218 protein-coding genes, 3 tRNA genes, 1 other RNA gene and 7 pseudogenes (1 of these 229 cut by a window edge) are annotated in these 224,311 nt (G+C 64.6%); 118 read left to right on the plus strand and 111 right to left on the minus strand.

The annotated features are described in order from the left end of the window. Positions 1-181: pseudogene (locus tag DDE75_RS02900) on the plus strand (IS3 family transposase); the annotation flags it as partial. A 115-nt stretch (positions 182-296) separates the two neighbouring features. Here the strand turns inward: DDE75_RS02900 and DDE75_RS02905 are convergent. From DDE75_RS02905 to dctA, 3 genes are read right to left on the minus strand one after another with little or no spacing between them, the layout of a single operon-like run. Further along, entirely contained in the window at positions 297-1,358 is a 1,062-nt protein-coding gene (locus DDE75_RS02905) for a 4-oxalomesaconate tautomerase (RefSeq protein WP_108500917.1), read from the minus strand. After that, positions 1,351-2,022 (minus strand): 4-carboxy-4-hydroxy-2-oxoadipate aldolase/oxaloacetate decarboxylase, encoded by a 672-nt coding sequence (locus tag DDE75_RS02910; RefSeq protein WP_108500918.1) that lies wholly within the window; start codon positions 2,020-2,022, stop codon positions 1,351-1,353. The genes DDE75_RS02905 and DDE75_RS02910 overlap by 8 nt, the downstream gene beginning before the upstream one ends. Before the next feature lie 19 nt (positions 2,023-2,041). Further along, complete coding sequence (gene dctA, locus DDE75_RS02915) at positions 2,042-3,364, minus strand: C4-dicarboxylate transporter DctA (RefSeq protein ID WP_108500919.1); 1,323 nt, start codon at positions 3,362-3,364, stop codon at positions 2,042-2,044. A gap of 209 nt (positions 3,365-3,573) precedes the next feature. On the opposite strand from dctA, the gene DDE75_RS02920 reads away from it, so the two are divergent. The 3 genes from DDE75_RS02920 (at position 3,574) to DDE75_RS02930 (ending at position 6,823) form a co-directional block, all read left to right on the plus strand. Beyond that, entirely contained in the window at positions 3,574-4,824 is a 1,251-nt protein-coding gene (locus DDE75_RS02920) for a LysR family transcriptional regulator (RefSeq protein ID WP_108500920.1), read from the plus strand. A gap of 89 nt (positions 4,825-4,913) precedes the next feature. Next, positions 4,914-5,936, plus strand: a complete 1,023-nt coding sequence (locus DDE75_RS02925; RefSeq protein ID WP_108500921.1) for an amidohydrolase family protein — start codon at positions 4,914-4,916, stop codon at positions 5,934-5,936. Next, on the plus strand, positions 5,936-6,823 hold the full coding sequence (locus DDE75_RS02930) for an amidohydrolase family protein (RefSeq protein ID WP_108500922.1): 888 nt from the start codon (positions 5,936-5,938) through the stop codon (positions 6,821-6,823). The genes DDE75_RS02925 and DDE75_RS02930 overlap by 1 nt, the downstream gene beginning before the upstream one ends. A 178-nt stretch (positions 6,824-7,001) precedes the next feature. Here DDE75_RS02930 and DDE75_RS17190 read toward each other — a convergent pair whose 3' ends face one another. The 4 genes and pseudogenes from DDE75_RS17190 to DDE75_RS17475 all read right to left on the minus strand — a co-directional run. Continuing rightward, a complete protein-coding gene (locus DDE75_RS17190; RefSeq protein WP_162798883.1) occupies positions 7,002-7,139 on the minus strand; it encodes a hypothetical protein in 138 nt (45 codons plus the stop codon). 201 nt (positions 7,140-7,340) lie between these two features. After that, on the minus strand, positions 7,341-7,607 hold the full coding sequence (locus DDE75_RS17835; RefSeq protein WP_162798884.1) for a PrpF domain-containing protein: 267 nt from the start codon (positions 7,605-7,607) through the stop codon (positions 7,341-7,343). Then, positions 7,576-8,243 (minus strand): annotated as a pseudogene (locus DDE75_RS17840) (PrpF domain-containing protein). Before DDE75_RS17840 ends, DDE75_RS17835 begins: the two are co-directional and overlap by 32 nt. Before the next feature lie 22 nt (positions 8,244-8,265). Then, positions 8,266-8,352, minus strand: a pseudogene (locus DDE75_RS17475) (ATP-binding protein); the annotation flags it as partial. Between the two features lie 325 nt (positions 8,353-8,677). Here DDE75_RS17475 and DDE75_RS17480 point away from each other — a divergent pair. Next, positions 8,678-8,815, plus strand: coding sequence for a hypothetical protein (locus DDE75_RS17480; protein WP_211659281.1), 138 nt, complete (start codon positions 8,678-8,680; stop codon positions 8,813-8,815). Between the two features lie 343 nt (positions 8,816-9,158). Here the strand turns inward: DDE75_RS17480 and DDE75_RS02965 are convergent, their stop codons facing one another. Further along, positions 9,159-10,094, minus strand: coding sequence for a hypothetical protein (locus DDE75_RS02965; RefSeq protein WP_211659282.1), 936 nt, complete (start codon positions 10,092-10,094; stop codon positions 9,159-9,161). Positions 10,095-10,274: 180 nt separating this feature from the next. After that, entirely contained in the window at positions 10,275-11,303 is a 1,029-nt protein-coding gene (locus tag DDE75_RS02970; RefSeq protein WP_108500926.1) for an IS110 family RNA-guided transposase, read from the minus strand. Positions 11,304-11,366: 63 nt separating this feature from the next. Between DDE75_RS02970 and DDE75_RS02975 the strand changes: the two are divergent. The 5 genes and pseudogenes from DDE75_RS02975 to DDE75_RS17845 all read left to right on the plus strand — a co-directional run. Beyond that, positions 11,367-11,804 (plus strand): annotated as a pseudogene (locus DDE75_RS02975) (IS5 family transposase); the annotation flags it as partial. A gap of 175 nt (positions 11,805-11,979) precedes the next feature. Beyond that, positions 11,980-12,282 carry a very short patch repair endonuclease gene (locus tag DDE75_RS02980; RefSeq protein WP_245894600.1) on the plus strand — a complete coding sequence of 101 codons (303 nt, stop codon included), beginning with the start codon at positions 11,980-11,982 and terminating at the stop codon, positions 12,280-12,282. 205 nt (positions 12,283-12,487) lie between these two features. After that, positions 12,488-13,447, plus strand: a complete 960-nt coding sequence (locus tag DDE75_RS02985; RefSeq protein WP_108500927.1) for a DNA cytosine methyltransferase — start codon at positions 12,488-12,490, stop codon at positions 13,445-13,447. Then, positions 13,444-14,340: a NaeI family type II restriction endonuclease gene (locus tag DDE75_RS02990; protein WP_108500928.1), complete on the plus strand. Its 897-nt coding sequence runs from the start codon at positions 13,444-13,446 to the stop codon at positions 14,338-14,340. The genes DDE75_RS02985 and DDE75_RS02990 overlap by 4 nt, the downstream gene beginning before the upstream one ends. Positions 14,341-14,445: 105 nt before the next feature. Next, positions 14,446-14,632 (plus strand): annotated as a pseudogene (locus tag DDE75_RS17845) (hypothetical protein); the annotation flags it as partial. A gap of 63 nt (positions 14,633-14,695) precedes the next feature. Here the strand turns inward: DDE75_RS17845 and DDE75_RS02995 are convergent. Further along, a pseudogene (locus tag DDE75_RS02995) lies at positions 14,696-15,902 on the minus strand (IS3 family transposase). Positions 15,903-16,255: 353 nt separating this feature from the next. Between DDE75_RS02995 and DDE75_RS17850 the strand changes: the two are divergent. Further along, positions 16,256-16,423 carry a hypothetical protein gene (locus tag DDE75_RS17850; RefSeq protein WP_418304172.1) on the plus strand — a complete coding sequence of 56 codons (168 nt, stop codon included), beginning with the start codon at positions 16,256-16,258 and terminating at the stop codon, positions 16,421-16,423. A 157-nt stretch (positions 16,424-16,580) separates the two neighbouring features. Here DDE75_RS17850 and DDE75_RS17195 read toward each other — a convergent pair whose 3' ends face one another. Beyond that, a complete protein-coding gene (locus tag DDE75_RS17195) occupies positions 16,581-17,228 on the minus strand; it encodes a hypothetical protein (protein ID WP_162798886.1) in 648 nt (215 codons plus the stop codon). Further along, complete coding sequence (locus tag DDE75_RS17200) at positions 17,189-17,551, minus strand: DUF2059 domain-containing protein (RefSeq protein WP_211659283.1); 363 nt, start codon at positions 17,549-17,551, stop codon at positions 17,189-17,191. The genes DDE75_RS17195 and DDE75_RS17200 overlap by 40 nt, the downstream gene beginning before the upstream one ends. Before the next feature lie 137 nt (positions 17,552-17,688). Here DDE75_RS17200 and DDE75_RS17855 point away from each other — a divergent pair. Continuing rightward, positions 17,689-18,102 (plus strand): annotated as a pseudogene (locus tag DDE75_RS17855) (IS3 family transposase); the annotation flags it as partial. A 274-nt stretch (positions 18,103-18,376) separates the two neighbouring features. On the opposite strand, the gene rpiB reads toward DDE75_RS17855, so the two are convergent. The 5 genes from rpiB to DDE75_RS03030 are packed head-to-tail and all read right to left on the minus strand — an operon-like array spanning position 18,377 to position 22,385. Then, positions 18,377-18,823 (minus strand): ribose 5-phosphate isomerase B, encoded by a 447-nt coding sequence (rpiB, locus tag DDE75_RS03010; protein ID WP_108500931.1) that lies wholly within the window; start codon positions 18,821-18,823, stop codon positions 18,377-18,379. Between the two features lie 20 nt (positions 18,824-18,843). After that, positions 18,844-20,118, minus strand: coding sequence for a TRAP transporter large permease (locus tag DDE75_RS03015; RefSeq protein WP_108500932.1), 1,275 nt, complete (start codon positions 20,116-20,118; stop codon positions 18,844-18,846). Next, positions 20,118-20,576, minus strand: a complete 459-nt coding sequence (locus DDE75_RS03020; RefSeq protein WP_108500933.1) for a TRAP transporter small permease — start codon at positions 20,574-20,576, stop codon at positions 20,118-20,120. Before DDE75_RS03020 ends, DDE75_RS03015 begins: the two co-directional genes overlap by 1 nt. 49 nt (positions 20,577-20,625) lie before the next feature. Further along, positions 20,626-21,612 (minus strand): TRAP transporter substrate-binding protein, encoded by a 987-nt coding sequence (locus tag DDE75_RS03025; protein WP_108500934.1) that lies wholly within the window; start codon positions 21,610-21,612, stop codon positions 20,626-20,628. Between the two features lie 23 nt (positions 21,613-21,635). Beyond that, positions 21,636-22,385: a FadR/GntR family transcriptional regulator gene (locus DDE75_RS03030; protein WP_211659285.1), complete on the minus strand. Its 750-nt coding sequence runs from the start codon at positions 22,383-22,385 to the stop codon at positions 21,636-21,638. A 555-nt stretch (positions 22,386-22,940) separates the two neighbouring features. On the opposite strand from DDE75_RS03030, the gene DDE75_RS03035 reads away from it, so the two are divergent. The 4 genes from DDE75_RS03035 (at position 22,941) to DDE75_RS03045 (ending at position 25,513) form a co-directional block, all read left to right on the plus strand. Beyond that, positions 22,941-23,846 carry a serine hydrolase domain-containing protein gene (locus tag DDE75_RS03035; RefSeq protein ID WP_211659286.1) on the plus strand — a complete coding sequence of 302 codons (906 nt, stop codon included), beginning with the start codon at positions 22,941-22,943 and terminating at the stop codon, positions 23,844-23,846. Between the two features lie 66 nt (positions 23,847-23,912). Next, complete coding sequence (locus tag DDE75_RS17485) at positions 23,913-24,110, plus strand: hypothetical protein (protein ID WP_211659287.1); 198 nt, start codon at positions 23,913-23,915, stop codon at positions 24,108-24,110. Between the two features lie 584 nt (positions 24,111-24,694). Then, complete coding sequence (locus tag DDE75_RS03040) at positions 24,695-25,126, plus strand: Fic family protein (RefSeq protein ID WP_108500935.1); 432 nt, start codon at positions 24,695-24,697, stop codon at positions 25,124-25,126. A gap of 108 nt (positions 25,127-25,234) precedes the next feature. Next, positions 25,235-25,513, plus strand: a complete 279-nt coding sequence (locus DDE75_RS03045) for a hypothetical protein (RefSeq protein WP_162798888.1) — start codon at positions 25,235-25,237, stop codon at positions 25,511-25,513. A 588-nt stretch (positions 25,514-26,101) separates the two neighbouring features. Here the strand turns inward: DDE75_RS03045 and DDE75_RS03050 are convergent. The 3 genes from DDE75_RS03050 to DDE75_RS17205 form a co-directional block, all read right to left on the minus strand. Then, positions 26,102-26,374 carry a hypothetical protein gene (locus DDE75_RS03050; RefSeq protein WP_108500937.1) on the minus strand — a complete coding sequence of 91 codons (273 nt, stop codon included), beginning with the start codon at positions 26,372-26,374 and terminating at the stop codon, positions 26,102-26,104. Next, positions 26,374-26,874: a helix-turn-helix domain-containing protein gene (locus DDE75_RS03055; protein WP_108500938.1), complete on the minus strand. Its 501-nt coding sequence runs from the start codon at positions 26,872-26,874 to the stop codon at positions 26,374-26,376. The genes DDE75_RS03050 and DDE75_RS03055 overlap by 1 nt, the downstream gene beginning before the upstream one ends. Positions 26,875-26,957: 83 nt before the next feature. Continuing rightward, on the minus strand, positions 26,958-27,281 hold the full coding sequence (locus DDE75_RS17205) for a hypothetical protein (protein WP_162798889.1): 324 nt from the start codon (positions 27,279-27,281) through the stop codon (positions 26,958-26,960). A gap of 581 nt (positions 27,282-27,862) precedes the next feature. Here DDE75_RS17205 and DDE75_RS03060 point away from each other — a divergent pair. The 8 genes from DDE75_RS03060 (at position 27,863) to DDE75_RS03095 (ending at position 38,359) form a co-directional block, all read left to right on the plus strand. Continuing rightward, entirely contained in the window at positions 27,863-28,825 is a 963-nt protein-coding gene (locus tag DDE75_RS03060; protein ID WP_245894602.1) for a GSU2403 family nucleotidyltransferase fold protein, read from the plus strand. 943 nt (positions 28,826-29,768) lie between these two features. Beyond that, positions 29,769-30,323, plus strand: a complete 555-nt coding sequence (locus DDE75_RS03065) for a hypothetical protein (RefSeq protein ID WP_162798890.1) — start codon at positions 29,769-29,771, stop codon at positions 30,321-30,323. Continuing rightward, positions 30,320-32,461, plus strand: coding sequence for a Mu transposase C-terminal domain-containing protein (locus tag DDE75_RS03070; RefSeq protein ID WP_108500941.1), 2,142 nt, complete (start codon positions 30,320-30,322; stop codon positions 32,459-32,461). Before DDE75_RS03065 ends, DDE75_RS03070 begins: the two co-directional genes overlap by 4 nt. After that, positions 32,458-33,420 (plus strand): TniB family NTP-binding protein, encoded by a 963-nt coding sequence (locus DDE75_RS03075; RefSeq protein ID WP_108500942.1) that lies wholly within the window; start codon positions 32,458-32,460, stop codon positions 33,418-33,420. Before DDE75_RS03070 ends, DDE75_RS03075 begins: the two co-directional genes overlap by 4 nt. A gap of 2 nt (positions 33,421-33,422) precedes the next feature. Beyond that, positions 33,423-34,910, plus strand: coding sequence for a TniQ family protein (locus DDE75_RS03080; RefSeq protein WP_108500943.1), 1,488 nt, complete (start codon positions 33,423-33,425; stop codon positions 34,908-34,910). A 383-nt stretch (positions 34,911-35,293) separates the two neighbouring features. After that, a complete protein-coding gene (locus DDE75_RS03085; RefSeq protein WP_108500944.1) occupies positions 35,294-35,761 on the plus strand; it encodes a GNAT family N-acetyltransferase in 468 nt (155 codons plus the stop codon). Positions 35,762-35,967: 206 nt separating this feature from the next. Beyond that, a complete protein-coding gene (locus tag DDE75_RS03090) occupies positions 35,968-37,869 on the plus strand; it encodes an OmpA family protein (RefSeq protein ID WP_108500945.1) in 1,902 nt (633 codons plus the stop codon). 88 nt (positions 37,870-37,957) lie between these two features. Then, complete coding sequence (locus tag DDE75_RS03095; RefSeq protein WP_245894603.1) at positions 37,958-38,359, plus strand: hypothetical protein; 402 nt, start codon at positions 37,958-37,960, stop codon at positions 38,357-38,359. 87 nt (positions 38,360-38,446) lie between these two features. Here DDE75_RS03095 and DDE75_RS03100 read toward each other — a convergent pair whose 3' ends face one another. After that, positions 38,447-39,763, minus strand: a complete 1,317-nt coding sequence (locus tag DDE75_RS03100) for an MFS transporter (protein WP_108500946.1) — start codon at positions 39,761-39,763, stop codon at positions 38,447-38,449. Positions 39,764-39,923: 160 nt separating this feature from the next. Here DDE75_RS03100 and cyoA point away from each other — a divergent pair, with 160 nt between their 5' ends. The 7 genes from cyoA to DDE75_RS03135 are packed head-to-tail and all read left to right on the plus strand — an operon-like array spanning position 39,924 to position 46,720. After that, entirely contained in the window at positions 39,924-41,144 is a 1,221-nt protein-coding gene (gene cyoA / locus DDE75_RS03105) for a ubiquinol oxidase subunit II (protein ID WP_108501314.1), read from the plus strand. Between the two features lie 24 nt (positions 41,145-41,168). Further along, complete coding sequence (cyoB, locus tag DDE75_RS03110) at positions 41,169-43,166, plus strand: cytochrome o ubiquinol oxidase subunit I (protein ID WP_108500947.1); 1,998 nt, start codon at positions 41,169-41,171, stop codon at positions 43,164-43,166. Positions 43,167-43,169: 3 nt separating this feature from the next. After that, positions 43,170-43,790 (plus strand): cytochrome o ubiquinol oxidase subunit III, encoded by a 621-nt coding sequence (gene cyoC / locus DDE75_RS03115; RefSeq protein WP_108500948.1) that lies wholly within the window; start codon positions 43,170-43,172, stop codon positions 43,788-43,790. Further along, a complete protein-coding gene (cyoD, locus tag DDE75_RS03120; RefSeq protein ID WP_108500949.1) occupies positions 43,790-44,167 on the plus strand; it encodes a cytochrome o ubiquinol oxidase subunit IV in 378 nt (125 codons plus the stop codon). Before cyoC ends, cyoD begins: the two co-directional genes overlap by 1 nt. Next, positions 44,164-44,901: an SURF1 family protein gene (locus tag DDE75_RS03125; RefSeq protein WP_108500950.1), complete on the plus strand. Its 738-nt coding sequence runs from the start codon at positions 44,164-44,166 to the stop codon at positions 44,899-44,901. Before cyoD ends, DDE75_RS03125 begins: the two co-directional genes overlap by 4 nt. Continuing rightward, a complete protein-coding gene (locus DDE75_RS03130) occupies positions 44,898-46,190 on the plus strand; it encodes an ATP-binding protein (protein WP_211659288.1) in 1,293 nt (430 codons plus the stop codon). The genes DDE75_RS03125 and DDE75_RS03130 overlap by 4 nt, the downstream gene beginning before the upstream one ends. Next, positions 46,187-46,720 (plus strand): response regulator transcription factor, encoded by a 534-nt coding sequence (locus DDE75_RS03135; RefSeq protein ID WP_108500952.1) that lies wholly within the window; start codon positions 46,187-46,189, stop codon positions 46,718-46,720. Before DDE75_RS03130 ends, DDE75_RS03135 begins: the two co-directional genes overlap by 4 nt. A 50-nt stretch (positions 46,721-46,770) precedes the next feature. On the opposite strand, the gene DDE75_RS03140 is transcribed toward DDE75_RS03135, so the two are convergent. The 3 genes from DDE75_RS03140 to DDE75_RS03150 form a co-directional block, all read right to left on the minus strand. Continuing rightward, a tRNA-Ala gene (locus tag DDE75_RS03140) sits at positions 46,771-46,846 on the minus strand. Positions 46,847-47,028: 182 nt separating this feature from the next. After that, positions 47,029-47,424, minus strand: coding sequence for a DoxX family protein (locus DDE75_RS03145; protein WP_108500953.1), 396 nt, complete (start codon positions 47,422-47,424; stop codon positions 47,029-47,031). A 60-nt stretch (positions 47,425-47,484) separates the two neighbouring features. After that, positions 47,485-47,802 (minus strand): FYDLN acid domain-containing protein, encoded by a 318-nt coding sequence (locus DDE75_RS03150; protein ID WP_108500954.1) that lies wholly within the window; start codon positions 47,800-47,802, stop codon positions 47,485-47,487. Between the two features lie 181 nt (positions 47,803-47,983). Between DDE75_RS03150 and DDE75_RS03155 the strand changes: the two genes are divergently transcribed. Together DDE75_RS03155 and DDE75_RS03160 are read left to right on the plus strand one after the other, a co-directional pair. Continuing rightward, positions 47,984-48,595: a M48 family metallopeptidase gene (locus DDE75_RS03155; RefSeq protein ID WP_418304170.1), complete on the plus strand. Its 612-nt coding sequence runs from the start codon at positions 47,984-47,986 to the stop codon at positions 48,593-48,595. Positions 48,596-48,627: 32 nt separating this feature from the next. Next, positions 48,628-49,272 carry a GntR family transcriptional regulator gene (locus DDE75_RS03160; protein ID WP_108500956.1) on the plus strand — a complete coding sequence of 215 codons (645 nt, stop codon included), beginning with the start codon at positions 48,628-48,630 and terminating at the stop codon, positions 49,270-49,272. Between the two features lie 3 nt (positions 49,273-49,275). Here the strand turns inward: DDE75_RS03160 and DDE75_RS03165 are convergent, their stop codons facing one another. Both DDE75_RS03165 and hemB read right to left on the minus strand, forming a co-directional pair. Continuing rightward, complete coding sequence (locus DDE75_RS03165; protein ID WP_108500957.1) at positions 49,276-49,902, minus strand: lipid-binding SYLF domain-containing protein; 627 nt, start codon at positions 49,900-49,902, stop codon at positions 49,276-49,278. 73 nt (positions 49,903-49,975) lie between these two features. Next, a complete protein-coding gene (hemB, locus tag DDE75_RS03170; protein ID WP_108500958.1) occupies positions 49,976-50,971 on the minus strand; it encodes a porphobilinogen synthase in 996 nt (331 codons plus the stop codon). A 98-nt stretch (positions 50,972-51,069) separates the two neighbouring features. Between hemB and DDE75_RS03175 the strand changes: the two genes are divergently transcribed. Genes DDE75_RS03175 through DDE75_RS03190 form a run of 4 tightly spaced genes read left to right on the plus strand, consistent with a single transcriptional unit; the run spans position 51,070 to position 56,861 of the window. Beyond that, a complete protein-coding gene (locus DDE75_RS03175) occupies positions 51,070-51,642 on the plus strand; it encodes a hypothetical protein (protein ID WP_108501315.1) in 573 nt (190 codons plus the stop codon). A 40-nt stretch (positions 51,643-51,682) separates the two neighbouring features. Continuing rightward, entirely contained in the window at positions 51,683-55,141 is a 3,459-nt protein-coding gene (gene mfd, locus DDE75_RS03180) for a transcription-repair coupling factor (protein ID WP_108500959.1), read from the plus strand. Next, positions 55,138-56,265, plus strand: a complete 1,128-nt coding sequence (locus DDE75_RS03185; RefSeq protein ID WP_108500960.1) for an aminodeoxychorismate synthase component I — start codon at positions 55,138-55,140, stop codon at positions 56,263-56,265. Before mfd ends, DDE75_RS03185 begins: the two co-directional genes overlap by 4 nt. Continuing rightward, a complete protein-coding gene (locus tag DDE75_RS03190; protein WP_245894605.1) occupies positions 56,262-56,861 on the plus strand; it encodes an aminotransferase class IV in 600 nt (199 codons plus the stop codon). Before DDE75_RS03185 ends, DDE75_RS03190 begins: the two co-directional genes overlap by 4 nt. 111 nt (positions 56,862-56,972) lie before the next feature. On the opposite strand, the gene clpA is transcribed toward DDE75_RS03190, so the two are convergent. Together clpA and gloB are read right to left on the minus strand one after the other, a co-directional pair. Beyond that, positions 56,973-59,297, minus strand: coding sequence for an ATP-dependent Clp protease ATP-binding subunit ClpA (gene clpA, locus DDE75_RS03195; protein WP_108500962.1), 2,325 nt, complete (start codon positions 59,295-59,297; stop codon positions 56,973-56,975). A 227-nt stretch (positions 59,298-59,524) separates the two neighbouring features. Next, on the minus strand, positions 59,525-60,271 hold the full coding sequence (gloB, locus tag DDE75_RS03200) for a hydroxyacylglutathione hydrolase (RefSeq protein ID WP_108500963.1): 747 nt from the start codon (positions 60,269-60,271) through the stop codon (positions 59,525-59,527). A gap of 58 nt (positions 60,272-60,329) precedes the next feature. On the opposite strand from gloB, the gene DDE75_RS03205 reads away from it, so the two are divergent. From DDE75_RS03205 to DDE75_RS03235, 7 genes are all read left to right on the plus strand, one after another. After that, positions 60,330-61,157 (plus strand): methyltransferase domain-containing protein, encoded by an 828-nt coding sequence (locus DDE75_RS03205; RefSeq protein WP_108500964.1) that lies wholly within the window; start codon positions 60,330-60,332, stop codon positions 61,155-61,157. Positions 61,158-61,371: 214 nt separating this feature from the next. Beyond that, positions 61,372-61,938 (plus strand): F0F1 ATP synthase subunit delta, encoded by a 567-nt coding sequence (locus DDE75_RS03210; RefSeq protein ID WP_108500965.1) that lies wholly within the window; start codon positions 61,372-61,374, stop codon positions 61,936-61,938. Then, positions 61,938-63,473 (plus strand): F0F1 ATP synthase subunit alpha, encoded by a 1,536-nt coding sequence (atpA, locus tag DDE75_RS03215; RefSeq protein ID WP_108500966.1) that lies wholly within the window; start codon positions 61,938-61,940, stop codon positions 63,471-63,473. Before DDE75_RS03210 ends, atpA begins: the two co-directional genes overlap by 1 nt. Positions 63,474-63,483: 10 nt before the next feature. After that, positions 63,484-64,356, plus strand: a complete 873-nt coding sequence (locus DDE75_RS03220; RefSeq protein ID WP_108500967.1) for a F0F1 ATP synthase subunit gamma — start codon at positions 63,484-63,486, stop codon at positions 64,354-64,356. Positions 64,357-64,377: 21 nt separating this feature from the next. Then, positions 64,378-65,802, plus strand: a complete 1,425-nt coding sequence (gene atpD, locus DDE75_RS03225; RefSeq protein ID WP_108500968.1) for a F0F1 ATP synthase subunit beta — start codon at positions 64,378-64,380, stop codon at positions 65,800-65,802. Positions 65,803-65,811: 9 nt separating this feature from the next. Beyond that, positions 65,812-66,261 (plus strand): F0F1 ATP synthase subunit epsilon, encoded by a 450-nt coding sequence (locus tag DDE75_RS03230; RefSeq protein ID WP_108500969.1) that lies wholly within the window; start codon positions 65,812-65,814, stop codon positions 66,259-66,261. Between the two features lie 109 nt (positions 66,262-66,370). Next, the gene (locus DDE75_RS03235; RefSeq protein WP_108501316.1) at positions 66,371-66,718 is read left to right on the plus strand and encodes an H-type lectin domain-containing protein; all 348 of its coding nucleotides are present in this window, start codon (positions 66,371-66,373) and stop codon (positions 66,716-66,718) included. Between the two features lie 18 nt (positions 66,719-66,736). Here DDE75_RS03235 and DDE75_RS03240 read toward each other — a convergent pair whose 3' ends face one another. Both DDE75_RS03240 and DDE75_RS03245 read right to left on the minus strand, forming a co-directional pair. Beyond that, complete coding sequence (locus tag DDE75_RS03240; protein WP_108500970.1) at positions 66,737-67,513, minus strand: alpha/beta fold hydrolase; 777 nt, start codon at positions 67,511-67,513, stop codon at positions 66,737-66,739. Beyond that, a complete protein-coding gene (locus tag DDE75_RS03245) occupies positions 67,510-68,109 on the minus strand; it encodes a 2-hydroxychromene-2-carboxylate isomerase (RefSeq protein ID WP_108500971.1) in 600 nt (199 codons plus the stop codon). Before DDE75_RS03245 ends, DDE75_RS03240 begins: the two co-directional genes overlap by 4 nt. Positions 68,110-68,195: 86 nt before the next feature. Between DDE75_RS03245 and DDE75_RS03250 the strand changes: the two genes are divergently transcribed. Next, on the plus strand, positions 68,196-69,215 hold the full coding sequence (locus DDE75_RS03250; protein WP_108500972.1) for a ribose-phosphate pyrophosphokinase: 1,020 nt from the start codon (positions 68,196-68,198) through the stop codon (positions 69,213-69,215). 54 nt (positions 69,216-69,269) lie between these two features. Here the strand turns inward: DDE75_RS03250 and purD are convergent, their stop codons facing one another. Next, positions 69,270-70,526, minus strand: a complete 1,257-nt coding sequence (gene purD / locus DDE75_RS03255; protein WP_108500973.1) for a phosphoribosylamine--glycine ligase — start codon at positions 70,524-70,526, stop codon at positions 69,270-69,272. Positions 70,527-70,588: 62 nt separating this feature from the next. Between purD and xseA the strand changes: the two genes are divergently transcribed. Continuing rightward, on the plus strand, positions 70,589-72,157 hold the full coding sequence (xseA, locus tag DDE75_RS03260) for an exodeoxyribonuclease VII large subunit (RefSeq protein ID WP_108500974.1): 1,569 nt from the start codon (positions 70,589-70,591) through the stop codon (positions 72,155-72,157). Here the strand turns inward: xseA and DDE75_RS03265 are convergent. Then, positions 72,146-73,363 (minus strand): MFS transporter, encoded by a 1,218-nt coding sequence (locus tag DDE75_RS03265; protein ID WP_108500975.1) that lies wholly within the window; start codon positions 73,361-73,363, stop codon positions 72,146-72,148. The genes xseA and DDE75_RS03265 overlap by 12 nt on opposite strands. Before the next feature lie 7 nt (positions 73,364-73,370). After that, the gene (gene eda / locus DDE75_RS03270) at positions 73,371-74,015 is read right to left on the minus strand and encodes a bifunctional 4-hydroxy-2-oxoglutarate aldolase/2-dehydro-3-deoxy-phosphogluconate aldolase (RefSeq protein WP_108500976.1); all 645 of its coding nucleotides are present in this window, start codon (positions 74,013-74,015) and stop codon (positions 73,371-73,373) included. A 277-nt stretch (positions 74,016-74,292) separates the two neighbouring features. Here eda and rpsB point away from each other — a divergent pair, with 277 nt between their 5' ends. Both rpsB and tsf read left to right on the plus strand, forming a co-directional pair. Continuing rightward, the gene (gene rpsB / locus DDE75_RS03275) at positions 74,293-75,060 is read left to right on the plus strand and encodes a 30S ribosomal protein S2 (RefSeq protein ID WP_108500977.1); all 768 of its coding nucleotides are present in this window, start codon (positions 74,293-74,295) and stop codon (positions 75,058-75,060) included. Between the two features lie 82 nt (positions 75,061-75,142). Then, on the plus strand, positions 75,143-76,021 hold the full coding sequence (tsf, locus tag DDE75_RS03280) for a translation elongation factor Ts (RefSeq protein ID WP_108501317.1): 879 nt from the start codon (positions 75,143-75,145) through the stop codon (positions 76,019-76,021). 196 nt (positions 76,022-76,217) lie between these two features. Here tsf and DDE75_RS03285 read toward each other — a convergent pair whose 3' ends face one another. Next, positions 76,218-76,982 carry a helix-turn-helix transcriptional regulator gene (locus tag DDE75_RS03285; RefSeq protein WP_108500978.1) on the minus strand — a complete coding sequence of 255 codons (765 nt, stop codon included), beginning with the start codon at positions 76,980-76,982 and terminating at the stop codon, positions 76,218-76,220. Between the two features lie 200 nt (positions 76,983-77,182). Between DDE75_RS03285 and DDE75_RS03290 the strand changes: the two genes are divergently transcribed. Beyond that, positions 77,183-77,764, plus strand: coding sequence for a (d)CMP kinase (locus tag DDE75_RS03290; RefSeq protein WP_108500979.1), 582 nt, complete (start codon positions 77,183-77,185; stop codon positions 77,762-77,764). Here DDE75_RS03290 and ade read toward each other — a convergent pair whose 3' ends face one another. Further along, entirely contained in the window at positions 77,765-79,462 is a 1,698-nt protein-coding gene (gene ade, locus DDE75_RS03295; protein WP_108500980.1) for an adenine deaminase, read from the minus strand. Positions 79,463-79,582: 120 nt separating this feature from the next. Between ade and DDE75_RS03300 the strand changes: the two genes are divergently transcribed. Further along, positions 79,583-80,488, plus strand: a complete 906-nt coding sequence (locus tag DDE75_RS03300; protein WP_108500981.1) for an aminotransferase class IV — start codon at positions 79,583-79,585, stop codon at positions 80,486-80,488. A 79-nt stretch (positions 80,489-80,567) separates the two neighbouring features. Here DDE75_RS03300 and hisH read toward each other — a convergent pair whose 3' ends face one another. Genes hisH through DDE75_RS03320 form a run of 4 tightly spaced genes read right to left on the minus strand, consistent with a single transcriptional unit; the run spans position 80,568 to position 83,835 of the window. Next, a complete protein-coding gene (gene hisH / locus DDE75_RS03305) occupies positions 80,568-81,197 on the minus strand; it encodes an imidazole glycerol phosphate synthase subunit HisH (RefSeq protein ID WP_108500982.1) in 630 nt (209 codons plus the stop codon). Further along, on the minus strand, positions 81,197-81,784 hold the full coding sequence (gene hisB, locus DDE75_RS03310) for an imidazoleglycerol-phosphate dehydratase HisB (protein ID WP_108500983.1): 588 nt from the start codon (positions 81,782-81,784) through the stop codon (positions 81,197-81,199). Before hisB ends, hisH begins: the two co-directional genes overlap by 1 nt. Positions 81,785-81,829: 45 nt before the next feature. After that, the gene (locus DDE75_RS03315) at positions 81,830-83,182 is read right to left on the minus strand and encodes a TrkH family potassium uptake protein (RefSeq protein ID WP_245894606.1); all 1,353 of its coding nucleotides are present in this window, start codon (positions 83,180-83,182) and stop codon (positions 81,830-81,832) included. Continuing rightward, on the minus strand, positions 83,179-83,835 hold the full coding sequence (locus DDE75_RS03320) for a potassium channel family protein (protein WP_108500984.1): 657 nt from the start codon (positions 83,833-83,835) through the stop codon (positions 83,179-83,181). Before DDE75_RS03320 ends, DDE75_RS03315 begins: the two co-directional genes overlap by 4 nt. 204 nt (positions 83,836-84,039) lie before the next feature. Here DDE75_RS03320 and DDE75_RS03325 point away from each other — a divergent pair, with 204 nt between their 5' ends. From DDE75_RS03325 to DDE75_RS03340, 4 genes are all read left to right on the plus strand, one after another. Beyond that, positions 84,040-85,806: a BCCT family transporter gene (locus tag DDE75_RS03325; RefSeq protein ID WP_108500985.1), complete on the plus strand. Its 1,767-nt coding sequence runs from the start codon at positions 84,040-84,042 to the stop codon at positions 85,804-85,806. A 95-nt stretch (positions 85,807-85,901) separates the two neighbouring features. Further along, entirely contained in the window at positions 85,902-86,405 is a 504-nt protein-coding gene (locus tag DDE75_RS03330) for a hypothetical protein (protein WP_211659289.1), read from the plus strand. 1 nt (position 86,406) lies between these two features. Next, positions 86,407-86,781 (plus strand): cell division protein ZapA, encoded by a 375-nt coding sequence (locus DDE75_RS03335; protein ID WP_108500986.1) that lies wholly within the window; start codon positions 86,407-86,409, stop codon positions 86,779-86,781. A 35-nt stretch (positions 86,782-86,816) separates the two neighbouring features. Then, entirely contained in the window at positions 86,817-87,122 is a 306-nt protein-coding gene (locus DDE75_RS03340) for a hypothetical protein (protein ID WP_108500987.1), read from the plus strand. Here the strand turns inward: DDE75_RS03340 and DDE75_RS03345 are convergent. Next, a complete protein-coding gene (locus tag DDE75_RS03345; RefSeq protein WP_108500988.1) occupies positions 87,119-87,901 on the minus strand; it encodes an alpha/beta fold hydrolase in 783 nt (260 codons plus the stop codon). The two genes, DDE75_RS03340 and DDE75_RS03345, sit on opposite strands and share 4 nt — an antisense overlap. Positions 87,902-87,956: 55 nt before the next feature. Here DDE75_RS03345 and DDE75_RS03350 point away from each other — a divergent pair, with 55 nt between their 5' ends. Continuing rightward, positions 87,957-88,355 (plus strand): hypothetical protein, encoded by a 399-nt coding sequence (locus DDE75_RS03350; RefSeq protein WP_108500989.1) that lies wholly within the window; start codon positions 87,957-87,959, stop codon positions 88,353-88,355. A gap of 106 nt (positions 88,356-88,461) precedes the next feature. Continuing rightward, entirely contained in the window at positions 88,462-89,649 is a 1,188-nt protein-coding gene (locus tag DDE75_RS03355) for an MFS transporter (RefSeq protein WP_108500990.1), read from the plus strand. Here DDE75_RS03355 and DDE75_RS03360 read toward each other — a convergent pair. Further along, complete coding sequence (locus DDE75_RS03360) at positions 89,567-90,331, minus strand: DUF599 domain-containing protein (RefSeq protein WP_108500991.1); 765 nt, start codon at positions 90,329-90,331, stop codon at positions 89,567-89,569. The two genes, DDE75_RS03355 and DDE75_RS03360, sit on opposite strands and share 83 nt — an antisense overlap. Before the next feature lie 95 nt (positions 90,332-90,426). On the opposite strand from DDE75_RS03360, the gene DDE75_RS03365 reads away from it, so the two are divergent. From DDE75_RS03365 to DDE75_RS03380, 4 genes are all read left to right on the plus strand, one after another. Then, positions 90,427-91,887, plus strand: coding sequence for an FAD-linked oxidase C-terminal domain-containing protein (locus DDE75_RS03365; protein WP_108501319.1), 1,461 nt, complete (start codon positions 90,427-90,429; stop codon positions 91,885-91,887). Next, the gene (locus DDE75_RS03370) at positions 91,877-92,911 is read left to right on the plus strand and encodes an FAD-binding protein (RefSeq protein WP_108500992.1); all 1,035 of its coding nucleotides are present in this window, start codon (positions 91,877-91,879) and stop codon (positions 92,909-92,911) included. The genes DDE75_RS03365 and DDE75_RS03370 overlap by 11 nt, the downstream gene beginning before the upstream one ends. Then, on the plus strand, positions 92,911-94,206 hold the full coding sequence (glcF, locus tag DDE75_RS03375) for a glycolate oxidase subunit GlcF (protein ID WP_108500993.1): 1,296 nt from the start codon (positions 92,911-92,913) through the stop codon (positions 94,204-94,206). Before DDE75_RS03370 ends, glcF begins: the two co-directional genes overlap by 1 nt. 116 nt (positions 94,207-94,322) lie before the next feature. After that, positions 94,323-94,775: an Hsp20 family protein gene (locus tag DDE75_RS03380; RefSeq protein WP_108500994.1), complete on the plus strand. Its 453-nt coding sequence runs from the start codon at positions 94,323-94,325 to the stop codon at positions 94,773-94,775. 79 nt (positions 94,776-94,854) lie between these two features. On the opposite strand, the gene recR is transcribed toward DDE75_RS03380, so the two are convergent. The 6 genes from recR to DDE75_RS03410 form a co-directional block, all read right to left on the minus strand. Then, on the minus strand, positions 94,855-95,454 hold the full coding sequence (gene recR, locus DDE75_RS03385) for a recombination mediator RecR (protein WP_108500995.1): 600 nt from the start codon (positions 95,452-95,454) through the stop codon (positions 94,855-94,857). Between the two features lie 3 nt (positions 95,455-95,457). Next, a complete protein-coding gene (locus DDE75_RS03390; protein ID WP_108500996.1) occupies positions 95,458-95,802 on the minus strand; it encodes a YbaB/EbfC family nucleoid-associated protein in 345 nt (114 codons plus the stop codon). A 3-nt stretch (positions 95,803-95,805) separates the two neighbouring features. Further along, a complete protein-coding gene (locus DDE75_RS03395) occupies positions 95,806-97,590 on the minus strand; it encodes a DNA polymerase III subunit gamma/tau (protein WP_108500997.1) in 1,785 nt (594 codons plus the stop codon). Positions 97,591-97,650: 60 nt separating this feature from the next. Further along, positions 97,651-98,310 carry an HAD family hydrolase gene (locus DDE75_RS03400; RefSeq protein WP_162798891.1) on the minus strand — a complete coding sequence of 220 codons (660 nt, stop codon included), beginning with the start codon at positions 98,308-98,310 and terminating at the stop codon, positions 97,651-97,653. A 100-nt stretch (positions 98,311-98,410) separates the two neighbouring features. Beyond that, positions 98,411-98,507, minus strand: an RNA gene (ffs, locus tag DDE75_RS03405) — signal recognition particle sRNA small type. Positions 98,508-98,558: 51 nt separating this feature from the next. Next, on the minus strand, positions 98,559-100,424 hold the full coding sequence (locus DDE75_RS03410; protein ID WP_108500999.1) for a bifunctional 2',3'-cyclic-nucleotide 2'-phosphodiesterase/3'-nucleotidase: 1,866 nt from the start codon (positions 100,422-100,424) through the stop codon (positions 98,559-98,561). A 317-nt stretch (positions 100,425-100,741) separates the two neighbouring features. On the opposite strand from DDE75_RS03410, the gene DDE75_RS03415 reads away from it, so the two are divergent. Beyond that, the gene (locus DDE75_RS03415; RefSeq protein WP_108501000.1) at positions 100,742-101,200 is read left to right on the plus strand and encodes an SRPBCC family protein; all 459 of its coding nucleotides are present in this window, start codon (positions 100,742-100,744) and stop codon (positions 101,198-101,200) included. A 6-nt stretch (positions 101,201-101,206) separates the two neighbouring features. On the opposite strand, the gene DDE75_RS03420 is transcribed toward DDE75_RS03415, so the two are convergent. Beyond that, entirely contained in the window at positions 101,207-102,058 is an 852-nt protein-coding gene (locus tag DDE75_RS03420) for a prephenate dehydratase (RefSeq protein ID WP_108501001.1), read from the minus strand. A gap of 122 nt (positions 102,059-102,180) precedes the next feature. Between DDE75_RS03420 and DDE75_RS03425 the strand changes: the two genes are divergently transcribed. From DDE75_RS03425 to DDE75_RS03475, 11 genes are all read left to right on the plus strand, one after another. After that, complete coding sequence (locus DDE75_RS03425; protein ID WP_108501002.1) at positions 102,181-102,726, plus strand: c-type cytochrome; 546 nt, start codon at positions 102,181-102,183, stop codon at positions 102,724-102,726. A gap of 178 nt (positions 102,727-102,904) precedes the next feature. Beyond that, on the plus strand, positions 102,905-104,758 hold the full coding sequence (locus DDE75_RS03430) for an extracellular solute-binding protein (protein WP_108501003.1): 1,854 nt from the start codon (positions 102,905-102,907) through the stop codon (positions 104,756-104,758). 108 nt (positions 104,759-104,866) lie between these two features. Next, positions 104,867-105,943, plus strand: coding sequence for a microcin C ABC transporter permease YejB (locus DDE75_RS03435; RefSeq protein ID WP_108501004.1), 1,077 nt, complete (start codon positions 104,867-104,869; stop codon positions 105,941-105,943). Then, positions 105,943-107,046, plus strand: a complete 1,104-nt coding sequence (locus DDE75_RS03440; RefSeq protein ID WP_108501005.1) for an ABC transporter permease — start codon at positions 105,943-105,945, stop codon at positions 107,044-107,046. The genes DDE75_RS03435 and DDE75_RS03440 overlap by 1 nt, the downstream gene beginning before the upstream one ends. A gap of 86 nt (positions 107,047-107,132) precedes the next feature. Next, a complete protein-coding gene (locus tag DDE75_RS03445) occupies positions 107,133-108,770 on the plus strand; it encodes an ABC transporter ATP-binding protein (RefSeq protein ID WP_108501320.1) in 1,638 nt (545 codons plus the stop codon). Beyond that, the gene (locus DDE75_RS03450) at positions 108,767-109,990 is read left to right on the plus strand and encodes a glycosyltransferase family 4 protein (protein ID WP_108501006.1); all 1,224 of its coding nucleotides are present in this window, start codon (positions 108,767-108,769) and stop codon (positions 109,988-109,990) included. The genes DDE75_RS03445 and DDE75_RS03450 overlap by 4 nt, the downstream gene beginning before the upstream one ends. Before the next feature lie 29 nt (positions 109,991-110,019). Beyond that, on the plus strand, positions 110,020-111,429 hold the full coding sequence (gene cysS, locus DDE75_RS03455; RefSeq protein WP_108501007.1) for a cysteine--tRNA ligase: 1,410 nt from the start codon (positions 110,020-110,022) through the stop codon (positions 111,427-111,429). Beyond that, a complete protein-coding gene (locus DDE75_RS03460; protein WP_162798892.1) occupies positions 111,426-112,196 on the plus strand; it encodes a squalene/phytoene synthase family protein in 771 nt (256 codons plus the stop codon). Before cysS ends, DDE75_RS03460 begins: the two co-directional genes overlap by 4 nt. 82 nt (positions 112,197-112,278) lie before the next feature. Further along, complete coding sequence (locus DDE75_RS03465; RefSeq protein WP_108501321.1) at positions 112,279-113,145, plus strand: ABC transporter permease; 867 nt, start codon at positions 112,279-112,281, stop codon at positions 113,143-113,145. Next, a complete protein-coding gene (locus DDE75_RS03470) occupies positions 113,142-113,960 on the plus strand; it encodes an ABC transporter permease (protein WP_108501009.1) in 819 nt (272 codons plus the stop codon). The genes DDE75_RS03465 and DDE75_RS03470 overlap by 4 nt, the downstream gene beginning before the upstream one ends. Before the next feature lie 14 nt (positions 113,961-113,974). Beyond that, positions 113,975-115,075, plus strand: coding sequence for an ABC transporter ATP-binding protein (locus DDE75_RS03475; RefSeq protein ID WP_108501322.1), 1,101 nt, complete (start codon positions 113,975-113,977; stop codon positions 115,073-115,075). On the opposite strand, the gene DDE75_RS03480 is transcribed toward DDE75_RS03475, so the two are convergent. From DDE75_RS03480 to DDE75_RS17440, 6 genes are all read right to left on the minus strand, one after another. After that, positions 115,072-116,409 (minus strand): cytochrome P450, encoded by a 1,338-nt coding sequence (locus DDE75_RS03480; RefSeq protein WP_108501010.1) that lies wholly within the window; start codon positions 116,407-116,409, stop codon positions 115,072-115,074. The two genes, DDE75_RS03475 and DDE75_RS03480, sit on opposite strands and share 4 nt — an antisense overlap. Continuing rightward, positions 116,406-117,590, minus strand: a complete 1,185-nt coding sequence (locus tag DDE75_RS03485) for a hypothetical protein (protein WP_108501011.1) — start codon at positions 117,588-117,590, stop codon at positions 116,406-116,408. Before DDE75_RS03485 ends, DDE75_RS03480 begins: the two co-directional genes overlap by 4 nt. 65 nt (positions 117,591-117,655) lie before the next feature. Then, on the minus strand, positions 117,656-118,342 hold the full coding sequence (locus DDE75_RS03490) for a M48 family metallopeptidase (RefSeq protein WP_108501012.1): 687 nt from the start codon (positions 118,340-118,342) through the stop codon (positions 117,656-117,658). 5 nt (positions 118,343-118,347) lie between these two features. After that, positions 118,348-118,920: a DedA family protein gene (locus tag DDE75_RS03495; RefSeq protein ID WP_162798893.1), complete on the minus strand. Its 573-nt coding sequence runs from the start codon at positions 118,918-118,920 to the stop codon at positions 118,348-118,350. Continuing rightward, a complete protein-coding gene (locus DDE75_RS03500; RefSeq protein ID WP_108501014.1) occupies positions 118,920-120,101 on the minus strand; it encodes a vWA domain-containing protein in 1,182 nt (393 codons plus the stop codon). The genes DDE75_RS03495 and DDE75_RS03500 overlap by 1 nt, the downstream gene beginning before the upstream one ends. Then, positions 120,101-120,265 (minus strand): hypothetical protein, encoded by a 165-nt coding sequence (locus DDE75_RS17440; protein ID WP_170310917.1) that lies wholly within the window; start codon positions 120,263-120,265, stop codon positions 120,101-120,103. Before DDE75_RS17440 ends, DDE75_RS03500 begins: the two co-directional genes overlap by 1 nt. 124 nt (positions 120,266-120,389) lie before the next feature. Here DDE75_RS17440 and DDE75_RS03505 point away from each other — a divergent pair, with 124 nt between their 5' ends. Then, a complete protein-coding gene (locus tag DDE75_RS03505; RefSeq protein WP_108501015.1) occupies positions 120,390-122,009 on the plus strand; it encodes a GMC family oxidoreductase in 1,620 nt (539 codons plus the stop codon). On the opposite strand, the gene DDE75_RS03510 is transcribed toward DDE75_RS03505, so the two are convergent. From DDE75_RS03510 to DDE75_RS03530, 5 genes are all read right to left on the minus strand, one after another. Further along, a complete protein-coding gene (locus DDE75_RS03510; protein ID WP_108501016.1) occupies positions 122,010-123,323 on the minus strand; it encodes a GH1 family beta-glucosidase in 1,314 nt (437 codons plus the stop codon). It abuts the gene before it with no gap. A 70-nt stretch (positions 123,324-123,393) separates the two neighbouring features. Further along, positions 123,394-124,221, minus strand: a complete 828-nt coding sequence (locus tag DDE75_RS03515) for a metal ABC transporter permease (protein ID WP_108501017.1) — start codon at positions 124,219-124,221, stop codon at positions 123,394-123,396. After that, positions 124,218-125,078: a metal ABC transporter permease gene (locus DDE75_RS03520; protein WP_108501018.1), complete on the minus strand. Its 861-nt coding sequence runs from the start codon at positions 125,076-125,078 to the stop codon at positions 124,218-124,220. Before DDE75_RS03520 ends, DDE75_RS03515 begins: the two co-directional genes overlap by 4 nt. Beyond that, positions 125,078-125,941, minus strand: a complete 864-nt coding sequence (locus DDE75_RS03525; protein WP_108501019.1) for a manganese/iron ABC transporter ATP-binding protein — start codon at positions 125,939-125,941, stop codon at positions 125,078-125,080. The genes DDE75_RS03520 and DDE75_RS03525 overlap by 1 nt, the downstream gene beginning before the upstream one ends. Further along, a complete protein-coding gene (locus tag DDE75_RS03530) occupies positions 125,934-126,809 on the minus strand; it encodes a metal ABC transporter substrate-binding protein (protein ID WP_108501020.1) in 876 nt (291 codons plus the stop codon). The genes DDE75_RS03525 and DDE75_RS03530 overlap by 8 nt, the downstream gene beginning before the upstream one ends. A 97-nt stretch (positions 126,810-126,906) precedes the next feature. On the opposite strand from DDE75_RS03530, the gene DDE75_RS03535 reads away from it, so the two are divergent. Next, the gene (locus DDE75_RS03535) at positions 126,907-127,320 is read left to right on the plus strand and encodes a Fur family transcriptional regulator (RefSeq protein WP_108501021.1); all 414 of its coding nucleotides are present in this window, start codon (positions 126,907-126,909) and stop codon (positions 127,318-127,320) included. A 1-nt stretch (position 127,321) separates the two neighbouring features. Then, positions 127,322-127,684: a YigZ family protein gene (locus DDE75_RS03540; RefSeq protein WP_108501323.1), complete on the plus strand. Its 363-nt coding sequence runs from the start codon at positions 127,322-127,324 to the stop codon at positions 127,682-127,684. Positions 127,685-127,715: 31 nt separating this feature from the next. Here the strand turns inward: DDE75_RS03540 and DDE75_RS03545 are convergent, their stop codons facing one another. Then, positions 127,716-128,693 carry a zinc-binding dehydrogenase gene (locus DDE75_RS03545; protein WP_108501022.1) on the minus strand — a complete coding sequence of 326 codons (978 nt, stop codon included), beginning with the start codon at positions 128,691-128,693 and terminating at the stop codon, positions 127,716-127,718. Continuing rightward, on the minus strand, positions 128,639-129,037 hold the full coding sequence (locus DDE75_RS17805) for a DUF6525 family protein (RefSeq protein ID WP_211659290.1): 399 nt from the start codon (positions 129,035-129,037) through the stop codon (positions 128,639-128,641). The genes DDE75_RS03545 and DDE75_RS17805 overlap by 55 nt, the downstream gene beginning before the upstream one ends. A gap of 103 nt (positions 129,038-129,140) precedes the next feature. On the opposite strand from DDE75_RS17805, the gene DDE75_RS03555 reads away from it, so the two are divergent. Together DDE75_RS03555 and DDE75_RS03560 are read left to right on the plus strand one after the other, a co-directional pair. Then, positions 129,141-130,991: an ABC-F family ATP-binding cassette domain-containing protein gene (locus tag DDE75_RS03555; protein WP_108501023.1), complete on the plus strand. Its 1,851-nt coding sequence runs from the start codon at positions 129,141-129,143 to the stop codon at positions 130,989-130,991. Between the two features lie 113 nt (positions 130,992-131,104). After that, positions 131,105-131,845 carry a MipA/OmpV family protein gene (locus DDE75_RS03560; RefSeq protein WP_108501024.1) on the plus strand — a complete coding sequence of 247 codons (741 nt, stop codon included), beginning with the start codon at positions 131,105-131,107 and terminating at the stop codon, positions 131,843-131,845. A 70-nt stretch (positions 131,846-131,915) separates the two neighbouring features. Here the strand turns inward: DDE75_RS03560 and DDE75_RS03565 are convergent, their stop codons facing one another. The 12 genes from DDE75_RS03565 to DDE75_RS03620 all read right to left on the minus strand — a co-directional run bounded on the left by DDE75_RS03565 (position 131,916) and on the right by DDE75_RS03620 (position 143,166). After that, entirely contained in the window at positions 131,916-132,902 is a 987-nt protein-coding gene (locus tag DDE75_RS03565; RefSeq protein ID WP_170310918.1) for an ABC transporter ATP-binding protein, read from the minus strand. Continuing rightward, positions 132,895-133,875 carry an ABC transporter ATP-binding protein gene (locus DDE75_RS03570; protein WP_108501025.1) on the minus strand — a complete coding sequence of 327 codons (981 nt, stop codon included), beginning with the start codon at positions 133,873-133,875 and terminating at the stop codon, positions 132,895-132,897. The genes DDE75_RS03565 and DDE75_RS03570 overlap by 8 nt, the downstream gene beginning before the upstream one ends. Beyond that, on the minus strand, positions 133,868-135,415 hold the full coding sequence (locus tag DDE75_RS03575) for a gamma-glutamyltransferase (protein WP_108501325.1): 1,548 nt from the start codon (positions 135,413-135,415) through the stop codon (positions 133,868-133,870). The genes DDE75_RS03570 and DDE75_RS03575 overlap by 8 nt, the downstream gene beginning before the upstream one ends. Beyond that, positions 135,415-136,305 (minus strand): polysaccharide deacetylase family protein, encoded by an 891-nt coding sequence (locus DDE75_RS03580; protein ID WP_108501026.1) that lies wholly within the window; start codon positions 136,303-136,305, stop codon positions 135,415-135,417. Before DDE75_RS03580 ends, DDE75_RS03575 begins: the two co-directional genes overlap by 1 nt. After that, positions 136,302-137,090, minus strand: coding sequence for an SDR family NAD(P)-dependent oxidoreductase (locus tag DDE75_RS03585; protein WP_170310919.1), 789 nt, complete (start codon positions 137,088-137,090; stop codon positions 136,302-136,304). The genes DDE75_RS03580 and DDE75_RS03585 overlap by 4 nt, the downstream gene beginning before the upstream one ends. Before the next feature lie 7 nt (positions 137,091-137,097). After that, positions 137,098-137,961, minus strand: coding sequence for an ABC transporter permease (locus DDE75_RS03590; protein WP_108501028.1), 864 nt, complete (start codon positions 137,959-137,961; stop codon positions 137,098-137,100). Then, positions 137,958-138,887, minus strand: a complete 930-nt coding sequence (locus DDE75_RS03595) for an ABC transporter permease (RefSeq protein WP_108501029.1) — start codon at positions 138,885-138,887, stop codon at positions 137,958-137,960. The genes DDE75_RS03590 and DDE75_RS03595 overlap by 4 nt, the downstream gene beginning before the upstream one ends. A 9-nt stretch (positions 138,888-138,896) precedes the next feature. After that, a complete protein-coding gene (locus DDE75_RS03600) occupies positions 138,897-140,399 on the minus strand; it encodes an ABC transporter substrate-binding protein (protein ID WP_211659291.1) in 1,503 nt (500 codons plus the stop codon). Next, positions 140,396-141,193 carry a GntR family transcriptional regulator gene (locus tag DDE75_RS03605; protein ID WP_108501031.1) on the minus strand — a complete coding sequence of 266 codons (798 nt, stop codon included), beginning with the start codon at positions 141,191-141,193 and terminating at the stop codon, positions 140,396-140,398. Before DDE75_RS03605 ends, DDE75_RS03600 begins: the two co-directional genes overlap by 4 nt. Positions 141,194-141,362: 169 nt before the next feature. After that, a tRNA-Arg gene (locus DDE75_RS03610) sits at positions 141,363-141,439 on the minus strand. A 73-nt stretch (positions 141,440-141,512) separates the two neighbouring features. Further along, positions 141,513-141,977 carry a GNAT family N-acetyltransferase gene (locus DDE75_RS03615; RefSeq protein WP_108501032.1) on the minus strand — a complete coding sequence of 155 codons (465 nt, stop codon included), beginning with the start codon at positions 141,975-141,977 and terminating at the stop codon, positions 141,513-141,515. 61 nt (positions 141,978-142,038) lie between these two features. Next, positions 142,039-143,166 carry an aminotransferase class V-fold PLP-dependent enzyme gene (locus DDE75_RS03620; protein WP_108501033.1) on the minus strand — a complete coding sequence of 376 codons (1,128 nt, stop codon included), beginning with the start codon at positions 143,164-143,166 and terminating at the stop codon, positions 142,039-142,041. Positions 143,167-143,304: 138 nt separating this feature from the next. Here DDE75_RS03620 and DDE75_RS03625 point away from each other — a divergent pair, with 138 nt between their 5' ends. Genes DDE75_RS03625 through DDE75_RS03635 form a run of 3 tightly spaced genes read left to right on the plus strand, consistent with a single transcriptional unit; the run spans position 143,305 to position 146,674 of the window. Next, positions 143,305-144,015 carry a type 1 glutamine amidotransferase gene (locus DDE75_RS03625; protein ID WP_108501034.1) on the plus strand — a complete coding sequence of 237 codons (711 nt, stop codon included), beginning with the start codon at positions 143,305-143,307 and terminating at the stop codon, positions 144,013-144,015. Next, a complete protein-coding gene (locus tag DDE75_RS03630) occupies positions 144,012-145,370 on the plus strand; it encodes a glutamine synthetase family protein (RefSeq protein ID WP_108501035.1) in 1,359 nt (452 codons plus the stop codon). The genes DDE75_RS03625 and DDE75_RS03630 overlap by 4 nt, the downstream gene beginning before the upstream one ends. Continuing rightward, the gene (locus DDE75_RS03635) at positions 145,367-146,674 is read left to right on the plus strand and encodes an NAD(P)/FAD-dependent oxidoreductase (protein ID WP_108501036.1); all 1,308 of its coding nucleotides are present in this window, start codon (positions 145,367-145,369) and stop codon (positions 146,672-146,674) included. Before DDE75_RS03630 ends, DDE75_RS03635 begins: the two co-directional genes overlap by 4 nt. On the opposite strand, the gene DDE75_RS03640 is transcribed toward DDE75_RS03635, so the two are convergent. The 5 genes from DDE75_RS03640 to DDE75_RS03660 are packed head-to-tail and all read right to left on the minus strand — an operon-like array spanning position 146,671 to position 149,780. Continuing rightward, the gene (locus DDE75_RS03640; RefSeq protein WP_108501037.1) at positions 146,671-147,132 is read right to left on the minus strand and encodes a tellurite resistance TerB family protein; all 462 of its coding nucleotides are present in this window, start codon (positions 147,130-147,132) and stop codon (positions 146,671-146,673) included. The genes DDE75_RS03635 and DDE75_RS03640 overlap by 4 nt on opposite strands. A gap of 21 nt (positions 147,133-147,153) precedes the next feature. Next, on the minus strand, positions 147,154-147,447 hold the full coding sequence (locus DDE75_RS03645) for a DUF1330 domain-containing protein (RefSeq protein ID WP_108501038.1): 294 nt from the start codon (positions 147,445-147,447) through the stop codon (positions 147,154-147,156). Further along, on the minus strand, positions 147,444-148,304 hold the full coding sequence (locus DDE75_RS03650; protein ID WP_108501039.1) for a PhzF family phenazine biosynthesis protein: 861 nt from the start codon (positions 148,302-148,304) through the stop codon (positions 147,444-147,446). The genes DDE75_RS03645 and DDE75_RS03650 overlap by 4 nt, the downstream gene beginning before the upstream one ends. A 52-nt stretch (positions 148,305-148,356) precedes the next feature. Beyond that, positions 148,357-149,262 carry a polyphosphate kinase 2 gene (gene ppk2, locus DDE75_RS03655; RefSeq protein ID WP_108501040.1) on the minus strand — a complete coding sequence of 302 codons (906 nt, stop codon included), beginning with the start codon at positions 149,260-149,262 and terminating at the stop codon, positions 148,357-148,359. Positions 149,263-149,318: 56 nt separating this feature from the next. Beyond that, entirely contained in the window at positions 149,319-149,780 is a 462-nt protein-coding gene (locus DDE75_RS03660) for a hypothetical protein (RefSeq protein ID WP_211659292.1), read from the minus strand. A gap of 172 nt (positions 149,781-149,952) precedes the next feature. Between DDE75_RS03660 and DDE75_RS03665 the strand changes: the two genes are divergently transcribed. Then, a complete protein-coding gene (locus tag DDE75_RS03665) occupies positions 149,953-150,249 on the plus strand; it encodes an alkylphosphonate utilization protein (RefSeq protein ID WP_108501326.1) in 297 nt (98 codons plus the stop codon). Here DDE75_RS03665 and cobD read toward each other — a convergent pair. Further along, positions 150,246-151,208, minus strand: coding sequence for a threonine-phosphate decarboxylase CobD (gene cobD, locus DDE75_RS03670; protein WP_108501041.1), 963 nt, complete (start codon positions 151,206-151,208; stop codon positions 150,246-150,248). The two genes, DDE75_RS03665 and cobD, sit on opposite strands and share 4 nt — an antisense overlap. 200 nt (positions 151,209-151,408) lie before the next feature. Between cobD and DDE75_RS03675 the strand changes: the two genes are divergently transcribed. The 7 genes from DDE75_RS03675 to DDE75_RS03705 all read left to right on the plus strand — a co-directional run bounded on the left by DDE75_RS03675 (position 151,409) and on the right by DDE75_RS03705 (position 156,569). Then, the gene (locus DDE75_RS03675) at positions 151,409-151,912 is read left to right on the plus strand and encodes a type III secretion system chaperone family protein (RefSeq protein ID WP_108501042.1); all 504 of its coding nucleotides are present in this window, start codon (positions 151,409-151,411) and stop codon (positions 151,910-151,912) included. A 38-nt stretch (positions 151,913-151,950) separates the two neighbouring features. Then, positions 151,951-152,757 (plus strand): pyrroline-5-carboxylate reductase, encoded by an 807-nt coding sequence (gene proC / locus DDE75_RS03680; protein ID WP_108501043.1) that lies wholly within the window; start codon positions 151,951-151,953, stop codon positions 152,755-152,757. Further along, positions 152,754-153,086: a tRNA-binding protein gene (locus DDE75_RS03685; RefSeq protein ID WP_108501044.1), complete on the plus strand. Its 333-nt coding sequence runs from the start codon at positions 152,754-152,756 to the stop codon at positions 153,084-153,086. The genes proC and DDE75_RS03685 overlap by 4 nt, the downstream gene beginning before the upstream one ends. Further along, entirely contained in the window at positions 153,083-154,030 is a 948-nt protein-coding gene (locus tag DDE75_RS03690; RefSeq protein ID WP_245894607.1) for a 2-hydroxyacid dehydrogenase, read from the plus strand. The genes DDE75_RS03685 and DDE75_RS03690 overlap by 4 nt, the downstream gene beginning before the upstream one ends. 78 nt (positions 154,031-154,108) lie before the next feature. Beyond that, entirely contained in the window at positions 154,109-154,306 is a 198-nt protein-coding gene (locus tag DDE75_RS03695; RefSeq protein WP_108501328.1) for a CsbD family protein, read from the plus strand. A gap of 88 nt (positions 154,307-154,394) precedes the next feature. After that, entirely contained in the window at positions 154,395-155,585 is a 1,191-nt protein-coding gene (locus tag DDE75_RS03700) for a glycerate kinase type-2 family protein (RefSeq protein WP_245894608.1), read from the plus strand. Between the two features lie 21 nt (positions 155,586-155,606). Then, positions 155,607-156,569: a magnesium transporter CorA family protein gene (locus DDE75_RS03705; protein WP_108501046.1), complete on the plus strand. Its 963-nt coding sequence runs from the start codon at positions 155,607-155,609 to the stop codon at positions 156,567-156,569. Positions 156,570-156,595: 26 nt separating this feature from the next. Here the strand turns inward: DDE75_RS03705 and DDE75_RS03710 are convergent, their stop codons facing one another. The 8 genes from DDE75_RS03710 to DDE75_RS03745 form a co-directional block, all read right to left on the minus strand. Further along, positions 156,596-157,603: a sn-glycerol-3-phosphate import ATP-binding protein UgpC gene (locus DDE75_RS03710; RefSeq protein ID WP_108501047.1), complete on the minus strand. Its 1,008-nt coding sequence runs from the start codon at positions 157,601-157,603 to the stop codon at positions 156,596-156,598. A gap of 1 nt (position 157,604) precedes the next feature. Next, positions 157,605-158,453, minus strand: coding sequence for a sn-glycerol-3-phosphate ABC transporter permease UgpE (gene ugpE, locus DDE75_RS03715; RefSeq protein ID WP_072295297.1), 849 nt, complete (start codon positions 158,451-158,453; stop codon positions 157,605-157,607). After that, positions 158,453-159,331, minus strand: coding sequence for a sn-glycerol-3-phosphate ABC transporter permease UgpA (ugpA, locus tag DDE75_RS03720; protein WP_108501048.1), 879 nt, complete (start codon positions 159,329-159,331; stop codon positions 158,453-158,455). Before ugpA ends, ugpE begins: the two co-directional genes overlap by 1 nt. 90 nt (positions 159,332-159,421) lie before the next feature. Beyond that, positions 159,422-160,735, minus strand: coding sequence for a sn-glycerol-3-phosphate ABC transporter substrate-binding protein UgpB (ugpB, locus tag DDE75_RS03725; RefSeq protein WP_108501049.1), 1,314 nt, complete (start codon positions 160,733-160,735; stop codon positions 159,422-159,424). A gap of 139 nt (positions 160,736-160,874) precedes the next feature. Continuing rightward, entirely contained in the window at positions 160,875-161,858 is a 984-nt protein-coding gene (locus DDE75_RS03730; RefSeq protein ID WP_108501050.1) for a DUF808 domain-containing protein, read from the minus strand. Between the two features lie 180 nt (positions 161,859-162,038). Continuing rightward, positions 162,039-162,605 carry a fasciclin domain-containing protein gene (locus DDE75_RS03735; RefSeq protein WP_108501051.1) on the minus strand — a complete coding sequence of 189 codons (567 nt, stop codon included), beginning with the start codon at positions 162,603-162,605 and terminating at the stop codon, positions 162,039-162,041. Between the two features lie 103 nt (positions 162,606-162,708). Then, on the minus strand, positions 162,709-163,413 hold the full coding sequence (locus DDE75_RS03740) for an anti-sigma factor (RefSeq protein WP_108501052.1): 705 nt from the start codon (positions 163,411-163,413) through the stop codon (positions 162,709-162,711). Next, complete coding sequence (locus DDE75_RS03745; RefSeq protein ID WP_108501053.1) at positions 163,410-163,964, minus strand: sigma-70 family RNA polymerase sigma factor; 555 nt, start codon at positions 163,962-163,964, stop codon at positions 163,410-163,412. The genes DDE75_RS03740 and DDE75_RS03745 overlap by 4 nt, the downstream gene beginning before the upstream one ends. 143 nt (positions 163,965-164,107) lie before the next feature. Between DDE75_RS03745 and cobS the strand changes: the two genes are divergently transcribed. Both cobS and cobT read left to right on the plus strand, forming a co-directional pair. Beyond that, positions 164,108-165,079 carry a cobaltochelatase subunit CobS gene (gene cobS, locus DDE75_RS03750; RefSeq protein WP_108501054.1) on the plus strand — a complete coding sequence of 324 codons (972 nt, stop codon included), beginning with the start codon at positions 164,108-164,110 and terminating at the stop codon, positions 165,077-165,079. A 71-nt stretch (positions 165,080-165,150) separates the two neighbouring features. Next, on the plus strand, positions 165,151-167,022 hold the full coding sequence (gene cobT / locus DDE75_RS03755; RefSeq protein ID WP_108501055.1) for a cobaltochelatase subunit CobT: 1,872 nt from the start codon (positions 165,151-165,153) through the stop codon (positions 167,020-167,022). Between the two features lie 60 nt (positions 167,023-167,082). Here cobT and DDE75_RS03760 read toward each other — a convergent pair whose 3' ends face one another. Further along, positions 167,083-168,774 (minus strand): chloride channel protein, encoded by a 1,692-nt coding sequence (locus tag DDE75_RS03760; protein ID WP_108501056.1) that lies wholly within the window; start codon positions 168,772-168,774, stop codon positions 167,083-167,085. Between the two features lie 130 nt (positions 168,775-168,904). On the opposite strand from DDE75_RS03760, the gene DDE75_RS03765 reads away from it, so the two are divergent. From DDE75_RS03765 to DDE75_RS03795, 7 genes are all read left to right on the plus strand, one after another. Next, positions 168,905-170,284 (plus strand): FAD-binding oxidoreductase, encoded by a 1,380-nt coding sequence (locus tag DDE75_RS03765; protein ID WP_108501057.1) that lies wholly within the window; start codon positions 168,905-168,907, stop codon positions 170,282-170,284. An 85-nt stretch (positions 170,285-170,369) separates the two neighbouring features. Continuing rightward, complete coding sequence (locus DDE75_RS03770) at positions 170,370-170,675, plus strand: hypothetical protein (RefSeq protein ID WP_108501058.1); 306 nt, start codon at positions 170,370-170,372, stop codon at positions 170,673-170,675. 188 nt (positions 170,676-170,863) lie between these two features. Then, entirely contained in the window at positions 170,864-171,661 is a 798-nt protein-coding gene (locus tag DDE75_RS03775; RefSeq protein ID WP_108501059.1) for a glycoside hydrolase family 25 protein, read from the plus strand. After that, positions 171,634-172,296 carry a type II CAAX prenyl endopeptidase Rce1 family protein gene (locus DDE75_RS03780; RefSeq protein ID WP_108501060.1) on the plus strand — a complete coding sequence of 221 codons (663 nt, stop codon included), beginning with the start codon at positions 171,634-171,636 and terminating at the stop codon, positions 172,294-172,296. The genes DDE75_RS03775 and DDE75_RS03780 overlap by 28 nt, the downstream gene beginning before the upstream one ends. 59 nt (positions 172,297-172,355) lie before the next feature. Then, positions 172,356-174,131, plus strand: a complete 1,776-nt coding sequence (gene aspS / locus DDE75_RS03785; RefSeq protein ID WP_108501061.1) for an aspartate--tRNA ligase — start codon at positions 172,356-172,358, stop codon at positions 174,129-174,131. A gap of 65 nt (positions 174,132-174,196) precedes the next feature. Next, a complete protein-coding gene (locus DDE75_RS03790; RefSeq protein ID WP_108501062.1) occupies positions 174,197-175,567 on the plus strand; it encodes a DUF1800 domain-containing protein in 1,371 nt (456 codons plus the stop codon). A gap of 4 nt (positions 175,568-175,571) precedes the next feature. After that, positions 175,572-176,747, plus strand: coding sequence for a DUF1501 domain-containing protein (locus DDE75_RS03795; protein ID WP_108501063.1), 1,176 nt, complete (start codon positions 175,572-175,574; stop codon positions 176,745-176,747). Here DDE75_RS03795 and DDE75_RS03800 read toward each other — a convergent pair. Further along, a complete protein-coding gene (locus DDE75_RS03800) occupies positions 176,744-177,472 on the minus strand; it encodes a response regulator (RefSeq protein WP_108501329.1) in 729 nt (242 codons plus the stop codon). The two genes, DDE75_RS03795 and DDE75_RS03800, sit on opposite strands and share 4 nt — an antisense overlap. A 129-nt stretch (positions 177,473-177,601) precedes the next feature. Between DDE75_RS03800 and mce the strand changes: the two genes are divergently transcribed. Then, positions 177,602-178,006, plus strand: coding sequence for a methylmalonyl-CoA epimerase (mce, locus tag DDE75_RS03805; RefSeq protein WP_108501064.1), 405 nt, complete (start codon positions 177,602-177,604; stop codon positions 178,004-178,006). After that, positions 178,006-178,278: a DUF1467 family protein gene (locus DDE75_RS03810; protein WP_108501065.1), complete on the plus strand. Its 273-nt coding sequence runs from the start codon at positions 178,006-178,008 to the stop codon at positions 178,276-178,278. Before mce ends, DDE75_RS03810 begins: the two co-directional genes overlap by 1 nt. Here the strand turns inward: DDE75_RS03810 and DDE75_RS03815 are convergent. Then, positions 178,235-178,948, minus strand: coding sequence for an EI24 domain-containing protein (locus tag DDE75_RS03815; protein WP_108501330.1), 714 nt, complete (start codon positions 178,946-178,948; stop codon positions 178,235-178,237). The two genes, DDE75_RS03810 and DDE75_RS03815, sit on opposite strands and share 44 nt — an antisense overlap. Continuing rightward, the gene (locus DDE75_RS03820; RefSeq protein WP_108501331.1) at positions 178,948-179,511 is read right to left on the minus strand and encodes a nitroreductase family protein; all 564 of its coding nucleotides are present in this window, start codon (positions 179,509-179,511) and stop codon (positions 178,948-178,950) included. Before DDE75_RS03820 ends, DDE75_RS03815 begins: the two co-directional genes overlap by 1 nt. 99 nt (positions 179,512-179,610) lie before the next feature. Between DDE75_RS03820 and DDE75_RS03825 the strand changes: the two genes are divergently transcribed. Continuing rightward, positions 179,611-179,883: a DUF167 domain-containing protein gene (locus DDE75_RS03825; protein WP_108501066.1), complete on the plus strand. Its 273-nt coding sequence runs from the start codon at positions 179,611-179,613 to the stop codon at positions 179,881-179,883. Here DDE75_RS03825 and DDE75_RS03830 read toward each other — a convergent pair. Next, positions 179,856-180,104, minus strand: a complete 249-nt coding sequence (locus tag DDE75_RS03830) for a hypothetical protein (RefSeq protein ID WP_108501067.1) — start codon at positions 180,102-180,104, stop codon at positions 179,856-179,858. The genes DDE75_RS03825 and DDE75_RS03830 overlap by 28 nt on opposite strands. A gap of 148 nt (positions 180,105-180,252) precedes the next feature. Here DDE75_RS03830 and DDE75_RS03835 point away from each other — a divergent pair, with 148 nt between their 5' ends. The 3 genes from DDE75_RS03835 (at position 180,253) to DDE75_RS03845 (ending at position 182,876) form a co-directional block, all read left to right on the plus strand. Next, entirely contained in the window at positions 180,253-181,026 is a 774-nt protein-coding gene (locus tag DDE75_RS03835; RefSeq protein ID WP_108501068.1) for a M48 family metalloprotease, read from the plus strand. Between the two features lie 3 nt (positions 181,027-181,029). Further along, the gene (locus DDE75_RS03840; RefSeq protein WP_108501069.1) at positions 181,030-182,328 is read left to right on the plus strand and encodes a DUF2254 domain-containing protein; all 1,299 of its coding nucleotides are present in this window, start codon (positions 181,030-181,032) and stop codon (positions 182,326-182,328) included. A gap of 155 nt (positions 182,329-182,483) precedes the next feature. After that, positions 182,484-182,876: a hypothetical protein gene (locus DDE75_RS03845; protein WP_108501070.1), complete on the plus strand. Its 393-nt coding sequence runs from the start codon at positions 182,484-182,486 to the stop codon at positions 182,874-182,876. Between the two features lie 56 nt (positions 182,877-182,932). Here the strand turns inward: DDE75_RS03845 and ilvN are convergent, their stop codons facing one another. From ilvN to DDE75_RS03860, 3 genes are all read right to left on the minus strand, one after another. Beyond that, positions 182,933-183,493 (minus strand): acetolactate synthase small subunit, encoded by a 561-nt coding sequence (gene ilvN, locus DDE75_RS03850; RefSeq protein WP_108501071.1) that lies wholly within the window; start codon positions 183,491-183,493, stop codon positions 182,933-182,935. 43 nt (positions 183,494-183,536) lie between these two features. Further along, positions 183,537-185,291: an acetolactate synthase 3 large subunit gene (locus DDE75_RS03855; RefSeq protein ID WP_108501072.1), complete on the minus strand. Its 1,755-nt coding sequence runs from the start codon at positions 185,289-185,291 to the stop codon at positions 183,537-183,539. Positions 185,292-185,448: 157 nt separating this feature from the next. Then, entirely contained in the window at positions 185,449-186,288 is an 840-nt protein-coding gene (locus DDE75_RS03860) for an arginyltransferase (RefSeq protein WP_108501073.1), read from the minus strand. Between the two features lie 211 nt (positions 186,289-186,499). Between DDE75_RS03860 and DDE75_RS03865 the strand changes: the two genes are divergently transcribed. Next, positions 186,500-189,280 (plus strand): [protein-PII] uridylyltransferase family protein, encoded by a 2,781-nt coding sequence (locus tag DDE75_RS03865; RefSeq protein WP_108501074.1) that lies wholly within the window; start codon positions 186,500-186,502, stop codon positions 189,278-189,280. A gap of 4 nt (positions 189,281-189,284) precedes the next feature. Here the strand turns inward: DDE75_RS03865 and DDE75_RS03870 are convergent, their stop codons facing one another. Continuing rightward, a complete protein-coding gene (locus DDE75_RS03870) occupies positions 189,285-191,381 on the minus strand; it encodes a glycosyltransferase family 2 protein (RefSeq protein ID WP_108501332.1) in 2,097 nt (698 codons plus the stop codon). A gap of 116 nt (positions 191,382-191,497) precedes the next feature. Further along, positions 191,498-192,646 carry a glutamine-hydrolyzing carbamoyl-phosphate synthase small subunit gene (gene carA / locus DDE75_RS03875; protein WP_108501075.1) on the minus strand — a complete coding sequence of 383 codons (1,149 nt, stop codon included), beginning with the start codon at positions 192,644-192,646 and terminating at the stop codon, positions 191,498-191,500. 155 nt (positions 192,647-192,801) lie between these two features. Here carA and DDE75_RS03880 point away from each other — a divergent pair, with 155 nt between their 5' ends. Both DDE75_RS03880 and DDE75_RS03885 read left to right on the plus strand, forming a co-directional pair. Next, positions 192,802-193,263, plus strand: a complete 462-nt coding sequence (locus tag DDE75_RS03880) for a GatB/YqeY domain-containing protein (protein ID WP_108501076.1) — start codon at positions 192,802-192,804, stop codon at positions 193,261-193,263. A gap of 42 nt (positions 193,264-193,305) precedes the next feature. Continuing rightward, a complete protein-coding gene (locus DDE75_RS03885; protein ID WP_108501077.1) occupies positions 193,306-193,494 on the plus strand; it encodes a DUF3008 family protein in 189 nt (62 codons plus the stop codon). Between the two features lie 34 nt (positions 193,495-193,528). On the opposite strand, the gene DDE75_RS03890 is transcribed toward DDE75_RS03885, so the two are convergent. From DDE75_RS03890 to lipB, 4 genes are all read right to left on the minus strand, one after another. Further along, a complete protein-coding gene (locus tag DDE75_RS03890) occupies positions 193,529-194,026 on the minus strand; it encodes a DUF2244 domain-containing protein (RefSeq protein WP_108501078.1) in 498 nt (165 codons plus the stop codon). Positions 194,027-194,039: 13 nt separating this feature from the next. Next, positions 194,040-195,716 (minus strand): cytochrome c oxidase subunit I, encoded by a 1,677-nt coding sequence (gene ctaD, locus DDE75_RS03895; protein WP_108501079.1) that lies wholly within the window; start codon positions 195,714-195,716, stop codon positions 194,040-194,042. A 186-nt stretch (positions 195,717-195,902) separates the two neighbouring features. Further along, complete coding sequence (locus DDE75_RS03900) at positions 195,903-196,343, minus strand: c-type cytochrome (RefSeq protein ID WP_108501080.1); 441 nt, start codon at positions 196,341-196,343, stop codon at positions 195,903-195,905. 106 nt (positions 196,344-196,449) lie between these two features. Continuing rightward, positions 196,450-197,100, minus strand: coding sequence for a lipoyl(octanoyl) transferase LipB (gene lipB, locus DDE75_RS03905; RefSeq protein ID WP_108501081.1), 651 nt, complete (start codon positions 197,098-197,100; stop codon positions 196,450-196,452). A gap of 118 nt (positions 197,101-197,218) precedes the next feature. On the opposite strand from lipB, the gene DDE75_RS03910 reads away from it, so the two are divergent. Next, positions 197,219-197,305: transfer RNA gene (locus tag DDE75_RS03910), tRNA-Leu, on the plus strand. A 96-nt stretch (positions 197,306-197,401) separates the two neighbouring features. Here DDE75_RS03910 and DDE75_RS03915 read toward each other — a convergent pair. The 3 genes from DDE75_RS03915 to DDE75_RS03925 are packed head-to-tail and all read right to left on the minus strand — an operon-like array spanning position 197,402 to position 203,115. After that, positions 197,402-198,787: an efflux transporter outer membrane subunit gene (locus DDE75_RS03915; RefSeq protein ID WP_108501082.1), complete on the minus strand. Its 1,386-nt coding sequence runs from the start codon at positions 198,785-198,787 to the stop codon at positions 197,402-197,404. Beyond that, positions 198,787-201,894 carry an efflux RND transporter permease subunit gene (locus DDE75_RS03920; RefSeq protein WP_108501083.1) on the minus strand — a complete coding sequence of 1,036 codons (3,108 nt, stop codon included), beginning with the start codon at positions 201,892-201,894 and terminating at the stop codon, positions 198,787-198,789. Before DDE75_RS03920 ends, DDE75_RS03915 begins: the two co-directional genes overlap by 1 nt. A 6-nt stretch (positions 201,895-201,900) precedes the next feature. Further along, positions 201,901-203,115 carry an efflux RND transporter periplasmic adaptor subunit gene (locus DDE75_RS03925; protein ID WP_108501084.1) on the minus strand — a complete coding sequence of 405 codons (1,215 nt, stop codon included), beginning with the start codon at positions 203,113-203,115 and terminating at the stop codon, positions 201,901-201,903. Positions 203,116-203,227: 112 nt separating this feature from the next. On the opposite strand from DDE75_RS03925, the gene DDE75_RS03930 reads away from it, so the two are divergent. Beyond that, complete coding sequence (locus DDE75_RS03930; protein ID WP_162798894.1) at positions 203,228-203,830, plus strand: TetR/AcrR family transcriptional regulator; 603 nt, start codon at positions 203,228-203,230, stop codon at positions 203,828-203,830. On the opposite strand, the gene DDE75_RS03935 is transcribed toward DDE75_RS03930, so the two are convergent. The 3 genes from DDE75_RS03935 to DDE75_RS03945 form a co-directional block, all read right to left on the minus strand. Then, complete coding sequence (locus tag DDE75_RS03935) at positions 203,827-207,246, minus strand: chemotaxis protein CheB (RefSeq protein WP_108501086.1); 3,420 nt, start codon at positions 207,244-207,246, stop codon at positions 203,827-203,829. The genes DDE75_RS03930 and DDE75_RS03935 overlap by 4 nt on opposite strands. Then, complete coding sequence (locus DDE75_RS03940) at positions 207,239-207,784, minus strand: PAS domain-containing protein (protein WP_108501087.1); 546 nt, start codon at positions 207,782-207,784, stop codon at positions 207,239-207,241. The genes DDE75_RS03935 and DDE75_RS03940 overlap by 8 nt, the downstream gene beginning before the upstream one ends. 75 nt (positions 207,785-207,859) lie before the next feature. After that, complete coding sequence (locus tag DDE75_RS03945; protein WP_211659293.1) at positions 207,860-208,888, minus strand: LacI family DNA-binding transcriptional regulator; 1,029 nt, start codon at positions 208,886-208,888, stop codon at positions 207,860-207,862. Positions 208,889-209,027: 139 nt separating this feature from the next. On the opposite strand from DDE75_RS03945, the gene DDE75_RS03950 reads away from it, so the two are divergent. From DDE75_RS03950 to DDE75_RS03990, 9 genes are all read left to right on the plus strand, one after another. Continuing rightward, positions 209,028-210,086, plus strand: coding sequence for a sugar phosphate isomerase/epimerase family protein (locus DDE75_RS03950; RefSeq protein WP_108501089.1), 1,059 nt, complete (start codon positions 209,028-209,030; stop codon positions 210,084-210,086). Between the two features lie 2 nt (positions 210,087-210,088). Continuing rightward, complete coding sequence (locus tag DDE75_RS03955; RefSeq protein WP_108501090.1) at positions 210,089-211,201, plus strand: Gfo/Idh/MocA family protein; 1,113 nt, start codon at positions 210,089-210,091, stop codon at positions 211,199-211,201. Continuing rightward, positions 211,198-212,703 carry a sugar ABC transporter ATP-binding protein gene (locus DDE75_RS03960; RefSeq protein WP_108501091.1) on the plus strand — a complete coding sequence of 502 codons (1,506 nt, stop codon included), beginning with the start codon at positions 211,198-211,200 and terminating at the stop codon, positions 212,701-212,703. Before DDE75_RS03955 ends, DDE75_RS03960 begins: the two co-directional genes overlap by 4 nt. Continuing rightward, positions 212,700-213,680: an ABC transporter permease gene (locus DDE75_RS03965; RefSeq protein ID WP_108501092.1), complete on the plus strand. Its 981-nt coding sequence runs from the start codon at positions 212,700-212,702 to the stop codon at positions 213,678-213,680. The genes DDE75_RS03960 and DDE75_RS03965 overlap by 4 nt, the downstream gene beginning before the upstream one ends. 27 nt (positions 213,681-213,707) lie before the next feature. Further along, complete coding sequence (locus tag DDE75_RS03970) at positions 213,708-214,643, plus strand: ABC transporter substrate-binding protein (protein WP_108501093.1); 936 nt, start codon at positions 213,708-213,710, stop codon at positions 214,641-214,643. Between the two features lie 120 nt (positions 214,644-214,763). After that, on the plus strand, positions 214,764-215,660 hold the full coding sequence (locus tag DDE75_RS03975; protein WP_108501094.1) for a hydroxypyruvate isomerase family protein: 897 nt from the start codon (positions 214,764-214,766) through the stop codon (positions 215,658-215,660). A 30-nt stretch (positions 215,661-215,690) separates the two neighbouring features. Then, positions 215,691-217,379, plus strand: coding sequence for a GMC oxidoreductase (locus DDE75_RS03980; RefSeq protein ID WP_108501095.1), 1,689 nt, complete (start codon positions 215,691-215,693; stop codon positions 217,377-217,379). After that, entirely contained in the window at positions 217,379-218,020 is a 642-nt protein-coding gene (locus DDE75_RS03985) for a gluconate 2-dehydrogenase subunit 3 family protein (protein WP_108501096.1), read from the plus strand. The genes DDE75_RS03980 and DDE75_RS03985 overlap by 1 nt, the downstream gene beginning before the upstream one ends. Positions 218,021-218,081: 61 nt before the next feature. Beyond that, entirely contained in the window at positions 218,082-218,831 is a 750-nt protein-coding gene (locus DDE75_RS03990) for a 3-keto-disaccharide hydrolase (protein WP_108501097.1), read from the plus strand. A gap of 61 nt (positions 218,832-218,892) precedes the next feature. On the opposite strand, the gene DDE75_RS03995 is transcribed toward DDE75_RS03990, so the two are convergent. Next, complete coding sequence (locus tag DDE75_RS03995) at positions 218,893-219,750, minus strand: sugar phosphate isomerase/epimerase family protein (protein ID WP_245894609.1); 858 nt, start codon at positions 219,748-219,750, stop codon at positions 218,893-218,895. A gap of 236 nt (positions 219,751-219,986) precedes the next feature. Between DDE75_RS03995 and DDE75_RS04000 the strand changes: the two genes are divergently transcribed. Further along, complete coding sequence (locus DDE75_RS04000; RefSeq protein WP_108501099.1) at positions 219,987-221,471, plus strand: inorganic phosphate transporter; 1,485 nt, start codon at positions 219,987-219,989, stop codon at positions 221,469-221,471. On the opposite strand, the gene DDE75_RS04005 is transcribed toward DDE75_RS04000, so the two are convergent. The 3 genes in view from DDE75_RS04005 to fabB are tightly spaced (at most 39 nt apart) and all read right to left on the minus strand, a layout consistent with a single transcriptional unit that may run on beyond the window. Beyond that, on the minus strand, positions 221,468-222,295 hold the full coding sequence (locus DDE75_RS04005; protein WP_108501100.1) for an alpha/beta fold hydrolase: 828 nt from the start codon (positions 222,293-222,295) through the stop codon (positions 221,468-221,470). The genes DDE75_RS04000 and DDE75_RS04005 overlap by 4 nt on opposite strands. Before the next feature lie 39 nt (positions 222,296-222,334). Beyond that, a complete protein-coding gene (locus DDE75_RS04010; protein ID WP_108501333.1) occupies positions 222,335-223,123 on the minus strand; it encodes an enoyl-ACP reductase FabI in 789 nt (262 codons plus the stop codon). A gap of 26 nt (positions 223,124-223,149) precedes the next feature. Next, a protein-coding gene (gene fabB, locus DDE75_RS04015) for a beta-ketoacyl-ACP synthase I (RefSeq protein WP_108501101.1) crosses the window boundary here: on the minus strand, positions 223,150-224,311 show its 3' portion. The gene runs 68 nt beyond the window's last position; the window shows 1,162 of its 1,230 coding nt (coding positions 69-1,230); its start codon lies off the right edge, out of view; its stop codon occupies positions 223,150-223,152.

Genomic DNA, 224,311 nt, shown 5'->3' on the forward strand with positions numbered 1-224,311 from the left:
GGCCGAGGTCATCCACCGTCGCGGTCCTTGGTGCAACTTCGAGGCCGTCGAATATGCCGCCCTCGAATGGGTCGACTGGTTCAACAACCGTCGCCTGCTCGAGCCGATCGGGAACATCCCGCCGGCAAAAGCAGAGGCAAACTTCTACGCCACTATGGAAACAGAAGCCGTGGCCGCGTAACTAACCGAAATCAGCCTCCGGCAAACCCGGCGTGGTTCACTTCCTGTTTGCCGTGTTCCTCGGGCTGCCGCTGCCGTGAAAATGCGGCGGCACCTTTCGGGGTGCCGCCGTTCGATCATGCTTCGGGGGCGGGGAAGACGTGCCCCTCGAACAGCTTCCGCGCCGTGCGGACGACGCCCGCACCCTGCACCGCGCCGTTCGTATCCAGATCCAGCAGCACCTCCATCATCCCCGACGGGTGTTCCACCTCGTAAAGCCCGCCGTCGGGATGCGTCGCGACATCGGCTGCCGGACCGGAGCCGAGCCGCGCCGCCGTGGCGACCGTGACCGCCGCCAGCACCCCGACAGAGGCATGAACGCGGTGGGGGATGAAGCTGCGGGTGGACAAGTGCCCGCCTGCGGTCGGAGCAGAGACGAGGGTCATCTTCGGCACAGATGCCTCCGCCACATCGCCGAGGTTCATCATCGGGCCAGCCTGAAGACGGATGGCCTCAAGCCGCTTTTTCAACGGCCCGTTGCCCTCCAGATCCTCACGCGTTTCGGTTCCGGACAAGCCGAAGTCTGCGGCACGCAGGATTACGCAGGGCATCCCGTTGTCGATCAGCGTGGCCTCCACGCCGTCGATCACGTCCACCTCGTTCCCCGTCGGAAGCAATGCGCCGCACATGGAGCCTGCGATGTTCTGGAACATGAGCGGCACGGCCGCGTGGCTTTTCGGCACACCGGCGATGACGGCCGTTCCGTCATAGTGCACGCGGCCGTTCGGGGTTTCCATCTTCGCGACCGCGACCTCGCCGGTATTGACCATGTGGATGCGCACGGGGGTCACGTCGCCCGCGGGCGGTATCATGCCACGCTCGATCGCGGCGGGGCCGACGCCGGCAAGGATGTTGCCGCAGTTCTGCTTGTCGCTGACCAGCGCCTGATCGGGGAAGACCTGCAGGAACAGGTAATCCACATCGGCATCCTCGCGCGACGATCGCGACAGGATGGCCACCTTGGAGGTCAGCGGGTCCGCCCCGCCGATCCCGTCGATCTGGCGCGGGTCGGGTGAGCCCATGATCCGCAGCAGCAACGCGTCGCGCGCGGCCACATCCTGCGGCATGTCCGAGGCAAGGAAGTAGGCGCCCTTGGACGAGCCGCCGCGCATCCAGAGACAGGGAATGCCCTCAGACATAGCGCAGCCCCTTCTTTTCCAGCTTCGGCCGCATGTCGTAGATGTCGAGACCAAGATCCCCAGCGGCCAGGCGCGTGCGTTTCGCCTCCTCGGCGGCAAGGCGTTTCTCTACGGCGGCGAGCACCTCTTCCGCTTCGGCGCGCTTCACGACGCAGACGCCGTCATCGTCGGCAACGATGATGTCGCCCGCCTCAACCGCCGCGCCGGCACAGACCACGGGCACGTTGACCGACCCGAGCGTCTCTTTCACCGTGCCCTGCGCCGACACCGCCTTGGACCATACCGGAAAGCCCATCGCCGTCAGGTCGCGCACGTCCCGGACGCCCGCGTCGATCACCAGCCCCCGGCATCCCCGCGCCATCGCCGACGTTGCCAGAAGGTCGCCGAAATAGCCGTTGTCGCAGGGCGAGGTGGGCGCGAGGACAAGGATGTCGCCCTCCTGCAACTGCTCGATCGCGACATGCAGCATCCAGTTGTCGCCGGGCGGGGCGGAAATGGTCACCGCCGACCCCGCAATCTGCGCACCGGCATAGATCGGGCGCATGTGGCTGCCAAGCATGCCTCGGCGGTCCTGCGCCTCGTGCACGGTGGCGACTCCGGCGGCGGCAAGACGGTCGATGATGTCGGACGATGCGCGTTCGACGTTCTGGACAACGATACCCATTGGATGGTTCCTTCTTATGTCAGAGCTGTTGAAGTCGGCGGGCACGGGCGTTGCCGACGGTGTCCGCAAGGACACGCTCGTCGAGCTTGCCTTCCCATTTCGAGATGACGATCGTGGCGAGCGCGTTGCCGATGAGGTTCACGAAGGTCAGGCCCTCGGCGAGGATCCGGTGGATGCCGAGGATCAGCGCGATGCTGGCGACGGGGATCACCCCCGTGGTGTTCAGCGTGGCGGCGAGCACGACGAAGGCCGCACCTGCGACGCCGGCCGCACCCTTGGAGGTCAGCAGCAGCACGCCGATCAGCGTCAGCTCGTGCCAGATGGTCAGGGGGGTGTTGGTCGCCTGCGCAAGGAACACCGCAACCGTGGTCAAATAAAGGCAGGTCCCGTCGAGGTTGAAGGAGTAGCCCGCCGGAATGACGAAGCCCACGACCGACTCCTCGCACCCTACGGCCCGCATCTTCTGGACAACCCGCGGCAGCACGGTTTCGGTGGAGGTGGTGGCGGCGACGATGACGATCTCGTCCTTGAGGTAACCCATCAGGCGCCACAGGCTGACATTGCACCACCAGGCGATGCCGCCGAAGACGATGGCCGTGAAGGCCGCGCAGACGATGAAGAACTGTATGATCAGCTCTCCCAAAGACAGCAGTGACGCGGTGCCGAACTGTCCCACGGTAAAGGCGATGGCCCCGAACGCGCCAAGCGGGGCGAAATACATGATGTAGCCGATGATGCGGAAAAAGCCCTGCGATGCGCTGTCGATCACGGAATAGACGGGCTTGCCCTTTTCGCCCAACGCAGCCAAAGCGATGCCGAACAGCACGGCAATGAACAGAACTTGCAGCACATGCCCTTCGGTGAAGGCGCTGACGAAGGTGGTCGGGATGATGTTCAGGATATAGGCCGTCATCGACTGGTCGTGCGCGGTCGCGACATAGGACTGGATCGCGTCCGCGTTCAGAGTGGACGGGTCGATGTTCATCCCCGCGCCCGGTTTCCAGAGGTTCACCGCGACCAGCCCGAACACCAGGGCGAGTGTGGTGATCACCTCGAAATAGATCAGCGACTTCAGCGCCATGCGACCGACGCTTTTCATGTCGTTCATGCCGGCGATGCCGTGGACCACTGTCACGAAGATGATCGGCCCGATCATCATCTTGATCAGTTTGATGAAGGCGTCGCCGAAAGGCTTCATCGCAACGCCGATCCCCGGCGCGAAATGGCCAAGCGCGATGCCGATCAGCGTCCCCGCGAGGACCTGGAACCAAAGCTGGCCCAGAACCCCGAACCGTCTCGGCGCACCTCTGGGCGCGGGTGTGCTGACGTCTGCATGTGTCACGTGTCGTTCCTCCCTCAGGCCCGCACTGACGGGCCTCTGCACCGATCCGGCGCCTCCATGACACCTCCGGTGTCGTTTGAACGACGCGCCGTCCCGCCCCTCCGGCAGGGTGGCGCTTCGTTCACCTCCGTCTTCGACATGAGACGGAGCGGTCTGAAAACGCAAAGTGGAATTGCGCGCGCCCCATAAGCCGTGGTTAAGTCCCGCACATGGACATTCTTCCGGACATGAACCTTCGCCATCTGCAAGCGGTCAGCGCGGCGGGCCGTCTGGGCAGCATCAGCAAGGCCGCGCAGGTCATGAACCTGTCGCAGCCCGCCATCACGCAGGCGATCGCAAAGCTGGAGGCGCAGCTTGGTCACCAGCTTCTGGACCGGCAACCGGGCGGCGTGCAACCGACCCGTGCTGGCAATCTGATAGCGGAGCGGGCCGACCGTGCGCTCGGCTATATCGCGCGGGGAGGGCAAAGCGTCCGCCGCGCGGCCCGACTGCCGCCCCTCCCGCATATCGAGCGGCGGATCACCTATGGCCATCTGCGCACCCTGACCACCGTCGACCAAGCGGGCAGTTTCGCGCTCGCCTCGGGGCTGACCGGGCTGTCGGAGCCCGCGCTGCACCGCTCGGCCCGCGATCTGGAACAGTTGCTGGGGCTGCTGCTTCTGACCCGGCAGGGGCGCACGGTGCAGCCCACACTGGCCGCAACCGTTCTTCTTCGCTTTGCCCGATTGGCCTTTGCCGAACTTCGGGCAGGCCTGGACGAACTCGCGGCCCTTCGGGAGGAAGGGGCGGGCCAGGTTACGATCGGCACGCTGCCCATGGCCCAGTCGATCCTTGTTCCGCGCGCCCTGTCGCGCTTTTCGCGAACCTATCCCACCGCCCGTATCGGCATCGTCGAGGGGCCTTATTCGGACCTTCTGGCTGGCTTGAGGTCGGGTCAGGTGGACCTGCTGATCGGGGCGCTACGCGATCCGGCACCGGCCAAGGACATCATGCAAGAGGCGCTGTTCACCGACGATCCCGTGATCGTCGGACGGACGGGCCATCCGCTTGCGACGTCCGAAGACCTCGACTTCACGCGCCTTCTGGATTTCCCGTGGATCGTCGCCACTGCCGCCGCCCCCGCGCGCCACTTGTGGGAGGCGATGTTCGCGGAGAAGGGTCTGGCCGCACCCTCCAGGCATATCGAGACGAACAGCCTTGTCATCAGCCGCGGGATGATGCTGGAGGATGACTGGCTGACCCTCATGTCGCGCGACCAGTTCGTGTTCGAGCGGCGTGCCGAGCTGCTGGTGGAGATCGGGCGTGCCACCGAAACGCCGCACCGCAAACTGGGGCTGACGGTGCGCACGGATTGGCGGCCGACGCAGCTGCAATCGGCCTTCGTGGACATGTTCCGCGGCATCACTAATGAATGGAATTCAGGAAAACCAATGGACGGGAAGCCGTTCCGATATGCCTGAATCGGGGCCGCGCCGCTAAACCTGATCAGGTGCGGGGGAGCCGATGGGAGTTCGCCTCCCCATGCCAGTTGGAGGAGGGGAGCGACACCATGATCATCGATTGCCATGGACATTACACCACGGCACCTGCCGCGCACACGGCCTGGCGCAAGGGACAGGAAGACGCCATCCGCACGGGGGGCGACATCGATCCCGCCTATCCCAGCATCTCCGACGACGAGATCCGCGAGACGATCGAGGCGAACCAGCTGCGCCTGCTGCGCGAGCGCGGCGCGGACATGACGATTTTCTCGCCCCGCGCTTCGGCCATGGCGCCGCATGTGGGCGACCAGCCGGCGGCGAAGGTCTGGGCGCGCCGGTCGAACGACCTCATCAAGCGCGTCGTCGATCTTTATCCCGAAACCTTCATCGGCGTCTGCCAGCTGCCCCAGACACCCGGTGTGTTGATCGAAACCTCGATCGACGAACTGGAACGCTGCGTGACCGAACTGGGCTTTGTCGGCTGCAACCTGAACCCCGACCCCTCGGGCGGCAGCTTCAGTGCACCGCCGTTGACCGACCGCGCCTGGTATCCCTTCTTCGAAAAGATGGTGGAGCTGGACGTGCCCGCCATGATCCACGTCTCGGGCAGCTGCAACTGCGCGATGCATGCGACAGGGGCCTATTACATCGCGGCCGACACCATCGCCTTCATGCAGTTTCTGGAAGGCGATCTGTTCCGGGACTTCCCCGAACTGAAGTTCATCATTCCGCACGGCGGCGGCGGCGTGCCGTATCACTGGGGCCGTTATCGGGGGCTGGCCGACATGCTAAAACGCCCGCCGCTGGCCGAACATGTGATGAAGAACGTGTTCTTCGACACCTGCGTCTATCATCAGCCGGGCATCGACCTTCTGTTCAAGGTGATCGACATCGACAATATCCTTTTCGGGTCCGAGATGGTCGGCGCGGTGCGCGGGATCGACCCCGAGACCGGCCAGTATTTCGACGACACCAAACGCTATGTCGACGCACTGGCGATTCCCGAGGCCGACAAGCGCAAGGTGTTCGAACTGAACGCACGGCGCGTCTATCCGCGCCTTGATGCGCAACTGACGGCGAGGGGGCTTTGATGGGCGCGTTCACCATGGATCCGGATTGGCTGTGCTTCGATCCGCATCCGAGCAAACCGTCCTTCCGACCCCCGGCCGGTGCGGTGGATGCCCATTGCCATGTCTTTGGTCCGGGGGACGTCTTCCCCTTTGCGCCGGAACGGAAATACACGCCCTGCGATGCGGGCAAGGACAAGCTGTTCGCCCTGCGCGATTTCCTTGGCTTCGAGCGTAATGTGATCGTGCAGGCCACCTGCCACGGTGCCGACAACCGCGCGCTGGTCGACTCGCTGCGCGCCTCGGGCGGCATGGCGCGCGGGGTCGCCACGGTGCGCGATACCGTCAGCGCCGAGGAGTTGGCGGAATTGCACGAAGCCGGGGTGCGCGGGGTGCGTTTCAATTTCGTGCGCCGCTTGGTCGATCCGAAGCCCGATGCCTACTACCACTCCATCATCGAGCGGATCGCCCCGCTGGGCTGGCACGTCGTTATCTATTTCGAAGCCTCCGATCTGGACGAAAAGTGGGACTTCTTCACCTCGCTTCCCACGACCGTAGTCGTCGATCACATGGGTCGCCCGGATGTCACGAAGCCGCTCGACGGACCGGAATTCAGCCGCTTCCAGCAACTGATGGACGAGCACGAGAACATCGTGAGCAAAGTGAGCTGCCCCGAGCGCTTGTCCCGTTCGGGCCCGCCGGATTACCACGATGTCATTCCGTTCGCACGCAAACTGGTCGAGCGGTTTCCGGACCGTGTCCTGTGGGGGACGGACTGGCCGCATCCCAACATGACCACCCACATGCCCGATGATGGCGAATTGGTGAACATCATTCCTCGGATTGCGCCGACCGAGGAACTTCAACGCAAGTTGCTCGTGGACAATCCGATGCGGATCTACTGGCCATAACCGCCCCATCTGATAGATCACTTCCTTCGTGGATGGCGGCCATGCATTGTTCATGGCGCACAGTCGCCATCCACGAGTTGTATCAACCGCATTGAAGCCGATCATGACGACTTATCGAAGGAGTTGATAAGTGGTGGACGCCAGCGCTGTGTTAGCGTGGATGGTGCTCGCCGCGCGTTCAGCGGATGGGATATCTCCGCCGTTCGCTGGAATCCTTTGACTTCGAGACACCGCCGCCAATATTGCGGATGTTGGTGACATCGGTATCGGGCGCATCCGTCGTTTTCAGAAAGTGCAGCGGGTCGGCATCCCCCATGTGAGTCGCGCCATCTCGCGACCGCTTGTGCCGTTGTGGACCATCGGGGTGGCACGTTCTGGATAGACGCCCAACACCGGTTCTAGATTTGCCCAACCCGCCTTACATGACACTTGCAATGTCACGCATCGCCCGCATCTGGATCGTAGCGGTATCATCGGCTAGCAGCCGACAGGTTGCTCGATTTGCATCTACGTTTTTCTAAATTTCGTAGATGACCTGTCCTTCAAAAAGACGTCGAGCGGTTCGTAATACGGTTGCGTGGCGGACGAGCATCCCTCCCACGTCGCACGAGGTGTCGGCATCGACGCTTATGGTTCCGGAGGGGTGCCCGATCCGAATTGGCCCTGCGCCCGCAAGGGATCGCTTGTTGGCAATCGTTCCCTCTGTCCGGATCGCTGCGGCAAGGCACAGTGCGCCTGTCAGCGGAATGGCGTTATGCGCCTGTCCGACGGAGATCGTTCGCAAGGATGTCGAATTCGTCCGGATTCACTTCTCGTTCCTCCAAGGTAGAGGTCGCCACAGGCGCAGCCAGAACTGCGATTTTTGGGATGCTGACCATCGCGGCGGCGGCATCCAGATCAGGCGTCAGGCCCATCATCGCCGATGCACGCACTCTGATCGCCTCCAGCTTGACCATCAGACCCGCATCGGCATTGATGTCCTTCGGCATCTCGGATCCGGTCATGCTTACGGAATCAGCGGCGATGAAGACGAAGGGGTTCGATGCATCGACGAGGCTCGCTTCGATCGGGCCGAGGTCGGGAACGTCAATCCTGTCCACGGGATGGCCAGTCGGCAAAAGCTTGCCCGTCTTGGACCGCCGGGGTCGAGAAACTCCAGCCGGATCGGCGAGGCGGTCCCCGATATCCCTTCCAGCTTGAAATCTCCCGCCGTCACCGGAAGCCCGTCCTTAACTTGGAACCGCGCGGAGATAACCTTGCCCGTGTTCGTTTTGTGGATGCGGACGACCGTTTCACCATTGGTGGGGCATGGGACAAGCTCCTCCTCCACCGCGAAGGGGCCGATGGTCGAGGACATGTTTCCACAGTTGCCCGCGTGTTCGACGATCGCGACCCCGATCTGCGCGAAGGTGTAATCCACGTCGGCGTCGCTGCGCGAGCTTGATCAAGTGGAACAGCAGCTGACCGCCGGACTGGGCGAAGGGCAGATAGCCCAGTTCGTTCAGGATGACGAAGTCGAGGCGCATCAGGTAGACGTGCGGCGATCCCCGCCGCGAAGCAGGCCGCAGCCGCGCCATTGACGGCGCCATTGCCGCCGCCCGCCACCTCGTGCAGACAACCGACTGCTAGTCCGCCCTTTGGCAGGCGGCGGTCGAGATCGGCCATGCCGAAGGGCAGCACCACATTCGGCGCGGTATAATCGCCCTCGATCGCCGCGATCCGATGGTGCCGCGCTACGAGAGCCGGATCGGAGAGAGGCGCAGACATGGCAGTGTCGAGCTTCTGTTCGGACGGGACTCAATGTTATATGTTTATTCTTTGTCCCTATGTGGAGGTCGCGACATCGTCGGCATGGTGTCCGACAGCCTCGGCAACCTCGAGCCATCGCTCAATGTCTATCCGGATCGGCCGGCCCCCGTGATCCGCAACAAGGACGGCGGTCGCGAACTGGCATCCCTGATCTGGGGCATGCCGCGCCGCCACAGTTCCTGAAGGCGCCGAACGCCCCAGATACCGGCGTCACGAACATCCGCAACACCGCCAGCCCGCATTGGCGGCCGTGGCTCGGGGTTGCCCATCGCTGCATCGTGCCGGCGACGGCTTTCTCCGAATATGGAGCATGGCCAGATCCAGTGACGAAGCGCAAGCCGCTGCACTGGTTCGCGCTGGACGAAACGCGGCCCTTGTTCTTCTTCGCCGGGATCTGGACACCATGGCAGGGCACGCGCGGCTCGATGCGCACACCGCGCACTCCAATTTCGGTAGGCATAGCGAACAAACCGGATTTCGGACGCAGCTGGAGGAGAGCTCAGTGGCAGGACGGCCCGTCAAGGCGTCACCCCATGCTCGGTCGAGTGGCCCCAAACTGTTCGACCAGGAAGTCCACCGTCGCTTCATCTCGTAGCTTGCAGACGATGTTCTGGTTCGCAAACGCCCCTTTGAAGCGCTTGGCCTGGGCCGGATCGACAGTTTTCTGCCATTTGATCCCGACGACGTGCTCTGCATTTTCCGGCGGCTCGCCAAGGCGCTTCATTCGGATCTCGGACAGCGGCTGGTCGAAGAGTGGGCCATCAGGCGTCACAAACTCGGTCGCAGGAAAGGCCTCGGCTGTCACGATGCCATAGCCGATATAGCCGTTACCCTTGTCATAGACGAAAACCTCATCACCGGCGCTCAGCTGGTATAGCCGCTTCGAGTAGAACTCGCCGCCTCCAGCCGAGATGAAGCCATATCGTTTCATGTCTGCCCAGGAGCGATGTTCACCCAGACCGGCATTGACAAAGTAGTAGCCCGACCATGGGGCGCGGACCTTGCGTTCCGATCGCTTCTCCACCGCTTCCTGGTCCAGCAGGAAGTCAGTCGTCAGCCACTCCTGGCCATCGACCTCGAAAACGTTCAAGAAGACGGTATTGATCGCGACGCCATGTTCTTCCGACAGGTATTCCACGATTCGGCGAGAGGCGGGGTCGAGTTCGCTGGCGCCGTTCAGCATGGAATGGCTGGCGTTCAGTCGCTCCGGGATCGCCTCGCCGAAATGATCGAGGAAGGCAGTTGCCAAGCGCTTCCCTAGGTATTTCTCGGCGCGGTCATAGATTTTGGGCGTCGTCAGGGTTCTGACCCACGAGGCATAGTCCAGCACCTGCGCGACGGTTTCACATATCTCAAGGCGCACCGCATGGCGTCGAGCCTTGGGGTGAAAACGTATGGCCCGCCCCGTCTGCAAGCGGCAATTTTTGATGACATGATCAGTCTGCACAAACGTATCCGGCATGTCGGCACAAAGACCGCCGCCAAGATGGAGATCCGCGCGTCACAATCCTCATAAAGGGGCCGGCCTCGGGGGACCATTTTTCGCCGGAGGTTTTTGCAACGCCGATCAACTGTCAGGCCATCTTCCTTCCACCACTCGCAGCTTGTTGCGCCCGGCTGTATTCGCCCGAGCGCGTGTTCCTTAAAGCGCCATCTGCGGCACGGTTTCATAGTTTCGCCCGTGCCGCAGAAGCGCCCAGACAGTGCGGGCCATCTTCGCGGCGAGGGCGACGACAGCGACGTTGGGGTGGGTGCGCACAAGCAGCGCACGCAGCCAAGCGCCTATCGCAGTATTCGCTTTCGCCAATGTTGGCATGGCAGATCGCGCGCCTTGGATCAGCATCTTGCGCAGGTATTGACTGCCGCGCTTCGTGATCCCTAGCAGCTTCGGTTTGCCTCCTGTTGTCGCCTGCCTCGGCACCAGACCCAGCCAGGCGGCCAGATCGCGTCCTTTCGTGAATGTCGCGGCGTTGCCGACAGCGGCGACCAATGCGGTGGCATTCAGCGCACCGATGCCCGGAATGCCTGTCAGCCGCCGTGCTCGCTCATCGGTTCGAGCCATGGCCGCGAACTCGGCGTCAAAAGCGGCAATGCGGCGATCAAGCTCGTCCCACCGCGTGCGCATGTCGCCGAGCAGGAAAGCCATGCGGGCACTGAGGCTGCCCGTGGCGGGGTCCAGCAGGTCAGCGAGCAAGTGACGCAACCGGGCATGGCCCTGTGCCACGACATGTCCCCGTTCCAGCAGAAGGCTCCTGATCTGGTTGGTCAGCGACGTGCGTTCTCCGACCAGCCGATCCCGCACCCGATGCAGCGTCGGGACATCGAGCTGCTCCTCGCTCTTGAGTTCGACAAAGCGCATGGTGGGACGAGTTGCCGCTTCGGCAATTGCCTCGGCGTCGCGATCATCATTCTTCTGCGCCTTTACGTAAGGCCGAACATATACCGGCGACATCAACCGGACCTCATGCCCCAGTGCTGCCAGCGTCCGTCCCATGTGATGAGCGCCGCAACACGCCTCCATAGCCATGATGCGGGCCGGCAGCTTCGATGCGAAGGCGATGACGCCGTCACGACGCAATCGCCGTCGCACTGTCACTGTCCCCATGCAGGCGAGACCGACGATACTGCAGCTATTCTTGCCCAGGTCGACGCCAACGATCACAATGCTCATGATCCGCTCCTTCCTCCATTGAACGCCGACATCCTACACGGTGATCGGCGGGAGGGGCGGGCCGTCCATAAAGGGGGGCGCGGTCGCCAGATCGGTCGAACGAAAGGCGGCATGAACACCAAGCTGCACGCTGTCGCCGATGCCAAAGGGCGGCCGATCGGGTTCTACATGTTGGCTGGCCAGGGCAGCGATTATACCGGCGCGGCAACTCTGCTAGGCAGCCTGCCGAAGGCGGGTTGGCTTGTGGCTGTTAGAGGCTATGACGCTGATTGGTTTAGAGAGACTTTGAGAGACAAGGGGATAAAGGTCTGTATCCCCGGACGGACCTCCCGCAAAAAGGCCGTCAAACACGACAAGCGGCGCTACAAACGCCGCAGCCGCATCGAGATCATGTTCGGCCGTCTGAAGGATTGGCGGCGCGTCGCGACCCGATACGACCGGTGCCCGGAAACGTTCTTCTCTGCGATCATGCTCGCCGCAACAGCCTTGTTCTGGCTCTGAAACTCAATGAGTCTGGATCCTAGCGAATTCGGGGTCTGCACCCTGATCGCGACAACTAGCGCGAACCTCGCGGGCCACACCAAAACAGAGACCGAGACCGGGACAGTGTTTGTTCGCACAGGCCCGCCGAAAGGTGGACCTTATTATTGTGAAGCAACTAGCTTATATCCCGCCCATGGCCGACACGTTGACACCCGAAAAGCGCAGCGTCCTGACGTCAAGGATCCGCAGCACGAACACGAAGCCAGAGATGATCGTCCGGAAGACCCTGCATGCCATGGGTTTCCGCTACCGGGTCCATGCTAAGGAGCTTCCTGGAAAGCCAGACATCGTGATGCGGCCAAGGAAGGCCGCAATCTTTGTCCACGGGTGCTACTGGCATGTCCACGATGATCCTGCGTGCAAGCGAGCACATGCACCAAAGTCGAACTTGGGCTACTGGAACACGAAGCTGCTGAGAAACAGGGAGAGGGACTAGGAGCACATGCGTTCCCTTCAGGGCATGGGCTGGTCGATCCTGACGATCTGGGAGTGCGAGGTCAAAGATCTTGAAGTGCTGAGGTCGAAGTTGCGGACCTTCGCGAAGCTGTAGCCGGGAACTTCTTGTCGCACTTGAATCCTTTTCATATGGAACATTCTTCCAGAGTATGATTCAATCCCCGCAAGAATCTCGCGGGGGACAAATGAAGAACACGCTATCCTCAATCGAGGTTTGTGCAGGCGCCGGTGGACAAGCCTTAGGCCTTGAACAAGCTGGATTCGATCACAACGCCCTCGTCGAGATCGACCAGCACGCTTGTCAGACCCTGCGCCTCAACCGCCCAGATTGGAAGGTCGTTGAGGGCGATTTGCGCGAGTTTTCAGGTAAACCATATGCAGGGGTAGATCTGGTTGCTGGAGGAGTGCCGTGCCCGCCATTCTCGAAGGCCGGCAAGCAACTCGGGGCTAACGATGAGCGTGACCTTTTCCCTGAAGCCGTTCGGCTCGTCGATGAGAGCCGTCCTCAGGCTGTGATGCTCGAGAACGTCCGCGGCTTCCTGGATGCTGCGTTTATCGACTACCGATCCAGCCTGAAGAGGCAGCTAGGAAAGCTAGGCTACGAAGCCGAGTGGCGGCTTCTGAACGCGTCCCACTTCGGCGTCCCTCAGCTTCGACCTCGGGTCATCATTGTAGCCGTCAGAAAAGACCTGTCAGATAATTTCCGCTGGCCCGAAGAGCTACATCACAACCCGCCTACCGTAGGTCAAACCTTAAAGGACCTTATGGAGGCGAACGGTTGGCCGGGCGCATCAGCCTGGGCGCAGCGGGCCGACGACATTGCGCCGACTATCGTTGGCGGATCTAAGAAGCACGGAGGCCCAGACCTCGGTCCGACAAGGGCGCGAAAGGCATGGGAAACCCTCGGCGTGAACGGCAAGACAATCGCTGAGGAGGCTCCGGCTCCAGATTTCGTTGGCATGCCGCGGCTCACTGTCCGGATGGTGGCTCGGATCCAAGGCTTTCCAGATGACTGGCAGTTCTTTGGGAAAAAGACTAACGCTTACCGTCAGGTCGGAAACGCTTTCCCACCGCCGGTTGCCGCGGCCGTCGCGAAACAACTCAGCCTCGCGATTACTTCAAGAAAAATCTACGCCGTCGCATGAAAGCCATACCACCTTCTATAATAGTTCCCGGCCACCCTGACTTCCACATGCTCCTCGACATAGCGGACGATATATTCGGACGCGCAGGAGGGCAACGAGAACTAGCGGCTTGGTTCCCGAAGATGCTTCGTGACGCTGTCGATGAGGTAGTAGACACCCCGCGCACTCGACGCCGCTCATATGAAGAATTGGAGAAAACAGAAAAGACATACCTCGGCACCAAGATCGAAATTCTTACTAGGGCAAAACTCAACTTGCCGAAGGGACGGTTGGATTTCGTTGTCAGGAACCGCGACGTGGACCTGAAGTTCACTATCGGCAATAATTGGATGATCCCGAAGGAAGCTGTGGGTCATGTATGTCTAGTTGCCGCGATCGATGAAGCTAAATCACAATGCTTCCTTGGCCTTGTGGTAGCCCATGCGGCAAATCTCACCTCAGGCGCGAACAGGGACGCCAAGAAGTCCCTTTCCTCGGTCGGCTTCCAACAGATCTATTGGCTTCTCAACGCGGTGCCTTGCCCTCAGAACTTTTGGAGGACCCTGCCTCCTGCCTTGGTAGACGATGTTTTCAGTGGGCAGTCCGGGAACGACCGCATCGTCACCCTTTTTGCTGGGGTCCTTGATCGGCCCGTTGCGCGCCGGATCATAGAAGAGGCAGGAGGAGACCAACAGGATTTCATGCGCCGGATCCGCTCTGACAAGAAGCGCAGCACTCTCGGCGCGAGAGACCGGCTCAGACAGCAGAAAATTCTACTACTTCACGGAAAGAAGGACGCCGCACTGATCCGCGTGCTAGGTCTCCCTCCCACTACCCAAAGCGAGTTCATCTCTCACGCTGTTACTCCGGCAGAGAGGCACATCTGCGCGCAACGCGGATGGTCGGTGCCCTGAAAACGGGATTACTTCTGTCATCTTTTTGCGGTGCGGCTAAGTATTTGACTGGTAACAATCTGCGTCTGCTCAGACCATGGAGGTCGCCCTCCTGCGCATACCTGGGTGTTGCTCAAAATTAACTTGTGGAGAACGCGTGCTCTCCGCCGGTCTGGCTGGTTTGAAATTACGCAGATTAGCGAAGAGGTAAGCTTCACGAAGGGTCGTATCATCGCCGTGGCCGACTCGTCAGCCGGGGAAGGGCCAGCAAGCGGACTACATACTCTCGGTAAAGCCGAATATACCCGTTGCATTTTAAGCCTGAGCGACCACCAATTAGGTTCGCGACATGACCTGCCCCCTGCGGGTCCCTCGTTCATAACGAGAGTCTGCGGGTTTGATTTTGATAGTCATGGGTTTTGGCGTGGGCAAGCGCGCCGGGCGCGGAGCCCTCAAATAGCTCAAGCGCTCGGCGCGCTTGCAGTGGCGTCTGGTTTCTGAGCGACGAATGCGGCCTGACGGCGTTGTAGTCATATCGCCATAGCGCCAGCTTTCGCCGGGCATCGTCCAAGGTGTCAAAGATCTCCTCGTTCAATAGCTCGTCGCGCAGGCTGCCGTTGAACGACTCGATAAAGGCCCTTGCCATGGTCCTTGGACCAGTGGCGGACACATGGCTCGATGCTGCGGTTTTCAGGGTCGATGTAATGCCACGGCACATCGCTCTGGTCGGCCCATCTCAGGATGGCCCGGCTTGTGAACTCCGTCCCATTGTCACTGACGATGCAACTTGGTTTTCCGTAGACCCGCACCAGTGCATCCAGCTCGCGGGCGACACGGGCTCCCGAGATACTGGTGTAGCCATCAGGCACAGGTTTTCGCGGCAGCAATCGTCGATCACCGCCAGGATGCGGAACTTGCGTGAAGCACCGAAGCTGTCCGACAGAAAGTCCAGCGACCAGCGCGCATTTGGGCGCGCCGCCTCCGGCATCGGTGTGCGTGTGCCGCGGGCCCGCTTGCGGCCACGTCGTCGCTTCACCGATAGCCCTTCCTCCCGATAGAGCCGATACAGCTTCTTGTGGTTCATGATCATGCCCTTGCGTTCGAGCAGGACGCCGATCCGACGATAGCCGAACCGACGCCGCTTGCCGGCGATCTCCTGCATCTCCTTGCGGACCTCGGGGCAATCCGGCGGGCGTTCGCGCCGGACCGTCTTGGGATCGACACCGACAAGCCGGCAGGCCCGGCGCTGCGAGATGTCGTGATCCCGCATCGCTCTGAGAGCTGCCTCTCGCCGCTTGGTCAGCGTCGTCAGCTCGTTCCCAGAAGATCTTTCAGGACCACGTTGTCGAGCATAGTATCGGCCAGCAGGCGCTTCAGCTTGGCGTTCTCATTCGGCGCGGCGCTCGGACCCATGGCGCTTGCGCCTCATTCCAGCGCCTTCAGCCTGGCAGCCTCGGACACCTCCATGCCGCCGTATTTGGACTTCAGCTTGTAGAACGTGGCCGGACTCAGCCCGTGCCGGCGGCATACCTCCGCCGTCGGCATCCCGTCGACGCAGTGCGTCGACCCTGTTCCTTGATCATCCCGATAATCTGTTCGTCGGGCTTACGCGGCCCCACTGGGGCCACGGTCCCTCCTCATCGGTGAAACGGCTCTTTCGCATTCGTCTGCTCCTTCAAGGTCGGGCAGACTCTACATCACGGTGAGGGATTTCGCGGGGGGCAGGTCAGCGCACATACACGCACATCAGAAGCTTAGCATAGCAGAGATCTTTAACAGCATCGATACTGACCTGAAGGCTCGACTGCATATCAAGGCTTTGGAAGACAGGATCAGGGCCGACATATCCAGCGATGATTTGCTGGCAGAGACCGCTGATGCTCTGCGCTCCATCCCTGGGATCGGACCAGTGGCCAGCACAATGCTGATTGCCGAAATGCCTGAACTTGGCACCATCACTGGCGAACACGCTGCAGCTCTCGTAGGGCTCGCCCCCGTGGCGCATGACGGTGGAACCCTTCGCGGGAAAGCGGAACATTGCAGGCAGTCGCCGTGCTCTGAGGTATGTGAGGTTCCAAGCTGCACTGGTCGCCGCGCATTATAACCCAGCCATAAAGACCTTTACGGATCAATTGCGAAAAGCTGGCAAACCGCACAAGGTCATCATAACGGCGGTCGCCCGGAAACTGGTCAATCTAGAAAACGGCCTATGTAAAAATCGTCAGAAATGGACGTCTTCGACCGCACGAGGGATACAGTTGCTAGGCAATTTTTCTGCCGGCGAGATATTCTTCAATGCGGCTAATGAGTATCTTTTCCCGATCTTTGTCCGATTGCTCTACGCTATCCTTCCAAGATTCTTTCCGGCTCATGTTTGCAAGAACAAGAGTCATCGCAAAAATTAAAGCCGCAACACCGACAAACAAAGTGAAAATTTGACCATCGCTTGCGGAACCCTCATTCATATGGAAGGCCCCGAACGGGATGGCTAATGCAGCTACGACAAAGAAAGGGAATGCGAGGAGGGTAGGGGCATTGCTAGGTGGCGAATTTCTTTCATCATCCGAGTGAGTCTCAAGCTCCTTGCGCGATCCGCTATTAACCCCTCCGATCATAATCGGCTGATCCTTGTAAATCAGCAGCGCATATTCACCGCCATCCCTCATCACAGCCTCACTCGACACGATACGAACGGGAACCTCTCGGCCGCTTTCGAGAACAATCAGAGCGCGCTCTTCATCGACTTGTTGTGTTCGAATATCTCCAGATACATCATTCGCGTATGTTCTGACTGTTCCCGTTACGTGCGAAGCAGTGCTTCGGGTAACAGCTGACGCCTTTCCAAAAACGACAGTCATTTCATCCGTTTTCATCGAGCACACACCCGCGCATAACCATTCGACCAGCATGCGGGATCGGCGTCCTCTCGGATCAGCGAGCCAAGGTCATCGTGAGCGCGAGACTCTTTCGTTAATCCATTCCAGTATCCAAGCACCTCTTCCGGATAGATATTGACGTAAACAAAATAACCAGTGGGTGAGGTCAGGGTGAAACTTCCCGTCCCGTCGGGGCTACTAACGAATTCGCAAGTTCCGGAAAAAATATCCCGCTTCGCTACGACAAGACTGCATTCAGACGGTTTTGCTGCGGCCGGTCCAGCCACGAATAGCCCTGCCACTAAGGCGGCAGAAGTTAAAATCAATTTCATAGTTAATGCCTTTTTATTGAACAACTCATTATATCGTGATGATCGAATTTCGGTCAATGATAATGCACGGGGGCTCTAACGATGTAACCGCCCCTCCCCCGACAGAATCTGTGTGCCAAGGTGGGGAGAAATCCCAGCTATCGCCCCATGTCATGTCGAATTTCATGGCTGAGCGTCGGGGTCAGTTTTCCGTCTGTGCGATGTGCTGCTGCCTGCGCGTCCAGCCGAGCGGGTTCTAGTCATGGCTGAAGGCAGCGCTGGAACGGACGGGCGCAGGAAGGCAGACGCCGGTCTGAGTTGCTGTAAAGGTTTGGGTAAAGAGCGGCATGTTCTACGGATACCATAAGCTGCATGACGATCTGGTCGAACATGGCGAAAGTATCTGTCCGAACCACGTTCCCCGACTGGCAAAACTACAGGGATCAAAACGCAAATCAGCTATAAACACCGACCCGCTGGTTATGGTGGCTAGCCGTTGGTCGTGGTCTGCATCGCTCCGGTGAACGCCGCCGGTTCAAGAGAACCGGCGAGGCATTGATCGGCAGTTTAATGTCAAAGCGCCAGATAAAGTTTGGGACGAGACCATGCCCACCATTGGTCCGTGGACTATGGTCGAATAATATTACCTACATCCGGACGCCGGAGGGGTTCGCTTTCTTCGCAATGGTTATCGACTTCTATACGGTATTCAATAGGTCGAACGGTATTCAATAGATCGAGATGGCGTTCAGTTGAAAATCTTTCATCACACCGCAGCCATCTGGCTCTCCAAACACCACCGGTTGCAGCCGACTGCTGCAGGCCCTGTAGGCCCTCGGGCACGAGACATTGTTATCGTGCCCGCACGCCTCAGCACTCAGCGTCCATTTGATGAAGTTTTTCAACCCGCCGACGGAAATCCTCATTTGTAGAGAATTCGGCCTTCAGGTATGAATCGATCAGGTCCAGCGCCAGCCAAGGCCCAACGATTTGTGCGCCAATGCACATTACGTTGACGTCGTCATGCTCGACGCATTGATGGGCCGAGTGGACATCATGGCAAACCGCTGCACGGATACCCTTGACCTTGTTTGCTGCAATTGATGCTCCAACACCCGTCCCACATACCAGCAGGCCCCGCTCTGCCCCGCCGTTAGCAACCGCACCGGTCACGAGTTGGGCGATGTCAGGAAAATCGACCGGTTGATCGTCATGAGAGCCGACATCCTCGACCTCGTGACCCAACTCACGGATGTGAGACACAACCGTGGCCTTAAGCGGGAAGCCTGCGTGATCTGATCCAATGACAATACGCATATCTTATACCTTTCGGAGAGTTATCGAAGAAGACTAGGCAGCCACAGCACCAATTCGGCATGGAAGGTGATGATTGCCAGTGTTGCTAGCAGCGGCACGTAGAAGGGCAGCAATGCCCTCAGCAGCTGGCGCAAGGTGATCCTGGCAATGTCGCAGATAAGGAACAGTGACAGGCCCATGGGGGGCGTCAGCAAGCCCAACATCAGGTTGAAGATCACTATAATTCCCAGATGGACCGGATCGACGCCGGCCAGAACCATCGGTGGCGCGATGACCGGCACCACCAGTAGCGTCGCGGTGGTGCTGTCCAGGAACATTCCTGCGATGAAGAAGATCAGGTTGGCAATGATCAGCAGCACGGCGGGACTGTCCGCGAACTGCAGGATCCACAGGGCAAAATCTTGGGGAATCTGCTCGACCGCCAGAATCCAGCCGAACAGCGACGCGACTGCAACGATGATCAGAATCGCGCTGGTGCTGCGGACCGTCATCAGCATGGCGTTCCACAGATGCGACCAGGTCAGTTCGCGATAGAACAGGCCACTGATCAGCAGGACATAGGCGACGGTGACGGCTGCGGCTTCGGTCGGCGTGAACAGGCCCAGCAGCATGCCCGATATCATCAAAACCGGCGCGAACAGCGCGGGTAGGGCGGGAAACAGGTCAGCTCCAATTTCGCGGAGGGTCGGGGCACGGTGGGCGCGCGGCATCTTGTGGACGATGGCGAGAATGGCGGCGGTGATCATCAGCAGGACGATACAAATCAGCGCGGGCACGATCCCGGCCAGAAGCAGTTGCACGATCGAGACGCTGGTCACCGACCCATAGACGATCAGCGGGATGCTGGGCGGAAAGATCGGCCCAACGACGGCTGACGCTGCAGTGACCGCTCCCGCGAAGGGGGCGGAAAAACCGCGTTTGCGCATTGCCGCGATCTCGATCCGGCCAAGGCCACCCACATCGGCTAGCGCCGCGCCGGACATGCCCGAAAAGATCAGGCTGGAAAAGATGTTCACTTGCGCTAGTCCGCCCGGCAATCGCCCCACCAAAGTGTCGGCAAAACGAAAGATGCGGTCGGTGACGCCCGCGAGGTTCATCAGGTTACCCACGAAGATGAAGACTGGCACTGCAACCAGCGGAAAGCTGTCCAGCGCGTAGGTCACTCGCTGCGTAAGCAGGCCGAGTGGCAACCCCTCGACCAGCACATATCCGATGGCGGGGATCAGGATGGCATAGACAACGGGGAAGCCTAGAACGAACAGCCCAAGGAAAATAACGATCAATGCAATGCCCATCAGAGTGCCACCGAACCTTGATCCGCATCGGGTTTGCGTAGCTGAAGGAAATGAACAAGACAGGAACCGGCAAAGCCGAAGGTCGTGGCCCCCATGAAAACCCAGAAAGGGATCTTAAGCGTGGGTGTTGCGCCGCGCATGTTACCTAGGATGTTTTGGAACGCGACCCATGCCAAAAATCCGCAGGTCGCAAACCCCGCAGCCGCGATCACGAAACGCAGGGCGCGGTGTAGACGGCTCGGCAGGTTGTCCAATAATTCTGACATGACAATGTTCTCGTGGCTGGCGACAACCAGCGGGTAAGCAGCGAAGACCGTGCAGATCAGAAGAAAGCGCGTCAGTTCCTCGGCGCCAACGATGGCAGATCCGATGACCTCGCGGGCGATGATCTGGATGAAAGGCACCGCAACCAATGCGGCCAGCAGCAGCACGCAGACAATTTCCAGCAGCTTGCGCATTATAGTTCCCCCCGGGTGGTGGTCGGCCCGGAGGCCGACCGGATCTTGATCATTCGACCGCCATGATCTGCTCGATATAGGGCTGATAACTGGGGAAATCGCCGCTGATCTGAGCCAGAACACGCTCACGGAAGGCGTCGATGTCCAGGCCGCCCTCTTCGGTGACGACGGTCATGCCCTTCTCGGTCAGCTCGGCAACCAACTCTGCTTCCGATTCCTGCGCCCAGACCAGTGACTCTTCGGCCTTGGCGTCCAGCACCTGGGTGATCTGCGTGCGATTTTCCTGCGACAGGCCCTGCCAGACGCTCTCGTTGACGAACACGGCCAGCACCGACTGCATGTGCCCGGTCATCGCGACATGGCTCTGCACCTCATGCAGGCTATTCGAGGTGATCATGGTCAGCGGGTTCTCCTGTCCGACGACGAGACCGGTCATCAGCGCGGTTGGCAGTTCGGCCACTTCGACTGGGGTCGGCGTCGCGCCAAAGCCCGTTACCATCGAAACCCACAGGTCCAACGGCACGGCGCGGAATGGCTTGCCTGCTAGATCATCGGGCGACTTGACCTCAAAGTTCGACGAGATGTGGCGTGCGCCGCGATAGATGCGACCGATAATCCGCACGCCGCCTTGTTCGACCAGCTGCTCGTTGATCTCTTGCAATGCGGGGGATGTCGCGGGGTCGGTTGCGGCCAGAGCATGCGCGCCATCGCGATATATGAAAGGCGCGTTGAACACCGACACGTCCGGCATCATCTGCGCAAGCGATGCGAAATCGTGATGCCCCATCTGGATCGAGCCCATCTGCACGCCGCCGACTATTTCCGACACGCCGCCCAGCTGGCTGGCCGGGAAGACCTGCACCGTCACGGCGCCGTCAGTCGCTGTCGCGATCTCTTCGGCAGCCTCAGCGGCATAGCGGGTTTGTATATCCCCCTCGGCACCGACATGGGCATAGCGTAGATCTTGCGCAAATGCCGGGATGGCGGTCAGTGTGATGGCGGCAATTGCCAGAAGCCGTCCGGTCTTGATAAACATAGTTGTCCCCTCCCTGGGATGGTTCAGTTTGTCTGTTTCGCGGGGGCGCCTCGATACGTTTCGATGAGGCTACGGCGACGCAGTTCGTCTCCGATGGCAAAGTGGTCGCGCAGGCGGCGGTCGGCCTGATCAGGGTCCTTGGCTACGATCGACAGGAACACCTCCCGGTGCGCATCGACCAGAACCCGGACAATTTCTGGATTTCTGTAGGTGGTGGCACGGCGTTGGACATGGCTGCGGTGCAACAGTTCTGCCATCGCGCCGTAAAGGGTCGTCAGAGCACGGCTATGACTGGCCGCGACGATAGACTGGTGGAACATGAAATCGGCGCGCCCACCGGCCTCTGGGTCGGTTAGCGTGTCGATCAGAGTCCCCAGCCACTGCCCAATTCGCGCCAGATCTGATTCATTGGCACGTTCACAAGCCAGCCGTATCGCTTGGCATTCGATGGCCATCCGTGCCTGCATCACGTCCTCGAGAACATCCTGTTCCTGGGACAGACAAAAGGTGAAGAAATCCGACAACACACGAATGTCGGCCTTGGCAATATAGGTTCCACTGCCTTGCCGCACGTTGAGGAACCCCAGCATGACAAGAGATTTCATCACCTCGCGCAGCAATGGACGACCAACGTCCAGATGCTGCGCAAGTTCGCGTTCGGGCATTACCCGGTCGCCGACCTTCAGTTCTCCTTTCAAAATACGTTCCTTGAAATAGGATACGACACGGTCCGAACCGTTCTGTTGGGCATCGCTCTCCGGACATTCGTTCACCTGCACCCCTCCCGTGGTAAGGCAATGTTCTTACCAATCTCAGAGAACCGTCAACGACCCTTTCAATTATCCAGTAGAACCCCCCGCAAAAGCGAGGTGCGTTGATGATAAGAACTTTATAAAATTATTAATATCATATAGTTATTTGGAATTTCCTGTGCGGGGAAGATCACAAGATTGGTAAGACCAATTATTTGATCTGGTGACTTGGTGAGTTACTGTCTCTCTTATCATTGGGGCCTTAAGAACCAACTCTGGCTATGTGATTTGGCGGTGGTAGCGCCAAGTGCCGGATCTGGGAATGCCGAACCGGGGCACCGCTTCTCTGTGATGTCGAGCGCGGCCCATGCCTCTGTGTGATATATGGCATTTCTAATGGTGCCACTAAGGCAGTAAGCGAGCGATGCACCAGCATTGCTGAACAATGGCGAACACACTACTTGCGCGTTATGCAGATCCGACGTCTGATGGTTCAAACGGATGGAGGACACCATGACCCACAGCGCGCTGTATCGGACGCGAATCTTGCTGACGCTAGGCAGTCTCTGTCTTGCCTTGCCGGTTACCTTGCATGCCGAAGGCTATCCCCATGCTGACGAACCCATCGGCACCGTCGAGGATGTCTATAACGGGCACCTGACCCCCGATTTGGCGGTCAGCACCTTCCGCAACATCGACCGACTGTTCCCGACCCGGACCATCCCGGCATCAGATAGCCCCAAAGCACTGTCGGATGCGCTGGTCGATCTGCCGGGGATGGTAAGCTATCAGGTCGATGACGCGACCTATGACCTTTATGACTTCTTGTCGCTGGACAACGTGGCCGGAATGATCGTCCTGAAGGACGGCGAAGTCGTTTACGAGACTTATCAGCGCGGCAACACCCCCGACACGCGCTGGATGTCGATGTCGGTGGCCAAATCCATCACCTCGACATTGGTCGGCGCGGCGATCGTCGATGGCTATATCAACGGATTGGAAGACATGGTCACCGATTATGTCCCGGCGCTGGCCGACAGCGCCTATGACGGGGTCAGCATCCGCGACATCCTTTTGATGGCCTCGGGCGTGGAATGGAACGAAACCTATACCGATCCGAAGTCCGACCGTCGCGATCTGCTGCGCGCGCAGATCGAACAGCGCCCCGGCTCTGCCATGGAGGTGATGGCCGCGTTGCCCCGCGCGCATGATCCCGGCACGCATCACACCTATTCCACCGGAGAGACGCAGGTTCTGGGCGAGGTTGTTCACGGCGCCGTCGGCATGCCGCTGGCGGACTATCTGGCAGAAAAGATCTGGCAGCCCTACGGGATGGAGGCCGACGCGAACTGGTGGTTGGACAGCCTTGATGGCGTCGAGATCGGCGGCAGCGGCCTGTCAGCCACCCTACGGGATTTCGCCCGGTTCGGGCAGTTCTTTCTGGAGGGCGGAGAGATCGACGGCAACCCTATCCTGCCCTAAGGATGGACGGAAACCGCCGGTCAGCCGCAGAAGCTGAAAAGCGGCGAGACGATCGAGTATGGCTATATGTGGTGGCCCGGCTGGACCGGACCGTCCATCGCCGACGGCGCCTTCGCCGCAATCGGCATTCAGGGGCAGAACATCTACATCAATCCCGAACGGAACGTTGTGATTGCCACGCATATGGCGCAACCCAAGCCCGTAGGACGCGAGCCGGTCGATCCGCTCGTGGTATTCGACGCCATTTCGGCAGCGCTGGACTGATGAGCGCCTTGTGCTGACGCGGACAGCGCAACGGATGCGGTCCGCAATAATTGCTTTAACGTGGAAATTTCTCGGAACACCAAACAGAAAGCTGGCCTCATGATCGAAGATACCGACCGCCGGCACCTGCAACGTTGTGCCGACATTGCGACCGAAGCGCTAGCCCGCGGAAACGAACCCCTCGGCACGGTCCCCAAGGTTAATTTCGCGGCAAGGTGTCGGAGGAGGCTATCTAAGGAGAACAGACGATATGGCTACGCGCAGACTATGACTGTGTTGATGCAAATGGAAGGCGATGCGCCGTATCATCCGAACTGGAGCTACACAAAATATTCAAATACGCGTTCAGTAATCGCCACAGCTCCAAATGCTCGAGACACTGGCCCGTATTAAACCATGTGGCATTGAGGGAAATATCCCCAAATCGTCGGTGGATCTAGCGCTCGGCCTTCAGCAAGTATCCCGCCGGCTAGGTCGTTCGCTCCATCCATATGCTGCTGCCGAAGTGAGCAGAATCATTACGATCGCGACGCTTACTATTCAATCCGGATCGAAGAGCATGAAGTCTGCCCCCTCGATATCGAATGGGCGTTATCCGGGCGTTTGCAAACCACGCCCTGGCTCAAAAAGCAGTCGTTCACATAAGAGTTCAAGAATGGATTGAATCGCAGCCGGCCGCGGGCAATTTTCCAGAGCCATTTTTTCTCGATACGCTTCGCGAAACACATCGACGCCTCTATTCAGAGATGCCGGAAATATTTCGCCAGATCAATAATGTGGAACAGCTCGTGCCTTTTTCCCGCGGGGCGTTTCGGTCCGCGGGACAAGAGGTCGTCGTTGGGCGGCACCGTCCTCCTTCTTCCATTCACCTTGATAAATTCATGGGGTATTTCGAGATGCGCTATTGCGGTCTCACCCGCGGAGTTATCGGGCGTATTCTGTCGATTCCGGCCGCGCATCATCGATTCAGCTATATTTACCCGTTTCTTGACGGCAATGGGGGTGTCAGTCGATAGATGACGCACGCTATGATCCGACAGGCTGAGATTAATGGTAACGGATTGTGGTCTGTCAGCAGATGTCTGGCCTGTGGTCTGGGAGACCCAGCGGAATATATGCAGAGAATGGATATCGCCGATCATCCACGCCGGGGAGATCGTGATGGTCGCGGAAGCTTGTCAATGGCAGCTCTTAAGCAGTCAACCGATTGGTTCTTGATGGTCATGCACGAGCAAATCCGCTTCATGAACAGATCGCTGAATGTTCCAGAATTGCATACGCGATACTTCGCACTGTTAAATGACCTTATGCGCCGGGCAATGCGCGAGCGAAAACAATCATTGATCGTGCTCTCCGTCTGGGTGATGTCACGCCTGCGGATATGTCTGACCTTCAAAATGTAGAAAGTTGCACGGCACGAGATGACGTGGTGAACATGTCGGATATTGGTTTTCTGAAATCGGATGGGGCCAGTGGTGTATTTCGCATCGGCTTTCCGAAGGTCTATCGGCAGCGACCTTTTCCGGATATGTTTTCCTGTGTTGAAACGGGGCGTCCCGGTAATTTGCCGAATTGAACGGCGTCGATCCGCAAGGCTGACTGTCCGAATACAAGCCACAGAATGCGCGCCTGCCTATCCACCTGTGCCTGATTTTGGCGCTGGATCCGCAAAGCTATGCGAGTGTAGGTGGTTGCGTTGGCGATTGTGACGAGCTTTCGCGCGATTGCGATAATGATGAGTTTGTGGGCCTGCTGCGCTCTTTGAGCGTCTTGGCGGCTGGCTTGAGAACTGGATTGTAACAGGCGGCGACTAGTAAAGCCTGCAACAGAACATGTCGCAAAGACCGTCACCCGCCCGCGATCGTTCACCTGTCTCGCGTCGCCCTGCTGACGTGCGGGACTGGCACCAAGCCGGTCGTGGCAGCGGCCTCGTTTGATGTCATTCTAAGCTGTCGAAACAAATGCCAGCAATCAATCGCACCTATTTCGTTCTACATATGGGAGTAAAGCCTTGCCAATGATGAGGCGGCAAGTAGGCCGTAACCTCCGAACAGACAAAGTTGATGCCAAGAGCGCCAGTCGGCAATCTGATCAAGCATCTTCTGTTCAGCAATAGCGGCCATCTTCTGGCCAATTGCGTCTAGTGTGTCCTCGGGGTGCAATGTGCGCAGTTGATAAAGCAGCCTTTTGCTCTTGTTCAGCCGAATGACAGGGCATGCCAAGAGCAGCATGCCCACGGCCGTGGCCAAGTCAGCCCAAAGCATCAGACCAGCTCCACCCGGTCGTAGCATATGAGATCAGGTGCGTTGGCCGTATCGGGTTCATTGACCCCATTGTCAGGCTCCTTAATCGCACTTGTGGTCTCGGGCGCGTCCGGTTCGTCGAGCACATTGCGCATGCCGAGCGGGTCGACCTCTAGGCCGAACATAAAATCGAGCTTTCCATCACACGCCTGAGCATAGCGCATTACGCTGTCGATGTTCGGCAGATGCCCGATCGGGCTCTCCATCCGTGAAATCATTGCCTGGGTCAAAGGGCGTCCATGCTTCCTTGAGGCTCGCTGCAGGTCGGACTGGGTCATATTTCGCTTCTTGCGCATGGCCCGCAATGCCAGTGCGATACTGGCTTTGGCTTGATTGCGGTCCAGAACAGCTGCGCCTTCGGGGTTCGCCTCGCGCATCCGCTCAAAGATGGGGTCGTGATTTTTGAACATGGCGTCATGGGCTTCGCCGCCACCGCCACCGCAGTCTGGCATCCTGGTCATCTGGTATCCTTTCAGTGTGAGCCATGCCGAGCACTTAGACACGATATATCAACGATGATATAACTTGCAAGTGGTTCAATGGTTCACGGGGGACCGTGATGAATAAAATCCGCGGCTGCAGTGGGCGTATCGGGCGTCGCAGTGAAGCCGTAGAGAGAGATGTCTACATCGCCATTTGGGTTGTTGACGGTAGCCACCAGTCTCCACGAGAGGCAGCCTGATATCTCAATTGAATAAAGATCGCTCCCAGCAGGACCGCCATGACGTTTTTCACTGCTATCCGGATCATGAGTTTTCAACTCGCAATAGGTGATTGTCGCGCATGCAGCGCAATCACCGGACATCTTGTTAATGGCATCATAGAAGCTGTCCTCGAAATCCGGATGTATACTGATGTTTCTTCCCATAAGCCCCCCTGCATACTGTTACGGTGCAAGAGCCGCGCATATTTCCGGACGCAGCTTTATAGAGGAGGGCCTATGAACGGCGATATCGCAATAAAAAAGGGCAAATATACGCCCTTTGGTTTCTCAGATTTCGTCCAAAAGGCGTAGGTCAAAGCGATCTTTAAAGCCCACCTGGACTTCGATCTGCCAATCCCATTTGACGAATGGTTTCGCGGTAGTTTCACCAAAAAAAAATTGTTGCTAACGAAAGCTATGATCTGGCGTTTACTGGTCTCCACGATGGGAAAATCAGCACATGTAGAATCGCTGAAGCCATCATGCTGGATCTAAAGCGCACGTATCGGAGGAACAGCAGTTGCCGTTTTATCTGATCACAGACCATCTGGTCCTTTAGATCCGCCAGTGCGCATGATCGCGTGGCGAAAATGACTGGGATGTTGGAACTCATGTGCAGCAAACTCCAATTCGCTGCACATGAGTTCATCTGATATGATTGCATTGATGGATAGCAATTCGGGCCTCGGATGAAACTTACGTCTCACTCACGTGCCGCTCAGGTTACATATCAGGACTTGCTACGCATGCATCTTGATGTCGTCAGCTCAGAAGTCCGTGGCAGCCTCGAGGTGCGCCAGCGCAGTGGGCGAACCTATCTCTATGATCGGTTCCGGGTCGGAACGAAGATGAAGAGCCGTTATCTTGGCGAAGACACCCCTGAATTGCGCAGGCGCCTCGCGCGTCAGACAGGTTCGAAGGTGGATGCGCAGGACCGGAAGGTGAGGATGTCGCGTCTTGCACGTATTCTCAAGGCGGAAGGGATGATCGCGCCGGATCGGGCAACTGGAAAGCTGTTGCTGGCCTTGGCCCGCGCCGGCCTCTTCCAGCAAGGAGGGATGCTCATCGGAACCGATGCATTTGTGGTGTATCAGGGCGAACTGGGGGTCAAAATCGTTCCGAACACGCTACCAAGCAATGACGAAAACGGTTCTTTGAACGTCAAGCGGCTCTCGATTGCCGTTGATGATCAGATGAGGGATTTTCCGGGAAACTTCCAGCGGATGGTAAGTTTCGAGGCTGCCCCGGAGGCGTCCGAGCGCCCGATCTGGAAATGGAGGCAGAGCGGCAGCGCGGTCGGGATCGAATTCCTGACACCGAGGCTCGGGAAGCAGTGCGCCTTTCCGCTGCCGACCTTTCTTGGGAGTGCACCTGCACTGGACGAGCTGCACTTCCTGATTGAAAATCCAATTCCCGCGCTGGCACTCTACCGCTCAGGTGTCCTCGTCAAGATCCCGCGACCCGAGCGTTTTGCGATTTACAAGCTGATGGTTGCCAGCAGGCGGCACGACGGCAAGGGCGCGGCTCAAGCCTCGAAGGATCGTGCTCAGGCTGGCTTTCTCATTCGCGTTCTCGCCGAAGACCGTCCCGACGATCTGGCGGAGGCCTACGAGCAGGCGCTTTCCCAACGCGAAGAGTGGCGAAAGTCAATCGCTTCAAGTCTCGAGGGTATGCCGGAGACGAAGCACTATCTGGGCGGCCTAGCGTAACCCGGTGCAATGGGGGCCATGTCCGGCGTCGGCCTGGGATCGTCTATGAGAATTCATTCGCATCGAGTTCGCTAGTCACATTTTCAGTCTTGTCAACGCCTTGCGAAACTTTCTATGGTGTAGCCATGATCCTGAGCTCACCCATCTTGCTGATGTCTATGCTGCGCAACTCTGCAGCCGTTAATGCTCATCAGAGTGTTGCGAGCGGTCGAATCACCGCAGTGCGGATGACTGACCAGTTGATCTTAGATGCAGGCCTTCGCGCTCTAAGCGTGCTCCGTTCTGCATCAGCTACTTCAATAATATAATTCGAGGCACTCGCTTTCGCATTTCCTTGTGGGAGATGTCGATGGCGCGGCCGCACAGATATTTGTGGTTTGCCCATCACGGCGAACTACCTGCTGTCGTGTCCGCTGACCTACCCCCCTTGAGGAAGGCAGGACAGTTCCAATTTTCACAGCAATATACTGAGAACAAAGGAGAATTACGAAAAGCGCCGACTTGTGATATGCATTGCCCAATGAAGTCCAGCCGAGGAGATACCGCATGAGCACGTAGAAAAGCAGAACGCCCGACCTGCGCCAACAGATCGAGCGTTTCCAGAAGCAGACCTAAATCCGCCAGTTTCTTAGCTTAAGCTTAGCGTTACCTGCTTGGAAGCGCAAGCATTTGGTCTGTTTTCCTCAAATCCACAGCTGCCAGCGCAAACGCTGATCATCCTGCTTTCGCGGGTTGAAACACCCTGTTTTGCCTACAGCCGCGCATGATCTCCTCGCCCACTTACGGGCGGGGGGCGGACCCAACATGCTGAGAGACAGATATGCTTCAAGACAAAGATGGCTACGCCATCCTCCACGAACCAAGCTTCGCTGATCGCCGCCCTGCAACGGCCTCCAAAGGTCATTTTACTGGACACATCCTAGTGGGCCCGTGGCCAGGCAGGGTGCTCTACACGGAAAGTTACCTAGAGCACAGCTGGGCCCACTGCCTGAATGCCGACCGCAAGACGAGGGAACTTCGTGAACAGGTGGCCTTCAAATGGCTAGCTCCATCGGGACAATGGCGGACACACTATTTCGACTTGCTTGTAGAGCAAGCCGATGGCACCCGCCTTGCCTGCCCCGTGAAGCCGGAAGCGCGCGTCACGCCGGAATTGGAAGCGGAGATCGCGCTTATCGCAAGGCAGGCCGTCGATAGCGGCTTCGCGGATGACGTCCGCCTACTCACCGATGTCGACTTGGATCCGGTCGAGCTGTCGAACGCCAGGTTGATTTACAGCGTTCGCAAGCCTGACGCGGAGGCAGACGAGGCCGCCGCCGCCGTGATCGCGCAGATGGGTGGCATCTCCATGGTTTCCGAGCTTGCCGCGGAGATCGGTCAAGGTGCTCGCGGATATCGCGCGATCATCAGGAGCATCGGTCGTGGGCGCCTGCGCACGACCCGTTACGAGCGCCTTGCTCCGGAGATTGAGGTGTTTCACGCGGGAGAAGACGAATGAATCTGCATTTTGACCCGAACGGGCATCGCTATGCCTTTGGACAGTTCGACCGAGTAACGATCGAAGGCGTCGATTGGCGCCCGATCAGCAGCAACGAAGTCGGCTACATTATGCGGCGCTGCGATGACGACGGCATCTGCCACCAATTCCCACATGTCGAGTTGAGCCGGCTCGGTTCGGCAGGGCGGATCCAGACGAACCGCAACCACTTCACCAAAATGGCGGCACAACGACGTCTGGATGAAGGTGACAACTTGATCTCGCTCTTGGACGAGAAGCAGCAAGAGAGGGTGTTCGCGCGCGCGATCTGGGTTCAAGCCTTCCTGAAACTTGAGGGCGAGAAGAAATGCAAGCGAACCGATGAGGCCATCAAGGCAAGTATTCGCGAGCTGAGGGTTGAAGCTCTTGAGGCTTGTGCCGAGCTGGCGGGACGCGGCGCTACTCACGCTTCGGCGGGCTTCACCTTTAGAGAAGCGCCCAGCCCTCGTTCCCTGCGGAAATGGCTGAAGGCCTATGAAGCACATGGACTGGCTGGACTTGCGCTTCGCGAGCACAGGCGCGGCAATCGAGGTCCCGGATTTTGCTACACCAGTCGTTCATTGCTGATGGAAGGGGTGAGGAAGTATATGGATCCCGGTCGCCCCACCATGATGACGATCTTCAAGCAGGTCGACGAACTGTTCGCACAGTGCAATGCCAAGCGTGAGGAGGACGGCCTTTCGAAGATCCGTCGGCCTAGCCGGGAGGCGGTCCGCCGGGCCATCAACAGCCTTGACCCATATACTGTGAAACTGAAGCGCGATGGGGCGGCTGCGGCGCGGAAGATGTTCGCTCCGGTTGGAAAAGGTCTTCAACTGACGCGCCCGCTTCAGCGGGTCGAGCTTGATGAGTGGGACATTGACCTTCTTTCTGTGCTGTCCGACGCAGGGTTGCTCGAGGGTTTTACCGATGAGGAACGAAAGATCTTCGGGCTAGGCGGGAAAAAGCCGGTGCGATGGAAACTCACTGTCGCAATCTGCGCCACCACAAGGTGCATCCTGGCCATGATCATGACGCCGTCAGCCAAAGCGAGCGCGGCCGTGCAAGCCCTCAAGATGGTGCTATCGGACAAGGGGGTGCTCTCCACCGCCGTCAGGGCGAACGGGCGGTGGCACATGCACGGTCTTCCCGAGGAGATCGTGACAGACTGCGGCTCGGAGTTCAGATCGCAAGAGTTTCAAACTGCTTGTTTTGATCTCGGCATTCCTTCCCTCCGCAGCGTTGCAGGCCTTCCAGAGCTTCGTGGCGTCATTGAGCGCTTTTTCAGGACCAGTGGCACAAGCCTACTGCCGGAGTTACCTGGGCGCACCTTCTCAAGCATCGCGGAAAAAGGAGACGCCAATCCGGCAGACCGTGCATGCCTCAACGAGAACGACCTCGCGTTTGTGCTCGTCCGATGGGTTGTGGATGTCTACCACAACACCCTGCACTCGGGTCTTGACGGTGAGACCCCGCTGCAGTGCTGGGAGCGGCTCACCGCCGAAAATGGTGTTACACCTCCTCCCGACACCCGCACCTCCCGGCGGATCTTAGGCGAGAAGTTCATGCGGAAGTTGGACAAGACGGGCATCACGGTGTTGGGCGTGCGTTACCACTCCGAGAACCTCGCGGCTTACCTGCGACACCGGAGCAACCGCGACTTGGAGGTGCGCTGGTTGCCCAGTGATATCAGCGAGATCGAGGTTCGACTCGACAAGGAGTGGATGACCGTTCCCGCAGTGATAGAGGCAGCGAACGGTCTCAGCGCGCAACTCTGGACGTCGGCGGTTCGCGACGTTCGGGCTGCCGATCCTGAGCGAGAGCGTTACGACGAGAAGGTCGTGCTCGACGCACTGCGCGATATCCGGGAACGCTCCGAGTATGCTCAGGCGGCGAAAGGCTTGCTTGTCGATGAGTGGTCCGAAGAGCGTGTGCGCCGGGAGGAACAGAAGCTGATGATCGGCTTCCAGACTGGACCCGCACCGAAGAGGTCCGCACGCATGGGTGGGATCGGTCGTTCGGTCGTTCCAGATCGTGACGACACCCTCTCCGCTACCAGATCGGCGACCACCGCAAGGCGGGGCACAAGGAACGATGGCGTGTCGAGGTTCGACAAATGAGCGGTATCGACTATGAGCGGAACGCGCGCATCATGGAGAAACTGCGCGCGCTCCATGCCAAAGCCCCCCGGGATGACGAGTTTCGGGGCCATTTGGATCGCCTCCTGCGCTGCGATGCCTCCGGCAACCTGACGTCGGAGGCGGTCAGGTTTTCTGCCACCGCCGAGACGCGCGGTATCCTCGTGGTAGACGGCCCCGGCGGCGGAAAATCCACGACTGTGGCCCATGCGCTGGCGAAGCATCCGGCCCTCCAGACAGGCGCCCATGGTCCGACCTGGATGGGTGTCAGCGTTCCAAGCCCTGCCACGTTCAAGAGCATGGGCTTCGAAATTCTGCGGCGCAGCGGCTACCCGTCTGTGTCAGATCGCCGGGAGGCCTGGAGCCTCTGGGACCAGATCAGAACACGCCTCAAGATGTTGGGGATCTCCGTGCTGTGGATCGACGAGGCGCATGATCTTTTCTGCAAGGACAGCGCCATGATCCTGCGCGCTTTGAAGTCGCTCATGCAGGGCGACGAGGCTGTCATCGTGATCCTCTCCGGCACCGAGCGGCTGCACGACATCATCCGCAGCGATCCGCAGGTCCAGCGCCGCTTCTCGACGATGCAGCTGCACCCCGTCTGCGCTGCCACCGACCGCGAGGACTTCGACGATCTGATCAGGTCCTACTGCAAGGAGGCCGGGCTGGACACAGACCTGTCCGAAAATCTTGTGGCGAGGCTCTTCCACGCGTCCCGCTTTCGGTTCGGCCGCAGCATCGAGACCACCCTTAACGCCATCGAAGTGGCTCTGGGCGGGGGCGCCGACTGCCTGTCCGATTACCACTTTGCGCAGGCATGGGCGATGCTGGAAGGCTGTCGGCCGGGAAGGAACGTCTTTCTGGCTGACGACTGGCGCGACATCGATCCTGACAGCACCGATGATGAGCCGCCTGCCAGGCGGCGCGGGCGGAGGAACTGATCATGACGCATCTCTTCCCTCACCTGCCGTTCCACGAAAACGAAACACCCGCCTCTTGGGCAGCCCGCCTTTCCGTTCTGCACGGCTGTCCCAGCCCGCGGACTTTCCTGTCCGACCACGGGATCGCACCCTCCGACCTGCTTCATGGCCGCCGTGCGGTGATCGATCGGCTGTGTCGTGCCGCAGGACAGGATGTGGAACCGGTGTGGCGCAATACCGCCTCCTCCACGGGATACCAAAACTTCGTCCTCCGGGGCGAACGCATTCCCGCCTCGATGATGGTGCGTGAGGAGACGCGCTTTTGTCCGCTCTGCCTCTTGGAGGATGATCGTCGTGCCGACAATCCCGGTATCGCGCGGCAGGATCGTTTGTCTTGGAGCCTGCGGGTCGTCACTACCTTTCCGACGCACGGCCTAGCCCTCATCCATCGGGCCCGCGACCACCGGGACAACATGCGCCACAAACTCCTCGTGCATGTCCCAGAGCGAGCCGAGGCGCTTCTCGATCTTGCGCGGACCGGCCTGCACCGCGAACCCTCGCCCCTGCAAAGCTATGTCCTGGATCGTCTCGATGGTCGCAAGGGCCCCGAGTGGCTGGACGGCCAGACACTGGAACAGGCAATCAAGGCAACCCAGATGCTCGGCATCGTGATGGCGTTCGGGACGAGCATCAACCTCGGCTCGATCGATCGAGACGGCTGGGACCTCGCAGGTCGCTCAGGGTGGCAATGGACGTCCGCAGGAAAAGCAGGCCTGCACTCTGCTTTCGACACCTTGCATGTCTCGGCCATGGACCGAGGGCAAGGCGGACAGAACTACGCCACGGTCTTCGGTCAACTTCATAGGTGGCTGCTGGAGCCGGGCGATCGCTCTGATCACGGTTCGATCAAGCAGCTCCTGCGAAACTATATTCTGCGGAACATGGACGTGTGTGTCGGGCGGAAGCTGCTGGGCGAACGCGTCCCGCGGCGCCACAAATATTCGATCCAGTCGCTGGCGCTGGAGGCCGGCGTCCATCGCCAGACGCTGCGCAAGATCCTTATGGAGCGGCGCCTTATCACTCACAACGATACCGGAAAATCCAACTCCATCCTCCTTGTAGATGTCAAACAGGGGCAGGATGCAGCAGCGGCTCTTAGTCGGTCCGTGCCCTTCGTGACGCTGCCCGCAAGGATGAACGCGACGCGGCCAATCGTCAGTTGCCTGATCGAGCTCGGCTATCTCACTCCGCTGTTCCGTAGCCAAGGAGAGAACAAGCGAGACAAGTGTGGGTTTGACAGCTGGGAAGTCGATTTCTTGCTGGACCGGCTACACGATCTCGCGCCGGAGATGTCAGATCTGCCGGTGCAGTGGGTGACTCTCACTCAGTGCACGAAGCGTGCCCGGATTCCGATGTGCGATCTCCTGCAACTGACTTTCTTAGGCGAGGTTAAAAACATCGGTCGTGCCGAAGGCGACCAGGGCTTCAACGCGCTGCGAATTGATATCTAAAAAGTCAGGCGCCTACGAAGCGGATCGCCGCGGCGTCCTCACAACACTTAATTGGCCGCTTCGAGCGGCCATTTTGTTGAACTTTTGATGGCAACTTTACCTGTGTAAAATGGCAGCATTGTCCGCCTAAGAGCGGATTGGGCACCAGTATTTCTTGAACCTGATGGCACTATTACACGTGTTTCTACACTGATCGCCGCAGGGCCAAGGCTTCGAAACCTTCCGGTTCGTAACGTGATCCTGCATCAGCACCGCTGAACCGTCGCGGCCGATGCCGCATGTCCCGGCATGGTTGACTCGGCGGGGGCAGTCATGGCAGGCACGCGCCCTTCAACGCTCATGCATCGGAAAACACCCGCCCAGACAGACCAGAGGAAGGACCCATGACGCTTACCCTGCGCCGGAACCGCGACCGCGACCTTGCACCGCTGGCAGCGATGCTGCCCGACGAGGAGATCCCCCTGATCAACCCCAACGCCAAGGTTCCCTTCGACGAAATGGAGTGGCACCGCAACTGGCTGGGTGATCTGGATGACGTGTCCTTCTATCTGCAGGATGATGCAGGGCGCGATGTCGGGTTCTTCGCCCTCAGGGTCGGGGTCGGCCCCGAGGTGCGGCATCTGACCTATGCCTTCCTGATCGAGGAGATGCGCGGCGGCGCGGGTGCCGAACTGACCGAATATGTCGAACATGCCGCCCGTGATCTGGACGCCCTGACCCTGACGTTGAAGGTCGAGGTGGACAATGCACCCGCCCTGAACGCCTATCGCTCGGCCGGTTACGAGGAGCTGTCGCGTCGGCAGGGCATGGCGACCATGCGCCTTGATCTGGAGGAGCGGCGCGCGGCCTGAGCCAAGACTGTCCGCCGGGGCTTTCGGACGCTCCGCCATGCCGGATCGGCGAGGCGTTTTGTGGGCATCGGCCTTGGCACTGCGGTCGTCCATGGGGCAGGGGGCGTCGATCAATCTTGCGTGCACTGCGGGTGCGGTGGGGAACCCGGCAACGCGTGCCATGTTGTTTGCGCAAGATGATCGCGATTGTTTTTCGAGGAGCAAACATGCGCACCCTGTTCAAGAATTCCACCGCCATCGCCGCCTGCCTTGCCTTGCTGGCCCCCCAGATGGCCACGGCGCAGGCTGCTGCCGATGCCGATGCGACGGTCGTGCCGCCCGCCACGCAGGCAGCCCCCGAGGTGACCCCGCCGGAAGCGGATGCCGCGTCCGAGGCTGCGCCGGCCCAGATGGCACCCGAGGCGGACACGCAGGCTGATGCCACTGCCGAGGTACCTGTCGAAGCCACCGACGCCGAAGGCACCCCAATCGAGCCGAGCGCCACCGACGCCACACCCCCGGCTGATGAGCCAGCGGCCGAGGCACCCGCAGCGGAAGGCGAAGACGCGTTGCAAGATGCGATGGAAGCCGAAGCCACCGTCGACGACACTGCAACCCCCGAGGCAGGTGATCTGGAGGCGGCTATCGAGGCCGAGCAGCCAGATGCTGCAGATCCGGCACCGACCGCAGCCCCTGAAGCGGAGGCCGAAGCCGCCCCTCAGCCTGATGCCGACATGACCGAGGTTCCCGCCGAATCCGAGGCTGTGCCGGAAATGACGGGCGAAGCCGCCGATGACACCGGCACCGAAGCCGCCGATGCCGAGGCGCAGTCCGAGACCGGCGATCTGGATGCCGCGATGGCGGCGGAACAGGATGCATCGACTGACGCTGAGACCGCGACGGAAGAACCCGCCGCCGAAGAACCCGCCGCCGCGGATGCTGCTGCCGACAGCGAAGCGGCTGCGACGGATACCGAAGCGACCGAAGAAGCCCCCGCGACCGAGGCCGCGTCGGATGAAACCACGGCAGCCGATGCTAAGGCGCAGCCCGCCGCTGCCGAGGATGCGGCGAAGGCCACGCAGGTTCCGAATGTCGCGGCGCTTGATGACAACGCCACCTCCGAGGTGACCGAGGAGGAAGTGACCGAGGAAAACAGCCGTTCCTCGAGCGAGGATTTCGCGACCACGATGCAGGAGGCAGCCTCGACGGAACAGCAGGACGCCGCCAATGATGATTCGGATGACGACAACGACCTGACCAAGGCCCTGCTGCTGGGTCTGGGTGGCGTTGCCGTCGGTGCGATGCTGAACAACAATCGCCAGGTGCAGCTGTCGACCCCGGACCGTGTCGTGGTGACGCGTCCGGATGGCACCCAAGAGCTGATCAAGGACGACGTTGCCCTGCTTCGTCAGCCCGGCTCGACCGTTGCCACCGAGAATTTCGAGGATGGTTCCTCGCGCACGATTGTCACGCGTGAGGATGGCAGCCGTGTCGTGACCATTCGCGATGCCGACCTGCGCATCCTGCGCCGCACTCTGGTTTCGGCCGATGGCACGCAGACCGCGCTGATCGATGAAACCGCGACCGTTGATCCCGTGGACATCGCGACGCTGCCGCAACCCGCGCCCGCCTTCGAAAATGCCGGCGGTGATATGGACGAGGGTTCACTGCGCGAGGCGCTGATGCGCGAAGCCGACATCGACCGTCGCTTCAGCCTGGCCCAGATCCGCGACATTTCGCAGGTCCGGTCGCTGGTTGCGCCCATCGACGTCAACGGCATCACCTTCGACACGAACTCGGCAGCGATCAATGCCGATCAGGCCAAGTCGCTGACCGCCTTGGGCAATGTAATCCGTAGCGCGATCGAGGAAAACCCGAACGAGATCTTCCTGATCGAAGGCCATACGGACACCGTCGGTGAAGATGCCGCCAACCTTGCGCTGTCGGATCGCCGTGCGGAATCGGTAGCCTTGGCGCTGACCGAATACTTCCAGGTCGCGCCCGAGAACATGGTCGTGCAGGGCTATGGCGAACGATCGCCCAAGGTCGCGCAGGAAGGCGACGTCCGCGAAAACCGCCGCGTCGCCGTGCGCCGCATCACCGGTCTGCTGCAGACCGCGGCGAAGTGATCTTCGGCATTATGCAGCGGGGGCGGCCTTCATCACGAAGACCGCCTTTTACTTTGCCGGGCGGCACACAATGGAGAGGATGAACACGATGAAATCTGCAATCGGCAAGACCGTGGCCATGGCGCTGTGCCTTGGCTTCATGTCGCTGGCGAACCCGGGATTGGCAAACCCCGGCAAGGGTAACGGGCACGGTCAGGCATCGGGCAACCACCACAATGCAGCGTCGCAGCAGCATAAGGGTTGCCCTCCGGGTCTGGCCAAGAAGACGCCGACATGCGTTCCGCCGGGACAGGCTGCCAAATACGGCACGCGGGTCGGGGATCGGCTTCGCAGTCAGGACTATGTGCTGGTGCGCGACTATGACCGCTATGATATCGAGCGTCGGGATGATTGGCGCTATTACCGCGACGGCGACCGGTTGATCCGCGTCGACGCCCGGACCCAGCAGATCCTGTCGATCATCAATCTGGCGCGTGTTCTGCTGAACTGAAGCTGCCACGGGTCGACGACATAAAAAACGGCGGAGCATCGAAGGCTCCGCCGTTTTTTTGATGGCGATGATGGCATGGCTGTCGGATCAGGACTGGAAGTCCAGCTGCTTGGTCAGGCGCAGGGCGACATAGGTGCAGATCGCACCCGACAGAAGATAGGCGCCGCCGCTCCACAGGCCGAAGGTGCTGGACAGCAGCAGGGCAACCACCGGGGCGAAGCCCGCACCGATCAGCCAAGCGATGTCCGAGGTCAGCGCCGAACCGGTATAGCGGTAGCGCTTGGAGAAACGTGCCGCGACCGCACCCGAGCTTTGACCGAAGGACAGGCCCAGCAGGGTGAAGCCCACGGCCATGTAGATCACTTCGCCAACGGCACCGCCGCTCAGCAGCATCGGCGCAACAAGCGCGAAGACACCGATGGCGATCGAACACATCGACAGCAGGCGCAGTCGCCCGATGCGGTCGGCGACGATGCCCGACAGCATCACGGCCAGAAGGCCGATGACGGCGCCGACGATCTCGATGATCAGGAAGCCTGCGGGGGATTCGTCGGTAAACAGGAACACCCAGGACAGCGGATAGACCGTCACCATGTGGAACAGCGCGAAGCTGGCCAGCGGCGTGAAGGCGCCCAGCAGCAGATGGCGGCCCTCGGCCTTGACGGTTTCGCTGGCGCGGACGGGGGTCAGTTCCAGGTTGTCGAACTGCTTTTCGTATTCCGGCGTCGCGATGATGCGCAGGCGGGCGAAAAGCGCCACGACGTTGATCGCGAAGGCCACGAAGAAGGGATAGCGCCAGCCGAAATCAAGGAAATCACGCGCGCTGAGGCTGGTGACCAGAAAGACGAACAGCCCGCTGGCCACGATCAGGCCAAGCGGCGCGCCCATCTGCGGGATCATCGCGTACCACCCCTGGCGGCCCTTGGGGGCGTTCATCGCCAGCAGCGAGGCCAGACCGTCCCACGCGCCGCCAAGCGCCATGCCCTGACCGATCCGCAGGATGGCAAGGAACAGGATGGCATAGCCTCCGACCTGTTCATAGCTGGGCAAGAAGGCCAGCATGGCCGTCGAGGCACCCAGAAGAAACAGCGCCGAGGTCAGCTTGGCCCCGCGGCCATAGTTCTTGTCGATCAGCGTGAAGATCGCCGTGCCGATGGGGCGGGCGATGAAAGCCAAGGCGAAGATGGCAAAGGAATAGATCGTCCCGCGCAGCGGATCGGTGAAGGAAAAGATCAGGTCGGGAAAGACCAGGACCGATGCGATGGCATAGACGAAGAAGTCGAAAAATTCGGATGTGCGCCCGATGACGACCCCGATGGAAATCTCACTCGGTTCCAGCGGGACCGGCGCGTCGTTATGCGCGCGGGCGTCCTTTTCGGCGATGGTCGAGGCTGTGCTGGTCATGCCGCTGTTGCTCCGTTCGCGATTGTCATGAATTCAGCGGCGTTCCTGCGCCTGTTCGCACGATATGTGCATTGGGCAAATTGTCCAATGTCGGACCCGAGGTATGGGGCGTATCGCTGCCACCTGGCGCGGCCCCGGCCCGCCCGAAACCCGTCATTTCATGGACCATCGGACTGGAAACGCCTTGAAACGTTTACACCTTACCGCCCTGTTGACCATCCCGGCCCTTCTGTCCGCATGCAATGCGGTGGTGCTGTCGCCGTCCGGCGACGTGGCAGCGCGGCAGAGGGACGTCCTGGTCGCCTCGACCCTGCTGATGCTGCTGATCATCATCCCGGTGATCTGCCTCGTCGTCTTCTTCGCATGGAAGTATCGCGCCTCGAACAAGGATGCGACCTATGCCCCGGACTGGAGCCATTCGACCAAGCTGGAGGTGGTGATCTGGGCCGCGCCTCTGCTGATCATCATCTGCCTTGGCGGTTTGACCTGGGTCGGCACGCATCTTCTGGATCCCTATCGCAAGCTGGACCGCATTTCCCGCGACGTGGTGGTGACGGACGATCACGAACCGCTGGAGGTGCAGGTCGTGTCGCTGGATTGGAAGTGGCTGTTTTTCTATCCGCAATACGGCATTGCGACCGTGAACGAACTGGCGGCCCCCGTCGATCGGCCGATCGAGTTCAAGCTGACCTCCTCCTCGGTGATGAACGCCTTCTACATCCCGACGCTGGCCGGCATGATCTATACGATGCCCGGCATGGAGACCGCCCTGCATGGCGTGATCAACGAAAAGGGCGTCTATGACGGCTTCTCGTCGAACTACTCCGGGGCGGGCTTTTCAGGCATGCGCTTCAAGTTCCACGGCATGGATGAGGCCGGCTTCGAGGAGTGGATCGCGGACGCGCAGGCCCAGGATGCCACGCTGGACCGCGACACCTATCGCGACCTGGCCCAGCCTTCCGAGAATGTCGCGCCGATGCATTTCGCGGGTGTCGAGGACGGGCTCTATCACGACATCATGAACATGTGCGTCGAACCGGGCCAGATGTGCATGGACGACATGATGATGAAGGACATGCATACCAAATCCGGCGGCATGGACATGGCGCACGGTCAGCACGCCGATCACGGTGCCATGGGACACGATGGCCACGATCACGGCGGGCAGGACCACAAGGACCACGGGGCGATGGGCATGGACGTCAGCCGCAACGGAGGCGAGGACGAGATGCAGTCCGACACCCCCGAGGCCGAGAAGACCGCCACCGAAGCCGACAGGCGCATGCTGCACGGTCACGGGCTGGGGGGCGGATTCATGCCCCTGTTCCAGCCCGATCCCATCCAGCCCGCTGACACCCAGCCCAATCCCGCCAACAAGTAATCGGACCGAACCATGACATCCCCCATGCAAGATCCGAACACCTCTTTTCTGTTCGGTCGCCTCACATTCGGCGCATTGCCGTTCCACGAACCCATCCTGGTCGCCACCTTCGCGGTGGTGGCCCTGGGCGGGATCGCGACGGTCGCCGCGCTGACCTATTTCCGCCTCTGGGGCTATCTGTGGTCCCAGTGGTTCACCACCGTCGATCACAAGAAGATCGGCATCATGTACATGATCCTGGGTGTCGTCATGCTGCTACGCGGCTTTGCCGACGCCATCATGATGCGCCTGCAGCAGGCGATGGCGTTCGGCGGGTCCGAGGGCTATCTGCCCGCCCACCATTACGACCAGGTCTTCACCGCCCACGGCGTGATCATGATCTTCTTCGTGGCCATGCCGATGGTGACGGGCCTGATGAACTATGTGGTGCCGCTGCAGATCGGTGCGCGCGACGTGTCCTTCCCCTTCCTGAACAACTTCTCGTTCTGGATGACGGTCGGCGGCGCGGTCATCGTCATGCTGTCGCTGTTCATCGGTGAATTCGCGATGACCGGCTGGCTGGCCATGCCGCCCCTGTCGGGCGCCGAGGCAAGCCCGGGCGTGGGGGTCGATTATTACATCTGGGGGCTTCAGATCGCGGGCGTGGGCACGACCTTGTCGGGCATCAACCTGCTGGTCACCATCATCAAGATGCGCGCGCCGGGCATGACCATGATGAAGATGCCGATCTTCACCTGGACCTCGCTCTGCACCAACGTGCTGATCGTGGCCTCCTTCCCGGTGCTGACGGCCGTTTTGGTGCTGATGACGCTGGACCGCTATGTCGGCACGCATTTCTTCACCAACGACATGGGCGGCAACCCCATGATGTACGTGAACCTAATCTGGATCTGGGGCCACCCCGAGGTCTATATCCTGATCCTGCCCGCCTTCGGCATCTTCTCGGAAGTGACCTCGGCATTCTCGGGCAAGCGGCTGTTCGGCTATACCTCGATGGTCTATGCGACTGTCTGCATCACCATCCTGTCCTACCTGGTCTGGCTGCACCACTTCTTCACGATGGGGTCGGGCGCCTCGGTGAACTCGTTCTTCGGGATCACCACGATGATCATCTCGATCCCGACGGGGGCCAAGCTGTTCAACTGGCTGTTCACCATGTATCGCGGCCGCGTTCGCTTCGAGCTGCCGATGATGTGGACCATCGCCTTCATGATCACCTTCACCGTGGGGGGCATGACGGGCGTCCTGCTGGCCGTGCCGCCTGCCGACTTCGTGCTGCACAACTCGTTGTTCCTGATCGCCCACTTCCACAACGTCATCATCGGCGGCGTGCTGTTCGGGCTGTTCGCGGGCATGAACTACTGGTTCCCCAAGGCCTTCGGCTTCAAGCTGGACGAATTCTGGGGCAAGATCTCGTTCTGGTTCTGGGTCGCGGGCTACTGGTTCGCCTTCACGCCGCTTTACGTGCTGGGCCTGATGGGCGTGACGCGCCGGATGCGGGTCTTCGACGACCCCAGCCTGCAGATCTGGTTCGTGATCGCGGCCTTCGGCGCGGCGCTGATCGCGGTGGGCATCGCGGCCTTCCTGATCCAGATCGCCGTCTCCATCCGCGACCGCAAGAAGAACCGCGACGTCACGGGCGATCCCTGGCAGGGGCGGACGCTGGAATGGGCGACCTCGTCGCCGCCGGCCGACTACAACTTCGCCTTCACGCCGGTGGTCTATGACATCGACGCATGGCACGACATGAAGGCCAACGGCTATGAGCGTCCGCTGTCGGGATACGAGGCGATCCACATGCCCAAGAACACGGGCGCGGGCGTCATCATCGCCGGTCTCAGCGTCGCCTGCGGCTTTGCCCTGATCTGGTACATCTGGTGGCTGGCCATCGTAAGCTTCATCGGCATCCTCGTGGTCTCCATCGGGCATACCTTCAACACCAAGCGCGACTTCTACATCCCGGTCCAGACCGTGGTGGATACCGAAGCACGGCGCAGCAAGCTGATCGAAAGCGGGGCATAAACCATGTCATCCACCGTCACACATACCGGTCCGCGCAAGTTCCACCTGGATCACGAACCCCATCTGCCGGAAGGCGACAGCACCATGCTGGGGTTCTGGATCTACCTGATGAGCGACTGCCTGATCTTCGCGGTGCTCTTCGCGGTCTACGCGGTCCTGGGCCACAATTACGCCGGTGGCCCCGGACCCAAGGAGCTGTTCGACCTGGAACTGGTCGCGCTGAACACGGCGATGCTGCTGCTGTCGTCGATCACCTATGGCTTCGCGATGCTGGAAATGGCCCGCGACCGCCAGCGGCAGATGCTGGGGTGGCTGGCCGTCACCGGACTTTTCGGCGCGGCCTTCCTGTCGATCGAGCTTTATGAATTCGGCCACCTGATCCACGAGGGCGCGACGCCCGGCCGTTCGGCCTTCCTGTCGTCCTTCTTCACGCTGGTGGGCACCCACGGATTGCACGTCACCTTCGGCATCATCTGGCTGGTGACGCTGATGGTGCAGGTGACGCGCACGGGGCTGACGGCATCCAACAAGCGCCGCCTGATGTGCCTGTCGCTGTTCTGGCACTTCCTCGACGTCATCTGGATCGGTGTCTTCACCTTCGTCTATCTCATGGGGATGATCTGATGAGCACGCACGACATGCACAACCACGCAGATGCCCACGCAGACGGCCATGATCACGGCAGCGTCCGGTCCTATGCCACCGGCTTCTTCCTGTCGGTGATCCTGACGGCCATCCCCTTCGGGCTGGTCATGGCAGGCGGGCTGGCCAGCCGCATGCTGACGGTGATGATCGTCCTTGGCATGGCGGTCGCCCAGATCGTCGTCCACATGATCTATTTCCTGCATATGAACAGCAAATCCGAGAAGGGCTGGACGATGATCTCGCTGGTCTTCACCATCGTGGTTCTGGTCATCATGCTGTCTGGGTCGGTCTGGGTCATGTATCACATGAACGCCAACATGATGCCGATGCCGCAAGGGATGACGGGGCAGTCGTGACCGCCCGCGCCCGCCATCGGTTCTCGACGCTCGCCCTTGCCATCCTGGCAGGGGCGACGTTGCTTTTGCTGATCCTCTTCATCTCGCTTGGCGTCTGGCAGGTGCAGCGGCTGCATTGGAAGCAGGACCTGATCGCCCGCGTCGATGCCCGCCTTGCCGCAGATCCGGTCCCCGCGCCGTTGCCTGCCGCATGGGACACCCTGTCCGAGGCCACCGATGAATACCGCAAGGTCACCCTGCGCGGCATCTTCGACCACGACGACGAAACGCTGGTCAAGGCCGTGACCGAGCTTGGCGGCGGCTTCTGGGTCATGACGCCCCTCGAAACGCCAAGGGGCACCTATCTGGTGAACCGCGGCTTTGTCCCGCCCGAGCGTCGCGACCCCGCCACCCGCCCCGAGGGGCAGATGCAGGGCCTGGTCACCGTGTCGGGGCTGATGCGCATGTCGCAACCCGACGGGGCCTTCCTGCGCGCGAACGACCCCGAGGCCGATCGCTGGTATTCCCGCGACGTTGCCGCCATCACCGCAGACCGCGAAGGGCCGGTGGCGCCCTTCTTCGTCGATGCGGACGCCACGCCCAATCCCGGTGGCTATCCCGTGGGCGGTTTGACCGTCGTGGCCTTCCGCAATTCGCATCTGTCCTATGCGCTGACATGGTTCGCCCTTGCGGTGGGCACGCTTGGCGCGGCATTCTTGGTGATCAGACACGGACGAAGGCAAGAGACCAGGTGATCGCAGACGGCACGTCATTCGGGCTGGCCCCGGGTGGGTCCGACACCGACCTGAAGAACCTGCGCCTGTTGGTGCAGCTGCGCTGGCTGGCCATCGCCGGCCAGCTGGTCACCATCGCCTTCGTCGAACTGGTGCTGAACATCCAGCTGCCGTTGGTCTTCATGGCGATGACCTTGGGGGCGCTTCTGGCGCTGAACCTGATCAGCCTGCATTGGCTGCGGCGCAAGCGGGCACCGAATATTGCCTGGGTGCTGCTGATCGACATCCTGCTGCTGACGGTGCAGCTGGGGCTCAGCGGGGGCGGGCGCAACCCGTTCATCGCGCTTTATCTGCTGCAGATCACGCTGGCGGCGGTGCTGTTGCACCCGGGGCAGTGCTGGCGCTTCGTCGCGCTGACAGGGCTGCTCAGCGCGATGCTGACGCGTGTGCATCTGCCGCTGCGGTTGCCGGAATACGAGCCCTTCTTCACGACCTACCTGGCGGGCATGCTGGTCGCGCTGATGCTGAATGCCGTGCTGATCGTCACCTTCGTCACCCGCATCAACCGCAACCTGCGCGACCGCGACGCCCGCCTGGCCCAGATGCGCCAGCATGCCGCCGAAGAGGATCACATCGTCCGCATGGGCCTTCTGGCGTCGGGGGCTGCGCATGAACTGGGAACGCCGCTGGCCTCGATCTCGGTGATCCTCAGCGACTGGCGGGCCATGCCGGCGACCTCGGGCGATCCCGAATTGCAGCACGACATCGCCCAGATGCAAAAGGCGGTCGACCGCTGCAAATCCATCGTCAGAGGCATCCTTGCATCCTCGGGCGAGCCGCGCGGAGAGGCTCCGGTCCCGACCACGGTCAGTGCTTTTCTTGACGACATCCTGGCTGAGTGGGAGGAAAACCACGATCAGGCGCCCCTGAAGCTGCGCAATCAGGTCAAGCCCGACATCAGGATCCTGGCCGATGCGGCGTTGACCCAACTGGTCAGCACCGTCCTCGAGAATGCGCATGAGGTTTCCCCGGATTGGGTGGAACTGACGGCATCGCTGCGCGACGAACATCTGGTCTTCCGGGTGGGGGACCGCGGCCCGGGCTTTCGACCCGACGTCCTGGAGAACCTGGGCAAACCCTATAATTCAAGCAAGCGGGGGCAGGGCAGGGGGTTGGGGCTGTTCCTGGTCGTCAACGCCGTGCGCAAGCTGGGCGGAGATGTCACAGTCTCGAACCTGCAGGCAGGCGGCGCGTTGGTGACGCTGAAGCTGCCCTTGGACAAGCTGTCCGTCACCGGAGACCGCAGATGACCCCCGATGCCCATATCCTGATCGTCGAGGATGACGACGACCTGGCCATGACCCTGAAGCGGTCGCTGGAACGCCGGGGCTTTTCGGTCAGCCGCTTTTCCTCGGCCGAGGAGATGCGCCGATCGCGCATGCCGGTAATGCCCAGCCACGCCGTCGTCGATCTGAAGCTGTCGGGGGATTCGGGGCTGGCCTGTGTCGATCACCTGCACCGGCTGAACCCCGACATGCGCATCGTCGTGCTGACGGGTTTCGCCAGCATCGCCACCGCAGTCGAGGCGATCAAGCTGGGCGCCTCGCACTACCTGACCAAGCCTTCGGGGACGGACGACATCCTTGCGGCCTTCGACCGGACCGAAGGTGACGCCGAGGTCCAGCCCGCCAACCGCCCGACGACCATCAAGACGCTCGAGTGGGAAAAGATCCACGAGACCCTGCTGGCGACCGATTTCAACATCTCGGAAACGGCGCGCCGTCTTGGCATGCACCGCCGGACGCTGGCACGCAAACTGGCCAAATGGCAGGTGCGCTGAACATGCGATCGGAACAATCGTAGAAGCGTAATGATATTCGGGAGGAGACGTGGTGGAGCCAAGGGGAGTCGAACCCCTGACCTCTTGCATGCCATGCAAGCGCTCTACCAACTGAGCTATGGCCCCACGTCTTGTCTGCTTCGGCGTCTTCCGCCTTGGCTGTGAGGGGGTCTATAAGGGTGCCCGCCGGGGGGTGCAAGCGGAAAAAACATCCGCTGCGTGGATTTTTTCAGACGGGCCCGAAATAGCGGGCCGCGACCCTTAAGGCATTGGGAAGACAAGGCCCGGAGGCCTTGCCGATGCGTGGATCATGCCTCGCGGTGGGTGGCGCGGTCGATGCTGAAGGCACCCGGACCGGCAAAGACGAAATAGAGAAACACGAAGCAATAGAGGATCGCCGCATCGCCGCCATTCAGCGCCGGGAAGGGGCTTTGGGGGGCATGGGCGATCCAATAGGCACAGGCCATCAGGCCCGACAGCACGAAGGCCACGGGGCGGGTGAACAGCCCCAGGATCAGCATCGCACCGCCGACCAGTTCCAGCACGCCCGCGATCCAGGGCAGCGACATCACAGCAGGGTTCATGTCGCTGGCGGGAAAGCCCAGCAGCTTCTGGGTGCCATGGGCAAAGAAGATCAATGCGGACACGATACGCAGGACGCCCAGCATCTGGGATTGATAGGCACCAAGACCTTTGAACGGCATTCTTCAAGTCTCCTGACGGAATGGAAAAAGGGCCGCGCTGTGATGCGCGGCCCTTGGGGATCAGTCTTCGTCGTCGCTGGCGACGTCGGCGATCTCGTCCAGCGAAACATCGCCGTCGTCATCGTCGTCTTCCAGCAGATCATCGTCCAGATCGTTGGAATCGTCGCTGATATCCTCGTCGTCATCCGCGGTGGACTGGTTGTTGCCGCGTGCCTGGTTCTTTTCGGGCGTCACGGATTTGCCGCGGCTGTCCGTCAGGCTGTCCAGCGTGAACTGGTTGTTGCAGGCCGGGCAGACCATGGGATCTGCCTTCAGATCGTAGAAGCGCGTTGCGCAATGCGGGCACAGGCGTTTGGTGCCCCATTCCTCTTTGGGCATGGTATTCTCCTTCAGCCGCGATTAGGGGAAATCGGGATGGCCCCTGCCACAGAGGCCGGGATGTGTCAAAGGCTTTATCTGGCAGGACGGCGCAGGCAAGGCAAGCATGGATCAACGGATCACCCTCTCTGACGGATCACAGTTGCGCTTGCGCCGGTCGGCACGGGCGCGGCGAATAACCTTGCGCGTGCCCCGCGACGGCAGCGGTGCGATCCTGACGCTGCCGGTGACGGCGCCGCTGGAACAGGGCCGTGATTTTGCGGAATCGCGCGCGGGCTGGCTGCGGCAGGCGGCGCTGCGGGTGCCCGAACGGCAGACGGCCCGACCCGGCGCGCAGATCCCGGTCGAGGGTCGGGCGCTGACCATCACCCCCGCCGAGGTCCGGCAGGTTCAGGTCCAGGGCGAGGCGCTTTTGGTGCCGCAGGGACGTCCGACGGGGGTGGTCTTGGCGACTTGGCTGCGCCAGGTGGCGCTGGCGCGTCTGCGTCCGGCCTGTGACGGGTTTGCGGCCTCGCTTGGGCGTCCTTATCGCGCCATCGCCCTGCGCGATACGCGGTCGCGGTGGGGCAGTTGCACCCATGACGGTCGCCTGATGTTTTCCTGGCGGCTGGCCATGGCCCCCGCGCCGGTCCTGACCTATGTCGCCGCGCATGAGGTCGCGCATCTGGCGCATATGGATCACTCGCCGCGCTTCTGGGCGCAGGTCCAGGACCTGATGCCCGATCACGCGCCCCATCGCGCTTGGCTGCGTGCACATGGCGGCGATCTGATGCTGTGGCAATTCCGCGATTGACGCGCCGGGCGGATGTGATCACAAACTGTGGCATGACCACGCCCCGCCCCACCGAGACCGCAGCCCATGAACGGCTGTATCGTGCGTTGCGCAGCCAGATCATGCTGGGCGAACTGCCGCCCGGCAAGGCGCTGACCCTGCGCGGGCTGGCGGCGGAACATCACCTGTCGATGACCCCGGCGCGCGAGGCTGTGCGCCGTCTGGTGGCCGAAGGGGCGCTGACGCTGTCGGGGTCGGGCCGCGTCGCCACGCCCGCGCTGTCGGACGAACGGATCGAGGAACTGGCCGCCCTGCGTGCCTTGATCGAGCCGGAGCTGGCCGCCCGCGCCCTGCCGCGCGCGCATTTTGCGCTGATCGACAGGTTGGCCTCGATGAACGGGCGGATCGCCGATGCGGTCGATCGCCATGACGCGGTGGGCTATATCCGCTGCAACCTGGATTTCCACCGGATGCTGTACCTGCGGGCGCAGGCACCGGCGATGCTGGCCATGCTTGAGACCATCTGGCTGCAGCTGGGGCCGACGATGCGGGCGCTTTACGGGCGGGTGAAGCGGAACGAGCCGCCGCGCCACCACCGGATGATCCTGGCGGCATTGCGGGCGGGGGATGAGCCCGCCCTGCGGCTGGCCGTGCGCGCGGATGTCACGCACGGCCTGAGGCATCTGACCTCGGCCTGAAGATCAGCCCTGCTGGCCGATGGGCGGCAGGCCCAGGTTGCCGAAACGCAGCTCGGGCAGGGTCGAGGGGATGATGCGGTTGTATTTCGTGCCTTCGATCGCGGCCCCGGCGATCAGGCCCGACTGGCCGAAGATCATCGCGACGACCGGGAACTGAGCGCTGAAGGTATCCGCGCCGACTGCCATGCCACCCGCGGGCACGGCATAGAAGGCACCTGCGCCCGCCACCCAACCGGGTGCCGCGCGGAAGGCCGCCAGCGCCTGATCGGTCTGGAAGATCAGCACATGGGCGTATTGCTGGGCGCCGGCCTGAAAGCCCACGGTGGCCCGCGTCGCGCTGTAGTAATCGACCGTCTGCCCGCCGATGCGCAGCGCGCCCTGGCCATAGGCCCCGCCGACGCCCAAAGCGGCCTCGGTCATCAGCGGCATATAAAGGACGCCGCGGGCGTTCTGGATCAGCGGTGCGGATGCCGGATAGGTCGAAACCAGATATTGATGCGTCTGATCGACCCGCCCGTCCAGTTGTGCGGGGCCATTGGTGCCGACCGCATTGGTGCATCCAGCGGCCAGCAGCGCCGCGCCGCCCGATGCCAGCAGGGTCCGGCGGGACAGCTTTGTCGTATTGGTCATGTGTCGCCCTCGTTCAACGATGCAGGGGCTTGTTCCGCCCCGATTGCCCGCGACGATACGCGACAGGGCTGGGTCACGCCAGCATCTCGGCCACGGTGGGCGCGAAATAGCTTAGGACCCCGTCGCAGCCCGCCCGGCGGAAGGCCAGCAGGCTTTCGACCATGACATCCTGCGACAGCCACCCGTTGCGGATCGCGCCCTCGATCATCGCGTATTCGCCGCTGACCTGATAGGCGAAGGTGGGTGCGCCGAATTCGTCCTTCACCGAGCGGCAGATGTCCAGATAGGGCATGCCCGGCTTGACCATGACCATGTCGGCGCCTTCCGACAGGTCGCGAGCGACGCAGCGAAGCGCCTCGCCCTTGTTGGCGGGGTTGATCTGGTAGGTCTTCTTGTCGCCGACCAGCCGCCCCGAGGCGCCCACGGCATCGCGGAAGGGCCCGTAATAGGCGCTGGCGAATTTCGCGGCATAGGACAGGATCGCCGTGTTCTTGTGGCCCGCCTGCTCCAAGGCTCCGCGCAGGGCGGCGATGCGCCCGTCCATCATGTCCGACGGCCCCAGGATGTCGGCCCCGCTTTCGGCCTGCACCAGCGCCATGCGAACCAGCGCCTCGACGGTTTCATCGTTCAGGATCTCTCCGTCGACGACCAGCCCGTCGTGGCCATTGGCATTATAAGGGTCCAGCGCAATGTCAGTCATCACGACCAGATCGGGCACGGTCTCTTTCACGGCGCGGATCGCCTGGTTGCCGATGTTGTCTGGGTCCCATGCGCGTTCGCAGCCCTCGGTCCGCAGGTCCATGTCGGAATGGGGAAAGATGCAGATGGCGGGAATGTTCAGACGTGCCGCGCGTTCGGCGGCCCGCTTGGCCCCGTCGATGGTCAGGCGTTCCACGCCGGGCATGGATGCGATCTCGCCCTCGGCACCTTGCACCTCGGTCACGAAGATCGGCCAGATCAGGTTGGCCGGCGTCAGGTTCACCTCGGAGACCATGGCGCGGATGTTGGGGCTGCGGCGCAGGCGGCGCAGGCGGCCTGCGGGGAAGGGGGCGACGATCGGGTTGGCCATGCGGAGGCTCCTGCCTTTTGGGGTGGGACAACCGGGCGGCTTTCCCTTGGTTGAAACCCGATCTAAGGTCGCGCGCAGTGAAGGACAAGGAACTGCTCGTGCCGCAAGTCAACAGCCTGATCGGGTTTCTGGACAGCCGCTCATTCATGACGATCTGGTATTGGCTGGCGCTGGTCGGCCTGTGGTCGGCCACGGGGCGCAACATCATGGGCATCCCCTCGGATATCGTGGCGCGCGCACGGGCGGCGCTGGCGTCGGGGCAGGGCGACGATCCGGCGGTCATGACGCTGCTGGACTGGCTGTCGCTGGTGCTGCCGCGCTGGCGCCTTGGTCCGACCGAGGGGGCGGTCTTCCTTGGCCTGACGTCCTTCGGGCTGACCTCGCTGGCGGTTCTTGGCTTTGTCTTCTGGCTGGAGTTGGCGCAGGCGGTGTTCCTGCTGCTGATGCCCTTCTGGTTGCTCTTCTGGATGCGCGTGCGGCTGGCCCGCCGCGTGACGCCCGTGGTCGATGCCGCACAGCTGGGGCAGATCCCCCCCGAAAAGGCCGCCCGCGATGCAGCCCGCGCGATGACCTGGCACCGCCGGTGGGTCACGGTCTTGTCGATGGTCTCGGTTCTGGCCACGGTGCTTTGGGGCTCGGCCTGGGCGATCATGCATCCCAATGGCCTGTGACGCGCTTGACTTCATATCCTCGCACTATACCTGAGCATCCATGTCCCAGCAGTTGATCCTTTCCGGCGCCCCCGAAGGCTATGACGCGGCGCTGATCGCCCGCGAGGCCGCGCGACCCGAAAACCGCGGCGCCCCCGTCATCCATGTGGCCCGCGACGACCGGCGGATGGCCGCGACCCGCGCGGCGCTGGCCTTCATGGCACCCGGTCTGGTCGTCCTGGACTTCCCTGCCTGGGACACGACCCCCTATGACCGCGTGTCCCCCGCCCCCGAGGTGCAGGCCGCGCGCATGGCCACGCTGGCCGCGCTTGCGCAGGGTGCCATCAAGGGGCCGTTCGTGCTGCTGACCTCGCTGAACGCGGTGCTGCAACGCGTGCCGCCGCGCGATCTGGTGCGCGCGACGGCTTTCACCGCCCGCGTCGGCGACCGCATCGACGAAGACGCGCTGCGTCATTTCCTGGTCCGCATGGGCTTCGTGCAAAGCCCCACCGTGACCGAGCAGGGCGATTACGCCATCCGCGGCGGCATCATCGACATCTTCCCGCCCGGTGAAAGCGGCCCGATCCGGCTGGACCTGTTCGGCGACGTGCTGGACGGGGCGCGGCGTTTCGACGCGGTCACGCAGCGCACCACCGAAAAGCTGACCCGGATCGAGCTGGCCCCCATGTCCGAGGTGATCCTGGATGAGGACGCCATCACCCGCTTCCGCCAGAACTACCGCGCCGAATACGGGCTGGGCACCAGCGACCCCTTGTATGAAAGCGTCAGCGCCGGGGCCAAGACCAGCGGCATGGAACATTGGCTGCCCTGGTTCCACGACCGGATGGAGAGCCTGTTCGACTACATGCCCGGTGCCTCGGTCGTGCTGGACGATCATATCGGGCAGGTCATCGACGCCCGCCGCACGATGATCCGCGAACAGTTCGAGGCCCGCTGCGCCGCCATGAAGGCCAAGGGCCGCAGCGATACCGTCTACAAGCCCGTGCCGCCGGACGCGATGTTCCCCACGGACGCCGAATGGAACGCATGGCTGTCGCCGCATCGGGTGCTGCGCCTGTCGGTGCTGAACCAGCCGCCCGGACCGGGCGTCTTGGATGCCGGCGGCCGGGCCGGGCGCAATTTCGCCCCCGAACGCCAGGCTGAATCCATCAACCTCTTCGGCGCGCTGGCCGATCACGTCCGGACGCTGCGCAAGGATCACCGCGTGGTGCTGGCCAGCTTCTCGGACGGGGCGCGGGAACGTCTGGCGGGGCTTCTGAAGGACGAAGGCCTGACCGACGCCCTGACCATCGGCGATCTGCGCGACCTGCCCGACCGCAAGGGCGCCTTGGGCCTGACCGTCTGGCCGCTGGACGAGGGGTTCGTCGCCAGGGGGCAGGCGCTTGGCGACATCGCGGTGATCTCGGAACAGGACGTGCTGGGCGACCGGATGATCCGGGGCGCCAAGAAGCGGCGCAAGGCCGACAACTTCCTGAAGGACACCCAGACCCTGTCGCCTGGCGATCTGATCGTGCATGTCGAACATGGCATCGGGCGCTATACCGGGATCGAGACGATCACCGCCGCGGGTGTCCCGCATGACTGCGTGGCGCTGGAATATGCGGGCGGCGACCGGCTGTATCTGCCGGTCGAGAACATCGAACTGCTGTCGCGATACGGCCACGAGGAAGGCCTGCTGGACAAGCTGGGCGGTGGGGCATGGCAGGCCCGCAAGGCGCGCCTGAAGGAACGCATCAAGCTGATCGCTGACAAGCTGATGCGCATCGCCGCCGAACGCCTGTTGCGCCCCGCCCCCGTGCTGGAGCCCGAAGAACACGAATGGCAGCAATTCGCCGCCCGCTTCCCCTATAGCGAGACCGACGATCAGGCCGCCGCCATCGAGGACGTGGCCGAGGATCTGGCCGCGGGTCGCCCCATGGACCGCCTCATCGTGGGCGACGTTGGCTTCGGCAAGACCGAGGTCGCCATGCGCGCGGCCTTCATCGCCGCCAGCCAGGGGATGCAGGTCGCGGTCGTGGCACCGACCACCCTGCTGGCCCGTCAGCACTACCGCAGCTTTGCCGAGCGTTTCCGCGGCACGGCGATCAATGTCCGCCCCCTGTCGCGTTTCGTCAGCGCCAAGGATGCCAGCGCCACCCGCGCCGGTCTGGCCGATGGCAGCGTCGATATCGTCGTGGGAACCCATGCGGTCCTGGCCAAACAGGTGCGCTTCAAGAACCTGGGCCTGCTGGTCATCGACGAGGAGCAGCATTTCGGCGTCGCCCACAAGGAACGCCTGAAGGAGCTGCGCAGCGACATTCACGTCCTGACGCTGACCGCCACCCCCATCCCGCGCACCCTGCAGCTGTCGCTGACCGGCGTGCGCGACCTGTCGGTGATCGGCACGCCGCCCGTGGACCGCCTGGCGATCCGCACCTATGTCAGCGAATTCGACGGGGTTTCCATCCGCGAGGCCCTGCTGCGCGAGAAATATCGTGGCGGCCAGAGCTTCTTCGTCGTGCCGCGCCTGACCGACCTGCCCGACGTCGAACATTGGCTGTCCGAGAACATGCCCGAACTGTCCTATATCGTCGCCCACGGCCAGCTTGCGGCGGGCGATCTGGATCAGCGGATGAACGCATTCTACGACGGCAGCCATGACGTGCTGCTGGCCACCACCATCGTGGAAAGCGGGCTGGACATCCCGACGGCCAACACGATGATCGTCTGGCGCGCGGATATGTTCGGCCTGTCGCAGCTTTACCAGATCCGGGGACGGGTGGGGCGGTCGAAGACCCGCGCCTATTGCTATCTGACGACGAAACCGCGCAGCCCGCTGACCCCGCAGGCGATGCGGCGGTTGAAGTTCCTTGGCAATATCGACGGCTTGGGTGCGGGCTTCAACCTGGCCAGCCAGGATCTGGACCTGCGCGGCGCGGGCAACCTGCTGGGCGAGGAGCAGTCCGGGCATATCAAAGAGGTCGGCTTCGAACTGTATCAGAACATGCTGGAGGAAACGATCGCCAAGCTGAAATCGGGCGAGATCGAGGGCACCCCCGACGACGAATGGGCGCCCCAGCTGAACCTTGGCGTTCCGGTCACCATTCCCGAAAGCTTCGTGCCGGATCTGGACGTACGGCTTGGCCTCTATCGTCGCCTGGCCGAACTGACCACCAAGGTCGAGCTGGAGGGCTTTGCCGCCGAGCTGATCGACCGCTTCGGGCCCTTGCCGCGCGAGGTGAACACCCTGCTGCTGGTCATCCGCATCAAGGCCATGGCCAAGCGGGCCAATATCGCGCGGCTGGATGCGGGTCCGAAGGGTGCGACGATCCAGTTCCACCAGGACCGCTTCCCGAACCCCGCAGGTCTGGTCGAATTCCTGACCGACCAGCAGGGGCAGGCCAAGGTCACCGACAACAAGATCTTCGTGGGCCGCACTTGGAATTCGGACGCCGACCGCATCAAGGGCGCCTTCGCCATCGCCCGCGATCTGGCCGCCAAGGCCAAGGCCGCCAAGTGAGCGGCCGGGTCCGCTTCGACCACGGCCCGCTTGGCGGCGCGACCGATTTCATCGCCCCGCAGACGGTGATCCGGGCCGATACCATCGCGGGCGTCGGTCCGGCGCTGGCCGCCATGCAGGCCGCGCAGGACCGGGGGGCGTGGCTGGCGGGCTATCTGTCTTATGAGCTTGGCCATGCGATGTCGCCGCGGCTGGCCCCGCTGATGCCCGGCGACCGGCAGATGCCGTTGATCCTGATGGGGGTCTTCGACAGGCCGCGGCCTGCGGACCCCTTGCCCGACCGCGCCGGTGTCAGCATCGGTCCCGCGCGCCCCTTGTGGGACAGGGCGCGATACGATGCGGCCATCGCCGCCGTGCATGACTACATCACTGCCGGCGACACCTATCAGATCAATTTGACCTTCCCGATGGAGGCCGAGGTCACGGGCGATCCGCTGCGGATCTATGCCGCCTTGGCTGCGCGCCAGCCGGTACCCGAGGGGGCCTTCGTCGATCTGGGCGGCCCGCCGGTCCTGTCCCGCAGCCCCGAGCTGTTCTTTGCCATCGACGATCGGGGCGTCATCCGGACGAAGCCCATGAAGGGCACTGCCGCACGCGGCGCGACGCTGGCAGAGGATGCCGCCGCCGCCAAAGGTCTGGCCGCATCCGAAAAGAACCGGGCCGAGAACCTGATGATCGTCGATCTGCTGCGCAACGACATCAGCCGCATCTGCCTGCCCGGCAGCGTGCGCGTGCCGCAGCTGTTCCACGTCGAGGAATATGCGACGCTGCACCAGATGGTCTCGACCGTGGAAGGGCAGCTTGCCCCCGGCGTGGGGCTGGCGCAAGTGCTGGGCGCGCTGTTTCCCTGCGGCTCGATCACCGGAGCCCCCAAGATCCGGTCGATGCAGATCATCGCGGAACTGGAGGCGGCACCGCGCGAGGTCTATTGCGGGGCCATCGGCTGGATCGACCCCGCGGGGCCGATGCGGTTCAACGTGGCGATCCGCTCGCCTTGGATGATCGCGCCGGACCGGTTGCGCCTGAACGTCGGCGGCGGCATCGTCCATGACAGCGAAACCGGATCCGAGTGGGAGGAAGCATTATGCAAATCCGCATTCCTGACCCTATCCCCCAAGGGTTGACCCTGTTCGAAACCATGCGCGCCGAGCCCGACGGCAGCATCCGTCGCTGGCCGCTGCATCTGGCGCGCTTGGAGCGCGGCTGCGCGGCCGTGGGCTTTCCGATGGATCCCAAGGCCGCCACGGCGGCATTGGCGGACCTGCCACAGGGCCAGGCATTGCGTGTCAGGCTGGTGGTTCATTCTGACGGTGCGATCAAGGTCACGCATGCCCCCGCCCCCGAAGCAACACAGGACTGGCGGGTCGCGATATCTGCCGAGAGACTGCGGTCAGGCGATCCCTGGCTGGGGATCAAGAGCTCGGCCCGCGGGGTCTATGATGCGGCGCGCGCGGCCATGCCGGCCGAGGCCGATGAGGTGATTCTGCTGAACGAGGCTGGCCAGGTCTGCGAGGGCAGCATCACCAACCTGTTTCTGCTGCGGGCTGGCAAGATGCTGACGCCGCCGGTGAAATGCGGATTGCTGCCGGGCGTCTTGCGGGCCGAGCTGTTGGCCAGCGGCATGGCGCGCGAGGCGGTGCTGATGCCCGAGGATCTGTCCGAAGGGCGGCTGTTCTGCGGCAACGCCCTACGTGGCTTGATCCCGGCGCGCCTGATCTGAACGCGAAGCGCGGACGACCCCCATCGAAGGGGTCGCCCGCGCTTTTGCCACCCTTCGCGGATGTCGCATGGAAAACGCCCCGCCCTTTGGAGGGGGCGGGGCGTTTCAGGTTCATTCGGCGGTCAGCAAGGGCGTCTTGGATTTGCCGATGCGGGGCGCCTCGGGGCCGGTGATGTCGAAGACGGGCTTGTCGTCCTCGATCTTCACACGCACGAAACCACCCTTGGTCAGGCGTCCGAACAGCAGCTCTTCGGCCAGCGGCTTCTTGATATGCTCCTGGATTACGCGACCAAGCGGGCGGGCGCCCATGCGGTCGTCGTAACCCCGTTCGGCCAGCCAGTCCGCGGCCTGCGGCGTCAGTTCGATATGGACGTTGCGGTCCATCAGCTGAGCTTCCAGCTGCAGGATGAACTTTTCGACCACATGGATGACCACCTCGCGTCCCAAGGCGGCGAAGCTGATGATCGCGTCCAGACGGTTGCGGAATTCGGGCGTGAAGGTCCGCTCGATGGCGGCGGTATCCTCGCCCTCGCGGCGGTCGCGTCCGAAGCCGATGGCAGCCTTGGCCTGATCGGCGGCCCCCGCGTTCGAGGTCATGATCAGGATCACGTTGCGGAAATCGACCTGGCGACCGTTGTGGTCGGTCAGGCGACCCGCATCCATGATCTGCAGCAGGATGTTGAAGACGTCGGGGTGCGCCTTCTCGATCTCATCCAGCAGCAGGACGCAATGGGGATGCTGATCGACGCCATCGGTCAGCAGGCCGCCCTGATCGAAGCCGACATAGCCCGGAGGCGCACCGATCAGACGGCTGACGGCGTGCTTCTCCATGTATTCCGACATGTCGAAGCGCAGCAGTTCCACGCCCAAGGTCGATGCGAGCTGCTTGGCGACCTCGGTCTTGCCGACGCCCGTGGGACCGGCGAACAGGTAGTTGCCGATGGGCTTTTCAGGTTCGCGCAGACCGGCCCGTGCCAGCTTGATGGCCGACGACAGGGTGGTGATGGCGGTATCCTGCCCGAAGACCACGCGCTTCAGCGAGGATTCCAGATCACGCAGAACCTCGGCGTCGTTCTTGCTGACGTTCTTGGGTGGGATTCGGGCGATCTTGGCCACGACGGCCTCGACCTCCTTCGGGCTGATGGTTTTGCGGCGCTTGCTTTCGGCGACCAGATGCTGCGCGGCGCCCGCTTCATCGATGATGTCGATGGCGCTGTCCGGAAGCTTGCGGTCGTTGATATAGCGCGAAGCCAGCTCCACCGCCGACTTGATCGCATCGTTGGTATATCGCAGGTCGTGGTGCTTTTCGAAATGCGGCTTCAGGCCCATCAGGATCTTGACGGCATCCGGGACAGAAGGCTCGTTCACGTCGATCTTCTGGAAGCGCCGCGACAGGGCGCGGTCCTTTTCGAAGTGCTGACGATATTCCTTGTAGGTGGTCGAGCCCATGCAGCGCAGCTTGCCACCGGCCAGCGCCGGCTTCAGCAGGTTCGAGGCATCCATCGCCCCGCCCGAGGTCGCGCCCGCACCGATCACGGTGTGGATCTCGTCGATGAAGAGGATCGCATCGGGATGCGCCTCCAGTTCCTTGACGACGGCCTTCAGGCGTTCCTCGAAATCACCGCGATAGCGGGTGCCGGCCAGCAATGCGCCCATGTCCAGCGAGAAGATGGTCGCGCCCGACAGCACCTCGGGGGTTTCGCCGCGCGTGATCTTCAGCGCCAGACCCTCGGCGATGGCGGTCTTGCCCACGCCAGGGTCGCCCACCAGCAGTGGGTTGTTCTTGCGGCGGCGGCAGAGGACCTGAATGGCACGCTCGACCTCAGAGTCACGGCCGATCAGGGGATCGACATCGCCCTTCTTCGACTTGACGTTCAGATCGACGCAATATTTGCCAAGGGCGGTTTCGTCCTTGGCATCGGGCGCCTCCTCGGCCTTTTCGTGGTCGATGGGATCGTCCGAGCCGGCGATGTTGCGCGGTTCGTTGAAGGACGGGTTCTTCGCTACGCCATGCGCGATGAAATTGACCGCGTCGTAACGGGTCATGTCCAGTTCCTGCAGGAAATAGGCCGCGTTGGATTCGCGTTCGGCGAAGATCGCGACCAGCACGTTTGCGCCCGTCACCTCGGAGCGGCCCGAACTTTGGACATGGATGGCGGCGCGTTGGATCACGCGCTGGAAGGCCGCTGTCGGAACGGCTTCCGAGCCTTCGACGTCGGTGATGAGGGTGGAGAGGTCATCTTCGATGAACTCGGTCAGCGACTTGCGCAATTCGTCCAGATCGACGTTGCAGGCCCGCATGACCTTGACCGCTTCGGGTTCCTCGGTCAGGGCCAGCAGCAGATGCTCCAGCGTTGCAAGTTCGTGGCGGTGTTCGTTCGCCAGCGCAAGAGCCTGGTGAATCGCCTGTTCCAAAGAGGTCGAGAAACTTGGCACGGTCGTCTCCTGTCAGTCGACTGGCGGTATGGACCCATCGGCGGTCCACCTGCCCAGACTGTCACGATACAGTTAAGATTTGATGGAATCCGGTCGGCATCAAGCCCTTTTTGAAAAAGATGCCAAGTTTTTCCCACGGTTGAGGCAGATGTGATGTCACGGATGCCCGTTTTCAAGCGCAAGGCACCGACCGCGTCATTCGGTCTTGGCGCAAAGAGGCGATGCCCCTAGAATTCGTCCTTCATCTTTCGCAGCCGTGCAAAGACCTGCGCATCATCCGCGCCCTGCATGCCCAAGGGGCCGCGGAGGGCATTGACCCGCAGGAAGGGATTCGTCGCCTTCTCCAGTTCCAGCGTCGCCGGTGCGCAGGGCGTCCGCAATTCCTGCACGTCGGACAGGCGTTGCTGCAGATCGGCGTTGTCGGGATCGACCGACAGGGCGAAGGCGCCATTGGCCGCGCAATAGTCGTGCCCCGAACAGATCAGCGTATCGTCGGGCAGGGCGGCCAGGCGCGACAGGCTGGCCCACATCATCTGGGGGTCGCCCTCGAACAGGCGACCGCAGCCCATGGCCATCAGGCTGTCGGCAGTGAAGGCATGGCCCGACTGCGGGAAATGGAAGGCGACATGGCCGATGGTATGCCCCGAGACGTCGATGACATCGATCCGCTGGCCCAGCAGCTTGATGGACTGATCCGGTCGGACCTGCTGATCCAGATGGGGCAGACGATGGGCGTCGGCCTCGGCGCCGATGACGCGGGCGCCCGTCTTCTCGACGATGGCGGCGACGCCCTGGATGTGGTCGTCGTGGTGATGGGTCAGCAGGATCGCATCCAGACCCCAGCCCCGCGCGTCCAGTTCGGTCAGGATGGGCATGGCCTCGGGGGCGTCGATCAGGATCGTGCCTTCCGGTCCGTGCAGCAGATAGGCATAGTTATCCCGCAGACAGCGCAGCGTGACCAGTTCCAGCGGCATTGGCAAATCCCTTCGCTTATGTTCACCTGAACCCTGACAAAAGCCGGACGCCCGCACAATGCACCATGACATCCACCAGCTGCGACGCTTCTATTATCAGAGGTCCCTGGGTCGGGTCGTGCAGCGCATCCTGCGCGACCGCCTGACAACGCGCTGGTCACCCGAAGGTTGCAGCGGCATGACGGTGGCGGGCTTCGGTTTCGCCGCACCCATGCTGCGGCCCTATCTGGCGCGATCGCGGCGGGTGACGACGCTGATGCCCGGACCGCAGGGGGTCATGGCTTGGCCCGCCGGCATGCCCAACCACAGCGTCTTGTGCGACGAGACCGCCTGGCCCATCGAGACTGGCAGCATCGACCGCCTTGTCATGATGCACGGGCTGGAGACCAGCGACCACCCGCGCGAGCTGCTGGCCGAGGCATGGCGCTGTCTTGGGCCGGGGGGGCGGATGATGGTCATCGTGCCGAACCGCGCGGGCCTTTGGGCCGCGACCGACCGCACGCCCTTCGGCTTTGGCCGGTCTTATACGACGGGGCAGTTGATCAGCCAGATGCGCGCTGCGGGCCTGATGCCGGAATGGAGCGGGTCTGCCATCTACATCCCGCCCTCGGATCGCAGGTTCTGGCTGCGAAGCGCGCAGTTCTGGGAACGCACGGGCGCGCGCATCAGCCGCGTGCTGGTCGCGGGCGTGATTCTGGTCGAGCTGACCAAGCAGACACGCGCGCCGATCGGACCCGGCGTCAAGATCCACGTCCCCAGCCCGCTGGAGATCCTGGACGGTGTCGCAAGGCCGCGCCCGGCGGGCGCGCAGCTGAACCGGGCAAGGGGTGTGACCGGCGCCGATCGCCTTGGCGGGCTTGCGAAAAACGGGGGCAGCAGGGGGTAATGAGACAGGGCGCGTGTCCTTCCTGCGACACAGTGCCACCTTCCGCCCAAGATGCACGGAACCGTGACCTTGAAGGTTGCCGCGCAACAAACGACCTGCTAGAGACGGCCCAGATTTGCGCACGGCCCTCCATAAGCCGTGCGCCGCGACCCGCACCCCGTGACAGACCGGATGGAAATCCGGCCCGCCAACGGGGTTTGCGCAAACGTAAAGGATGACCGTGGCCAACTCTGTTTCCATGTCCCAGAGCATCGCCGGACGCTATGCGCAGGCCGTCTTCGACCTTACGAAGGACGATGGGGGGCTGGATGCCCTGGCCCAGCAGACCGCCGATCTGGATGCAGCGCTGAACGACAGCGCCGAGCTGCGCGACCTGATCGCCAGCCCCATCTATTCGCGCGACCAGCAGGTGCGCACGATCGTCGCGATCGCCGACAGGATGGAACTGTCGCAGGTCCTTAAGAATACGCTGCAGCTGATGGCGACCAACCGTCGCCTTTTCGTGCTGCCGCAGCTGATCCACGCGTTGTCGCAGATGATTGCGGACCACCGCGGAGAGATGACGGCCGACGTCACCAGCGCGGTCGCGCTGGATGATGCGCAGCTGGAGCGTCTGAAGACGACCCTGGCCGAGAAGACCGGCAAGAAGGTCAAGCTGAACACGCGCGTCGATGAGACCCTCATCGGCGGCATGATTGTCAAGTTGGGCTCGCAGATGATCGACAGTTCGGTCCGCTCGAAGCTCGCTTCCCTGCAGAATGTCATGAAAGAGGTCGGATAATGGGAATCCAGGCTGCCGAGATTTCGGCGATCCTCAAGGAGCAGATCAAGAATTTCGGTCAGGACTCCGAAGTTGCTGAAGTCGGCCAGGTGTTGTCGGTCGGCGACGGTATCGCCCGCGTCTACGGTCTGGACAAGGTCCAGGCCGGCGAAATGGTCGAATTCCCGGGCGGCGTCCGCGGCATGGTGCTGAACCTCGAGATCGACAACGTCGGTGTCGTGATCTTCGGCGACGACCGCGCCATCAAGGAAGGCGACACCGTCAAGCGCACGCGCTCGATCGTGGACGTTCCCGTCGGCAAGGGCCTGCTGGGCCGCGTCGTTGACGGCCTTGGCAATCCGATCGACGGCAAGGGCCCGATCGAGGCGACCGAGCGTCGCGTGGCCGACGTCAAGGCACCCGGCATCATGCCGCGCAAATCGGTTCACGAACCGATGGCGACCGGCCTGAAGTCGGTCGACGCCATGATCCCGGTCGGCCGTGGCCAGCGCGAGCTGATCATCGGCGACCGCCAGACCGGCAAGACCGCCATCGCCCTGGACACCATCCTGAACCAGGCGAACTACAACGGCCGCGAAGCCGAAGGCATGAAGACCCTGCACTGCATCTATGTCGCAGTCGGTCAGAAGCGTTCGACCGTCGCGCAGCTGGTCAAGAAGCTGGAAGAAACCGGCGCGATGGCCTATACGACCGTCGTCGCGGCAACCGCTTCGGACCCCGCTCCGATGCAGTTCTTGGCCCCCTATTCGGGCACGGCCATCGGCGAATACTTCCGCGACAACGGCATGGACGCGCTGATCATCTATGATGACCTGTCCAAGCAGGCCGTCGCCTATCGCCAGATGTCGCTGCTGCTGCGCCGTCCGCCCGGACGCGAAGCCTATCCGGGCGACGTCTTCTACCTGCACTCGCGCCTGCTGGAGCGTTCGGCCAAGCTGAACGACGAATACGGTGCCGGTTCGCTGACGGCCCTGCCGATCATCGAAACCCAGGGCGGCGACGTGTCGGCCTTCATTCCGACGAACGTGATCTCGATCACCGACGGCCAGATCTTCCTGGAAACCGACCTGTTCTTCCAGGGCATCCGTCCTGCCGTGAACACCGGTCTTTCGGTGTCGCGTGTGGGTTCGGCAGCCCAGACCAAGGCGATGAAATCCGTCGCGGGTCCGGTCAAGCTGGAACTGGCGCAGTACCGCGAGATGGCGGCCTTCGCCCAGTTCGGTTCGGACCTCGACGCCGCGACTCAGCGCCTGCTGAACCGTGGTGCGCGCCTGACCGAGTTGATGAAGCAGCCCCAGTACAAGCCGCTGACCAACGCCGAGATCGTCATCGTCATCTATGCCGGTACCAAGGGCTATATCGACAATGTGGCGGTCAAGGACATCGTGGCGTGGGAAGACGGCCTGCTCCAGTTCCTGCGCAGCCAGAAGTCGGACCTGCTGGACGACATGACCCGCAACGACCGCAAGGTCTCGGGTGACCTGGAAAATGCGATCAAGGCGGCGCTGGACGAATACAACCGCACGCGCGCCTGAGGGGGGATAGATGCCCAGTCTCAAGGATCTCAAGAACCGGATCGGAAGCGTCAAGAACACGCGGAAGATCACCAAGGCGATGCAGATGGTCGCCGCAGCGAAACTGCGCCGTGCGCAGGACGCCGCGGAGGCTGCCCGCCCCTACGCCGACCGCATGGCCGCAGTGATGGCCGGACTGACCGCGAATGCCGCGGATCAGGCCGGCGCACCGCGCCTGCTGGCCGGAACGGGTGACGACAGGCGCCACCTGCTTGTGGTCATGACGGCGGAACGCGGCCTTGCCGGCGGCTTCAACAGCTCGATCGTCAAGCTGGCACGCCAGCATGCCGAACGGCTGCGGGGCGAAGGCAAGGAAGTGGCCATCCTGACCGTGGGCAAGAAGGGTCGCGAACAGCTGAAGCGTGAATACGGCAACCTGTTCGTGCATCACGTCGATCTGTCCGAGGTCAAGCGCATCGGCTATGAGAACGCGCGCCAGATCACCGACGAACTGCTGTCGCGTTTCGACGGCGGCGACTTCGACGTGGCGACGATCTTCTACAACCGCTTCGAATCGGTGATCAGCCAGGTCCCGACCGCCAAGCGGGTGATCCCGGCCGAAGCGCCTGCAGAGGCTCCTGCCGCGAACTCGCTCTATGACTATGAACCCGGAGAAGAGGCCCTGCTGGCCGAGCTTCTGCCGCGGTCGGTGGCGACGCAGATCTTCGCGGCGCTTCTGGAAAATGCAGCGTCCGAGCAGGGCGCGCGGATGAGTGCCATGGACAACGCCACGCGCAACGCGGGCGACATGATCGACCGACTGACGACCGAATACAACCGGACCCGCCAGGCCGCGATCACCAAGGAACTCATCGAAATCATTTCGGGCGCCGAGGCGCTTTGACCGTAACGCAGAGGTAACAACATGGCAGAGGCCACTGGTAAAATCACGCAGGTGATCGGCGCCGTCGTTGACGTGCAGTTCGAAGACCACCTGCCCGCGATCCTGAACGCGCTGACGACCGACAACAACGGCAAGAAGCTGGTTCTGGAAGTCGCGCAGCACCTGGGCGAAAACACCGTCCGCACCATCGCCATGGACGCGACCGAAGGTCTGGTCCGCGGCGAAGCCGTCACCGACACGGGCGGCCCGATCACCGTTCCCGTTGGCGACGTCACCCTGGGACGCATCCTGAACGTCGTGGGCGAGCCCGTCGACGAAGGCGCGGAACTGGACGTCTCGGAGCGTCGCGGCATCCACCAGCCCGCGCCGGACTTCTCGGCCCAGGCAACCAGCTCGGAGATCCTGGTCACCGGCATCAAGGTCATCGACCTGCTGGCCCCCTATTCCAAGGGCGGCAAGATCGGTCTGTTCGGTGGTGCCGGCGTCGGCAAGACCGTTCTGATCATGGAGCTGATCAACAACATCGCCAAGGTGCACTCGGGCTATTCCGTGTTCGCGGGCGTTGGCGAACGGACCCGTGAAGGCAACGACCTCTATCATGAGATGGTGGAATCGGGCGTCATCAAACCGGACAATCTGGCCGACTCGAAAGTGGCCCTGGTTTACGGCCAGATGAACGAGCCTCCGGGGGCACGTATGCGCGTTGCACTGACCGGCCTGACCTTGGCCGAACAGTTCCGCGACGCCTCCGGCACGGACGTTCTGTTCTTCGTGGACAACATCTTCCGCTTCACGCAGGCCGGTTCGGAAGTGTCGGCTCTGCTGGGCCGCATCCCCTCCGCCGTGGGTTACCAGCCGACGCTGGCCACCGACATGGGCGCCATGCAGGAACGCATCACCTCGACGAAGAACGGCTCGATCACCTCGATCCAGGCCGTCTACGTTCCGGCAGATGACCTTACCGACCCTGCGCCGGCCACGACCTTCGCCCACCTCGACGCCACGACCGTTCTGTCGCGCGCCATCTCGGAGCTGGGCATCTACCCGGCCGTGGATCCGCTCGACTCGAACAGCCGTATCCTCGATCCGGGCGTCGTCGGCGAAGAGCATTACCAGGTCGCACGCGACGTGCAGGGCATCCTGCAGAAGTACAAGTCGCTGCAGGACATCATCGCGATCCTGGGCATGGACGAACTGTCGGAAGAAGACAAACTGACCGTGACCCGTGCGCGCAAGATCCAGCGCTTCCTGTCGCAGCCTTTCGACGTGGCCAAGGTCTTCACCGGTTCGGACGGCGTTCAGGTTCCGCTGGAAAAGACCATCGCGTCCTTCAAGGCGGTCGTGGCCGGTGAATACGATCACCTGCCGGAATCGGCCTTCTACATGGTCGGCGACATCGATGACGTGAAAGCCAAGGCCGAGCGTCTGGCTGCCGAAGCCGCGTAAGGGGGCATTATGGCCGATACCATGCAGTTCGACCTCGTGTCGCCGGAGCGGAGCCTGGCTTCCGTTCCCGTGCGCGAGGTGCGCCTGCCGGGCACGGATGGCGATCTTTCCGCCATGCCCGGCCACGCGGCGACGATCGTGACCCTGCGTCCCGGCATGGTCATCCTTGTCGGTGCCGATGGATCGCAAAGCGAATTCGCCGTCACCGGCGGCTTCGCCGAGATCAACGCCGATTCCGTCAGCCTGCTGGCTGAACGGGGCCACCCGCGCGAGGAAGTGACGCAGGATGTCTTCAACGACATGATGCGCGATGCCCACCGCGAACATCGCAACGCGCAAGAGCGTCGCGATCATGCGGGTGAGGAATTCGTCACCGCAGCCGTCAAGATGCTTGGCGACATGCAGGCGATCGGCACCCACATCGGCCTGGACCCGAACCAGTCGACCGTGCCCGATTGATCACGGCTCGCGCCTGATCTTCCCGATTGAAAAGCCCCGGCATCCGTCCGGGGCTTTTCTTTTGATCGATCGCGCGGCTATCACTATCGGGTCAGAAGGAAAGATGGACATGCTGCGATTTACCGCCAATGAGGTCGGCATCGACCAGGGAGAGCTGACGCTGGTCACCGATTTCGACACCCAGGGACCGATGTGGACCGAGCAGGGCGAACGGACCGTCCGTCAAAGGGTCGAATTTTCCGAACGCTTCCTGTCGCCCCCGGTGGTGCAACTGTCGCTTGGCATGTGGGATCTGGATGTCTCGACCAATCAGCGCGGCGACCTGCTGGTCGAGAACGTGACCTCGGCGGGTTTCGACATCGTCTTCCACACCTGGGGTGACACCCGCGTCGCGCGGATGCGGGTGCAATGGATGGCGATCGGTGCCCTGCCGGATGATCAGGACTTTATCCTTTGACGAACTGCGGACCCGGGGTCATGCACGATCCAGGTTGACCGCGATCAGGCCCGCGACTTGTTCGGGATGGGTGATGGGCAGCATATGTCCCGCGCCCGGCACCTGCGCGCGGCCCACGTCGGGCAGACGCGCGGCCAGCGCATCGGCGATGGCGCCGATCACCGGCGGGCTGTCCTGGCCCGAGATCAGCAGCACCGGCGCATCGATCGCCTCCAGCCCGCCCTCGCGCAGGATGTTGGCGCGATCGTCATGCAGCGTCGGACCCGTATCCGCCACCAGCCGGATCTGCCGCGCGACGGTCGCTTGCGCCGCGGCGGGCATCGAGCCGATGTCTTGGCTGCCCCAGACCGACAGGAATGCCTGCGCGGCGGCCAGGTCGTCGCCTGACCGCAAGGCATCTTTCATCCGGTGGTCCGCCGCATCCTGCCCCATGCCCGGGGCCGCCGCGAACAGCACAGGTTCGATCAGGGTCAGGCTGCGGACGGCCTCGGGGGCGGCGACGGCGATGCGCAGGGCGATGGTCGCGCCGATGCTGTGGCCGATCAGATCCAGGGGACGCTCGATGAAGCTGGCCGCGATGCGGGTGACGGCGGTGTGGAAATCCGGATCACCCGGCGCGGGCTGCCAGTCGTCGCTGCGCCCGTGCCCCGGCATGTCGAAGCCCATCAGATCGACCGCCCCACCAAGGGCCTGCGCGATCGGGCCCCAATAGGACCCGCTGGCCATCATGCAGTGCAGGGCCAGGGCCGGGCGGTCCGGGTCGCCCGGCCAATGGCGCTTGTGAAGGCCGCTCATGACCGGGCCAGGTGGCGGTCCAGCATGTCCAGCCGATCCTGACCCCAGAAACGTTCGTCGCTGTCGGTGACGATATAGAGGGGCGCGCCGAAGACCCCTGCGGCCACCGCCTGTTCCAGATTGCGGCCATAGGTTTCGGCCCCCGTGAACAGCCCGCTGTCGGCCAGCCTGGGGTCGAAGCCGTTCGCGGACAGCAGGTCGCGGATGACGTCATCCTCGGCGATGTTGCGTTCCTCGACCCAGCAGGCGCGCAGAAAGCCCTGCACCAGTCCCGCCAGATCGCCGCCGCCCGCATCCTGCGCTGCGATGATCGCATAGGACGAGGGTGCCATGTTCGTCGGGAAATACGCGGGCTTCAGGTTGATTGGCATCTCCAGATGCTCCGCCCAACGCGGCAGTTCCTGGTTGCGATAGGCGGTGCGGTTCGGGTGGCGCCGCGCTGGCGGCAGGCCGCCGGTGCGGTCGAACAGCTGCATCAAGTCCAGCGGCTTGTAGGTGATGGTCGCACCGTGGCGTTCCGCGATCCGTTCCAGACGATCACCGGCAAGATAGCACCAAGGGCTGATCGTCCCCAGATAATAGTCGATATTCGGCATGGGCCCGTCCTTCTAGGTTTGCCCGCAGGCTAGCCCGGTGCTAAGGCGTGTGCAATCTGACGCAACCCGCCAAAGGCCATTCCCACATGCCCGTCATGACCGAACCCAAGCTGATCTCCGGCAACTCGAACCGACCGCTGGCCAAGGCCATTGCGCGCCGCATGTCCATGCACCGCGGCATGAGCGTCGGCCTGCTGGATGCCCGTGTCGAACGCTTCAACGATCAGGAGATCTTCGTCGAGGTCTATGAGAACGTCCGTGGCGAGGACATGTATGTCATCCAGCCGACCTCGAACCCGGCCAATGACAACCTGATGGAGCTGCTGGTCATCACGGACGCGCTGCGCCGGTCGTCGGCCTCGCGCATCACGGCCGTGATCCCCTATTTCGGCTATGCCCGCCAGGACCGCCGCGCCAAGGCTCGCACCCCCATCAGCGCCAAGCTGGTCGCGAACCTGCTGACCGAGGCCGGTGTCGACCGCGTGCTGACGCTGGACCTGCACGCGGCCCAGATCCAGGGCTTCTTCGATATTCCGGTGGACAACCTTTATGCCGCGCCGGTCTTCGCGCTGGACGTGCAGCATCACTTCAAGGGCCGGATGGACGACCTGATGGTGGTCTCGCCCGACGTGGGCGGCGTGGCCCGCGCGCGTGAACTGGCAACCCGCATCGGTGCGCCGCTGGCCATCGTCGACAAGCGTCGCGAAAAGGCGGGCGAAGTGGCCGAGATGAAGGTCATCGGCGATGTCTCGGGCAAGGCCTGCATCATCGTCGACGACATCTGCGACACGGCGGGCACGCTCTGCAAGGCCGCACAGGTGCTGACCGACAATGGCGCGACCGAGGTTCACGCCTATATCACCCATGGCGTCCTGTCGGGTCCCGCCGTGGAACGGGTCAGCAAGTCGGTGATGAAATCTCTGGTCATCACGGATTCGATCCAACCGACCGAGGCGGTAAAGAACGCCCCCAACATCCGCATCGTGCCGACCGCGCCGATGTTCACCCAAGCGATCCTGAACATCTGGAACGGCACCTCGGTCAGCTCGCTGTTCGAGACCGACACCCTGCTGCCGATCTATGAGGGTCTGTACCAGACCAGCTGATCGGGCGGACCGGAAGCAAAAGGGCCGGCGCGACCTGCGCCGGCCCTTTTCCGTTCAAAGCGCGCGCCAGCCGATGTCGCGGCGGCAGAAGCCCTGCGGCCAATCGATGGCATCGACAAGCGCATAGGCACGGGCGTGGGCCTCGGCTAGGGTCGCGCCGCGCCCGGTGCAGGCAAGGACGCGACCGCCGGTGGCGACGGTCTGCCCGTCCTTTTCGGCGGTGCCTGCGTGGAAGGTCATCTGGAAGCTGGTCTGGGGCAGGGCCTCCAGCCCCCCGATGGCCGTGCCTTTGACATAGCTGCCGGGATAGCCTTCAGCGGCCATCACCACGGTCAGCGCGTGATCATCGGCCCAATTGGCGCTGACGCTGTCCAGACGGTCCTCGGCGCAGGCCAGCAGCAGGTCGAGGATCTGCCCGCCAAGGCGCATCATCAGCGCCTGACATTCCGGATCGCCGAAGCGGACGTTGTATTCCACAAGCCGCGCCTGGCCGTCCTTGATCATCAGGCCCGCGTAAAGCACGCCCTGGAAGGGCATGTCCTGGCGCGCCATTTCCGCGATGGTGGGGCGGACGATCCGCTCCATCACCTGATCCTGCAGGGTCTGGGTCAGGACAGGGGCGGGGCTGTAAGCGCCCATGCCGCCGGTGTTGGGGCCGGTATCGCCGTCGCCCACGCGTTTGTGGTCCTGCGCGGTGCCGACGGGCAGGCAGTTCACCCCGTCGCTGAGAATGAAGAAGCTGGCTTCCTCGCCATCCATGAATTCCTCGATGACGACCGACATCTCGCCGAATTCGCCGTCGAAGATCAGGTCGATGGCAGCATGGGCCTGTTCGACGGTTTCCGCGACGGTGACGCCCTTGCCTGCGGCCAGGCCGTCGGCCTTGACCACGATGGGCGCGCCTTGGGCGGTGACGTAATCGCGGGCCGATGCGCCATCGGTGAAGCAGGCCCATGCGGCGGTGGGGGCACCGCAGGCGTCGCAGATTTCCTTGGTGAAGGTCTTGGACGCCTCAAGCTGGGCGGCGGCCTGGCTGGGGCCGAAGACAAGGAAGCCCGCGTTGCGCAGCGCGTCCGAGACACCGGCGGCCAAGGGGGCTTCGGGGCCGATGACGACGAAATCGATGGCGTTTTCCTGGGCGAATTCCAGCACCTCGGCGCGGGACTGGATGTCCAGGGCCGCGCATTCGGCCACCTCGGCGATGCCTGCGTTGCCCGGCGCGACGATCAGCCGGTCGCATTTCGGGTTCTGTCGAATGGCCCATGCCAGCGCATGTTCGCGCCCGCCACCGCCCAGGATCAGGATATTCATCTGCCGCCCTTTCGCTTGATCTTGCGGCGTTCTAGTCTGGCGGGCGAAAGGGAACAAGCCGCATGGATCTGATCGACGACGACCCGCAGCCCGGCAGCAACGCGCATGAATACACCGTGTCGCAGCTGTCAGGTGCCGTCAAACGCAGTATCGAGGACCAGTTCGGGCGCGTCCGCGTCCGGGCCGAGGTGGGGCGTGTATCGCGTCCGTCCTCGGGGCATCTCTATTTCGACCTCAAGGATGACCGTGCGGTTCTGGCCGCCGTGACGTGGAAGGGGCAGGCCGCCAAGCTGGCGCAACGCCCCGAGGAAGGGATGGAGGTGATCGCGACGGGCCGCCTGACGACCTTCCCCGGCCAGTCGAAATACCAGATGATCGTGGATCAGATCGAGCCTGCGGGTGAAGGCGCGCTGATGGCGATGCTGGAAAAGCGCCGTAAAGCGCTGGCCGCCGAGGGGCTGTTCGATCAGGACCGCAAGCGGGCCCTGCCGTTCCTGCCACGGGTGATCGGTGTGGTGACCTCGCCCTCGGGGGCGGTCATCCGCGACATCCTGCACCGGCTGCGCGAACGTTTCCCGACCCGCGTGGTGATCTGGCCCGTGGCCGTGCAAGGCAAGGACTGCGCGCCGCAGGTTACCGCCGCCATCGAAGGCTTCAACGCACTTCACGATGACGGCCCGATCCCACGCCCCGATCTGATCATCGTGGCGCGGGGCGGTGGGTCGCTGGAGGATCTGTGGGGCTTCAACGAGGAATCGGTTGTGCGCGCCGCTGCTGCCAGCGCGATCCCGCTGATTTCGGCTGTCGGGCATGAAACGGATACGACACTGATCGATTTCGCCTCGGACAGGCGGGCGCCGACGCCGACCGCTGCGGCGGAAATCGCCGTGCCGGTGCGGGCGGACCTGTCTGCGCGTCTGGCCGAGACCGGCATCCGGATGACGCGGGCCAATGCGCAGGCCATCGACCGGCCCCGCCAGCGGCTGCGCGATCTGGCCCGCGCCATGGGACGCCCCGCCGCGCTGACCGACGGGGCGCGGCAGCGGCTGGACCTCTGGGGGGTGCGGCTGGAACCGGCGCTGCGCAATCTGGTGCGCACGCGTCGTCAGCATCTGGCATCGCGACCCATGCCTGCCGCAACCCTGCGCCAGTTCACCGCGACCAAGCGGCATGACATGGACCGGCTTGGCACGCGGCTTGCCACCGCCCGCAGCCGCCGGTTGGAGCGTCCGCGCGACCGGCTGACGCAGCTTCAGGAACGGCTGGACAACTCGATGAAGCGGGTCGAGGCGACGACCCGTCGCGCCATCGCCCAACAGACAGACCGGCTGACCGATCTGCGCCAGCGGATGGACCGCGCCATGCAGCGTCGTGTGCAACTGCGCCGCGAGGCGCTGAACCAGCTGGACCGCATGCGCCTGACGCTTGGGTATGAGGAAACCTTGAAGCGCGGCTATGCCGTCGTACATGGGCCCGAGGGGCTGCTGACCTCGGCGCAGGAGGCGCAGACCACCGCCCGCTTCGAGGTTCAGTTCAGCGATGGCCGCGTGGCCGTCCACCCCGAGGGAAAAGCCGCCAAGCCCAAGGGTCGCAGCCGCCCCGTGGACCCGCAGCAGAAATCACTTCTGTAGCACGCCGTCCTGGCGCCCGCGCAGCACCAGCCAGATCAGCGAGGCCCCTGCCAGCGCCAGCAGGGGCAGCATCGCCAAGTTCACCGCGCTCCACCCGTCCTGGGGGGAACCGCCCGCACAGTTCATCAGCCCGCCCGATGACAGCGACGCCACGAAGACGCCGCCGAAAACCACAAGGTCGTTCATGCCCTGCACGCGGCCGCGTTCGGCGGCGGTATGGGCGCGGGTCAACATGGCGGTCGCGCCGATATAGCCGAAGTTCCAACCCACCCCCAGCAGCACCAGCGCCCCGAAGAACTGCGGCAGTTCGGCCCCCGACAGCGCGACGCCCCCCGCCGCCGCCAGGATGGCCAGACCGATGGCCACGATCCGGGTCGCGCCGAAGCGCGCGATCAGATGGCCGGTGAAGAAGCTGGGCGCGAACATGGCCAGCACATGGGCGCTGACGATATTGGCCGCGTCGCTTGGTGCATAGCCGCAGCCGACCACCGCCAGGGGCGTCGAGGTCATGACAAGGTTCATCAGCGCATAGGACACCATCCCGCAGATCATCGCGACGATGATGACCGGATTGCGCAGAATCTGCCCCATCGGGCGACCCTGATCATCGCCGGTTCGCGGTGCGGGTGGGATGGGGATGTCGAGGAAAGCGAAAAGGAACGGCCCCAGAAGGTTCAGCCCGATAACGGCGACATAGCTGGCAAGGAAGGGAACGGCCGTCAGGTCGCTGGTCATGCGCACGATGGCGGGACCGATGATGGCGGCGGCCAGCCCGCCCGCCATGACCCAGCTGATGGCGCGGGGGGCCATCTCGTCGGATGCGGTGTCGGTGACGGCAAAGCGATAGAAGCCCTGCGCCGACATGTAGATACCGGTCAGCAGCGATCCCGCCATGAACAGCAGGAAAGACCCCGACCACAGCCCCGCCGCCGCGATGGCAGCACCAAGTCCCCCCGCCAGCACCGCCAGCAGGAAACCCGCCTGCCTGCCACGCATCTGCATGAAGCGTGCCAAGGGCCGTGCCGACAAAGCGGAGCCGAGGATGATCATCGACAGCGGCAGGGTGGCAAGGCAAGGGTTGGGTGCCAGGATCTGACCCGCCAGCCCACCGATGATGAAGATGACCGACATCTGCGCGCCCAGGATGGCCTGCGCCGCCACAAGGATGACGATGTTGCGCCGGGTGCGCGACAGGGTGTCGGTCATGGCCGGGTCAGCCGCGGGGAAGGGCGGCTGCGGTGCGGGCGCGATCCTCGATCGCCTGCCAGTTGCCCGCGGCGACATCGGCGTCGGTCACGATCCAGCTGCCACCGACGCAGACCACATTGGGCAGCGACAGATAGCTGTCCGCGTTCTGGGGCGAGACACCGCCCGTGGGGCAGAAGCTGACCTTGGGCAGGGGGCCTGCCAGCGATTTCAACGCAGGGGCACCGCCGACAGCCTCGGCAGGGAAGAACTTCAGCATGTCGAAGCCCGCGTCTGATGCACGCATCACCTCGGAGGCGGTGACGGCGCCGGGCAGCAGAGGCAGTTCCAGATCGGCACAGGCCTGGATCAGGCGGTCGGTCAACCCGGGCGAGACGGCAAAGCTGGCGCCTGCATCCTTGGCGCGCTTGGCGTCGTCAGGGGTCAGCACGGTGCCCGCGCCGACATGGCCGCCCTCGATCTTGCTCATGGCGCGGATCGAATCCAGCGCGGCGTCGGACCGCAGGGTCACCTCCAGCACGGGCAGGCCGCCGGTGACCAGCGCGCGGGCCAGATCGGCGGCATGGGCGGCGTCCTTGATGACGATGACCGGAATGACGGGGGCCAGCTGGCACAGGGCCCGGGATTTCTGCGACTGGATTTCGGGGGTCATGGCGCACCTTCGATATGTTGATTTGGGCCCGAACCTGAACCCGCCGCCCCCCTGATGCAAGCGAAACAGACACTGCAGCGAATGCTATGTTACCGCTATCGACCCGGAAGCCGCGGCGCGGGGCGTGAATCCCCTTGCATTCGGGCGGGGCAGGGGCTAATGCGCGCTCACTTCACAGGCAGGGGCGGGCCATTGCGGGAACAGTCGCAAAGGTCCACCGGTTGGGGCATCCGCCCCTTGATCCCCTGCCAAGGCGCAAACCGGAAAGGAACTCCTCATGGCGCTTCCCGAATTCTCGCTGCGTCAGCTTCTTGAAGCTGGCGTGCACTACGGTCACCAGACGCAGCGCTGGAACCCCCGCATGGGTGAATACATCTATGGCGAACGCAACGGCATCCACATCATGGATCTGACGCAGACGCTGCCGATGCTGGACGCAGCCCTGCAGGTCGTCCGTGACACCGTCGCAAAAGGCGGCCGCGTTCTGTTCGTCGGCACCAAGCGCCAGGCACAGAAGTCGATCGCCGAAGCTGCCGAAAAGTCGGCGCAGTTCTACATGAACCACCGTTGGCTGGGCGGCACGCTGACCAACTGGAAGACCGTCAGCCAGTCGATCAACCGCCTGAAGTCGATCGACGAGACCATGGGCGGCGGCGCCGAAGGCCTGACCAAGAAAGAGCGTCTGCAGCTCGAGCGTGAGCAGACCAAGCTGCAGGCCAGCCTAGGCGGCATCCGCGACATGGGCGGCCTTCCCGACCTGCTGTTCGTCATCGACGTGAACAAGGAAGACCTGGCCATCCTGGAAGCCAAGAAGCTTGGCATCCCGGTCGTCGCCGTGGTCGACAGCAACTGCTCGCCCGAGGGCGTGGACTACATCATCCCGGGCAACGACGACGCCGCACGCGCCATCTCGCTGTATTGCGACCTGGTCAGCCGTGCTGCGTTGGACGGCATGTCGGCACAGATGGGCGCTGCCGGCGTCGATCTGGGCTCGCTGGAAGACGCGCCCGAAGAAATGCTGGACGAGGCTGCCGCCGAAGCCTGATCCCCTGGGATCCGCGATTTCATGGAATTGTCGTCAGGCGGGGATATGCCCCGCCTGACGCGTTGATCACAAGGAGATGAACATGGCAATCACCGCTGCGATGGTGAAAGAGCTGCGCGAAACCACGGGCGCAGGCATGATGGACGCCAAGAAGGCGCTGACCGAGAACGGCGGCGACATGCAGGCGTCGATCGACTGGCTGCGCACCAAGGGTCTGGCCAAGGCCGCCAAGAAATCGGGCCGCGTTGCCGCCGAGGGCCTGGTCGCCGTCGCCGTCAAGGATGGCAAGGGCGTCGCCGTCGAGGTGAACTCGGAAACCGATTTCGTCGGCAAGAACGAAGAATTCCAGGCGATGGTCCGCAAAATCGCCGAAGCCGCGCTGAACGTCGACACGGTCGAGGCGCTGCAGGACGAAAAGATCGACGGCAAGCCGGTTTCGGAAGTCCTGACCGATGCCATCGCCAAGATCGGCGAGAACATGACCCTGCGCCGCATGGTCGTCGTGACGGCCCCCCGCGTCGTGCACTACGTCCACAATGCCGTCGCAGACGGCATGGGCAAGATCGGCGTGCTGGTCGGCCTGGACGGTGGCAACGACGAGATCGGTCGCCAGATCGCGATGCACATCGCGGCAACCTCGCCGGCCTCGCTGGGTGAAGCCGATCTGGACCAGGCCCTGGTCGAGCGTGAAAAGCAGGTCCTGACCGAGCAGGCCCGCGAATCCGGCAAGCCCGAGGCCGTCATCGAGAAGATGATCGAAGGCCGCATGAAGAAGTTCTTCGAAGAGGTCACGCTGACCGGCCAGAAGTTCGTCATCAACCCGGATCTGACCGTGGCGGAAGCCGCCAAGGAAGCCGGCGCGACGATCACCGGCTTTGCCCGCGTCGCCGTTGGCGAAGGCATCGAGAAGAAGGAAGAGGATTTCGCAGCCGAGGTCGCCAAGACCCTCAGCGGCGCCTGATCCCCGCATTCCATCGAAAAGACGAATGCCGGTCCCTCGGGGCCGGCATTCTTCGTTTCGCGGGGCGATTTCCGTGGGACGGCGCCGACCAAGGCAACCCGATCGGACGCCGCCTGTTCCTGGCACTTGCGTGCCACCACTCACGGAACGGGATGATGTGGCCTGAAACGGGTGGTCTGTGAAACGGTGGAAAACCCTACCCCGAGGGCAGGTGCAGGGTCATCGGATCATAGGCGGGATGGAACAGCTGATCGGTCACATGGGCCTTCAGCACCGCCTGCGGGGTCGTGTCGACGCCAAGCGCCTCGCGGGCAAGGCGCATGTGCTTTTCGACCGTGGCGGGTGTGATGCCCAGGATGGTGCCGATCTCGCTGACGGTCTTGCCTGCGGAACGCCAGCTGAGAACCTCGCGCTGGCGGGTGGTCAGGGTTAAGGTGGGGTGTTCGCGTGGCAGCGTTGCCACGCGCATGTGCAGGGTCCGGGCCAGCAGCCACATGTCGGCGCTGCGTTGTTCCCACAGACGTGCCAGGTCATCCTCCTCGGCATTCAGGCCGGGCATCAGCATGATCGCCCCGACGCTGTGCTTGACGATGTTGCGCAGGCTCAGCAGTTGAACGGCGCGCATGCCGTTGCGCGCCCCCATCGCCAGCGAAGGTGTCCTTTCCGCGCCGACCTGGGCGATCAACCGGGTGGCGGTGATATCGCCATCGTTCTGCAGCACCCATTCCACCCAAGCATCGCGGCTGATGCCGTAAAGCCCCTCGCCCTGTGCCAGAAGTTCGCCGGGCAGGTTGTTGAAGGTGACGGGCGGGTCGCGGACGATGGATGGCGGCACGCTGAGAGAGAAGCGGGCCGCATAGAACGCATGGGCGAAACCGGCATCCCGCGTCGCAGTCAGGAACGTATCACGAACAGCGGCGACGTCGCGACTGTCGACGATGGCTTTGATAAAATCTTTCATGAAACCGTAACTGTTAAAAATGCTATTGTTATACTGGGATGTTAATCGACTGAATATTCCAAGTTCAATGTGTTTCGAATATTCAAGATTCTGCGCAAGGTAAATGCGTCACGGATGATCAGGTCGCGAATGCTGGACCTGGGCTGGGTGAATATGCCAAGGGTTGCCGATCCCATTCACGTCACAGCGGAACCAAGCCCATGCCCTTCATCATTGCCATCGATGGACCTGCCGCCTCGGGGAAGGGGACGATCGCGCGTGCCCTGTCGGCGCATTTCGGCTTTCACCATCTGGACACCGGGCTGCTTTATCGCGCGACGGGTGCCAAGGGCGGCGATCCCGTTCTGGCGGCGCAGAGGCTTTGCGCCGATGATCTGGCAAGCCCCGATCTGCGCAGCGCCGAGGCGGGACAGGCCGCCAGCCGCATTGCCGCCATCCCCGAGGTGCGCGCCGCGCTGGTCGAGTTCCAGCACCGCTTCGCCGCGCAGGAACCTGGTGCCGTTCTGGACGGGCGCGACATCGGCACGGTGATCTGCCCGCATGCGCAGGTAAAGCTTTACGTCGTCGCCTCGGATCAGGTGCGGGCGGAACGGCGCGCCGCCGAGCTGGGCGCCGATCCGGCCGAGATGCTGGCGCAATTGCAGGAGCGTGATCGGCGTGACAGCGAACGTGCCACCGCGCCCTTGCGGCCCGCCAATGATGCCGTCGTGCTGGACACCAGCACGTTGAGCGTCCAGCAGGCGATCGAACAGGCCATTCAGGCGGTGGCCAAGGCCCGCTGATCAGCGGGCGATGATCTCGAATTTCGTGACATCGACCATGCCGCGATCGGTGATCTTCAGGGCGGGGATCACCGGCAGGGCCAGGAAAGCCAGTTGCAGGAAGGGTTCCTCCAGCGTCACGTCCAAACTGCGGGCGGCGTCGCGCAGGATGACCAGGCGGTCGCGGACATCCTCGAAGCTTTCGAGGCTCATGAGACCCGCGACGGGCAGGGGCAGCTCGGCGATGATCTGCCCGTCCAGCGCGACGACGAAGCCGCCCTCGATTTCGGACAGGCGGTTGGCGGCCAGCGCCATGTCGGCGTAATCGGCCCCGACCACGGCGATATTGTGGTGGTCGTGGCAGACGGTCGAAGCGATGGCCCCCCGCGCGATGCCGAAGCCCTTGACGAAGCCCGTGGCGATATTGCCGTTCCTGCCGTGCCGCTCGATCACCGCGATCCGCATCAGGTCGCGCGACGGGTCGGGGCGCTTGTCGCCGTCCTGCGGATCGATGTCGATCGTCAGATGCTCGGTGATGATCTTGCCTTCGAGGATGCCGATCACCGGCGTTTCCGTGCGGTTGCCGGTATAGCGGAAATCCTGCGCGGTGACTTGGGGGGCCTTGACCGAATGCCGCGCGACGGGGGCGACATGGCCGCGCGCGGCGAAGGCGGCATCATCGACGACGCGGCCTGCTGTCAGGACCAGTTGTGCGTTGCATCTCTCAAGGCTGTCGATGGCGACGATATCGGCGCGCAGGCCCGGCGCGATCAGGCCGCGATCCTTCAGACCGAAGGCCTCGGCGGCGGAGAGGCTGGCGGCACGATAGGCGGCCAGCGGTTCGGTCCCCAGTGAAATCAGGCGGCGGATCATGTAGTCCAGATGCCCGTGTTCGCCGATATCCAGCGGATTGCGGTCATCGGTGCACAGGCACAGATAGGCGCTGGTGGCAGGCGTCAGGATGGGTTGCAGGGCGTCCAGATCCTTGCTGACCGAGCCTTCGCGGATCAGAACGCGCATGCCCTTGCGCAGTTTTTCCAGCGCTTCGTCGGCGGTGGTGGCCTCATGCTCGGTGCGGATGCCCGCGGCGATATAGGCGTTCAGGTCGCGCCCCGACAGCTGCGGGCAGTGGCCGTCGATATGGCCGCCCTCGAACAGGCGCAGCTTGTCCATCGCCGCCGGATCGCGGTGGATGACGCCGGGGTAATTCATGAACTCGGCCAGACCGATGGCCGAGGGGTGGCCCATGACGCGGGCGATGTCATCCGCCAGGATCTCGGCGCCCGAGGTCTCCATGTCGGTCGAGGGCACGCAGGAGGACAGCTGAACCCGCAGGTCCATCAGCAGATGTTCGGATGCCGCCTGGAAATAGCGGATGCCGTCCAGACCGATGACATTGGCGATCTCATGCGGGTCGCAGATGGCGGTGGTCACGCCGCGGGGCGTGACGCAGCGGTCGAACTCGAAAGGGGTCACGAGGCTGCTTTCGACGTGCAGATGCGTGTCGATGAAGCCCGGCACCAGCGTCAGGCCGGTGACGTCGATGATGCGTTCAGCCTCATAGCTGGCGCCGATGCCCACGATCCGGTCGCCGCAGATCGCCACATCGCCGCCGATCATCGCCCCCGTCACAAGGTCGAAGACCTGACCGCCGCGCAGGACCAGATCGGCCGGCATGTCGCCGCGCGCCTGTGCTATCCGCCGTTCCAACTGGTCCATTCTGCCGCTCCGATCATTTTTGGTGCGCCACATGACAGCAAAGCGGGGGGGAGGTCCAGAGGTGCTTGCCCTTGGGCGGGGCGCATGCTTGCCTGCGACCATCAAGCAGGAAGGTTACCCATGTCGAACGCCAGCGCCCAGAGCTATGCCCATGACGACCGCAACGATCAGGTTCTGGTCCATGTGAACGGCCAGCTTGTGCCGCGCGATCAGGCAAGCGTGTCGATCTTCGATGCGGGCTTCGGTCTGGGCGACGGGGTGTGGGAAGGGCTGCGGCTGGTGCGCGGGCGCATCCTGTCGCTGGATGCGCATCTGGACCGCCTGTACGAGGGCGCGCATTCCATCAGCCTCGATATCGGGATGGATCGTGCGGCGCTGACCGGCTGCATCATGGATCTGCTGGCGGCCAATGGGATGCAGGATGGCGCCCATATCCGCCTGATGGTGACGCGCGGGGTCAAGACGACGATCAACCAGGACCCGCGTTTCACGGTCGGCGGGGCGACGGTGGTGATCCTGGCTGAATACAAGCAACCCAACGCGGCGTTGAAGGCGCGAGGGCTGCGGTTGATGACCTCGGCCATCCGCTGTTCGACGCCGGATGTGTTTGATCTGCGCCTGAATTCGCACAGCCGGTTGAATTTCATCCAGGCGCTGAACCAAGTGATCGGCATGGGTGCGGATGAGGCACTGATGCTGGACGATCGCGGCTTTGTCGCCAGCTGCAATTCGACCAACTTCTTCATCGCGCGGGGGGATGAGCTTTGGACCTCGGACGGGGCATGCTGTTTCAAAGGAATCACACGGGCGACCGTGATGCGATTGTGGCAGCAGGCGGGCGGCGTGCTGCACGAGGGGAACTTCACGCTGGCGCAGGCCTATGGCGCGGATGAGGCTTTTGTCACAGGGACGCTGGGGGGCATCACGCCGGTGGCCAGCATCGACGGGCGCGCCATGCGCGGGGGCGTCGGCGGGCCGGTGACGGCGCGGGTCGCGGCGCTTTACGCGGATTACGTCAACGGCTGAGGGCGGGGCGGGGGGCTTCCGCCCCCATCCGGCAAAGGCCGGATTTCCCCGAGGGTATTTGCGGCAACCGAGAAGCCGCTTATGGCTTCCAGCGCAGGAAGTTGGCGATCAGGCGCAGGCCGATCTGCTGCGATTTTTCCGGGTGGAACTGCGTGCCGATGATATTGTCGCGCCCGACGACCGCCGTGACCGGACCGCCGTATTCGACATGCGCCAGGCGGTGGGCCGGATCGGCGACCTCGAACTGCCAGCTGTGGACGAAATAGGCGTGATCGCCGGTGGTGATGCCGTCAAGCACGGGGTGGGGATGGTCGATGACCAGATCGTTCCAGCCCATGTGCGGGACCTTGAGGCCGGGTGCGGCGATGGCCTGGACCTGCCCGCCGATCCAGCCAAGACCGGGGGTGGGGCGGTATTCATGGCCTGTCGTGGCCAGCATCTGCATGCCGACGCAGATACCCATGAAGGGGATGCCGCGGTTGATGACGGCGTCCTTGATGGCCTCGGCCATGCCGTCGACCTCGCCCAGAGCGGTGCGACAGGCGGGGAAGGCGCCGTCGCCGGGCAGCACGATGCGATCGGCGCGGGCCGCCACCTCGGGGTCCGAGGTGACGATGACATCCGCACCCGCATCGCGGCCCATCAGCTGGAAGGCCTTTTCCGCAGAATGCAGGTTGCCGCTGTCGTAATCGACCAGAGCGACCCGCATCACAATGCGCCCTTGGTCGAGGGCAGAACGCCCGCCATGCGCGGATCGGGTTCCACCGCTTCGCGCAGGGCGCGGGCGACGGCCTTGAAGGCGGCCTCGGCGATGTGGTGGCTGTTCAGCCCGTGCAGGCGGTCGACATGCAGGGTGATGCCGCCATGCGTGGACAGGGCCTGGAAGAACTCGCGCACCAGTTCGGTGTCGAAACTGCCGATCTTCTCCGATGGGAATTCGACGTTCCAGACAAGGAAGGGGCGGGCCGACAGGTCCAGTGCGGCACGAACCAGCGAATCGTCCATGGCCAGCAGGAAGTTGCCATAGCGGCGGATGCCCTTCTTGTCGCCAAGCGCCGCGACCAGCGCCTGACCGATGGCGATGCCCGTATCCTCGACCGTGTGGTGGTCGTCGATGTGCAGATCGCCCGAGGCGCGGATGGTCATGTCGATCAGCGAATGGCGCGACAGCTGGTCCAGCATGTGATCGAAGAAGCCCACGCCGGTCTGGTTGTCGTAGGTGCCGGTGCCGTCCAGGTCCAGGGTGACCTCGATCTGCGTTTCGGCGGTATTGCGGGTGATCGTCGCTTGGCGCATGGGATGTCCTTTCGTCGCGCGGGCCTTATAGGCCCTGCGGGGCGGTCAGCCAAGGTGAACCTGACCTGCCGGATAGCGCACCCGCGGTGTCGTACGGGTGGCCAGGAAGAAGCCGAGCGTCAGCGGACCGACGCGGCCCAGGAACATCACCACCATGATGATGAGGCGCCCGAAGTCAGACAGCTGTCCGGTATAGCCGCGCGAAAGGCCCGTGGTGCCGAAGGCCGAGGAGACCTCGAAGGCGATGTCGACGAATTCGCCGTCATGGCTGATCAGCAGCACGAAGATCGCCGTCAGGATCACGCCGGATGCGATGGTCATCAGCGCCATGACTTTCAGCACGTCGCCAAGGGGGATGGATCGACCGAAGGCCGTCACCTCTGTCCGGCGGCGCAGGAAGGCCACGGCGGCCAGCAGCATGACGAAGACGGTCGTCACCTTCAGCCCGCCCGCCGTGGATGTCGGGCCCGCGCCGATCACCATCAGCACCATGTACATCAGCGAGGTCGAATCATGCAGCCCGCCGATGTCGGTCGAATTGAAGCCTGCCGTCCGCGTCGTGACGCCTTGGAACCAAGCCACCGTCAGGCGTGCGGTGGTGCTGTCGAACTGGCCCAGCGTGCGGGGGTTGTTCCATTCCAGGAATGCGGTCATCCCGACGCCGCCCGCGATCAGCACCGCCGTGCCGATCACCATCATCCGCGTATGCACCGACCAGCCGCGCCAGACCGGCTTGCGCCAGATGTCGGCGATGACGACATAGCCGATGCCCCCCGCGATGAAGAGCGCGGGGATGACCGTGTTCACCACGGGGTCCAGCGCGTAATCCGTCAGCCCCGACGAAAAGGTTGAAAACCCCGCGTTGTTGAAGGCCGAGACGGAATGGAAGATCGCATGCCACAGCCCCTGCGACAGCCCGTGACGCGGCATGAAGGACAGGCACAACAGCATGGCGCCTGCAACCTCGGCCATGATGACGATGCGCAGGATGGTCCAGACCAGTCGCGTCAGCCGGGTGTAGGAGGTCTGGTTCAGATCCTCGCGCAGGTAGTTGCCTTGCGTGATGCCCATGGGCAGGCCCAGCATCGACCACAGAAGGACGGCAAAGGTCATCAGGCCCAACCCGCCCAGCTGCACGAGGCAGGCGATGATCAGTTCGCCCCAGAAGGTGAAGGTCAGCTCGGTATCGACCACGGCCAGACCCGTCACCGTCACGGCGGATGTCGAGGTGAACAGCGCATCCATCAGCGTGATCGGCGCCCGCGCCATGGGGGGCAGCATCAGCAGCAGCCCGCCCAGCCCGATCAGCGCCAGATATCCCACGGCCAGCACGGCAGGGGGCGGGGTGCGGGCCAGCCAGCGCCGCAAGGCCCGCTGTGGCGCGCGGGGGCGTTTCACAACCGATCGCCGAAATTCGTCAGATCGACGCGCTTGCCCAGCAGCAGCAGCCGGTCGTTGGTCTGAAGCACGGGATCGTCGCCATGCACCGACCGGTATTCGGTGCCCCGCATCATGCCCAGCATCTGCACGCCCGGACCTGCCTGCAGTTCCGACAGCTTGCGTCCCGCAAGGCGCTGCGGGATCATCAGGTTCACCACGGAAAAGCCGTTGCCCAGGCTGACGTAATCCTGCACTGCCGGGTTGTTCAGCATCTGCGCGGTATGGCGCCCCATCTCCAATCCCGGCAGGATCACCCGATCGGCACCGATCTTGGACAGGATGCGGTGGTGCGTGCGGCTGTCGGCCTTGGCCCAGATGTGGCCCACCCCGATCAGGCGCAGGTTCATGGCGGCGATCACGTTGCTTTCCAGGTCGTTCCCGATCGAGACCAGCCCTACGTCGTATCGGTCGACGCCCGCCTCGCGCAGCGCGCCCTCGTCGGTGGCATCCAGGATCACGCTGGCGGGAAGCTGTTCGGCCAAGGCCGCGACGCGGCGGGGGTCCTTGTCGATGCCCAGCACCTGGTTGCCGAAACGCGCCAGTTCGGCGGCCACCACGCTGCCGAACGCACCCAGCCCGATGACGACGAAGCTGCGATTGACCTTGCCCATGAGATCCCCGTGAGATGGCAAAACGCGCGAATGCTGTAGCTGTGCGGAAGCCGAGGTCAAGCGGAGTTTTGCGACGATCTGCGGGGAACCTTTGCCCTCCGGTGGTCTTTCTCATGTGATTGTGAGAAAACAAATGTCATACGGCGGAAACCCGCCAAGGGTCCAAGGACCTCCACCCGATCGAAGATAATCAGAAAGGGACAGATGTCACAGACACCTCCGAAACCCCCCGGATCGAAGGGGACGCCCCGCGATCTTGCGCGCGAACGCGATGCCCTGCAGGGGCGGCTTGAACGCGACAAGCCGAAACCCGCCCCCGAACCCGTCCAGCAGGACCAGACCGAGGAAGGCGCCGAGCCCATCCCCGAGCCCGAAGGTCCGACCGAGATCATCGAGACGGATTACACCATCGGCCAGGACAACATCGAGGGGCGTGCGCCCTTCGCCTTCGACGTCCACAACCCGGTCTTCGGCATCTCGGCGCTGGCCGTGGTGGCCTTCACCGTCGTCACCATGATCTTCCCGACGCAGCTGCAGCCCGTGTTCGAGGGTCTGCGCGATGCAATGACGGGCAATCTGGACTGGTTCTTCATGATGGCGGGCAACATCTTCGTGTTGCTGTGCCTTGTGCTTATCGTGCTGCCCTTGGGCTCGGTCCGTCTGGGCGGGCCGGATGCGACGCCAGACTTCAGCCTGAGCGGCTGGTTCGCGATGCTTTTTGCCGCAGGCATGGGCATCGGGTTGATGTTCTATGGCGTCAGCGAACCCCTGGGCCATTTCCAGGCAGCCCTTGGCGGTCAGGTCATGGAAGATGGCATCCGCACCGATTGGGCGCCCCTGGGTGCCGCGCTGGACGACCCCGAGGCCGCGCGCCGTCTGGGCATGGCCGCGACCATCTTCCACTGGGGTCTGCACCCTTGGGCGATCTATGCGGTCGTGGCGCTGGCGCTTGGGCTGTTCGCCTACAACAAAGGCCTGCCGCTGACGCTGCGCTCGGTCTTCTACCCGATCTTCGGGGAAAGGATCTGGGGATGGCCGGGGCACATCGTGGACATCACCGCCGTTCTGGCGACGATCTTCGGTCTGGCCACCTCGCTTGGTCTGGGTGCCGAGCAGGCGACCGCCGGGCTCAGCTACCTGTTCGGGATGTCCGACGGCAACACCACCAAGATCGTGCTGATCGTGCTGATCACGCTGGTCGCGGGCGCCTCGGTCGTGCTGGGCGTGGAAAAGGGCGTCAAGCGCCTGTCCGAGCTGAACATGATCCTGGCGATCATCCTGCTGCTGTTCGTCATCATCGTCGGCCCGACCGTCGCCATCTTCACCGGCTTCTTCGGCAACCTGGGCGCCTATGCGCAGGAACTGATCCCGCTGTCGAACCCCTTCGGTCGCACGGATGACAACTTCCGTCAGGGCTGGACGGCCTTCTACTGGGCCTGGTGGATCAGCTGGTCACCCTTCGTCGGCATGTTCATCGCCCGCGTCTCGCGCGGCCGGACCGTGCGCCAGTTCCTGATCGCCGTGCTGATCGTGCCTTCGGTCATCTCGGTCCTGTGGATGACGGCGCTTGGCGGCACGGCCATCGACGAAACCCTGGGCGGTTTCGCGGGCATCACCGATGCGGCGCTGGAACTGAAGCTGTTCGAGATGCTGGGCCAGCTGCCCCTCTCGGCCATCACCAGCTTCGTTGGCATTGTGCTGGTCATCGTGTTCTTCGTGACCTCCTCGGATTCGGGGTCGCTGGTCATCGACACGATCGCGGCAGGCGGCAAGGTCAATGCGCCCGTCCCGCAGCGGATCTTCTGGGTCAGCATCGAGGGTCTGGTCGCCATCGCCCTGATGCTGGGCGGCGGTCTGGCCGCGGCGCAGGCCATGGCGGTTTCGACCGGCTTCCCCTTCACCATCGTGCTGCTGGGGGCCTGCTATGCCCTTGTCAAAGGCCTTCAGGCCGAGAAGCGTGAGCTGAAGTAACGCTAAAGGAACGGGCAGGGTTTTCCTGCCCGTTCTTGTCTTATCGCCCTCGGGGTGCGAAAACCGTTGGAATGACACCCAAAGGACCGACGCACATGAGCGATATCTCTGCCAGCGAACGCCGGCTCAGCGCCGCGCTTGACCGTCTGGACCAGCTGCTGGACAGCCAGCCCGCCCCCGCCCCAAGCGAAGACGCCGATCGGATCCGGGATCTGACCCGCCAGCTGGAGCAGCTGCAGGGCGAAAACGACCGTCTGAAACAATCCGCAACGCCGCCGGACCGCGAACAGCCGTCGCAGGATCTGGACGAAACGCGCCGGCAATTGGACGAGGCCACGCAGCGCAATGCGGAAATGGCCGCCGCCAACGACGACCTGGCCAAGGCCAACCGCAACCTGATCGAGGCGCAGGAAACCGGCGGCATCGGCGAGGATGAGGTTCGCGATGCCTTGGAGGCCGAGGTCAAGGCCCTGCGCGCCGCCCGCCAGGCCGAGATGGCCCAGATGTCCGAGATCATGGCCGAGCTGGAGCGCCTGCTGAGCGATCCGCAGAACCCCGAACAGAACCCCGAACCCGCATCAACCCAGGAAGGGATCTGACATGGCCGAGGTCGAATTCACCATCGGGCACAAGGAATACCGCATCAGTGCCCAGGACGGCGAGGAAAACCTGCTGAAACGCGCCGCCGCCATCCTTGACGGCGAAGCGCGCCAGATCCTGGAACAGGCGGGCCGCGTCCCCGAACCGCGCCTGCTGCTGCTGGCGGGGCTGATGCTGGCGGACCGTTTCGCCTCGCTCGAGGATCGGGCCGAAAAGGCCGAGCGTCTTGCCGCACGGCTGCAATCGAACCCGCCGCGGGTCGAGGTTCCGGTCATTCCCGACGATCTGAAGGAGGCGATGGCCGAAATGGCCGCCCGCGCGGAATCGCTGGCCGACCGTCTGGAAGAACAGCGCAGCGGCGAGCCCGCATCTTAACGAAGCGTTAAGCAGTTTCAGGCCATCCTTCGGGAATGCGCCTGATTCTTCCTCTTTTCCTTGCCCTTGCGGGCTGCGCCTCGCCCTCGGTCGATTTCATGGGGGTCGAGCGTCGCGATGTCACCATCGACGGGCTGCGCTTCGCGGTCTTCCAGCGCGATACCGAAGCCCAGGTCATCCGGCTGGACCGGGTGGCCCGCGAGGATCGGGACGATCTTCCGATGCAGATGGTCCGTGCAGCCGAAGAGGCGACCGGCTGCCGGGTGATCCCCGCCAGCCTGACAACGCAGGCCCATGCGGCATCCGCCGTCGCCCGCGTCGATCTGCGCTGCCGTGATTAATCGCCGGTTCCGTCCCCAAGGAATGCCGCCAGCGTCTCTGACACCGCCTCGGGGGCATCGGCATGCAGCCAATGGCTGGCGTTCTTCAGCGTCACGATGCGCACCTGCGGGAAATGGTGGCGCAGGGCGTCCTCGCCTGCGTCGGTGACGTAATCGGACAGGGCGCCGCGCAGAGCCATGACCTTGCCGGTGAAAGCGCCCGCAGGCAGGTCGTCGGGCCAGCCGACGATCTGCGGCATGTATTCGCGCAGGGCGTTCAGGTTCAGCTTCCAGCCGCGCGGATCGGACTTCAGGTCAAGGTTCTGCAGCAGGAAGGCACGTGTGCCGGCCTCGGGGACCGAATCGGTCAGCGCCGCATCCGCCTGGCTGCGCCGGTCGATCCGCGACAGGTCCAGCCCCTGCATGGCATCGATATAGCGGGTCTGGTCGTGGCCATAGGCGATGGGCGCGATGTCCATGATCGCCAGCCTGCGCACCATCTGCGGATGAGTCAGTGCCAGCATCATCGCGGCCTTGCCGCCCATCGAATGGCCGACCAGATCGACCCGTCCGCCCAGATCGGCGATCAGTACGGCCAGATCGCCCGCCAGCGCGGCATAGCTGGCGTCGGGGTCATGCGGGCTGTCGCCGTGGTTGCGCAGATCGACGGTGACGACGCGACGGGTGGCCGCCAGCCTGCGGGCCTGAGCGCCGAGGTTGCGCCCCTGCCCGTAAAGGCCGTGGACCAGCAGAACGGGCAGGCCGTCTTCGGGCCCGATGATATCGTGATGCAGCTTCATGCGACCATCCTAGAGCGTCTGGCGCGCAGCTTCCATCCCGTCTATTCTGCGCGCCATGACCCGAACGCCCAGCAGTTTCGAAGATATCCCCGAGATGGCCGATGAGGTCGCCGTCCTGATGGCATCGCGCTTCGGCGGTGCGCGCCGGGGCGAGCGTCCGCCGCTGGCGCAGATGATGCGCCGCCGGGGCGGTGCCCTGCCTGCGGGGTTGCGTCGTCGTGGTGCGCGTCTGGCGAAGGCGGGCAGCATGGCCGCCCAGCCCAAGGTCGCCCGCCAGCTGTCGCTTGACGACATCGCGCGCGATCACGCGGCATTGGTCGCCCATCTGCGCCCCTTGGGCGAGATCTCGCGCTGGCAGGGGCGGGCGATCGGCTTTGCAGCCTCGGTGGTGCTGGGCCTGCTGGTGCTGGGGGGCCTTGCGCTGTGGGTGATGGTCAAGCGGGGGATGCTCTGAGAGCACATGCACGTGGTGCAAAGCTGACCTTCGCAGCGGGCGTCTTGCCAAAGCCTGTCCAAGCTGTTTCGTGGCGTTGAAACCCAATCGCGCGCAGGACCCTCCGATGACCCAACAATCAGAATTCCGCGCGGCGATCCTGTCGCTGTCGCTTGGTGCATTCGCCATCGGCACCTCTGAGTTCGCGGCCATGGGGCTGCTGCCCTTCTTCGCCGCGGATCTGGGGCTGTCCGACCCGCAGGCCGGTCACGTCATCAGCGCCTATGCGCTTGGCGTCGTGGTGGGTGCGCCGCTGACCTCGATCCTGGGGGCCAAGCTGCCGCGACGGCGGTATCTGGCGGCGCTGATGGCCTTCTATGGCCTGGTGAACCTGCTGGCGGCGATCATGCCGGGGCTGGCCAGCCTGACGGGCATGCGCTTCCTTGCCGGTCTGCCGCATGGCGGTTTCCTGGGCGTGGCGATGCTTTATGCCGCCGACGCCCTGCCGCCGGGACAGCGGGCGCGCGGTGCCGCAAGGGTGCTGCTGGGCCTGACCATCGCCAATGTCGTCGGCGTGCCCTTGGCGGGCTGGATGGGTCAAAGCATCGGCTGGCGGTGGGGCTTTGCGCTGCCGGGCGTGCTGGCGCTGGCCTCGGCCTGGGCGATCCTGCGCTTTGCGCCGCGCGTGGGCGGCAATCCCGACGCGCGCCCCTGGGATGAACTGCAGGCGCTGCGCAATCCGCGCGTCCTGTGGGTGCTGGCCGTGGGGGCCATCGGCTTCGGCGGGCTGTTTTCGGTCTATGCCTTCCTGACAGCGGCGATCCTGGCCACGACCGAGGCGCCGGGCTTCGTCGTGCCGCTCACGCTGGCGGTCTTCGGCGTGGGCGGCACGCTTGGCACCTGGGGCGCAGGCCGCATGACCGAGGCGCTCGGCATCGACCGCGCCGCCTATGTCAGCCTGCTGGCGATGGCATTGACGCAGGGCTTCGCCGCGCTGGCAGTGGGCAACTGGCCGCTGATGGTGCTGTCGTCCTTCCTGATCGCGGCGGGCGCGGGCCTGGTCATTCCGCTGCAGACACGTCTGATGGATGTCGCCGGATCGGCGCAAAGCATGGCCGCCGCCATGAACCACGCGGCCTTCAATGCCGCGAATGCGCTTGGGCCCTTCCTTGCGGGTCTGGCGCTGACGGCGGGGTGGGGCTGGCGCGCCCCGGGCATCGTCGGGGTGCTGCTTACGATTGCGGGGGCCGTGGCTTGGACGTTGGCGTTGCGCCATGGTCGGAAAGGGCAGGCGGCGGCAGCGACCGCAGGATGACCTGCCGCGAGGTCGAGGCGAACTCGCGCCTCCACGTCACCCACAGGACGATGGCGGTCCCCGCCATCAGCCCCCATGCCCCGGCCAGCCAGCCAAGCGAACCAAGCGCGAAATAGACGCTGCGCAGGCCCGCGTTGAAGCTGCGGGCGGCAGTGATGTTCAGATCGCCCGCCTGCATCGCGCGGTCGGTCGCATCGGGGTGATCGGCGCTGTTGGGGACCGATGCCATCAGCACCGCGCAATATCCGAACAGGCGATGCGCCCAGACAAACTTCAGGAAGGCGTTGACGATGAAGAACATCGTCACCAGCAGGCGCAGTTCCCAGCCCGTTTCGGCGGTGGGGTCGAACTCCAGCTCGGCGGCGATACCGCGCAGGCGTTCGGCATTGCCGATCAGCGCCAGCAGGCCCCCCGTGGCGATCATGCAGGCCGATGCGAAGAAGGCCGTGCCCTCGCGCAGGCTGGACAGGATGTTGCCGTCGAAGATGCGCGGATCACGTTCGACGAACTGGCGCATCCATTCGCGCCGGAACCGCGTCATCAGCACCGAGACCGAAGGCTTGCCCGCAGGCGGGCGTTCGGTGAACCATCCGATGCCGAACCAGGCCGCGAACAGCAGGATCAGCGCCAGAAGGTCAGGCAGCGCGGGCGGATGGGTGATGATCAGGTCAAGCGGGTTCATGCCGCGACCTTAGAACCAGCGCACAGCGCTTGAAAGCCCCCGGGCGGCCCCCTATCGTCGAAAACGAACAGGCAGGGAGGGAAGGACCGGCCATGATGCAGATGCCCGTGCCCGATGCGTCGGTGCTTGCGCAGCGCAGCGCCATCGTCGCAAGGCTGAAGACCGCGCTTCCCGGCGCCGTCATCGACGATCCCGCCGAAACCCGTGCCTATGAATGCGACGCGCTTTCGGCCTATCGCTGTGCGCCGCTGGCGGTGGTCTTGCCCGAAACGACCGCGCAGGTTTCGCAACTGCTGGCGATCTGCCACGAATTGCGCGTGCCGGTGGTGCCGCGCGGGGCGGGGACCAGCCTTGCGGGTGGATCGATGCCCACGGCGGATGCGGTGGTAATCGGCTTGTCGCGCATGACGCAGGTGCTGGAGGTGTCGCCGCAGGACCGGCTGATCCGGGTGCAGGCGGGGCGCACGAACCTCTCGGTCTCGGCGGCGGTCGAAGGGATCGGCTTCTTCTATGCGCCTGATCCCTCCAGTCAGCTTGCCTGCGCGATCGGCGGCAATATCGCGATGAATTCCGGCGGTGCGCATTGCCTGAAATACGGCGTCACGACGAACAACCTGCTGGGCGTGACCATGGTCCTGATGGATGGCAGCGTGGTCGAACTGGGCGGCCCGATGGGCGAAAGCGGCGGGCTGGACCTGCTGGGCGTCGTCTGTGGGTCCGAGGGCCAGATGGGCATCGTGACCGAGGCGACCCTGCGCATCCTGCCCCGTCCGGCGGGCGCGCGCCCCGTGCTGATCGGCTTCGACAGCAGCGAAACCGCGGGCGCCTGCGTCGCGGCCATCATTCGCGCGGGCATCATCCCCGTCGCCATCGAATTCATGGACAGCCCCTGCATCCGCGCGACCGAGGCGCATGCCCATGCCGGCTATCCCGACGCCGAGGCGCTGCTGATCGTCGAGGTCGAGGGCACCGCTCCGGAAATCGACGAACAGCTGTCGCTGATCCGCGAGATCGCCATGCGCTTCGATCCCGTCGAATTCCGCGAAAGCCGGACCGAGGATGAATCCCGCCGCATCTGGCTGGGCCGAAAGTCCGCCTTCGGGGCGATGGGGCAGATGGGCGATTACATCTGCCTTGACGGCACGATCCCGGTGACGGCGCTGCCGATGGTTCTGGCGGGCATCGGCGATCTGTCACGGCAATACGGGCTGGCGGTCGCCAATGTCTTTCACGCGGGCGACGGTAATATGCACCCGCTGATCATCTATGATGCGAACGCGCCCGGCGATCTGGACCGGGCCGAGGCGCTTGGCGCCGACATCCTGCGCCTGTGCGTTCAGGTCGGCGGCTGCCTGACCGGCGAACATGGCGTCGGCATCGAAAAGCGCGACCTGATGAGCGCACAGTTCGATCCCCCCGATCTCGAGGCGCAGATGCGCGTCAAGGATGCCTTCGATCCGCATTGGCTGCTGAACGCCGCCAAGGTCTTTCCACTGGAGGTTTCGGCCCCGCGACGCGACCGCCGCCTGAACAGCACGGCCTCCGATGCGGCCTGAGACCGAAGAGGATCTTGCCGCGCTGATCCGTGACGCCAGCGCACCCCTGTCGGTCATCGGCGGCGGCACGCGGCTCTGGCCCGGCGAAGGGCAGGGCGCGCGTCTGGACATGACGGCGATGACGGGCGTGACGCTTTACGAACCCGAGGCGCTGACGCTGGTCGTGCGGGCGGGAACGCCCTTGCAGACCGTGCGGGACACTTTGGCCGCCGAGGGCCAGATGCTGGGGTTCGAACCGGACGACCTGCCCGGTTCGACCATCGGCGGGGTGGCGGCGACCAATGCCTCGGGGGCACGGCGTGTCCTGTCGGGGGCGGCGCGGGACGCGCTGATCGGGGTGCGCTTCGTGGACGGTCAGGGGCAGATCATCCGCAACGGCGGGCGGGTGATGAAGAACGTCACCGGATACGATCTGGTCAAGCTGATGGCGGGCAGCCGCGGCCAGTTGGGCGTGCTGACCGAGCTGTCCTTCCGCACGACGCCTCTGCCGCAGGTCACGACCACGCTGCGCCTGCCCGATCTGGATGCAGAGGAAGCGATCCGCGCCTTCACGGCTGCGCTTGGCGGTCCCCATGATGTCAGCGCGGCACGCTGGACGCCGGACCATGGCGCGCTGATCCGGCTGGAGGGGTTGGGTGCCTCGGTTGCGGCACGCAGTGCGGAGCTGGCACGACGGCTGTCGGATTTCGGCGCGCCATCGCAGGTCGAGGATCACCCCTGGCATATCCCGACCCCCGCCGATCCCGGGCATGACGTCTGGCGCATCATCTGCCGCCCCTCGCAGGCGCCATCCCTGCTGGAAAGGCTGCCGCAGCCGATGCTGGTGGATTGGGGCGGGGCGCTGATCCTTGCGGCGATGCCCGCGGGCCAGCCGCCGGAACTGCCGCCTTTTGCGGGGCATGCGCGTCGCATCACGGGGGCCGACGCCGCCATCCTGCCAAAGCCTGACCCCGTCACAGAACGCATCCAGCGCGACCTGCGCTACCGCTTCGATCCGCGCGGCATATTTCAGGGGGGGCGCTGATGCAGACCAATTTCACCCCGCAGCAGCTGGCCGATCCTGCGACGGCCCATTCCAACAAGATCCTGCGCAGCTGCGTGCATTGCGGCTTCTGCACGGCGACCTGCCCGACCTATCAGGTACTGGGCGACGAATTGGACAGCCCGCGCGGCCGCATCTACCTGATCAAGGACATGCTGGAGTCGGGCCGCCCGGCGGATGAGAAGACGGTCAGGCATATCGACCGTTGCCTCAGTTGCCTCAGCTGCATGACGACCTGCCCCTCGGGGGTGAACTATGCGCATCTGGTCGATCACGCGCGCAGCCATATCAACGCGACCTATCGCAGGCCTTGGCGCGACCGGATGCTGCGGCGGCTGCTGACGGCGATCCTGCCCCATCCGGGGCGGTTCCGATTGGCGCTGGCGGGGGCGCGGCTGGCGCGGCCATTCCGCCGGCTGATGCCCGATGCGCGGCTGCGGGCCATGCTGGACATGGCGCCCGCGCGGGTGCCGCCGGTCAGCGTGAACGACCGCGGCCAGACCTTCGCGGCGATCGGTCCGCAGAGGGCACGGGTGGTGCTGATGATCGGCTGCGCACAGCGTGCATTGAACACCGACATCAACGACGCAACCATCCGCCTGTTGCGCCGTGCGGGGTGCCAGGTGGTGATCCCGCCGCAATTCGGCTGTTGCGGGGCGCTGACCCTGCATATGGGGCAGGAAGGCGACGCCCGCGAAAGGGCGCGTGACAGCATCGCCCGCCTGTTGGCCGCCGAGGCCGAGGGGCCGGTCGATGCCATCATCATCAACACCTCGGGCTGCGGGACGACGATCAAGGATTACGGTCATCTGTTCGCCGGAGAGATGATGGAGGATGACGCCCGTCGCGTCGCCGGTCTGGCCCGCGACGTGACCGAATTTCTGGACGGGCTTGGCCTGCCCGAAACCGTCGAAGCGGGTGCAGGGGGCATGCGCGTGGCCTATCATTCGGCCTGTTCGCTGCAGCATGGCCAGCAGATCAGATCGGCCCCCAAGGACCTGCTGACCCGCGCGGGCTTTCAGGTGGTCGAGCCTGCCGACCCGCATCTGTGCTGCGGATCTGCCGGGACCTACAACCTGCTGCAGCCCGAGCTTTCGGCGCAGTTGAAGACACGCAAGGTGGCATCCCTGCAGGCGCTGGAGCCGCAGGTCATCGCGGCGGGAAACATCGGCTGCATGATGCAGATCGGTGGCGGGACGGCCCTGCCGGTGGTCCATACGGTGCAGTTGCTGGATTGGGCGACAGGAGGGCCGAAACCTGCATCATTGGGGTCTTGAACGGCGTCCGGGCGATCCTAAATCAGCCTTACCGGCGGCCATGATGGCGTCGGTATCTGCCCGCCCGATGATCGGGGGGCATCTGTTGACATCGCTTTGACGTAAGGATGTGACCCATGCGTAACTTCGACCTGACCCCGCTTTATCGCGCCTCGATCGGCTTCGACCGGTTGGCCGACGTGATGGACCGGACCCTCTCTGCCGACGTGGCAGCCCCGACCTATCCCCCCTACAACATCGAGAAGACCGGCGAGGACGCCTATCGCATCTCGATCGCCGTGGCCGGTTTCGGCGCCGACGACCTTAACGTCGAGGTGCGCGACGGTGCCGTCATCGTCTCGGCCCGCAAGGCCGACGAGGATGAGACCCGCACCTATCTGCATCGCGGCATCGCCACCCGCGCCTTCGAACGCAAGTTCACCCTGGCCGACCATGTCCGTGTCGAGGGCGCCAGCCATCTGGACGGCATGCTGCACATCGACCTGGTGCGCGAGATCCCCGAGGCCCTGAAGCCCCGCCGGATCGAGATCGCCAAGGCCGCAAGCAAGATCGAGAAGCTGGACGCCTGATCCTGCGTCCCGCGACGGCCGGGGGCTGACTGCCCCCGGACCCCCGTTCACGTTCCAAGAATGTCGGGCGGCGTCTTGTTTAAAGGCGCCGTCGGGCACGCAGGGCCGCGCTGATCGTGCCGTCGTCCAAATAGTCCAACTCGCCGCCGATGGGGACGCCCTGGGCCAAGCCGGTGACCGAGATATCGGACCCCTCCAGCGCATCGGCGATGTAATGCGCGGTCGTCTGACCATCGACCGTGGCGTTCAGCGCCAGGATCACCTCGGAGATGTTTTCGCCGTGAATCCGGGCGATCAGCGCCGGGATGCCCAGCTCATCGGGGCCGATTTCATCCAGCGCCGAAAGCGTTCCCCCCAGCACGTGATAGCGGCCCTTGAAAGCTTGGCCGCGTTCCAGCGCCCAGAGGTCGGCCACATCCTGCACCACGCAGATCTCGCCCGTGGCGCGGGCGGGATCGGTGCAGATGGCGCATTCGTCGCGGTCGGTGATGTTCCCGCAGATGATGCATTCGCGGGAATTGACTGCGACCCGGTCCAGCAGCTGCGCCAATTGCGTCATCTGCTGGCTGCGCTTGCGCACCAGTTGCAGCACGATGCGCCGGGCCGAGCGTGGTCCAAGCCCGGGCAGCCGCGCCATCAGCGCGATCAGCGCCTGAATGTCGTCGCTGCCCTGGGTCATGGATCAAAAGGGCATCTTCATGCCGGCGGGCAGGCCAAGACCTTCGGTCATCTTGCCCATCTCGGCCTGCATCTTTTCTTCGGCGGCGCGCTGCGCTTCCTTGATGGCGGCCAGGATCAGATCCTCGACCACCTCCTTTTCCGAGGGCACGAAGATCGAGGGGTCGATTTCCAGCGCGGTCAGCTCGCCCTTGACGGTGCAGGTCGCCTTGACCAGGCCCGCGCCGGATTCACCCGTGACGGTGACGCTGGAGAGGTCCTCCTGCATCTGCGCCATCTTTTCCTGCATTTCCTTGGCGGCCTTCATCATCTTGGCCATGTCGCCAATGCCGCCCAAACCCTTGATCATGTCTCAATCCTCATCTTCGAATGGATCCCATTCCTCGACCTCGGCCACCGGGCCTTGGGTCGCGTCATGGGGATTGGCTGCGCCCTCCGCCAGATCCTCGACGACGGTCGGGGGCGGGGTGGCGCGGGTGATGTTGGTCAGCGTGGCGCCGGGAAAGGCGGCCATGACCTGTTGCACGATGGGCAGGGCCAGCGCGCGTTCGCGGGCGGCCTTCGCGTCGGCCTCGCGGGTTTCTGCGATGGTGGGGGCGCCGCCCGAGTTCGTCACGGTGACGGCCCAACGCTGGCCGCCCGTCCAGCCGCGCAGGCGTTCGGCCAGGCGCTGTGCCAGATTGGTGGGCGGGTCCAGCCGCGGTTCGAACTCGATCCGGCCCGGGCTGTATTTCACCAGCGCGACATGACGTTCCACCATGACCAGCAAGGTCATGTCGCGCATGCGGCGGATCAGTTCCAGCACCGATTCGAAATCGGGATAGGACTGCAGCACGTCCGGCGACACGGCCAGCGCGGTCGCCGCACCGGACGGCTGCACCACCGGCGCGGGGCGCGCGCGGCGCATGGCCTGCGGGGCGTGATCGGGAACCTGACCCTGAACAGCGGGACCGCGGGCGAATTCACCCGCGTTCTGGGCCTGCTGGACGCGGCGGATCAGAGCCTCGGGGTCGGGCAGGTCGGCCACATGGGTCAGGCGGATGATCGCCATTTCCGCCGCCATCATGGCATTCGGCGCGGCGGACACTTCCTCCAGCGCCTTCAGCAGCATCTGCCACATGCGCGACAGGACCCGCATCGGCAGGTTCTCCGACAGTTCCTTGCCGCGGGCGCGTTCGTCGGGGGAAATGGTCGGATCGTCCAGCGCATCGGGCGTGATCTTCACGACCGAGATCCAATGCGTGATTTCCGCCAGATCGCGCAGCACGGCGACCGGATCGGCCCCGTCGGCATATTGCGATTGCAGTTCGGTCAGCGCGGCCGCCGCATCGCCGCGCAGCACCATCTGGAAGAGGTCGATGACGCGACCCCGATCGGCCAGGCCCAGCATGGCGCGGACCTGGTCGGCGGTGGTTTCCCCCGCGCCATGGCTGATGGACTGGTCCAGAAGGCTGGTCGCGTCACGGGCCGAGCCTTCGGCCGCACGGGTGATCAGCGCCAACGCGTCCTCGGTGATCTGTGCGTTTTCGGCGCCCGCGATGCGCTTCAGCAGGTCGATCATCACCTCGGGCTCGATCCGTCGCAGGTCGAAGCGCTGGCAGCGCGACAGGACCGTCACGGGAACCTTGCGGATCTCGGTGGTGGCAAAGATGAATTTGACGTGCGGGGGCGGTTCCTCAAGCGTCTTCAGCAGCGCGTTGAACGCGCTGGTGGACAGCATGTGAACCTCGTCGATGATATAGATCTTATAGCGGGCCGAGGCCGCGCGATAGTGCACCGATTCGATGATCTCGCGGATGTCACCGACGCCGGTGCGGGATGCGGCGTCCATCTCCATCACGTCGACATGGCGGCCTTCGCTGATGGCCACGCAATGTTCACAGACCCCGCAGGGTTCGGTGGTGGGGCCGCCTTCGCCATCGGGGCCGATGCAGTTCATCCCCTTGGCGATGATGCGGGCCGTGGTCGTCTTGCCGGTCCCGCGGATGCCCGTCATGATGAAGGCCTGCGCGATGCGGTCGGCGGCAAAGGCGTTCTTCAGCGTGCGCACCATCGCGTCCTGTCCGACTAGGTCGGCGAACGTCTCGGGCCGGTATTTGCGGGCCAGAACCTGGTATGCGTTTGTCGTGTCGGTCATCGATCCCCCGGGCGTCGCGCCACCTTAGCGGCGCGTCCCATCTGCCACAACCGGATCACGTCAGGCGGCCAGCAATCCGATGCCGCGTGCGCCCGCGATCAGGTCCTTTGCCATCAGATCGGCGTGATCGCCCGACAGCGGCGTCATGTCGGGCACCTGCACCACGGTCATGCCCGCCGCGCGGGCGGCGCGGGCACCGATATCGCTGTCCTCGAAGGCCAGGCAGCGGGTCGGGTCGATACCAAGGCGTTTCGCCGCCAGCAGATAGACGTCGGGCGCCGGTTTCGGGTCGGACACGTCGCTGCGCGTCACCACGATGTCGAAGCTGTCGGTCAGCCCTGCGGCGGCCAGCTTTTCGCGCGCCTGATCGCGGGTGCTGGAGGTGGCGATGGCGAAGGGCATCTCCATCTCGCGCAGCGCCGCCAGCAGATCGGCGACATAGGGCCGCAGCGGAATGCCATCTCGGTCGCGGCGTTCAACCAAGGCCTCGGACCACAGGCGGTCCAGCTGGTCGAAGTCGAAATCCGCGCCGATATGGTCGCGCAGGATCTTGCGGGCGCTTGGTTCGTCCATGCCGACCAGCGAATGCAGCAGCCCCTCGGGGGCGGTCCGACCCATGCGGTGCAACGCGGCCTCCTGCGTCTCGATGCCCATCTGTTCGGTGGCCAGAAGCGTTCCGTCCAGATCGAAGATCACGGCGTCGAAGCGGGGTTGCGTCATGGGGCGTCCTTTCGTCATGTCCGCCGCTAACATGGGGGCGGGTGCGGCATGTCACAAGTCGCAAGGCGACATGACAGCTTTGCATCGAAAGGAGGGCTGGGGTGAGAGGCTGGACAGCGACCCAGGTGGATCCTGTTACGGCTGCTTCCTTCCGGACCTGACCGAGTTGGCAAGACACCTGCCCGCGCCAACCTCTCGCGCCGACAAATAGGGAAAGCTGCGCGCGGATGCAAGCCCGGGGATGCGCCTTACAGCGAAAGCCGCATCACGGCAAATCCCGCGTCATCCGTGCCCAGATGATCCAGCGGGACGGGCAGGGGGCGCGTCAGGGCGACGGGCGCGGTGGGGAAGGTGACCGTCGTGCCGGGCATCGGGGCGAATCGCCAGTTGGGGGCGGTGGGGACATCGACCCTGCGCCGCGTCCGGACATAGCGGCGCAGCACATCTAGGCTGAGGGCGTCGCGGTCCAGCACGACCTCGTTCTGGTTGACCAGCGGGCTGAACAAGCCGCAGCTGGCCAGGCGATAGGAATTGGTCGCCAGCACGAATTGGTCGCCATCCCCCACCGGACGCCCCCGCCAGCGCAGGTCTCGGATGCGGCGCGACGACGCATCGGCCAGGCCGCCCTGCGGCGTGAAACGCGCCGGTGCCGACAGGTCGATGCACCAAGTCACCCCGTCGATGACATCGAAGTTATAGGCGGGAAACTGCGGGTCCAGCAGGGCCGCGTCCTGCGCACCGGCGGGGATGGTGGCAAAGATGCTGGCCGAACGCTCCAACCAGTCGCGCAGCTGTCGGCCGGTGATGCGGATTGCCGTGATCCGGTTGGGATAGGTATAGAGATCGGCCAGATGCCTCATCGCCAGCCGCCCCGCGGGCACATCGGTATAGGCGGCAGGCCCCCCACGCCCGCCCGCGCGATAGGGCGCGCTGGCCGACAGCACCGGCATGTCGGCCAGCGCCGTCCCCCGAAGACGGTGCCGAACGTGCCAGCGCTGCGCCATGTTCACCAGCCGCAGCCCTGCGTCATGGCCGATCACGGCGAAATGGCTGTTCAGGGGCGTCTCGGTCCGGCCGATGCGCGTTCCCAACTGGCGCAGCGTGTCACGATGTGCGCGTGCCAATGGGCGTGACAGCAGGGGCAGGCTGGGCGTGCCGGGCGCGACCGGGCGGCATTCGACGTTGAAGCCGTCAATGATGGTCCCCTGCGTGCCGATCCGCAGATCCAGATCGATCACCCCCAGATGCGACCCGCCGTATCCGGGCATGACGGCAGGCTTGCCCATCAGCGTGCCGCGGGTGCCATCCGTACCGGGGTGGTTCTGCCAGCCGGGACCGGGAAAGACCTCATGCGTGTGGCCGGCAATGACGACATCGACCTCGGGCAGGGCTGCCAGTGCGGTGGCGGCATGCTCCATCCCCGGATGCGGATCGGGGCTGCCGATGCCACTGTGGGCCAGCGCGATGATCAGTTCGGCCCCTTCGGCCTTCAGGCGGGGCAGCAGGCGACGTGCCGTAAGGATGATGTCATGGCTGCGCATCACCGGACGCAGGTCCTGGTCCCATTCCTCGGTCTTGGGGGGCAGGAAGCCGATGACGGCGATTCGCAGCCGATGTTCGTGGCCCAGATCGTCGGTCAGCCAGCGATCCAGCATGCAGTATCGGGCGAAATCCTGGCCCCGGCTCATGGTCAGATTGGCGGCCAGCACCGGAAAGCGCGCCTGTGCGACGCTGCGCCGCAGGAACGGCAGGCCGAAGTTGAAATCGTGGTTCCCAAGCGCCACCGCGTCATAGCGCAGCGCGTTCATGGCCGCGATGGCCGGGTGAGATGCATCGCGGCCGCCCTGACGGGCGACCATCTCGCCCATGGGGGAACCCTGCAGGAAGTCGCCGTTGTCCAGCAGCAGGCACGGGCGACCCTCGGCACGCAATCGCTGGATCAGGTCCGCCGCGCGTGACAGGCCATGTCTGTCGCAGGGCCGATCGGCCAGATAATCATGCGGCAGCAGATGCATGTGCATGTCGCTGGTCGCCAGGATGCGCAGCTGCAGGCCGGTCGCGCTGCCGGGGCGGGGGCCGTCCGACCGGTCCGGCAGATGACCGCCGTCAGGCATTCGCAAGTCTGTCTGGGCAAAGAGACATGATGTCCGTCCCGTATTTGCATGATTGGTCTATCACCCTTGGATAGCCCATCGGCGGAATATCGCACAATCAAAGATTGCGCTTGCCAAGCAAACTCGCCCAGTATCTGTGACATCCCGGCCCATGCGGCACATGGATGACCGGGGTCCGTGATCGCGGCGCAAGGGCACCATCAAGGGGGGCGGGGCATGGCCGGATCGGTTGAAATCCAAGCCTCTTCTGGACTATCACGGTCAGGCGTGGAACTGTTCGACGTGGCAATGTCGATATCGTCAGTGGGTTGTTTCCGATGAAATTTTCAACGCGCATAGATACGGACCTTCCCGCCGAGAAGCTTTTCGAGGCGATCGGCGACTTCGATGCGCTTGAGCGTATGCTGATCGGACGGGGGGCAAGCGTGTCGCGCATCGATCCCTCGCAGGATCCGGGAATCACCATGGGATGGAACGTGGGCTTCGACTGGCGGGGGCGCAGGCGCGACCTGCGACTGGCCGTGACGCGTTTCGACCGCCCCGAACAGGTGACCATGGCCGGACGGTCGAACGCGCTGGACCTGACGGTGAATGCGACGGTCGTGGCGCTCAGCCGGGTGAAATCGCGCCTGATCTTCGAGACCGAGATCAAGCCGCGCAACATGAAGGCCCGGCTGATGCTGCAGACGGCCAAGCTGGGGAAAAGCCAGATGGATCGCAAGTTCCAGCGCCGGGTCGAGGAATTCGTCAACCAGATGCGCGGCGATCACGCCTGAGCGACATCACCCCTGCTGGCGCTGCGCCTCGCGCAGGGGATCGGCGGGATAGACGCCCAGGATGTCCAGCGATGCGGTGAAATAGCCCAGCTCGTCCAGGGCGCGCTTGACGTTCTCATCCTCGGGGTGGCCTTCGATGTCGGCATAGAACTGCGTCGCGGTGAAGACCCCGTCCACCATGTAGCTTTCCAGCTTGGTCATGTTCACGCCGTTCGTCGCAAAACCGCCCATGGTCTTGTAGAGCGCTGCAGGAATGTTGCGCACGCGGAAGACGAAGCTGGTCAGCATCCGGTCGGCGCGACGGCTGTGGTCGGCCTGGCGGGACATGATCAGGAAGCGCGTGGTATTGTTCTGGCGATCCTCGATCTGGTCGGCCAGACGTTCCAAGCCGTAGATTTCACCGGCCAGCGGGGCCGCAAGCGCTGCCAGCGACGGAATGCCGCGTGCGGCCACTTCCTTGGCCGATCCGGCGGTATCGGCGCCCGTCATCGCGGCGATCCCATGCTGGCGCAGAAACCCGCGGCACTGACCCAGAAGGACGGTGTGGCTCATGGCCTGGCGGACTTCTGACAGGGGGGTTCCGGGAACGGCCAGCAGGCTGATATGGACGCGGACGAAAGCCTCGTCGATGATCTTCAGGCCAGATTCAGGCAGCAAATGATGGATATCGGCAACGCGGCCATAGGTCGAATTCTCGACCGGCAGCATGGCCAGATCGGCCTGTCCGCCGCGCACGGCCTCGATCACATCCTCGAAGGTGGGGCAGGGCAGGGCCTCCATGTCGGGGCGGGCCGCGCGGCAGGCTTCATGGCTGTAGGCGCCCAACTCTCCTTGGAAGGCAATGCGATTCGTGGTCATGGCAAAGCCTCCGTCGGGCCAGAAAGTCAGCGTGCCGAGGTAACTATACCTTGATCACCCAAAGCGAAAGCGGATAGATGTCCCCCGAATTGACGAGCTTACCAAGGCGGGGACCGCACGCGATGTTCAACACCATGACCGTGACCAAGGCAGCCGGCGCCTTCATCGGCGCACTGCTGTTTCTGATGCTGGCGAACTGGGCGGCCAGCGCGCTGTTCCATGTCGGGCCTGCCGGTCATGGCGGTGGTCATGGCGAAGAGGAAATCACCCAGGCCTATGCGATCGACGTGCCCGAATCCGCCGCCGGTGGCGAAGAAGCCGAGGTCGAGGAGATCGACTTCGACGCCCTGATGGCCGAAGCCGATGTCGCGGCCGGTGAGAAGCAATGGGCCAAGTGCCGGTCCTGTCACGCGCTGGACGGCAGCGACGGTGTCGGCCCGCATCTGAACGGCGTTGTCGGGCGCGAAGTCGCCAGTGTTGCGGGCTTCAACTATTCCGGCGCCATGACCGATCACGCGGCCGAGGTTCCGGTCTGGGACGTCGAGGCGATCCAGCACTTCATCGAGAACCCGCGCGGCGTCGTCTCGGGCACGGCCATGTCCTTCGGCGGCCTGAAGAAGCCCGAGGACCGCGCCAACGTCATCGCCTATATCCAGGAAAATTCCTGATCTCGTCAGAACGACACGACCCGAAACAGGGGCGCGGCCAGCAGGTCGCGCCCTTATTCGTGCCGCGCGGCATCCGGGGCTGAAGGGTGGGCGAAAACCGGGCATCACGAAAACGCGGCTTGAAGCCCGGCGGTCTGCTGGCCTAGCCTTTCCCGACTGTGACCAAGGAGCCTGCCCCATGCGCCGCACCGCCCTGATTGCCACGATGCTGACCAGCCTGACCTTCACCCCGGCCCAGGCTCAGGACGAAGACGTGACGCGGACGCATGGCGTTTCCATCTTCGGCGATCTGGCGCTGCCCGCCGATTTCGACCACCTGCCCTATGTGAACCCCGACGCCCCCAAGGGCGGAGAGATGTCGCAGTCGATCCCGAACTCGATGGGGTTCGACAACTACAACCCCTATACCTTCCGCGGCCGGGCGGCGGCCCTGTCGACCGTGATGCTGGAATCAATCCTCGAGGCGCCCGCGGATGAGGTCGGCGCTGCCTATTGCCTGATCTGCGAAAGCCTCGAATATCCCGAAAGCCGCGATTGGGTGATCTTCAACCTGCGCCCCGAGGCACGCTTCAGCGATGGCACGCCCCTGACCGCCGAGGACGTGCTGTTCAGCTATGAGACCCTGCGCGACAAGGGGCTGTCCAGCTTTCGCGTGGTGATCAAGCAGCAGGTCGCCAAGGCCGAGGTGCTGGACGACCACCGCATCAAGTTCACCTTCACCCCCGATTATCCGCGCCGCGACGTGATCCAGTCGGTCGGCAGCCTGCCGGTCTTCAGCCGCGCCGATTTCGAGGCGAACGACCGCGATCTGGAACAGACCATGCAGGTGCCGCTGGTGGGGTCCGGGCCTTACGTCTTCGACAGCGCCGACCTGAACCGCAACATCACCTTCCGCCGCAACCCCGACTATTGGGGTGCCGATCTGCCGATCAACAAGGGACGGCACAATTTCGACCGGCTGCGCTATGAGTATTTTTCGGATTACGACGCGGCCTTCGAGGCCTTCAAGGCCGGCGAATACACCTTCCGCCGCGAGGTCAGCAGCATCATCTGGGCCAACCGCTATGATTTCCCGGCCATGCAGAAGGGCTGGGTGAAACAGGAAACGCTGCCGGACGGGAATGTCGCATCCGGTCAGGCCTGGGTGATGAACCTGCGTCGCCCCAAGTTCCACGACGTCCGCGTCCGCGAGGCGATCGGGCTGATGTTCAACTTCGAATGGTCGAACAAGGCGCTGTTCTATGGGCTTTACGACCGGGTCGACAGTTTCTGGGAAAACAGTGATCTGGAAGCCACGGGCACCCCCTCGGAAGGTGAACTGGCGCTGCTGGAACCGCTGGCCGCCGATCTGCCTGACGGCATCCTGACGGATGAGGTCGCCACCGCCCCCGTCAGCGGCGAACGCCAGACCGACCGCGGGAACCTGCGCAAGGCTGCGGCCCTGCTGAACGAGGCGGGCTGGGAAACCGGCAGCGACGGCTTGCGCCGCAACGCCGAAGGCCAGGTCCTGAAGGTCGAGATCCTGAACGACAGCCAGACCTTCGACCGCGTCATCAACCCCTTCGTCGAAAACCTGCGCGCCCTTGGCATCGACGCCCGCAACAGCCGCGTCGACAATGCCGAATATGAAAACCGCGCCCGCAGCTTCGACTTCGACGTGATCAGCGACCACCTGGGCCAGCCCGAAATTCCGGGTGCAGGGCTGCAGCAGGCCTTCGGGTCCGCGAATGTCGGCGATGTCTTCAACCCGGCGGGCGTCGCCAACCCCGCCATCGATGCGCTGATCACCCAGGTCGAGGCTGCCACCACGCAGGAGGAACTGACCACCCGCGTCCACGCGCTGGACCGCGCCCTGCGCAGCCTGCACTTCTGGATCCCGCAGTGGTACAACGCCAACCACCTTGTCGCCTATTACGATCAGTTCGGCCGCCCCGAGACGCTGCCCCCTTACGCATTGGGGGAAATGGATTTCTGGTGGTACGACTCCGAGAAGGCACAGGCGTTGCGCGATGCGGGTGCCCTGCGGCGCTAGGGCATTTCGCTTGATTTTCGACGCCCGATTGCCGACAAGTCGGGCCAACGACAGAAGGGGCCGCCAAGGCCCGAATGACCCTGCAAGGGGGACGGAAGGGCAAGGCTGATGGGCGCCTATATCCTGCGGCGTTTGCTGCTGATCATCCCGACGTTGATCGGCATCATGCTGGTCAATTTCACGCTGACCCAATTCGTGCCGGGCGGCCCGATCGAACAGATCGCCGCCCAGATCCAGGGCGAGGGCGACGCCTTCCGCAACATCTCGGGCGGCGGAGCCGAGGCGGGGCAGGCCGCACCTTCGGGATACGAGGGCGCGCGTGGCCTGCCGCCCGAATTCATCGCCCAGCTGGAACAGGAATTCGGCTTCGACAAGCCGCCGGTCGAACGCTTCTTTACCATGCTGTGGAACTACCTGCGCTTCGATTTCGGGACCAGCTGGTTCAGGTCCATCAGCGTGGTCGATCTGGTGCTGGAGAAGATGCCGGTATCCATCACGCTTGGGCTGTGGTCCACGGTGATCGCCTATGTCATCTCGATCCCGCTTGGCATCCGCAAGGCGATGCGGGACGGATCGCGGTTCGACACATGGACCTCGGGCGTGATCATCATGGCCTATGCCATCCCGGCCTTCCTCTTCGCGGTCCTGCTGATGGTGCTGTTTGCAGGTGGCAGCTATTGGCAGATCTTCCCGCTCCGCGGGCTGACATCGGACAACTTTGGGGACCTGTCGGCCTGGGGCAAGATCAAGGATTACGCTTGGCACGCCACCCTGCCGGTGCTGGCCGCGACGATCAGCAGCTTTGCCACCCTGACCCTGCTGACCAAGAACAGCTTCCTGGATGAGATCAACAAGCAATATGTCATGACCGCCCGCGCCAAGGGCCTGACCGAACGGCGCGTCCTTTACGGCCATGTCTTCCGCAACGCCATGCTGATCGTGATCGCGGGCTTTCCGGCGATGTTCCTTGGCGTCTTCTTCGGGTCAAGCATCCTGATCGAGACGATCTTCTCGCTGGACGGTCTGGGCCGCCTTGGCTTCGAGGCAGCGGTGCAGCGCGACTATCCGGTGATCTTCGGCACGCTCTATGTCTTCGGGCTGCTGTCGCTGGTCGTCGGCATCCTGTCGGACCTGATGTATGTCTTCGTCGATCCGCGCATCGACTTCGAAAAGAGGGCGGGCTGATGGCGATGTCCGAACTGAACCGCCGCCGCTGGCGCAACTTCCGCCGCAACGGGCGCGCCTTCTGGTCGCTGGTGATCTTCGCCGTGCTGTTCGTGACCGCCATATTCGCCGAGGTGGTGGCCAACGACAAACCCGTCGTCGTCAGCTATCGAGGCGAGCTGTTCTTCCCGGCCTACAACTTCTATCCCGAAACGGCCTTCGGCGGCGATTTCGGAACCGAGGCCATCTATCGCGACGAGGCCGTGCAATGCCTGATCGTCTCGGGCGGGCGGGAAAACTGCTGGGATGATCCCGAGGGCTATATCGATGCCGTCAGGGACGGCAGCGCAGGCGTTCCGGACGCCGAGCAAGGCTGGATGATCTGGCCGCCGATCCCCTATCACTTCCGCACCATCAACAACGTGGGCACCGCGCCCTCTGCACCCGACAGCGCGCATCTGCTGGGCACGGATGACACGGCGCGCGACGTGCTGGCGCGGGTGATCTATGGCTTCCGCACTTCGATCCTCTTCACGCTGATCGTGACGGTGATCGCATCCACCATCGGCATCGCGGCGGGGGCGGTGCAGGGCTATTTCGGCGGGCGGACCGACCTTGTCTTCCAGCGGGTGCTGGAGATCTGGGCATCCACCCCCGGTCTTTATGTCATCATCATCCTCTTCGCGATCCTGGGGCGCAGCTTCTGGCTGCTGGTCTTCGTGACGATCCTGTTCGGCTGGCCGGCGCTGGTGGGCGTGGTGCGGGCGGAATTCCTGCGGGCGCGGAACTTCGAATATGTCCGCGCGGCCCGCGCACTTGGCGTCAGCGACTTGAAGATCATGTTCCGCCACATCCTGCCCAACGCCATGGTGGCGACGCTGACCATGCTGCCCTTCGTCGTCACCGGCACCATCAGTGGGCTGGCAGCGCTGGATTACCTTGGTTACGGCCTGCCCGCAGGCTCGGCCTCGCTTGGGGAAATGGCGCTGCAGGCCAAGCAGAACCTTCAGGCGCCCTGGCTGGCCTTCACCTCGTTCTTCACCTTCGCGATCATGCTGTCGCTGCTGGTGTTCATCTTCGAGGGGGTGCGTGATGCATTCGACCCCAGAAAGACCTTCCGATGACCGGACCTGACGACCAAGGTGAACTGCACCCGACCATCCCCGCGCCCGGCGCTGAGGCGGCGGTGGCCGAAGGGCATGGCGCATCCATGCCCGGCACCGCTGACGGCCATGCCACCGATGCGGGGCGGTCAGATGCCGTGCTGGACGTGCGCGACCTGAAGATCGGTTTCCGGTCCGAGGGCAAGCTGACGCTGGCGGTCAAGGGCGTCAGCTTCCACGTCGGTCGGGGCGAGACCGTAGCGCTGGTGGGCGAATCGGGGTCCGGGAAATCGGTGACGGCGCTCAGCACCGTGCAACTGCTGGGGGACTCGGCTGAAATCGAGGGATCGGTCAGCTATGCCGGGCGACAGATGGTCGGCGCGCCGGAAAAGACCCTGCGCGAGATACGCGGCAACGACATCAGCTTCATCTTCCAGGAGCCGATGACCTCGCTGAACCCGCTGCACACGCTGGAAAAGCAGCTGTCGGAGAGCTTGGCGCTGCATCAGGGGCTGACGGGGGCCAAGGCGCGGGCGCGTATCGTGCAGCTGCTGGACCGCGTGGGCATCCGCGACGCCGAAAGTCGTCTGGCCGATTATCCGCACCAGCTGTCGGGCGGTCAGCGCCAGCGCGTGATGATTGCCATGGCGCTGGCCAACGGGCCGGACCTGCTGATCGCGGATGAGCCGACGACGGCGCTGGACGTCACCATCCAGGCGCAGATCCTTGACCTGCTGGCGGAACTGAAGGCCGACGAGGGCCTGTCGATGCTGTTCATCAGCCACGATCTGGGCATCGTGCGCCGCATCGCCGACCGCGTCTGCGTCATGAAGGACGGAGAGATCGTCGAGCAGGGCCCCGTCGACCGGATCTTCTCCGACCCGCAGCACCCCTATACGCAGAAACTGCTGAATGCGGCGCCGACGGGGCAGGCCGAACCCTTGCCCGACGACGCGCCGCTGCTGGTTCAGACCCGTGACCTGAAGGTCTGGTTCCCCATCAAGCGCGGGCTGATGCGCCGCGTCACGGGCCATATCAAGGCGGTGAACGGCGCGACGCTGGACCTGCGCGCGGGCCAGACTCTGGGCATCGTGGGTGAATCGGGCAGCGGCAAGACCACGCTGGCCTTGGCCATCATGCGGCTGATCGAAAGCGACGGGCCGATCCTCTATATGAGGCAGGACATCCAAGGGTGGGGCGCGAAACAGCTGCGTGCCCTGCGGCGCGACATGCAGATCGTGTTCCAGGACCCCTTCGGCAGCTTGTCGCCGCGCATGACGGTCGAACAGATCATCATCGAGGGTCTGGGCGTCCACGGGGTCGAGAAGGGCCGCGACCGCCGACAGATGGTCGCCGAGATCATGACCGAGGTCGGCTTGCAGCCCGACATGATGCACCGCTATCCGCATGAGTTCAGTGGTGGCCAGCGCCAGCGCATCGCCATTGCCCGCGCCATGATCCTGCGCCCCAAGGTGGTGGTGCTGGACGAACCGACCAGTGCGCTGGACATGACCGTGCAGGTGCAGATCGTCGATCTGCTGCGCAACCTCCAGCGGAAATACGGGCTGGCCTTCCTGTTCATCAGCCACGACCTGCGCGTCGTGCGCGCCATGTCGCATGAGATCATGGTCATGCGCGCCGGCGAGGTCGTCGAACAGGGCAGCGCCGCACAGATCTTCGATGCGCCCGCCCATGACTATACCCGCAACCTGTTGAATGCGGCCTTCCCGCAGGGACGCCCGTGAAGATCCTTTTCGTGCACCAGAACTTTCCGGGTCAGTTTCCGCATCTGTCGGCGGAACTGCAGCGCCGCGGGCATGAGGTTCTGGCCCTGACCGATGAAAAGAACCAGCGGCCCAGCCCGGTGCGGACCATGCGCTACAAATCGCCCGAGGGGGTCAAGACCGACAGCCCCCTGGGGCGGGTCTATTCCGAACATGCCGAACGCGGGCTGATGACTGCACGCGGGGCGCGGGCGCTGCGGGACCGGCACGATTACACCCCCGATGTCATCATCGGCCACCCCGGTTGGGGCGAGACGTTGTTCCTGAAAGAGATCTGGCCCGACGCCCGCCTGCTGGTCTATGCGGAACTGATGTATCGCACCCGTGGCCATGACGTGGGCTTCGACCCCGAGGTCAGCCCCGCCACCGACGAGGGGCGCTTCATGACCATCTCGCGCTCGGCCCATCTGGTGCAGGGCGTTCTGCAGGCCGATGCGGCCATTGCGCCGACGCGCTATCAGGCCGACAGCTTTCCGCCGGAACTGCGCGACAAGATCACGGTCATCCATGACGGCATCGACACCGAACGCGTCAGTCCCGACCCCTATGCCAGCCTGACCCTGCCCGACGGCAGCGTGCTGACCCAGAAGGACGAGGTCCTGTCCTTCGTGTCACGCTCGCTTGAACCCTATCGCGGGTTCCATGTCTTCATGCGCGCCCTGCCGCAGATCCTGAAGGCGCGGCCCCATGCCAAGGTCGTGCTGGTCGGGGCCGAGGGCGTCAGCTATGGCGGCAAGCCGCGCGATGCGGGCAGCTGGAAGGAAAAGCTGCTGGCCGAGGTCGGCGGCCTGTTGGACATGTCGCGGGTGCATTTCCTGGGGCGGGTGCCCTATGACAGCTATCTGTCGCTGCTGCGCGTGGCGCGGGTGCATTGCTATCTGACCTATCCCTTCGTGCTGTCGTGGTCGCTGACCGAGGCGATGGCGGGGGGCTGCTATGTCGTCGGATCGGACACCGAGCCGGTGCGCGAACTGATCAAGGACGGCGAAAACGGGCGGCTGGTGCCCTTCTTCGACGTGGACGCATTGGCAGCCGCGCTGATCCGCGGCCTTGCGGGAGATCCTGATGCGCCGCGCCTGCGCCAGGCGGCGCGCGACACGATCCTGCAGGGGTATGATTTGCACAGCCGCTGCCTGCCTGCCCAGATCGAGTGGGTGGAAAGCCGGGGGGCGATGCGCTAAACCCTTTCGACTTCACGAAAGAGGCCCAGATGGTCCAGATCCGACTGACGAACACCCGCACGAAGCGCAAGGAGGACCTTGCGCCCATCGATCCTGAAAACGTCCGTCTGTATCTCTGCGGACCGACGGTCTACGACCGCGCGCATCTGGGCAATGCCCGGCCCGTGCTGGTCTTCGACGTGCTGGTGCGCCTGCTGCATCACGTCTTTGGCGCCGATCACGTCACCTATGTGCGCAATTTCACCGACGTGGACGACAAGATCAACGCCGAGGCGCAGCGTCGCCGTGCGGCTGGCAGCGAGTTGTCGCTGGAGGCGCTGATCGACGAACGCACCGCCGAAACCATCGGCTGGTATCATGCCGACATGGATGCGCTTGGCGCGATGCGCCCCGATCACGAACCCCGCGCGACGCAATATATCACCGAGATGATCGCGATGAACGCCGATCTGATCGCCAAGGGTCATGCCTATGAGGCTGAGGGACATGTGTTGTTCGACGTTCGGTCCTTCCCCGAATACGGCAAGCTGTCGGGGCGATCGGTCGATGACATGATTGCGGGTGCGCGGGTCGAAATTGCGCCCTTCAAGCGCGACCCGATGGATTTCGTGCTGTGGAAACCCTCGTCTGACGACCTGCCGGGCTGGGACAGCCCTTGGGGTCGTGGGCGTCCGGGCTGGCATATCGAGTGCTCGGCCATGTCGGCGGCGCTGCTGGGGGCGCATTTCGACATACACGGCGGCGGCATCGACCTGCAGTTTCCGCACCACGAGAACGAGATCGCCCAAAGCTGCTGCGCCCATCCGGGCGAGGGTTTCGCCAACATCTGGCTGCACAACGAGATGCTGCAGGTCGAGGGCAAGAAGATGTCCAAGTCGCTTGGCAACTTCTTTACCGTCCGCGACTTGCTGGACAAGGGGATCCCGGGCGAGGTCATCCGCTTCGTCATGCTCTCCACCCACTACCGCAAGCCGATGGACTGGACCGAGGCCAAGGCCGCCGATGCCGAAGCGGTGCTTCGGCGGTGGCATGGGCTTGTCGCGGGCATCGAGCCCGCGACAAGCCCGGCACCCTCGGTGATGGCGGCGCTTGCCGATGACCTGAACTCTGCGGGCGCCATTGCGGCCTTGCACGAGTTGGCGGCCAAGGGGGACGGGCCGGGGCTGCTGGCCTCGGCGCGGATGCTGGGGCTGTTGCTGCCGGAACTGTCGGGCTGGGCGCAGGCAGATGATGCGGCCTCGGATCAGATCGAGGCGCTGCTGGCTGCACGGCTGGAGGCCCGGAAGGCCCGTGACTTTATGCGCGCCGATGCGATCCGCGACGGCTTTGCCGCCGCCGGGGTCGAGGTCAAGGACACGCCCGCTGGTCCCGAATGGTCGCTGGCCTCGGGCTTCGATGCGGCACGCCTGGCGGAACTGGCCAAGGCCCATGGCGCATGACGCTTGATGCCTGCACGGACATGCTGCGCCAGCAGGACCCCGATCGCTTCGGGGCCGTGCTGGCGGCAGAGCAGGACGACCGGCCTGCGTTGGTCACGCTCTATGCGCTGAACCTTGAGATTGCGCGTGCCCCCTTCCAGTCGGCCGAACCGATGCTGGCCGAGATGCGCCTGCAATGGTGGGTCGACCGGCTGGCCGAGATGGGACGTGGCACCGCGCCACCCCTGCATGACGTGCTGACGCCCCTTTGGGAGGCGTGGGGGGCGCAGGCCGGGACTCTGGTGGATCTGACCGAGGCCCGCCGCCGAGATTGCGAGCGCCAACCTTTCCACGCGGCATCCGAGGTTGTCGAATACGTCGATGCCACGGCAGGTGCGCTGATGTGGGCGGCGGCGCATCGCTGTGGTGCCCCCGAAGGCACGCGCGAGATCGTGGCCCATCAGGCGCGCGGGGCGGGGATTGCCGCTTGGCTGCGCGCCTTGCCGCAATTGCAGGCAATGGGGCTGGGCATGGACCGCCCCGATCCCGAACACCTGAAGGATCTGACGACCCTTGCGCGCGAGGGGCTGCGGATGGCGGCGCGTCAGCACCGCAAGCTGCCTTCCCGTGCGGCGGCGGCGCTTTATCCCGGCCCCCGTGTGCCGCGCCTGTTAAGCGAGATCGCACAGGGGCGGGTAAATGCCTATGCCGAGACCATCGCGCTGACGCCCTTTCAGCGGCGGGCCTCGCTGGCGCGACTGGCGATGACCGGGCGGTGGTGGCGCTGAAGAAAGCGCTTTTCCTTCCGCGGCAGCTATGGAAGGAATTGAGGCAGGGGCCCGGCTGATCGGGCCGGACGGAAGGGGCGCGATGGCAAGGTTCGATGCAGAGGCAAGGGCGGGTCTGTCGCTGATCGCTCCGCCGTTTCTTTACGCGCTGGTCATTCTGGCGGCGCCGTTGCTGACCATCCTTGCCTACAGCTTCCTGACCGACGGCTATCTGGAGATCATCCGCGATTTCACCTGGGACAACTATGTCCAGGTGATGACCGATCCCATCGTGCGTGTGGTGATGACGCGGTCGCTGATCGTGGCGATGGTCGTGACGGCGGTGACGGTCGTGCTGGCCTTTCCGGTCGCCTATTACGTCAGCTTCGTGGTGCGGCCCGAACGCAAGTCGCTGTGGCTGTTCCTGATCACCATTCCCTTCTGGACCAGCTATCTGATCCGGGTTTTCCTGTGGAAGGTGATCCTTGGCTATAACGGAGTCGTCAATTCGTCGCTGACGGGCCTTGGCATCATCGATGAGCCGCTGACCTTCATCCTCTACAACGTCAATTCCATCGTGATCACGCTGGCCCATGCCTATGCGCCCTTCGCGATCCTGCCGATCTTCGTGACGTTGGAAAAGATCGACCGGTCATTGCTGGAGGCAGGGCGGGACTTGGGCGAAAGCCGGGCGATGACCTTCTGGCGGGTGACCTTGCCCTTGGCGATGCCGGGCGTTCTGGCGGCTGTGCTGATCGTCTTCATCCCGACCATCGGCGATTACGTCACCCCCGAGGTGATCGGCGGCGGGAAGATCCCGATGATCGCCAACATGATCCAGGTGCAGATGCTGGCGCTGGACAACCGGCCCCTCGGATCGGCGCTGGCGGTGACCGCCATGCTGATCGTTGCGGTCATCAGCGTGACCTTCCTGTTCCTGAACCGCCGCTTCCTGAAGGTGCGCCAATGAGCAACCATTCCAAAGGGCGGGGCCTGCAGGCCTATGCGGTGCTCTATCTGCTGTTTCTTTATGCGCCAATCCTGCTGCTGCCTATCTTCGCCTTCAATTCCGGCACGATCATCGCCTTTCCGCTGCAGGGATTCACGACCGAATGGTTCGCGCAGATGTGGGGCAATGCGACCCTGCGGCGGGCGCTGACCAATTCGCTGACAATCGCGGTCAGCGCCTCGGTGCTGGCCACCTGCCTTGGCGTATTTGCAACCCGCGCCTCGACGCGCTTCAGCTTTCCGGGGCGCGGCGGGATGATGGGCTTCATCATGCTGCCCATGGTCCTGCCCGAGATCATCGTCGCCATGTCGCTGCTGGTGGTGCTGCTGGGCATGGGGGTGCAACTGTCCCTGCTGACGGTGATCCTGGGCCATGCGCTGATCTGCATGCCCTATGCCATCGCGATCCTGTCCACGGCCTTTTCCAGCCTCGACCGGTCGCTGGAGGAAGCGGCCTTCGATCTTGGCGAGACGAAATGGGGCGCCTTCCGACTGATCACGCTGCCGCTGGTCATGCCCGGCATCATCAGTTCGCTGCTGATCAGCTTCACGATCAGCCTGGACGAATTCATCATCGCCTTCTTCCTTGCGGGGAACGAACCGACTTTGCCCACCTATATCTTCAGCCAGCTGCGCTTTCCGCGATCCATCCCCGTCATCATGGCGCTTGGGACGGTGCTGGTGATCCTGTCGGTCGTCCTTCTGGCGATCGGCGAATATTTCCGCCGCCGGGGCAATGCCCGCATCGGTGGCGCACCGACCGGAGGGTTGCTGTGACCAAGCCCAAGGCCATGATCGAATGCCGTGACGTGCATAAGTATTACGGCGACTACCACGCGCTGCGCGGCATCGACCTGACCATCAAGGGGGGCGAGTTCTTTTCGCTGCTGGGCCCATCGGGCTGCGGCAAGACCACGCTTCTGCGCACCATCGCGGGGTTCGAGGATATCAGCAGCGGTGTCGTTCTGATCGACGATCGCGAGATGGGTGATGTGCCTGCCAACAAGCGCCCGACCAACATGGTCTTCCAGTCCTATGCGATCTTTCCGCATCTGACGGTCGCGGAAAACGTGGCCTTCGGGCTGCGCCGTGACCCGCGTGGCAAGGCCGAGAAGGCCGCCGCAGTGGACGAGGCTTTGGCGATGGTCGGCCTGAAGGGCTATGGCGCACGCTCGGCCCATGCGCTGTCGGGCGGCCAACGTCAGCGGGTCGCGCTGGCCCGGGCGCTGATCCTGAAGCCCAAGGTGCTGCTGCTGGACGAACCGCTCTCGGCGCTGGATCGCAAGATGCGCGAACAGATGCAGGTCGAGCTGATCAAGCTGCAGCGTCAGGTCGGCATCACCTTCGTTCTGGTCACCCACGATCAGGAAGAAGCCCTGGTCATGTCCGACCGCATCGCCGTCATGTTCGAGGGCGAGATTGCCCAGTTGGACGGCCCCGAGGCGCTTTATGCCCGCCCCGCCACCCGCCGCGTCGCCGATTTCATCGGAGTGATGAACTTCCTGCCGGCGCATATCGTGGCCGACATCGGGGGCATCGTCACCGTGGATGTGCCAGGCCTGGGGCAGGTGCAGCTGCCGCATTCGCAGGTCAGCCGCGCCAATGAGGATGACGAGGGCGCGATGATCGGTTTCCGCCCCGAAACCATGACGCTGGTCGGTGCGGGCGCCACCCACAACCAGCCGCGCGAAACCAATGCCACCATCGACGAGGTCGTCTATTACGGCGATATGACCTATTACGACCTGCGTCTGGACGGGGTCGCGCGCACCGATGGCAAATCGCGCACCGTGCGGATTTCCATGCGCAACGTCTTTGGCCGCGATGTGCAAGAGGTCGGCACCCGCACCCGCCTTGCCTGGTCGCCCGGGTCGCTGGTGCTGTTCCGCTAGGATCGCGGCGTCATCTTCAGCCAGATGCCGTCCTTGGCCCGGATGGTCAGGCGGGCCACGGGAAGGGGTTCGCGGTCGGTCGTCTCCAGCCGGAAGGCGCGGGTGATGGCGGCCAGCATGACCACGCCCTCGACCATGGCCAGCCCCGCGCCGGGGCAGGCGCGGGGTCCCGCGGAAAACGGCAGATAGGCGGTCCGGGCGCTGGTCTTGCCTTCGAGTGTATCCCACCGCGCAGGGTCGAAGTCGTCGGGCCGGTCCCACAGCCGTTGGTGTCGGTGCAGATGCCAAGGTGAGACCACCAACTGCGCCCCGCGCGGCAGGCGGCGTTCGCGGAAGGTTTCGGTCTGCGTCGCCTCGCGTGCGAACATCGCCACGGCGGGATAAAGGCGCAGGGCCTCGCGGAAGACGGCGCGGGTCGCCTTCAGGGTGGAAACGCTGGCAAAGTCATCGCTCAGTTGCACGGCCTCGGCGGCCACACGATCTTGCCATTCGGGATGCGCGGCCAGCAGCCACAAGGCCCAGGCCAGGACCGAGGCGCTGGTCTCATGCCCAGCCAGAAACATCACCGCGACCTGATCGACCATCTCGGCCCGGGTGAAGCAGGCGCCAGTTTCCGGGTCGGGTGTCGTCATCATCTTGGTGGCCAGATCATCCGGCGCGGTGCCATCCGCGATCTGCGCCAGCCGCGCATCGACCAGATCGGCGATCAGCCCACGGATCTGCGCGGCGCTGGCCCGCGTGCGGCGGGAATGGGGGCGCGGCATCCAGCGCGGCAGGGGCAGCAGGGCGGCCAGATTGACCAGCGGCTGAGCCTCCTGGTGGGCGCGGAAGGCGTGGAAGACCTGCGCGGCGATGGCATGTTCGACGGGCAGGGAAAACAGCACGCGAAAAATCACATCGGCCGCCGCATGGGCCAATTGCGGCTCGACATCCGTGATGCCGGTTGGCATCCGCGACACCGCCGCGCGGGCGGCGCCCAGAATGGCGGGATAGCTGTGGCGGATACGCCCGCCCTCGAACGCCGGATCGATGATGCGGCGCTGATGCGCCCATTCCGCGCCATTGCTGATGAAGACACCGTTGCCTAGCAGCGGAGCCAAGCCTTCGCGCATCCGGTTCGATTTGGGGAAATCGGCAGGGCGGTCCTGCAGGATGGTCTTCAGCAGCGCAGGGTCGTTGCAGAAGAAGCTGTGGATGATGGGGGTGCGGAACTCGGCCATCCATGCGCGATAGAGGCGTTCGGGCAGCGCCCCCAGCAGGTCGCGCCGAAAGCCGCGCATCAGGGTGCGGATGGTGCCGCGACCTTCCGCGCCGGTGGGGCGGGGTGCCTTCATCTGCGTTTGCCGACGGGGCGGGTGATCCGACCGGGCGAATGGTTGCGCGCCCCGAAGCGTTGCGCCAGCGTCTGCGGCCCTGCGGTGATGGCGAAATAATCGTAATCGCCCGGACGGTCGAAAGCGCAGAGGTATTGGAAATGCAGCCGGAACCAGCGGTTGCGGATCGCCTTCTGGCGTTCGGGCGACAGGGTCTGGGTATAGGCGGCCGAGATCACCAGCGGCCATCTCTGGTCCGGTCCCGCCATGCCGCAGACCGCGACCGGATCGCAGAGCGCAAAGCAGCAGGCGTCCCCCGGCGCTGTGACATCGGTCCAGAAGATGCCATCCGCCTGCGACAAGAACGCCAGATCATCGCGCAGCCGGTGGGCACGCGGCAGGAAACCAGCCATTGGCACGACATGGCCAAGCGTCAGCAGCGACAGCGCGGGACCATGCCGGGGGCCTTCGCGCAGCAGATCGGCCAGAACCGAGACCGCCAGATAGGCGCCCGAGGAATGGCCGATCACCAGCACCTCGTCCAGGTCCTGCGCAAGGATCGCCTTCAGCCGATCGCGGAATTGGGTGATGCGATCTTCCAGCGCGGGGGGATAGGCGCCGTGGTGGGCACCGGTGAAGGCATAGTCGTGCATCAGGTAATAGGCGAACAGCCGGTGATCCAGCCGCCGTCCCAAGACCAGAACGCCCCAACCTGCCGCCAGTCCCAAGGGCAATCCCCAAAGGCCGCCGCCCGCCGCCGATATGCCCCAAGTCACCAAGGCCGCCATGCCGATTGCCAGCGCAAGCTGCGCCAGCAGCACCGCGATGGGGTAGAAGGCCGCGATCACGGGTCCCCGCCGCAGCCGCATCAGCCTGGTGATCGTGCCCGAGGCGATATAGATCCACATCGTGCGGAACAGCTGCCGATAGGTTCCCACGATCCCCGTCGACATGGATGCCTGCACGATGTCGGACCAGAGCGCGACCTCGAAGCGAGTCTCGACGTCGCGACCCTCGACATGCGCGCCCACGCGCCAGGCAAAGCCGCCGCCGTCGGGCTGGGCCTTCTTCATCCGCAGCTTGTGGCCGGATATCCGCGCCTGATCCGCCGCCTCGCGTCGATACAACTCGCGATAGCGGCGGGGCGGGATGGGATCGAAACCCGGCAGATAAAGGACATGGCGGCGAAAGGGGACGGTCATTCGGGCCTCGGGTCGGTTCAGGGCCAGAATAGGGCAGAGGCGTGGCGCGACAAGCCCTTGTGCGGTCAGTCCTGCTGCCAGTGGGCCTCATGTGCTTCGATCGCGGCGATGCGCTTGGCGACGGGCGGATGGGACGAGAACCATGCGGGCGCACCGCGCCCCATGGCCCCCGTCAGGCGGTCCAGCTTCTGGAACAGCGATTTCTGCGGGGCGGTGCCGAAACCCGCCTTGATCATCAGGGCGCTGGCGAATTGGTCAGCCTCGAATTCGTCCTGACGCGACAGGCGGGCGGCGACGGCGGTGGCGACGGCATTGGCGATCCAGACGCCGATGCCGGGCAGAAACCGGCCCAGAATGCCTGCCAGCGCCATGCGGATGGCGTTCTGCCCGGCGAAGTCGATCATCCGGCGGCGGGAATGGCCAAGGCTGACATGGCCCAATTCATGCGCAATGACGCTGGCCAGTTCCTCGGGCGTAACTTCGCAGGCGTCCAGCTTGCGGATGAAACCACGGGTCAGGAAAATGCGCCCATCAGGGGCGGCAAGGCCGTTCACCGGCTCGACCTCGTAGATATGGGCGCGGATCGGGGGCAGGTCCATCGCCGCGCCAAGGCGTTTCAGCATCGGAGTCAGGCGCGGGTGGTTCAGAGGGGTGGCATGGTCGTTCAGGTCCCGCTTCAGCCGCCAGGCCGAAAAGAACCACATCGCGGCCAGATAGAGGCCCAGCAGGATGATCGGCGTGAACTTCAGCATGGCATCTATATGGGGCCGTGATGGCGACGCTTCCAGTAACGGTGCAATAGCCAGAATGCCGCAGCCAAGGGTACGGCGACGGCCAGGGCCTTCAGGGCGGCGGCCTCTTGATGGCGAAAGCTGCGTCCTGCCAGATGGCCTGCGCCCAAATGCAGCGCGGCCCAGATCGCCTCTCCGGGGATGCTGGCGATCAGAAAGCGCGGCAGGGCCAGGCCCGCCGCGCCTGCGACGTAATTGGTCGGCGGTCCAAGCGGCGTGATAAGCCAGCGCGACAGGAAGACGGCGACCATACCCTGCCGCGCGACCAGCCTTTGGGCCCGCTCCAGCAGGCGCGCGTGGCGTGACAGCAGCGGTTGCAAACGCCGCGCCAGCAGAAAGGCGGTCAGATCACCAAGGCTGGCGCCGATGACTGCGCCCGCAGCGATCGGGATCAGGTGCAGATGTCCGGTCCCCGCCAAGGCCCCCGCGCTGACCAGCAGGACCGAGGTCGGCACCGGCACCATCATGCACGACAGAAACGCGCAACCTGCCAGCAGCCACGGCCCCCACAGGGGCAGCAGCGCGGCCAGATCGGCCATCATCCCAGGACCCGCATGGCCTGCGTCAGCCCATCCAGCGTCATCGGCATCATCCGGTCGGGAAAGATCTGGCGGATCATGCCGATGGACTGGGTATGACGCCAGTGATCCTGCGGCACGGGGTTCAGCCAGACATGATCGGGCCATGTCTCGGCCAGGCGGCGCAGCCAGACCTCTCCGGCTTCGGGGTTCATGTGTTCGTTGGCCCCGCCGGGGACCGCGATCTCATAGGGCGACATCGAGGCGTCGCCCACCACGATGCATTTATAATCGCGGCCGAAGCGGTGCAGGATGTCCCATGTGGGTGTCTGTTCGGCCCAACGGCGGCGGTTATCCGTCCACACGCCTTCGTAAAGGCAGTTGTGGAAGTAGAAGTGGTGCATGTGCTTGAATTCGGCCCGCGCGGCGCTGAACAGTTCGTCCACCACGCGGATATGGTCGTCCATGCTGCCGCCTACGTCCAGAAACAGCAGCACCTTGACGGCGTTGCGGCGTTCGGGGCGCGTCTTGACGTCGATATAGCCGTGATCGGCGGTGGCGCGGATGGTGGCGGGCAGGTCCAGTTCCTGATCGGCACCGTGGCGTGCCCATTGGCGCAACCGCTTCAGCGCGACCTTGATGTTGCGGGTGCCCAGCTCGATCCGGTCGTCGAAATCGCGGAACTCGCGCTTGTCCCAGACCTTGACGGCGCGGCGGTGGCGGCTTTCGTCCTGGCCGATCCGCACGCCCTTGGGGTTGTAGCCATAGGCGCCGAAGGGTGACGTCCCCGCCGTGCCGATCCACTTGTTGCCACCCTGGTGACGGCCTTTCTGTTCGGCCAGCCGTTCGCGCAGCTTCTGCATCAGCGCATCCAGACTGCCCGCGCCTTGAATTTCCGCCTTTTCCGCGTCCGTCAGCATCTTCTCGGCCAGCTTTTCCAGCCATTCGCGCGGCAGGGCCTGTTCATTGACCAGCGATTCCACCGGAATTTCGTCCAGCCCGGAAAATGTTTCCGAAAACGCGCGGTCGAAGCGGTCCAGATGCCGCTCGTCCTTGATCAGCACCAGCCGCGACAGGGCATAGAAGCCATCCACCTGCCAGCCCGCGATGCCTGCCTGCATGCCGCCCATCAGGTCCAGCCATTCCCGCAGCGAGACCGGCACTCCGTGGCGGCGCAGACTGTCGAGGAATGGCAGGAACATCACGCCATCCGTTCGATGAAGACGGTGATGAACAGCGCGACCAGGGCCAGGATGACCGCAAAGGCCGCCGCATATTGCAGGCGGTCAAGCCGGTTGCCGCCCAGCTTGGCGGCGCGGCGCCAGCCCAAGAAAGCGCCGATGACAAGGGCAGCGATGACGATCATGACGGGCCTTCCGGTTGATCCAGGTATCCCATTGCAGATAGCGCCCCGCGCACCTTGCCGCAACCGCCCTACTTGCCGCCCGCGACACCGCGCCCTAGCCTGCGCCCGGGGACAGGAGGAATGAATGCAGGATCTGGGGACATACGACTATATCATCGTCGGCGCGGGATCGGCGGGATGCGTGCTGGCCAATCGCCTGTCGGCGGACCCGAGGAACCGCGTCCTGCTGCTGGAGGCCGGGGGCCACGACAACCGCTTCTGGGTGCATGTGCCGGTCGGCTATCTCTACGCGATGGGCAACCCCAAGCTGGACTGGTGTTACCAGACGGAGCCCGAGCCGGGCCTGAACGGGCGGCGGTTGAACTATCCGCGCGGGCGGGTGCTGGGGGGGTGTTCATCGATCAACGGCATGATCTACATGCGCGGGCAGGCGGCCGATTTCGACCGTTGGCGGCAGGCGGGGAACGTGGGCTGGGGCTGGGACGACGTGCTGCCCTATTTCCGGCGCAGCGAGCGCCACTACGAACCGGCTTGCGACCTGCATGGCGATCAGGGCGAATTGCGGGTCGAACAGCAGCGGCTGAACTGGCCGATCCTTGATGCCGTGGCGCAGGCGGCGCAGGAACTGGGCCTGCCGGAATGCCGCGATTTCAACTGTGGCGACAACGAAGGCGTCGGCTATTTCCCCGTCACGCAGCGGCGCGGGTTGCGCTGGAACGCCCGCAAGGCCTTCCTGAACCCGGCCCGCGACCGTCCCAACCTGCGGATCGAGACCGACGCCCAGGTCGCCCGCCTGACCTTCGACGGGCGGCGCGTCACCGGCGTCGACATCACCCAGCACGGCGTGCTGCGTCATGCGCGGGCCGGGGCCGAGGTGATCCTGTCCGCCGGGGCGATCAATTCCCCCGCCCTGCTGGAGCATAGCGGCATCGGCCAGCCCGACCGGTTGGCCGCCTTGGGCATCGCGCCGCGCCACGACCTGCCCGGCGTGGGTGAGAACTTGCAGGATCATCTGCAACTGCGCACCGTCTTTCGCATCAGGGGCGCGCGGACGCTGAACGACCGTGCCGGCAGCCTGTGGGGCAAGGCGGGGATCGCGCTGGAATATGCGCTGCGCCGGACGGGGCCGATGGCGATGGCGCCCAGCCAGCTGGGGATCTTCGCCAAATCCTCGGATCACTTCGCGACGCCGAATATCGAATATCACGTCCAGCCTCTGTCGCTGGACAGGTTCGGCGACCCCTTGCACGATTTTCCGGGGCTGACCGTCTCGGTCTGCAACCTGCGGCCCGAAAGCACGGGCCATTGCCACATCACCAGTGCCGATCCGTCGGCGGCCCCCGCCATCGCGCCCCGATACCTGACGACCGAGGGCGACCGTCAGGTGGCCATCGACAGCCTGCGCCATGCCCGCCGCCTGATGGCCACCCGCCGCATGGCCGAATTCGCCCCGCAAGAGCTGAAGCCCGGCGCGCATTTGACCAGCGATGCCGATCTGGCGAATGCCGCGGCAGAGGTCGGCACGACCATCTTCCACCCCGTCGGCACCACCCGCATGGGCAGCGATCCGCTGGCCGTTGTCGATGATCAGCTGCGCGTGCGCGGACTGGTGGGGCTGCGGGTCGTGGATGCGGGGGTGATGCCCTTCATCGTATCGGGCAATACCCATGCGCCCGCCACGATGATCGCCGAAAAGGCCAGCGACATGATCCTTGCGGCGGGGCGGGCGCGTCTGGCGGGCTGATCAGGCGGTCAGCATCTGCCTAAAGGCATGCCAGCTGTCCTTGGGGGTACGGGCCATCGTATCGTAATCGACATGGACCAGGCCAAAGCGCGGCCCGTATCCCCAGCCCCATTCGTAGTTGTCCAGAAGCGACCAATAGAAGAACCCGCGCAGATCGACGCCCTGATCTATCGCCGCCTTGCAGGCCCGCAGGTGGTCGCCGATGAACTGCACGCGGCCCGCATCCGCCGTGACCGGATCGCCCGCCGCATGGGCCATGCCGTTTTCGGTGACGTAGAGCGGCAGATCGCCGGTATGGTTGGTCTTGAGCCGCACAAGGAACTCGGTCAGCCCTTCGGGGCGGATTTCCCAATCCATCTGGGTCTTGGGCAGGGGGCCGGGAACGTCCTTGGCATTGGGCCAAAGCCCCGGCGCATGGGCGTTCAGGTGGCGGGTGTAGTAATTAACCCCCAGCCAATCGAGGGGCTGGGCAATGGTCGCCATGTCGTCCTGCCAGCCTTGGGGCAGATGCGGGCCGATCCCCTCCAGCGCGGCATCGGGATAGCCCTGTCCCATGATGGCGCGAATGAACCACTGGTTGTAGATCGCGTCCTGCACATCCGCCGCACGACGGGCGCCCTCGCTGTCATCGGCGGGGTGCTGGGTTTCGAAATTCAGCACGATGCCGAGGTTTTCCGCACCCGCCGCCCGCAGGGCCTGCACGGCGGTGCCATGGGCCATCAACACGTGATGCATGGCGCGGCTGGCAGCGCGGATGTCGCGCAGGCCGGGGGCGTGATGGCCCAGGAAATGCGACAGCCAAGCCATGCACCACGGCTCGTTCAGCGTTGCGGCGCTGGCGATGCGGTCGCCAAGCCGGGCGTGGATCGTGGTGCACAGGTCGGCGAATTGCGCGGCCACGTCGCGGTTCTGCCAGCCGCCCTTGTCGGCCAGCGCGGTGGGCAGGTCCCAGTGGTGATAGGTCAGGAAGGGCTTCAGCCCGCGTTCCAGCATCCCGTCGACCAGCCGGTCGTAGAAATCCACCCCCTCGGGGTTCACCGTCACCCCGTCCGGCATCACCCGCGCCCATGAGGTCGAGAAGCGATAGGCATCGAACCCCGCATCGCGGATCAGGTCCAGATCCTGCGGCCAGAGGTTCAGGTGATCGCAGGCGCGCGATCCGTTGCTGTTGTCGATGATGTTGCCCGGCGTGGCAGCGAAGGTATCCCAATGCGATGGGCCTGCGCCGCCCTGGGCCGACCCCTCGATCTGATAGGCCGAGGTGGCGGCGCCGAAGGTGAAATCGGCGGGGAAGTCGGAACGGGGTGGCAGCATCTGGTCTCTCCTCCTGCGGGCGGGTCATGCTGGCATGTTCCCGCGCCGCCTTGAAGGGGCCTTGAAGGGCCTAGATGCGGACGCCGCGCGGTCCGGTGAACTGGCGCCAGAGGAAGGTCCCGACGAAGATCGCCGTCAGGATGACGATGATGGTGGGCGCGGGGGCACTGTCCAGCCAGAAGCTGGACCAGATACCCAGCACCGTCGCGCCCACCGCAACGCCCACGGCCACCGCCATCATTGCCTGAAGGCGGCGCGTCAGCAGAAAGGCGATGGCACCGGGCGCGATCAGCAGACCCACCGAGAGGATGATGCCGACCGAAGACAGCATCGCCACCACCGATGCCGCGATCATCGCCAGCATCCCGTAGTGCAGCCACCCCGTCGCCAGACCCGCCACCCGCGCCTGCACCGGATCGAAGGCCTGCACGGCGAAGTCGCGCCATTTCAACACCAGCACCAGCGTCACGACGATGGCGATGGGCAGGGCCTGGGCGAAATCGGCGGGACCGATGCCAAGGATATTGCCGAACAGGATATGATCCAGATGCACATTGCTGGGCATGGCCGTGAACAGGATCAGCCCGACCGCGAACATGCCCGCCATGACGATGCCAAGCGCGGTGTCGGATTTGATGCGGCTGTTGGCGTCCAGCCAGCCCGAGGTCAGCGCGCAGATCATCCCGGCCACGAAGGCGCCGATGATCAGCGGAAAGCCAAGCGCATAGGCCAGCACGATGCCGGGCAGGACGGCGTGGCTGATCCCATCGCCCATCAGCGCCCAGCCTTTCAGGACCAGAAAGCAGCTCAGCAGGGCGGCAGGTATCGCGACGATGACGGCGATCATCAGCGCGTCGGTCATCACCGGAAAGCTGAAGGGCAGAAGCAGCGCGTTCATGGGTGACCCTCGATTGCGGCGCGGGCGCGGCGGCGGGATGCGCGCAGCCCGTGGGTGGGGGCAAAGACGAAGGCGGCAAGGAACAGCAGCGTCTGCAGCGTCACGATGATGCCCCCCGGCGCGCCATCGAGGAAGAAGCTGGCATAGGCCCCGATGGCCGAGGTCACCGTCCCGATGGCGACCGACAGCATGATCAGCCGCGGAAAGCGGTCGGTCAGCAGATAGGCCGTGGCCCCCGGCGTCACCACCAGCGCGATGACCAGAAAGGCGCCCACCGTCTGCATCGCCGCCACGGTGGATGCGGCCAAAAGGGTGAAGAACAGCGCCTTCAGTCGTGCGGGGTGCAGGCCGATGGTGCGGGCGTGGCTTTCGTCGAAGAAGACGACCATCAGGTCGCGCCATTTGGCCAGCAGGATGACCAGGGATATGCCCCCGATCAGCGCCAATTGCATGATGTCGGAGGGGGCGATGGCAAGGATGTTGCCCATGGTGATGGCCTGAATATCGACCGCCACTGGGTTCAGCGATGCCATGAACAGCCCGATGCCGAAGAAGCCGGTGAAGATCAGGCCGATCACCGCGTCCTGTTTCAGCCCCGTGCGGGTGTTCAGAAACAGCATCGCCAGCGCCGCCAGCCCGCCCGACAGAAACGCCCCAAGCGCGAAGGGCAGGCCCAAAATATAGGCCCCGGCCACACCCGGCACGATGGAATGGGACAGGGCGTCGCCGATCAGGCTCCAGCCTTTCAGCATCAGATAGGCCGAGAGGAAGGCGCAGACGCCGCCCACCAGGGCCGAAACCCAGATCGCCGTTGCCATGTAGCCATAGGTGAAGGGGGTCAGCAGGATGTCCAGCATCAGCGCGGTCCCCCCGCGCGGTGGTGCTGGTCGTCGTAGAAGATCAGCGGGCGTTCGTCATCGGTGAAGACATCGACGTTGCGTGCGTCTTCATCCTGATGCAGGTCGGTGCCGCCCAGAACGAAATGGCGCAGCACGCCGCCAAAGGCGATGCGCAGGTTTTCCGGCGTGAAGGTGGTCTCGGTCGGCCCCGACGCCAGCACGGTGCCTTTGACCAGCACGACGCGGTCGCAATATTCCGGAACCGAGCCGAGGTCGTGGGTCGATACCAGCATCACCCGGCCTTCGTCGCGCATCTGGCGCAGCAGGGCGATGATCGCCTGCTCGGTCTGGACGTCGACGCCGGTGAAGGGTTCGTCCAGCAGGATGACGCGGGCCTCTTGCGCCAGGGCGCGGGCCAGGAAGACGCGCTTTTTTTGACCGCCCGACAGTTCGCCGATCTGGCGGTGACGGTATTCGCTGATGCCCACGCGGGCCATGGCTTCGTCGACGGCCTTGCGGTCGGCGGGCTTTGCGCGGCGCAGGAAGCCCATGTGGCCGTATCGGCCCATCATCACCACATCCTCGACCAGGACCGGAAAGGACCAGTCGACCTCCTCGGCCTGGGGGACATAGGCCACAAGGTTCTGCGCCAGCGCCTGTCGCACGGGCAGCCCCATGATCCGCACCAGCCCCGAGGCATGCGGCAGCAGGTCCATCAGCGCCTTGAACAGCGTCGATTTTCCCGCGCCATTGACGCCCACCAGCGCGGTGACGGACCCTTGCGGCACCTCGAAGCTGGCATCGCCAAGCGCGGTGTGACCGTTGCGATAGGCGACGGTCAGGTCGCGCACCTGCAGGCCCAATGTGTCGGCGTCAATCATGCTCAAGCCCCGTGACGATGGTTTCGGATGTGACCCGCAGCAGGTCCAGATAGGTGGGCACCGGTCCGTCGGCCTCGGACAGGCTGTCGACATAGAGCACCCCGCCGTATTCCGCGCCGGTTTCCTGCGCGATGCGCCGCGCCGGACGGTCCGACACCGTGCTTTCGGAAAAGATGACCGGCGCCTTGTCCTGGCGGATGTCGTCGATCAGGCGGCGCACCTGCTGCGGCGTGCCTTGCCCATCGGAATTGATCGGCCAGAGGAACAGCTCCCTCAGGTCGAAATCGCGCGCCAGATAGGAAAACGCGCCCTCGGAGGACACCAGCCAGCGACGATCGGCGGGCAGGGCGCGGGCGCGGTCGCGCAGAGGGCCGATGGTGTCGGCGATCTGCTGTTTATAGCGGTCGGCATTGGCGCGATATTCGTCGGCATTCTGGGGATCGGCCCCTGCCAGCGCGGTTGCGATATTGTCGACATAGACCTGCGCCGAATCCAGCGCCATCCAGGCATGGGGGTTCGGCAGCCCGTCGTAATCGCCCCCGCGGATGGAGATCGGCGTGACCCCCTCCGACAGCGTCGCCACCGGCACATCGCCGATCCGCGCCAGAAAGCGCTGCGCCCAGAGGTCCAGGTTCATCCCGTTGACCAGAATGACATCGGCATTGGCGATGCCGATGATGTCGCCCGGCGTCGGCTGATAGTTGTGGATGTCGGCCCCCGGCGGCGTGATCGAATTCACCTGCGCCAGATCGCCCGCCACGTTGCGGGCCATGTCGGCCAGGATCGTGAAACTGGTGGCGACCTTCAGTTGTTCGGCATGGGCCGTCACGGGCAGGCAAAGCGCAAGGGCGGTCAGGAATCGGAACATGGGGTTCTCCTTGTCCTCGCTTATCTGCGAATCGTTCGCAACTGTCAACAGTTGCGAACCAGTTGCAACTGGCGGCTGGCTGCGGCATGATGGCGCCATGACGGGACGAGCGACCAGATTGGAAAAAGCACTGCGGCAGGCAGGGGTGCGGGTCACGCGACAGCGGGCTGCATTGCTGCAGGTGATTGCGGCGGCGGACGACCATCCTGACGCGGCGGAACTGCATGCACGCGCGGTCACGGCAGGGGCGGGGGTGTCGCTGGCCACCGTCTATCGTACACTGACCACGCTTCAGGCGCAGGGGGTGATCGAGAAACTGGAATTCCAGGGCGAACCCGCAAGGTGGGAGGCTGCCGATCAAAGCCACCACGACCATATGATCGACGTCGACAGTGGTGAGGTGATCGAATTCACCAATGACCGCATCGAACGCCTTCAGGCCGAGATCGCCGCCGAGATGGGTTATGACATCGTGCATCACCGGCTGGAACTCTATGTCCGGCGGCGCTGAGATGCAGGTCTTCGACAAGATCATCTCGGACCGGGGATCGCGCTATGCGGTCTCGGGGGCGGCGGTGGCGGATGCGGCGCAGGTCAAGCAGGTGCTGGCCGAATTGCGCCGCAACAAGCGCTTCGCCAAGGCAACGCATCACAGCTGGGCGGCGGTGCTGGACGACGGTCCGCTGAAAGAGGATGACGGCGAAAGCGGCGCGGGGGCGCTGATCCTGCAGATGCTGGAACGGGCCGAGTTGCGAGGTCACGTCGTGATCGTCACGCGCTGGTATGGCGGCAAGCATCTGGGGGGCGACCGGTTCCGCCATGTGATCGACGCGGTGCGTCACTATCTGCGCGAAACCGGCCAGAAGGACGGGTGACCCCGCGCGGATGTCGCGGGGTCGAAGCTTGTCAGGGTTTGAACATGATCTTGCCGTCGCGACCCGGCGTGGTTGCGGCATCGACGGCATCGGCGGGTTGATCCAGCCCGAATTCGCCACCCGAGGGCAGTTTCAGCTTGCCGTTCATCACCAGTCCGATCAGTTCGCCGAACATGCGCTGCGCATCCTCGGGCTTGGTGGCGGCCATGACCTTGGCCCCCCAGAAGCCCTTGACCGTCAGCTGCTTGAAGATCAGCTGGCTGCCCGGCATCTGCAGCGGGTCGCCCGTGGCCGAACCGAAGGTGACCATCAGGCCATCCTCGCCCAGCAGCTCGATCAGGCCGGGGACGACATCGCCACCGACGGAATCGATGGCAGCCCTTGCGCCGTCATCGCCGACGATCCGGCGCGCCTGTTCGATCCAGTCGTCGCTGTCGGTCGAGATGACGTTGGTGATGCCCAGTTGCGCCAGTTCCTCGGCCGCGCCCTGACGGCGGACCAGATTCAGCAGCTTAACGCCGCGCGATTCGGCCAGAACGGTCATGATCTTGCCGACCGCGCCATTGGCGGCGGTCTGGATGACCCAGTCGCCAGCCTCGACGTTCAGGAATTCTAGCAGCGTGATGGCGCTGAAGGGCATGGCGATCAGCTGGGCCGCGGCCTCGTCGGGCATCTCGTCTGGGACGGGTATGGCGCCCGATGCCTTGGCCAGCGCGTATTCCGCCCACGAACCCTGCAATCCGGCTGCGGCGATACGCTTGCCCTGCAGTTCGGGATCGACGTCGCGCCCCACAGCCTCGACGATGCCCACGGCTTCGCTGCCACCGGTGGCGGGCAGTTCGGGTTTGACGCCGTATTGCCCCTTGATGGTCCAGAGGTCGTGATTGTGGATGGGTGACATGATGACGCGCATCAGGACCTGACCGGGACCGGGCTCGGGGCGGTCGGTGTCGGTCAGGCCCAGAACCTTGGCGGGGTCGCCGAACTGGTCGTATCGGATGCTGCGCATGTCATGTCCTTTCGTGTCTGTTGCTGCAGGGCACTTGGGAAGCATGCGTCCTTTTGGCCAGAGCGGCGCGGTAAATTCGCCGTCACCTTGTGCCGGGCCAGCTTGCGGGCCTGCAGGTCGGTCAGCTGGCGCAGGATCTGGTCGGGCGCCGCGCCCCGGGCCCGATACTTGCGCCACAGGCGCAGGCATGATGCGGGCGACCACGGCAGATCGGCATGGGCCACCCAGTGCCGCAAGGGCGGGGGCAGGGCATCGTAATCGGCCATCGGATCGGCGCTTCGGCGCCTGAGGGGCATGGGCACCTGCCCAAGATTGCCCGAAGGGGTGTTTCTGGTTCGGCTCATCATGCACTCGGTCAAGGTCGCTTGCCTTGTATGAGATAACATAACAATACGCAACTGCGCTTGTCCCATTGACGACCTGCGCGGCATCGTTCATGCCCCGCACATGCTGCGTATTGATGACATCACATATAACGTGCAGGGCCGTCCCCTGTTTGTCGGGGCCTCGGCCTCTATCCCCGAAGGCCACAAGGTGGGCCTGGTCGGGCCGAACGGGGCTGGCAAGACGACGCTCTTCCGGCTGATCCGGGGGCAGCTGGGGCTGGATGGCGGGTCGATCAGCCTTCCGTCGCGGGCCCGGATCGGGGGTGTCGCGCAGGAATCGGCGGCCACCGACCGCAGCGTGCTGGAAACCGTGCTGGATGCGGATGAGGAACGCACCGCGCTGCTGGCCGAAAGCCAGACCGCGACCGATCCCCATCGCATCGCCGACATCCAGACCCGCCTGACAGACATCGACGCATGGTCCGCCGAGGCGCGCGCCGCGACGATTCTGGACGGCCTGGGCTTTTCGACCACCGACCAGGCGCGACCGACCAGCGACTTCTCGGGCGGGTGGCGGATGCGCGTGGCGCTGGCGGGGGTCTTGTTCGCGCAGCCCGACCTGCTGCTGCTGGACGAACCGACCAACTATCTGGACCTTGAAGGGGCGCTTTGGCTGGAAAGCTACCTGGCGCGCTATCCCCATACCGTCATCATCATCAGCCACGACCGCGGGTTGCTGAACCGGGCGGTGGGCCACATCCTGCATCTGGAGAACAAGCAGCTGACGCTTTACACGGGCGGCTATGACAGCTTCACCCGCATCCGTGCGGAAAAGCGCGCCCTTCAGGCCGCCGAGGCCAAGAAGCAGTCCGAACGCCGCGCCCATCTGCAAAGCTTCGTCGACCGCTTCGGCGCCACGGCCAGCAAGGCGCGACAGGCGCAGGCACGCGTCAAGATGCTGGCCAAGATGGAGCCGATCACCGCCCCCGAGGAAGCCAAGTTCCACCGCTTCACCTTCCCCCAGCCCGAGGAGCTGTCCCCCCCCATCGTAGCGATGGAGGGTGTCTCGGTGGGTTACGGCGACCGCGCCGTGCTGCAAAAGCTGCATCTGCGGATCGATCAGGACGACCGGATCGCCCTGCTGGGCCGGAACGGGCAGGGCAAATCGACGCTCTCGAAGCTGCTGGCCGAACGGCTTGGCACCATGTCGGGTCACATCACCCGGTCGAACAAGCTGCGCGTGGGCTATTTCGCCCAGCATCAGGTCGACGAGCTGCATCTGGACGAAACGCCGCTGGATCACATCCGCAGCCTGCGCCCGAACGAAGGCCAGGCCAAGCAGCGCGCCCGACTGGCCGGCTTCGGCCTGATGGAGGCGCAGGCCGAAACCCCGGTCCGCCAGCTGTCGGGCGGCCAGAAGGCGCGCCTGTCGTTGCTGATCGCGACCATCGACGCGCCACATCTGCTGATCCTGGACGAACCGACCAACCACCTGGACATCGAATCCCGCGAGGCTTTGTCCGAGGCGCTGAACGATTACACCGGCGCGGTGGTGCTGGTCAGCCACGACATGCACCTGCTGGGGCTGGTGGCCGACCGCCTTTGGCTGGTCAAGGATGGCAACGTCGGCCCCTACGAGGGCGATCTGGACGATTACCGCAAGTTCCTGCTGACGGGCGATGCGCCCGCCAAGCCGGTGGCCGAGGCCGCGAAACCGGCCCCCAAGCGCCCCTCGCGCGATGCGATCCTGGCCCTGCGCTCCGAGGTCCGTAAATCCGAGGAACGCGTTCAGAAGCTGACCGAGATGATGGGCAAGCTGGACGTCAAGCTGGCGGACCCGAACCTTTACAACGACCCCTATGAGGCCAAGAAATGGGGCAGCAAGCGCACCGAGGCCGTCAAGGCGCTGGCTTTTGCCGAAGAACTGTGGATGACTGCCCTTGAGAAGCTGGATCAGGCTGAAAAGGGCTAGGCGCTGTTGCGAAAATGCGCCTATCCCGGATCCTCTCCGCCGGGGCGGTTGTGCCGATGCGGTTTCGACACCTAATAGGGTTCAACGCCCCTTTCAGTTTTTGGAATCGCCCGATGAAATACGCCCTGGCACTTGCCGTCCTGTTCGCGACCCCACTGCATGCGCAGGACTTTGGTGCCGAGGGCGGTCGCACCTTCTCGGCCGAGATGGGGCTGGGCGTTTCCTACGGACCGGATTATCCCGGGTCCGACGATGGCGAGGCTGGCCCCTGGATCATCTGGCGCAATGCCGGTTTCGGCACGCGGGGCGGTGATCAGGCGCAGGGCTTCTCGATCTCGCCCTCGTTCGGGACCGAAGGCAAGCGCGACAGCGACGACAACGACGATCTGGCAGGTCTGGACGATATCGACCGCGCCTATGAACTGGGTCTGCGGGTCAGCTATGGCGTGGGACCGGTCACGGCCTATGGCACCGTGCGCCGTGGCTTTGACGGTCACGAAGGCCTGACGGGCGAGCTTGGCGCGAAATACCGCACCGAGCTGAGCGACCGCGTCACCCTGTGGTCGGGCGCGCAGATCGGTTATGGCAACGACAAGTACAACGACACCTATTTCGGCGTGACGGGCGACGAAAGCGCGGCCAGCGGGTTGGACGCCTATGCGCCCGGCGGCGGCTTCAACGAAGCGGCCATCACCTTCGAGGCGCGCTACAAGCTGAACGAAACGACCTCGCTTCTGGGCGAAGTGCGTTACGGCAAGCTGATCGGCGATGCGGCGGATTCGCCCGTCGTGCAGGAGGAATACCAGCCCTCGCTGCGCTTGGGCGTCACGCGCCGCTTCTCGTTCGGTTTCTGATCAGGCGACATGACGGATGGGAACGGGGGCGCCTTGCGGCAGCCCCCGTTTTTCGTTTCAGCCCCCTCGTTCAGGCCCCAGCCCGGACCCAACAGCTGACCTGCTGGCCGGGACGTATCGGTTCCAGCCGCGGGCGGTCGGTGGCGCAGCGGGCCTCGCGGATCGGGCAGCGGGTCACGAAGGGGCAGCCCTTGGGCGGGTCGATGGGGCTGGGCAGGTCGCCCTCCAGCAGGATCGTCCGGCGGTTTCGTTCGGCACGCGGATCGGGCTGGGGCACGGCCGAAAGCAGCGCCTGCGTATAGGGATGTTCCGGGCTGTCGAACAGGGTCTGCGTCTCGGCGATCTCGACCACATGGCCCAGGTACATGACCGCGATCCGATCGGCCAGATGCCGCACCACCGACAGATCGTGCGAGATGAACAGCAGCGCCAGCCCCAGGTCCTGCTGCAGCTTCAGCAGCAGGTTCAGGATCTGCGACTGGATCGAGACATCCAGCGCCGAGACGGGCTCGTCGCAGACGATCAGCTTGGGCTGATAGGCCAGTGCGCGGGCGATCACCACCCGCTGCCGCTGCCCGCCCGACAGTTCATTCGGGAAACGGTCGCGCTGCGAGGGGTTCAGCCCGACCAGCGACATCACCTCGGCCACGCGGGCACGGCGGTCGGCGGCAGGGACTCGCTGGATCGCCAGCGGCTCCTCGATGGATTGGCCGATGGTGCGCTTGGGGTTCAGCGCCGAGACGGGGTCCTGGAAGACCACCTGCAGATCGCGCCACTGCGCGGCGCGTTCGGCCCGCGTCAGGCTGGCCATGTCGCGCCCCTCGAATTCGATCCGCCCCGAGGTTACCGGGTTCAGACCAAGGATGGCATTGCCGGTCGTCGATTTCCCGCAGCCCGATTCGCCCACGATGGCCAGCGTTTCCCCGGCCCTGACGTCGAAGGACACGCCATCGACCGCCTTGACGACGGATTTCGATGCGCCGAACCCTTCGCCCGCGACGGGGAAATGCACCTTCAGGTCGGTGACGCGCAGCAGGGGTGTGATGTCCTCAGCCATGATCGATCATCCCCGCAACCTTGTCGGAATGCCAGCAGGCCGCCAGATGGCCCGCCGCCTTGGGTTCCAGCGGCGGCGTCTGCAGGCAGGCGTCACCGGCCAGCGGACAGCGGGTGCGAAAGCGGCACCCTTGCGGCCAGTCGTCGTGATCGGGCACGGTGCCCGGGATCGAGAAGAGCGGCTGCTTCCGCGGGCTGTCCACCCGCGGGATCGTCGCCAGCAGCATGCGCGTATAGGGGTGGGCGGGGTTGTCGAACAGATCGTCGACATCCGCCTGCTCGACGATGCGGCCGCCGTACATGACGCAGACCCGGTCGGCCAGCGAGGCGACCACCCCCAGATCATGGGTGATGAACAGGATCGAGGTCCCCGTCTGTTCGCGCAGGCGGCGCATCAGCTCCAGGATCTGCGCCTGGATCGTCACGTCCAGCGCCGTCGTCGGTTCATCCGCGATCAGCAGCTCGGGGCGGGCGATCAGCGCCGAGGCGATCATGACCCGCTGGCACATCCCGCCCGACAGTTGCGAGGGCAGTTGGCGGGCGCGCTTTTCGGGTTCCGGGATGCCCACGTCGCGCAGCATCTGGACGGCGCGCGACCATGCGCTGCCGGCGTCGGCCTTGCCATGCGCCACCAGGCTTTCCCCGACCTGCGCGCCGACGCTCAGAAGCGGGTTCAGCGAGGCGACCGGTTCCTGGAAGATCATGCTGATGCGCTGGCCACGCAGCCGTCGCATGGCGGCGTCGCTGGTATGCTCCAGCGGCGTCCCCGAGAGGGTGATCGTCCCGCCCGCATTGCGTAGCTTGCCCCCCAGCAGGCCCATGATGGAAAGGGCCGTCAGGCTTTTGCCCGACCCGCTTTCGCCGACCAGTGCCACGATCTGGCCGGGCTGGACCGTGATGTCGACGCCGTCGATGACCTTATGCGGGCCGACCTGAACCTGCAGGCCGCTGATCTGCAGCGTGGGTTCAGTCATGCGGCACCGCCGTTTCGCTGGCGCAGGCGGTCCAGGGGCTGACCGGATGGGCCATGCCGGTGCGCTGCCCCGTCGCCGGGTCCAGCATCACCGCCGAGGGGATCGAGAAGTTCACCGGATGCAGCCCGTTCGAGGCCATGCGCACCGGGTAATGCCGTCCCACGGCGGCGGCCACGCCATCTGCGGCGGCGGTGTCCACGACCACGGTCGGGGTGCTGGCGTCGATGCGGGGCGCGTGGAAGGCATCCTCCAGCGTCATGCCGCGATCCAGCACATAGGAGACAAGCTGCGTGATCGCCGGAAAGATCTGGCGTCCCCCCGCCGCACCGATGGCCATGACGGGCCGGTCGTCGCGGGTCAGGATCGTCGGGCACATATTGGCCAGCGGGCGGGCGTTCGGCGCGATCGAATTGGGCATGCCGGGGCGCGGGTCGAACCACATCATCCCGTTGTTCATCAGGATCCCCGAGGAGGGCAGCGTCACCTTGGACCCGAAGCGCGACAGCAGCGTGTTTGTCAGCGAGACCATGTTCCCCGCCGCATCGACGACCGACAGATGGCTGGTGCAATCCTTGCCGCCGCGGCTTGCGTGGCCCATGGTCTTCAGCCGATCCTCATAGGCGGTGCGGATGGCGCGGGCATAGGCGGCGGCGGCCTCTGCCTCGGTCCCCAAGGGGGCTTCGCCGCGCAGGGTGGAAAAACATTCCAGCATGCTGGGGCCGCCGCAAAGCTCGGGCGGCACATGGACGTCATGCCCGGCATAGGCGGTGCTGGCCGCCGTCCCCCATATCGGTCGATAGCCCGCCAGATCGGCCGCCGTCAGCCGCGATCCGCCCGCCTGCAGGTCGCGGATCAGACCTTGGGCGACCTCGCCCTCATAGAAATCGCGGGCACCGGCCTTTGCCAGACGCCGCAGGGTGGCGGCCTTGGCAGGCATCGGGCAATAGGTCTGCGCCCCGCTGTTCAGCGGTTTGCCGTCGGGCAGGAACATGCTGGCCGAGGTCTGGAACTGCGCCAACCCCCGGGCGTCGATGGCAAGGCAGAGCGAGGTGAACCAATCGACCAGCATCCCGCGTTCGGCCAGCGTGATGGCGGGCTGCAGGGCGTCGTGCCAGGACAGCGTGCCGTGACGCTTTAGCGCTTCCGCAAGGCCCGCGATGGCGCCGGGGATGCAGATCGAACCATAGCCGATCAGGTTGCGGTCGTCCTTGACCGCCGGCCAGTCGAACCAGTCGCCATCCTTGCCGCCGACCAGCGGGTAATCCTCGGCGGTGAAGTCCTCTCCGGCGCGGACGTTGAAATCGAGGCTTTCCACCGGACCGCCTGCCGCATCGGCCCACAGCAGCAGCCCACCCCCGCCGATGCCGCTGAGCCAAGGCTCGACCACCGACAGCACCAGCGCCGCGACGACGGCGGCATCCATGGCGTTGCCGCCTTGGGCCAGGACGCGGGCGCCCGCCTCGGCGGCCTCGAAGTGCTGGCAGGCGATGATGCCGCGATCCGAGGCGACCTGCGGCTTGCGGATGGTCCAGTTCTGCATCACGCGTCCTTCCATGCGGGGTGGGTCAGCGGGCTTGCGGGAAGCGTGGCCTGCACCATGTCGCGGTCGGCCGCATGGGCACGGTGGTGGCCCGCCAGTTGTCCCGCCGTGGCGATCCAGATGTCGGGCGCACCCGCCACATGGGCCAGCAGCTTGTCCAGCATCTGCGCCCGCACGGCCTTGCCCGAAATCCAGTCGTGCACGGTCAGCATCATCAGCGTCCCGTAGCGCCTGCTGGCCTGCAACTCCTCGGTCCATGCGCGCATGACGGCATCGGTGCCAAGGGGCGGTGCCATGTCGCCGCCGCCGCCCAAAAACTTGAAGAAGATCGCGTCATCGGTGGCCCAGCTGACAGGAACCTCGGTCACGCCATCGACGGAATGGGGTGTTTCCAGCCCCATCAGTGAGGAATCGTAAAGCCCCAGCCTGCGGCATTCGGCCAGCATATGGGGCGTCATCTCCCATGCGGGGGACCGGAAGCCGCGCGGGGCTTGCCCGGTCTGATCCTTGAACAGCTGGATCGAGGCCTCGAGCGCATGGGTGAACTGATCGTCCGACACTTGGGCGACCAATTCGTGGAAATAGCCGTGCAACCCGACCTCGTGCCCGGCATCCAGAAGGGCGGGCAGCATCCAGGGGTGGGCCTCGGCGACGATGGCGGGGACGAAGAAGCTGCCCTTGATGCCATGCGACGCCAGAAGCGAGGCGATGCGCGGCAGGCCGACGCGCGGGCCGAAGCTGCGCTGTTCGTGATGGCCCAGCAGGTTAGGCACCCGGTCCCGGTTCGCCCAGAGCCAGGGCGCATGGGCATCGACATCGACCGAAAAGCAGAAGGCCGATGTCTTACCTTCGGGCCAGGGATAGGCGGGTGCGGGTGCCAGTCCGGTCATAGCGGCGTCTTCTTTTCCTGAAAGACATCGAGGGTTCCGATCGAGTTGCCGCCATCCACCGTCAGCGTGGTTCCCGTGACATAGCTGGCGAAATCGCTGGCCAGATACAGGGCGGCAGGGCCGATATCATCCATGCTGGTGGTGCGCCCCAGGGGAATGGCGCGGGTCACGCGGTCGATATGTTCCTGTGTCAATCTGCTGACCGAGGATCCGGCGCTGAAACCCGGCTCCAGCGCGTTCACGCGGATGCCGAATTGCGCCAGTTCCTGCGCCATCCCCTTGGTCAGCCGGTCCAGCGAGGTCTTCGAGATGCAATAGGCCGCCGCCGTCAGACGCATCTTGCGCGAGGCGCCCGATCCGATGTTGACGAAGCTGCCCTTGCGCCCCTCTGCGATCATCAGCTTGGCAAAGCCCTGCATCAGCACGAAGGGCGCGCGGAAGTTCACGTCCATCATGCGGTCCCAATCCTCGATCTGCATGTCCAGCAGGAACTGGCTGGGATAGATCGCGGCGTTGTTGATCAGGATGTCGGGCGCGCCCCATGCCCGCCCGACCGCCGCGATCAGCGCCTGCATGTCGGGGGTCGAGGTCAGATCCGCCGCCACCGCGATGGACCCGGGCGCATCCAGTTCGTTCAGCAGCGCGTCCAGCGCGCCCTGGTCGCGGTCGGTCACGCAGACCTTCGCACCCGCCGCCGCGAAGGTCTGCGCAAGGCCGCGCCCGAACAGGCCCGCCGCCCCCGTGATCACGACACCCTTGCCGTGGAAATGATCCTTGAAATCCATGATCCGCCTAACGTGTTTTCGGGTTGAGATATTCGCTGAGGCGGTCGCCGATCAGGTTCACCGACAGCACAAGAAGAAACAGGCAGACGCCGGGAAAGGTCGCGATCCACCAGGCGCTGGTGACATAGTTGCGCCCGACGCTGAGCGTCGCGCCCCAGCTGGGGGTCGGGGGCTGCACGCCGAGGCCGAGGAACGACAGCCCCGCCTCGAACAGGACCATCAGCCCGAATTCCAGCGTGGCGATGACGGCCATGGCGGCGATGATGTTGGGCAGGATGTGGCGCAGCAGGACGCGCGGCCAGGACGCCCCCATGGCGCGGGCCAGCCGGACATAGGGCATGCCCGCCACCGACAGCGTCTGGCCATAGGCCACGCGCGCATAGCGGGGCCAGCGGGTCAGGGCCAGCACAAGAATGACGTTGACGAAGCCCGGTCCCAGCACTGCGACCGTGATGATGGCCAGCAGGATCGCAGGGATCGACAGGAAGATGTCGACCAGCCGCATGATCACCGTCTCGGTCCAGCCGCGCAGGTATCCCGCCGCCATGCCAAGGGTCGTGCCGACCACGCCCGACAGCACCACCGACAAGAGCGCCACCGACAGCGACACCCGTGCGCCATAGATGATGCGGCTTAACAGATCGCGCCCCAGCTCGTCCGAGCCCAGCAGATAGAGCGTGCCGCGCGCCTCGGTTCCCGGCGCCTTCAGTCGGCCCATCAGGTTCTGCGAATTGGGGTCGTTCGGCGCGATCAGCGGCGCGAAGATCGCGATCAGCACCAGACCCAGCAGGATCAGCGAGAAGGGCCCCGCGATGCGATAGAGCTTGGCGATGCGCGAACCGACATGGTGCGGTGTTGCAGCAAGGGTCATGGGCGCGATCCCCCCAGCCTGATGCGCGGATCGACGACGGTATAGAGCACGTCGGCGGCGAAATTCACCGCGATGGTGACGAAGGCGCCCAGCAGCACGACGCCCTGCACGACGACGAAGTCGCGGCTGACGATGGCCTCGACCGTCAGCTGGCCGAGGCCCGGCCAGGCAAAGACGGTTTCCACGATCACCGCGCCCGCCAGCAGCTGCGAGATCTCTAGCGCGGTGACGCTGATGACGGGGATGACCGAATTGCGCAGCAGGTGATGCGTGACCAACCGCCCCGTGCCGACGCCGCGGGCACGGGCGCTGCGGATGTAATCCTTGGAAAGTTCGTCCAGCACCGCGCTGCGGGCGATGCGGGCATAGGTCGCCATCGACAGCAGGCCAAGCGCGATGGACGGCATGATCAGATGTTGCAACGACCCCGCCCCCGAGGGCGGCAGCCAGCCAAGCCAGACGCCGAAGACCATGATCATCATGATCCCGCTCCAGAAGGTCGGCATGCTCTGGGCGGCCAGCACCAGCCCCATCAACACGCGGGTGACGGCGAAGCGGCGGCCAAGCGCCAGGATCAGCCCGACGGGCAGGCCGATCACCAGCGCCACGATCAGCGCGCCCCCCGCCAGTTGCAGCGTATAGGGCAGCCGCGAGGCGATGATCGTCGTCACCTTGACGTTCTGCACGAAGGACCGGCCCAGGTCGAAATGGGTCATGTCCCACAGGAAGCGCCCGTATTGGACCAGCAAAGGCTGGTCCAAGCCAAGCGTGCGGCGCATCGCCTCGATATCGGCCTGGGTCGCGTTTTCCGGGACCAGCAGATAGGTCGGATCGCCGGTCAGACGCTGGATGAAGAACACCAGCGTCATGACCCCGAACAGCGCGATCAGCGCCTGGCCGATCCGTTTGACGATGAACAGCTGCATGGGGCGGCCTTACTCGGACCAGGTCATGCGGTTCAGGAACAGGCTCTCGTTCGCGGTCGGCGTCCACTCCAGCTTGTCCGATGCGCCATAAAGCGCGACGGCCTGATACAGCGGCAGGATATAGCGCTGATCCTCCATCCGGGTCTGGATCTGGCGATAGGCGTCCATGCGCTGGTCTTCATCCAGCGTGCCGCGTGCCTTTTCCAGCAGCGCGTCGATCTCGGGGTCGTCGACCCGCGACCAGCTGGAGGTCGAATGCAGCAGCGGGAAGATCACCCCGTCCACGTCCTGACAGGCGCAGGACCAGCGGCCGAAGCCCAGGATCGGGCGCTTGCTGCGGTCCTCCTGGCGGCTGTCGCCCAGATAGGTCGCCATGTCCACCATGTCGATCGATGCGTTGAAGCCCGCCTCGGACAGCATCTGCTGAAGGGCCTGGACGATGCGCTGGTCGAAGACCGGGGCGGTCTTGATGACCATCGGTTCCTGTCCCGCCTCGCCCTTGGCCTCGACGATCTCGCGGGCGGCTTCGGGGTCATAGGGGATGGGCGCGACGTCGGGGATATATCCGAAATGCGCGGGCGTCGCCATCTGGTCCACGACCTGTTCGCCGCCGCCCAGGATGCCCGCCACGATGCCTTCGCGGTCGATGGCCATGGCCACGGCCTTGCGCATTTCCGGATCGTCCAGCGGCGCGCGCTGCGTGTTCAGCCCCATGAAGCCGATGCGTTCGGTGGGTGCCGACAGCACCTTGACGCCCGACGCCGATTGCAGCTGCATCACCTGGTCGCTGTCCAGCGAGACGACCAGATCGGCCGTCCCCGCCCGCAGGTTCGCCACCCGGGTCGAGGCATCGGGCACCGCCTTGAAGGCCACCTGTTCGAACGGCCCCTTGTCGCCCCAATAGTCGGGATTGACGTCCAGGATCACCTCGACCCCGCGGCGCAGGCTGCCGAACTTGTAGGGGCCGCTGCCGACGGGGGCCTCGTTGAAGGCCTCATCGCCGACTTCCTCGACCACATGCTGCGGCACGATGGACAGGTTCACCAATTGCGCCAGCAACACCGGATAGGGGCTGGCGGTGGTCAGCACCACCGTCCGGTCATCCTTGGCCACCGCATCGGTGATCGAGTTGAACTGACCCAGCTGCGGGCTGCCCAGTTCCGGATCGGTGATGCGCTTGACCGAGAACGCCACATCCTTGGCGGTCAGGGGCGTACCGTCGTGGAAGGTGATACCCTCGCGGATGGTCATCTGCAGTTCGGTATCCGACAGCTGTTCCCAGCTTTCCGCCACCTGCGGCACGATCTTGCCGTCATTGTCGCGCGTGACCAGATTGTCGAAGATGTTGCGATAGACGTAATAGCTGTCGGGGTTCCACTGCATGTGCGGATCCAGCGACGAGGGCTCGTTCACAAGATCGACCGTGAAATCGACGGCCAGCGCCGGAACGGCGGCGGCAAGGCTCAGCGTCAGCGCGGTTGCGGCCCGCGCCATGGTTATGCGGAATGTCATCCTATCCTCACTGTTGGGGTGGGGGCGTCCCGGCCTTTGTCGGCGGCGGGGGATGCCGTCTTGGCGGAGGCGGTCTTGGTGCCGCCCTTGATGGGGTGAAGGTCCAGCTCGTTCCTCGTCTGCATCAGCCCGTCGGCGGCGAAATCGCGCAGCGCCTGCTGATCGGCGCGGCAGGATCGCGCCAGCGCCTCCGCATCGCCCCGGATCAGCGCATCGCAGAAGCCCGCCATGTCGCGGGCGGGCAGGCGGGCCTCGGTCGTCAGTTCCAGAAAGCGCCGGATGCGGTCGGCCTTGTCCCAGAGCGTCCCCAGCACCTGCCCGATCAGCGGGTTGATGCGTTCGGCCGCGAGGTCCAGCACCATCCGTTCATAGCCGCGCAGGCTGTCGCGCGCCGCTGGCTCGGGGCGGTCGCGCAGGGGCAGGGCGATGGTAGCCAGTTCCCGCAGGCGGTCCTTGTCGCGCGGCGTCAGCGTCGCATCGGCCAGCGCGGCCTCGGCGAAGGCGAGAGCATGCAGCACCTGCCCGATATGGGCGCCCGTCATCGGCAGGACCCGCCAGCCAAGGCGCGGGATCGCCAGCATCAGCCCCTGCGCCGACAGCTTGGCCAGCGCCGCCCGCGTGGCCGCGCGTCCCAGGCCGAAGCGTTCGGCCAGCTCGGCCTCGGGGGCTGTCGCGCCGGGTGCCAGCTGGCAATGCAGCACCGCCAGCCGCAGCCGTTCCTCGGCCAGATCGGCCTTGTGGCGCGGTTGCAGCGGATCGGGGGCGGCGGTGAAGGGCGAATGCGGGTCAAACATGGAAATGTCCTGAGTGTCTTATGAACATGTTCAGACAGCTTCACTGAGATGTCTAGAAAATTCTGACGCGCCGATGCGGCCCACTGACGGAGTGCCTTTGAAATAAGCGTATGGGGCGGTTCCCGAACGGCCCCGCGCCTTGTCGTATCGACTGTCCTGATGAAAAAGTTGGCGACCCCGGGAGGACTTGAACCCCCAACCCCAGACTTAGAAGGTCCGTGCTCTATCCAGTTGAGCTACGGGGCCGCGCGGCGACCCGTTGCGGATCGCAAGGTTTGTTTAGCCGCCTTCGCGGCGGCTTTCAAAGCCATATTGCAGGTCAGTCCAGCGCCCGCGTCATGAAGACCGAATTGGGGTCGGGGCGGTAATCGGCAAATGGTGGGCATTCGCTGAAACCTTCGCGCATGTAGAGACCGCGGGCCGCCACGAAGGTGGGCTGCACGCCGGTTTCCAGTGACAGGCGGGTCAGGCCCTGTTGGCGTGCATGGGCGACGAGGTGGTTCAGCATCATGCGCGACAGGCCGCGCCCGCGGTGTTCGGCCAGGACGTGCATGGACTTCAGCTCTCCGTGGCCGTCGCCGTGATCCTTAAGCGCGCCCATCGCCATGGGGGTGCCGTTGTCGCGGATGACGAAGAAGGCGATCGCGGGATGCGCCAGCCCCGAGGCCGGCAGCATGTGGATCGATTCGGGCGGGGTGTCGGCCTGCATGTCGGCGGTATGGCGCTGGAACAGCAGGTCCAGATCCGGGCCGAGCGGGCTTTCGCGGTGGATGGTCGGGGTCATTCGGACGGCCTTTCGTGGCGCCGGACGCAGGGCAGTGACCCGCGTCCGGCGATCTTCCCGGTTACAACACCTTGTCGAAGACGGGCCGCAAACGGTCAAGCGTGCCGTCCACGTCCTTCAGCTTGTCCAGCCCGAACAGGCCGATGCGAAAGGTCGAGAAACCGTCCCCTTCCTCGATGGCCAGGGGCACGCCCGCCGCAATCTGGGTGCCCTGGGCCGCGAAGGCCTTGCCCGATTTCACCTGCGGATCGTCGGTATAGCTGACGACGACGCCCGGCGCCTGGAAGCCCTGCGCCGCCACCGAGGCGATGCCGCGTTCGGCCAGCTCGGCACGGACGGCCCGGCCAAGCGCCCATTGCGCATCGCGTGCGGTTTCCAGCCCGAAATCGATGGTCTCCTGCATGGCGTCGCGCAGGCCCAGCAGGGCGTCGGTCGGCATGGTTGCGTGATAGGCGTGGCCGCCGTCCTCATAGGCCTGCATCATCGCGCGCCATTTCTTCAGGTCCAGCGCGAAGCTGTCGCTGGTGGTGGTGGCCAGCCGTTCGGCGGCACGTTCCGACATCATCACCAGACCCGCCGAGGGCGAGGCCGACCACCCCTTCTGCGGGGCCGAGATCAGCACGTCGACACCGGTCGCCTTCATGTCCACCCAGACCGCCCCCGAGGCGATGCAATCCAGCACCATCAGCGCACCGACCTGATGGGCGGCATCGGCCATCGCGGTGATGTAATCGTCGGGCAGGATCAGCCCGGCGGAAGTTTCCACATGGGGCGCAAAGACGGCATCGGGCTTGGCCTCGATGATCTTCGCCACGACCTCGTCTATGGGGGGCGGGGCATAGGCAGGTTGGGGCGCGTTGCCGGTGGGGCGGGCCATGACGACGGTCGTGTCGCGGGCAAAGCCGCCCGCCTCGAAGATCTGGGACCAGCGATAGCTGAACCAGCCGTTCCTGACGATCAGGGCATGGGCGTCGCGCCCGAACTGGCGGGCGACCGATTCCATTGCGTAAGTCCCGCCGCCCGGCACGATGACGACCTGCGCTGCGCCATAGACCTGCCCCAGCATCCCAGACAGATCGCGCATGACCTGCTGGAAGCGTTGCGACATGTGGTTCAGGGACCGATCGGTGAAGACGACCGAGAATTCGTCCAGACCCTCGGGGTCGATCTCGGGGCGCTGATGGGGCATGGGGCGTCCTTTCGTGGCTTTGGCCGAACCCTAGCGTGGCACACCCGCGCCCGCCAGAGCGGCGAAAGGCGCAGTGCCTCTTGCGCCCCCGCCATGCCCGCGACTAGGTTCGGGCTGTCAGCAACATCAAGGTTTTCCATGCGTATCGGCATACTTCAATGCGGCCAGTCGCCTGCGCAGTTGAAGGACAGCTTGGGCGATTACCCCGACATGTTCGTTCGCCTGCTGGGCGGACGGGGCTTCGACTTCGACATCTGGCACGTCGAGGAGATGCAGTTCCCCGATGACATCGACGCGGCCGACGGCTGGCTGCTGACCGGATCGCGCCACGGCGCCTACGAGGATCACGCCTTCATCCCGCCGCTGGAAGAATTCATCCGCCGCGCCTATGCGGCAGGCGTGCCGATGGTGGGCATCTGCTTCGGTCATCAGATCATCGCGCAGGCGCTTGGCGGCAAGGTCGTCAAGCATCCGGGCGGTTGGGCCGTGGGCACGCAGGATTACGACTTTGGCGGCCAGCCCGTGACCCTGAACGCCTGGCATCAGGATCAGGTCGTGACGCTGCCCGAAGGGGCGCAGGTCGCTGGACGCAACGCCTTTTGCGAAAACGCCGCGCTGATCTATGGCGATACGGCCTTCACGGTGCAGGCGCATCCCGAATTCAAAGACGACTTCGTTCAGGGGCTGATGGACACCCGTGCCAAGGGCGTCGTGCCGGAAGACCTCTTGGCGCAGGCCAGCGCCCGCATGGGGCAGGCGGATGGCTCGGGCCTGCTGGCCGACCGGATCGAGGCCTTCTTCAAGCAACCGCGCGCCCTGACGCGCCCCGACGCGCAAGGTGCCGCATGACCGATTGGACCGACAAGTTTCCGCAGGCCGCCCGCGATTTCGTCGCAGGCCGCCGCCTTGACGAGGTCGAATGCATCGTCGCCGACATCGCGGGCGTGGCGCGCGGCAAGGCGATGCCCGCCTCGAAATTCGCGCGGCAGGAACAGTTCTATCTGCCGAACTCGATCTTCCTGCAGACGATCACGGGGGAATGGGCCGACAATCCCTCGGGAGCCTTCACCGAACCCGACATGGTGATGACGCCCGATTATTCGACCGCGACGGCAGCACCTTGGACCGCGGATTGGACCGTGCAGGTCATTCACGACGCGCTGGACCAGCAGGGCAAGCCCGTGCCCATCGCGCCGCGCAACGTGCTGAAGCGGGTCGTGCAGCTTTACGAAGACAAGGGCTGGAAACCCATCGTCGCCCCGGAGATGGAGTTCTTTCTGGTCGCCCGCAACATCGACCCGAACCAGCCGATCATCCCGCCGATGGGGCGCACGGGCCGCCGCGCCGCCGCCAAGCAGGCCTATTCCATGTCGGCGGTCGACGAATACGGCAAGGTCATCGACGACATCTATGATTTCGCCGAGGCGCAGGGTTTCGAGATCGACGGCATCCTGCAGGAGGGCGGCGCGGGGCAGGTGGAAATCAACCTGAACCACGGCGACCCCGTGGCCCTGGCCGATGAGATCTTCTTCTTCAAGCGCCTGATCCGCGAGGCCGCCCTGCGCCACGATTGTTTCGCGACCTTCATGGCCAAGCCCATCGAGGGCGAGCCGGGCAGCGCGATGCACATCCACCACTCGATCACCGATCTGGCGACTGGCAAGAACATCTTTTCCAACGATCAGGGCGGCGAGACGGATGCCTTCATGCATTTCATCGCCGGGATGCAGAAGCACCTGCCCGCGGCCATCGCGCTGCTGGCGCCCTATGTGAACAGCTATCGCCGCTATGTCCCCGACTTCGCGGCCCCGATCAACCTTGAATGGGGACGCGACAACCGCACCACGGGCCTGCGCATCCCCATTTCGGGGCCCGAGGCGCGGCGCGTGGAAAACCGTCTGGCGGGGATGGATTGCAACCCATATCTGGGCATCGCTGCCAGCCTTGCCTGCGGCTATCTGGGCTTGCTGGAACAGGAAAGCCCGCGCGCCGAATGTCTGGGCGACGCCTATATCTCTCAGGATGACGAGCTGCCCTACAACCTGGGCGATGCGCTGGACCTGATGGCGGAAAGCACCGCCATGCGCAGCGTGCTGGGCGAGGAGTTCGCCGATGTCTACGAGGCCGTGAAGCGCAACGAATACAAGGAGTTCCTGCAGGTCATCAGCCCTTGGGAACGCGAACATCTGCTGCTGAACGTATGAACCTGCTGCATCTGAACGACAGGCCGGGGGAATATCCGCCCAGCCTTTATGCCGGGGATGCCGACAGCGGGCGTATGGACCCGCTGCGGGGGGATCAACGCGCCGATGTGGTGGTCGTGGGCGCGGGCTATACCGGCCTGTCGGCGGCGTTGCACCTGGCGCGGCGCGGCCTGTCGGTGACCGTGCTCGAGGCGCAGCGGGTGGGTTTCGGTGCATCGGGCCGCAATGGCGGTCAGATCGGATCAGGCCAGCGGCAGGAGGTCGATTGGCTGGAGGCGCAGATGGGCCGCGACATGGCCCGCCGCTTGTGGGACCTGGCCGAAGAGGCCAAGGCGCTGGTCCGCGATCTGGCGCATGCGGGCGGCGTGCCCGTCCGTGACGGCATCGCCCATGCCTGCCGCACCGCCTCCGAGGTGGAGCACGCCCGCCACATGGCCGACCATCTGGCGCGGCATTACGATTACGACCGGGTGGAGCCGCTGGACCGTGACGGCATGGCGCGGGCTTTGGGCAGCGATGCCTATGTCGGGGGCGATCTGGACCGGGGCGCGGGTCACGTCGATCCGCTGGCGCTGGTCCGCGCCATGGCCGCACAGGCACAGGCCGCTGGTGCCAGCATCCACGAGGGCAGCGAGGTCACGCGGATCGTCCACGCCGCCCATGCGGGTGGCAAGTCGCGCGTGGAAACCGCGCAGGGCAGCGTCAGCGCCGATCACATCGTGCTGGCCTGCAACGGCTATCTGGGCAAGCTGGACGGCCATGTCGCCGCCCGGGTCATGCCGATCAACAACTACATCGTCGCGACCGAACCCTTGGGCGACAGCCACCCCGAGATCCTGCCGGACCGCATCGGCGTGGCCGATACGAAATTCGTGGTGAACTACTGGCGCATGGACGACCGCCGGCGGCTGGTCTTTGGCGGCGGCGAGACCGTCACCTATCGCTTTCCGCGCGACATCATGGGCGTGGTGCGCCCGCATCTGCTGTCGGTCTATCCGCAGCTGCGCGACGTCAGGCTGACCCATGCTTGGGGTGGCACGCTGGCGATCACCATGAACCGGATGCCCTGCTTTGCGCGACCTGCGCCCAACTGCCTGTCGGCCAGCGGCTTTTCCGGCCACGGCGTCGCCATGGCCACGCTGGCAGGCCGCCTGATGGCTGAGGCCGTGGCCGGTCAGGCCGAACGTTTCGACGTCATGGCATCCGTCCCCACGCGCCCCTTCCCGGGCGGAGCGATGCTGCGCGGACCGCTGCTGGTGGCGGGGATGGCCTGGTTCGGGTTGCGCGACCGCTTGGGCTTCTAGCCGCGCGGCAGGCCCATCCGGTCCAGCACCTGCTGCCGGATCAGCGCCGATTGCTGATCGGGCACGCCCAGCAGGCCCGCGACCAGCCGGATCAGGCTTTCCTCATCCGCGGCGCGGGTTTCGTCGGCATAGGCGACCTCCCACAATGCGGCCAGCACGCCTGCGCGGTCTTCCAGCGCGATGCGGTCCTTGATCTGGCGGGTGAAGCGCACGGTGTCGCTGGCCTGCGCTTCAAGCTGCTCGGCCTCGGCGCGGCGGTCGGCGGCCTCTTCCGGGGTCAGACCGTGGCGGCGGGCCAGCACGCGGTCGATGCGCATCCGCTCGGCGTCGTCGTAATTGTCGTCCGACCGCGCGACCCGCACCAGAAGCGCCGCGATGGCCAGCTCTGCCTCTTGGCTGCCCATGGGTTCGGGGTTGGGGGCGTCGCCCATCAACAGGTTCAGGATATCCTTGAACATGGTCCGTCCTTTCCGGGGGCCTCAGCCCGCCCAACCCTCGACGATGATGACATCGGCCTGCGACACCGGATCGCGCAGCGCCTTGGCCGCCTGATAACCCGCACTGTGATAGCAGTCCCGCGCCGCCTGAAGCGAGGGGAACTCGATCACGACGCTGCGCTGACGCGCCTGGCCTTCGACGACCTCCTGCGGTCCGCCGCGCACCAGAAACCGCGCGCCGTATTCCGCGAAGGGCACGGCATTGGCCCGGCGATAGGCGTCATAGGCGTCGGGGTCGTCGATCGTCACATGGGCGATCCAATAGGCTTTGGTCATTCCGCCTCCGGGATGGTGATGCGCCCTTCGGCCACGCGAACCGCGCGACCCGACACATGAACGGCGGCCAGTCTGCCCCCCTGAACGGTGACGCGCAACCCGATGCGGGAGGGGCGACCCATCTCGATCCCCTGGCGCAGGGTCAGCGATGTTTCACCCTCGGGCAGGGCACCGGCGGCCAGCAGGGGCGCGGCCAGCGTCGCGGAGGCCGACCCGGTGGCCGGATCTTCGGGAATGCCATTGGCGGGGGCGAACATGCGGGCGCGAAAGCCCTCGCCATCGGGGGCGTAGGCGTAGAGCTTGGGCGTCTTTGCGGTCAGCGCCTCGAAGGCGGCACCGGCCGGGCGGGCCTGCGCCACGGCATCCAAATCGCGCAGGGGCGCAAAGATGAAGCCCGGTCCGGCATGGGCGACGACAGGCCGATGCGACCCGAAGCCCAGCTGATCGGGCGACAGGCCCAGACCTGCCGCCACCGCTGCCGGTTCGACGGCCTCGCCCAGTTCGGGCAGCACCGGTGCCCGAAACTCGGCCAGCCCGTCCGAGATACGGACAGGGACCGGGCCCGCCTCGGCCTCCAGCACCAGATCGCCGTCCTGTCCTCCGGACAGATGAAGGGCGCAGCCGATGGTAGGATGGCCCGCAAAGGGGATCTCGGCCAGGGGCAGAAAGATGCGGACGCGCGCGCGATGGGCGGGGTTCGCGGGGGACATCACGAAGATCGTCTCGGATAGGTTGAAATGGCGCGCGATGGTCTGCATCTGCGTGCCGTTCAGGCCGTCGGCCCCCGTGACGATGGCCAGGGGGTTGCCGCTGAAGGCGCGGTCGGTGAAGACGTCATAGACATGATATTCCAGCATCCGCGCATCTTCCCCCTGCCGCAGGTGACATCAGGGGCGCTTGGGCCGCCCCTCAGTACTTCTGCGGCACATAGAGGTCCCGCGGCAAGACCTCGCGTTCGTAATCGGGGTTGAAGACGCGGTCTGGCAGGCGGACTTCTTCGTGCGGGACGTCGTCGTAAGGGATCATCCCCAGCAGGTGGTCGATGCAGTTCAGGCGCGCGCGCTTCTTGTCGTTGCCGGGCACGATGTACCAGGGCGCCTCGGGAATGTTGGTGCGTTCGAACATGTCTTCCTTGGCCTTGGTATAGGCTTCCCACCGGACGCGGGACTGCAGGTCCATGGGCGACAGCTTCCACTGCTTCAGGGGATCGTGGACCCGCATCTGGAAGCGCATCTGCTGTTCCTCGTCGGTGATCGAGAACCAGTACTTGATCAGCCGGATGCCAGACCGCACCAGCATGCGTTCGAATTCCGGTACGTCCTGGAAGAATTGTTCGACCTGATCCTCGGATGCAAAGCCCATGACGCGTTCGACGCCCGCGCGGTTGTACCAGCTGCGGTCGAACAGCACGATCTCTCCGCCCGCGGGCAGATGGGGGACATAGCGCTGGAAATACCATTGCGTCTTTTCGCGGTCCGATGGCGCAGGCAGGGCCGCCACCCGCACGATGCGCGGGTTCAGGCGTTGGGTGATGCGCTTGATGGCACCACCCTTGCCGGCGCTGTCGCGACCCTCGAAGACGACGACGACCTTTTCCTTGTGGTGGCTGACCCAATCCTGCAGTCGGATCAGCTCGGACTGCAGGCGCAGCAATTCGCGGAAATAGGTCTTGCGCTCCATCCGGTCGGGGTGATGGGCGCGATAGATGCGACGGATCTCGGCCGACAGCATCGCATCCTCCAGCTCCAGCTCGATATCCTCGTCGAGGGTCTCCTGCAGTTCGGCTTCCAGCCAGTCCTTGTAGTCGTCGTGCATTGCTGTCTCCGGGGGCTTTGCTGCGTGGTCTAAGCGCGGAATGTAACGGGATCGCGTCAGCGGCGGAATTCGCGGACGCATTCGGGGATGACCGCCAGGACGAAGCTGCCGTCGCGCAGGTTGTCCACGGTGCCGCACCATGTGCCCGCGGTGGTGAACAGGCTTTGCGTCCCGCGTGCGGGGCGATAGGCGACGCGGCGACCGTTCACATCGAACAGGTTCAGCACTCCGCCCGCGTTGCGCGCGTAATATCCCAGCACGTCGCCCTGCGCGGTGAAGATCAGCCGCTTTTCATTGGCCGGGTTCGAGGGGCGGTTTTCCCAGGCAGACGATGAATTGGCCGTGTTGCCCGACGAATTCCATGCCGCATGGGGTGCATTGCCGGGGCGCGAGGGGCTGTTGGCTGGGTTTCCCGGTCCCACGTCGAAGGGCAGCTGCGTGCGGTCCAGCACGACCAGCGGCGCATCCGCAAGGGCGGGCGCGGCAAGAAGCCCCAGTATGAAAAGCAGGCGGATCATGGTGGCCCCGTGGATCATTGGCGTCGGGCGCATCATGCCCTTTTGCGCGCCGCGATGACAGCCTTGCCGATGGGTTGTTGCGCCATGCCCCGCGCGGGCCTAATGCCGGTGGGGCAGGGTGCCGCATCCGCATGGTGCGGCGGCGGCGCCTGGCAGGAAAAAGGGACAGACCATGGCCGATGACGATTACGTCTATGACGAGGTGACGGGCGAATGGCGACCCGCCAGCGAGGTCGCGGCCGAGGCCGATGCTGCGCGGGTGGTGCGCGACAGTGCCGGAACGGTGCTGGCCGATGGCGATCAGGTGGTCCTGATCAAGGATCTGAAGGTCAAGGGCACCAGCACGGTGCTGAAACAGGGGACGGTCATCAAGTCGATCCGCCTGACCGACAACCCCGCCGAGGTCGATTGCCGCCACGATGCGGTCAAGGGCCTGGTGCTGCGGACCGAATTCCTGCGCAAGCGCTAGGGGCTCAGGGCTTCGATGATGCGGTCCCATTCCGCGCGGTTCCCCGGCACGCCAAGGCGCAGCCAGCGCGCGGAATAGGGAAAGCGCCGCGACCAGATCTGCGCGCGGGCCAGCCTGTCCTGCGCAGCCTTGGCATCGGGTGTGTCATAGAGGCGGAACAAATGCGTGCCGCCCGCCTGTTTCCATCCCGCCCCGACCGCCAGCCGGTCCAGCCGCAGGGCCGCCTCGGCGTGATAGCCGATGGTGTCGTCGGCCCAAGCCAGATCGGCCATGGCCGCCGTGGCGATCTGCAGCGCGGGACCGTTCACCGACCACGGCCCCGCCGCCTGCGCCAGCCGCGCCAGCAGGTCGGGCGCGCCGATCACGAAGCCCAAACGCACCCCGGCCAGCCCCCAGAACTTGCCGAAGCTGCGCAGCAGGGTGCAGTTCCGGGGCAGGTCGCGGGCCAGCGACAGGTCGGGGCGCGGATCGGCAAAGCTTTCGTCGATGATCAGATGGCCGACCTTGCCTGCCAGATCGCGCAGCACCTGCGGCTGCCATTCCCGCCCGTCGGGGTTGTTGGGGTTGACCACCACAGCCAGATCCGCGCCCCGCATCACTTCTAGCGTGGGGCAGGGGGCGACCTGCCAGCCCGCCGCCGTCAGGCTGGCGGCATGTTCGTTGTAGGTGGGCGTCAGCACCGCCGCGCGACCGACGGGCAGGACCCGGGGCAGCAACTGAATGGCCGCCGATGCCCCCGCCACCGCCCTCAGTTTTTCGGACGCGCAGCCATACCATGCCGCGGCCACCTCAAGCAGCCGCGATTCGGCCTGACGGGTCGGCAGATCGCGCCATGCGCTGTCGGATATGGCGGGCACCGGCCAGGGGCGGCGGTTGATCCCTGTGGACAAGTCGATCCAAACCCCGGGACCAAAGTGCATTTGCGCCTCGTCCAGATTGCCTCCGTGATCGCGCTGCATCTTGGATTCCCGCCTTAATTCGCGCCCCGAGTGCTAGGGCAGAACTTATCCCCATGCAATCCATCCCCAGAAACCGACTTTACAGGAATGCCCCCTGTCGCCACGATATATGGTAATCGAAAGGCGTCCAGACGCCCTGTGTTGTGTTTTTACCAAGCGGCCATGCCCGGATCGGGGCGCGGTCATCCAGAAGGCAGACGATGTCATTTTCCCGCGCCTATATCGCCAGCGACGAAATCCATCCCATCGACATCGTCGAGGCGGTGGCCAATCATCATGATTGGGAATTCGACCGCCTGGCCGATGACGAGATCACCATGGTCGTCGAGGGTCAGTGGCGCAACTATGTCCTGACGCTGGCCTGGGTCGCCAAGGACGAGGTTCTGCGCCTTGCCTGCAGCTTCGACCACGATCCCCCAGAAGGGCGCTTGCCGCTGATCTATGAAACGATCAATCTGGCCAACGATCAGGTCTGGGACGGCGGCTTCACCTATTGGGGCGGCGAACGGCAGATGGTCTGGCGTTACGGGCTGGTGCTGGCGGGCGACATCATCGCCTCGACCCGGCAGGTGGACCAGATGATCGCCAGCGCGCTTGCCTCGTGCGAGCGGTTCTATCCCGCCTTCCAGCTGGTCGCATGGGGGCAGACGGCGCCGCGCCCGGCGCTGGACATTGCCTTCGGGGAAACCTACGGCAGGGCATGACGGCGGCAACGTCCGCCTGCCACACAAGGGGGAAGCGGATGAGCGATTTCGAAGATATCAATGCACGCGGGCTGGTTCTGGTCGGCTGCGGCAAAATGGGCGGGGCCATGCTGAAGGGCTGGCTGTCGCGCGGGCTGGACCCGGCATCCGTGACCGTCATCGATCCCAAGCTGGCGCCCGAATGGCAGGACAAGGGTCTGAACGTGAACGGCGATATGCCCCGCGATCCGGCGGTGGTGGTGCTGGCCGTCAAGCCGCAGATGATGGGCGACGCCCTAGACCGGATGCCCGATCTGTCGGAGGCGCTGGTGATCTCGGTCGCGGCGGGCACGATGATCGCGACCTTTGAAAAGGCCTTCCCCGGTGCGCCCATCGTGCGCGTCATGCCGAACACCCCTGCCGCCATCGGCAAGGGCATTTCCGCCATGATCGGCAATGCCGCCACCACCCCCGCCCAGCTGGACCTGGCCGAGACGCTGATGCGCGCCGTGGGCCGCGTCGTGCGGTTGGACAGCGAAGACCAGATGGATGCCGTCACCGGCCTGTCGGGCAGCGGGCCGGCCTATGTGTTTCACATGATCGAGACGATGGCCCAGGCCGGCGAGGCGCAGGGCCTGTCGCCCGAACTGTCGCTGGAACTGGCCCGCATGACGGTGGCGGGCGCGGGTGCGCTGGCCATCGACGCCGACGAGGATCCGGGCGTGCTGCGCCAGAACGTCACCTCGCCCAATGGCACGACGGCCGCGGGGCTAGGGGTGCTGATGCAGGATCTGCCCGACCTGATGACCCGCACCGTCGCCGCCGCCGCCGATCGCGGTCGCGCCTTGGGGCGCGGCGAGGCATGACCATCAGCTTCGACGATTTCGCCAAGGTCGATATCCGCGTGGCCACCGTCACCCATGCCGAACCCTTCCCCGAGGCTCGCAAGCCCGCCATCAAGCTGTGGCTGGAGCTGGGCGATCTGGGGGAACGCAAATCCTCGGCGCAGATCACGCGGCATTATGATCCCGAAGCGCTGGTCGGCAAGCAGGTGCTATGTGTGGTGAATTTGCCGCCCCGCCAGATCGGCCCCTTCATGTCCGAGGTGCTGGTCCTTGGCGTGCCAGACCCCGACAACGAGGTGGTGCTGATCCGCCCCGATCAACCCGTCCCGAACGGAGGAAAGCTGTTTTGAAACTGCTGGTCACCCGCCCCATGACGACGCGCGCCCGTGCCGCGATCATGGATGAATTCGACGCGACATTCCTGGAAAACACCAAGCTGGATGCCACGCAGGCCGCTGAAGCCATGCGGGATTACGACGCGATCATCCCGACCATCGGCGACGCCTTCACGGCGCAGGCCTTCGAGGGCCCGCTGCGCTGCAAGATCCTTGCGAACTTCGGTGCGGGCTTCAATCATATCGACATCGAGGCAGCCAGGCAGGCCGGCATCACCGTCACCAACACCCCGCATGTCGTGACCGACGCGACCGCCGACATCGCCGTTACACTGATGCTGATGACCCTGCGCCGTGCCTCCGAGGGCGAGCGCCTGCTGCGGGCGGGCGAATGGATCGGCTGGAACCCCACGCAGATGCTGGGCCGCCATATGTCCGGTGCCAAGGTCGGCATCATCGGCATGGGCCGCATCGGCAAGGCCATCGCGCGCCGCTGCCATTTCGGCTTCGGGATGGAAGTGGTGTTCTTCAACCGCTCGACCGTCACCGATCTGGACCATCCGGCGCGACAGATCCCCGACCTGCACGACATGCTGAGCGGCTGCGACGTGGCCGTCATCGCGGTGCCGGGTGGCGATGCGACCCGCGGCATGATCGGGCCGGACGAATTGGCGGCACTGGGCGCGGACAGCTTCCTGATCAACATCGCCCGCGGTGATGTGGTGGACGAAGACGCGCTGATCGCGGCGCTTTACGCGGGCACGATCGCGGGGGCCGGGCTGGACGTCTATGCCAAGGAACCGCAGGTGCCGCAGGACCTGATCGACGCGCCCAATACCTCGCTTCTGCCGCATCTGGGGACGGCCACGGATGACACCCGCACGCAGATGGGTTTGCGGGCGCTGTCCAACCTGACGGCCTTTGCCGCAGGGCAGGAACCGCCCGACCGCGTCGGCTGATCACGACCAGTTGTGGGAACCTGCGATCCCTGCCGCGTGTTGTTCAATCAGACGCACACGATATGCAAGGAGCGCATCATGAACTGGGATATCATTCAGGGTAAATGGACGCAGCTCAAGGGTCAGGCCCAGGAAAAATGGGGCGAGCTGACCAATGACGATCTGGATCAGATCGACGGCAACAAGGACCAGTTGGCCGGCAAGCTGCAGGAAAAATACGGCTGGTCCAAGGAAGAGGCCGACAAGGAAATCAACGACTATTTCGCGGACAAGTAACCGCGGGTTGACTTGACCGGTTGATTTGAAAGGGTGCCCCCACGGGGGCACCTTTTTTGCATGCGGGGAATGAATGCGCGGACGGGTATTGGAATTACTGCAACTGGGGGTCCGTGCGGCCGATCCGCGTGCGGCGGTCGATCGCGCCATGCCGGGGCTGATGGATGAGGAGGCAGGTTGGCACATCGTCGCAGTGGGCAAGGCGGCGCGTGCGATGACGCAAGCGGCGCTGGCCCATCTGCCCGGCGCACCCGCGCTGGTCATCACCAACCGCGGCAACGACATGCCATTGGCCGGGGCAACGGTCCTGCGGGCAGGACATCCCCAACCCGATCAGGACGGTCTGTCCGCCGCCCGCCAGCTCGAGGAGTTCCTGTCGGGCATAGGGCCCCAAGGCCGGGTTCTGGCGCTGATCTCGGGCGGGGGCTCGGCCATGCTGCCCGCCCCGGTCCGGGGGTTGGAGCTTGCCGACCTGCAGGCGGTGAACGCGGCGCTGCTGTCGTCGGGTGCCGATATCACCCAGACCAACCTTGTGCGCCAATCGCTGGACCGGCTGAAGGGGGGCGGCTGGCTGCGGCTGACCCCTGCGCCGGTGACGGCGCTGATCCTGTCGGATGTGCCGGGCGACGATCTGCGGGTCGTGGCCTCGGGTCCGACGGTGGCGCCCATTGGAACGCCGGCGATGGCACAGCAGGCGCTGCGGGAGCTGGGCATCTGGGACGGGCTGTCGGTGCGGGTGCAGGATGCGCTGGACCGCGCCGATGCGCCTCAAGACGTGCCAAAGGCCAAGAACATCCTGGTCGGTTCGAACGGCATCAGCCTGCAGACGATGCTGGATGCGGGCGGCCGGCAAGGCGCCACCGCGCTGACCGGCGACGTCGAGGATTGCGCGAAGGCCTTGCTGGGCGCGGTTCGTGACGCGCCCATCGGCACACCGCTGGTGTTTGGCGGGGAAACCACCGTGCGTCTGACCGGCAAGGGCATGGGCGGGCGCAACCAGGAACTGGCACTGCGCTTTGCCCGGCAGGCGCGCGACCTCCCCGGCAATTGGTGCTTTGCCGCCATGGGCACGGATGGACGCGACGGCCCCGGCGATGCGGCAGGCGGCATCGTGGGGCACCGCACGCTGACGGCCCTGCGCGATGACGGCATCGATCTGGACGACGTGCTGCGCCGCAACGATGCCACACCCGCGTTGCGGGCCGTCGGCGGCTTGATCATGACCGGCCCATCGGGCACCAACGTCGCGGATCTGGCGGTCTTCGTCCGCTACGCCTGACCCCAGCAGGAGCTTGGCCCCATGCATTACGCCTATGTCACCGAGGGCAACCGTCTGGTTCAGCTGCCGCGCGGCGGCGATCTGCGTCGGGCGATCTGGATCGATCTGATCCAGCCCACCGACGCCGAGATGCAGATGCTGCGCGATCTGGGCTTCGTCCTGCCGTCCCTGGCCGAGATGGAGGAGATCGAGCTGTCGAACCGCCTCTATCGCGAGGATCTGCTGGACTACATGACCGCCATGCTGCCCGGGGAGGTCGCGGGCGGGGGCCGCCAGTCGATGCCCGTCACCTTCGTGCTGTCGGATCGCCAGCTGGTCACGGTGCGCCACCATTCACCCAAGCCCTTCCTGACCTTCCCAACCCGGGCCGAGCGTTCGACCCTTGGCTGCATGACCGCCGACCGCCTGTTCCTGGGCCTGGTCGAGGAGATCGTCGCCCGCCTTGCCGACATCCTGGAAGGCTCGGGGCGGACGCTGGATGCGACCACATCGGGGGTCTTCGATCCGCGGGCGGCGGGGGCGGCCTCGGACGATCTGCAATCGGCGCTGCAGGCCGTGGGCCGCGAGGCCGAGACCATGGCCCGCGTCAGGCTGGGCCTGCTGACCATCGAAAGGATGCTGGCCTTCTTCACCGCCCTGATCGAGGATCGCCCCGAATCCAAGCGCCTGCGCCCCGTCGCCCGCGCCCAGATGCGCGACGTTCAGGCGTTGGAGGTTCACGCCGACTTCCTTGGCAGCCGTGTCAGCCTGGCGGTCGATACCACGCTTGGCATGATCAACCTGCAACAGAACAACACGGTGCGCATCCTGTCGATCATCGCGGCCCTGTTCCTGCCGCCGACGCTAATCGCCAGCATCTATGGCATGAACTTCGCCAACATGCCGGAGCTGCAGGCGACATGGGGCTATCCCTATGCGCTGCTGCTGATGGGGGTGACGACGCTTGGCACCTATCTGTTCCTGCGCTGGAAGCGCTGGCTGTAAGGGGGCGCGGACGCCCCCTACAGCCGTCAGTCCATCCGCTTGCCGTTGTCCTTGTCGAACAGGTGCAACGCATCGGGGCGATAGGACAGGTTCATGCTGTCCGACAGCGGCGCGTCCGAGGGCAGGGTGATGGTGATGCGCTCGCCCCCCGTCTGCCCGTGCACCAGACGCTGCGCACCCAGCTCCTCGACCGCCAGGACGTTCATGGCGATGGGGCCATCGGGGGTCACGGTCAGATCCTCGGGGCGGATGCCGATCTGGCCCGCATGGGCGGTGCCCGGCAGATGCGGGACCGCGCTGGCGGAAATCAGGTTCATTGCCGGGCTGCCGATGAAGCTGGCGACGAAGGCCGAGGCGGGCTTGCGATAGACATCCAGCGGCGTGCCAATCTGTTCGACCTGCCCGCCGTTCAGCACCACCAGCCGGTCGGCAAGGGTCATCGCCTCCAGCTGGTCGTGCGTCACGTAAAGCGAGGTGGTGCGCAGGCGCTTCTGAAGCTCCTTGATCTCCAGCCGCATGGCGACGCGCAGCTTGGCGTCCAGGTTCGACAGCGGTTCGTCGAACAGGAAGGCCGCCGGTTCGCGCACGATGGCACGACCCATGGCGACGCGCTGGCGCTGACCACCCGAAAGGGCCGCGGGCTTGCGGTCGAGGAACGGCCCGATCTGCAGGATCTCGGATGCCTGGGCCACGCGCTTTTCGATATCGGCCTTGGGGGTCTTCCGGTTCTTCAGGCCATAGGCAAGGTTCTGGCGCACCGACATATGCGGATAAAGCGCATAGTTCTGGAACACCATCGCGATGTCGCGGTCGGCAGGCTCGATCTTGTTGACGACACGGTCCCCGATGCGAACCTCGCCCTCGCTGATGGATTCAAGGCCCGCCACCATCCGCAGCAGGGTGGATTTGCCGCAGCCCGAGGGGCCGACCAGCACGATGAATTCGCCATCCGCGATGTCGATGTTGACGCCGCCCACGGCGCGGGTGCCGCCGGGATAGACCTTGCCAAGATTGTCCAGGGTGATGGAAGCCACGTTATTTCTCCGTCTCGACAAGACCTTTGACGAACAGGCGCTGCATGCCCACGACCACCGCGACGGGCGGCAGCATGGCCAGCATCGCGGTCGCCATGACCAGATGCCATTGCGGCAGACCGTCCACGGCATCCGCCATGCGCTTGATCCCCGCAACGATGGTGTAATAATCCGAGCTGGTCGTGATCAGCAGCGGCCAGAGGTACTGGTTCCAGCCATAGATGAACAGGATCACGAAAAGCGCGGCGATGTTGGTGCGCGACAAGGGCAGCAGGATGTCGCGGAAGAATTTCATGGGGCCCGCGCCGTCGATGCGGGCGGCCTCGGTCAGCTCGTCCGGGATGGTCAGGAAGACCTGGCGGAACAGGAACGTGGCCGTGGCGGATGCGATCAGCGGGATCGAGAGGCCAGCATAGCTGTTCAGCAGGCCCAGATCGGCCACCACCTGGAAGGTCGGCACGATGCGCACCTCGACCGGCAGCATCAGCGTGACGAAGATGCACCAGAAGGCCAACCCCCGGAACGGAAAGCGGAAATAGACCACCGCGAAGGCCGACAGGATGGAAATGGCGATCTTTCCGATGGCGATGGACAGCGCCATGATCAGGCTGTTGAACATCATCGTGCCGACGGGCGGCGTGCCGCTGGTAGACACGCCCGCGCCCAGCATCTGGCTGTAGTTTTCGACCAGATGCGGTCCGGGCCACATCGGGATGGTGCCCGACATGAAGTCGGTCGGGCCGTGGGTCGATGCCACGAAGGCCACCCAGACGGGCAGGGCGACGATGCAGACCCCCAGGATCAGCGTGGCATGGGCCAGAAGGTTCAGGCCGGGGCGGTTCTCGATCATCAGTAGGCCACCTTCTTTTCGACGAAGCGGAATTGCACCACGGTCAGGATCAGCACCAGGATCATCAGCACCACCGATTGCGCGGCCGAGCTGCCGATGTTCTGGCCGATGAAGCCATCGAAATAGACCTTGTAGACCATGATGTTGGTGGCCTGTGCGGGGCCGCCCTCGGTCGTGGCGTCGATGACGCCGAAGGTGTCGAACATGGCATAGACGATGTTGACGACCAGCAGGAAGAAGGTTGTGGGCGACAGCAGCGGGAAGGTGATGTCGAAGAAGCGCCGCACCGGACCCGCGCCGTCGATGGCGGCGGCCTCTCGCAGGCTGCCGGGGATGGATTGCAGGCCCGCCAGGAAGAACAGGAAGTTGTAGCTGATCTGCTTCCACGCGCTGGCAATCACCACCAGCATCATCGCGTCCGTCTTGCTGCTGATGTGGTTCCAGTCATAGCCGACCTGCGCCAGCACATAGGGCATGATGCCGATGGTGGGGTTGAAGATGAACCACCACAGGATGCCCGCGACCGCCGGGGCCACGGCATAGGGCCAGACCAGCAGCGTGGTATAGACGCGGGTCGAACGGATCATCCGGTCGACCGCAATGGCCAAGAGCAGCGCCATCCCCATCGACAGCACCGTCACCGAGACGGCGAAGATCGCCGTGACCTTCAGCGAATTGAAATACTCGGGGCTTTGCAGCAGGTAGGCGAAGTTCTCGAGGCCCACGAAGCTGGTGCGGGTGCCGAAGGCATCCTCGCGCAGGAAGCTTTGGCGGACGGCCTGTGCTGCGGGCCACAGGAAGAAGACGAAGGTGATGATCAGCTGCGGTGCCAGCAGAAGCCATGGCAGAAGCTGATTGCTGAAGATGGTGCGCTTCATCGGAAACCCGGTTCGGGAAGGGGCATCGCTGCCCGAAAAATGGCGACAGGGCCGCGCGGATCGCGCGGCCCCTTTCGATGTTCGACCGTTTTACTGGTTCTGGTTCTGGAACTCTTCCAGCAGGGCGTCGCCCCGCTCGACCACGCTGTCCAGCGCGCCTTGCGCGTCCTTGTCACCCGACAGAAGCTGCTCGAACTCCTCGTCGATGATGCCGCGGATCTGGACGTAGTTTCCGAAACGCAGACCCTTCGAGTTCTCGGTCGGCTCGTTCAGCGTGATCTGCTTGATGCCGGTATCGGCACCGGGGTTCTCGGCATAGAAGTCCTGCATCTGTTCGCCCGCCGCCGAGGTGATCGGCAGATACCCCGAGAAGGAGGCCCAGTCAGCCTGAACCTCGGGCGAGGAGAGATAGCTGAAGAAGGCAGCGGCGGCCTCGTATTCCTCGTCGGACTTGCCCGACAGGACCCAAAGCGTCGCGCCCCCGATGATCGAGTTCTGCGGCGCGCCCTCGACATCGTCGTAATAGGGCAGCATGCCGAAGCCCAGTTCGAAGTCGGTGGCATTGGCGATCACGCCCGCGCGGCTGGCCGAGCTGTTCATGATCATCGCGCAATCCTGCGAATAGAACATCGGCGCGGCGTTGTCGCCGCCGACCGGGCCGCCGTATTTGAACAGGCCCTCGTCGGCCCATGTCTTCAGGTTGCCCCAATGCTTGACCTGCACCGGGCCGTTGACCGACAGGCGGGCGTCAAGACCGCCGAAGCCGTTTTCCATCGTGCCGATGGGCTGGTTGTGCCAGGCGCTGAAGTTCTCGGTCTGGATCCAGCTGATCCAGCCGGTGGTGAAACCGCAGGATGCCGCGCCGGATTCCATGATCTTCTTCGAGAATTCCTCGACCTCGGCCCAGGTCTTGGGGGGCGTTTCGGGGTCCAGGCCCGCCTTTTCGAAGACGGTCTTGTTGTAATAGAGGATCGGGGTCGAGCTGTTGAAGGGCATCGACAGCATGTTGCCTTCGCTGTCGGTGTAATAGCCCACGACCGAGGGCAGGAAGGCGGAAGGATCGAAGCCTTCGCCATGTTCCTCCATCAGCTGGTGGACGGGAACGACGGCGCCCTGGGCGGCCATCATGGTGCCGGTGCCGACCTCGAAGACCTGCACGATCGTGGGCTGCTGCTTGGCGCGGAAGGCGGCAATCGCGGCGGTCATGGTCTCGGGGTAGGTGCCCTTGTAGGAGGGAACGACCTTGTAATCTTCCTGGCTGTCGTTGAAGCCCTGAACGATTTCTTCCAGCTTGGTGCCCAGTTCGCCGCCCATGGCGTGCCACCAGTCGATGGTCGTCTCGGCGTTGGCGGCCCCAAGCGACGCAATCAGCGCCACCGCGGATGCGGTGCTGTAACGGATCATGGTATTCCCCCCATTGGAGTTGCGATGTGATCACCGCCTAACTCCTCCGGACGACAATCACGCAACATTGATGTAAAGGGAATGTGACAGTCTTTGACTGAACGGTCAATCGTGCTGTCACATAGCGGCGCTTATCGGTTCAAGCCTTTGTAAACCGGGCAATAAGCGGTGCGATGGTGGTCTCGATGAGGGGGTTCAGGACCTTGGTCACGACGGGCAGCAAAGCCAACCCCAGGATCAGCCCGACGATGCCGTCGAAGAATGCCGTGGTCACCCATTCGGCAATTCCTGCGATTGCCGGAACAGCTTCGGCTGCGGCGATGGCCAGATGATGGATCGTTTCATAGGGCATGTGCCAGCCCAATTCATGCAGGCCGTGGACGATGATCTGTCCACCGACCCAGATCATGGCGGCGGTTCCCACGATGGTCAGCAGGGTCATCAGCTTGGGCATGATATAGACGATGCCACGCCCGATCGCTGCCAGTGCCCCGGTCCTGCCCTTGGCCAGATGCAGCCCAAAATCATCGGCCTTCACGATCAGCGCGACCGAGCCATAGACCGCCACCGTCACGCCGACCGCCACCACGGCCAGGATCAGTGCCTTGGTCAACAGCGCATCCGAGGCGGGAATGGTCGACAGCGCGATGGTCATGATCTCGGCCGAGAGGATGAAGTCGGTCTTGATCGCGCCTGCCACGCGCTTTTCCTCAAGCGCGGCACCGGGCGTATCGGTGTGCGTGTGCTTTTCGCTGTCGTGTGTGTCGGAATGGTGAAACAGCGAGGCGACCTTATGGGCGCCCTCGTAGCACAGGTAAGCCCCGCCCAGCATCAGCAGGGGCGTGATCAGCCAAGGCGCGAAGACCGTAAGCAGCAAGGCGATGGGCAGCAGGATGACCAGCTTGTTGAACAGCGATCCCCGCGTGATCTTCCAGACGATGGGCAATTCGCGGCTGGCGTCGAAGCCGTGCAGGTATTTCGGCGTGACGGCAGCGTCGTCGATCAGCGCGCCGGCCGCCTTGGCCCCGGCCTTGGCAGCCTGCCCCGCGACATCGTCGACGGACGCCGCCGCGACCTTGGAAATGGCTGCAACGTCGTCAAGAAGTGCGATCAGGCCGCTCATATGTGCTATCCCCTCAGGATGTGTCGTCTGTGGCACTTTGGGCGATGCCGTCTGGAAAATGCAACGCCGCCAACATGGTTCCGGTTCACCGGACAAGAAAATGGCCCGCGCATGAGGGGGGATGCGCGGGCCTGGGGCCGTCCGATCGGGGGAACAGAGGGCCCCGATGCCGCCGGAAGATCACATAGCGGGCAGCATCACCGTGTCGATGACGTGAATGACGCCGTTCGACTGGTCGACATCGGGAATGTTCACGGTGGCGACGTTCCCGTTTTCATCGGTCAGTTGCAGGGCGTTATTGTCGGGGTTGATCGAGGCGCTCAGCGTGCAACCGCCCAGGGTCGGGACGTCATGCGCACCGCCGTCGTCCATGATCATCTTTCCGATGGCGGGCGACATGGCATCGGCCGCAACGACGTGGCAGGTCAGGATCTTGACCAGTTTGTCCTTGTTTTCGGGCTTCAGCAGATCGTCCACGGTGCCTGCCGGCAGTTTCTCGAAGGCGGAGTTGGTGGGTGCGAAGACGGTGAAGGGACCTTCGCCCGACAGCGTCTCGGCCAGACCGGCTGCCTGGACGGCGGCAACGAGGGTGGTGTGATCGGCCGAATTCGCCGCGTTCTCGACGATGTTCTTGCTGGGGAACATCTCGGCCCCGCCGACCATCGTGTTTTGTGCCAGCGCGGGCGCGCTGAATGCGACGGTGGCTGCAAGAATCGAAGCGCCGACTTTGGTGAAATTGCTGAACATGATCTTCCTCCGGGTTGTCGTGCCGGACGCAGTCTTGCGCCCTGTGCCTACAATCACGCAGAGGTGGGCAAGTAAGTTGCACCTTCCCGCCATGTTTTTTCGTTCACGAACGCGTGAGGTCGGAAATGGCCACCACCGGCCCCGTCGCCTGCCCGGTCGGCGATCCGCCAAGCGGTTCATCCGACAGCGCAATCTTGACGTCCTCGGCCGGATCCAGCCCATCGGGCAGGGTCATGCGCAGATTGCCGTCGCGCGGCACGAGGCCGATGGAAATCGGCGCCGAGCCGTCGGGCTTGATCCACCAGATCTCCAGATCGCGGTCGTCGGGGGGCGTGCCACCCTCCATCGCGATCTCCATCTCGCGGCCATCGACGCGGGCGGCGACGCGCATCTCGCTGTCCTGCACCTGCAGTTCCGCCTGGAAGCCGGGCTGGGGTGCGGGGTCCTGGCCGGGCAGGATGAACAGCACCGCCAGCGCGGCGGCACCCAGCAAGCCGCCAAACGCGCCCATGGGCCCGCGCCACCATGCGCGGCGCTCGGTCGGGTCGTTGGCCAGGGGCGGGCTGGCATGTCCCAGCCTTTCGCGGACCGCGTGGCGGGCGCGCGCGGGGGCCATCACCGGGGTCAGGTTCTCGGCCATGCCGGCCAGACGTTCATGCCAGTCGCGCACCGCGCGGGCGAAATCCGCATCCTCTGCCATGCGGGTGGTGGCCGCCGTCAGGTCGTCACCCTCCAGCAGGCCAAGCGCCATCTCGGCCGCCAGCGCCTCGTCTTCTTCCTGCGGGGTCAGGGGGGCGTCTTCGGTCATTGGCTAACACAGTCTTTCAGGCGCAGCAGGCTGCGGCGCAACCAGCTTCGCACGGTATTGATGGGCATCCCCTCGCGCTGGGCGAGATCGGCATAGGTCACGCCTTCCAGATAGACGGCACGCACGGCACCGGCCTGCGCATCGGCCAGCCGCGCCAGGCATTCGTCCAGCATCCGCCGTTCCTGCGCCATGATTGTGGCCGATTCGGGGCTGGGCGCGTCGCAGGGCAGGGCAGCAGCCGCATCCTCGGGGGCGGTGCTGGGGCGCGACTTGCGGGCGCGTAGCTTGTCGATGGACCGGTTGCGGGCGATGGTGATCAGCCAGGTCATCGGCGACAAGCCGTTCGAGGCATAGCGCGAGGCGCTTTGCCAAACGCGGATATAGACCTCCTGCAAGGTCTCCTCGGCCTCGGGGCGGTCGCGCAGCACCGAAAGGCAGACCGCGTGCAGCTTGGCCGAGGTCGCGTCGTAAAGCGCGTCGAAGGCATCCCGGTCGCCAAGCGAGATGCGCGAGATGAGGCGTTCAAGCTCTGTCCTGCGTGCGTCGGTCAAGGGCGCCTGTCCTGCTGTGGGGATTGCAAAGGATTTCAGGGGTCACCTTAGGGTTGCTGCGGCAAGGCGTCAACGCGGCCCCGCTTGCACGTCCGGCACGAATGCGCGATCAATGCGCGGACGCGATGAGAGAGGCCGGACGAATGCTGGACATGAACGCCAAACCCACCGAAGAGATCGACCTGCGCGAGGTGTTCGGTCTGGACAGCGACATGAAGGTGAAAGGCTTTGCCGAACGCACCGACCGTGTCCCCGAGATCGACAGCACCTACAAGTTCGATCCCGACACCACGATGGCGATCCTTGCGGGCTTTGCCTATAACCGCCGGGTGATGGTGCAGGGCTATCACGGGACGGGGAAATCGACCCATATCGAACAGATCGCCGCGCGGCTGAACTGGCCCTGCGTGCGGGTGAATCTGGACAGCCATGTCAGCCGGATCGACCTGATCGGCAAGGACGCCATCAAGCTGGTCGACGGCAAGCAGGTCACGGTCTTCCACGAAGGCATCCTGCCCTGGGCGCTGCGCAACCCGACCGCCATCGTCTTCGACGAATACGATGCGGGCCGCGCCGACGTGATGTTCGTCATCCAGCGCGTGCTGGAGGCCGACGGCAAGCTGACCCTGCTGGACCAGAACGAAGTGATCACGCCGAACCCCTATTTCCGCCTGTTCGCGACCGCGAACACCGTGGGTCTGGGCGATACGACGGGCCTCTATCACGGCACGCAGCAGATCAACCAGGGCCAGATGGACCGCTGGTCGCTGGTCGCGACGCTGAACTATCTGTCCCATGACGCCGAGGCCGCGATCATCCTGGCCAAGAACCCGAACTACAACAACGAGAAGGGCCGCAAGGTCATCAGCCAGATGGTGACGCTGGCAGATCTGACCCGCACGGCCTTCATGCAGGGCGATCTGTCCACCGTCATGTCGCCGCGCACGGTACTGTCCTGGGCGCAGAACGCGCGCATCTTCGACAATGTCGGCTATGCCTTCCGCCTGACCTTCCTGAACAAATGCGACGAGCTGGAGCGCCAGACCGTGGCCGAGTTCTATCAGCGGCTGTTCGACGAGGAACTGCCCGAAAGCGCGGCCAGCATCGCCGTGTGACCAGCCTTGGCGGGCGGGCATGACGCCCGCCCCAACCATCCGACAGCCGCCGCGTGGGGAGAAGACGTGACATGAACAAGCCCACTGACAATCCCGCCGATCCCTTCAAAAAGGCGCTGACGCAAGCCACGCGGGCGATGGCCGACGAACATGAATTGAACGTCACCTTCACGGCCGACCCCGCCGGCATGTCCGGCGACACCATGCGCCTGCCGCAGATCAGCCGCCGCATGGCCCGCGACGAGGTTCTGCTGGCACGCGGCACCGCCGATGCCTTTGCCATGCGGGTGCGCCACCACGACGCCGCGACGCACGCGAAATACGCCCCCGCGGGGCCCATGGCGCGTGAGCTTTACGAGGCCATGGAAACTGCCCGCTGCGAGGCTTTGGGTGCACGCGACATGCCCGGTGCGCTTTCGAACATCGACGCGCGGATCGGGGCGGATGCCGACAAGAAGGGCTATTCCCAGATCAGCGCCCCCGCCGATGCGCCCCTCTCGGTGGCGGCGGGCTATATCGTGCGGCAGGCGGCGACGGGCCGTCCCTTGCCCCCCGGCGCGCAAAACGTGGCCGACCTGTGGCGTCCCTTCGTGGAAAGCCAGGCGGGCGGATCGCTGTCGGATGTGAACAAGGCGCTGGCCGATCAGTCCAGCTTTGCCCGGCTTGCCCGCCAGATCATCACCGATCTGGGCTATGGCGACCAGTTGGGCGAAGACCCCGACCAGCCCGAGGACGACGAGGCCGAGGATAACGCCGAGCAGGAGGAGGAAGCCGGCGACAACCAATCCCGCGATCAGGAGGAGAGCGAGGATTCCGAGGCCAGCTCGGAACGCAGCCAGGAACAGACGCAGGACGAACAGCAGGCCTCGGTCAGCATGGACGACCAGTCCGAGGACGAGATGTCGGACGAGGCCGAGATGCCCGAATCCGACGCACCCCCCGACCAGCCGCCCCCGGTCAGCGACGCCAGCCCCGATTACACCGTCTTTGCCCAGAACTGGGACGAGGAGATCCGCGCCGAGGATCTGGCCGATGAGGCCGAGCTGGAGCGGCTGCGCGCCTATCTGGACAAGCAGCTGGACCCCTTGCGCGGGGCCGTCAGTCGCTTGGCGAACAAGTTGCAGCGGCGCCTGCAGGCCCAGCAGAACCGCAGCTGGGAATTCGACAAGGAGGAGGGTGTGCTGGACGCAGGCCGCCTGGCGCGCGTGGTGGCGAACCCGACCATGCCGCTGTCCTTCAAGATCGAGAAGGATACCGAGTTCCGCGACACGGTCGTCACGCTGCTGATCGACAATTCGGGATCAATGCGCGGGCGTCCGATCAGCATCGCCGCGATCTGCGCCGACGTGCTGGCGCGCACGCTGGAGCGTTGCAACGTCAAGGTCGAGATCCTGGGCTTCACCACCCGCGCCTGGAAGGGCGGGCAGGCGCGTGAGGCCTGGCTGGCCGCCGGCCGTCCCGCCCAGCCCGGTCGCCTGAACGACCTGCGCCACATCATCTACAAATCCGCCGATGCGCCTTGGCGCCGGGTACGCCCCAACCTTGGGCTGATGATGAAGGAAGGCCTGCTGAAGGAGAACATCGACGGCGAGGCGCTGGAATGGGCGCACCGCCGTCTGACGAAGCGGTCCGAGGCACGCAAGATCCTGATGGTGATCTCGGATGGCGCACCGGTCGATGACTCGACGCTGTCGGTGAACCCCGCGAACTTCCTTGAACGCCATTTGCGCGACGTGATCGCCATGGTGGAAAAGCGCCGCGCGGTCGAACTGCTGGCCATCGGCATCGGCCACGACGTGACGCGCTATTACGAACGCGCGGTGACGATCACCGATGCCGAGCAGCTGGCGGGGGCGATCACCGAACAGCTGGCGGCGCTGTTCGACAGCGATCCCCGCAAGCGCGCACGCGTCCTTGGCATGGCCTCCCTGCGGCGCGGTTGATCTGCGTCCCGCGACGGCCGGGGGGCCGGCCCCCCGGACCCCCCGCTGTCGCGCCCTGTGTCAGGCGTGTTCCTCGGCTGCGGTTTCGGCCAGGGCACGGTTCAAGGTACGCAGCGCGTCGATGTGATAGACGACGCCGATGATCTGAGGTTCGGCCTCGGTTTCCGGATCGGGCTGCGACATCACCGGCAGGAAGGCGGCACCGCTGCGGTCAAATTCGCGCAGGGCCTGTTCCAGCGTCATGCCTTGGGTCAGGGTTTCCCCCGATGCGGCGATGTTGCGGACCAGGTCGGTCGCCGGGGCGGCCTCGCTGTCCAAGGCGCGCAGCACGGGCGTGATGCGCAAGTTGCGGGGTAGCCAGATGTGCGGCCCCTCGGCCAGGTGGATGCCGCGGTTTTCCAGCTGGCTGAAAAAGAACGAACGCCGCACCAGCCGAGATGCCAAGGCCGAGCTGAGCGAGATGGCGGTCATCACCGCGATGCCGGTCTGCCAGTCGCCCGTCATCTCGAAGACGATCATCGCGGTCGAGATGGGCGCACCCAGAACCGCCGCCCCCACGGCCCCCATGCCCGCGAAGGCATAGACGTCGACATCGCCCGACAGCGACGGCATCACCCCTGTCGCGATGATCCCGAAGGCCAGTCCTGTCAGCGACCCCATGACCAGCGCCGGTGAAAAGACGCCGCCGCCCATGCGCCCGCCAAGGGTGATGGCCACGGCGATGGCCTTGACCGCCGCCAGCAGCACCGCCTGCGTCAACCCGATCTGCCCCGAGAGCGCCGCGGCGGTGGTTTCATAGCCGACGCCGATGATATGCGGGAAGGGAATGGCGATCACGCCGAGGCAAAGCCCCGCGATGGCCGGGCGCGACCAGCGTGGCCAGCCGAGGCGCGCCATGATCGCGGTTCCCGTGCGGTCGGCGCGGAAGATGCCGGACATCATCGCCGCCGCCACAAGCGCGCAGATCAGTCCCAGCAGCATGAAGGCCGGAAGCTCGACGTAGAAGCCGATGTCCATCCGCTGGGGCAGGATGAATTCGGTCAGTCCGCCGAATTGCATGCGGTTGATGACGGTGCCCGCGACGGCGGCGATGGCGATGGGGGCGAAGGCGTGGACGGCGAAATGGCGCAGCACGACTTCATGCGCGAAAAGCGCGCCGGCGATGGGGGCGTTGAAGCTGGCGGCGACCGCCCCCGAGACGGCGCAGCCCAGCAGTTCCCGACCGGTCAGGGGGCTGGCCTTGATGCGCGTCGCAACGGCGGTGGAGATCACGCCCGCCAGATGCACGACCGGCCCTTCGCGGCCCGAACTGCCGCCGGTACCAAGGGTGATCAGCGAGGCGGCGGCGGATGCCAGCCCCTCGCGGGTTTCGACGCGGCCGCCGTCCAGTGCCGCGCCCTCGATCACGTCCGAGACGGCACGGACGCGCGCATCCGGGGTGAAGCGGTCAAGGATCAACCCGACCGCCAGCCCGCCCAGCATCGGCACGATCAGCACCCAAGCCCAAGGCAGGCTGCCCGCGGTGCTGGCCAGCGTCACGTCATCGGCGCCATAGACCGCCCGCTGCACCGCCGAGATCCCAAGGCGAAACCCCACCGCCGCGAACCCCGCCCCCGTGCCGATCAGCAGGGCCAGCAGCCAGAATTGCGCCTGGCTGGGGCCTCGGTCGCGCATCAGCCGCATGACGTCGCGCAGCCTGTTGCGCAGGGCGGTCAGGGGGCGGGCTTTCTTCGGGTCCGGGGCAGGTGGCATGGGCTTGTCCGCGATGCGTGACGGGGTTTCACCCGATCACATATCCAGGACCGGGTCCAGCGGGCGGGGCAATGGTTGCCATCATGGGGATGAGGGGTAATCTGCGCGGGCACGAACAAAGGAACATCCCATGCCCCTGCCCGAAAGCCTTGTCAGCGATCTGTCCACCCTGCTGGGCGCACGCTTTGCCACCGGGCGGGGCGACCGCGAACAGCACGCCGCCTCCGAAAGCTTCCACACCGCCCCGCCCCCCGATGCCGTCGCCTATCCCGAAACCACGGCCGAGGTCGCGGCCATCGTAAAGGCCTGCGCGGGCGCGGGCGTTCCGGTGATTGCCTGGGGCACGGGCACCTCGCTGGAGGGGCATGCCTTGGCCAGCCAGGGGGGCGTGACGCTGAACATGGGTCGAATGAACCGCGTGCTGGACATCCGCCCCGAGGACATGCAGGTCACCGTCCAGCCCGGCGTCACGCGCGAGGCGCTGAACGCCGATCTTCGGGCGACGGGGCTGTTCTTCTCGGTCGATCCGGGGGCGGATGCCAGCCTTGGCGGCATGGCCGCAACGCGGGCCAGCGGGACGACGGCGGTGCGATATGGCACCATGCGCGACAACGTCATGGCGCTGGAGGTGGTGCTGGCCGACGGGCAGATCATCCGCACCGGCAGCAGGGCCGCGAAAAGCAGCGCGGGTTATGATCTGACGGCCTTGTTCGTGGGGTCCGAGGGCACACTGGGGATCATCACCGAACTGACGCTGCGGCTGCACGGCCAGCCTGAACAGGTGGCCTCGGCGGTCTGCGGCTTTGCCGATCTGCGGGCGGCGGTGGATTGCGTGACCATGACCATCCAGTCCGGCATCCCGATGGCGCGGATCGAATTTGTCGATGCGCTGACCGCGCGGGCCTTCAATCTGAAGTCGGGCACCACCCTGCCAGAGACGCCGCATCTAATGGTCGAATTCCACGGATCGGAAAGTGCCGTCGCGCAGGACGCCGAGAACTTCGGCGAGATCGCGCGCGACTGCGGCGCTTCGGGCTTCGATTGGGCCACCACCCCCGAGGATCGCGCCCGCCTGTGGCGGATGCGGCACGGCGCCTATCACGCGGCCTTCGCGCTGCGGCCCGGCGCGGTCGGCGTGGTCACGGATGTCTGTGTCCCGATGTCGCAGCTGGCCGATGCCGTTGAGCGTGCCGCATCCGAGATCGAGGCCGCCGGAATGATCGGTCCCATCGTCGGTCATGTCGGCGACGGCAACTTCCACGCGCTGCTTCTGGTCGACCCCGAAGCCCCCGACGACATCGCGCAGGCCAAGCAGTTGGCACGCCGCATGGCCCAGCATGCGTTGACCGTGGGGGGCACCATCACCGGCGAACATGGCGTGGGCATCGGCAAGCGGTCCCTGATGCAGGACGAACACGGCGGCGGCTGGCAGGTCATGGGGGCGATCAAGGCCGCGATGGACCCGCAGAACATCCTCAATCCCGGCAAGCTGGTGCCGGATCGCGCGTAAAGCCGCGGCGGGCAGGGGAACCGCCCCCCCGGGGCGGCGTTGGCTGAAAAGATGAACACCCCAACCGACTTCCGCGGAGGAAACCATGTCCCATAACGATCAAGACCCCGGTCACGAGGCCCGGAACCACAAGCCTGCCGTGATCGCCATCATCGTGGCGCTGGTCGTCGCGGCACTGGTCTTCCTTGTCTTCCAGCCGGGAACGACCGAACCCGAAGGCGACGGCATCGCGACCACCGCCCCGCCCTCCGACACGCCGGTCACCGATGCCGAAGGCGTCACGGGCGACGACGAGGCACCGGGCTCTCCGGGGGCGGATACCCCTGCCGATGCCTCGCCCGAGGCCACGACCGAGGATTCGGCCCCCGAGGATGCCGCCCCCTCGAACTGATCGCTTCATCATGATCCATGCCACCCGAACGGGCCCGCCATGCCGGGCCCGTTTCTTTTGCTGCGATTTCATGTCTGACGGAGACGTGACCGCCAGCGCCCGATGACAAAGCTTCACGCTTTTGCGATAACGCGAAACAATGGCGCGCAGGAAGCGGCCGCGGTCGACGCAGAAACGATGGGGCAGGCATGAGTATCTTCAGGAAATTGCTGTTGGGATTGATGGTGGTGACATTCGCCATCTCGTGTTCCCGCACGCCCCCCGGTGGCGGTGGATATCGCAACGCCCCGGGACCGGGCGCGAACCCGCAACTGGGCGACAACCGCCCCCACAACTGGCAGAACGGCCACCCCTATGGCCATGCCGTCCACGGCATCGACATCTCACGCTGGCAGGGCGACATCGACTGGAACCGCGTGCGCGGCGCGGGCATCAGCTTTGCCTTCATCAAGGCGACCGAAGGCGGCGATCACACCGATCCGAACTTTATGCGCTATTGGCGCGAGGCGGGGCAGGCGCGCATCCCGCGCGGGGCCTATCACTTCTATTACTTCTGCCGTTCGGGTGCGGAAAACGCCTATTGGTTCATCCAGAACGTCCCGCGCGAGGCAGGCTCGCTGCCCCCCGTTCTGGACATGGAATGGTCCAATTCGCGCAACTGCCCGCGCCGTCCCCCCGCCTATGAGGTCAAGCGCGAGGCCGAGATCTTCCTGCAGATCGTGGGCCGCCATTACGGCCAGCGTCCGATCATCTATACCACGGTCGATTTTTACCGTGACAACCGCATGGGCGACATCCGGACCGAGTTCTGGCTGCGTTCGACCGCCGATCACCCAAGCCGTACCTATCCGGGGCAGCGTTGGGGCTTCTGGCAATATACCGGCACGGGGTCGGTCCCGGGGATCTCGGGTGATGTGGACCTGAACGCCTTCGCGGGTTCGGCTTCGGATTGGGCACGATGGTTGCAGCAACGCATGGTGCGGTAAGGCCGCATCGCTGGCTGAGGGTGGAGTTCGCGGCGCTCTATATCGGGGCGCCGCTGGCCATGGCGCTGTTTCTGCCCAAAGGCATGCTGTTTCCGGCGCTGGCGCTGTTCAGCATCGGGGGCATGATCCTGCTGTGGATAACGGGCGGCTTCAAATGGCGCATTCTGGTGCGCGGCTGGCGGCGAATGCCCTGGCTGGAGGTTGCGGGCATCGCGGTCGTCACCCTGCTGATCTGCTGGGCGATCCTGGCGGTGATGCGACCGGGCGCGCTGTTTTCCATTCCGCGCAACAACCCCGGCTTCCTGCTGGTCATCTGGACCTTCTATCCGCTGCTGTCGGCCCTGCCGCAGGAGCTTATCTTCCGCCCGCTGTTCTTCCATCGCTATGGCGCGATCCTGCCCGACGGTCGCGCGGCCATCGCGCTGAACGCGGCCATCTTCTCTTTCGCGCATCTGATGTATTGGTCCTGGATCGTCGCCTTCATGACCTTCTGCGGCGGCTGGATCTTTGCGCGCGCCTATCTGCGCCACGGTTTTCCCGCGGCCTGGGCGCTGCATGCGGTGGCGGGAAACGTGCTGTTCGCGGTGGGCATGGGGGTCTATTTCTACACCGGGAACGTCCAGCGGCCCTTCTGAGCGGTTGACTTCCCGCCCGTCCCGCGCTTTGTGCGGGGGTCAACAAATGGGGACTGATCATGCACGCCTATCGCAGCCACACATGCGGCGATCTGAAAGCCGCCAATGCCGGTGAAACCATCCGCCTGTCGGGGTGGGTCCACCGCGTTCGCGACCACGGGGGCGTGCTGTTCGTCGACCTGCGCGACCATTACGGCATGACCCAGGTGCTGGCCGACAGCGACAGCCCGGCCTTCGCGGCCATGGAAAAGCTGCGCGCCGAAACGGTCATCCGCATCGACGGCCGCGTGAAGCTGCGCGACGCGTCGCTGGTCAACCCCAAGCTGCCCACCGGCGAGATCGAGGTCTATGCGACCGAGCTGGAGGTTCTGGGTGCAGCCGACGAGCTGCCCCTGCCGGTCTTCGGTGATCAGGATTACCCCGAAGAGACGCGCCTGGCCTATCGCTTCCTGGACCTGCGCCGCGACAGCCTGCACAACAACATCATGCTGCGGTCCAAGGTCATCCGCTCGATCCGCAACCGCATGTGGGACCAGAACTTCACCGAGTTCCAGACCCCGATCATCACCGCGTCCAGCCCCGAAGGCGCGCGCGACTTCCTGGTGCCCTCGCGCCTGCATCCGGGCAAGTTCTATGCCCTGCCGCAGGCCCCGCAGCAGTTCAAGCAGCTGATCATGGTCGCTGGCTTCGACAAGTATTTCCAGATCGCGCCCTGCTTCCGCGACGAAGACCCGCGCGCCGACCGCAGCCCGACGGACTTCTATCAGCTGGACATGGAGATGTCCTTCGTCAGCCAGGAAGACGTCTTCGCCAACGTCCAGCCCGTCATCCAGGGCCTGTTCGAGGAATTCGGCGGCGGTCGCCGCGTCGATGCCGAATGGCCGCTGATCCCCTATGCGGAATCGCTGCTGAAATACGGCACCGACAAGCCCGACCTGCGCAACCCGATCGAGATGCAGGTGGTCAGCGACCATTTCCGCGGCTCGGGCTTCGGCATCTTCGCCAAGCTGCTGGAACAGGACGGGACCGAGGTTCGCGCCATCCCCGCGCCCACCGGCGGCAGCCGCAAGTTCGCCGACCGCATGAACGCCTTTGCCCAACAGCAGGGTCTGCCCGGCATGGGCTATATCATCTGGCGCAAGGCCGAGGACGGCAGCACCGAAGCCGCAGGTCCCATCGCCAAGGCGCTTGGTGTCGAAAAGACCGAAGCCATCCGCGAACAGCTGGGTCTGGCCCAAGGCGACGCGGCCTTCTTCATGGGCGGCAAGCCCGAAAGCTTCGAAGGTGTCGCGGGCCGCGCCCGCACCGAGATCGGCCGCGAATTGGGCCTGATCGACGAAAACCAGTTCAAATTCGCCTGGATCGTCGATTTCCCGATGTACGAGAAGACCGACGACGGCAAGATCGACTTCAGCCACAACCCGTTCAGCATGCCGCAGGGCGGGATGGAGGCGCTGGAAGGCGATCCGCTGAAGGTGCTGGGCTATCAGTACGACCTGGCCTGCAACGGCTACGAACTGATCAGCGGCGCGATCCGCAACCACAAGCCCGAGATCATGTTCAAGGCCTTCGAACTGGCAGGCTATCCGGCATCCGAGGTCGAAAAGCGCTTTGGCGGCATGGTCAAGGCGTTCCGCTATGGCGCGCCTCCGCACGGGGGCTGTGCTGCGGGCATCGACCGCATCGTGATGCTGCTGGCGGACGAACAGAACATCCGCGAGGTGATCATGTTCCCGATGAACCAGCGCGCCGAAGACCTGATGATGGGCGCCCCGTCCGAGCCCACGAACGAGCAGATGCGCGATCTTCGTCTGCGCGCCTTGCCGAAAGAGTGAACTGACAGGCGGGCCCTCGCATGGCAGGATGCTGCGCAGCAGCACCCTGTCCGGAGCCCGCCTTCATGCCCTTGCCCTACGAACAGCTTGCCGCCATCCGGCTTGGCTTCGGCCTGTCGCCGCGCGGCCAGCTGCCCTCCGACCCCGCGCAGGTGGCGCGGCTGGTCGCGGAATCTGGTCCCGAACCCAACGGCATCACGCTGGACAAGCTGCGCGAATGGCAGAGCGAGGGGAAAGCGCTGGCCCAGAAAGCCCGCAACGGCACCAAGGAACAGAACAAGGCCAGCCGCATGCACAAGCAGCGGATGCGCGCGCTGTTTCAGGCCGCCGTCCTGCGCCGCTTTGCCCGCGCGGTCGATGACCCGACGGGCTTCGGCGAAAGATTGGTCTGGTTCTGGGCCGATCACTTCACCGTCACGGGCGGCAGCATCTATTACAACCTGATGTCGGATGCGATCGTTCAGGACGCCATCCGCCCGCATCTGGCGGGCAAGTTCGCCGACATGATGTTCGCCGCCGAAACGCATCCCGCGATGCTGCGATACTTGGACCAGACGCGATCAGTGGGGCCGAACTCGGTGATCGCCAAGCAGAAGCCCGACAAGGCGCTTGGCCTGAACGAGAACCTGGCGCGTGAGATGATCGAGCTGCACAGCATGGGCGTCGGTGCGGATTACACCCAGAAGGACGTCGAGGAACTGGCCGAGCTGCTGACCGGCCTGACCTACAACCCGCGCCAGCCCACCGTCTTTCGCGCCCGCCGCGCCGAACCCGGCGCCGAGACGGTGCTGGGGGAAACCTATGGCGGCAAGGGCAAGGCCTCGATGGGGGACATCCGCGCGGTGATCGCCAACTTGGCCACGCAGGAGGCGACGGCCCGTCATATCGCACGCAAGATGGCCGTGCATTTCGTCGCCGACGATCCGCCGCAGGGGCTGGTCGACCGGCTGGCCGGGGTGTTTTTGGACACGGGCGGCGATCTGGGCGCGATGAACCTGGCCTTGGCCGAGGCGCCCGAGCTGGAAGAGAACCTGCGCAGCAAGATGCGCCAGCCGTTCGAATTTCTAGTTGCCTCGATGCGCGGGTTGGGGATGACCGGCCAGCAGATCGATGCCCTGCGTCCCGCCGCGCTGCACCGCCACCTGCTGAACCCGATGGCGATCATGGGCCAGCCCTGGGCCGCCCCAGATGGTCCAGACGGCTGGCCCGAGAGGGCCGAGGATTGGGCCAGCCCCCAAGGCATCGCCATGCGCATCAACTGGGCCATGACCAGTCCGCCCGAACTGCTGGGCCAGCTGCCCGACGCGCGCGACCTGCTGCGCGATGCGCTTGGCGATACCGCCTCCGAGGCCGTCGCTTGGGCGGTTCCGCGCGCCGAAAGCAACCCCGAGGGCGTGGCGCTGGTCCTCGCCTCGGCCGACTTCAACAGAAGGTGACGCGATGCTGACCCGACGCCTGTTCCTGAAATCCACGGCGCTGATCGGCTGTTCCGCTGCCGCCAGCCCGCTCATGTCCACGGCCTCCTTCGCCAGTGCCCCGGGGGAAAACCGTCTGGTGGTCATCATCCTGCGGGGCGCGATGGACGGCATCGACGCCTTCCAGCCCTATGGCGACAAGAACCTGCGCGCCCTGCGCCAGACGTTGTCGTTGGGCCCCGATCACGGCGCGACCGATCTGGACGGCTTCTTCGCGCTGCATCCGGGCCTGTCCGAGCTGTTGCCCCTGTGGCAGGCCGGGCAGCTGGCCTTCGCGCCTGCGGTCTCGACGCCCTATCGCGACAAGCGCAGCCATTTCGACGGGCAGAACATGCTGGAAGCCGGGACCGGCACCGACATGGATCTGGCCGACCAGCAGGACGGTTGGCTGAACCGCCTGCTGCAGGTGATGCCGGGACAGACCTCGGAAACCGCCTATTCCGTCGGGATCGAGAAGATGCTGATCCTGCAGGGCAAGGCGCAGGCCAAAAGCTGGACGCCCGAGGCATCGATGACGCTTGGACCCCAGGCCGAGCGGCTGCTGATGAAGATCTATCACGACGATCCGCTGTTCCGCGACGCCAGTGCGCAGGCGCTGGAAATCGTGGCGGGTCTGAAGAACGCGCCCGCGCCCGCCAAGCCCGAGGATGAACATATCGCCCTCGCCCGTTTCGCCGCCGACCGCCTGAACGGCGAGACGCGGATCGCCAGTTTCTCTCTGGCGGGGTGGGATACGCATTCGGGGCAGTCAGGGTCGCTGAACCGCAGCTTGGGGCGGCTGGCGCAGTCCATCCTGGCGTTGAAGGCGGACCTGGGGAAGAACTGGGACACGACCACCGTCATGGCGATGACCGAATTCGGGCGCACGGCGCGGGAAAACGGATCGGCCGGAACGGACCACGGGACCGGGGGTGCGATGCTGGTCACCGGGGGCGCGGTTCGTGGTGGACGGGTCTTGGGCGACTGGCCGGGTCTGGCCGAGGGCGATCTCTATGACGGGCGGGACCTGATGCCGCAGCGCGACATCCGCGCCTATGCCGCTTGGGCGATGCATGCCAAGTTCGGCATCGACAAGGCGGTTCTCGAAGGCAGCGTCTTCCCCGACCTGCAGATGGGCAGCGACCCGCGGATGTTGGCCTAGACCTGCGCGACCTGCGCCAGACGGTCCTGCACCATCCAGCTGAGATGCGTCAGATCGGCGGCGATATTGCCGCTGCGATCCTGCGACAGGGCGGTGGCGGCTTCCTCCAGCGCGGGATCATGGGACGACCGCGCCACGCCCGCCAGGAAGCGGGTGATATAGTCGATGACCTCGGTATCGCTGGCATCCGACAGGACCTGCGCGGCATGGGCCAGATCGTCGCGCAGCCCGGCCTGATCGGGCTGGATCATGTCGTCGGGCAGGGCACGCAGCAGGCTGCCGCGCGCCTCGGGCGGCAGGGCGGCAAGGATGGTCTGCTGAAAGACCGCAAGGCTCTCGACCGGTTTGGGCAGGAAACCGTCGGCACCGGCAGCCACCGCGTGACCGGCCAGATCAGGGTCGCCCGACATGCCGAGGATGACCGGCACCCGCGGCCTCGCCTGATGCAGATCGCGGATCAGGCTGGCCCCGTCGCCATCGGGCAGGCCCAGATCGACGATGACCACGGCGGGACGATAGGCCGCAAGGTGACGCCGCGCCGATCGCAGGCAATCCGCGCGGCGAATCCGCGCACCGGATTTCAGGCACAGCAGGCGGACGGCTTCGCTGGCAAAGCGCGAATCCTCGATCACCAGCACGGTCAGCCCGGTCAGGGGCCGCCCCGGCAGCGATAAACGCCATTGTGGCAAGGGTTTGTCATGGGTCTTGGCGAAATCCGTCGGCATGTCTGATCCCCGTTCCATCTTCCCTGTCGCCAGTTAGCCGGGGAATGCTGAACAGAGCGTTAACGACGATGCTTTTCCTTCCAACAGCACCCCAAAGCCCCTAGATATGAAACGAAAGCGGAGGCATCGATGATCGGACGACTGAACCATGTGGCCATTGCCGTTCCCGACTTGCAGGCGGCTGCGGCGCAATATCGCGACACGCTTGGCGCCCATGTGGGGCCGGCGCAGGATGAACCCGACCACGGCGTGACCGTCGTCTTCATCGAACTGCCCAACACCAAGATCGAGTTGCTCTATCCGCTTGGCGAGGACAGCCCGATCCGCGGATTTCTGGACAAGAACCCCTCGGGCGGCATCCACCACATGTGCTTCGAGGTCGACAACATCCTTGAGGCCCGCGACAAGCTGAAATCCGAGGGCGCACGGGTTCTGGGCAACGGCGAGCCGAAGATCGGCGCGCATGGCAAGCCGGTGTTGTTCCTGCATCCCAAGGACTTCAACGGCTGCTTGATCGAACTGGAGGAAATCTGATGAACTTGACCGGCGGTATCGTCCTCTTCGCCTCGATCTGGTTCCTGACGCTCTTCGTGGTGCTGCCTTTCGGCCAGCGCAGCCAGGCCGACGCCGGAGACGTCGTGGCGGGCACCCATGCGGGCGCGCCCTCGGACATGGCATCCTGGCGGCGCAAGCTGTTGATCACGACGCTGGTGACCGCCGCGATCTGGGGCGTGATCGCCTTCATCATCCTGGGCAATTACATCACCCGCGACGATATTTCCCAGCTGGACCACCTGATCCGCTGATCGCCTGAAACAGGTGGGTGAAGGCGGCCGCCGCCAGCAGGGGCAGCATGATGTTAACCAGCGGCACCGCCAGCCCCAAAGCCACCAGCACGCCCGTCATGGTGATGCGAAGGGTGTTCGCCCGGCGCAGATCATTGGCCTGCACCGCGTCCATGTGACGGCGGGCGGCCATCTGGAAGAACTCTCGTCCCAGCAACCAGCCGTTCGCGCCGAAGAACAGCACCGGCGCCAAGGGCCCCAGGAACGGCGTCAGCAGCAGGCTGGCCAGGCTGACCGCCAGAACCGCCGCCACCACGGCCAGCGACTCCAGCAACCCATCCAGGAAATCCACCGACTTGCCGCGCCTGCGGGGATAGTGGATCTGTTCCACCGCATCGGCGACCTGTTCGGCGAACAGCCCCGAGAAGCCCGCCGCCACCGGGGCCATCAGGAAGATCCCCATCAACGGGAACAGCGCCAGCGACCCCCATGACAGAACGTGGGACAGCTCGACCTGGCCGATCCATGGCAGGGTGAAGCCGCCCGGCAACCACAGGCGGATCGCCCAGAAGATGACCGCCTGAAGGGCCACGAACAGACTGATGGTCAGCGCGACACCCAGCAGCACCAGCCGCAGGATGCGCGGGCGCAGCAGGTCGGCCCAACCGCGCGTCAGGGCAACGACCGGCATCATGGCAGGAATTGCGTCTTGGCGGCGATATCGGGGCGCGGGCGTTCGGGGGGCGTGGTGCCGGGTGTGCCGATATGGATCAGGCCCGCGATACGCTCATGCGGCGCAACGCCCAGATGGTCCTGCGCAAAGCGCTGGTTCAGCGCGGCAAAGCCCGTCAGCCAGGCCGCTGCCCACCCCGAGGCCAGCGCCGCGTTCACCAGCCCCAGACAGACCGCGCCCGATGACAGCATCTGTTCCCATTCCGGCACCTTGGGGCTGTCGACCGGCGAATGGATCACCGCCACGATGACGGGCGAGGCGAAGGCCGAGGCCGCCTTGTCGGCCGCCGCCTGATCCTGCCCATCGGCCAACACTGCCGCATGCAGGCGCGGTGCCAGATCGTCCAGCGTCTGTCGGCCCAAGACGACGAAGCGCCAAGGCTCCAGCTTGCCATGGTCGGGAACGCGGGCGGCCAGGGTCAGCAATTCGGTCAGCTGGTCACGGTCGGGGGCGGGTCCGGTCATCAGCTTGGGCGGATGGGACCGGCGGGTTGCCAGAAACTGCAAGGTAGGCGTGGTCATGTCATTCTCCTGTCCGGCAATGTCGGGGGGATGTTGCGGATCGGCGGGCGATGCGCAAGCGGACTTGCGCGGGACGGGGTGGGCGTGGTCCAAGGCGGCATGGACGATTTGACCCATATGGCGGTGCCGGGAACTGTTTTCACCCTTCGCGCGACGCCGGGGGCGCGCCGCAACAGCATCGTGATGCAGGAGGGCATCCTGCGGGTCCATGTCACCGCCCCGCCCGAGGACGGCAGGGCGAACAAGGCGATCCTGAAGCTGCTGGCCAAGGCGCTTGGCGTGGCACCCTCGCGGCTGGTGCTGATGCGCGGGGCGGGCGCGCGCGACAAGCTGGTGCGTCTGGATCAGCCCTTGCCGGGTTCCAGCCGATAGTTGCCCTCGGGCAGGTTCAGAGCCAGGCGCAACTCGGTCAGCTGGTGCATGGTCAGGCTGATGCGGACCACCTCGTCGCCGTCCTCGCTCATCTGTTCCAGGACGACGCGATCCTCGAAGTTCAGGATCACCACATCCTCGTTCAGGGGGCGGGTGTTCGGTTCGGCCTCGTCGATCAGGGTGATCACGGTGGCGTCGAAGTCGTGTTCGATGGTGAACATCCGAAGTCTCCTTGGGAAGGCCCGACAATCGCGTGAAACTCGGGGTGCGACAAGCGGGCGGGGTTTACGCCGCCACGGGGCAGGGTAAACTGCAAAGGAAGGCGGCGGCAAGGTCGGCGGAACAGGCATCGACAACGGGGCAGGGCAGATGGACAGGTTATTCACAAGCCGCAGAACGGCTGCGGTCACGGCGGTTCTGCTGACGCTGGCGGGTTGTGCCGTCCCGGTCGAAAGCCCCCCGGTGGTGCAGGCGCCCGCGCCCGCGCCGGTCAGGCCGCTGCCCGCGGCATCCGCGCCCTATGACGCGACGCCCAGCAATGCCGCGCGGACCTTCGTGCAAGTCATGCGCCGGATGGAGCCTGCGGTCGAACGCGAATGCATCAACCGTCGCACCCGGCCCATCAACTGCGATTTCGCCTTCATCGTCGACGACCGCCCGGGGCTGGAGCCGAACGCCTTCCAGACCGTCGACAAGACCGGCCGCCCCATCGTCGGCTTCACCCTGTCGCTGATCGCCCAGACCCGCAGCGCCGATGAGATCGCCTTCGTCGCCGGACATGAGGCCGCCCACCACATCCTGAACCACCTGGACCGCAAGTCGGGGGCGGCGACGACGGCCTCGGTCGTGCTGGGGACGATCGCCTCGGCCTATGGCGGGGATGGCAGCGCCGTGGCCCGCGCGCAGGAAATCGGCGCATCCGTCGGTGCGCGATACTACTCCCGCGATTGGGAACTTGAGGCAGACTACCTCGGGTCCATCATCGCGCTGAACGCGGATTACGACCCGATCAACGGATCGCGCCTGTTCGAGCGTATTCCCGACCCCGGAAACCACATCCTTGGCACCCACCCTTCGCGGGCACAACGGCTGGCGCAGGTGCGGCGTGCCGTATCGGACGTTCAGGCCGGCCGGATCCGCTGAGCCATGGCGCGCAAGGGCCATGTCGGCCGGCTGCAATGGCGGGTGCGGGAACTGTTGCAGCGGCTTTGGGTCCGGGTCACGGCCTTTGCCGTTCTGGGGCTGGTCTCGGCGATCCTGGGCTTTCTGCTGAAGGATGCCATTCCCCCCGGTCTGGCGGGAAAGATCGGTGCGGATGCGATCGGCCCGATCCTGTCGATCATCGCCTCCAGCATGCTGACCGTCACGACGTTTTCTCTGTCGATCCTGACGGCGGCCTATGCCACCGCCAGCAGCAGCACGACCCCGCGTTCGGTCCAGCTGCTGGTCAAGGATTCGGTCAGCCAGACGGTGTTGGCCACCTTCATCGGCGCCTTCGTCTTCAGCCTTGTCGGGCTGATCATGCTGAAGACCCAGCTCTACGGCGACGGTGGCCGGGTGGCGCTGTTCGTCGCGACCCTGCTGATCGTGCTGATCGTCGTGGTGTCGCTGCTGCGCTGGATCAACCGCTTGGGCGAATTGGGCCTGATCGGCGACATGATGACACGGGTCGAGGATACGACGACCAAGGCGCTGAAGAACCGCCTGCAATCGCCTTGGATGGGGGCGAACCCCCTGCGCGGGTCGCCCCCGCCCGACAGCCTCGTGGTGCCCGCGCCGGTGGTAGGGCATGTCCAGAATTGCGACATGGAGACCCTGTCCGAGCTGGCCGAGAAGCACCAGTTGATCGTCTATGTGACCGCCACGCCGGGCGATCTGGTGCATCTGCGCAGCGCCCTGTTCCACGTCCGCAACCTGCCGTTGGATGAGGATGAGGCCAAGGCCATCCGCGCCGATCTGGTAGCCTGCGTCACCGTCCGCCCGACCCGCAGCTTCGAACAGGACCCGCGCTTCGGCTTCACGGTTCTGTCGGAAACCGCGCAGAGGGCTCTCTCGCCCGCGGTGAACGATCCAGGCACGGCGGTATCTGTGATCACGCGCATTCTGCGCATTCTTTCGGTCTGGCAGGAAAAGTACCAGCCGGATGTCGATTACCCCCGGCTCTACGCCGTCGAAATGAACGCCGAGGACCTGCTGCGCGACAGCCTGTTGCCCCTGGCCCGCGATGGGGCATCAAACTTCCAGGTGCAGCTTGCCGTGCAGGACTGTCTGCTGGCTCTGACTCACCTGGCGCCCCAGGTCTTTGGCGCACCCGCGGTTCGTCTTTCGGCGGAATGCCTTGAATATGCTGACGATGGCTTGGCGATTCAGCGTCAGCGCGATCTGGTTCGCCTGCGTGCCGAAGAACTGGGCGTTGCCGCTGACGCGGTTGTGACCAACGGGTAACATGGCAACCGCAAGCTGCACAAAAGTTCCATGCGGCGGTAAAAAAGCTGGCATATCGGCGGATTTATGCTTTAGTCGCTTCAGGTTCATACAAATGGACAGGTTTTGTCCATATCACATCGCGCTTTTTGGGCGATTCTGAAGAAGGGGCGCCCATGATCGGCGTTATCGTCTGGAGCAATATTTCGCGCGAGAAAGCGATCATCTGGTGCGAGGATCAGGCCACCTTGGCGTATCTTCAAGGCCGGGCGAACCTGGTCGACCCGGATAAATGGCCCGAGCCCGGCGATCTGGTCGAACTGGAAACCGAGACCGTCGGCAACCTTCGCCATGCCCTCCGGGTTTCGATGATCTCCGAACAGGCCTGCCCCGAATTGCCGCGCATGCTGGCGGAACCTTCGCCTGCGTCGCGTCATCCGCAACTGCGGGTGGTCGATGGTTGTGGCAGCGATGTAGGTCACAAGCCGCAGGGCGCGATTGCGGGCGGAATGCCGGGTTATCACGATACCTCGGGTCATGTCCGCCCGCGCAGCAGCGCTGCCAGCTGAACCGAAGCTGACCGGATAGAAAAAGGCTCGGACCCGATCGGTCCGAGCCTTTCTTGTCAGACCCCGCGCGACAGCGCCGCAAGCCCGGTGCGGGCCAGATCTATCAGTCCAAGCGGGCGCATCAGTTCGGCAAAGGCGTCCAGCTTGGATACCGGACCGACCAGTTCGAAGACGAAACTCTCCAGCGTCGAATCGACCACATTGGCGCGGAAGATCTCGGCGATGCGCAGGGCCTCGACCCGCTTTTCGCCCTGACCCTTGACCTTGAAGAGGCCAAGCTCGCGTTCCACGACGGGGCCTTCGACGGTCAGGTCGTGAACCTCGTGGACGACGACGATGCGGCCCAGCTGCGCCTTGATCTGTTCGATCACGGCGGGCGTGCCACGCGTCACCACCGTGATGCGCGAGCGGTGGCCCTGGTGATCGACCTCGGCCACGGTCAGGCTGTCGATGTTGTAGCCGCGACCGGAGAACAGGCCGATCACGCGGGCCAGCACGCCCGGTTCGTTCTCGACCATGATCGCCAGCGTGTGGCTTTCCTCGATCTGGCCGTTGGGGTCCTTCAGGTCATAGGCAGAATGGCTGGACATGCCCTTCTGGATGTTCAAAGCGTTCATGGCAAAGCCCTTCCTGTTTCAGCGCGGATGACGGCGGTGCGGATCACACCAGCACCGCACCCTCCGATTCGATCACGCCAAGGGTCTCGGCCTCGCCCAGCAGCATCTCGTTGTGCGGCTTGCCCGAGGGGATCATCGGGAAGCAGTTCTCGTGCTTCTCGACCAGCACGTCCAGGATGAAGGGGCCGTCGTAATCCATCATCTGCTGGATAGCGTCGTCCAGATCCTTGGGGTCGCTGACCTGCGCGCCCTTGCAACCGAAGGCCTCGGCCAGCTTGACGAAATCGGGCAGGCTGTCGGACCAGGACTGGCTGTAGCGTTCGCCGTGCAGCAGCTGCTGCCACTGGCGGACCATGCCGAGGCGTTCGTTGTTCAGGATGAACTGCTTGACCGGCAGTCGGAACTGCACGGCGGTGCCCATCTCCTGCATGTTCATCAGCCAGCTGGCGTCGCCCGCCACGTTGATGACCAGCGCCTCGGGGTGGGCGGCCTGAACGCCGACCGATGCCGGCAGGCCATAGCCCATCGTGCCAAGCCCGCCCGAGGTCATCCAGCGGTTCGGTTCCTCGAACCCCAGATATTGCGCGGCCCACATCTGGTGCTGGCCGACCTCGGTCGTGATATAGCGGTCACGCCCCTTGGTCAGCGCCTCAAGGCGTTGCAGCGCGTGCTGCGGCTTGATGATCGTGTCGCTGCCGCGATAGGCCAGACATTTCTTGGCGCGCCATTCGTCGATCTGGCCCCACCAGTTCTTCAGACCCGCGCTGTTCAGCTTGCGGCCGCGCGACTTCCAGACCTTCAGAAGATCCTCCAGAACATGGCCGACGTCGCCGACGATCGGCAGTTCGACCTGCACGACCTTGTTGATGCTGGAAGGATCGATGTCGATATGCGCCTTGACCGAGTTGGGGCTGAAATCGGCGATGCGGCCGGTGATGCGGTCGTCGAAGCGCGCGCCGATGTTGATCATCAGGTCGCAGCCATGCATCGCCAGGTTCGCCTCGTAGAGACCATGCATCCCCAGCATGCCCAGCCAGTTCTTGCCCGAGGCCGGATAGGCGCCCAGTCCCATCAGGGTCGAGGTCACGGGAAAGCCCGTCGCTTCGGCCAGTTCGCGCAGAAGCTGGCTGGCGCCCGGACCCGAATTGATGACCCCGCCGCCGGTATAGAGGATCGGGCGTTCGGCCTGTTCGATCATCTCGACCAGACGGGTGATCGCATCCAGGTTGCCCTTCTTGACCGGCTGATAGGGACCGTTGTCGACCTGCTTGGGCCCGACATAGAGGTCGCTGGCGAATTGCACATCCTTGGGGATGTCCACCAGCACCGGTCCCGGACGCCCCGAGGTTGCGACGTGGAACGCCTTGTGGATCGTCTCGGCCAGCTTGCCCGTGTCCTTGACCAGCCAGTTGTGCTTGGTGCAGGGGCGGGTGATGCCGACGGTGTCGGCCTCCTGGAAACCGTCGGTGCCGATCATGAAGGTCGGGACCTGGCCCGACAGCACGATCAGCGGGATCGAATCCAGCAGTGCATCGGTCAGACCCGTGACCGCGTTCGTGGCACCGGGACCGGATGTCACCAGCACGACGCCGGGCTTGCCGGTCGCGCGGGCATAGCCTTCGGCCATGTGGACGGCACCCTGTTCGTGGCGGACCAGGATATGGGTGATGTCGTTCTGCTGGAAGATCTCGTCATAGATGGGTAGGACGGCCCCGCCCGGATAGCCGAATACGGTATCGACGCCCTGATCGCGCAGCGCCTCGACCACCATTCTCGCACCCGTCATCATTCGGGACATCGTTCTGCTCCATCAAAAATGCTTCTCACGCGGGCCGGAAGTGGCCCCCGCGTCGGCGCAAACTAGGATCGGGGCAGGGCGGGGTCAATGGGGTTCGGCGGATAAAGTGACGCAGTCGCGCTTGGTTTTGTAATTTTGTTTCGCGACTTGTCGGGCGCTATCGGTCGAATTGCGGCAAAGCGATGCGGGCGACCTGCTCGACGATCGGGTCGACCGACAGGGGATGGGCCTCGTTCGAATGGTCCTGCGGGTCGCCGATGTCCTGCCAGACGCCGCCCTTGTAGATTTCCAGCGCGTCGAAGCGGGCCTTGTAGTCCATCTTGCGGCTGCCCGGCACCCAATATCCCAGATAGACATAGGGCAGCCCGGCGGCGCGCGCGATCTCGATATGGTCCAGAATCACATGGGTGCCCAGGCTGGCCGGACGGAAGCCCGGATCATAGAAGCTGTAGACAAGGCTCAGCCCGTCATCCAGCACGTCGGTCAGGCAGACGGCCACCAGATGTTCGTCGCCGCGGACCATGCGATGCGGATCGTCGGAGCCGCAACGGTATTCGATGACGCGGGTCTTGATCGGGGTTTCCTCGATCATGGCGGCGAATTCGAAGATATCCATGTCGGCCATGCCGCCATCGGCGTGGCGGCGGTCCAGATAGCGGCGGAACAGGTCGAACTGCTCCTCGGTGGCCCAGGCACTGGTGGCCAGCCGCTGCAAGGGGGCATTGCGTCGCTGGATGCGGCGCTGCGTCCGGTTGGGGGTGAAATCGGCCACGCGGATCCGCGCCGACATGCAGGCCACGCAGCTTTCGCAGCTGGGACGATAGAGCACGTTCTGCGACCGCCGGAAGCCCTGGCGCGACAGGGCGTTGTTCAGCTCGGCCGCGTTGTCGCCCTGCAGGGCGGTGAACAGCTTCCGTTCGGCGCGGCCATGCAGGTAAGGGCAGGGCTGCGGCGCCGTTACATAGAATTGGGGCGCATGGGGCAGGGTATGACGCATCACACGCGCCCCTTGCGGCAGCTGATCGGGTCAGGGCTGGTCATGCGGATCTTGCAATATCCGGTGTGGCGTTTGTGTCAGGGTCGTGCGAAGCCTAGCAACCTTTGCGTGACAGGCCAAGCATGGAAAGACCCGTCCGGTTCCGTCTGCCGTGCCGTTGGCCGCGTCGGGGCGCGTTGACGCGGCAAGGCCGCCCGCTAAGGTGGCAGGCATGAGCTTTTGCGACCGCATCACCCGCCATCCGTTGCCCGTCGATCCCGCCCGCGCGCAGGATGCGGCGGCGCTGTTTCCCGACGCGCCCGCCCGCCTGCGCGACCTGATCGCGGGGGTGGCGGGCAGCAGCCCCTATCTGGCCGGGCTGATCCGGCAGGAGGCCGACTGGCTGCCCGCCGCGCTGGACCACGACGATGTGGTCGCCCGCGAAACGGCGGGGTTTCAGGATCTGTCGCCCGATGATCTGGGCGTGGCGCTGCGCCGCGCCAAGCGGCGGGTGGCGTTGCAGGCGGCGCTGGCCGATCTGGGCGGCGTCTGGCCCTTGGCGCAGGTGACGCAGGCGCTGTCGGATCTGGCCGATCGCGCCGTCGATCTGGCTTTGCGCGCACATGTCGCGACCGAGGTCCGGCGCGGGAAACTGCCCGACACCGACGCCGATGCGGGGGGCATCTTCGCGCTGGCCATGGGGAAGGGCGGCGCGGGGGAATTGAACTATTCCTCGGACATCGACCTGATCGTGCTCTTCGATGAAACCGCCTATGCCGAGGTCGACCAGATGGAGGCCCGCGCCGCCCTGATCCGCGCCACCCGCAGGATGACCGCGACCCTGTCGGATGTGACGGAGCACGGCTATGTCTTCCGCACCGACCTGCGGCTGCGACCCGATGCATCCGTCACGCCGGTCTGCATCTCGACCGCCGCCGCGCTTGCCTATTACGAGGCCGAGGGGCGGACGTGGGAACGCGCCGCCTTCATCAAGGCGCGGGCGGCGGCGGGAAACATTGCGGCGGGCGAGCGCTTCCTGCGCGAATTGCGTCCCTTCGTCTGGCGCAAGCATCTGGATTTCGCCGCCATCCAGGACGCCCACGACATGCGTCTGCGCATCCGCGACCACAAGAGCCTGGGCGGACGGCTGGAGGTTCCCGGCCACAACATCAAGCTGGGACAGGGCGGCATCCGCGAGATCGAGTTCTTCACCCAGACCCGCCAGCTGATCGCGGGCGGTCGCGACCCCGACCTGCGGGTCCGCGACACGGTGGGCGGTCTGGCAGCCCTGGCCGAAAAAGGCTGGATCCCCGCCGATGTCGCGCAGGAGCTGACCGACCACTATCGCCAGCACCGCGACATCGAACACCGCATCCAGATGGTGAACGACGCCCAGACCCACAGCCTGCCCAAGGACGACCACGGCCTGCGGGTGGTCGCCGCCCTGATGGGATCCGACGACCCCGAGGCATGGCAGGCGGCGCTGAAGACCCGCCTTGCCCGCGTCCATGAATTGACCGAGGAATTCTTCGCCCCCGATGAGGTCAAGGCCAAGCGTCCCGATCTGTCCCCCGAATCGCAGGCCATCATCGACCGCTGGCAGGGCTATCCGGCGCTGCGGTCCGACCGCGCCCTGCAGATCTTCCGCCGGATCGAGGTGCCTCTGCTGGACCGCATGTCCCGCGCCAGCCACCCCGCCGAGGCCTTGGCGCGTTTCGACAGCTTTCTGGCGGGACTGCCCGCTGGCGTTCAGCTGTTTTCGCTCTTCGAGGCCAACCCCCAGCTGATCGACCTGATCGTGGACATCTGCGGCACCGCCCCCGCGCTGGCTGCCTATCTGGCGCAACATCCGGCGGTTCTGGATGCGGTGCTGGGCGGCAGCTTCTTCGCCCCCTGGCCAAAGGAGGCTGGTCTGCGCGCCGAATTGGAACAGGTGCTGCGGAACGCGGTGACCACGGGCGGATACGAGGCGGCTTTGGATGCCGCGCGGCGTTGGGCGCATGAATGGCACTTCCGCATCGGCGTGCACCACCTGCGCGGGCTGATCGACGCCGATGAGGTTGCCGGTCAATACGCCGATCTGGCCGGTGCCTGCGTTAGCGCACTGTTTCCCGTCACGGCGGATGAATTCGCGCGAAAGCATGGTCCTGCTCCGGGGCGGGGGGGCGTGGTGTTGGGGATGGGGTCGCTTGGTGCGCGGATGCTGAACGCGGGGTCCGATCTGGACCTGATCGTGATCTATGATGCCGATGGGGTCGATGCCTCGGATGGTCCGCGACCGCTGGCGGCGCGTCCCTATTACGCGCGGCTGACACAGGCGATGGTCACGGCGCTTTCCGCCCCCACCGCCGAGGGGCGGCTCTATGAGGTCGACATGCGGCTGCGGCCCTCGGGGCGGCAGGGGCCGGTCGCGACCTCGGTCCAGAGCTTCGAGGCCTATCAGATCTCCGAGGCGTGGACATGGGAACATCTGGCCCTGACCCGCGCCCGCGTCGTGGCTTGGACCGGCACGGATGCCCCGGCCTTGGCCGATCAACTGGAAGTGTTGCGCATGCAGGTCCTGCGCCAGCGCGGCACCGACCCGCGGGTCATGCCCGATCTGGCGCAGATGCGCGCGCGGCTGTTCGCCGCCAAACCCGAGGCCGGACCCTGGGACGTCCGCAACGGTCCGGGGCGCTTGCAGGATATCGATCTGCTGGCGCAGGCTTGCGCGCTGCGGGCAGGCGATCCGGCGCGGGGCACCTTGGCGCAGCTGCGGGCGGGCAAGCGCAACAAACTGTTGGACCCATCCGAGGCCGAGACGCTGTCATCCGCATGGCGGGTCTTCTGGCGGCTGCATGCGGCAGGTCGGCTCTTGACCGACCGCCCGCTGGACAGTGCCGAGATCGGGCGCGGCGCGCAGGAGTTCCTGCTGCGAGAGCTTGATGCCCCCGACTGCGACACCATCACAGACCGTATCCGCGATCTGGTCGCCCGCGCCCGCGCCCTGATCGATGCGCAGGTGCCGAAATAGCGACCTATCCCGCCGCCACGTTCCGTTCGGCGGGCTGGGCGGATGCGGCGACCTCGGGGCGGGCCTGTTCGGCGCTGGTCTGAAGGTCGGCGGCAACCTCGGACAGGGTCCTGCCGCCGATCTGGCCCAGAACCGGGATCGAGACCAACCCGGCGGGCAGGGCCGGTGCAGGCATGTCTGTGGCCTCGACGAACAGCCCATGGGCGGTCTTGTCCCAGTAGAACGGCTTGGTCACCACCTCGCAGATGGCCTTCCATCCGGCCAGGCAGCCAAGCGGGAAATAGAGGTGAAGCGTCGGCACCCAGGCCAGCAGATGCCGATGCTTGGCCCCGCTAACCGCCCGCATGCCCACGAAGATCGACAACAGTTCCGAGGCGACGAACAGGGTGAACAGCGCGGGCACGGCCCATGTGCCCAAAGCCTCGAGTGGGCCACGCAGGGGGTGGGGCAGGCCGAGGCTCAGCAGCCAGAAGCTCCAAAGGACCGGGGCCAGCAGGTATTGCGACACCGCGCCGAAGAACTGGACCTGGAACCACCAGAAGCGCCATGCCCCCAGGTCGCGGTGCAGCTGCATCGGGTTGCGCATATGGACCGCCCAGGTCAGGGCATAGCCCTTGAGCCAGCGCGACCGCTGCTTGACCCAAGGCATGGCGCGGCAGTTGGCTTCCTCATCCGTGGTCGTGTCGATGATCCGGGTGCGATAGCCGCGGCGGTTCAGGCGGACGCCCAGATCGGCGTCCTCGGTGACGTTCCAGCTGTCCCAAGCGCCGACTTCCTCGAGGATGTTGCGGCGGAAGAACAGCGTCGTTCCGCCCAGGGGGACGACCAGCCCCAGACGGGCGACACCGGGCAGCAGAACACGGAACCATGCGGCGTATTCGATGGTGAAACAGCGCGCCAGCCAATTGGTGCGCGGGTTGTAGAAATCCAGCGCCCCTTGCAGGCAGGCGACATCGGCGGGCGCGAAATGGAAGGCGCGGGCGACCTTGTGCAGCTGATCGGGGTCGGGGCGATCCTCGGCGTCCCAGATGCCCACGATCTGCGACTTGCAGAAATTCAGTGCATAGTTCAGCGCGCGCGGCTTGGTCTTGATGGGACCGTCGGGGACGCGGACGACACGGATCCAATGGGGCAGGGTGACGCCATGCAGGGCAGCCTCGGTCACATCGTCGCTGGCCTCGATCACCAGCAGGATGTCGGTCAGCTCGCGCGGGTATTGCAGGCGGGCCAGGCGGCCGACCAGCTTGCCCGCGACATCGCTTTCCTTGAACAAAGGCACCATGACCGAGATCATCGGCAAAGGCACATCGACGTCCGAAGGCAGCAGCTGCCCCTGTGCCACGGCCTGCTGCAGTTCCTGGTTTTCGCTGCGCGCACGACGAAAGCCCGTGAAGGCCAGCAGCTTCAGCGCCGATTGCGACAGCAGCGTCAGCACCGCCCAACCCGTCAGCACCCAGGCCAGCAGGACCGGCGCGAAGACGATCCCCGCCAGCACCGTCAGCGCCAAGGCAAAGGCCAGCTGGCCGGTGCGGGCGTGGTTCTGGGTGCGGCAGCTTTCGGCGGCGGGGACGCGGCACTCGGCTTCGCGGATCAGGCGGGTGCGGCGCCAGTCAAGGATGCCGGACTGGACCTGTTCCTCGCTTGCCAGCAGCATGCGGACGTGGCCGAATTCGCGCGGCAGGCGGCGCAGCAGGGCCTCGAACGCCTCGGGGCGGGCCGTGGCGATCCATGTCACCCCGCCGATGCGCCGCCACGGCAGGATGGCATGGGTCAGGCAGAAGCCGGCACCGGCGATGTCGATCAGGCGCGGGTCTGCGGGGCTCTGGTCGGGGTCGATGGCGGTGGTGCGCCACTGACGCGACAGGGCGCGGGCCATGGCATCGGGCTGGACCATCCGCTGCGCCAGCAGGACGGGGCCCAAGGCTTGGCCCTGCTTCTGGCTGATGACGGTGGCCTTCAGCAGATCGGCGGGATCGACGGCGCCGTCTTCCAGCAGGATCTGCCCCAAGGGACGCAGCGTGCGCGGTGCGATCGTGGGACCGCGCAGCACGATGCCGCCTTCGTCGTTCAGATTTGCCGGCTGTGGCAAAGGCGCAAGCATGGCCATGGACGATTCCCCGTGAAGCGTCCTCGTCATGCCACGAATGTGATTAACGGAAGGTTAAGGCGCAAGGGCCGCGCGGGGATCAGTCCCCCGCGCGGCCTTGGAACAACCTCTTATGCACGCCTCGCGTGCATCGAGTCGGTGAAGCGCTTGAACAGATACATGCTGTCCTGCGGCCCGGGCGATGCCTCGGGGTGGTGCTGGACCGAAAAGACCGGCCGGTCGGCCATGCGGATGCCGCAGTTGCTGCCGTCGAACAGGCTGACATGGGTTTCCAGCACGCCCTCGGGCAGGGTCTGTGAATCCACCGCGAAACCGTGGTTCATCGAGGTGATCTCAACCTTGCCGGTTTCGACGTCGCGCACCGGGTGGTTCGCGCCGTGGTGGCCGTGACCCATCTTGATGGTCTTGGCACCAAGCGCCAGCGCCAGCATCTGGTGGCCAAGGCAGATGCCGAACATCGGCAGGTCCTTTTCCAGCAGCGACTGGATCATCGGCACGGCATAGACGCCGGTCGCGGCCGGATCGCCGGGACCGTTGGCCAAGAAGATGCCCTCGGGCTCGTGGGCCAGGATCTCCTCGGCGGTGGCGGTGGCGGGCAGGACCGTCACATCGGCACCGTGCGACACCAGCGAACGCAGGATGTTGCGCTTGGCACCGTAATCGATGGCCACGACCTTGAAGGGCTTGTCCTCGGGCGAGGTGCCGAAGCCCTTGCCCCATTCCCAGGTGCCCTCATCCCACTTGTAGGTCTGGGCGCAGCTGACCGTCTTGGCCAGGTCCAGCCCGACCAGACCCGTCCAGTCGCGGGCGCGGGCAACCAGCGCCTCAATGTTGAAATTGCCGTCCGGGTCATGGGCCAGCACCACATGCGGCGCGCCCTGCTGGCGGATCGCACGGGTCAGGCGGCGCGTGTCGATGGCCCCGATGCCGATGCGGCCCTTGCGGGCCATCCATTCGGTCAACTCGGCAGTCGTGCGCCAGTTCGACGATTGCGTCGGGTCCCACCGCACGACGATGCCGCTGGCGACCGGATCCTGCGCTTCGTCGTCTTCCGTGGTCACGCCGGTATTGCCGATGTGGGGGAAGGTGAAGGTCACGATCTGGCTGGCATAGGAGGGATCGGTCATGATCTCCTGATAGCCGGTCATCGCGGTGTTGAAGACCAGTTCGGCGACGGTTTCGCCGGTGGCGCCAAAGCCCTGGCCGTAGAATACGGTCCCGTCGGCAAGCGCAAGGCAGGCAGTCGGTTTTACAGCCATATCGGCACCTCTGGATCTGAAATCTTGGGGTGAATAAGGTCCGCAGGTTCCAAGGTCAACCCGCCGCAACGGTCACGGGCGCTTGAATTGCGCCGCTCATGCGCCTAGATCGCAGGCTTTCCGGCGCATCCCGCGCCAGCAACGGAGACCGGACCATGGAACTGCGCAGCAAGCTGCAAGCCGCGACGAAGGAAGCGATGAAGGCGCGCGACACCGCCCGCCTGTCCACGCTGCGCCTGATCGGCGCCGCCGTCAAGGACCGCGAGATCGCCGCCCGTGGCGGGGATGGCGACGGCGCCCTGACCGAGGCCGATCTGATCGCGATCCTGTCGCGCATGGTCAAGCAGCGCCAGGAATCGGCCAAGGCCTACGAGGAGGCCGGTCGTCTTGAGCTGGCCTCGAAGGAAGAAGATGAAATCACCGTCATCCAGGAATTCCTGCCCCGCCAGATGACTGCCGATGAAACCCGCGCCGCCATCGACAAGGCCATCAGCGACCTGAACGCCGAGGGCATCCGCGACATGGGCCGCGTCATGGCCGCGCTGAAGGAACGCCACGCCGGTCAGATGGACTTCGGCGCCGTGGGCCCGGCGGTCAAGGATCGCCTGCTGGCGTGAACCCTGTGCGGGCCTTGCGCGTTTGACGGCAGGAGGTGACCCATGCCAGCACGATCCAAGGCCCAGCAACGCGCCGCCGGCGCGGCGCTCTCCGCAAAGCGCGGTGAAACAAAGGTCGGCGACCTGCAAGGCGCGTCCAAGGACATGTACGACAGCATGACCGAGGATGAGTTGGAGGATTACGCATCGACCGACCACGACGATCTTCCCGATCACGTCGAGGACGACTGAAGAAGGCGGGCGGAGGAAACTCCGCCCGCCTTCTTCATTGCCGCGCCCGGGCGATGGCCTGAGTCAGTTCGCGGCACAGTTCCCGGCGTTCGGGTGGGGTCAGGAAGGCGCCCAGCTCGATCTCGCGCGTGCCGTCGGTCAGGGTCAGATAGTCCTCGACCGGGCCTTTGCGGATCTGCGCGCGCACCCAATAGCTGTTGGTGTCCCAATCGCGCGGCGTCCTGCCCGGATCAAGGCGGCGGACACGCAGACGCCGGTTGTCCAGCGTCAGCTCCTCATGCGTCTGGCCGGTGCGATAGCTGTGCTGCAACGCGAACCAGATCCCCGCCACCACGATGGCCCCGAAGGGCAGCAGCCCCCACAGGACGGGCGAGCCCAGCATGGCGATGATCGGCAGTGACAGCAGCGCGGCAGTCGTCCCGATGAACCAGACGAAGCCCTTTCGCGGCAGCGACCGATGTGGCCAGAGGGTCAGTCTTTGCAGAACGGCCCCGGAATCATCCGGGGCCGTCTGTGTCCATTGATATGGCATCGTTGGATCTGTCTCAGTGGGCCGGGTTGCGGTCCCAGTCTTCGCGCTTGGGCAGTTGCTCGAACGTGTGTTCGGGCGGGGGCGAGGACAGGGTCCATTCCAGCGTGTCGGCGTATTCGTTCCAGTAGTTGTTCTGGGTCACGCGCTTGCCTGCGAACAGGGTGTAGGCCATCACGCCGAAGAAGAACAGGAACGAGGCGAAGGACAGATATGCCCCAAGCGAGCTGATGTTGTTCCAATAGGCAAACTCGACCGGATAGTCGATGTAGCGGCGCGGCATGCCCTGACGACCCAGGAAGTGCTGCGGGAAGAACGTCAGGTTGGCGCCGATGAACATCATCCAGAAGTGCACCTTGCCGGCCCATTCGGGATACTGACGGCCCGACATCTTGCCGACCCAGTAGTAGATGCCCGCAAAGATCGCGAAGACCGCACCAAGCGACATCACGTAGTGGAAGTGGGCCACGACGTAATAGGTGTCATGATACACGCGGTCCAGCGGCGCCTGGCTCAGAACCACGCCGGTCACACCGCCCACGGTGAACAGGAACAGGAAGCCGAAGGCCCAGAGCATGGGCGTCTTGAACTCGACCGAGCCGCCCCACATCGTGGCGATCCAGCTGAACACCTTGATGCCCGTGGGCACGGCGATGGTCATGGTCGCCAGCATGAAATAGCTCTGTTGGGTCAGCGACATGCCGACGGTGTACATATGGTGCGCCCAGACCACGAAGCCCAGAACACCGATCGCGGCCATGGCCAGAACCATCGGCAGGTAACCGAAGATCGGCTTCTTCGAGAAGGTCGCGATCACGTGGCTGATGATGCCGAAGCCGGGCAGCACGATGATATAGACCTCGGGGTGACCGAAGAACCACAGGATGTGCTGGTAGAGAACCGGGTCGCCGCCACCGGCCGGGTTGAAGAAGTTCGTGCCGAAGTTGCGGTCCATCAGCAGCATGGTGATGGCACCGGCCAGCACGGGCAGGGCCAGGACGATCAGCCAAGCGGTGATGAAGACCGACCATGCGAACAGCGGCACCTTGAACATGGTCATGCCGGGGGCGCGCATGTTCAGGAAGGTGGTGATGATGTTGATGGCGCCCACGATCGACGACGCACCCGACACGTGAACGGCGAAGATCGCCAGATCCATCGAGTACCCGCCTTCAGTGGTCGAAAGCGGCGGGTACAGAACCCAGCCCACGCCCGAACCCAGCTGCTGGTTGCCGCCCGGCGTCAGCAGAGATGCGATGCCAAGGGCCAGACCCGCGACATACAGCCAGTAGCTGAGGTTGTTCATGCGCGGGAAGCTCATGTCCGGCGCACCGATCTGCAGCGGCATGAAGTAGTTGCCGAAGCCGCCGAACAGCGCCGGAATCACCACGAAGAACATCATCAGGACACCGTGATAGGTGATCATGACGTTCCACAGGTGACCGTTGGGCGTGCATTCCCGTGCCGAATCCGCGATGAAACGCGCACCTTCAAGGCACATGTACTGGACGCCGGGGTGCTGCAGCTCCATCCGCATGTAGACGGTGAAGCTGACCGAGATCAGACCGGCCAGCGCAGCGGTGAATAGATAAAGAATACCAATGTCTTTGTGATTGGTGGACATGAACCAGCGGGTGAAGAACCCGCGGGTGTCATGGTGGTCGTCGTGGCCGTGTGCGGCTGCGTCTGCCATACCCGAACTCCCTGCAAGATCTCGTCGAGCCGGCCTGGCAGACCGGCATTATCACGCTTTCTTTAGACCACCCGTGATGACCGGGCAATGCGTCACAGTGGCCAGATTGTCATGCCCCTGCCAGAATATCACACTCGGCAGGGGCGAGGGGTGGCCCCGGTGCGGCGGATTGCCGCACGAGGGCGCTTACTCGGACGGGGCGTCGGGCGACACGCTGGTCAGATAGGCGGCGACATCGGCTTGGTTGCGGTTCAGCTTGAAGGTCATCTTGCTGCGCGCGCCGTCATCGCCGGATTTTTCCTTCACCCAGGCACCGGGATCGGTGACATAGGCGATCAGTTCCTCCTCGGTCCAGACCATGTCTGGATTGGCCTCGGCTGCGGCCAGGATGCCGTCACCGTAGCGGAAACCTTCCTGCGACGCGATCTTGGCGCCCATGATGTTCCACAGGTTCGGACCCACGGCGCCACCCTTGACGATGTCGGTGCCCTCGTCGTCCTTGATCATGTGGCAGGCGCGGCATTTGCGGAATTCCTTTTCGCCGGCTGCGGCATCGCCTGCATCCTGTGCGACGGCGGGAATGGCTAGGGTCGCGCCGATGAAGGCGCCGACAATGGCTGATTTCATGTTGTTTTCCTCGCTCGGCCCGTTTCGCGGGCATGTCTCCTCCCCGACCCTACAGGCAGGAGCGGCCGGAAATCCACCTATCGAAAGGTCGCAGCGAAAGAATTGATCAGCCTTGGCCGAAGGTCGCCTTGAAACTTTGGCGCAGGGCGTTGTCCAGATCGTCCATCCCGACCGGCAGCCCCAGATCCACAAGCGAGGTGATGCCATGTCCGCTGATGCCGCAGGGCACGATGCCGTCGTAATGGGACAGGTCCGGCTCGACGTTGATCGAGATGCCGTGGAAGCTGACCCAACGGCGCAGCTTGATGCCGATGGCGGCGATCTTGTCTTCGTGCATCGAGCCGTCGAAGAGGGCGGGTTTTTCCGGTCGCTGCACCCAGACACCGACGCGGCCTTCGCTGATCCGTCCCGTCACGCCGAATTCGGCCAGTGCCGCGATCACCCACGCCTCAAGCTGGGCGACGAAGGCGCGCACGTCGCGGCCGCGCTTGTTCAGGTCCAGCATGACATAGACGATTCGCTGACCCGGCCCGTGATAGGTGTACTGCCCGCCGCGCCCCGTGGGATGCACCGGGAAACGCGGGTTCAGCAGGTCCTGCGGCTTGGCGCTGGTGCCCGCCGTGTAGAGCGGCGGATGTTCGACCAGCCAGATGCATTCGTCGGCCTCGCCCGCCAGGATGGCCGCGACGCGGGCCTCCATGAAGGCCACGGCTTCGTCATGGCCCGTCAGGCCGTCGCTGATGATCCATTCCACCATGGCGTCGATGTGGCGCGGCGGAGGGCTTTCGTCAATGGCTTTCGGGCATCTTGGGGCGGGGTGCAAAAAGCGCTTTTCTTTGCCGCATGGCTCGGCTATCAGGCGCTTACCTCAAGATGCGGCCGTGGCGGAATTGGTAGACGCGCAGCGTTGAGGTCGCTGTTCCTTAACCGGAGTGGAAGTTCGAGTCTTCTCGGCCGCACCAAGAGCTACCTTCACGAAAAAGCGCCGCACTGGTCATCCAGCGCGGCGCTTTTCGTTTGTCGGGATGCAGGGGCGGCGCGACACCGCCCCCGATCGCTCAGTTCGCGATGGCCGTGACGGCCGCGCCCGCGCCCGTGGCGATCTGCAGCGAGGCCCATTCCTTGGATGCATCGTTGCGTGCCGATGCCGCGGCCAGACGCGCCGAGGCCCGTTGGCGGTCGGCGTCCAGCAGGTCGACCAGCGCCAAGGCTCCGGCCTCGAAGTTGGTTCGGGCCAGCGAATAGGCGCGGTCGTATGATGCGGCGGCCCGGTCCAGCGTGGCGACCCGCTGGCGATAGCGGCGCAGGTTCGACTGGCTGCGCTGCACATCCTCGACCGCCGAGGCGATCTGGCTGCGATAGGCCAGATCGGCCGAGCGGGCCTCGGACACCCGCCGCGCGCGGGTCGCCTGAAGGATGCCCTGATTGGCCACCGGCAGCGAGATGCGCGGGCCGAAGGCCCAGCTGTTCGACCCCGCCGCATCGCTGATGGACCCCGACAGCGACAACGACGGCAGCATGTCCGCCGTGGCGACGCCGACTTCGGCCAGCGCCTGAACCAGATCCTGCTGGCTGGACCGGATGTCGGGCCGGTTGCGCAGCAGGTCGGCCGGCACGCCGGTGCCCGGTCCCGCAGGCGTGCGCAGCGCCGAGGACCCCGACGACATCCGCGCCATTACCCCGTTCGCCTGCTGGTTCAGCAGCGTCGACAGGCGATAGATCTGGGCATTGTAGAGCGCCTCGTAGTTCGGCAGATCGGCGCGGGCGGTTTCCAGCAGGGCCTGGGTCTGGGCGGTGTCGTAATCGGTCGCCAGACCAAGCGACAGCATGTTGTTCGTGACCTCCAGCGTGCTTTCGCGCGCCTCGATCGTGTCGCGGGTCAGCGCCAGCGCCTGCTGATAGAAGCGGGCGTCGGAATAGGCGCTGATGACCTCGGCCAGCCAGGCAAGACGCGTGACCTGCGCCTCGGCCTCGGCCGAGGCATAGGCAGCCGCCGCCCCTTCGCGCGCCCGACGGGCACCGCCGAAGAGGTCGAAGACGAAGCCCGCCGAGAGGTTCGCGGTGCTGGTATAGCCGGTCGGTTGATTGTCACCCCCGGTGCGGCTGCGGCCGGCGGATGCGGCCTCGCCCGTGACCTGGGCGGCCAGGGGGGTGGTGGCGCGCAGGTCGGCCTCGGCCGCGCGGATGCGTTCGTTGGCCGCCAGGATGTCCAGGCTGTTGCCCAGTCCTTCGGCGATCATCTGCGACAGCACGCGGTCCTGATAGTTCGACCAGAAGGCGGTCTTCGTCACCTGGGCGGGGGCCTGACCCTCGCCCTCGGCAAAGCTGGCGGGAACCTTGGCGTCGGGCAGGTCGGTGGGGTCGGGCCCCACCGCCGCACAGCCCGAGATGGTCAGCAGCGCGGTCAGCGACAGCGCCGCCAGGCGGGATTTGCGTGGAAACATCACGAGGTCTTTTCCTTTCGCGTCACCAGGCCGCGGATCTTCAGCACGGCGACATAGAAGACCGGCACCAGGAAGATCCCGATCACGGCCGAGGTGGTCATGCCGCCCAGGACGCCGATACCGATCGAGTTCTGCGCACCCGCACCGGCACCCGATGCGATGGCCAAGGGCAGAACGCCCAGCATGAAGGCGAATGTGGTCATCAGGATCGGGCGCAGACGCTGGCGGGCGGCAACGCGTGCGGCCTCCAGCAGGGGCTTGCCCTCCTTGACCTGGGCCTCGGCGAATTCGACGATCAGGATCGCGTTCCTTGCCGCAAGGCCGATGGTCGTCAGCAGGCCGACCTTGAAATAGACGTCGTTCGACTGTCCGAACCACAGCGCAGCGGCCAAGGCACCCAGAATGCCGATGGGCACGGTCATCATGACCGAGATCGGCACCGACCAGCTTTCGTAAAGCGCTGCCAGCGACAGGAAGACGACCAGCGCCGACAGCGCGAAGAGGATCGGTGCCTGGTTGCCCGACAGGCGTTCCTGATAGGACAGGCCCGTCCAGGCGGCGGCGTAATTGCCGTCCAGTTCGCCGACCATCTCCTCCATCGCGTCCATCGCCGCGCCCGAGGACAGGCCCTGGACGGCAGCGCCGCTCAGCTCCAGCGCGCGGCTGCCGCCATAGCGTGCCAGCGCCTTGGGTTCCTGTTCCCATTCCTGGGTCGAGAAGGCGCCGAAGGACACCATCTCGCCGTCGGAATTGCGGGCATACCAGCCGTCGATGTCGTCGGGCTGGGACCGGTTCTCGGCCTCGCCCTGCACGATGACGGGCCGCAGGTCGTTGCCAAGCGCGAAATCGTTCACGTCGCGCCCGGCGAAGATCACCGACAGCATCGAGTTCACCTCGGAGATCGACAACCCGAAGGCGGCGGCCTTCTGCTGGTCGATGTCCAGGCGCAGCGCGGTCTGGGTCTTGCTTTCGTTGCCGCGCAGGTTGGTCACGCGACCGTCTGCCTGGGCGTTCGACACCAGCGTGTTGGCCGCCTGCATCAGCGCATCCTGACCTTGGCCCGCCTGGTCGACCATGTACATGGTGAAGCCCGACGAGGTGCCAAGCCCCTGGATCGCCGGCGGCTGCAGCACGAAGATCTGGCCCTGGCGGTTGGTGCCGAAGAAATAGCCGTTCGCACGGTTCACCAGCGAGGGCAGGTCGTGGCCTTCGCGTTCCTCGTATTCCTTCAGCTTCATGAACAGCATGGCGTTGTTCTGACCGGTGCCGCCGAAGCTGAAGCCAAGGGCTGCGAAGACCGACTCGACGGTCTCGGATTCCTGGTTCAGCAGATAGTTCTCGACCTTCTCGACCAAGGCCTTGGTCTGCTGGGTGGTCGACCCGTCCGGGCCTTGGATGATGACCAGAGCGACGCCCTGATCCTCGTCCGGCAGGAATGATCCGGGCAGGCGGTCGTAAAGCGCCAGAACGCCGGCGGTGATCACGGCCAGCACGATCAGCATGCGGAACGGCCGCTTGATCAGCCGCGACACCACGCCGCCATAGCCGTTGGTGGCACGATCGAGGTTGCGGTTGAACCAGCGTGCGGGTGCAATCCCGCCGCCATGCTTGCGCGGACGCAGCAGGCTGGCGCACATGGCGGGCGTCAGGATGATGGCGACGCCAAGCGACAGCACCATGGCCGTGATGATCGTGACCGAGAACTGACGATAGATAACCCCCGTCGCCCCGGTCATGAAGGCCATCGGCAGGAAGACCGCCGACAGGACCAGCACGATGCCGACCAGCGCGCTGGTGATCTCGTCCATGCTCTTTTCCGTGGCCTCGACGGGGCCCAGGTTCTCCTCCTCCATCACGCGTTCGACGTTTTCGACGACGACGATGGCGTCATCGACCAGCAGGCCGATGGCCAGGACCAGCGCGAACATCGTCAGCGTGTTGATGGTGAACCCTGCCGCCGCCAGCACCCCGAAGGTGCCCAGCATCACGACCGGAATGGCGATGACGGGGATCAGCGTGGCACGCCAGCTTTGCAGGAAGGCCAGGATCACGAAGAAGACCAGCACCACGGCCTCGGCCAGGGTGTGATAGACCTGATTGATCGATTCCTCGACGAAGGGCGAGGTGTCGTAGGGATAGACGACCTCGACCCCTGCGGGCAGGGCGCTTTCCAGATCGGCAATGGTTTCACGGACCGCGTCGGCGGTATCGACCGCGTTGGCGCCGGTGGCCAGGTTCACGGCGAAACCGGCGGCGGGGTTGCCGTTGTGGCGCGAGGATCCGCCATAGGATTCCTGCCCGATCTCGATCCGGGCGACATCGCCCAGGAAGACGGTCGATCCGTCGGGATCGACACGCAGCAGGATGCTTTCGAATTCCTCGACGGTGGACAGCTGCGATTGGGCCGAAAGCGAGATGGTGATCCGCTGGCCTTCCACCGTCGGCTGCGCGCCGAGGTCGCCCACGGTGACATTGGTGTTCTGGGCCGCCACGGCCGCGGTGATGTCCGAAGGGGTCACCTGATATTGGTTCATCTTCATCGGATCCATCCAGACCCGCATGGCATAGCCCGACCCGAAGGTGTTGATGGAACCCACGCCCGGCGTCCGCTTGACCGGGTCCTCGATCAGCTGGCCGACCAGGTCGCCCAGTTCCAGCGACGAATATTCGCCGTTCGGCGCCGTCAGCGCGCCCACCAGCAGGATCGAGGAGGTCGAGCGCGACACCTGCACGCCGCTCTGCTGCACGATGTCGGGCAGCTGCGGCGTCACCAGCTGCAGCTTGTTCTGCACCTGCACCTGCGCGATGTCGGCATCGACGCTGTCGTCGAAGGTCAGCGACACCGAGGTCGATCCCGGCGTCGAGGACGATGTCATGTAGGTCAGCCCGTCCAGACCGGTCATCGCATCCTCGATGACGGTGGTGACGGATGCCTCGACGATCTCGGCCGAGGCGCCGGTGTATCCGGCGCTGACGCGCACCGTGGTCGGTGCGATCTGGGGATATTGTTCGATGGCCAGGCTGTTCAGGCCGATCGCGCCGACCAGCATGGTGATCAGCGCCAGCACCCACGCGAAGACGGGGCGGTGAATGAAGAAACGTGCCATGCGCGGTTACTCCGTCGCGTCGGCGGGCTGGGCCGCGTCATCTGCTGGGGGGGCGTCGCCCTCGGCTGGCTTGTCGTCGGCCACTTCGCGGACGACGCCTTCCTCGTCGAAGGTCACGGGGACGGTGGCGACCTCCATGCCCTCCTGCAGGCCGGTCAGGCCGTCAGCCACTAGGATGTCGCCATCCTCAAGCCCCTCGGTCACGATCCACTGCTGCCGATAGCTGCCTTCCTCGGTCAGCTGGCGCTGGCTGACCTTGCCGTCCTCGACCACCCATGCCGAAAGATTGCCGACCTTGTCGCGCTTTGCCGAGGATTGCGACACCAGGATCGCCGAGGTGGTGCCCAGTTCGACCTGACCGCGCAGGAACATGCCCGGCAGGATCAGGTTGTCGAGGTTCTCGAACCGGAAGCGCGTGTCGATGGCCCCGGTCGAGGTCGAGACGGTGACGCCGGGCGCGACCATCTCGCCCACGGCCTGATAGGTGCGGCCGTTTTCCAGCGTCAGCGTGGCGTTCAGCGACTCGCTCAGCGTCAGGCGACCGTCGCTGATGTCGTCCAGCACGTTCAGGATGCGCGACGAGGGTTCGTACATATCCACCTCGATCGGGTCCAGCTGTGTCACGGTGGCCAGCGCATCGGCCTGATTGGCCGTGACCAGATCGCCGACCGAGATGTCGGCGACGCTGGCGATGCCCGCGATGGGGCTGGTGACGGTGGTCCAGTCCAGATCGGCCTGCGCCAGCGTGCGCGCGGCCTCGGCCGATTGCAGTGTCGCCTTGGCCTGGTCCAGCGTGGCAAGGGCGGTTTCCACCTGCGCCTGCGTCGTTCCCGATCCCAGCAGCTTGCGCGTCCGGTCATAGGACGATTGCGCCTGCGTCACCTGCGCCTGCGCCGATGACACCTGCGCCTCGGCGCTGGCCAGGTTCGCCTGATAGGTCGTCTCCTCGATGGTGAACATCGGGGCACCGGCCTCGATCCGCTTGCCGGGATCATAGACGATATCGGTCACGATGCCGCTGACGCGCGGGCGGATCTCGGCGTCCGATGCGGCGACGGCGCGGCCCGGCAGGGTGACGATGCGCGGCACGTCCTGTCGCTTCAGCGTGACCACGCCCACCTGCTTGGGGGGCATGCCGCCGGGCGCCTGTGCCGCCGCGGGCCAGGCCAGAAACATGGCGGCCGCCATGGCGGCGCCGGTCGAGAGTTTGATCTTGTGCATCGTCCGATGTCCCGAATTCTGCCCGCCGTGGGCGCCACTGTTGCGCGCTGATTGCATATTATTGCCGAGTGTGCAATGTTTGCTTTCGCCGCATAGGGGGAATGCACGGAATATGACCACCGATCTACGTGACAGGCGTCGCCGACAGACTGCGCGCGACATCCAGCTGGCAGCACTGCGCCTGTCGATCCGGCATGGATACGCTTCGGTCACGACCGAAGCCATCGCGACCGAGGCCGGGATCAGCCCGCGCACTTTCTTCAACTACTACAACAACAAGCAGGCCGCGATCGTCGGCGAGCCGCCGGTGCTGAAGGCCGCTGACAACGAATGGATCGTCACTTCGGACAACCCCCTGATCGAGGATCTGGTCACGATCATGACCGATCTGCTGTTCAACGACGTCCCCGAACGCGATCTGATCCGCATGATCTATCGCCTCTCGGAAGCCTCGCCCGAGCTGGCGATCGTCTTTCGCGATTCGATGGATCAGATTGCGCAGGAACTGGCCGCATTGCTGGAGCGTCGCTTGGGCCCCGATGGGCGGATCACCGCCCAGCTGCTGGGCGACCTGGCCGTTCGCGCCTTCTGCGAGGCGATGATGCAATGGGGCGACGACGAGGCGATCACCACCGAACAGATCCCGCAGCTGGTGCGCAACCACCTGCGTCAGGTGCGCGACATGCTGGCCCAAGGTGGCGACAGGGCGCCCTAGTCCGAGGCGCCCTTGAATTCCAGCCGCGTGCGGCGGCAGGTGGCCGTCTGTTCGATATCCAGTTCGCTGCCGACCTGGGCCGCCGCACCCTCCAGAAGGACCGAACCGAAGCCGCCGCCCTCGCCCTGATCGGACTGCTCCTCGTCATAGGTCTCGGTCCAGTCCAGCGTGATCTGATCGCCGCTCTGCTGCCAGGATACCGTCAGCCGGCCCTTCACATGGCCCAGCACCCCGTATTTGAAAGCATTGGTCGCCAGTTCGTGCAGGATCAACGAAAGAGGCACGACCTGCCTGGGCTGGATGACGGTCTGATCGCCGCTCAGTTCGACACGCGCGCCGCGATAGGGGGCCAGCGTGGTCTTGACCAGGCTTTCGATCAGCACATGTTCGTTCCGGCCCCGCGCGGTCGTCAGCCCGTGGGACCGCGACAGGGCGCTGATGCGGCTGGAAACCTCGGACACGACCTCTTGGGCGTCATCGGTCTCGCGCGCGGCCATCCGCAGCATGGCCGAGATCTGGGTGAACAGGTTCTTGACCCGATGATCCATCTCGGAAATCACCGCCTCGCGCAGCTTGGCCGCCGATTGCGCCGAGGTCACATCGACCATGACGCCCAGCACGCGCGGCTTTTCCCCTTCGCATCCGAAGGCCTGACCGGCCGCTTCCAGCAGCACGTCCGAAAGGGCGTTCGAAGAGGGCGCGATGACCCGGCGGAAGTCGCGCCCCTCGCCGCAGGCGGTCAGATCCTCGATCAACCCGTCGCGGTCCCCGGGCGCGATCAACCCGGCAAAGGCCGACAAGGGCAGTTCGGCGGTCCGTCCGATGCCCAGAAGGTTCGAGCTGTCGTCGATGGTCAGCGTCTGCGTCAGGGTGTCGAACTGCCAGACGGCGATACGGGCCAGCGAACGGACGGAATTCAGGCGTTCTTCCTGGCGTTCGATCTCGACGCGCAGATCGCGCAGGTCGCTGACATCCTCGAAGACCAGCATGGCACCGTCCAGATGGCCGTCCAGCCCACGATAGGGCTTGGCGTCGACGCGCCAGACACGGTCGCGGCCGGCCTCGGTCAGTTCGGTGCTGGCGGGATCGCCCGTCGAAGCGACCTCGCTGGCCATCTTCAGCAGCGTGTCGCTGGCGAAGACGTTCGAGACATCGGCAAGGGGCCGCCCGTGATCGGATTTCCGCAGCGGGAAGATCTGCGTCGCGGCCGAGGTGAAGTTGCGCACCCGCACGTCGCGATCCACCACCAGCAGCGGGATCTTGGTCGCCAGAAAGAAGTTCTGCAGGTCGGAATTCGCCGCCGTCAGATCGTCGATCTTGGATTTCAATTCGTCGTTGACGGTGCTCAACTCCTCGTTCGTGGACTGAAGCTCCTCGTTCATCGACATCATTTCTTCGTTCGAGCTCTTCAGCTCCTCGTTGGTGGTCTCCAACTCCTCGACGGTGCCGTTCAGCTCGATCTGCATCCGGCGCAGTTCTTCTTCCAGCAGGTCGTTGCGCGACTCGCGGACGTGCAGTTCGTCCAGATCGTCGTTTTCGGGCGTGGCGCGGTAATCGCCGGTTTCCGAGAAGACCAGAAGGATGCTGCGATCGGCCAGGGGTTCGGCAAACAGCGTCACGGGTTGCGCGCCCATGTCCGACCGCGACAGCAGATCGCGCACCACGACCGCGCGCCCTGTCGATGCGACCTGTTCCAGCGCTTGCGATACGGCGTCCTTCAGCCCCGAATGCACGATCGAGGCTGCAAGCACCGGCTTGCGCGCCGTCGGATCGACCGACAGGAAGCGGCCAAGGCGGCCCGCCGACCACAGAACCTCGCCCGAGCGCGAGACCTGCAGCGATGCGGGCGCAAAGCGTTCCAGCACCCGACGCTGTGCGCCCTGCGACTGACCGTTCTGGGACAGGGGTTCGCGCAGCGGCTGGGCCGCGGGACTGCGGCTGCGGTCGCCCGCCTCGTGGCGGGAAAACGGCAGGTCCATCGGCAACCGGGCGGTGCTGTCGTCGCGCTGGAACAGTCGGGCAGGGCGGTCCAATTCGGTGAAATGCACGGATTCGCGACGCACCCCTTCGGACGGCCCCAGGAACAGGTAACCCTCGGGGCGGATGGCGTAATGGAACAGCGGCAGGATCCGCGACTGCAGGGATTCATCCAGATAGATCAGCAGGTCCCTGCATGAGATCAGGTCGACCCGCGCGAAGGGCGGATCGCGCAGGACGCTGTGCAGTGAAAACCGCACCCGGTCGCGCAGCTGCGGCGTGATCTGCATCAGCGCATCGCGATGGGTGACATATTCATGGCGGAAAGGCTCGGGGATGTCGGCCAGCGCGCTGATCGGATAGGTCCCGGCGCGGGCCATGTCGATCATTTTCCGGTCGATGTCCGACGCGAAGACCGTGAACCGCGGTCTGACGCCTGCCGCGCGCATCTCGGCGTCGATCAGCATGGCGACGCTGTAGGCTTCCTCGCCGCTGGAGCAGCCGGGAACCCAGACCCGGATCTCGTCGCCGTCGGCGGCCTGCACCATGGGCCGGATGGCCTTCTCGCGCAGGGTCTCGAACATCTCAGGGTCGCGGAAGAAGCGGGTGACGTTGATCAGGAATTCGTTCAGCAGCGCGTCGCATTCCTCGGGCGTGCGCTTCAGATGGCGCAGATAGTCCTTGGTGCTGGTCATGTTCAGCACCTGAAGGCGGCGCCGGATGCGCCGCACCAGCGTGGACATCTTGTAGCCCGAAAAATCATGGCCGGTCTGGTCCAGCAGGTGCTGGCAGATGTCGCGGGCATCGGCCAGCATCGCATCCTCGGCCAGTTCGGTATCGCTGGACTGGAAGAACTGCAGGATGGCGGGGACGATGCGTTCGGGGGGCAGGACGAAATCCACGAGACCCGTGGATTCCGCCGACAGCGGCATCCCGTCATAGCGTGCGGTGCGCGGTTCCTGCACCACGCACATGCCGCCGTTTTCCTTGATCGCCCGCAGCCCAAGCGTGCCGTCCGCGCCGGTCCCCGACAGGATGACGCAGGCCGAGGCCGGCCCCATGTCCTTGGCCAGGCTTTCGAAGAAATCGTCGATGGGGCGGCGCAGCCCGCGGGGCTGGTCGAATTCGGTCAGACGGATGCAGCCGTCCTCCAGCGCCATGCCGACGCCGGGGGGGATGGTATAGACGCATCCCGCCTGCAGACGCTCGCCCTCGGTCGCCTGCTGCACAGACAGGGCGGTGCGGCGATCCAGCAGTTCGGCCAGCACGCTGTCATGGGTCGGGTCCAGATGCTGGATGATGACATAGGCCGCCGGATCCTCGCGCCGCGCATCGCGCAGCAGGTCCTGCAGCGCCTCCAGCCCGCCGGCCGAGGCACCGATGCCCACGACTGCGAAACTTTGGCGCTGCTGCGTCCAGGTCGGTGTGGCGTCATTCATCTCGGATCGTGATCCTTGCTAGTGTCGTGATCGACCGCGCGATCAATTCGGCGGAATCGGCCATGATCAGGCCCAGCTGTTCGGCGGCGCGCCTGACGTCGTTGACGTTGCGCGCAAGGCTGGCGTCATGCTCGGCCTGCCGACCGTTCCGCCGCGCCCTGTTCAGGTCGAACTGCGAGGCCAGCACGAAGACCGTCTCGCCCGAGGCGCGGCGCAGCTTCGACAGGAACACGAGGTTCATGAAGTCCCGCCCGTCCCTTGTCCGGTTCAGGACCGGAAACCGGCCGTCGTGGGCATCGCCGTCGTGCAGGAAATCGCGAATGGCGGTCACCTGTTCGGCAGGAGTCTGCGGTGTCTGCAGGAACCGGCAGTTGCGACCCTGCACCTGATCCTGATCGTATCCGCACAGGGTGGTGAACCCTTCGTTGACCAGGCACAGCGGCATGTCGTCTTGCGCCGTCGCCAGCGACAGCGCGATATGCGACTTGGTGAATTGCGCCCGCAACGTGTCGGGTATCTGCGCGGCTGGCATCTGCATCCTGTCCCGGCTGACACGGTGTCATCCGTGCGGCGAATGTAGAAACTTGGCCTTCGGGCGACAAGGTATCAAATGTTATGCATCCTTGGGCGGCGGCGCGGTGCTGGCACGCTCCATCAGTTCGACGTCCAGCATGACGGTCTGGCGGTCGTCATCGCCCTGCATGCGGGCCAGCAACAGTTCGGCCGCGCGGCGCCCAAGCCGCGTGCGATACTGGCGGACGGTCGTCAGCGGCGGCAGGCAATATCCCGACATCTCGATGTTGTCGAACCCCATGACCGAGATCTGCTGCGGGACGGCGATCCCGGCCATGCTCAGCCCGTGGATGACGCCGATGGCCATCTCGTCGTTGTCGCAGAAGATCGCGGTGGGGCGCGGTTCCATCGCCAGGATGCGCGGGACGGCATCAAGGCCCGATCTTGTCTCGAAATCGCCGCGGATGCTGTCGTTCGGTCCGGGGGCGGGCAGGCCGGCTTGGGCCAGGCCCTGCAGAAATCCCTGCCGCCGCGATGCGGTCAGCGTATTCGGTGCAGGCCCCGTGACGTGCAGGATGCGGCGATGTCCCAGGCCCGTCAGATGCTGCGCGGCAAGTCGTCCCCCCTCGACGTTGTCGGCCAGCACGCGCGGGGCGTCCAGCCCCTCGATCCATTCGCAGGCCTGCACGACGGGCGGGCAGCCGGGGCGGGTGAACAGCCCGGGATCGAGGCTGCCGTCCAGGACGATCACCCCATCCGACCGCGACCGGTTCAGATAGGGGCCAAGAACCGCTAGCGCAGGCTGGTCGCCCACGGCGGTCGTATCCATGACCAGCAGGCTGAGCCCGCGCTGACGCAGCACCGTCGAGATGCCCGCCAGGATCTGCGAGAAGAAGGGGTTAGCGATATTGGGCACCAGCGCCAGCACGCCGCCCACCTGCTGCTGCCGCAGGTTCCGCGCCGTCAGGTTCAGCGTATAACCGGTGGCCGCGATCGCATCCTCGACCGCCTTTCTGGTCGCCTCGGACACGATGGCGGGGTTCGACATGGTGCGGCTGACCGTCGCGACCGAGACCCCCGCCACTCTGGCGACATCATGGATGCGAGGGGGGCGGGACGGTTCTGACACGCGGGCATGGCTCCTGCTGAAAAGGGGATCAGGGATAGCGCAAAAATTGCTGTTGTAAACCATTTCAGACTGTGAGAGCGTTGATGAAACCGATTACATCATCGCGGTGCGATCATGGCGTGCGGTCAAGGGAGGACATATGCAGACAATGAAGGGCCCCGGCCTGTTCCTTGCGCAATTCGTGGGAACGGACGCGCCATTCGACAGCTGGGACGCGATCACGGCCTGGGCGGCGCGATGCGGTTACCTGGGGGTGCAGGTGCCGTCGGGGGCAGGGGCGCTGCTGGATCTGGACCGCGCGTCCGGGTCGCGCGGCTATTGCGACGAACTGGCGGGGCAGGCTGCGGCCAACGGCATCGCCATCACCGAGCTTTCGGCCCATGTGCAAGGTCAGCTGGTGGCCGTCCATCCCGCCTATGATGAAATGTTCGACGGTTTCGCGCCCGCCGCGCTGCGTGGCAATCCCAAGGCGCGTCAGGAATGGGCGGTCGATCAGCTCATCAAGACCATCGACGCCTCGGCCAATCTGGGGTTGGACCGGATGGCGGCCTTTTCCGGCGCGCTGGCCTGGCCCTATCTCTATCCCTGGCCGCAACGTCCCGCCGGTCTGATCGAGGCCGCCTTCGACGAACTGGCCGCCCGCTGGCGTCCGATCCTGGATCATGCCGACAGCCGCGGCGTCGACATCTGCTTCGAGATCCACCCCGGCGAAGACCTGCACGACGGCGCCACCTTCGAGATGTTCCTGGACCGCCTGGACCAGCATCCCCGCGCGATGATGCTTTACGATCCGTCGCACTATCTGCTGCAGCAGCTGGATTACCTGCAGAACCTGGACATCTATGCCGATCGGATCGGCATGTTCCACGTCAAGGATGCCGAGTTCAATCCGACCGGGCGGCAGGGCGTTTATGGCGGCTATCAGCCTTGGATCGACCGCGCCGGGCGGTTCCGCAGCCTTGGCGACGGGCAGGTGGATTTCAAGGCGATCTTCTCCAAGCTGACGACGATGGGTTTCGACGGCTGGGCCGTGGTGGAATGGGAATGCGCGCTGAAGCACCCCGAGGACGGCGCCCGCGAAGGGGCGGCCTTCGTGCGCGACCACATCATCCGCGTCACAGACCGCGCATTCGACGATTTCGCCGATGGCGGCGCCGATGACGCCGCCAACCGCCGGATGCTGGGGCTGGAGGTTTGATCATGGACCGACATATCCCCATCCGCCTTGGCATGGTCGGCGGTGGCGCAGGTGCCATGATCGGCAGTGTCCATCGCATCGCGGCGCGCCTGGATGGGCAGTTCGACCTGGTGGCGGGGGCTTTGTCCTCGACCCCCGAAAAGGCGGCGGCCAGCGCGGCCGAGGTCGGCATCGCCCGCAGCTATGGCAAATACGAAACCATGGCACGCGAAGAAGCCGCGCGTCCGGACGGCATCCAGGCGGTCTCCATCTGCACCCCGAACCACCTGCATTTCCAGGTCGCCAAGGCGTTTCTGGCGCAAGGCATCCATGTCATCTGCGACAAGCCGATGACCGCCACGCTGGATCAGGCGCGCGCCCTGGCCGATCTGGCCCGTGGCTCGGATGCGCTGTTCATCCTGACGCACAACTATTCCGCCTATCCGCAAATTCGCCAGGCGCGTGCCATGATCGCGCGCGGTGATCTGGGCCGGATCCGGCTGGTGCAGGCCGAATATGCGCAGGACTGGCTGACCGAGGACACGGACAGCAAGCAAGCCGAATGGCGGGCCGATCCGGCCAAGGCGGGCGCTGGCGGGGCCATCGGTGACATCGGCACGCATGCCTTCCAATTGGCGCGTTTCGTCACCGGCATGCTGCCCGAACGGCTTGCGGCGGACCTGTCCAGCTTTGTCCCCGGTCGTAGGCTGGATGATAACGCGCATATCATGATGCGCTATGCCGGTGGGGCCAAGGGGATGCTCTGGGCGTCGCAGGTCGCGCCGGGCACGGAGAACGGGCTGAAGCTGCGGGTCTATGGCGACAAGGCCGGGCTGGAGTGGGCCCATGAGACGCCCGAGACCCTGTGGTTCACCCCCTTCGGCAAACCCACGCAGAAGCTGCGCCGCGCAGGCCCCGGCAGCCTGGTCGAGGGCAGCCGCGTTCCCCCTGGCCACCCCGAGGGTTATCTGGAAGGCTTTGCCAACATCTATGCCGAAGCGGCCGCCGCAATCCGCAGCGGCACCCGCCCCGACACCCTGCCGGGGATCGAGGACGGGCTGGAGGGCATGTATTTCATCGACGCCTGCATCCGCTCGAACGATGCGGATGCGGCTTGGGTGCAGGTGATGCCATGACCGATCCCGTTCTGGCGCTGGACGGCGTCACCAAATCCTTTGGTCCCATCGAGATCCTGCACGGCGTCGATTTCGCCCTGCGTCCCGGAGAGGTTCACGCCCTGATCGGAGAAAACGGCGCGGGCAAATCGACGACGATGAAGATCCTGGCCGGTTACCTGGACCCGACGGGCGGGCAGGTGAAGCTGGACGGCAAGCCCATCGGGTTCAGCGGCTCGGATCAGGCCGAGGATCTGGGCGTCATCATGATCCACCAGGAATTCAACCTGGCCGAACATCTGTCGGTCGATCAGAACGTCTTTCTGGGCCGCGAACTGACCAAGGGCTGGCGGCTGGATCACAAGTCCATGCGCCAGCGCACCGCCGATCTGCTGAAGCGCCTGCATTGCAAGGTCGATCCCGGCGCGCGGGTGTCGGGGATCTCGGTTCCCGACAAGCAGATGGTGGAGATTGCCAAGGCCCTGTCGCGCAAGGCGCGGGTGCTGATCATGGATGAACCCACCGCCGTCCTGACCGAGCGCGAGACCGAGATCCTGTTCGAACAGGTCGAACGCCTGCGCGCGGAAGGGGTGGCGATCCTCTATACCTCGCACAAGCTGGGCGAGGTCAAGCGCATCGCCGACCGTGTGACGGTCCTGCGGGATGGCACGATGGTCCGGTCGGACCTGACGGCCGATGTGACCGAGGATGACATGGCCGCCGCCATGGTCGGGCGCGAGCTGTCGGACCTGTTCCCGCCCAAGTTGACGGGCAGCGACGAACCGATCCTGACCGCGCGCAACATCACCGTGCCGGGCATCGTCGATGACGCCAGCCTGACCCTGCACAAGGGCGAGGTTCTGGGCATCGGCGGGCTGGTCGGGTCGGGCCGGACCGAGCTGGCCGAGGCGATCGCAGGTTTGCGCCCCCGCAGCGGCACCGTCACGCTGATGGACCGCGACCTGCCTGCGGGCGACGTGGCACAGGCCATGAAGGCGGGGCTGGCCTATCTGACCGAGGACCGCAAGGGCGCGGGCCTGCTGCTGGACAAGTCGCTGCGGGAAAACCTGACGCTACCGCTGCTGGAAACCTTCGGCAGCCCGCTGATCGAACGCAAGCGCGAGGATGCGGCGCTGGACCGCGCCATCGAGGATTTCGCCATCCGTGCGCCTGCACGCGACATGGCGGTGGGCGACCTTTCGGGCGGCAACCAGCAGAAGCTGCTGCTGGCCAAGACATTGCTGTCGAACCCGCAGGTCGTCATCATCGACGAACCGACGCGCGGCATCGACATCGGCACGAAACAACAGATCTATACCCTGATCGCCAAGCTGGCCGCCGAAGGCCGCAGCATCATCGTCATCTCCTCGGAAATGCCCGAGCTGATCGGCCTCGCCTCGCGCGTGGTGGTCATGCATGCGGGACGCATCGCGGGGGAACTGGCGGGTGCGGACGTCACCGAGGGCGGCATCGTGCGCCTGGCCATGGGCATGGACGGAACATCAAAGGACAGTGCAGCATGAGCACCCTTCGCAACATGCGGCAGAACCTGCCGGTCATCGCGCCCATCGTGGCGCTGGTAGTGCTGATCCTGATCGGGATCGCGCTGAACCCCAACTTCCTCAGCTATGCCAACATCACGAACGTGCTGGCGCGGTCAGCCTTCATTGGCATCATCGCCATCGGCATGACCTTCGTCATCACCGCGGGCGGGCTGGACCTGTCGGTCGGGTCCATGGCGGCCTTCGTCGCGGGCCTGATGATCCTGGTGATGAACCTGCTGACCGACAGCATGGGGCAGGGGCTTCCGGTCATCCTGATCGGCATCGCGCTGGCGCTGGGTGTCGGCATCCTTGCAGGCTTCATCAACGGCATCCTCATCACGCGGGCGGGGATCGAGGCCTTCATCCTGACGCTTGGCACCATGGGCATCTATCGCAGCCTTGTCACATGGCTGGCCGATGGCGGCACGCTGTCCTTGGGCTATGAAATGCGCGAGATGTATCGCCCCGTCTATTACGGCGGCATCATGGGGATCAGCTGGCCGATCATCGTCTTTGCCGCCCTTGCCATTCTGGGCGAGATCACCATGCGCCACACCGCCTTCGGCCGCCATTGCGCCGCCATCGGATCGAACGAGAAGGTGGCGCGCTATTCCTCGGTCTCGGTCACGCGGGTCAAGCTGGCGACCTATGTGCTGCTTGGCCTGTTGGTGGGCATCGCGGTCGTCATGTACGTTCCGCGCCTCGGATCCGCATCCGCCACCACCGGCCTTCTGTGGGAGTTGGAGGCCATCGCCGCGGTCATCATCGGGGGCACGCTGCTGAAGGGGGGCTTCGGCCGCGTCTGGGGCACCGTCGTCGGCGTGCTGATCCTGTCGCTGATCGGCAACCTGCTGAACCTGACCGACGTCGTCAGCCCCTATCTGAACGGTGCCATCCAGGGCGTCGTCATCATTCTTGCCGTCGTGCTGCAGCGAAACACCGGCACCGCGCGCTGATTTTCATCTGTGGGAGGAGAGACCACCATGAGAAAGACCCTGATCGCCACCATTGCCCTGATCGGGCTGACCGCCATGCCCGCGCTGTCGGAAACCATCGGGATATCGATCCCGGCGGCGACCCATGGCTGGGCCGGGGCGCTGAACTTTCATGCCGAACGCACGGTCGAGCGGTTGAAGGAAGCCAACCCCGACCTCGATTTCGTGCTGACCACGACATCCGACCCCGGCCAGCAGGTGTCCGACCTGGAGGATATGGTCGCCACCCGCGGCATCGACGCGCTGGTCGTCCTGCCCTTTGAATCCGAACCCCTGACCGGGCCGATCCAGCGCATTGCCGACAGCGGTATCTGGGTCACGGTCGTCGATCGCGGCCTGGCGCAAGAGGGGATCGAGGATCTCTATGTCGCGGGCGACAACGACAGCTTCGGTCGCACGGCGGGCACCTATTTCGCCGATACGCTGGACGACGGTGCCAAGATCGTCGTGATGCGCGGCATCGCCTCGACCGTGGACAACGAACGCGTCGCAGGTTTCGAATCGGCGCTGGAAGGGTCGGGGATCGAGGTTCTGGCCATGGATCACGGCAACTGGAACCGTGATACCGCCTTCAACCTGATGCAGGACTACCTGTCGCGCTTCCCCGAGATCGACGCGGTCTGGGCCGCCGATGACGACATGGCCGTCGGTGCCCTGGCCGCCATCGAACAGGCGGGCCGAAATGACGAGATGATCGTCGTCGGCGGCGCGGGCATGAAGGAAATGGTCGACCGCATCCGCAACGACGACAAGACGGTGCCGGTCAACGTGACCTATCCGCCTGCCATGATCTCGACCGCGATCGAGATGACGGCGATGGGCCTGACCTCGGGGGCGCCCTTCAGCGGCGATTTCATCATCGCCTCGCAGCTGATCACGCCCGAGAACGCCGAGGATTTCTACTTCGAGGACAGCCCCTACTGATCGGCTGACCATCTGCGGCGCGGGCCCCCTCGCGTCGCAGGGACCGGACCCTTGGAGGAGGGGACGTCCGCCCTGTGATGTAAACGGTTACAAGCGAATTGACCAAGAAGGGAGGATGACATGACCGATCTGTCGGATCGCATCGCCGCACCGGTCGGCCTTAGCCGTCGCCATCTGTTCCAGGGGGCCGCGGCCCTGGGGGCGGGGCTTGCCGCCACCGGAACGGCCCATGCGCAAAGCACTGCGCTGAAGGGAAACATCAACCATTCCGTCGCGCGCTGGACCTTTGGCGACATGCCGCTGGCCGATCTCTGCGTGATGGCCCGCGACATGGGCTTGAAGGCGATCGATCTTTGCGGCCCCGACGACTGGCCGGTGCTGAAGGAACACGGGCTGGACAGTTCGATGTGCAACGGCGCTGAGATCAGCCTGGAAGCCGGATGGGCCGATCCCGCCAACCATGACGAATTGATCCGCCGTTATGGCGATCACATCCGGCTGGTGGCCGACGCGGGCTATCGCAACCTGATCTGCTTCAGCGGCAATCGCGGGTCGATCAGCGACGAACAGGGGCTGGAGAACTGCGCGGCGGGCCTGTCGCAGATCCTGCCGCAGGCGCAGGAAGCCGGTGTCACCCTGGTGATGGAACTGCTGAACAGCCGCGTCGATCACCCCGACTACATGTGCGACCGCAGCGCATGGGGGGTGGCGCTTTGCAAACGTCTGGGGTCGCCGAATTTCGGGCTGCTCTACGACATCTATCACATGCAGATCATGGAGGGCGATGTGATCCGCACGATCACCGACTACCACGAATGGTTCGCCCATTATCACACGGCGGGTAATCCGGGGCGGAATGAACCTGATGACAGCCAGGAACTGAACTATCCGGCGATTTGCCGGGCCATCCGCGACACGGGCTTTCAAGGCTATGTGGCGCAGGAATTCATCCCCTCGGGCACGGGACGGCAGGCTGCGGACGCGTTGCGCGACGCCGTCCGCACCTGTGACGTCTGAGGCATCAAGCGATTTCGAAAGGACAGCCAGATGGCAGATAACATGCATTACGACGCGATCGTCGTGGGTTCCGGCATCAGCGGCGGTTGGGCCGCTAAGGAACTGACCGAAAAGGGCCTGAAGGTCCTGATGCTGGAACGCGGCCGCAACATCGAGCATCTGACCGATTACGTGAACGCCGACAAGGAAGCCTGGGATTACCCCCATCGCGGCACCGCCACGGTCGAGATGAAGGACAATTACCCGGTTCTGAAACGCGACTATCCGCTAAACGAACAGACCTATGGCATGTGGGCCGACGAACAGGAAAACCCCTATACCGAGGAAAAGCGCTTCGACTGGTTCCGCGCCTATCACGTCGGCGGGCGGTCGCTCTTGTGGGGGCGTCAGACCTATCGTCTGTCGGATATCGACTTCGAGGCGAATGCCCGCGAAGGCATCGCGACCGACTGGCCGATCCGCTATGCCGATATCGCGCCGTGGTATGACCACGTGGAACGCTTTGCCGGGATTTCCGGCAAGAATGAGGGGCTTGAACAGCTACCCGACGGCCAGTTCCTGCCGCCCATCCCGCTGAACGTCGTCGAAAAGGACGTGGCCGCGCGCCTGCAGAAGGCCTTTGGCGGCACGCGCCACCTGATCAATTCGCGCTGCGCCAACATCACCCAACCTAAGCCGGAACAGAACCGCGTCAACTGCCAGTATCGCAACAAATGCTGGCTGGGTTGCCCCTATGGGGCCTATTTCAGCACCCAATCGGCGACGCTGCCGGTGGCGATGGCGACGGGCAACCTGACGGTGCGGCCCTTCTCGATCGTGCGGCAGGTGATCTATGACAAGGATGCCAAGCGCGCCAAGGGCGTCGAGATCATCGATGCCGAAACCAACATGACCTATGAATACACCGCCGACGTGGTGTTCCTGAACGCCTCCAGCTTCAATTCGACCTGGATCATGATGAACTCGGCCACGGATGTCTGGGACGGCGGCCTCGGGTCGTCCTCGGGCGAGCTGGGCCACAACGTCATGGACCACCATTTCCGCGTCGGCGCCGAGGGCCGGGTCGAGGGGTTCGACGACAAGTATTACTTCGGCCGTCGCCCCGCGGGCTTCTATATCCCCCGCTTCCGCAACCTGGGCGGAGAGGAACGTCCCTATACCCGCGGCTTCGGCTATCAGGGTTCGGCCAGCCGCCAGGGCTGGAAGCGCGAGATCGCCGAGCTGAACATCGGTGCCGACATGAAGGAGGCGCTGTCGCGTCCGGGCGACTGGACCATCGGCATGACCGGTTTCGGCGAGATGCTGCCCGATCATGCCAACCATATCGCGCTGGATCATTCGACGACCGACAAATGGGGCATGCCCGTCCTGAAGATCAGCGTCGAGCTGGGCGAGAACGAGCGTCAGATGCGCAAGGACATGCAGCAGGACGCCGTCGACATCTTCGAGGCGGCAGGCGTCAAGGACGTCAGACCCACCGAAAGCGATTACGCCCCCGGCATGGGCATCCATGAAATGGGCACGGCGCGGATGGGCAAGGACCCCAAGACCTCGGTCCTGAACGCGCACAACCAGGTCTGGGACGCGCCGAACGTCTATGTGACGGACGGGGCCTGCATGACCTCGGCCAGCTGCGTGAACCCGTCGCTGACCTATATGGCGCTGACCGCCCGCGCCGTCGATCACGCCGTCAAGGCCCGCAAAGCAGGAGATCTGTGATGAACCGCCGCCAACTTCTGACCATGATCGCCGCCATGACCGGAACGGCCATGATCGGCGCCAATCGCGCCTTCGCCTATCTGCCGACCGAAACCGGCCCGAACATCTTCAGCGACGATGACGCCGCCTTCCTGGACGAGGTCGCCGAGGTGATCATCCCCGCCACCGACACCCCCGGTGCCAAGGATGCGGGCGTGGGCGCCTTCATGACCGTCTTCGTCAGCGACTGTTACACCAAGGAGGAACAGGACGATTTCCGCGCCGGCATGGAACAGCTGAAGTCCGAGGCCGAGTCGACGGGCACCCCCTTCCTGGACATGACGCCCGAGGAAAGGCTGGCTTTCCTGCAGGGCGTGGTTCCCGATGCCCGGGCGCAGGCCAAACTCGTCGAGGAGGCCAAGGAACGCGCCAAGCAGAGCCAGGACCAGCAGTCCAATGCCGACCAGGCGGGCGAGGCCGCGACGGCGGAGATGGCCGAGGCACTGCCCAAGCTGCATTGGTACACACCCATCGAGCAGCTGACACTGATGGGGTTCTTCACATCCGAGGTCGGCGCGACCCAGGTGCTGCGCTATGAGGCGGTGCCGGGCGAATACATCGGCGATCTGGACTACGACGGCGAACCTGCTTGGGCCACCTGATCTGCCTTCCACGGCCCCGCCAGCGCGGGGCCGTATCTTTATCCAACCCCATAGGTCATTCATGGAAACGACATTCATCATCGCCGCCGGCATCGCCCTGACCAGCACCGCAGCCATCGCCCAGGAAGCCCGCGAGGAACGCGTCGCGAAATCCGCCGTGACCGAGATCTGGGAGCCCATCCCCGAAACCGTCCAGACCCCCGAAGGCGCCCCGCCATCCGATGCAGTGGTGCTGTTCGACGGCAGCAACCTCGACGCTTGGGAGGCGAAGGAGGGCGGGGCCGCCGAATGGCTGGTCGAGGACGGCGTCATGTCCGTCGCGCGCGGCAAGGGCGACATCCGCACCAAGGACAGCTTCTGCGATGTGCAGCTGCACGTCGAATGGCGTTCGCCCGCCAACGATCAGGGCCACGACGGGCAGGATCGCGGCAACAGCGGCGTCTTCCTGCAGGAACGCTACGAGGTGCAGGTCCTCGATGGGTCGGACAACCCGACCTATGTGAACGGCCAGCCGGCCTCGATCTACAAGCAGCATCCGCCGCTGGTGAACGCCTCGCGCGCGCCGATGGAGTGGCAAAGCTATGACATCATCTTCCAGGCGCCGATCTTCGGTGACGAAGGGGATTTGCGTCGTCCGGCCTATGTGACGGTTCTGCACAACGGCGTCGTCGTGCAGAACCATGCGCAGATACAGGGGCCTACGGAATGGATCGGCTATCCTGCCTATCAGGCGCATGATTGCGCGCCGATCTCGTTGCAGGATCACGATGCCGACGTCAGCTATCGCAACATCTGGGTCCGCCCGATGTAAGCCACGAAAAAGGGCCGCGCATCACGCGCGGCCCAAGTGACTTGTCCGGCGGGGAGGATTCTCAGCGCGTCGCGCCGTCCGGCAGGTGTTCGGTCAGGAAGGTGGCACCGGTCATCACGACCTGCGCCGCATCGATCGGCTGGTCATGTTCGATGATGTACCATTCGGCACCGGCTTCCTCGGCGGCGGGCAGGATCGCGTCCCAATCCAGCACGCCCTCGCCAAGCGCCTTGAAGCCGCGCTCGTCCTCGGCCTCGCCTTCGGGGGCGTTGTCCTTGGCGTGGATGGCGAAGACGCGGTCGTCGAAGCGGCCCAGGTATTCGACAGGGTCAAGGCCGCCGCGGGCGACCCATGCCAGGTCCAGTTCGGCCATGACGTCGTCGCCTGCCGCCTCGAACAGGATTTCCAGCGCGGTGCGACCGTCGAATTCGGCCATCTCGAAGTCATGGTTGTGATAGGCCAGCGTCATGTCCTGATCGTCCAGCTTGTCGCTGATGGCGGCCAGTTCTTCGCCCAGGGCGGTCCAGCCTGCGGCGTCGGTGGGGCGCTGATCCTCGGGCAGATAGGGGACGGTGATGACGTCGTTGCCGATCGCCTTGTTGAAGGCGACGACGGCTTCAAGGTCGCCGCGCAGATCCGCCAGTTGCGCATGGGTCGAGATTGCCTCGATGTCATGCGCCTCAAGGGTGGCCTTCAGGGTTTCGGCGTCGGTGTCCTGCATGCCGACCGTCTCGACGGCGGTGACACCCGCGGCCTGCACCGCGGCCAGCTGTTCGTCCAAGGTGCCATGATCGCGCAGCGTGTACATCTGGACCGCGATCGGCAGTTCGCCCGTTTCGCGCGCCTGAGCCATCGGTGCGGCGACGGTCATCGCCAAAAGGGCCATCCCGCCAAACCGTGCACATGGGTTGATCGTCATCTGTTCCTCCTCATTCGGCCCCTCTCCTCCGGGGTTGGTTCAATGTAATGGGTTTCATTGACGATGAAAAGGATTACATGAGGCAAAACCAAGCCGTCGATGGTCACGAAACCGGGCCCTCCGGCCGGTTCGTCCGCGCGGGCAACTGCTGTCCGCCGGCCATTCGGCACGTCACCGGTTGATCATCCCTCCGATAGCGCCTAGGCACCCGCTGCCCCATACCCCTTGAGGACATCATGGCCCAGAACGACCTTGAAGCCCGCCATCTGGATACGCTCGACCGCGATCTCGGCAGATTCTCCAACCTGGAGCTGGCGACCTCCTACGTGTCGCGACCGCTGGTCGCGCCGGGGATCGCGCTGGTCTTCGTCCTGCTGGCGGGACTTGGCGCGCTGATGGCCTTCGGCGCTGCCAGCAACGGGCTGATCGTGTCCATGGCGGCCATCTTCGGGGCCTATATGGCGTTGAACATCGGCGCCAATGACGTGGCCAACAACATGGGTCCCGCCGTGGGGGCCAATGCGCTGACCATGGGCGGCGCCATCGCCATCGCCGCCATCTTCGAGACCGCCGGCGCCCTGATCGCGGGCGGCGATGTGGTCGGCACAATCTCGAAGGGGATCATCGCGCCCGACAGCATCGGCACCCAGCAGATCTTCATCTGGGCGATGTTGGCGGCGCTGCTGTCATCGGCGCTTTGGGTGAACCTGGCGACCTGGGTCGGGGCGCCGGTCTCGACCACGCATTCGGTGGTGGGTGGCGTCATGGGCGCGGGCATCGCGGCTGCAGGCTTTGCCGCCGTCAACTGGGCGATGATGGGCAAGATCGCGGCCAGCTGGGTGATCTCGCCGCTGCTGGGCGGGCTGATCGCGGCGGGTTTCTTGTGGTTCATCAAGGCGCGGATCATCTATCGCGACGACAAGATCGCCGCCGCCCGGGTCTGGGTGCCGGTGCTGATCGGCATCATGGCGGGGGCCTTTTCGGCCTATCTGGCGCTGAAGGGGCTGAAGAAGGTCGTCGACGTCAGCTTCGGCATGGCGCTGCTGATCGGGCTGGTCATGGGCATCGGATGCTGGCTGGCGATGATCCCGATCATCCGCCGCCAGTCGCGCGGGCTGGAAAACCGCAACAAGTCGCTGAAGGTGCTGTTCGGCATTCCGCTGGTCGTCTCGGCGGCGTTGCTCAGCTTTGCCCATGGGGCCAATGATGTCGCCAATGCCGTGGGTCCGCTGGCGGCCATCGTGCAGGCCTCGCAGTCGGGGCTGATCGAGGGCGATGTCGCGATCCCCTTCTGGGTGATGCTGATCGGCGCCTTCGGCCTGTCCTTCGGGCTGTTCCTCTTCGGGCCCAAGCTGATCCGCATGGTCGGCAGCCAGATCACCAAGCTGAACCCGATGCGCGCCTATTGCGTGTCGCTGTCGGCGGCGCTGACGGTGATCGTGGCCAGCTGGCTGGGCCTGCCGGTCAGTTCCACCCATATCGCGGTGGGCGCGATCTTCGGCGTCGGCTTCTTCCGCGAATGGGACGCCGAGCGTCGCCTGCGCAAAGCCCAGGGCATGACCCCCGAACGCCCCCGCCTCGGCCCCGAGGAACGCAGCCGCCGCAAGCTGGTGCGCCGTTCGCACGTGATGACGATCGCGGCAGCCTGGGTCATCACCGTGCCCGCCGCGGCGGCCCTGTCGGCGGCGGTCTTCCTCGCGCTCAGCGCGATCGGCGGTTAAGCCGCGCGACAGGCGTCCAGCCAGCGGTCCAGGACCGCAAGGGCGGGCGCCTCGTCCAACCAGGGGATATGGGCGCGGTCCGGCACCTCGGCCAGCAGCATGTCGGGGCGGTGCTGCTGCATCCGTGCGGTGGTTTCAGGTGACAGCAGGTCCGAGTTCGCACCCCGGATCAGCGCGACAGGCATCCCCGCCGTCGCATCCCATAGCGGCCACAGATCGACCGGATCGCCCGAGAATGCCGAAAGGAAGGCGTCGCGCAGGGCAGGGTCGTAATTGATCCGCAGCCCTTCAGGCGTGGCGTGGTAATGGCGGCGCACATCCTCCAGCCAGCGGCCTTCGGGGACATTTGCAAAGCCCGCCATCAGGTCTGGCAGGCGCGCTGCCAGATCCTCGGGCGTCTTGGCCGAGGGGTTGCGGCCCAGATAGTCGAAGATCCGCTGCAGCCCGCCCTGCGCGATCTCGGGGCCGACATCGTTCAGGCAGAGGCCCAGCATCCGGTCATGCCCCGTGGCAGCCATCAGCAGCCCATTCAGCCCGCCGCGCGACGTTCCCAGAACGGCGGCACGATCGATGCCCAGATGGTCCAGCAGTTCGACCGCATCGCGCGCCTCGCGCGGGACGGTATAGGTCGCGGCCCCGGTCCACTCCGATGCGCCGCGCCCGCGGTAATCCATGCGGATCACGCGGACGTCCGCCAGATGCGGGGCGACATAGTCGAAATCGGCCATGGTGCGGGTCAGACCCGAAAGGCACAGGACCGGCAGGCCCTGACCCTGATCGTCGAAGGCGATCCTGGCCCCGTCGCTGGCATGAAAATGGGGCATTGCTGTCCTTTCCATCTGACGCGAGGGGGCCGGGGTTGTTTACAGATTCTCGGATTGCGGCATGCCGAGGACGTGATAGCCGCCGTCGACCGTGACGATTTCACCGGTGGTGCAGGCGCCCCAATCCGACAGCATCCAGACGGCGGTGCCGCCGATCGCCTCCAGCGTGGCATTGGCGCGCATGGGGGCGTTGGCCTCGGTGTGGCGGAAGGTCTTGCGTGCGCCGCCGATGGCGGCACCGGCCAGCGTCTTCATCGGGCCGGGGCTGATGGCGTTCACGCGGATGTTGTCAGGCCCCAGATCGTTGGCCAGATAGCGCACGCTGCTTTCCAGCGCGGCCTTGGCGACGCCCATGACGTTGTAGAAGGGCGTCACGCGGTTCGACCCGCCATAGGTCAGCGTGATGATCGACCCGCCATCCGCCATCATCGGATGGGCGCGGCGTGCGACCTCGATCAGCGAATAGCAGCTGATCTCAAGGCTGTGCTTGAAGTTGCTGCGGCTGGTGTTTATGAACCGGCCGGTCAATTCGTTCTTGTTGGAAAAGGCGATGGCATGGACCAGGAAATCCAGCTTGCCCCAACGTTCGCCGATGCTGGCGAAGGCCGCATCCAGCGATGCGTCGTCGGTGACATCGACATCCACCAGGAAATCCGACCCGACCGAGGCGGCAAGCGGTTCGACCCGCTTGCCGAAGGCCTCACCCTGATAGGAAAAGGCCAGCTCGGCCCCTTCCGCTGCGGCGGCTTTCGCAATGCCCCACGCGATGGAGCGGTCGTTGGCGACCCCCATCACAAGCCCGCGCTTGCCTTTTAGAAGATCGCCCATGACCGGCTCCAATGTTCTTTTTGTTGTTAGTCCTGATAGCGGGACATCAGCAGGGAGGCGTTCGTCCCTCCGAAGCCGAAGCTGTTCGACAGGATCGAATCCAACCCTGCGTTGTCCACACGGCTGGTGGCAATCTCGCCCGATTGAATTTCGGGGTCCAGAGTGGTCACGTTTGCCGAGGCTGCGATGAAGTCATTTTGCAACATCAGCAGGCTGTAGATCGCCTCGTGGACGCCGGTTGCGCCCAGGCTGTGACCGGTCAGGGACTTGGTCGAGCTGACGGGCGGGGTCGAACCCTCGCCGAAGATGCGGCGGATGGCCTGAATCTCGCCCAGGTCGCCGACCGGGGTCGAGGTGCCATGCGCGTTCACATAGCTGACCTTGCGGCCTTCGGGCAGGCTGTCCATGGCGACGCGCATCGCCCGTTCGCCACCCTCGCCCGAGGGGGCGACCATGTCATAGCCGTCGCTGGTCGCACCATAGCCCGTGACCTCGGCATAGATCTTGGCACCGCGCGCCAGCGCGTGGGACAGTTCCTCCAGCACGACGACGCCGCCGCCGCCTGCGATGACGAAGCCGTCGCGGGTCGCGTCATAGGGGCGCGAGGCGGTTTCGGGCGTGTCGTTGTATTTCGACGACATCGCGCCCATCGCGTCGAACAGGCACGACAGGGTCCAGTCCAGCTCCTCGCCACCGCCGGCGAAGACGATGTCCTGCTTGCCCATCTGGATCTGCTCGACCCCGTTGCCGATGCAATGCGCAGACGTCGCGCAGGCCGAGGTGATCGAATAGTTCACGCCCTTGATCTTGAAGGGCGTCGCAAGGCAGGCCGAGTTCGTGGACGACATGCAGCGCGTCACCATGAAGGGACCCATGCGCTTGGGCGCGCCCTTCTCGATGACGATGCGATGCGCCTCGAAGAAATTGCTGGTCGAAGGACCGCCCGAGCCCATGATCAGGCCGGTGCGGGGGTTCGACACGTCGCCTTCCTCAAGCCCGCTGTCCTTGATCGCCTGTTCCATGGCGATGAAGTTATAGGCCGCGCCCGGACCCATGAAGCGCAGGTTGCGCTTGTCGATGTGATCTTCCAGCGCGATCTGCGGCATGCCGTGAACCTGACTGCGGAAGCCGTGTTCGGCATATTCGGGCGCGAAGACGATGCCCGACTTGCTGTTCTTCAAGCTTTCG

Origin of the sequence: Paracoccus indicus (assembly GCF_003056335.1) — a bacterium.
Classification (GTDB): Bacteria; Pseudomonadota; Alphaproteobacteria; order Rhodobacterales; family Rhodobacteraceae; genus Paracoccus; species Paracoccus indicus.

Excerpts from the sequence above, each read along its gene's own strand:
- DDE75_RS03885 (WP_108501077.1), top strand. The coding sequence starts at position 193,306 with ATGCCAGCACGATCCAAGGCCCAGCAACGCGCCGCCGGCGCGGCGCTC.
- DDE75_RS17440 (WP_170310917.1), bottom strand. The coding sequence starts at position 120,265 with ATGATCGTCATCGCTGCCCTTGTCATCGGCGCTTTCTTGGGCTGGCGC.
- DDE75_RS03235 (WP_108501316.1), top strand. The coding sequence starts at position 66,371 with ATGCTGCGATTTACCGCCAATGAGGTCGGCATCGACCAGGGAGAGCTG.
- DDE75_RS03695 (WP_108501328.1), top strand. The coding sequence starts at position 154,109 with ATGAACTGGGATATCATTCAGGGTAAATGGACGCAGCTCAAGGGTCAG.
- DDE75_RS03335 (WP_108500986.1), top strand. The coding sequence starts at position 86,407 with ATGGCCGAGGTCGAATTCACCATCGGGCACAAGGAATACCGCATCAGT.
- DDE75_RS03090 (WP_108500945.1), top strand. The coding sequence starts at position 35,968 with ATGCGCACCCTGTTCAAGAATTCCACCGCCATCGCCGCCTGCCTTGCC.
- DDE75_RS03620 (WP_108501033.1), bottom strand. The coding sequence starts at position 143,166 with ATGCCCCATCAGCGCCCCGAGATCGACCCCGAGGGTCTGGACGAATTC.
- DDE75_RS03015 (WP_108500932.1), bottom strand. The coding sequence starts at position 20,118 with ATGGGCATTGCATTGATCGTTATTTTCCTTGGGCTGTTCGTTCTAGGC.
- DDE75_RS03095 (WP_245894603.1), top strand. The coding sequence starts at position 37,958 with ATGAAATCTGCAATCGGCAAGACCGTGGCCATGGCGCTGTGCCTTGGC.
- DDE75_RS03425 (WP_108501002.1), top strand. The coding sequence starts at position 102,181 with ATGTTCAACACCATGACCGTGACCAAGGCAGCCGGCGCCTTCATCGGC.
- DDE75_RS03835 (WP_108501068.1), top strand. The coding sequence starts at position 180,253 with ATGGACAGGTTATTCACAAGCCGCAGAACGGCTGCGGTCACGGCGGTT.
- DDE75_RS03800 (WP_108501329.1), bottom strand. The coding sequence starts at position 177,472 with ATGCCGACGGATTTCGCCAAGACCCATGACAAACCCTTGCCACAATGG.
- DDE75_RS03575 (WP_108501325.1), bottom strand. The coding sequence starts at position 135,415 with ATGCAGAACTGGACCATCCGCAAGCCGCAGGTCGCCTCGGATCGCGGC.
- DDE75_RS03675 (WP_108501042.1), top strand. The coding sequence starts at position 151,409 with ATGTCATTTTCCCGCGCCTATATCGCCAGCGACGAAATCCATCCCATC.
- DDE75_RS03730 (WP_108501050.1), bottom strand. The coding sequence starts at position 161,858 with ATGAGCGGCCTGATCGCACTTCTTGACGACGTTGCAGCCATTTCCAAG.
- rpsB (WP_108500977.1), top strand. The coding sequence starts at position 74,293 with ATGGCGCTTCCCGAATTCTCGCTGCGTCAGCTTCTTGAAGCTGGCGTG.
- ugpB (WP_108501049.1), bottom strand. The coding sequence starts at position 160,735 with ATGATCCGTTACAGCACCGCATCCGCGGTGGCGCTGATTGCGTCGCTT.
- gloB (WP_108500963.1), bottom strand. The coding sequence starts at position 60,271 with ATGCCGCTGGAACTGGTCACGCTGCGCTGTCTGCGGGATAACTATGCC.
- DDE75_RS03880 (WP_108501076.1), top strand. The coding sequence starts at position 192,802 with ATGGAACTGCGCAGCAAGCTGCAAGCCGCGACGAAGGAAGCGATGAAG.
- DDE75_RS03145 (WP_108500953.1), bottom strand. The coding sequence starts at position 47,424 with ATGCCGTTCAAAGGTCTTGGTGCCTATCAATCCCAGATGCTGGGCGTC.
- DDE75_RS03995 (WP_245894609.1), bottom strand. The coding sequence starts at position 219,750 with ATGACGATCAACCCATGTGCACGGTTTGGCGGGATGGCCCTTTTGGCG.
- DDE75_RS03410 (WP_108500999.1), bottom strand. The coding sequence starts at position 100,424 with ATGCCTGACGGCGGTCATCTGCCGGACCGGTCGGACGGCCCCCGCCCC.
- DDE75_RS03340 (WP_108500987.1), top strand. The coding sequence starts at position 86,817 with ATGCGCCTGATTCTTCCTCTTTTCCTTGCCCTTGCGGGCTGCGCCTCG.
- DDE75_RS03210 (WP_108500965.1), top strand. The coding sequence starts at position 61,372 with ATGACCGTGGCCAACTCTGTTTCCATGTCCCAGAGCATCGCCGGACGC.
- DDE75_RS03985 (WP_108501096.1), top strand. The coding sequence starts at position 217,379 with ATGAACCGCCGCCAACTTCTGACCATGATCGCCGCCATGACCGGAACG.
- xseA (WP_108500974.1), top strand. The coding sequence starts at position 70,589 with ATGGATCTGATCGACGACGACCCGCAGCCCGGCAGCAACGCGCATGAA.
- DDE75_RS03535 (WP_108501021.1), top strand. The coding sequence starts at position 126,907 with ATGACGGGACGAGCGACCAGATTGGAAAAAGCACTGCGGCAGGCAGGG.
- glcF (WP_108500993.1), top strand. The coding sequence starts at position 92,911 with ATGCAGACCAATTTCACCCCGCAGCAGCTGGCCGATCCTGCGACGGCC.
- DDE75_RS03365 (WP_108501319.1), top strand. The coding sequence starts at position 90,427 with ATGCAGATGCCCGTGCCCGATGCGTCGGTGCTTGCGCAGCGCAGCGCC.
- DDE75_RS03165 (WP_108500957.1), bottom strand. The coding sequence starts at position 49,902 with ATGACCAATACGACAAAGCTGTCCCGCCGGACCCTGCTGGCATCGGGC.
- DDE75_RS03790 (WP_108501062.1), top strand. The coding sequence starts at position 174,197 with ATGCCCTTGCCCTACGAACAGCTTGCCGCCATCCGGCTTGGCTTCGGC.
- DDE75_RS03060 (WP_245894602.1), top strand. The coding sequence starts at position 27,863 with ATGCATCTTGATGTCGTCAGCTCAGAAGTCCGTGGCAGCCTCGAGGTG.
- rpiB (WP_108500931.1), bottom strand. The coding sequence starts at position 18,823 with ATGCGTATTGTCATTGGATCAGATCACGCAGGCTTCCCGCTTAAGGCC.
- DDE75_RS02985 (WP_108500927.1), top strand. The coding sequence starts at position 12,488 with ATGAAGAACACGCTATCCTCAATCGAGGTTTGTGCAGGCGCCGGTGGA.
- DDE75_RS03580 (WP_108501026.1), bottom strand. The coding sequence starts at position 136,305 with ATGACCGGACTGGCACCCGCACCCGCCTATCCCTGGCCCGAAGGTAAG.
- DDE75_RS03595 (WP_108501029.1), bottom strand. The coding sequence starts at position 138,887 with ATGCAGCTGTTCATCGTCAAACGGATCGGCCAGGCGCTGATCGCGCTG.
- DDE75_RS03500 (WP_108501014.1), bottom strand. The coding sequence starts at position 120,101 with ATGTTCCTGCCATTCCTCGACAGTCTGCGCCGCCACGGAGTGCCGGTC.
- DDE75_RS03370 (WP_108500992.1), top strand. The coding sequence starts at position 91,877 with ATGCGGCCTGAGACCGAAGAGGATCTTGCCGCGCTGATCCGTGACGCC.
- DDE75_RS03250 (WP_108500972.1), top strand. The coding sequence starts at position 68,196 with ATGCCCGTCATGACCGAACCCAAGCTGATCTCCGGCAACTCGAACCGA.
- DDE75_RS03975 (WP_108501094.1), top strand. The coding sequence starts at position 214,764 with ATGACCGATCTGTCGGATCGCATCGCCGCACCGGTCGGCCTTAGCCGT.
- DDE75_RS03980 (WP_108501095.1), top strand. The coding sequence starts at position 215,691 with ATGGCAGATAACATGCATTACGACGCGATCGTCGTGGGTTCCGGCATC.
- DDE75_RS03615 (WP_108501032.1), bottom strand. The coding sequence starts at position 141,977 with ATGACCCCGACCATCCACCGCGAAAGCCCGCTCGGCCCGGATCTGGAC.
- DDE75_RS03325 (WP_108500985.1), top strand. The coding sequence starts at position 84,040 with ATGTCACAGACACCTCCGAAACCCCCCGGATCGAAGGGGACGCCCCGC.
- DDE75_RS03290 (WP_108500979.1), top strand. The coding sequence starts at position 77,183 with ATGCCCTTCATCATTGCCATCGATGGACCTGCCGCCTCGGGGAAGGGG.
- DDE75_RS03400 (WP_162798891.1), bottom strand. The coding sequence starts at position 98,310 with ATGACGCAACCCCGCTTCGACGCCGTGATCTTCGATCTGGACGGAACG.
- DDE75_RS03420 (WP_108501001.1), bottom strand. The coding sequence starts at position 102,058 with ATGACCACGAATCGCATTGCCTTCCAAGGAGAGTTGGGCGCCTACAGC.
- DDE75_RS03635 (WP_108501036.1), top strand. The coding sequence starts at position 145,367 with ATGAACCTGCTGCATCTGAACGACAGGCCGGGGGAATATCCGCCCAGC.
- DDE75_RS03735 (WP_108501051.1), bottom strand. The coding sequence starts at position 162,605 with ATGTTCAGCAATTTCACCAAAGTCGGCGCTTCGATTCTTGCAGCCACC.
- DDE75_RS03045 (WP_162798888.1), top strand. The coding sequence starts at position 25,235 with ATGGATATCGCCGATCATCCACGCCGGGGAGATCGTGATGGTCGCGGA.
- DDE75_RS03770 (WP_108501058.1), top strand. The coding sequence starts at position 170,370 with ATGTCCCATAACGATCAAGACCCCGGTCACGAGGCCCGGAACCACAAG.
- DDE75_RS03565 (WP_170310918.1), bottom strand. The coding sequence starts at position 132,902 with ATGGCTGAGGACATCACACCCCTGCTGCGCGTCACCGACCTGAAGGTG.
- hemB (WP_108500958.1), bottom strand. The coding sequence starts at position 50,971 with ATGGCCAACCCGATCGTCGCCCCCTTCCCCGCAGGCCGCCTGCGCCGC.
- DDE75_RS03705 (WP_108501046.1), top strand. The coding sequence starts at position 155,607 with ATGCATTACGCCTATGTCACCGAGGGCAACCGTCTGGTTCAGCTGCCG.
- DDE75_RS02920 (WP_108500920.1), top strand. The coding sequence starts at position 3,574 with ATGGACATTCTTCCGGACATGAACCTTCGCCATCTGCAAGCGGTCAGC.
- DDE75_RS03630 (WP_108501035.1), top strand. The coding sequence starts at position 144,012 with ATGACCGATTGGACCGACAAGTTTCCGCAGGCCGCCCGCGATTTCGTC.
- DDE75_RS03520 (WP_108501018.1), bottom strand. The coding sequence starts at position 125,078 with ATGCTGGACATCCTGCTGACCCCCTTCACCTATGGCTACATGGCAACG.
- DDE75_RS03360 (WP_108500991.1), bottom strand. The coding sequence starts at position 90,331 with ATGAACCCGCTTGACCTGATCATCACCCATCCGCCCGCGCTGCCTGAC.
- cyoA (WP_108501314.1), top strand. The coding sequence starts at position 39,924 with ATGGACCATCGGACTGGAAACGCCTTGAAACGTTTACACCTTACCGCC.
- cobT (WP_108501055.1), top strand. The coding sequence starts at position 165,151 with ATGAACAAGCCCACTGACAATCCCGCCGATCCCTTCAAAAAGGCGCTG.
- DDE75_RS03990 (WP_108501097.1), top strand. The coding sequence starts at position 218,082 with ATGGAAACGACATTCATCATCGCCGCCGGCATCGCCCTGACCAGCACC.
- DDE75_RS17195 (WP_162798886.1), bottom strand. The coding sequence starts at position 17,228 with ATGCTGGTCGAATGGTTATGCGCGGGTGTGTGCTCGATGAAAACGGAT.
- DDE75_RS02930 (WP_108500922.1), top strand. The coding sequence starts at position 5,936 with ATGGGCGCGTTCACCATGGATCCGGATTGGCTGTGCTTCGATCCGCAT.
- hisH (WP_108500982.1), bottom strand. The coding sequence starts at position 81,197 with ATGCGGGTCGCTCTGGTCGATTACGACAGCGGCAACCTGCATTCTGCG.
- DDE75_RS17205 (WP_162798889.1), bottom strand. The coding sequence starts at position 27,281 with ATGGGAAGAAACATCAGTATACATCCGGATTTCGAGGACAGCTTCTAT.
- DDE75_RS03430 (WP_108501003.1), top strand. The coding sequence starts at position 102,905 with ATGCGCCGCACCGCCCTGATTGCCACGATGCTGACCAGCCTGACCTTC.
- DDE75_RS03950 (WP_108501089.1), top strand. The coding sequence starts at position 209,028 with ATGCAGACAATGAAGGGCCCCGGCCTGTTCCTTGCGCAATTCGTGGGA.
- DDE75_RS03915 (WP_108501082.1), bottom strand. The coding sequence starts at position 198,787 with ATGTTTCCACGCAAATCCCGCCTGGCGGCGCTGTCGCTGACCGCGCTG.
- ilvN (WP_108501071.1), bottom strand. The coding sequence starts at position 183,493 with ATGAACGCTTTGAACATCCAGAAGGGCATGTCCAGCCATTCTGCCTAT.
- DDE75_RS03485 (WP_108501011.1), bottom strand. The coding sequence starts at position 117,590 with ATGACCGTCCCCTTTCGCCGCCATGTCCTTTATCTGCCGGGTTTCGAT.
- DDE75_RS03845 (WP_108501070.1), top strand. The coding sequence starts at position 182,484 with ATGATCGGCGTTATCGTCTGGAGCAATATTTCGCGCGAGAAAGCGATC.
- DDE75_RS04010 (WP_108501333.1), bottom strand. The coding sequence starts at position 223,123 with ATGGGCGATCTTCTAAAAGGCAAGCGCGGGCTTGTGATGGGGGTCGCC.
- mce (WP_108501064.1), top strand. The coding sequence starts at position 177,602 with ATGATCGGACGACTGAACCATGTGGCCATTGCCGTTCCCGACTTGCAG.
- DDE75_RS03780 (WP_108501060.1), top strand. The coding sequence starts at position 171,634 with ATGGTTGCAGCAACGCATGGTGCGGTAAGGCCGCATCGCTGGCTGAGG.
- DDE75_RS03495 (WP_162798893.1), bottom strand. The coding sequence starts at position 118,920 with ATGGCCGATCTGGCCGCGCTGCTGCCCCTGTGGGGGCCGTGGCTGCTG.
- cyoC (WP_108500948.1), top strand. The coding sequence starts at position 43,170 with ATGTCATCCACCGTCACACATACCGGTCCGCGCAAGTTCCACCTGGAT.
- DDE75_RS03650 (WP_108501039.1), bottom strand. The coding sequence starts at position 148,304 with ATGCTGGAATATCATGTCTATGACGTCTTCACCGACCGCGCCTTCAGC.
- DDE75_RS03955 (WP_108501090.1), top strand. The coding sequence starts at position 210,089 with ATGGACCGACATATCCCCATCCGCCTTGGCATGGTCGGCGGTGGCGCA.
- DDE75_RS03460 (WP_162798892.1), top strand. The coding sequence starts at position 111,426 with ATGACGCTTGATGCCTGCACGGACATGCTGCGCCAGCAGGACCCCGAT.
- DDE75_RS03395 (WP_108500997.1), bottom strand. The coding sequence starts at position 97,590 with ATGACCGACACGACAAACGCATACCAGGTTCTGGCCCGCAAATACCGG.
- DDE75_RS03480 (WP_108501010.1), bottom strand. The coding sequence starts at position 116,409 with ATGAAGGCACCCCGCCCCACCGGCGCGGAAGGTCGCGGCACCATCCGC.
- DDE75_RS03765 (WP_108501057.1), top strand. The coding sequence starts at position 168,905 with ATGCCCCTGCCCGAAAGCCTTGTCAGCGATCTGTCCACCCTGCTGGGC.
- DDE75_RS03380 (WP_108500994.1), top strand. The coding sequence starts at position 94,323 with ATGCGTAACTTCGACCTGACCCCGCTTTATCGCGCCTCGATCGGCTTC.
- DDE75_RS03660 (WP_211659292.1), bottom strand. The coding sequence starts at position 149,780 with ATGATCCGCCTGCTTTTCATACTGGGGCTTCTTGCCGCGCCCGCCCTT.
- DDE75_RS03265 (WP_108500975.1), bottom strand. The coding sequence starts at position 73,363 with ATGACCGACACCCTGTCGCGCACCCGGCGCAACATCGTCATCCTTGTG.
- lipB (WP_108501081.1), bottom strand. The coding sequence starts at position 197,100 with ATGGTGGAATGGATCATCAGCGACGGCCTGACGGGCCATGACGAAGCC.
- DDE75_RS03515 (WP_108501017.1), bottom strand. The coding sequence starts at position 124,221 with ATGAACGCGCTGCTTCTGCCCTTCAGCTTTCCGGTGATGACCGACGCG.
- DDE75_RS03840 (WP_108501069.1), top strand. The coding sequence starts at position 181,030 with ATGGCGCGCAAGGGCCATGTCGGCCGGCTGCAATGGCGGGTGCGGGAA.
- DDE75_RS03050 (WP_108500937.1), bottom strand. The coding sequence starts at position 26,374 with ATGCTTTGGGCTGACTTGGCCACGGCCGTGGGCATGCTGCTCTTGGCA.
- DDE75_RS02970 (WP_108500926.1), bottom strand. The coding sequence starts at position 11,303 with ATGAGCATTGTGATCGTTGGCGTCGACCTGGGCAAGAATAGCTGCAGT.
- DDE75_RS03020 (WP_108500933.1), bottom strand. The coding sequence starts at position 20,576 with ATGCGCAAGCTGCTGGAAATTGTCTGCGTGCTGCTGCTGGCCGCATTG.
- DDE75_RS03665 (WP_108501326.1), top strand. The coding sequence starts at position 149,953 with ATGGCCGATGACGATTACGTCTATGACGAGGTGACGGGCGAATGGCGA.
- tsf (WP_108501317.1), top strand. The coding sequence starts at position 75,143 with ATGGCAATCACCGCTGCGATGGTGAAAGAGCTGCGCGAAACCACGGGC.
- DDE75_RS03645 (WP_108501038.1), bottom strand. The coding sequence starts at position 147,447 with ATGACCAAAGCCTATTGGATCGCCCATGTGACGATCGACGACCCCGAC.
- atpA (WP_108500966.1), top strand. The coding sequence starts at position 61,938 with ATGGGAATCCAGGCTGCCGAGATTTCGGCGATCCTCAAGGAGCAGATC.
- DDE75_RS03080 (WP_108500943.1), top strand. The coding sequence starts at position 33,423 with ATGACGCATCTCTTCCCTCACCTGCCGTTCCACGAAAACGAAACACCC.
- DDE75_RS03150 (WP_108500954.1), bottom strand. The coding sequence starts at position 47,802 with ATGCCCAAAGAGGAATGGGGCACCAAACGCCTGTGCCCGCATTGCGCA.
- DDE75_RS03445 (WP_108501320.1), top strand. The coding sequence starts at position 107,133 with ATGCCCGGCACCGCTGACGGCCATGCCACCGATGCGGGGCGGTCAGAT.
- DDE75_RS03640 (WP_108501037.1), bottom strand. The coding sequence starts at position 147,132 with ATGTTCAAGGATATCCTGAACCTGTTGATGGGCGACGCCCCCAACCCC.
- DDE75_RS03490 (WP_108501012.1), bottom strand. The coding sequence starts at position 118,342 with ATGCTGAAGTTCACGCCGATCATCCTGCTGGGCCTCTATCTGGCCGCG.
- DDE75_RS03100 (WP_108500946.1), bottom strand. The coding sequence starts at position 39,763 with ATGACCAGCACAGCCTCGACCATCGCCGAAAAGGACGCCCGCGCGCAT.
- DDE75_RS03935 (WP_108501086.1), bottom strand. The coding sequence starts at position 207,246 with ATGAATGACGCCACACCGACCTGGACGCAGCAGCGCCAAAGTTTCGCA.
- DDE75_RS03900 (WP_108501080.1), bottom strand. The coding sequence starts at position 196,343 with ATGAAATCAGCCATTGTCGGCGCCTTCATCGGCGCGACCCTAGCCATT.
- DDE75_RS03775 (WP_108501059.1), top strand. The coding sequence starts at position 170,864 with ATGAGTATCTTCAGGAAATTGCTGTTGGGATTGATGGTGGTGACATTC.
- DDE75_RS02990 (WP_108500928.1), top strand. The coding sequence starts at position 13,444 with ATGAAAGCCATACCACCTTCTATAATAGTTCCCGGCCACCCTGACTTC.
- cysS (WP_108501007.1), top strand. The coding sequence starts at position 110,020 with ATGGTCCAGATCCGACTGACGAACACCCGCACGAAGCGCAAGGAGGAC.
- DDE75_RS03855 (WP_108501072.1), bottom strand. The coding sequence starts at position 185,291 with ATGTCCCGAATGATGACGGGTGCGAGAATGGTGGTCGAGGCGCTGCGC.
- DDE75_RS03600 (WP_211659291.1), bottom strand. The coding sequence starts at position 140,399 with ATGACATTCCGCATAACCATGGCGCGGGCCGCAACCGCGCTGACGCTG.
- cyoD (WP_108500949.1), top strand. The coding sequence starts at position 43,790 with ATGAGCACGCACGACATGCACAACCACGCAGATGCCCACGCAGACGGC.
- DDE75_RS17805 (WP_211659290.1), bottom strand. The coding sequence starts at position 129,037 with ATGAGCCGAACCAGAAACACCCCTTCGGGCAATCTTGGGCAGGTGCCC.
- hisB (WP_108500983.1), bottom strand. The coding sequence starts at position 81,784 with ATGCGCCAAGCGACGATCACCCGCAATACCGCCGAAACGCAGATCGAG.
- DDE75_RS03415 (WP_108501000.1), top strand. The coding sequence starts at position 100,742 with ATGAAATTTTCAACGCGCATAGATACGGACCTTCCCGCCGAGAAGCTT.
- DDE75_RS03820 (WP_108501331.1), bottom strand. The coding sequence starts at position 179,511 with ATGACCACGCCTACCTTGCAGTTTCTGGCAACCCGCCGGTCCCATCCG.
- DDE75_RS03740 (WP_108501052.1), bottom strand. The coding sequence starts at position 163,413 with ATGACCGAAGACGCCCCCCTGACCCCGCAGGAAGAAGACGAGGCGCTG.
- recR (WP_108500995.1), bottom strand. The coding sequence starts at position 95,454 with ATGACCCAGGGCAGCGACGACATTCAGGCGCTGATCGCGCTGATGGCG.
- DDE75_RS03220 (WP_108500967.1), top strand. The coding sequence starts at position 63,484 with ATGCCCAGTCTCAAGGATCTCAAGAACCGGATCGGAAGCGTCAAGAAC.
- DDE75_RS03685 (WP_108501044.1), top strand. The coding sequence starts at position 152,754 with ATGACCATCAGCTTCGACGATTTCGCCAAGGTCGATATCCGCGTGGCC.
- DDE75_RS03625 (WP_108501034.1), top strand. The coding sequence starts at position 143,305 with ATGCGTATCGGCATACTTCAATGCGGCCAGTCGCCTGCGCAGTTGAAG.
- ppk2 (WP_108501040.1), bottom strand. The coding sequence starts at position 149,262 with ATGCACGACGACTACAAGGACTGGCTGGAAGCCGAACTGCAGGAGACC.
- eda (WP_108500976.1), bottom strand. The coding sequence starts at position 74,015 with ATGACCCCCGAAATCCAGTCGCAGAAATCCCGGGCCCTGTGCCAGCTG.
- DDE75_RS03540 (WP_108501323.1), top strand. The coding sequence starts at position 127,322 with ATGCAGGTCTTCGACAAGATCATCTCGGACCGGGGATCGCGCTATGCG.
- DDE75_RS03245 (WP_108500971.1), bottom strand. The coding sequence starts at position 68,109 with ATGCCGAATATCGACTATTATCTGGGGACGATCAGCCCTTGGTGCTAT.
- DDE75_RS03285 (WP_108500978.1), bottom strand. The coding sequence starts at position 76,982 with ATGAAAGATTTTATCAAAGCCATCGTCGACAGTCGCGACGTCGCCGCT.
- DDE75_RS17850 (WP_418304172.1), top strand. The coding sequence starts at position 16,256 with ATGCCTGAACTTGGCACCATCACTGGCGAACACGCTGCAGCTCTCGTA.
- DDE75_RS03435 (WP_108501004.1), top strand. The coding sequence starts at position 104,867 with ATGGGCGCCTATATCCTGCGGCGTTTGCTGCTGATCATCCCGACGTTG.
- purD (WP_108500973.1), bottom strand. The coding sequence starts at position 70,526 with ATGAATATCCTGATCCTGGGCGGTGGCGGGCGCGAACATGCGCTGGCA.
- DDE75_RS03585 (WP_170310919.1), bottom strand. The coding sequence starts at position 137,090 with ATGGATTTCAAGGATCATTTCCACGGCAAGGGTGTCGTGATCACGGGG.
- atpD (WP_108500968.1), top strand. The coding sequence starts at position 64,378 with ATGGCAGAGGCCACTGGTAAAATCACGCAGGTGATCGGCGCCGTCGTT.
- DDE75_RS03350 (WP_108500989.1), top strand. The coding sequence starts at position 87,957 with ATGACCCGAACGCCCAGCAGTTTCGAAGATATCCCCGAGATGGCCGAT.
- ctaD (WP_108501079.1), bottom strand. The coding sequence starts at position 195,716 with ATGGCAGACGCAGCCGCACACGGCCACGACGACCACCATGACACCCGC.
- DDE75_RS03475 (WP_108501322.1), top strand. The coding sequence starts at position 113,975 with ATGATCGAATGCCGTGACGTGCATAAGTATTACGGCGACTACCACGCG.
- DDE75_RS02910 (WP_108500918.1), bottom strand. The coding sequence starts at position 2,022 with ATGGGTATCGTTGTCCAGAACGTCGAACGCGCATCGTCCGACATCATC.
- DDE75_RS03965 (WP_108501092.1), top strand. The coding sequence starts at position 212,700 with ATGAGCACCCTTCGCAACATGCGGCAGAACCTGCCGGTCATCGCGCCC.
- DDE75_RS03465 (WP_108501321.1), top strand. The coding sequence starts at position 112,279 with ATGGCAAGGTTCGATGCAGAGGCAAGGGCGGGTCTGTCGCTGATCGCT.
- DDE75_RS03025 (WP_108500934.1), bottom strand. The coding sequence starts at position 21,612 with ATGTTTATCAAGACCGGACGGCTTCTGGCAATTGCCGCCATCACACTG.
- DDE75_RS03205 (WP_108500964.1), top strand. The coding sequence starts at position 60,330 with ATGCACCATGACATCCACCAGCTGCGACGCTTCTATTATCAGAGGTCC.
- DDE75_RS03930 (WP_162798894.1), top strand. The coding sequence starts at position 203,228 with ATGACCACCGATCTACGTGACAGGCGTCGCCGACAGACTGCGCGCGAC.
- DDE75_RS03230 (WP_108500969.1), top strand. The coding sequence starts at position 65,812 with ATGGCCGATACCATGCAGTTCGACCTCGTGTCGCCGGAGCGGAGCCTG.
- DDE75_RS03355 (WP_108500990.1), top strand. The coding sequence starts at position 88,462 with ATGACCCAACAATCAGAATTCCGCGCGGCGATCCTGTCGCTGTCGCTT.
- DDE75_RS03525 (WP_108501019.1), bottom strand. The coding sequence starts at position 125,941 with ATGATTGACGCCGACACATTGGGCCTGCAGGTGCGCGACCTGACCGTC.
- DDE75_RS02905 (WP_108500917.1), bottom strand. The coding sequence starts at position 1,358 with ATGTCTGAGGGCATTCCCTGTCTCTGGATGCGCGGCGGCTCGTCCAAG.
- DDE75_RS03545 (WP_108501022.1), bottom strand. The coding sequence starts at position 128,693 with ATGCGCAGCATCCGATACGACCAGTTCGGCGACCCCGCCAAGGTTCTG.
- ugpE (WP_072295297.1), bottom strand. The coding sequence starts at position 158,453 with ATGATCGAGAACCGCCCCGGCCTGAACCTTCTGGCCCATGCCACGCTG.
- DDE75_RS03345 (WP_108500988.1), bottom strand. The coding sequence starts at position 87,901 with ATGAAGCTGCATCACGATATCATCGGGCCCGAAGACGGCCTGCCCGTT.
- cobD (WP_108501041.1), bottom strand. The coding sequence starts at position 151,208 with ATGCAGCGCGATCACGGAGGCAATCTGGACGAGGCGCAAATGCACTTT.
- DDE75_RS03510 (WP_108501016.1), bottom strand. The coding sequence starts at position 123,323 with ATGCTGCCACCCCGTTCCGACTTCCCCGCCGATTTCACCTTCGGCGCC.
- DDE75_RS03925 (WP_108501084.1), bottom strand. The coding sequence starts at position 203,115 with ATGCACAAGATCAAACTCTCGACCGGCGCCGCCATGGCGGCCGCCATG.
- DDE75_RS03795 (WP_108501063.1), top strand. The coding sequence starts at position 175,572 with ATGCTGACCCGACGCCTGTTCCTGAAATCCACGGCGCTGATCGGCTGT.
- DDE75_RS03860 (WP_108501073.1), bottom strand. The coding sequence starts at position 186,288 with ATGCGTCATACCCTGCCCCATGCGCCCCAATTCTATGTAACGGCGCCG.
- DDE75_RS03530 (WP_108501020.1), bottom strand. The coding sequence starts at position 126,809 with ATGTTCCGATTCCTGACCGCCCTTGCGCTTTGCCTGCCCGTGACGGCC.
- DDE75_RS03760 (WP_108501056.1), bottom strand. The coding sequence starts at position 168,774 with ATGCCACCTGCCCCGGACCCGAAGAAAGCCCGCCCCCTGACCGCCCTG.
- DDE75_RS03300 (WP_108500981.1), top strand. The coding sequence starts at position 79,583 with ATGTCGAACGCCAGCGCCCAGAGCTATGCCCATGACGACCGCAACGAT.
- DDE75_RS03825 (WP_108501066.1), top strand. The coding sequence starts at position 179,611 with ATGGACGATTTGACCCATATGGCGGTGCCGGGAACTGTTTTCACCCTT.
- DDE75_RS03470 (WP_108501009.1), top strand. The coding sequence starts at position 113,142 with ATGAGCAACCATTCCAAAGGGCGGGGCCTGCAGGCCTATGCGGTGCTC.
- carA (WP_108501075.1), bottom strand. The coding sequence starts at position 192,646 with ATGGCTGTAAAACCGACTGCCTGCCTTGCGCTTGCCGACGGGACCGTA.
- DDE75_RS02980 (WP_245894600.1), top strand. The coding sequence starts at position 11,980 with ATGGCCGACACGTTGACACCCGAAAAGCGCAGCGTCCTGACGTCAAGG.
- ade (WP_108500980.1), bottom strand. The coding sequence starts at position 79,462 with ATGGACCAGTTGGAACGGCGGATAGCACAGGCGCGCGGCGACATGCCG.
- DDE75_RS03560 (WP_108501024.1), top strand. The coding sequence starts at position 131,105 with ATGAAATACGCCCTGGCACTTGCCGTCCTGTTCGCGACCCCACTGCAT.
- DDE75_RS03135 (WP_108500952.1), top strand. The coding sequence starts at position 46,187 with ATGACCCCCGATGCCCATATCCTGATCGTCGAGGATGACGACGACCTG.
- DDE75_RS03330 (WP_211659289.1), top strand. The coding sequence starts at position 85,902 with ATGAGCGATATCTCTGCCAGCGAACGCCGGCTCAGCGCCGCGCTTGAC.
- DDE75_RS03810 (WP_108501065.1), top strand. The coding sequence starts at position 178,006 with ATGAACTTGACCGGCGGTATCGTCCTCTTCGCCTCGATCTGGTTCCTG.
- DDE75_RS03555 (WP_108501023.1), top strand. The coding sequence starts at position 129,141 with ATGCTGCGTATTGATGACATCACATATAACGTGCAGGGCCGTCCCCTG.
- DDE75_RS03320 (WP_108500984.1), bottom strand. The coding sequence starts at position 83,835 with ATGGGCAAGGTCAATCGCAGCTTCGTCGTCATCGGGCTGGGTGCGTTC.
- DDE75_RS03920 (WP_108501083.1), bottom strand. The coding sequence starts at position 201,894 with ATGGCACGTTTCTTCATTCACCGCCCCGTCTTCGCGTGGGTGCTGGCG.
- DDE75_RS03055 (WP_108500938.1), bottom strand. The coding sequence starts at position 26,874 with ATGACCAGGATGCCAGACTGCGGTGGCGGTGGCGGCGAAGCCCATGAC.
- DDE75_RS03240 (WP_108500970.1), bottom strand. The coding sequence starts at position 67,513 with ATGAGCGGCCTTCACAAGCGCCATTGGCCGGGCGACCCGGACCGCCCG.
- DDE75_RS03070 (WP_108500941.1), top strand. The coding sequence starts at position 30,320 with ATGAATCTGCATTTTGACCCGAACGGGCATCGCTATGCCTTTGGACAG.
- DDE75_RS03605 (WP_108501031.1), bottom strand. The coding sequence starts at position 141,193 with ATGTTTGACCCGCATTCGCCCTTCACCGCCGCCCCCGATCCGCTGCAA.
- DDE75_RS03830 (WP_108501067.1), bottom strand. The coding sequence starts at position 180,104 with ATGTTCACCATCGAACACGACTTCGACGCCACCGTGATCACCCTGATC.
- DDE75_RS03815 (WP_108501330.1), bottom strand. The coding sequence starts at position 178,948 with ATGCCGGTCGTTGCCCTGACGCGCGGTTGGGCCGACCTGCTGCGCCCG.
- DDE75_RS03940 (WP_108501087.1), bottom strand. The coding sequence starts at position 207,784 with ATGCAGATGCCAGCCGCGCAGATACCCGACACGTTGCGGGCGCAATTC.
- DDE75_RS03505 (WP_108501015.1), top strand. The coding sequence starts at position 120,390 with ATGCAGGATCTGGGGACATACGACTATATCATCGTCGGCGCGGGATCG.
- DDE75_RS03590 (WP_108501028.1), bottom strand. The coding sequence starts at position 137,961 with ATGACCCTTGCTGCAACACCGCACCATGTCGGTTCGCGCATCGCCAAG.
- DDE75_RS04000 (WP_108501099.1), top strand. The coding sequence starts at position 219,987 with ATGGCCCAGAACGACCTTGAAGCCCGCCATCTGGATACGCTCGACCGC.
- ugpA (WP_108501048.1), bottom strand. The coding sequence starts at position 159,331 with ATGAAGCGCACCATCTTCAGCAATCAGCTTCTGCCATGGCTTCTGCTG.
- DDE75_RS17485 (WP_211659287.1), top strand. The coding sequence starts at position 23,913 with ATGTGGTGGCCCGGCTGGACCGGACCGTCCATCGCCGACGGCGCCTTC.
- DDE75_RS03390 (WP_108500996.1), bottom strand. The coding sequence starts at position 95,802 with ATGATCAAGGGTTTGGGCGGCATTGGCGACATGGCCAAGATGATGAAG.
- aspS (WP_108501061.1), top strand. The coding sequence starts at position 172,356 with ATGCACGCCTATCGCAGCCACACATGCGGCGATCTGAAAGCCGCCAAT.
- DDE75_RS03440 (WP_108501005.1), top strand. The coding sequence starts at position 105,943 with ATGGCGATGTCCGAACTGAACCGCCGCCGCTGGCGCAACTTCCGCCGC.
- DDE75_RS03075 (WP_108500942.1), top strand. The coding sequence starts at position 32,458 with ATGAGCGGTATCGACTATGAGCGGAACGCGCGCATCATGGAGAAACTG.
- DDE75_RS02925 (WP_108500921.1), top strand. The coding sequence starts at position 4,914 with ATGATCATCGATTGCCATGGACATTACACCACGGCACCTGCCGCGCAC.
- DDE75_RS03870 (WP_108501332.1), bottom strand. The coding sequence starts at position 191,381 with ATGCTTGCGCCTTTGCCACAGCCGGCAAATCTGAACGACGAAGGCGGC.
- DDE75_RS03085 (WP_108500944.1), top strand. The coding sequence starts at position 35,294 with ATGACGCTTACCCTGCGCCGGAACCGCGACCGCGACCTTGCACCGCTG.
- DDE75_RS03970 (WP_108501093.1), top strand. The coding sequence starts at position 213,708 with ATGAGAAAGACCCTGATCGCCACCATTGCCCTGATCGGGCTGACCGCC.
- DDE75_RS03160 (WP_108500956.1), top strand. The coding sequence starts at position 48,628 with ATGACCACGCCCCGCCCCACCGAGACCGCAGCCCATGAACGGCTGTAT.
- DDE75_RS03040 (WP_108500935.1), top strand. The coding sequence starts at position 24,695 with ATGGGCGTTATCCGGGCGTTTGCAAACCACGCCCTGGCTCAAAAAGCA.
- proC (WP_108501043.1), top strand. The coding sequence starts at position 151,951 with ATGAGCGATTTCGAAGATATCAATGCACGCGGGCTGGTTCTGGTCGGC.
- DDE75_RS03890 (WP_108501078.1), bottom strand. The coding sequence starts at position 194,026 with ATGCCATATCAATGGACACAGACGGCCCCGGATGATTCCGGGGCCGTT.
- DDE75_RS03570 (WP_108501025.1), bottom strand. The coding sequence starts at position 133,875 with ATGACTGAACCCACGCTGCAGATCAGCGGCCTGCAGGTTCAGGTCGGC.
- DDE75_RS04005 (WP_108501100.1), bottom strand. The coding sequence starts at position 222,295 with ATGCCCCATTTTCATGCCAGCGACGGGGCCAGGATCGCCTTCGACGAT.
- DDE75_RS03865 (WP_108501074.1), top strand. The coding sequence starts at position 186,500 with ATGAGCTTTTGCGACCGCATCACCCGCCATCCGTTGCCCGTCGATCCC.
- DDE75_RS02965 (WP_211659282.1), bottom strand. The coding sequence starts at position 10,094 with ATGCCGGATACGTTTGTGCAGACTGATCATGTCATCAAAAATTGCCGC.
- mfd (WP_108500959.1), top strand. The coding sequence starts at position 51,683 with ATGTCCCAGCAGTTGATCCTTTCCGGCGCCCCCGAAGGCTATGACGCG.
- cyoB (WP_108500947.1), top strand. The coding sequence starts at position 41,169 with ATGCAAGATCCGAACACCTCTTTTCTGTTCGGTCGCCTCACATTCGGC.
- DDE75_RS03960 (WP_108501091.1), top strand. The coding sequence starts at position 211,198 with ATGACCGATCCCGTTCTGGCGCTGGACGGCGTCACCAAATCCTTTGGT.
- DDE75_RS17190 (WP_162798883.1), bottom strand. The coding sequence starts at position 7,139 with ATGGGGGATGCCGACCCGCTGCACTTTCTGAAAACGACGGATGCGCCC.
- cobS (WP_108501054.1), top strand. The coding sequence starts at position 164,108 with ATGCTGGACATGAACGCCAAACCCACCGAAGAGATCGACCTGCGCGAG.